The sequence below is a fragment of the Azospirillum sp. HJ39 genome, assembly GCF_041507355.1.
GTDB classification, from domain to species: Bacteria; Pseudomonadota; Alphaproteobacteria; order Azospirillales; family Azospirillaceae; genus Azospirillum; species Azospirillum thiophilum.
Genome location: NZ_CP167910.1, coordinates 295,001 through 523,624 on the forward strand (window position 1 = coordinate 295,001; position 228,624 = coordinate 523,624).

Genomic DNA, 228,624 nt, shown 5'->3' on the forward strand with positions numbered 1-228,624 from the left:
AGCGGATGCCCGAGGCGCTGGTCAACTATGTCCGACAGCCCTACCTGCGCGCCGTCAGCGAGGACGAGCCCCTTTCCGGCGGCGAGGATCTCGACCGTATCCTCGACCTGATGCAGGCGCGGAGCCGCTACGACTATCGGGCCTACAAGACGCGCACCCTGGTCCGGCGCATCGAGCGGCGGATGGGCATCCACCAGATCGACAGCATGCGCCACTACCGCGAATTCCTGGGAACCCACCCCGGCGAGGTCGAGCAGCTGTCGCGCGACATCCTGATCAGCGTCACCCGCTTCTTCCGCGATCAGGATGCGTTCGCGCTCCTCAACGAGACGATCCTCGTCCCCCTGGTGCAGCAATGCGGTGCCGAACGGCCGATCCGCGTCTGGGTTCCCGGCTGCGCCACCGGCGAGGAGGTGTATTCCATCGCCATGCTGCTGATGGAAGCCTGCGCCGCAGCGAACAAGGCCTGCGACATCAAGGTGTTCGGAACCGACATCGACGTGAGGGCGCTGGATCTCGCAAGGACCGGCGTCTATCCGGAGACCATCGCGGTCGACGTTTCGGCGGACCGGCTGGCCCGGTTCTTCACCCGTGTCGATGCCGGCTACAAGGTCAGCCGGCCGCTGCGGGAAGCGGTCACCTTCGCCGTCCAGAACATGATCAGCGACCCGCCCTTCTCCAGCCTCGACCTGATCAGCTGCCGCAACGTCCTGATCTACATCGATCCGACGGTGCAGCGGTCGATCCTCGAGCTGTTCCATTTCGGCCTTGCCGACGGCGGCGGCCTGTTCCTGGGATCGGCCGAGACCACCGGCGCCCGCACCGACCTGTTCGAGCCGCTGTCCAAGAAATGGCGGCTGTACCGCAAGCTCGGCAACGGCCGCCGCTACAGCCCGGCCCTGCCGACCTCCGTCGACATGCCGGCGGGGACGGTCGCGGTGTCTCCCATCCGGCCGCGCGTCAGTCCGGCCGAGATCACCCGGCAGGCGTTGCTGCTCGCCTATGCGCCGGCCGCCGTGCTGATCGACCAGCATCACCGGATCCTCTACCTGTACGGTCCGACCGGCGACTTCCTCGACCTGCCGACCGGGGAGATGCCGCAGGACCTGACGGCGATGATGCGGGGCGACCTGCGCCTGAAGGTGCGCGGCGCCATCGAAAAGGCACTGGCGTCGGGCAAGCGGGTGACCGTCGACCGGGTCCGCCAGATGCGGGGCGGCGTCCTGTCCCTTCTCACCGTGACCGTGGCCGCCGTCCGACCGCCGCAGGCGGCGGAAAGCCTGCTGCTGGTGACCTTCGTCCGGGACGCGATGCTGGAACCGGCGCCGCCGGGCGACGAGATGCTGGCATCGGCCGAAGCCTCCGCCGTCGAGCAGCTCGAACATGAATTGCGGGTGACGCGCGAGGATTTGAACGCCACCATCCTGGAACTGGAGGCGTCGAACGAGGCCCTGCGCGCCGCAAACGAGGAAATCCTGTCGATCAACGAGGAGCTGCAATCCTCCAACGAGGAGATGGAGACCTCGAAGGAGGAGCTGCAGTCGCTGAACGAGGAGCTCGGCACCCTCAACAGCCAGCTTCACGAGAAGGTCGACGAGCTGGAGAGCGCGACCAACGACCTGACCAACCTGCTGACCAGCTCCGAGATCGCGACGCTGTTCCTGTCGCCCGAGTTGAAGATCAAGCGCTTCACCCCTCCGGCAACGCGCCTGTTCTCGCTGATCCCGACGGATCTCGGGCGGCCGATCACCGACATCTCGCGCCGTTTCAGCGACCCCGACCTGGCGGCCGACATCCGTTCGGTCCTCGACACCCTGTCGCCGCTGGAACGCGAGGTCGAGACCGAGAGCGGCAGCACACTGCTGCGCCGGATCCATCCCTACCGGACCCAGGACAACCGGATCGAGGGGACCGTCATCACCTTCAGCGATGTCACGGCGCTGAAACGCACCGCGGCCACCCTCTCCGAACGGGTCCGGCAGCAGAAGCTGGTCGCCGATCTGGGCCGCAAGGCGTTGGGCGACGAGACTCCGGACGTCCTTCTGCGCACGGCCACCAGCCTCGTCGCCGAAACCTTCGGTGCCGACTTTGTCGGCATCTTCGTTCCGTCGGCCAACGCCGGACGGCTGCGGCTGCTGGAGGGCTGTGGCTGGAGCCGGACCGGGAGCGCAGCCCTGGAGGTTCCGGGTGACCCTTCCTCGCATCTCGGCCGGATCTTCCGGTCGAGGCAGCCGCTCGTCGTCGGCGATTTCGCCGCCGACCGGCGGGTGCCCGGCGCTCCGCCCGTCCCCGGCATCGCCAGCGGGGTCGGGGTCGCCTTCGGTGGCGAGGGCGATGCGACGGAGCCGGCCGTCCTGGCCCTGTACAGCCGGCAAGCGAAACGGTTCGGCGACGACGACGTCGAGTTCCTGCAGGCGGTCGCCAACGTCCTGGGCCTCGCCATGGAGCGGGGCGCCATCCAGGATGCGGTGCGGACGGCCCGCGACTTCGCCGAAGCCATCGTCGACACCGTGCGCGAGCCGCTGCTGGTGCTCGATGCCGGCCTGACGGTGGCGACCGCCAGCCAGGCCTATTTCCGCAAGTTCGCCACCACGCCGGAGGCGACGCTGGGGCATCCGCTGGCCGACCTCGCCGGCGGGGTGTTCCGGGACGCCGCGCTGGACGGGCGGCTGAGGACGATGGTCGCCGACGGCTCGACCATCGAAGCGCTTGAGATCGCCGCCGGACAGGATGACGACGGGCCGCGCGCGTTACAGATCAACGCCCGCCTGCTGAGCCGGTCGGACCGCCCGCTGATCCTCCTCGGCATCGAGGAGGTCACCGAACGCAACCGCGCCCGGCAGGCGCTGGACGCCGCCAAGGCGACGGCGGAGCAGGCGAGCGCCGGCAAGACCCGCTTCCTCGCCGCCGCCAGCCACGATTTGCGCCAGCCGGTGCAGGCGGCGGTGCTGTTCCACCATCTGCTGACCTGCCAGGACCTCGCGCCGGCCTCGGTGAAGCTGCTGAACAGCCTGGGCAACACCCTGACCGCCCTGCAGTCGATGCTGGACGAGATCCTGCATGTGTCGCGCCTCGACGCCGGGGTGGTGAACGTCCAGCCGAGGCCGTTCCGGCTGCGCACGCTCCTCGACCGGCTGACCACGGAGTTCGAACCGCTTGCCCAGGCCGCCGGGCTGACGCTGCGCTCGGTCGACACCGGCGTCACCGTCCACAGCGACCCGAAGCTGTTGGGCCGCATCCTGCAGAATCTCCTGGCCAATGCGGTGAAATACACGGACAGCGGACGCATCCTGATCGGATGCCGCCGTGTCAATGGCGCCGTGCGCATCCAGGTCTGGGACACCGGCCGGGGAATACCCGAGGGGCAGTTGAAGGCGATCTTCGAGGAGTTCCATCAGGTCGGCAATTTCGAGCGGGACCGCCGGCAGGGGCTTGGACTGGGCCTGTCGATCGTGGACCGGCTCGCCCTGCTGCTGCACCACCCGATCGGCGTGCGGTCCGCGCCGGGGCGGGGATCGGTCTTCGAAGTCGTCGTTCCCCTCGCCGATGGGGTCGATGCGGAGGAAGCGGCCGCCGAGGAACACGCGCTCGATGGCGCGGGGCGGCGCGTGCTGGTGATCGACGACGACCCTGCGGTGCTCGACAGCATCTGGCAATATCTCGAGCAACACGGCTTCGACGTGTCGGCCGCGGAGGACAGGGAGACCGCGTTGGCGCGGTTCAGGGAAATCCAACCGCCGGATCTGGTCATCGCCGACTACCGGCTGGGGGAGGACGAGACCGGGGCGGATATCATCAGGCTGTTGCGGACCACATCCGGGATCGCCGTGCCCGGCATCATCCTGACCGGCGACACATCGCCGGAACGCATCCGGGAGGCCAGCCGCAGCGGCTTCTCGCTGCTGCACAAGCCGGTGTCTCCGCTGGATCTGTCGGCGGCGGTGCGGAGCGCCCTGATGGATGACGGTGCCATCGCCTGAAGGCGCGGAGACGCCGCGGCCTGTTCCTTCTGGCCGGCCTTGGGGAGCCGGCCTTCCGGAGGATGATCGTCAGGAGGCGGGCGTCAGCGCCTTGGTGAACTGGGCCAGATTGTGGCGCATCATGTCGATGTAGGTCGCGGCAGGGCCATCCGCCGCCGACAGCGCGTCGGAATAGACCCGGCCGCCGATGCGGGCGCCGGTTTCCCGCGCGATCTGCTCCAGCATGCGCGGATCGGCGATGGTCTCGACGAAGACCGCCTTGATCTTCTCCTTCTTGATCTGGCGGATCAGCCTGGCGATGTCGCCGGCCGACGCCTCCGCCTCGGTGGAGACGCCGACCGGGGCCAGGAAGGTCACGCCATAGGCCTTGGCGTAATAGCCGAAGGCGTCGTGCGAGGTGACGATCTTGCGGTCCTTGCGCGGGATCGGCTTCAGCGCCGCCTTGATCTCGGCCTCCACCGCGTCGAGCTTGGCCCGGTAGGCGGCGTGGTTGGCGCGCAGGACGTCGGCCTTGGCCGGCGCCGCGGCGACGAGGCCCTTCAGGATGTTGTCGGCGTAGATCTTCGCGTTGGCGACCGACTGCCAGGCATGCGGGTCGTGGGCGCCGTGATCGTGGGCATGGCCGTGGCCGTGGTCGTGGCCGTGGTCGTCGTGGCCCTTCTCCTCATGCTCCTCCTCGCCGGCGATGGGCTTGACGCCGGTGCTGGTGACGGCGACCGGACCCTTGTAGCCGGACGCCTTGACCAGACGGTCGATCCAGCCCTCCATCCCCAGCCCGTTGGCGACGACGAGGTTGGCGGCGCCGAGCGCGCGGGCGTCGGCGGGGGTCGGCTCGTAGACATGGGCGTCGCCGTCGGGGCCGACCAGCGTCGTCACCGCGACCTCGTCGCCGCCGATCTGGCGGACCATGTCGCCGAGGATGGTGAAGGTGGCGACCACCTTCACCGGTTCGGCCAGGGCCGGCGGCGCGAAGAGCGCCAGCGCCGCCACGAGCGGGGCGGCCAGCGAGGCGGCGAATGTGCGTTTCATGGGAGACTCTCCTAAGAGCGGGGGAACTCAGGCGTCGAGATGCCGGCCGGGGAACCAGCGCGTCCGCAGGCTGCCGACCGGGCCGAGGGCGAGGGACAGCAGGTAGGCGGCTCCGGCGACCAGGACGATGGCCGGCCCCGAGGGCAGGTTGAAATGGAAGGACAGCAGCAGCCCGCCGATGCCGGACGCCATGGCGAGCGCCATCGCGGTCAGCGCCAGCGTGACGATGCGTTCGGCCCAGAAGCGGGCGGAGGCCGCCGGCAGCATCATCAGCCCGACCGCCATCAGCGTGCCGAGCGCCTGGAAGCCGCCGACGAGGTTGAGGACCACCAGCACCAGGAAGACGAGGTGGCACAGCGCCCCCAGCCGCCCGCGCGACCCGCCGGCCGCGCGCAGGAAGCCGGGGTCGAAGCATTCCACCACCAGCGGCCGGTAGAGCAGCGCCAGCGTCAGCAGCGTGACGGTCGCGATGCCGGCCACCATCAGCAGGCCGGCATCGTCCACCGCCAGGATGGTGCCGAACAGCACATGCATCAGGTCGACGTTGCTGCCGCGCAGCGAGACGATCAGCACGCCGCCGGCCAGCGAGATCAGGTAGAAGGCGGCGAAGCTGGCATCCTCGCGCAGGCTGGTCGCCCGCGACACCAGCCCGGCGAGCAGCGCCACCGCCAGCCCGGCGAGAAAGCCGCCGATGCTCATCGCCCACAAGGACAGGCCGGCGGCCAGGAAGCCGATGGCGGCACCGGGCAGCACGGCATGGGACATGGCGTCGCCCATCAGGCTCATCCGCCGCAGCACCAGCAGGACCCCGACGGGGCCGCAGCCGAGCGACAGCGCCACGCAGGCGGCGAGCGCGCGGCGCATGAAGGAGAATTCCAGGAAGGGGCCGGCGAGAAGGTCGAAGGCGGTCACGGCGCGGCCCTCCGGCAGGGGCGGGCGCGGTCGTCCCACGCCTCCGCCATCGCGCGGGCGCGGTCGAGGTTGGCGGCGGTCAGCGTGTCGGCGGTGCCGCCCCAGGCGACCGGCTCGCGCGCCAGCAGCAGCGTGTCGGGGAAATGGGCGCGGACCTGGTCGAGGTCGTGCAGCACGGCGACCACCGTCCGCCGCTCGCCATGCCAGCGCCGCACGACGTCGAGCAGGTCGGCGGTGGTGCGGGCGTCGATGGCGGTGAAGGGCTCGTCGAGCAGGATCAGGCGGGCGTCCTGCAACAGCATGCGGGCGAACAGCACGCGCTGGAACTGGCCGGCCGACAGGGCGCCGATCGGGCGCCGCTCGAAACCGGACAGGCCGACCACCGCCAGCGCCTCCTCGGCCTGCCGGGCCAGGGCGCGGCCGATGCGGCGGAACAGGCCGACCCGCCGCCAATGGCCGAGCAGCACGGTGTCCAGCACGTCGATGGGAAAGTCACGCTCCACCTCGGCCTGCTGCGGCAGATAGGCGATGTCGGCGGCCTCCAGCCCGTGCAGCGTCACCGACCCGCCGAAGGGCGGCAGGGCGCCGACGACGGCCTTCAGCAGGGTGCTCTTGCCGGCGCCGTTCGGGCCGACGATGGCGGTGAGCGAGCCGTCGCGGAAGCCGCCGGACAGGTGATGGACCGCCGGATGCCGCCGGTAGCCCAGCGTCAGGTCGGTCAGGCGGACCAGCGTGTCCGCCGCCCCGCCGCGGAGGGATGCGGTCATGTCAAATCCCCCAATCCAGCGCCCAGTCGAGCGCCCAGGCGACCGTCAGCCAGAGCAGGGCGCACAGCAGGGCGGCGGCGGCGATCCGCGTCAGGGCGGAGGCGGCCAGCGGCGACCGGGGCCGGTCAATCCTCATCATGGTCATGATGGTCCAGGCAGAGCAGCAGGCGCGGCGCTCCCGACGGATCGGCCGGCGGCGAGCGGTGGACGAGGCCGCGCCCGCGGTTGCCGGGCCAGCCCTCGCCCTTCAGCAGGCCGACATGGCCGGTGCCGAGCTTGCGGATGCGGCGGGGATCGGAGAGCACGGCGTCGTTGTCGCCCCGCCCCAGGGCGGCGCGTTCAACCGCGTCGTCGGGCAGCCAGTGGGTTCCGGCCCCCCGGTAGGTGCAGAGCAGGCGCAGCCCGACATGGTCGGCATGGAAGAAGCGGCAGCCGCCGCCGGCCACGCTGTCGAGCCGCAACTGGACCGCCGGACAGCCGACGATGTCGGCATAGAGGTGCACCAGCCGGACGGCGTCGCGGATCAGCGGCCCGCCGGCCCATCCGGACGGCAGGGCCGCGGCGAGATCCGCGGCGACGCCGTCCGGCGTGGTGACGAGACGGACGGAGGGTCGGCTGGCAGGCGCATCCGGTGCCGCATCCGGTGCCATATCCGGTCCTGGCCCGAGCCGGGCGCATTCCCCGGCGATGCCGGCTGGCAGCCGGCGCCGCCATACGGCCAGCGTCACGCCGGGGCGGCGGATGGCGAACAGTCCGGCGGCGGTGCCGCAGAGGGCGACATGCCCCCGGTCCTCCGGGCCGGTGAAGCCGTGGGAGGAAAGGGGGGCCAGGGGAGCGGTCGGGCAGTGCATGCGGTCTCGGTGGACGGAGGAGCCGCGTTAGTAATGTTATATCATAACGTAATTTGCAAGAGCGCTGCGGCCGGACCTCAGAAGGTCATGGAGAAGGCCAGCTCGGCCGAGCGCGGGCGGCCCAGCACCCAGCTCGTCGTGCCGCCGGCCACCGCATAGACCTCGTCGAACAGGTTGTAGGCGCGCAGGCTGAGCTTGGTGTTGTCGGTCGGATGGTAGTCCAGCCCGGCATTGACCACGGTGTAGGCGGGGCGGACGCTGGTGTTGGCGGCGTCGGCATAGGTCTTGCCGACATACTGCACGCCGGCCCGCGCCTCCCAGCCGGGCAGGAAGGCCCAGCTTCCCCAGATGTTGGCGGTGCGCTCCGGCACGCCGGTCGGCACGTTGCCGGCATAGGACACCGCGCGGCCCGACACCGTTTGCGTGAAGTCGTCGTACTTGGCCTGCAGCAGCGCGCCGTTCACGTCGACCCGCACCCCCTCCCACAGGCCGAGCGACAGCGACGCCTCCAGCCCGCGGGCGGATTGGCGGCCGACCTGCATCGTCACCGCCGGCCGGTTGGGGTCGGTGGTCAGCAGCTTGTCCTTGACGAGGCGGTAGGCGGCCAGCGTCCACTCGCCGCGGCCCTCCAGGAAGGATTGCTTGACGCCGATCTCCAGCTGGCGGCCGGTGGACAGCTCGAAATCCTTCTGCGCCGGCGACAGCGAGATCAGGTTGCCGACCGGATCGACCGCCGTGGCGTATTGCCCGTAGAGGGCGAGGCCGGGAACGACCTCGTACACCGCGCCGGTCCGCCAGCTGGTGGCGTGGAAATCCTTGGTGTAGCTGCTGTTCGCCACCAGATCCCAGCGCTCGACCGTGGGGGCGTCGTAGCGGATGCCGCCGACCAGCGCCAGCTGCGGCGTCAGCGACAGCCGGTCCTCGGCGAACAGCGCATATTGGCGGGTGCGCGAGCGGCTGCGCGGCGAGGTGCCGGCGCTGTTGAGGAACAGGCCCGGCGCCGGGTCGAAGGGATCGACGCTGCTCGACCCGCCATAGGGCGAGTTGTTGGTGTGCTTGAACTCGATCCGGTTCAGGTCGAAGCCGCCGACCATCTCGTTCTTCAGCCCGAACAGCGAGCCGCGCCACGTCGCGTCGAAGCGGTCGCCGACCTGCCGCTGGTCGTGGTAGATCTCGATGTAGCTGCTGCGCTGGATCCGCTGGGTGGCCGGGATCCAGGCGTAGCTTTCCACGTCCTTCCAGTGGCGGTGGCTGGTCAGGTGATAGGCGGTGTTGCGCAGGGTCAGCGCATCGGACACCGCCCATTCGGCCTTCAGCTGGGTCCAGTTGTCGCGGTAGCGGATCGCGCTGTCGGCCACGTTGTAGTTGCGGTGGCGCAGCGCGTCGTTCAGGCCGCCATTGATCAGCGGCGTGCCGAAATACTCCTGCGGCTGCTGGTCGCCATAGTCGTTGGACAGGGTGACGGCGAAGTCGGGCGTCGCCTGGAGCCTCACCGCGCCCGACACCGCGAGGTTTTTCATATCGCCGCGGTCGACCCAGCCGTTGGAGCGGTTGCCGCTGACGTCCAGCCGGTAGGACAGCTTCTCGCCCACCGGGCCGCCGCTGCCGAAGGCGGTGCGGCGGGTGCCGTCGGTGCCGATGGCGACCATCGCCTCGTGGCGGGCATCGGCGGTCGGGCGCTTGGGCACCACGTTGATCACGCCGCCGATGGCGCCCTCGCCATAGAGGACGGAGGCCGGGCCGCGCAGCACCTCGATCCGCTCGGCCGACCAGCTGTCGAACGGGAAGGTGACGGTGCCCGACCCGACATAGAGCCGCGTCCCGTCATAGAGCTGCATCACCGAGCCGTGGCCGGCGAAGCCGCGCGTCGCCAGCGACGAGCCGCCGTTGCCGGGCGCCGCCAGCGAGGTGAAGCCGGTGGCGTTCTGGGTGACGGCCTCGATGACGCTGGTCTGGCCGCGGTCGCGGATGGTCCGGCCGGAGATCACCTCGACGCTGGCCGGGGTCTCCAGCGGCGTGAGGTCCAGGCGGCTGCCGCCGGTGTTCGGGCGGTCGAGCGCCAGCCCGGCCGGCGCCGGGTCCGCCGCGTTGCCGGTGACGGTGACGGGAGACAGCGTCACCGGGGCGGGTGTGACCGGCGGCTCGGCGTCGGCGGCAAATGCAGTCGCCGGACCGAAGGAGGCCGCCGCGAGAAGCAGGGTTGCCAGCGAGGACGGCCGGCGGGCGGGGCCGGAGCGGAGATGGACAGGACGCAAGGAAAATCCCCCCAGAGGATGGTTTGCAAAAAGGCATGGAAAGGCGTGCCGCGAAGGCGGGGCTTCGCGGAAGGCGGGTGGTGTTCGGGTCGGGTCGGGGGCGCCGGCCGGTCAGGCGGACGGCGCGGGAGAGGAGCGCGGCGGCGTTACCCCATCGGGTCGTCCTCCGCCGGCTCGGCCGGGAGATTGCGGTGCAGGATGTCGGCGGCGTGCGGCGCGTCGGCCAGCAGATGGCCGCCGACGAGGCGGTCGATCCGCTCGGGCGTCAGGTCGCCGTACCAGACCGCATCGGGCTGGACGACCAGCAGCGGGCCGCGGTTGCACGGGTAGAGGCAGCTGGTCCGCGCGCACATCGCCCGGCGCGGGCCGGCGTTCAGCGCGCGGTGCCCCTTCATCGCCGCGCGCAGATGCTGGTACAGCGCATCGGCGCCGCGATGCAGGCAGCGGGCGCCGACGCAGACGAAGATCTGCCGGCCATGCTCGGGGATCGCCGACCAGCCGGGCTTGCCGAGGCTGGGCTCGGTCGCGCGCACGTCCGTTGCGGCGGCGGGGTCGCTTGCGATGCGGTCGAGGGCGGCGGGCAGGTCCAGCGCGCTTTCCACCGGCGGGGCCAGCCGGACGGTCATCCGGCTGCCCTGCGCTATCCAATGGCTGAGCGCCCCCGGCAGCCAAGCCGACAGGCTGGGATCGGCCGGGACCATGCTGGGGATCACCAGCGCTTCGGTCGCGCCGGCCCGCTCCAGCCCGGCCAGGACGGCGGGCAGGGCCGGGCCGGACAGGTCGGCATGGGCGGTCGCCACCGTCACCGTCTCGCCGCGCGCGGCATGGAGGGCGGTCAGCGCCGCCGCCAGGGCCTTGAGGGTCTGCCCATGGTCGAAGGACGCGCGGCCATAGAGGACGATGGCCCGCGCCGGAGTCGGCAGGGTCGGGGGCATGGTGCCGTGTTCCATCATGTCATCTCCCCTACACCGCGGACTTGCGGCGCATGAGCCAGAGGAAGAAGGCGCCGCCGACGAGGGCGGTGACGACGCCGACCGGGATCTCGCGCGGGGCGAAGGAGGCGCGGGCGACGACGTCGACCCACAGCAGCAGCAGCGCGCCGCCCAGCGCCGCCACCGGCAGCAGCGCCCGCAGCGAACCGCCGACCAGCATCCGCGCGATGTGCGGCACCACCAGCCCGACGAAGCCGATGCCGCCGCAGGCCGACACCAGCGCCCCGGTCATCAGCGCGGTGACGGCGAACAGCTCCAGCCGCAGGCGCCCCGGATCGGTGCCGAGCGAGCGGGCGGCATCGTCGCCCAGCGCCAGCGTGTTGACGGTGTCGGCGCGCAGCCACAGCCAGACCAGCCCGGCAACGGTCAGGGCGGCCGGGATCGGCAGGACGCTCCACCGCGCGGTGCCGAAGCCGCCCATCATCCAGAACAGCGCCGCGTCGGCCCCGCGGTCCATGGCGGCGACGATCAGCGCGTTGGTGACGGCATGCAGGATGAAGGCGACCGCGACCCCGGTCAGCACCAGCCGCTCGCTGGTCACCATGCCGTCGCGCCCGCGCGCCGCCGCGAAGACGGCCAGCATGGCGGCGAGCGCGCCGAGGAAGGCGGCGGCCGGCAAGCCGACCGATCCGGCAACCGATCCGGCCATGGCGCCGGCATAGAGCAGGACCGTCACCGCCCCGACCGAGGCGCCGGCCGACACGCCGAACAGGTAGGGGTCGGCCAGCGGGTTGCGCGTCACCACCTGGAGCACGGCACCCACCGCCGCCAGCCCGGCCCCGGCCAGCGCGCCCAGCAGCACGCGCGGCAGCCGCAGTTCCCAGACGATGTTGCGCTCGGCCCGGCTGGCGTCGGGGAGCGGGGCGAGCGCCGGCCAAAGCTCGTGCGCGATCACCGCCCAGACCTTCGGCATCGGGATGGGCGCGGCGCCGAAGCCGACGGCGGCGACCAGGGACGGCACGAGGAGGACGGCCAGCAGCAGGGGCAGGCGGGAGCGGCTCATCGCTGGAACAGCTCCGGGTGCAGGGTGCGGGCCATCCGTTCCAGCGCATCGACGTTGCGGGTGGAGGGCGTCTGCTCGGCATAGGTCAGGACGATGAAGCGGCGCTCGCGCACCGCCTCGACGTCGGCCAGCTGCGGCGCGGCCAGCAGGTTGCGGATCGTCGCCTCGGCCGGGATGCGGTGGTCGCTGACGATTATCCATTGCGGATTCCGCCGCACCATCTCCTCCCAGCTGACCCGGACATAGCTGTTGGGGATGTCGTCGAAGATGTTGCGGCCGCCGGCCAGCTCCATCAGCAGGCTGGTCATGCCCTCGCGCCCGACCGACAGCGGCGCGCCCTCGGTGTGGCAATCGTCGCAATACATCACACGCGGACGGTCGGCGGCGGTGCCGGTGCGCTCGGTCACCGCGGCGACGCGGCGGCGGAAATCGGCGACCATCGCTTCGGCGCGGTCGGAAATGCCGAAGATTTTGCCCAGGGCCAGCAGGTCGGCATAGAGCGTGTCCATGCCGATCGGCTCGCGCGGGCCGATGCGGATGCAGCTTTCCCGCAGGGTATAGGTGGCGACCCCCATCTCGGCCAGCCGCGCCGGGGTGAGGCCGCGCGCCTCGTTGAAGCCGTAGCTCCAGCCGGCGAACAGGAAGTCGGGGTCGACGGACAGCACCGCCTCCAGCGTCGGGGCGCGGTCGGGCAGACGCGGCAGGGCGGCGACGATGCCTGGCGGGGCGACCAGCCGGTGCTCGGCCCCGGCGATGCCGGAAACGGCGACCAGACGGTCGGCGAGGCCGAGATCCAGCATGGTCTGCGTCATGTTGGTGTCGTGGACCATCGGCCGCTTGGGCGGACCGGTGAAACGGGTGGTCTCGAAGCAGTTGGCGACCTCGACCGGGTAGCTCTGGGCGTGCGCGCCGCAGGCGGCCGTTCCCAGGAGAAGGGCCAGCGGCAGGCCGCGGAGGACAGGCGGGATCATGGGCGGTCCGTCAGGTGGCCGGCAGGGGGGAGAGGTCGATGCGCAGCCGGCCGTTGCCGGGATGGCGGTCCACCGTGGCGGCGACCCGGTAGACCGCGGCCAGCCGTTCGGGCGTCAGCGCCGCGTCCGGCGCGGCGTCGGACAGCAGGCGGCCGTCCTTCATCAGCAGGATGCGGTCGCACCAGCGCGCCGCCAGGTCGATGTCGTGCAGCGTCGCCACCACGGTGATGCCGAGGCCGCGCAGCAGGTCGAGCAGGGCGAAGCGGTGGTGGATGTCCAGGTGGTTGGTCGGCTCGTCGAGCAGCAGGATGCGCGGGCGCTGGGCCAGGGCGCGGGCGACCATCGTCCGCTGGCGCTCGCCGCCCGACAGCCGTTCGACCGGGCGGTCGGCCAGCGCGGTCAGCTCCAGCCGGGCCAGCGCGTCCTCGACGATGGCGGGATCCTCCGGCCCCGGACCGGCGAAGGCGGAGCGGCGATGGGCCAAGCGGCCCATGCCGACCACGTCGCGCACGGTGAAGCCGAGCGCGGCGGTGGAGTCCTGCGCCTGCAGCGCCAGCCGGCGGGCCAGTTCCACCGGGCGCAGGGCGCGCGGATCCTCGCCCTCGATGCGGATTCTGCCGGCCGAGGGGGCCTGCAACCCGGCGAGGCAGCGCAGCAGCGTGGTCTTGCCCGAGCCGTTGGGGCCGAGGATGCCGAGGAGGATGCCGGGCGGAACGGAGAAGCCGACCTGATGCAGCACGGCCCGGCCGTCCAGATTGCCGCCCAGCCGGCAGTCCAGCCCCTCCACCGCGATGGCGGCGGGCGGCGATGGGGTCTGGGATGGTCCGGTCGGGAAAGGCGCTGGCGTCATCCGTGCTTCCTGCCGTTGCGGGGCAGGGGAACCGGGCGGACGACTTGCGGGGCAGGCGCGGGCGTGTCCTGGACGGACTCCGGCCACACGCATGGCAAGCGTTCCACCGGGACACCCCGCCCGAGGACGTTTCGTTGTGGTGCTGGCAGGTCTCCTGGCTTGCGGGTCGCCGCCGGTCCGTCCAGCCTTCCCAGCACCCCGGAGGGCGCCAGTGGCGTAAAATGACGGAACGGCTCACCGCTCACAGTTGCGGGGGCAGCCCCGGTCTCACCGCAAGACGCGGCTCACCGGGTTCCCTCTTAGCTTCCGGCGGAGGCCGCCGGAAGAACCAGTACCGCCGCATTCATGGTCGACCCCGCCGCCGCGGTCAAGGTCCGTTCGCGTGGGGGCCGGGAAATCGCCTGTGAGTCCCTCTCCCGCCCCGGGAGAGGGAAGGGGCCCAAGCGCAGCTTGGGAAGGGTGAGGGGTTAGGCACGAAGCCATGCGGCTCGGGACTCTTGGCCCACCCCTCACCCTCCCCACTTCGTGGGTCCCCTCCCTCTCCCGGGGCGGGAGAGGGCAACCGTCGCCAAAGAGATACACGCGAAAGTAGAGTTTCATCCTGATGGCTGTCCCGTCATGCGTCGCGGTCCGGTATGTAATGTTATAACGTAACATATCGGGCGAACGGGCGGTCCGCAAGGAAAGATCGGCCGGGCTTTCCACATCCCTTTCCACATCGGCTTCATCGGCTATTAACGTGTTTTTGCTGAATTCGTAGGGTGCGGTCCGCCCATGGATGTGATGGCGTCGGCGCTGGCGTGGGAATGGCGATGGGCGATTCGGACGATCTTTTCGACATGTACCGCAAGGACCAGGGCAAGGCGGCCCTGAGCGGTCCCACCCTGGCGACCGCCCTTGCCGACACGGTGAAGCGCAGCTTCGCCCAGATCGACGAGCTGTGCGCGGAGGTGACGCGGGCGCTGGCGCAGGCGCGCTATACCACCCGGCTGGCGCAGACGGTGACAGACCGCTCCAGCTATGTGCGGCTCGACCGTCAGTCCGAGAGCTTCCGCGACTATCTGCGCGGCTGGAGCCAGCAGCGGGCGGAGAAGGGCACCGGCGGCATGCATTGGGAGGCCCAGATCCTCGTCACCGACCATCGGCGGACGACCAAGGAGATCGGGCTGGGCATCGCCTTCGAATGGCCGGGCGCAGGCGAGGAGGGCAACCTCGCCTTCGTCGAATTCTGGCCGACCGGCAGCGGGGTGGCGCTGCCGTCGGACGCGCGCGGCTTCCAGCGCGCGCTGGTCGCCAGCATCATCAAGCTGGAGCAGGCGGGCGAACTGTCCAGCGTGAAGGGCCGGGGCTAAAGCGAGGCGTTCAGGCCGGAGGCCGACAGCTCCACCGGCCGGCGGGCCTGGCCGTCGCGGGCATAGGTGCCGTCGCTCGACGCCTTCTCCAGCGCGGCGAGCAGGTTGCGGTTGATGGTCAGCACCGCCTTGCGCAGGGCGACGAGGCCGGAGGCGTTGACCGACACCGCCCGGTCGAGCCGGTCGATGCGCTCCAGCGTCATCGCGCGCAGGTCGTCGGGCAGGCGGATGCCCTCGTCGCGCGCCCGCAGCACGGAGGATTCCAGCTGCTCGGCCATCGCCGCCTTGCGGTGGGCGAAGACCTCCAGCCGGTCGAGCATGCCGGCGGCGATGCAGGCCGACTCCTCCTCCAGCACCGCCGACAGCGCCTCGACCGCGTCGAGGAAGTCGCGGACCAGCAGCGCGGTGGCGCCGTCATAGCCGGGTTCCGGTGCGGCCGGACCCTCGGCCGGTGCGGTTCCGGCGATGCGGTCGGGAACGAACTCGTGGATCAGGTCCTTGAGGGTGACGCTCATGATGTGCGCTCCGTTTGGGCGGCGCCTTGGGCTGCCCCTTGGGCGGCGTAGAGGCGGGCGATCTCGTCATGCGTCATCCGGCCGATGCCAAGCCCGCCGGACTCGGCGATGGCCTTGCCGTATTCCTGCAGCATCATGCTGCGCCACGGCTTTTCCGCCGGGCCGCCGCCGCCGAACAGCGGGCTTTCGCGCATGCCCGCGAACATGCTCTCCATCAGCTGGCCGACGATCATCGCCTCGAACTCCTTGGCGACCTTCTCGGCGGCAACCTTTTCGGCGGCGGCCGGATCGGGCAGCGCGGATGTCTGTTTGGATGCCGCCTGCGGCGTGGAACGGAGGGTGGGGGCTGCGAGGTCCATCGTCGGCTCCGGGCTTCTTGCGGTCAGATGATTTCCAGGTCGGCATGCAGGGCGCCGGCGGCCTTGATGGCCTGGAGGATCGCCACCATGTCGCGCGGCCCCACCCCCAGCGCGTTCAGCCCGTTGACCAGCTGCTGCAGGCTGACATTGCCGCCGACGGTGACGAACTGGCGGCCGTTGCCCTCCTGCACCTGGACGTCGGTGCGCGGCACCACGACGGTCGAGCCGTTGCTGAAGGGCTGCGGCTGCGACACCTGCGGCGCCTCGACCACGCGGACGGTCAGGTTGCCCTGGGTGATGGCGACGCGGCTGACCCGCACGTCGTCGCCGATGACGATGGTGCCGCTGCGCTCGTCCACCACCACGCGGGCGACGCCGTCGGGCCGCACCGCCAGCTGCTCGATCTCGCCGATCAGGCGGGAGACGTTGCCGACATAGCCGCCGGCGATCCGCACGTCGACCGTGGTCAGATCCACCACCCGCGCGTTGCCGGCGCCGAGCCGGCCGTTCACCGCGTCGGCGATGCGGATCGCCGTGGTGAAGTCGGGGTTGCGCAGCGCCATCCGCACCGCGCCGATGTCGTTGAGGGCGAATTTCAGCTCGCGTTCCACCGTGGCGCCGTTGGCGATGCGGGCGGTGGTCGGCACCCCCTTGGTCACCGTCGCCGCGGCACCGCCGGCGGAAAAGCCGCTGACCGACAGCGGCCCCTGGGCGACCGCATAGGCCTCGCCGTCGGCGCCCAGCAGCGGCGTGACCACCAGCGTGCCGCCGAGCAGGCTGGTGGCGTCGCCCAGCGCCGAGACGGTGACGTCGACGGTGGTGCCCTGGCGCGGGAAGGGTGGCAGGCTGGCGGTGACCATCACCGCCGCGGCGTTGCGGGTGCGCAGCGTCTCGCCGCGGGTGTTGATGCCCAGCCGCTCCATCATCCCCTTCAGGCTCTGTTCGGTGAAGGGGGTGTTGATCAGCCGGTCGCCGGTGCCGTTCAGCCCGACCACCAGACCGTAGCCGACCAGCTGGTTGCGGCGCACCCCGTCGAAGGTGACGAGATCCTTCACCCGCGTCTGCGCCGCCGCCGCGGCCGCCCAGCCCCAGCACAGCGCGAGCGCCAGCAGGCAGGCGGCGACGGCTTGGACCGGGCGGCGGACCGGGCTGAACCGGGCGGAGGGGGAGGCGCGATGCATGGGGAGCCTTACCGGTCGTTGGAGCCTGGCCGTTGTCGCTGGGCCGGCGGGGCCTACAGGTAGTTCGACAGGCGCAGCTTGGCGATGCGCGCGGTGGCGCTGGCGGTGGCGTCGAGCTGCGCCTCCAGCTGGCTGATGCGCGTGCTCGCCTCGTAGGGGTCGACGCCTTCGAGATTGTCGATCTGCAGGTTCAGGATCGATTTCTGCGTCCGGTGCTGTTCGGCGACGGTGGCGACCTGGGCGCGCTGGATGCCGAGCTGCGCCGTCGCCTCGCGCAGGTTGCCAAGCCCGCCCGACAGCTTGTCGACCGCGGTCTTGATGTAGTCGGGATAGGCGTCCACCGGCATGGCGGAGGTGTCGACCGCCGCCAGCATGTAGATGCCCTCCAGCAGCTCGCGCATCATCGGGTCGTTGGCCTGGACGCCGTAGGCGATGGTGGCGGAGTCGGCCGGCCGGCCGCTGACCCGCGGCGAGGCGCCGCCGCCGGCCCGATAGGCGGTGGTGCCGGTGTAGAGGCCGCCTTCGAAGCTGTCCGGCGGCGCGGAGCCCGGCGGATCGTAGACCGCGAACAGGGCGTCCAGGGCGGTGACGACCGCCGCGGTCTCCGCCGCCGTGGTCGGGGCGGGATTGCCGCCGCTGGCTGCCTGGATCGCGTCGCGGACGATCTGCATCGGGGCCGGCGGGCCGGAATCGTCGCCGTCGACGTTGCGCATCGGCGGCTGGTCCAGCGCGGTGCCGGCGAACAGGTAGACGTTGCCCGCCGAGGCGTTGAGCAGGCTGACCACCTGATCCAGCACGCCGCGCGCCCGGATCTGCAGCGAGGTCCCGGTCGGCGACTGCTGCCCCAGCCCGGTCGAGGCGGCGGCCAGCAGGTCGTTGCCCGACGCCAGGATGCTGGTCATCGCGCTGTCCATCATGTCCATCCGCCCGTCGAGCAGGTCGGTGGTCTTGATGTATTCCTCGGTGCGGTCGAACAGGTTGCGCAGCGCGACGTCGCGGCCGGTCGAGGCGCCAAGGGTGGCGGCGACGTCGGCATGGACGCCGGTCGCGACCTCCTCGTTGGCGCGGACCAGATCCATCTGCTGCCGGGCCATGGTGCCCTGCAGCTTGCGGCTCATGCCCAGGGTGGACAGGGCGTTGTACAGCATGGCCTTATCCCTTGATCTGCAACAGGATGTCGATCATCCGCCCGGCGACCTGGATCACCTGGGCGCTGGCGCCGTAGCTCTGCTCGATCAGCAGCAGTTTCTGCATCTCGTCGTCGATGTTGACGCCGTCGCGGTTGACGCGCGCCGTCTCCAGCGTGTCGGCGCCGATCTTGCGGGCGTTCATCTCGGTCTCGGCCCCGGTCCGGTAGCCCTGCTGGGCCGACACCATGGCGGTGGCGTAGGCGCCGAGCGTGGCGTTGGGCATCGTCAGGTCGGTCGCGGAGAAGGCATGGGTCGCGGTGAAGGCGCCCAGGAACTTGTCGATCTGGGTCTGGTCGCCCGGCTCCAGCGGGGCGGCGGCCTGGATGCCGCTGCGCACCCGCCAGCTCTCCCCCTGCACCGCCGGATTGACGGCGATGCGCGCCGCAGCCCCGTCGGTGCCGGCGGCCAGGACGAACAGGCCGGCGCCGGCCGGGTCGGCCTCCGCCGCCTGGAAGCCCTGCACCAGCCCCTCGGCCAGCTGGTCGAGCTGGTCGAGCGCGCGCGGCATGTCGCGGGTGATGGTCTGGACATAGCCCATGATGCGGCCGGTCTGGATCTCGGTGTCCGGGTTGGGCGCGGTGCCGCTGGGTGGCGCGCCGTCGCCGAGCCAGGCCAGACGCTGGCCGTTGATCTGCAACTCGCCGCCGACCAGCGCCAGCGGCGTGTCGCCGGGCTCCAGCGAGCGGTCCATCAGGGTCTGGCCGTTGCGGGTCATCACCACCACCTGACCGTCGTCGCCGGTGTAGGTGCGGATGCCGATCTCCTGCGACACCTGGTCGAGCAGGCGGTCACGCTCGTCGCGCAGGTCGCCGGCATCGCCGCCGCGCGCCTCCAGCGCCGCGATGCTGCCGTTGAGGTCGCCGACGCGGTGGAGCGCCGCGTTCACCGTGTCGACCGAGGTCTGCAGGCGGTCGCGGGCATCGCCGATCACCGCCTGCGCCGCGTCGGCCGCGCTGTTCAGCCCGGCGGCCAGCGCCGTCGCCTGCGACACCACCGCATTCTGCGCCGCGTCGTCGTTGGGCATGTCGTGCAGGCGGGAAAAGGCCTGCTGCAGCTTGGACAGCTGGGTCGAGACCGATTTCTGGTCCTGCGGCTGGCCCAGCACCAGCGCATAGTCGGCCAGCGCCGACGCCCGCGCCTCCTGCGCGGTGTAGCGGCTGGTCTCGTAGCGGGCGTCGCGGATCAGCAGCTCGTCGACCTTGCGGCCGATGGAATCGACGCGCACGCCGCCGCCCTGGCCGGCGGTGACGACCGCGGACAGGTTCAGGTCACGCCGGACATAGCCGGCGGTGGTGGCGTTGGCGAGGTTGTGCGACAGCAGCGCCGCCTGCTGCTGCGTGGTGCGCAGGCCGGACAGGGCGGCGGACAGGGCAAGCTGGACGGTCATGGCCGGGGCTCCGTCGCGGTCAGCGCTTCAGGCGCGTGGTCTCTTCGACCAGCTCGTCGGTGGTGCGGACCAGCGTGGCGTTCGAGGAATAGGCGCGCTGCGTCTCGATCAGCGACACCAGCTCGGTCGCGATGTCGACGTTCGACTGTTCCAGCGCGCTGCCGACCACCGTGCCGGCCTTGCCGCTGTTGCCGGCCGACAGGGTCAGCGTGCCGCTGTCGCGGCCCAGCGTGTAGGTGTTGCCGGCCTGGGTGACCAGACCGTCCGGGTTGGTGACGTTGGCCACCGGCACCTGATAGAGCCCCTGGCGCGCGCCGTTGTCGTAGAGCGCCCACAGCTTGCCGGTCTCGTCGATGTTGACCGAGGTGACGCGGCCGGCCTTGGCGCCGTCGGCGGTGATCTGCGGCACGTAGTCGCCGCGCAGCTGGGTGATGTTGCTGACGTTCAGCGTGAAGCTGTCGGGCGTCGGAGCGGCGGCGTTGGTTCCGGACACGATGCTGAACGTACTGTTGCCCACCGGATTGCCCGTCGCATCCACCATCGTTCCCGCATAGGGGCCGACCGAAGCGAAGGTGAAGGTGAGATCCGCCGGAGCCGGGGCCGGATCCAGCGTGTAGTTGGCGGGCGGGGTGATGGCGAGCGTCCAGACGCCGTTGGTGGGCACCAAGGGATCGGGCGCGGTGGTCATCGTCCAGTCGAGCTTGATGTCCTGCGCGTTGCCGAGGCTGTCGTAGAAGGTCGTGGTGGTGGCGAAGTTCGTTCCGACCGCGGCCTGGGCCGGCAGGTTGCCGGTCAGCCCCATCTGGGTGGTGCGGCTGCCGCCATAGGCGAGGTTGCCGATGTTGATGGTTTCCAGGTCGTCGAAGCGGGTGGTGTTGACGGTGCCGAGGCCGCCGTTCGCGTCCAGCTTCCAGCCCTGGAGATACTGGCCGGCGGTGTTGCGCAGGAAGCCGCTGTCGTCGGGCAGGAAGCTGCCGGCGCGGGTCAGCGCATAGTCCGGCGTGCCGGTCGCCGTGTTGCCGACGACGAAGAAGCCGCTGCCGCTGATCGCCATGTCGGTGGTCGAGCTGGTGCCGAGCAGGGTGCCGTCCTGCTCCACCTGGTAATGCACGTTGGACTGCACGCCGCTGGCGGAATAGGTGGTGCGGTCGCCCGGCGACGTGACCAGGGTGGAGAAATCCACGGTGGCCCGCTTGTAGCCGGCGGTCTGCGAGTTGCTGATGTTGTCCGAGATGGCGGCGAGGCGCGCGCTTTGCGCGGACATGCCGCTGATGCCGGACCGCATGGCGCTGTACAGGCTCATCCTTGGATCCTCTGGTCAACCAGTGGGAACTGGCGTGGGAACTGGCCGTCGTGGCATGCCGCCAAGGGGCGGCGGACGGACGGCGAAGGGAGTGTCCCGGGATTCTCCGCGGAGGACTGTTGGGCCTGACGGTAGCGGAGCGGTTTTAAAGGGGCTTTAAAAGAAAAAGCGGGCGCTTTTGTTAAAATGCGCCGCGCTTTTCTTGGGAATTGAGGTGATGGCTTCGTCTTATCCCGGCCGGCGCAGCAGCGTGATGCTGATCCGCCGGTTGCTGGGGTCCAGCGGGTCGCTGGAGCCGAAATGGTCGAGGTCGGCGCGGCCCTCGACCCGGACGATGCGGGTGCCCGGAATGCCGCCCGACAGCAGTTCGCGGCGGGCGGCGTTGGCGCGGTCGCTGGACAGCTCCCAATTGCCGTACTTGGCATCGGCGGCATAGCCGAGCGCGTCGGTGTGGCCGGTGATGCCGATCGGGTTGGGCACCGCGGCCAGCGCCGCCGCCACCATGCGCATCAGCCGGCGGCCCTGGTCGTTCATCTGGGCCGAGCCGACCTTGAACATCGAGAAGCGCGCCTGGTCGGTCAGCTGCACCCGCAGCCCCTCCGGTACCTGCTGGATCACCAGGCTGCCCGACAGGGCGTTGAGGTCGGGCGAGGCGGCGATGCGCTGGCGCAGGTCCTGCTCCAGCGTCTCCAGCGCGACCTTTTCGGTCAGCTCGGCCGACTGGCGGTCGAGCAGCGCTTCCAGCTCGGCGCGGGTCGCGCCGATGCTCTGGCCGGCGGCGGTTCCGGCCCCGGCGGCAGGCGGCGCGCTTTCGCCGGCGGGCGGAGCGGTCTCGGGAGCGGGGCGCAGCAGGTCGACCGGCGGCACCGCGCCGCCCGGCGGATGGGGCATCGCGTCCTTGCGGCCGGCCGGCTGGCGGTCGCTGTCGCCGACCGAGGAGACGACCGGCGGCGAGGCGACCGGGCTCGCCTGGTCGCCGGCGGCGTTGGGGGTGGTCAGCGAGCCGGTCTTGTCGACCGAGCGTCCGGCCAGCATGCCGTCGGCGCCGGAGTTGCTCTGCGACACCGCGACCGGGTTGAAATAGTCGGCGATGCCCTTGCGCTGTTCGGTGGTGGTGATGTTCATCAGCCACATCACCAGGAAGAAGGTCATCATCGCCGTCACGAAGTCGGCGTAGGCCAGCTTCCAGGCGCCGTTGTGCTCCTCCTCCTCATGGCCGCCGAGATGGCGCTTGACGATGATCGGGGGCAGGGCGGTCTTGCGCGGCATCGGCGGTCACGCGGCCTGCCGGCCGTCGCGGGCCTTGGCCTGCGACGACAGGGTGGTGGCGACCTCGACCTCGGCCAGGCTCGGCTGGATGTCGGTGTAGAGCACCTTGCGGGCATATTCGGCGCAGACCTGCGGCGGGCTGCCGCGCAGGTAGGCGCACAGCGCCGCCTTGATGCAGAAATACATGTTCAGTTCCGATTCGCGGCGCTGGCGGGCGGCGCTGGCGATCGGGCCGACCATGCCGTAGGACAGCAGCACGCCGAGGAAGGTGCCGGTCAGCGCGCCGCCGATCATGTGGCCCAGCACCTCCGGCGCCGCGCTGATCGCCCCCATGGCGTTGATGACGCCGAGCACCGCGGCGACGATGCCCAGCGCCGGCAGCGCGTCGGCAAGGTTCTGCAGCGCCTTCGGCACCTGGTTCAGCTCGCGGCCCAGCGTGTCGAGCTCCTCCGCCATCAGCGATTCCAGGTCGTGCGGGTTGTCCTGCCCCAGCGCGATCAGGCGCAGGTAGTCGCACAGGAAGGTCATGCAGCGGTCGTAGCGCAGGACGTTGGGATATTGGGTGAAGAGCGGGCTGTCGGCCGGCTTGTCGATGTCGGGCTCGATCTGCGACATGCCCTTGGACTTGGCGACGCGCAGCAGGCCGTAGACCAGCGCGATCATGTCGAGATAGTCGTTCTTCGGCGTGGTGCGCCCGCGGGCGATGGCGCCGACGGTCCGCAGCGTGTCGCGCAGCACCGACGGGCTGTTGGCGATGGCGAAGCCGCCGATCCCCGCCCCGATGATGATGACGATCTCCACCGGCTGCCACAGCACCGCCATCCGCCCGCCCATCGCGTAGAAACCGCCGAGCACGCTGGCGAACACCGCGATCAACCCGAACATCAAGCGCATGTTTTCTTCTCCGGATGTGCACAGGCCGTCGCGACCGGGAGCGGGTATTTCCGTCCGCGACGCTACAGGGCGCCGTTTAAAGCGGCTTTACGATTCAGGGCTTTGCCCGCCACGCCTTCGCCAGCCGGTCGAGCGCGCCCGCCGCGGCGAGGTCGCGCTCCACCTGCTCCGCGCGCAGCGGGCCGTCGGCCGGCGGCGGCGCCAGCGCGTCGAGCAGCCCGGCCCAGCGGGTGCCGGCCAGACGCCCGCGCTGCGTCCCGTCGGGATCGCGCAGCGCCTCGGGGTCGCCGGCCAGATAGGCGGACAGGCCGTGCAGCGCCACGTCCTCCGCCGTCGGATCGGCCCCGGTGGCGGCCAAGTCGGCGAAGGCGTTGCGGGCTGCCGGCCATTCGCCGGCGGCGAACAGGCCATGGGCGCGCAGGCGCGCGGCCTCCGGTCCGCCCAGTCCCCGCAGCGTGTCGAGCGCCCGCACCATGTCGCCGTCGCCGAGCAGCGCGTCGGCGCGCAGCAGGGCGCGGCGCTCGGCCAGGGCGGGGTCGAGCCCCGCGCCGCCGGTGCGGGCCAGCACGTCCAGCGCCTCCGCCTCCCGGCCGCCGTCGATCAGCGCGCGGGCCAGCACCGCCCCAAGCTCCGCCCGGCGCGGGCCGTCGGCGGTCTCGGCCAGGGCGTGCAGGATGCGGGCGGCCTCCAGCCCGTAGCCGTCGCGCAGCAGCAGCGTGGCGAGGCGGCCGCGCAAGGCGCCGTCGCGGCTGTCGGCGAGCGCGACCAGCCGGCCGTGCCGGGCCTGGAGCGCCAGCGCATAGAGCCCGCCCGGCGGCGACCGTTCCAGCCGGTCGAGCACCGCGGCCAGCAGGCCGCGTCCGGCCGACAGCGCGTCGCGGCCGCGCGCGGTGGCGCCGAAGCGCCGGCCCAGCAGCCCGAAGATGTCGAGCGCGGCGTCGGTCCGCCCGCTGCGGGCATAGGCGCCGCCGAGCGCGGCCAGCGCCTCGGTCTCGATCTCGTCGCCGCGCCAGGCGAAGCGCAGCGCCTCCAGCGCGGCGATGGCGCCATCCTCGTCGAGGCGGCCCAGGCCGCGGCGCAGCTCGATGGCGCGCACCTCCGCCCGGCGGGCGAAGGGGCCGTGGCGGTGCGCCGCCGCCGCGTCGTAGCGCTCCAGCGCGGCGTCGAGGGTGGCTCCCGGGGCGGCTCCCTGGGCGGCTCCCTGGGCGGTCCCGGGGGTATCGGCGGGCGCCGCCTTCAACTCGGCCAGCCGGCCGCGGAAATAATCGAGCCGCCCGTCGGTCATCCCGGTCGAATCGACGGTGATCATCTCCAGCACGATCAGGTTCAGGGCGGCGGCGTCCCCGGCCGCGTCCGCCGCGGCGGCGAGCGTGGTCAGCAGGCGGCTGCGCAGGTCGGCCGGATAATCGAGCAGGCGGCGCAGCGCGATCGGCAGCCCGTCCTTGGCCGCCGCCCAGCGGGTCGGCGCCAATGCCACGCTGCGCCAGACATGATGGTCGGGCATGGCGCCGGGCGGCAGCTGGACGAAGAGGTTGTCGTCCGGCTCGTCCTCGCGGTCGAGCGCGCGGAAGGCGTCGCCCAGGATGCGCAGGCTGTAGCGCTGGTCGGGGGCCGGCGACCGGCTGGCCGCCGCCTCCAGCGCCGCGCGCCCTTCCTCGTCCATGGCGCGGGCCAGCAGGAAGCGGACCAGGGCGATCTGCGCCTCGGCCCGGGCGCGGCCCTGCGCGCCGTCCAGCGCCCGTTGCAGCGCCTCGCGCGTCCGGTTGAAATCCTCGCCCGCCCAGCCGGCGACATCCATCGCCGGGATCGGCGGCGGTGCCGGCTTCGGCGGTTCGGCGGCTTGCGGGGCGGGCTTCGGGGAGCGGTCCGGCAGCCGTTCCAGCTGGCGCAGCGTCTCCTCGACGCTGGAGCGGACCTCGCTTTCCAGGCTGGCCACGGCGGCGGGCGGGGCGATGCCCTCTCCCGCCCCGGGCTGCGGCTGGGGCGGGAGAGGGAGATTGGCGGGCGCCGCGTTGGCGGTGCCGATGGGGTTCAGCGCCGCGGCGACCTCGTTCAGGATGGGAGGGCGGGCCGGCGTCGAAGGGGGTTGGGGCGCGGGCGGGGGCGCGGGATCGGGCTGTGTGGTGGCGACGACGGCCTCCGGCGCGATCTCTTGCATGGGAACTTGGGGCGGGGCTCCCGGCTTGCGGGCGGGGATCGGCAGGCCGCCCACATCGACGATCAGCATCCGCCGCTCGACGAAGCTGGCGATCCGCGCGCCGCAGGGGATCGCCGCGGTCAGGCTGCGCCCGTCATCCACCGCGACGAAATCGGACAGGCGCCTGGAATAGGTGTCGTGCAGGCTCGCCAGCGGCCACCGCGCCGGGTTGGCGACGTCGACGCGCAGCACGCAGCCGTCGACCGAAACCGCCGGCTCCTCGCCCCTGGGCAGCGACAGCACCAGCCGCGAATAGTCGCCATGGTCGCCGAGCTGCGCGCGGACGGCGGTCTGCGCCGCCGCGCCGCCGGCCGCGGGCGCCATCAGCACGGCAAGGACCAGCGTCGAGGTGACGGCCAGCGTGGTGTCGGTCATTCCCTTGACCCGTGCTCCCTTATCCTGGCGCCGTTTCATCGCAGTCGTCTCGCATTTTATCGAAATGATCGTCAAACCGATCCCAAGTCCGGAAAGGAGCCGGCCGGGGCGGTCCAGGTTGAAACCCTGCTTTAAACTGCATCGTCCAGATTAAGGCGGAGTTCAAAACCGGAGAGTTCGGCGATGGAGAACCAGCTTTACATCGGACTGTCGCGCCAGATGGCGCTGCGGCGGCAGCTGGACGTGGTGGCGAACAATGTCGCCAACATGAATACCGCCGGCTTCCGCGGCGAACGCACCCTGTTCGAGACCGCGATGGAGGCCGGCGGGCGCAAGCCGACCGACCGCATCGCCTTCACCATCGACCGGTCCACCTATACAGACCTGCGGGCCGGCGCCTTCACCGAGACCGGCAACCCCTATGACGTGGCGCTGGACGGCGACGGCTTCCTGTCGGTGCAGGCGCCGGACGGCGTGCGCTACACCCGCGACGGCCGGCTGCGCCGCGACGCCGACGGCACGCTGGTCGGCACCAACGGCTATCCGGTGCTGGACGACGGCCGGCGGCCCATCGTCATCCCGTCCGACAGCAGCACGGTCAGCATCGGGTCGGATGGGCTGCTGTCGGCCGACGGCAACGTGATCGCCCGCATCAACGTCTCGCGCTTCGACAATCCGCAGCTGCTGAAGCAGACCGGCGACCTGCTGTTCGAGCCGGCCGACGGGATGGAGGCGCGGCCCGCCCCCGACACCCGGCTGGTGGAAGGCAAGGTGGAGCGGTCCAACGTGCAGGGCATCGTCGAGATCGGCCGCATGATGGACCTGACCCGCGATTACCAGTCGGTGACCAAGATGGTGGACGACGGGCAGGACCTGCTGCGCTCCGCGATCAACCGCCTCGGCAAATCCTCTTAACGCGTCAAAGCCTTATCCCAGGGAGACAGCGCCCATGCGCGTGCTCAGCATCGCCTCGACCGGCATGATGGCCCAGCAGATGAACGTCGAGGTCATCTCCAACAACATCGCCAACATCAACACCACCGCCTTCAAGCGGTCGCGCGCCGAGTTCCAGGATCTGATGTACCAGGCCGAGCGGCGCCAGGGCAGCCAGTCGACCGACAGCGGCACCATCGTGCCGACCGGGGTCGAGGTCGGCCTGGGCGTGCGGCCGACCTCGGTCAACCGCATCAACACCACCGGCAACCTGACCTCCACCGGCAACGAGCTGGATCTGGCGATCGAGGGGCGCGGCTATTTCAACGTGACCCAGCCGGGCGGCGAGACGGTCTACACCCGCGCCGGCAGCTTCAAGCTGTCGCCGGAGGGCAGCATCGTCACCGCCGACGGCTTCGCCATCGCCCCCGGCATCACCGTGCCGCAGGGCACGCGCGAGGTGGTGATCAACCGCTCGGGCGAGGTGCTGGCCTATGTCGACGGCCAGACCCAGCCGGTCAACCAGGGCCAGCTGGCGATGACGGTGTTCGTCAACGATTCCGGGCTGGAGGCGCTGGGCGACAACCTGTTCCGCGCCACGCCGGCCTCCGGCGAGCCGCAGGACGGGCTGGCAGGGCAGGCCGGCTTCGGCACCATCCGGCAGAAATACCTGGAATCCTCCAACGTCAACGTCGTGCAGGAAATCACCGAGCTGATCTCCGCCCAGCGCGCCTACGAGATGAACGCCAAGGTGATCGAGGCCGGCGACCAGATGGCCTCCACCATGACCAACATGCGGTGAGCATCGTGGCGCGATCCCTCCGCATGGCGCTGGTCCTGGCGCTTCTCGCCGCCGGCCCGGCCATCGCCGGTCCTGCCGCCGGTTCCATCGAGGCGCGGCTGGCCGAGGAGCTGCTGGCCTCGCTCGGCCCGGCGGTGCCGGCGGATGCCCAGGTGGCGCTGACGCTGGGGATGCCCTTCGAGGGGCCGCTCGACGCCGTGCGTGACATCGGCCTCGACCCGCGCACCGGCATCTTCCAGGCCCGCATCGTCAGCAACGGCCGGACCGTCGAGCTCAGCGGGCGCGCGGACATCGAGGTGGCGATGCCGGTGCCGGTGCGCCGCATCCGGCCGGGCGAGATCATCGAGGCGGCCGACCTCACCACCATCCGCCTGTCGATCGGGCGGGCCGGTGCCGGATTCATCGCCGACGCCGACGCGCTGGTCGGCCTGTCGCCGCGCCGGCAGATCCCGGCCGGACGGCTGATCCAGGTCGGATCGGTGGGGTCGCCCATCGTCGTGCAGCGCAACCGGCCGGTGACGCTGGTCTATGAGGATGGCGCGCTGATGCTGGCGGCGCGCGGCCGGGCCTTGCAGGAGGGCGGCGTCGGCGATGTCGTCCGCGTCATGAACATCGCCAGCAGCACCATCGTCACCGGCACCGTCACCGGCGCGGAAACCGTGTCGGTGAGCGGGCCGCGCGTTCCGCAAGCCTCCCAGCAGTCCTTTGCCCAGCAGTGATCTGCCCAGCAGCCAGCGCGGCCCTGAGTCGCCGACACCTTACCGCCACTCCAGTCCGGGAGCTTCCGCCATGCGCACCGCGCTCGTCCCCATCCTGCTGCTCTCCCTCGCGACGGGCGGCTGCGCGCGGCTGGCCGACATCGGCAGCGCTCCCAGCCTGTCGGAGATCTCCAATCCGGGGCTCCAGCCCGAGGCGCGGGTGATCTCGCTGCCGATGCCGCAGCCGACGACGGCCGAGCAGATCCCGAGCTCGCTGTGGCGCACCGGGTCGCGCGACTTCTTCCGCGACCCGCGCGCCAAGGCGGTGGGCGACCTGCTGACCGTGGTCATCGACATCTCCGATCAGGCGCAGATGCGCAACACCACCCAGCGCGGGCGCTCCAACAGCGAGAAGGCCGGGCTGCCGAACTTCTTCGGGCTGGAAAGCCGGCTGCCGGCGGTGCTGCCCGACGCGGTCGACCCGTCGAGCCTGGTCGATCTGGACAGCACCAGCAGTTCGAGCGGCAACGGCACCATCCAGCGCAACGAGCGCATCGCCATGCGCGTCGCCGCCGTGGTGACCCAGGTGCTGCCCAACGGCAATTTCGTCATCGCCGGCCGGCAGGAGGTGCGGGTGAACTACGAGCTGCGCGAGATGCGGATCGCCGGCGTCCTGCGGCCGGAGGACATCAGCAACGCCAACACCATCGATTACGACAAGATCGCCGAGGCGCGCATCACCTATGGCGGCCGCGGCCAGATCACCGACGTGCAGCAGCCGCGCTACGGCCAGCAGGTGCTGGACGTGGTCCTGCCCTTCTGACGGACCCCGCCATGAAAGCCGTCCTGCCGTTCGCCGTGGCTGCCGCGCTCGCCTTTGCCGGCGGCTACGGCTTCGGCCGTTTCGATGCCCTGCCGTCCGAGCCGGCACCCGGCGGCCCGGCCGCGGCGCCGGGCGATGCCGCGGCACCGGCCGCCAGCCCCCATTATGTCGAGGCCGGGCAACTGATCGTGCCGATGCTGGAGCAGGGGCGGACCGTCGCCTTCATCCTGACCCAGGTGACGCTGGAGGCGGCCAGCGCCGACGACGCGCTGGCGGTCCGCCGTCGCCTGCCGCACGCGCGCAGCGCCATGCTGGAGGCGCTGTTCGACCTGGCCGGCCATGGCCGCTTCAACGGGCCGTCGGTCGATCCGCATGGGGTCGCCGCCGCCCTGCTGGCCAGCGCCAACGGTTCCTTCGCCGGGCCGGAAGGCGGTCAGCAGGCCGGAGGGGTGCGGCCGGTGCGGTCGGTGCTGATCGACCGGCTGCTGCGCCAGGACAACACCCGCCTGTGAGCGGTTGGCGCATCCCTCTCCCCAGGGGGGAGAGGGATGCGGTCCGGTTCAGGAGGCCGAAAGCACGGCGTCCGACCCGACGGTGGCGCCGTTCTTCAGCACGAACTTGGTGGCGCCGTCGACGCTGCGCACCTCGGCCACCGTGTCGGTGATGACGGTGGCGGCGGTCAGTGCCTTGCCGTCCTTGTCCTTCGCCGTCACCCGCAGGGTATAGAGGCCGTCGGGCGCGGTGGCGCCGGCGCTGGTCTTGCCGGTCCAGTCGAAGACCTGCCGGCCGGGCTGCAGGCTGCCCGACGTGCCGTAGACCACGGCACCGGCGGCGTTCAGCACCTCCAGCTTCACGCTGGCCGGCGTGCCGTCCACCGTATAGGCCGCCTGCGCCTTGCCCTCGCTCAGCGACAGCTGGTCCGACTCCACCTCCACCTTGCGGCCGAGCAGCGCCATGTCCATGCGCATGCCGCTGCTCTTCAGCGTGTCGAGCACCTGGCCCAGCGTGTCGTTGGAGCGCATCGATTGTTCGACGGTCGACAGCTGGGCCAGCTGCGTCATGAACTGGGTCGCGTCCATCGGCGCCAGCGGATCCTGGTTGCGCAGCTGGGCGGTCAGCAGCTTCAGGAAGGACTCGTAATCGACCGTGGCCTTCTTGGCCTCGCCGGTCGCCGCAGCCGTCTGGGCGGCGTTTTTCGCGGCGGTGGTCGCGGTGGTGGTGGGGGCGGGGGTGGCGGTCATGGGTCGGGCCTTCTTCAGACGGTGACGTCGACCAGCCCGTCGATCGGGCGCATCGGGCGGTCGCCATGGGAGTCGGGGTCGGGAGCGGTTTCGGCGACGGCGGCGGTCCGCCAGCCGCCGGACCGGCCGTCCTGGCCGGGTGCGGCGAAGCCGCGAGACTGGCCGTCGCCCTGCAGCGAGAACTGGAGGCTTGCATTGTCGAGCGACAGGCCGGCGTCGCCCAGCGCCCGTTCGAGCTGCTGCATGTCGCGCCGCAGCAGGGCCAGCGTGTCGGCCTGCTCGGCCTGGACGGTCAAGGCCACCTTGCCGTCGCTGACGTCGGCGACCACGCGGATGCGGCCGAGCTCCGCCGGGGCGAGGTCGATGTGGAAGGCGCCGCCGCCGGCTTCGAGCACGCGGACCAGCGGGGCGGCAAGCTGCGCCATCGCCGGGCTGTGCGCCGTCGCCGCCCGGCCGGAGGCGGCCGCCGCCGCATAATGGGTGGCTGCCTGGGCCGGCAGGGTCGGCACCGCCTCGAATCCGGTGGCGGGCGGGGTGCCGCCGCTGCCGGCCGGCGGTGCGGCGGCGAAGTCGGCGGGGGGTGTCGCCGGCTGGGCGGTGCCCTGGGCGGCGGTGGGGGCGAAGTCGGCGGCCGGCGGCTTGCCGGGCTGCGGCGCGGCGCCGGGCTGTTCGGATTTGGCAGCGCTGTCCGGGCGGCCGGTTCCGCGGGCGGCGCGGCCGGCGGTGCGCGGGTCGGTGCTCTCGGCCCGCCGGCTCTCGCGCCCGCCATCGGCCGGTTCCGCGATGTCGGCGGCGGCCATGGTGGCGGCCGGCGTCGGCTGGCCGGCGTCGCCTTGCGCCGCGGGGCCGGTTGTGGGGGCGGCTTCGGCGGTGGCGGTCTGTGGCTGCGCCGGGCCGGCGGAGGGGCGCGGCGCGGATGCCGGATCGGCGGCGGACGCCGGGGCCGCGTCGGGGGTGGCCGCAGCTGCGGGGCTTGGCTGCGGCGTTCCGGGCGATGCGGTTCCGGCGGTCTGGTTGGCGGCTGCTTGGCCGGCGGCGGTCTGGTTGGCGGCGGTCTGGTCTGCGGTCGGCGGCTGTCCGGCTTGCGGAGGAGCCGGCATCTGCGGTGCGGCGTCGTCGGGTCCGGCGCTATTTGTGCCGGCGCCTTCCGCCGTCCGTGCCGTGGCGGCGGCCGGCTGGGCGGCGACCGTCCAGGGCATGAGCGGCGCCTCGGTGCCGCCGTTCGCCTGCACGGCGGCTTGAACGGCAGCCTGGGCGACCGACGCCTGTGCCGCGGCGGCACCGTCGGCGTGCGGATCCCGGCGTTTGCGCAGACGGTCGGGGCGGGTTGCCGCCTCGTCGGTCTCATCCTCCGCGGCATCGTCCATCAGGCTGGCGAAGTCGTCGTCGCGCGCGTCGTCGCCGGCCGAGCCGCTGCGGTGCGGCGAGGCCGGGGCAGGGGCGGGGCGGGGCGGGGCCGCGACGGCGTCGGGCATGCTGGTCATGGCTTTGGACTCGGCTGTGAAACTAGTTGGCCGCGACCGGGCGCGGCTGGAAAACCGCCGCCGCGACGGGGGCGGGAGCCGCCTTGCGGTCGCCGGGCAGGGCACGGCGTTGCAGGATCAGCCGCGTCACCTCGCGCGCCTTGGCGTCGGCCATCTCGGCCAGGATCGGGGCGGTGCGCCGCTCGGCGATGCGGTCGAGCACGTCGACGACGATGTCGGTCTCCAGCTCGCTCAGGATGCGGGCGGCGTCGCGCGGCTTCATCGCCTCGTAGATCGCAACCATCCGCTTCAGATCCTCCTGCTGGAGGGTCGAGCGCTGGGTCATCAGCGCCTCGACCTCGCGCTTGACGCCGTTCAGCCGCTGGATCTGGGTGCCGACCCGCGCCTCGGTGGCGGCGAGCACCGCCTCGGCCTCGCGCAGGCGGTTCTGGCGGCCGGCGCCGTCGGCCTTCTGCTCGTCGATGGCGGCGCGCAACAGCGGGTCGGTGCAGTTGGGCGGGGCCAGCGCCACCGGCGGCGGCGCCTCCGCCACCGGGGCGGAAACCGGCAGGGCGACGGGAACGGCGACGGGGAGGGCGGGAGCGGGCTGGGCCTCGGCCTTGGCGGGGTCGGTGGCCTTCAGGTCGGTCGCCCAGGGGCGCTCATGGGCGCCGAACTCGCGGTCGAACTGCTGGGCGATCACCGGGAAACCGTCGACCAGCGCGCCGAGCTTGAGCGGCAGCACCATCAGGACGGCGACCAGGGTGATGGGAAGGATGCGCGGGATCATGCTCACCCCTCCGATCCGACGGTGCGCAGCCGCGCGTAGAAGGCGCTGGCCGCAGCCTTCACCGGCGCCGGGGTGGTGACCGGCGCCGGCCCCGGTGCGGCCGGCGTCGCGCGCAGCGTCGTCTCCAGCGCCCGGAACTCGCCGTCGCCGGGCTCCGCCGCGGCTTTCAGCGCGGACAGCAGGGTTGCGGTCGGAATGGGCTCGGTCATGGTCGCAGGGGCAGGGGGCGCAGGGGCAGGGGGCACAGGGGTGGGAGGCGCCGCAAGGGAAGCCTCGCCGTCGGCGGCGTCCGGGCCTTCGGCGCGCGGGCGGTTGCGGGCGGTGCGCATCGCCCCCTCGTCCAGCCGGCGCAGCAGGGCGCGGGCATGCTGCACCGATTCCTCCATGCGGGTGGCGGTGCGCTCGCAGGATCCCAGCAGCAGGGACATGTCCTCCTTGACGCCCTTGGCGCGGTCCAGGTCGTCGGACAGGCGGGTCGCGATGTCGGTGGCCGACGCGACCATGCGCTTCATCGAGGCGTCGGTGTCGTCGATCGACCGCGAGAAGGTCGACACCAGCGCGTTGATCTCGGATTGGCCGGTGCGCAGCAGCTTCAGCCGCTTGTTGACGATGACCAGATAGGCGGTCGCCGTGACCAGCATCACCGCCAGGGCCGCGTCAATGAGAAAGGAGACCATCGATCAGCTCCTGCTTGGTGTCGAGATCGGTGTCGATCTTCACCGCGATGTTGTCGTTGCGCTGTCCCATATGGCCGGCGAACAGCGGGATGGTCTTGCTGAAGACCAGGATGGTGGAATCGGGGTTGATGCGCAGCTTCAGCGACTGGCCCTTCTGCCAGGCCAGCACCTCGCCCAGCGGAACCTTGGTTTCGGCCAGCACGGCGACCAGCTCCAGCTTGGAGCGCATCAGCTCGTTCTTCAGGTGGTTTTCCCACACGGTGTCGTGGCCGAACTTCTCGCCCATGAACATCTGCACCAGCTTGCCGCGGACCGGCTCCAGCGTGGCGTAGGGGATGACGATGTCGATGTGGCCGGTGCGCCGCTCCACCTCCACGGCGATGCGCACGCGGATGATGGCGTTGGTGGCGCGCGTGATGGTGGCGAACTGCGGGTTGATCTCCAGCCGGTCGAAGACGAAATCGACCTGGGCCAGCGGGTCGAAGGACTGCCCCAGATCCTGGAGCACCACCTTCATCATCCGCTCGGTCATCTTGCGTTCGATCGACGTGTAGGCCCGCCCGTCGATCCGCCCCGGCCGCGAGCGCCGGCCGCCCAGCAGCACGTCCATCATGCAATAGATCAGCGCGCTGTCGATGGTGACCAGCATCTGGTTGTCCCACGGCTCGGCGCGGGCGACGCCGATCAGGGCCGGCAGCTCTATGGCGTCCTGGAAGTCGGTGTAGCGCAGCCATTCGATCTTCGACAGCGACGCCTCCACGTTGGTCGAGGCGAACTGGCGCAGCGAGGTGTTCAGCAGCCGCACCATGCGGTCGAACACCACGTCCAGCATCGGCAGCCGGTCCTTGTTGACCGTCGTCGAGCTGACCAGCCGCTGGATTGCGCTCATCTCCACCCCGCCGCCCTCGGGCGCGGCGAAATTCAGCAGCCGGTCGATCTCCTCCTGGCTCAGCGTCTTGGTATCGCCGGAAAAGCCGGCCATGGCCTCGGCCGCCGCCTCGCTCGCCGATGCGGGCTCGGGCTTTGCCGGCTGGGCCGCGGCCAGTTCCCACGCGGCGTCGGACCAGTCCGCTCCGGCGTCGGGGGCGGCGTCGGCAACGGCAGTGGCTGCCTCGTCGGCGGCGGTGACGTCGGACGGGGGGACGGGGGTGTTGGTCATCCGGTGCCTCTGGCCTTTCGGGGTTCTTGCGCGGTCGCTATTGGGTGAGCAGGCTGCGCAGCAGCACGTCGGTGACGATGTCGCGCCGGCTGTTCGGGTCGGACAGGATCAGGTTGAAGCGGCGCCTGATCTCGCTGCGCAGCCGGTGCAGCCCGGCCGAGCCTTCGAGGTCGTCCTGGTCCAGGTTGCGCAGGAACTCCTGCAGGCTGTCGGTCAGCTGCGGCATCGCGCGGTCGAGCCTGTCGCGGTCGCGCGGCGCCACGGTCAGCGACAGGCCGATCTTCAGGAAGCGCGAGGGGGTGTCGCGCCGCAGGTTGACCACCAGCTCCGGCATGTCGACGACGCCGTCGTCGGGAGCCGTCTGCGCCGAGGGCGACCACAGCGTCTCCAGCGTCTCCAGCGCCCGGGGCCCGGCGGCCAGCCAGTAGCCGGCGAGCCCGGCCGCCGCCACCGCGCCCAGCGCCAGCAAAAAGGCCAGCAGGCGGGCGACCGGCAGGACGATCACCAGGAAGCGTCCCGGCCCGCGCAGCCTGTCCAGGATCTCTCCCCCGGCCGTCCCGGCAATGCCAAATCGTGTAATCATCGCTCCATCCCGCCGGAGATTGCCGAAAATTTTAGTCAACAGAACAATCGGTAAAGTTTGAGACGCTTTGTCTTGGGAAGATGTCCCGTTTTTTACTCCGCTTAAAAGTCGCCCCGTTAGCGTGAGGGGGTGCGCAGGGCGAAGACTAGGCCCGCCGATTTTCAGAAACTTTAAAGGTGCGCGAACCGTGGACAGTCTGATCGACACGTTGCGGTCGTTGGGGCGCGGTCGGCTGCTCGTCCTCGCGGGCACCGGGCTCGGCATCGTCCTGGCCGTCGCCGGCATGGCCATGCTGCTGTCGCAGCCGCACATGACGCCGCTCTACAGCGGCCTGGAACCGGCGGAGGCCGGCCGCATCGCCAAGGCGGTGGAGGAGATGGGCGTGCCGGTCAGCGCCGCCTATGACGGCACGACGATCAGCGTGCCCCAGGCCGAGGTGTCCCGCGTCCGCATGGCGCTGGCGGAAAAGGGCCTGCCGTCGCGGGGCGGCGTCGGCTACGAGCTGTTCGACACCGACAAGCCGCTCGGCATCACCAGCTTCATGCAGCGGGTCAACCGCCTGCGCGCCATGGAAGGCGAGCTGGGCCGCACCATCGAGACGCTGTCCGGCGTCGAGGCGGCGCGCGTCCACATCGTCCTGCCCGAGCGCGAGGAGTTCTCGCGCAGCGCGCCCAAGCCGACCGCGTCGGTGGTGGTGCGCATGCGCGGCCGCGCCTCGATGGAGCGCAAGCAGGCGCTGTCGATCCGCCATCTGGTTTCCGCCGCGGTGCCGAACCTGAAGCCGAGCGCGGTGACGGTGATGGATTCCTCCGGCGAGCTGCTGCTGACCGAGGATGACGGGCCGGGGCTGGCGTCGGCGCGCACCGACGGGCTGCGGGTGGCGGCGGAGGCCCGCGTCGCCCGTGCGGTGGAGCAGATGCTGACCGCCCGGCTCGGCGCCGGCAACGTCCGCGTCCAGGTCGCCGCCGAGGTCGAGACCAAGCGCGAGGTGGTGCGCAGCCAGACCTTCGACCCCAACAGCCAGGTGGTGCGCTCGACCCAGACCGTGCAGGAGCAGGAGCGCGCCCAGGACAGCAACGGCGAGCCGCCGGTCACCGCCGAGCAGAACCTGCCCCAGCGCGACGTCCGCGCCCAGCCCCAGGGGCCGCAATCGTCGAACGACAGCAAGCGGCAGGAAGAGACGATCAATTACGAGATCTCCAACGTCGCCCGCGAGACGGTGATCGAGCCGGGCGACGTCCGCCGCCTCAGCGTCGCCGTGCTGGTCAACGGCACCTGGAAGACCGCCGCCGACGGCGCCCGCCAGTACGAGCCGCGCTCGGCCGAGGAGCTGCAGCGCCTGACCGAGCTGGTGCGCTCCGCCATGGGCTTCAGCGAGGCGCGCGGCGACCGGGTGACGGTGGACAATCTGGAATTCGTCGACCTGGCGCCCGACCTGACGCCGCGCCCGCTGGGCGACGAGATCGCCGAGACGCTGAGCCGCAACGTGATGACGCTGATCCAGTGGGTGATCCTGCTGGTGCTGTCGGCCCTGCTGATCCTGGTGGGCCTGCGTCCGCTGATCCGCCGCGTCTTCCCGGCGCCGGAGCCGGCGGTGGCCGAAACCCCGGCGCTGGCCGGGCCGGCGGGCGGCGCCATGCCGCAGCTGACCGGGCCGGCGGTGGCGGCGGGCGCAGCCGCGGCCGGCGGTGGCGGCGCCGGGATGGCGGACGGCGAGGGCGAGGCCGATGCGCTGACCGCCGCCGCCCCGGCGCTCGGCATCGAGGAGACCATGGACCAGCTGATCGAGCTGCGCACGGTGGAGGGCCGCGTCCGCGCCTCCTCCATCCGGCGGCTGGGCGAGCTGGTCGACCAGTATCCCGACGAGGCGATCGATATCCTGCGCTCCTGGCTCTATGAGGAGGTGGCGTGATGGCGGCCTCCTCCTACCCGCGCTACCGCTTCGACCACGCCTTCGGCGCCCCCGCCGCGGCGGCCGTGCCGGAGCCGGTGGAGACGGTCGATCCGCTCGACCGGCCGAGCCTGTCGGAGCGCCAGCACCGGGCGGCGCTGGCCGAGGCGCAGCAGGCGGCGCAGGCCGACGGGCTGGCGCTTGGCCGCCGCGAGGGCGAGCTGGCCGCCTGCCGGCGGATCGAGGCGGAGCTGTCGGCGACGCTCGACGGGTTGGCGCAGCGGATGGCCGGGCTCGACGCCGGTCACGCCGCGCTGATGGAGCGGCTGGAGGCGCAGGGCGCCTGCGTGCTGGTGGCGCTGGTGCGCCGGATGGCGCCGCGCCTGCTCGACCGGGTCGCCCGCGACGAGGTGGAGCGGTTGGCCGCCGATGCGCTGCGCGCCGCCGGGCAGGCCCCGCTGCTGACCCTGCGCCTGCACCCCTCGCTCTGCCGGCCGCTGGAAGAGCGGCTGGCCGGGCAGGAGGTCTTCAAGGGCCGCCTCGACATCCAGGGCGACCCGGCCCTGGCGGTCGGCGCGCTGGAGGCGAGCTGGGGCGCCGGGTCGGTCAGCCGCGACCCCGCGGACTTCGAGGCCGCCGTCGCCGCGCTCGCCGACCGTGCCATCGCCGCGCTGCACCCGCCGTCCGACCCGATCCCTTCAATCTGACCCTTCCGATCCGGAGCGAGAACCCCCATGCCCCCTTTGAACCTCGACATGCTCGACGACGATCCCAAGACGGCCGACAAGGGCTATGACGGGCCGATGAACGCCATCTACAACGTGCCGGTGGACGTGCAGGTCGTGCTCGGCCGCACCAGCATGCTGGTGGCGCAGCTGCTGAAGCTCGGCCGCGGCGCCGTGCTGGAGCTGGAGCGCAAGGTGGACGAGCCGGTCGAGGTGCTGGTCAACCATCGGCTGGTCGCGCGCGGCGAGGTGGTGATCGTCGAGGACCAGCGGCTGGGCGTGACGCTGACCGAGATCGTGCGGACCGAGCTGGAGATCGATTGAAGGTGTGGGGAGTTAGACCCCCTCCCTAACCCTCCCCCGCTCTCGCGGGAGAGGGGACTGCCGCTCCCCTCCCGAGCAAGCGCCTACTCCCTCCCCCGCGATCGGACCGACCTTCGGTCGGCCGAGAGCGGGGGAGGGATGGGGTGGGGGCAACCGCGGCAACCACTCCCACCTCCCGAAAGCCCCGGCATGCGTTTCCGCACCCTCGTTCCCCTGCTGGCCCTGACCCTCGCCGCCGTTCCGGCGGCCGCGGCGCCGCTCGACCTCGATCTCGGTTCGCTGGGATCGCTGGGATCGTTGGCAGACGGCGCCAGCCTGTCGGGGCGGATCGTCCAGGGCATCGTCCTGCTGACGGTGCTGAGCGTCGCGCCGGGGCTGCTGATCATGGTGACCTGCTTCACCCGCATCATCGTCGTGCTGTCGCTGCTGCGCTCGGCGCTCGGGTTGCAGCAGTCGCCGCCGAACATGGTGCTGGTCAGCCTCGCCATGTTCCTGACCTTCCACATCATGGGACCGGTGATCGACAGCGCCTGGCAGGACGGGTTGCGCCCGCTGCTGAACGAGCAGGTGACCCAGGAACAGGGGCTGGAGCGCATGATCGAGCCGTTCCGCGGCTTCATGGCGTCGCATGTGCGCGACCGCGACCTCGCCGCCTTCGCCGCCTTCACCGCGAAGCCGAAGCCGGAAGGGGAGGCGCAGGGCGGGGAGCCGGCGAAGGACGAGCGGCCGGTGACGGCCGAGAGCGTCGACCTGCGGCTGCTGATGCCGGCCTTCCTGCTGTCGGAACTGCGCCGCGCCTTCGAGATCGGATTCCTGCTGTTCCTGCCCTTCCTGGTGATCGACATGGTGGTTGCGGCGATCCTGATGGCGATGGGCATGATGATGCTGCCGCCGGTGATGATCGCGCTGCCCTTCAAGATCATCTTCTTCGTGCTGACCGACGGCTGGTTCCTGATCGCCGGCAGCCTGATCCGCTCCTATGGGACATAGCGCCATGGACGGATCCGACGAGCACTCCGCCGATGGGCCGCCCGCCAGCCTCGCCGACAGCCTGCTGGCGCTGGCGCGGCGCCGCGGCGCCGCGGTGCCGGAGGACGGGTCGGTCGCCGGCCTGCTCGCCGCCATCGACCCCAACCCGATGATCCCGCATCCGCTGCTGCTGGTGGCGGGGGCGGTGATGGCGGCGGCCTTCCGCCACGACCGCGCGCTGGCGGCCCCCCCCGCCGACGAGCCCGATGCCACCCCTTCCACCGATTGTTCCTTCTGAGGTGCCGCCATGGGAACGCCGATCAAGATCCGTGAGAACTACAAGAGCCTGAGCGGCGTCGAGAAGAGCGCCGTCATCTTCCTGGCGCTGGGCGAGGAGCGCGGCTCGCGGCTGATGGAGCGGCTGGACGAGGACGAGATCCGCATCGTCAGCCGGGCGATGGCGACGCTGGGCAACGTCACCTCCAACCTGGTGGAGACGCTGATGCGCATCTTCACCGAACGCTTCGCCAATGCCGGGTCGGTCGTCGGCTCCTACGACAGCACCGAGCGGATGCTGAACCGCTTCCTGCCGTCCGACCGCGTCACCGAGATCATGGGCGAGATCCGCGGCCCGGCCGGCCGCACCATGTGGGAGAAGATGTCGAACGTGAACGAGGGGGTGCTCGCCAGCTACCTCGCCGGCGAATATCCGCAGACCGCCGCGGTCATCCTGTCCAAGATGCGTCCCGACCATGCCGCCAAGGTGCTGGTGCTGCTGCCCCCCGGCGCCCGCACCGAGGTGATCGAGCGGATGATCCAGATCGAATCGGTGCAGCGCGAGGTGCTGCTGGACATCGAATCGATCCTGCACAACGAGTTCATGGCGAATTACGCCCGCACCCACGGCAACGATTCGCTGGAGCGGATGGCCGACATCTTCAACCGCATCGACCGCGAGACGCTGACCGAGATCTTCGACGACCTGGAAACCGTGATGCCGGAGCCGACCCAGCGCATCAAGCAGCTGATGTTCACCTTCGAGGACCTGATGCGGCTGGACCGGGTGTCGCTGCAGACGGTGATCCGCCGCTGCGACACCGGCCAGCTCGCCATCGCGCTGAAGGGGGCGCCGACCGTGCAGCGCGACCATTTCCTGTCGGTGCTGTCGGAACGCGCCCGGATGATCCTGCTCGACGAGATCGAGAACATGGGCCCCTTGCGCATGCGCGACGTCAACGACGCCCAGGCCGAGATCGTCCGCACCGCCAAGGCGATGGCCGACGACGGCGTCATCGTCATCCCGCAATCCGACGACGCCGACACGGTGGTCTATTGAGCGGCCTGTCGAGCGGCTGCCGCCACCGCCGGATGGGGAGGCCCTGAATGGCCGGGCGCGACCTCGTCCCCGACGCCATGCAACTGCCGGTGCCGATGCCGGCGCCGGGCCAGCTGGCCGCGCGCTTCGCCGGGCTTCCGGTGCCGGCGGCGGGCGGCGGTGCCGGCCCGGATGGCGGCGATCCGGCAGGCGGCTGCTCCGATGCCGGGCCGCTGGTGCGGCGTCTGCTCGACCTGCTCGACACGCTGGCTCCGGCCGAGGCGGCGCTGGCGCGGGGCTGCCTGCCGCGCTGCGACTCGACCTTCGGCGCCGGCCTGGCCCTGTTCCTGGCGGCGACGGCCGGCGGCTGCGGTGGCTGGCTGGGCGCCGATGCGGCGGCGCGGTTGGCCGGTCTCGACGACGGGCTGCTGGTCGACGAGTGCGGGCGGGCGCTGGAGTCGCGCTTCCAACCGGTCGACGGGCGGCTGTGGCGGCTGTCGCGCGTGCCGTTGCTGGACGGCGGCGACAGCCTGCTGTGCGCCGTCGGTATCGAGGACGGGCTGTCCGACCGCGTCACCCTGGTGCTGCAGGCCCGCCCGCCGCTGATCGGGCCGGTGCAGCTGATGGCGACGCTGGGCGGCCGCCGGCTGGACGTGACGCTGCGGCTGGCGACCGGCCTGCCGTCGGCGGCGCTGGCCGACCTGCATGAGAGTTTCCATGCGGCCCTGGCCGATTGCCGGGCCGATTCCGGAGCCGATTGCCTGCTCGACGGCACGCTGAGCGTCGGCCCGCTCGCCGACGCCTGGCTCGGGCTGGACCGCCCGCTGACCTCCGACCTCGCCCTTTGATCCTGCCTGCACGATGCATCCCCGCCCGGGTCGGGCGGGGATGCCGTCATATCTGCGTCGCCGGCCTGACCAGCGTCGGCACGGCCGGTGCCGGAGTCGCGTCTGAAGGCGGCATGGCGGAAGGCGGCTGCACGGGCGGCGGCAGCGTCTGGAGCGATGCCCGCGCCGCCTCGCGCAGGGGGGCGAAGCCATCCTCGGGGAAGCGGCGGATCAGCATCTGGTAGGACGCGCGCGCCACCTCCGGACAGCCCAGGGTGCGGAACCGGTCGCCCTGGCGCAGCAGGGCCGTCGCCTCGTCGGTCTTCGGATGGCCGGCGATGGCGGACGCCACCGCGTACCACCGGCCATAGGCCGACCACATCGCACGCACCGGACTGCCGTCGCATTGGGCACTGGCGAGTGCCTTTTCAAAGGCTTGGCGATAATCGCTGTCCGGTGCCTGCGACATTCGGGCGCAGCCTGGCAGGGCGAGCAGGCAAGCAGCGGTCAGGGCAGTCGGAATGACGGACGCCTTCGTTCCGGACATGGAACCTCCTTAAACGCGGATGCCCGGCGACCGTAGGGCAACAGGGTTAAACCAGCGTTCATATTTGTAAGCGCCGGTTTTCGATTTCTTCACGGCCGTTAACCATGGAATGCGAATGAATTAATGATTACCGGAGGCGATCACTGTCGCGACGCATCGAATTTCAAAGTAAATCCCTGGATGAATAAAAATTTATCCAGTCTTTAGTCGATAGAAACTATTAAAACCACGTAAAACGCCATGCCGATCTATGTCTATCCGGGTAATCCAATCTGTTGACATGCCGCCTTTTGATAGGCTCTTTTGAGGGTGTGATAAGCATGTGACATGAGCGCAATTGCGTAAAAATCAATGCTTTATCTGCGCTTGCTCGACAATGGAGAATCCAATGCAGGCTTTGCTGATTGAGCCAGCCGACCTGATCGCCGAAGCCATCGGCAAGCAACTCGACCTGTGCAAGGTTAACCATGACCGGGTGGACCTTCACGGCCTGCGCGAGCTGGTCGACGGGCAGGGATCGATCGGGATCGGCCACGACGCCATCATCATCGGCGACGTCGGCGATACCGAAGCCTGCGTGGCGATGCTGCGGGCCCGCAACGTGACCGCGGCGATCATCTGCCTGATCGAGCGGCGCTGCGCCAACACCACCGCCGGCATCCTGCGGGCCGGGGCCGACGACGTGCTGGTGAAGCCGGTGGTCAGCACCGAGATCCGCGCCCGGCTGGAGGCGATCCGCCGCCGGTCCTACGGGCTGACCAGCAACGCCGTGCCGGTCGGCCGGCTGACCGTCTTCCTCGACGGCCGCGATCCGGAAGTGGACGGCGAGCGGCTGCGCCTCAGCCAGCGCGAACACGCGATCCTCTCGGTGCTCGCCCTCAACCACCGCCGGGTGGTGTCGAAGGAGCACATCTACGAGGAGGTCTACGGCCTGTCGGGATCCGACCCGCTGGACAAGGTGATCGACGTCTATATCTGCAAGCTGCGCAAGAAGATCGACGTCGCGACCGGCGGCGGCCGCTACATCGAGACGGTCTATGGCCGCGGCTACAAGTTCGAGGCGCCGTCCGACCATGTCGCCCCCGACCGAGCCCAGACGACGATGGACCGCTGGTCGAAGGCGGGCGGGCTGGCCGCCGGCCGCGTGCCCTTCATCCCGCCGACGGCCCAGCGCCTGCCGGTCCGCGCGGTCGGGCGCTGACATCCCGCCGGCTCCACGGTTTTTGCAGTCCTTCCGAACGGTCAGATTTTTTACCCCGGCTTAAACCGGGTCGGTCATCCTGATCCTGCCGCTCGCGCCCCCGCAACAAGATCGGGAGGCCGGCGCGATTGGCCCCGGCGTCAGAAAGGCGCCATGCATCTCGCGAATGGAGATACCCATGGCCTCTATCATGACCAACACCTCCGCCATGACCGCGCTGCAGACCCTGCGTCGCGTGACCGGGGATCTGGAGACGACCCAGGACCGCATCTCGACCGGCCTGAAGGTCAACAACGCCAAGGACAACGCCGCCTACTGGTCGATCGCCACCACCATGAAGGCCGACGTCGCCGGCTTCAAGGCGGTCAAGGAATCGCTGGAGCTGGGGTCGGGCACCACCAACACCGCGTCGGTCGCCTCCAAGAACATCGTCGAGAACCTGCAGACGCTGAAGGCCCGCGTCATCGCCGGCCAGACCAACGGCGTCGACAAGACGCTGATCCAGAACGACGTCGACCAGCTGGTCAAGCTGATCAAGGGCGCCGCCGCCGACGCCTCGTTCAACGGCGACAACCTGCTGAAGGTCACCTACTCCAACGACGGTACGGCCAAGGACAAGGACGTCTCGATCCTGGCCTCGCTGAGCCGCAGCGACAGCACGGTCGACCCGAGCTACATCGAGTTCCAGCGCCAGGACATGCGCGTGGAATCGATCGTCGGCAAGGCCACCATCGAGCAGCAGGTCGATTCGACCAACGACCTGAAGGCGTCGGTCGGCATCAAGCTCGGCGCCCCGGACACCACCTTCATCGACGGCCAGAGCCTGGGTCTCGGGTCGCTGACTCTGACCGTCACTAAGGAGGACGGCACCAAGGCGGACGTGTCGGTCGACCTGTCGGGCGAGACCTACGACACCGATCTGGCGACCACCCGGACCAACATCGAGACGGCCGTCAACGCCGCCCTGACCACCGCCGGCGCCGACTTCCAGGTTGCCTTCAACGGCGACGCGCTGGAATTCACCGACCAGGACGTGAACACCGACGGCAACTTCACCGCCCAGATCTCCGGCCTGTGGGTCGGCTCGACGGAAAGCGACGCCTTCGGCGGCCTCGCCGACCTGACGCAGATCGACGTGGTCAACAACTCGAAGAAGTCGCTCGAGGTCATCAACTCCCTGCTCGACAGCGCCATCGGCAAGGCGGCGGTCATCGGCTCGATCGAGAACCGCGTGTCGGTGCAGAACGACTTCGTGTCGAAGCTGACGGACTCGATGAACAAGGGCATCGGCTCGCTGGTCGACGCCGACATGAACGAGGAATCGAGCCGCCTGCAGGCCCTCCAGGTCCAGCAGCAGCTCGCCATCCAGGCTCTGTCGATCGCCAACCAGGGTCCGCAGAACATCCTGTCGCTGTTCCGCTAAGCCCGGCAAGGGCGGCGTCATCGTCCGAACCCCTGGACGGTGGCGCCGCCCCGCGCTTCGACCCTTCCGCTCCGGCCCGTCCGCTATCGGCCCGTTGGCCCCGGCCCTGCGCCCGACCCGATCCATCGCAACCGGTCCGGCATTCCGCCGCAAGGATCCCATTCCAGGGGTGCGCCCATGAGCATCGCCGCCTACCACCAGACCATCGCCGAGAGCGACGATCCGCGAAAGATCGAGTACCGCGTGTTCCTGCGGATCACGCTGGCGCTGGAGCGCAACGGCTCCGCCGACTGGCGCTCGTCCGATCTGAAGGACGCGCTGTGGCGGAACCTGGAGCTGTGGAACACCCTGCGCGCCGACCTGCTGGAGGACGGCAACGCCCTGCCCGAGGCGTTGCGCGCCGGGCTGGTCTCGCTGTCCTTCACGGTGGAGCGCCACAGCCAGCGCGTCCTGCGCGGCGAGGGCGGCGTCGACCTGCTGGTCGACATCAACCGGGCGGTGATGCAGGGATTGCAGGGCGCCCGCCAGCCCGCCAGGGAATTGGCGGACCGGGAGTTGGCCACGGAGGACCTGTCCTATGGCGCTTAAGCTCCGCCTCAAGCCCTGCGAGCGCGTGGTCATCAACGGCTGCGTCGTGCAGAACGAGAACCGCCGCTACACGCTGACGGTCTCCAACTTCGCCCAGATCATCCGCGGCAGCGACATCCTGCAGGAGGAGGACGCCGTAACCCCGGTGCGCCGCGCCTATTTCCTGATCCAGAACATGCTGCTCGACCCCACCGCCGCGGCGACCGGTGGCGGTGCCGTCGCCGACGCGATGGCCCAGCTCTACACCGCCTTCACCCGTCCGGACATCCAGGACCGCATCGCCCGCGCCATGGGGCATGTCGGCGAACGCGACTATTACAAGGCGCTCGCCGCCCTGCGGCCGGTCATGGACTATGAGGGCACGCTGCTCGCCGCCGCCGGCACGGCCCCCGCCGTTCCGGCGATCCGCCTCGACCAGCAAGCCGCGGATCAATACGCCACAGGCCAGCACGCCTTCGACCAGCACGCGGGAGGATGACGCCATGCCCACCCCCGTCACCGGCGTGACCGGCACGTCGGGCGACCGCTCCGTCGCCAGCGCCGACATCATCGCCGAGGCGCGCCAGCGCCAGGCCGACCGCCTGCGCGCGGCCCAGGCCGAGACCACCAAGCCGGCCGAGGTGGTGGAGCGCACGGCCAAGCCCGAGGCGGCCGAGGCCGAACCCAAGCACGCCGCCCGGCCCTACCGCGTCAACCTCGATCCCGACACCCAGCGGATCTACACCGAGGTGCTCGACACCGCGACCGGGGAGGTGATCATGCGCATCCCGGCCGGCTACGGCGCCGGAGCCGGGGCGGAGGACGGCACGTCTGCGGTGTCCGGGGCTGCTGCCCCCGGTACAGCGGAATCCGACGGCGGGGAGGCGACGGCATGACCACCATCGTCGACCTGCGGGTCGTCAGCCGCAACCACGACCGCTACGAACAGGCGATCCGCAGCCGGCCGGCGGTGCAGCGCGCGATCGGCTATTTCCAGGACAACATCGGCAAGATCACCAACACCGAAGACTTCATGAAGGACGACAAGCTCTATCGCTTCGTCCTGGAAGCCTTCGACCTGGGCAGCCAGGCGAAATCGCGCGGCCTGATCCGCAAGGTGCTGGAGGAGGGGGTGACCGACGGCGCCTCCACCGCCAACCGGATGAGCGACGCCAAGTTCAAGGAAATGGCGACCATCCTGGGATTCGCCGAGAATGGCGGCGAGAACCTGAAACAGACCGCCGTCGTCCAGGCGATCGTCGACCGCTATGTCGACGTGACGCTGGAGGTCGATTCGGAAGCGCAGAACCCGGCGGTGCGGCTTGGCCTCTATTTCCAGCGGCGGGCCGGGAACATCACCAACTGGTATCAGGTGATGGCCGACAGCGCGCTGCGCAAGGTGGTCTACACCACGCTTGGGCTGCCGGACCAGACGGCGCTGCTGGACGTCGACAAGCAGAAGGCGCTGCTGGAAAAGCGGATGGACATCGCCGACCTGCAGGATCCGGCGAAGGTGACCAAGCTGATGGACCGCTTCGCCGCGATGTACGACCTGCAGAACGGCTCCTCCACCGCGACCGCCGCCATGCCGTCGATCGGCCCGATCTCCCGCAGCGGGCGTGCCTCGATCATCTCGATCGACCCATCCATCACCATGTCGCTGATGAGCTTCCCGCGCTTCTGATACCGCCGCGGGGCTCGCAGGCGGGAGGACCCCAGCCTTGCAGCCGCCAGCCGGCCACCCATCACAGGACCGAAGGACGCGCGGCCGCATCCGGCCGCCGGCCACCACAGGCGCCGGGCCGGTGCCGCTCGGCGGCAGGGCCGGCGGCGAGGCTGGCGGCGACGAGGATGACGGGCGCGACGCCCTGCACATCCTGCCGCTGTCGATCCTGCCGCTGGAGACGCCGGGGCTGCGCCGGGCGCGGCTGATCAAGAATGTCCGGCTGGAGACGGTGGCCGAGCTGTTCAACGACGTGCAGACCGGCAGCGGCCAGATCAGGATCGACCAGCTGCCGAAATGCTTCGGTCATGACGGTCCGGAATCCGCGCCGGACCCCGGGCCGGAATTCCGCCGCGACCTGCGCAAGATCGGCCAGATCGCCGAGTCCGCCAGCTTCGACGTCTACAGCCTGCGGCTCGAGCTGCGCCGCCTGAACATCGCCGTCGACGAGGCGGGCGCCCTGCGCCTGTCGGCCGCCAAGCGGGCCGAGCTGACCAGCTACATGCGCGTCTTCACCCGGCCGCTGATCGAGCATGTCTATGGCGCGCAGGGCGCCAGCATCTCCAGCATGGACGAGCTGATCCGCCTGTTCGCCCAGCCGGACGTGGAGGAGGCGCGGCGCCGGCTGCAGCTGACCGCCGACCGGCTCGACATCCCGCTGCTCGAGATCCCGGCCTTCCTGGAGGAATATGCCGACATCTTCCTGTCGCTGGCCTATTTCAAGCGCTGCCTCGACGACATCGTGCCCGACGTGCAGGGATTCCTCGGCTGGATGGCCGAGCTGTACCGGGTCAGCGAGGTCCGGCGCGACGCCCGCCAGGGCCGCATGCTGGACGAGATCGGCCACGACCTGACCGACATCTCGACCTCGATCACCGGCCGTTTCGAGAGCTTCGACAACCGGTCCCGCGATTTCTGGCGCGACATCAACCCGCAGAGCTTCCGCAGCATCCGCGACCTGATCGTCACCCATCACCTGACCATCGGCGGGGTGCTGTGCGGGCTGGCGGTGAAGATGAATTTGTGGAAGCACCGTTTCTCCCGCGGCGGCGGCCCGATCCACCGGCTGGAGTTCATCCGCTCGGAGATCCTGCCGGGGCTGGCCCACATCAAGACCATCGAGCAGGCGTCGCGCAACAACATGGGGATGTGAGTCCGGGGGGCCGGTTCAGGGCCGGGGATCCGGTTTGAGGCGGGCCGACGGCAGCGGGCGCGACACCACATAGGCGCCGGCCGCGGTCATCACCAGCCCGGTGCCGCCCAGCACCAGATAGCCCGGCGACGAAACGGCAAGGACGGCGAAGCTGGCCGACATGCCGGCGACGGCCATCACCTTGGCCTTGACCGGGACGGCGCCGCGGTCCTGCCACTCGCGCACGGCATGGCCGAACCGGGCGTCGTTGCGCAGGCGCTCGCGCAGGGCCGGATTGCCGCGGGCATAGGCCCAGCCGGCCACCAGCAGGAAGGGCACCGTGGGCAGCACCGGCAGGAACGCGCCGGCGGTGGCCAGCCCGACCGCCCCATGCCCGACCAGCAGCCACAGCCGCCGCCGTCCGCTGCCCGCGGTGCCGTCCGCAGCTGCATTGTCGATGTCGCCGTCTTTCGCCACCCTGACCGCCCGCCCAATGTGAGACGTCGCACGTAAGCACTGGCGGAGATCCTAGCACGGCTTTCCTGCACGGCTCCAGGGCGTCGGACCCCAGGTTGCGGATGGCGTCACGCGCCCTTGCGGGTCTGTTCCGGCCGCGTCTGTCCCGGCGTGGCGGCGTTGCCGGTCGCTTCCAGGCTGTAGAGCCTTGCCAGCAGCTGCGGCGCCGGCCGTTCGTCTGTCGGAATGGCCGCCGGGATGGCCGCTTGCGCGGATGCCGGCGCCGTTCCGGCCGGGGCGGTCCTGCGCCGCAGCGCTTCCGCCAGAGCCTGGGGGGAGGGCAGGGACGGGTCCATGCCGCCGCCGTCTCCGGGATCGAGCCAGGGCAGGGCTCCGGCCGGGGTGCCGGCCACCGTGGCCGCGGTGGTGGGCTCCTCGCCGTCGATCAGGCTGCCGATGTGGCCGAGCACGCTGTCGCCGGTGACCTCCTCGAATGCGACCATGGCGGCGCTGCCGATCAGGCCGGGCAAGCCGCCGAACAGGAAGCCGCCGGCCAGCCGGGCGGGGATCGAGATGGTCTCGCCCGTCGCCTCGCGGTAGACCGACGACACCACCGGCAGCTGCTGGAGCGGGTTCACCGCATCAACCAGATCCTCGAAGCCGAGGCTCAGCTTGTTCTCCGGCGTCCTGGCCGGCTCGCTGCGGGCGGCGCGCTGCGCGGCGGGCGGGGTGACGGCCTTGGCGGCCAGCTCCTTGGCGGTCAGCCGGGTATCGACGCTCATGAACGGTCTCCGATGGCGGCAAGCAGCGCCTCCAGGTGTGCGAAGGTGGCGGCGGCGGGGGTGGGATCCTCCTTGCCCTGGCGCAGGAACTCCTCCAGCCGCGGATGCAGGTCGATGGCGGCGTCGGTCTCCGGATCGGTGCCGCGCTTGTAGGCGCCGAGCCGGATCATCTCCTTCATCCCGTCATAGGTGGCGGCCAGCGCGCGGGCGCGGCCGACGATGCGGTTCTCCCGCGCGTCGTGGCAGCCGGGCAGGGTGCGCGAGACGCTGCGCAGCAGGTTCACCGCCGGATAGCGGCCCTGTTCGGCGATCTTGCGGTCCAGCACCAGATGCCCGTCGAGGATGCCGCGCACCGCGTCGGCGATCGGCTCGTCATGGTCGTCGCCGTCGACCAGCACGGTGAAGATTGCGGTGATGTCGCCGCCACCTGCTTCCTCCGGGCCGGGGCCGGCGCGTTCCAGCAGGCGGGGCAGTTCGGCGAAGACGCTGGGGGGATAGCTCTTGGCGGTCGGCGGTTCGCCCGCGGCCAGCCCGATCTCGCGCTGGGCCATGGCGAAGCGGGTGACGCTGTCCATCAGGCAGAGGACGTGCTTGCCCCCCCGGTCCCCGGAATCGCGCAACTCCTCCGCCACGCTCATGCAGAGCAGGGCGGCCTGGCGGCGCATCAGCGGCGGCTCGTCGGAGGTGGCGACGACGACGACGGAGCGGGCAAGCCCGTCCGGTCCCAGATCGTCCTGGATGAATTCGCGCACCTCGCGCCCGCGCTCGCCGATCAGGCCGATGACGATGGCGTCGGCCTCGGCATGGCGGGCGACCATCGCCAGCAGGGTCGATTTGCCGACGCCCGACCCGGCGAAGACGCCCAGCCGCTGGCCGCGGCACAGCGGCACGAAGCTGTCGATCACCCGGATGCCGCTGTCGATCCGCCTGCCGACCCGGCGCCGGGCGCAGGCGGCCGGCGGCGGCTGGCGCAGGGACCGCGGATGCTCGCCGTTGCGCAGCGGACCCTTGCCGTCGATCGGCTCGCCCAGCGCGTTGACGACGCGGCCGAGCCAGCCCGGCCCCGGCCTGAGCGTGAAGGCGGTGTCGTCGGTGACGGCGGCGCAGCCCTCCGCCACCCCGTCGAGGTTGTCGAAGGCCATCAGCAGCGAGCGGCCGTTGCGGAACCCGATGGTTTCGCACAGCACCCGGCCGCCGCGCAGCGTCTCGGCATGGCATTTGTCGCCGACCGACAGCACGCGCTGCAACCCGTCGACCTCCAGCGTCATGCCGGCGGCGGACCGGATCTCGCCGCGCCAGCGGCGGGTCGGCAGCCGGTCGAGTTCCGCCGCCAGGGTGGCGAGTGCCGGCATCGGCCCCGTCTCCGTCAAAGTCATCGATGGACGCAGTCTAGCCGGGGGAATTTAAATCCGGCTTTAAACCGGCGGGTCCATCGTCCGATCCCATGTTCCGGCGCCATCCGGTCTTGGGAAGAGGCGCCCATCCGAAGACATGGTGAACCGAGGTCGCAATGGATTTGAGTAAAATCGGTTTCTTCGAGCTTGCCGGGACGCGCATGGACTATCTGGCGCAGCGGCAGAAGCTGGTTGCCGAGAATGTCGTGAACGCCAACACGCCCGACTACCAGGCGCGCGACCTGAAATCCTTCGACAGCGTGCTGGACGGCTTCCGCCCGGTGGAGACCGCCCGCACCGCCGGCCTGCATCTGGTGGGCACCCGCTCGACCGGTCCCTACCGCGAGGAGGGCAAGGCCGGCCTGTGGGAATCGACCCCCTCGGGCAACGCGGTGTCGCTGGAACAGGAAATGATCAAGGGCAGCGAAACCCGCGACGCCTTCGCGCTGACCGCCAGCCTGTTCCAGCGCAATGTGCAGATGCTGCGCATGGCCTGGCGCAACGGCTGATGCGCCCCCCGACGGAGACGACCCCATGATGAACGATGTCCTCGGCGCGACGCTGAAGATCGCCGGCGCCGGCCTCCAGGCGCAATCGACCCGGCTGCGGGTGGTCGCCGAGAATCTCGCCAACGCCGATTCCACCGCAACGACCAAGGGCGGCGAGCCCTATCGCCGCAAGACGGTGTCGTTCGACAGCGTGCTGGACCGCTCGGTCGGGGCCGACCTGGTGCAGGTGAAGCAGATCGGCCGCGACCGCAGCGACTTCCAGCTCGCCTACGACCCCTCGCACCCGGCGGCGGACGACAAGGGCTATGTCAAGAAGCCGAACGTCCAGCCGCTGATCGAGATGATGGACATGCGCGAGGCCGGCCGCGCCTTCGAGGCCAGCATGAACGTCATCGAACAGTCGCGCGCCATGATGGGCCGCGTCGTCGACCTGCTGCGCAGCTGAGGAGCCATCCCATGATCGAGATGTCCGTCGGCCGCGTCGCCGCCGCCTATGCCGCCAACCGCAGCCCCGCCGTCAGCGGCCTTGCCGAAGCCCAGGGGCCGGCCTCGGCCGCGTCGGCCTTCTCCGCCACCGGCGGCACCGATGCGGTGGCGGCCGGCGCCGAGAGCGATTTCGGCGGTTTCCTCGACAAGTCGATCGCCCAGGCGGTCGACACGCTGAAGGAGAGCGAGCGGGTGTCGCTGGCCGCGGTGTCGGGCAAGGCCAGTGCGCAGGACGTGGTGCGCTCGGTGCTGGCAGCCGAGATGACGGTGCAGAGCGTCGTCGCCATCCGCGACAAGATGGTCCAGGCCTATCAGGAGATCATGCGGATCGCGGTGTGAGCCGTCGCGCCGGCCCCCTCCCCACAAGCGAAGGATCCCCGCCATGAATCAGGCCGACGTGCTGGAGGTGCTGCGCAGCGGCATCTGGACGACCCTGCTGGTCGCGGCGCCGCCGCTGATCGTGGCGGTGGTCGTCGGCGTGTCGATTTCGCTGGTGCAGGCGCTGACCCAGGTTCAGGAGATGACCTTGACCTTCGTGCCCAAGATCGTCGCCATTCTTGCGGTGACGGTGCTGGCGCTTCCCTTCATGTATGGTACGCTTGCGACCTACGCGGATCGGTTGAGCGACCTGATTGTCGCCATCGATTAGCGCAGTGGCGAAGCGGCGCAGACCGATGCGGGCAGTCCTTCCCCTTCTCGGCCTTCCCTTTTTCGGCCTGCTCGCCTATCCGGCCGGCGGTGCGGCGGCATCGCCGGCCGGCGCCTCTCAGATCGGGGTGTGGAGCACCGCGCTCTATGCCGCGCCCAAGGCTCCCCCGAATGCTCCCCCGAATGCTCCGGTCCAGCGGCCGGGGAAGGCGCTGCCGCCCGAAGCGCAATGCATTGCCGCCATCCTGGATGCGGAAAAGGCGGCCGGCATCGCCGACCATCTGCTGCTGGCGATGGGCTTCACCGAGTCCGGGCGGCGGACCGAGGACAGGCTGTTCACCGCCTGGCCCTGGACGGTCAACACCGAAGGGAAATCCCATTATTTCCAGACCCGCGACGACGCCATCGCCTTCGTGCGGGCGGCGCAGGCGCGGGGCGTGCAGTCCATCGACGTCGGTTGCCTCCAGGTCAATCTGCGCTGGCACCCCGACGCCTTCCCCGACCTCGCCACCGCCTTCGACCCGGCGGCCAACGCCCGCTATGCGGCCTCCTTCCTGTCGGCGCTGCGGCGCGACCATGGCTCGCTGGAAACCGCCGTCGCCCGCTACCACTCGGCGCAGTCGGAGCGCGGCGAGGCCTATCGCCAGCGCGTGACCGGCAACCTGCGCTGGGTCGCCGGGGCGCTGGGCTATCTGGAGACGCTGGCGGCCGGCCCGGTGGGCGCGGCGCCGGTCTGGACCGCGGCGGAGCGCGGCCGGCTGAGCTTCCTGTCCGGCCTGTTCGCCGACGGGCCGGCACGGCCGCTGCTGCCGGAAGGGCAGAACTGAGCCGGCCGGACGCCGCGCGGAGTTCCGCCGCTTCCCCTCATTGCGGAAAATGTTCGACGTGGCTTTCCGCGGTGCGGCCGTAATAGACGACCCGCCTGCCGGGGAAGGAAACCATGTAGCCGGCGCAGCCGGCCGCCGTCACCGTTTCGCAGAATCCCCGGTAGCTGTAGCCGGGCGCGCCCGCCTGGGCCTCGCGCACGGCGGCCGCGATCGCATCGGCCCGGAAGATGGCGGCGACCGGACCCGGCGCGGCGACGGCCGGCAGCTCGACGCTGTCGCCGTCAGGCAGGTAGTAGATGCCGGTGCCGCGGCGGTAATCGACGGCGTAGCCCTCAAAGCCCGCGGCAATGAGGGTGCCGACGATGGACGGGAAGTCCATGGTGCCGTCATGGGAGGCGGCAAGGCAGGTTTGGGCGATCGACGTCTGCTGCGCGTTCATCGGCACTCTCCTTGGCAGTGGGATGTGATGGACGGGGTGACGGCCTGCGCGCCCGCTCAAGTCAGGGGGCTGCCCTTCAGTCCATGCGCCGCGGCGACCTTCCGCAGGAGCCGGTCGATCTGCGCCCGCTCGTCTGGAGTCAGGAAGCCGAAGGCCGCGGCGTCGTTCTCGTCTGCCAGCCGGGCCAGCTCCGGCACCAGCAGCGCCCCGGCCTCCGACAGGGCGAGGGTGTGCGCGCGGCCGTCCTTCGGGTTGTCGCTGCGCGCGACCAGAGCCTTGGCGACCAGCCGGTCGGCCAGCTTGCTGATCGCGCCGCGGGTCATTCCCATCCGTCCGGCCAGCCGATTGGGAGCGAGCGGACCGGCCGCGTACAGTTCCCGCAGCATGACCCACTCGGCCACGGTCACCTCCTTGCCTTCCAGCCGGCGGGCGAAGGCGAAGGAGACATGGTTGGACACCAGACGCATCCAGTAGCCGAGATGATCGGTCAGGCCGGAGACGGCGTTCAGGCCGGGGGCCGTGTCAGGGGACTGCATGGGACCGCTTCATTTATTAACTAGGAAACTAACTACGGCTTGTTTCCTAGTCAACTATTTTCATGGGGCCGGCGGACGACCGGTGTCGTCCTGAAGGATGCGCCGATGGCTGCGTCCTTCGACCGCCGAGCCCAGGTCCGGCAACACTATTCCACTGCAATCTGTGGCGGTGGAAAAATGTCCCGTCCTTCCCCGAGGTTGGCGGCGACATGGCGGAGCATCGAGAACAGCGCGGACCGTTCATCCGGACCGAGGCCATGGAGTGCGAGGTCGGCTATTTCGGCCAGCACCCGCTTTGCGTCCGGAATGCGTTCGCGCGCTGCTGCTGAAAGATCGAATCGACTGGATCGCTTGTCGCTTGGATGGGGTGTTCTGACGACCACGCCGTCCCGCTCCATTCGTGAAAGCAGGGCGGCCATGGTGGGTTGCTCCACGGCGATCAGGCTGACGAGTTGCTTCTGCTGCAACGGCCCCTGCTCTTCCAGCGCCATCACGACGGGAAGATAGGCCATTCCGAAGCCCAAGGGACGGAGCCGAGCCTCGAAATCGCGCATCAACAACCGCGACACGTGATTGATCCAGAAAGTCGGTTGCGAAGCCGGATCCCATGCCACGTCCCTATTTTTCATAGCGTGCTATTCTCCTTGATATTTATAGTATACTATATAAATGTGCGTGGCATGGAAAGAACCGATGCGGCAGGAGGACAGGATGGCAGCGCCGACAGACAGCCGGGGATTCGACAGGGCCTATTCGGCCCCGCTGACGATGTGGGGCGATTGGCGCATTCCCGGCGCGGTGAAGGATCTGGTCGCGGAAAACGGGGCGGCCCGTGCTCTGGAACTCGGTTGCGGCGTCGGCCGGATTTCCAGATACATGGCCCGGCACGGTCTCCGGGCCACGGGTGTCGACTTCTCCCCCGTCGCCATCGACAAGGCGACGTCACGGGTGGCCGGCGATCCGGTCAGACCCGAGTTTCTCGTGGACGACGTCAGGGAGCTTTCCCTGCTGACGGGACCGTTCGACCTCTCCGTCGATATCGGTTGCTTTCATTGCCTCGACCGGGAGGGCCAAGCGCGATATGCGGCCGCGCTCGCACGGCTGCTCCGTCCCGGGGCCACGCATCTCATGTGGGTAATGGAGAACGCGCCGAGCAACCGGCCCATGGGCGCGGACGAAATCGGCGCGACGTTCGCACCGTCGTTCCGGATGGCGGGAGTCGAGAACCGCCGCCGGCGGCTGGTGCGGTCGCGTTGGTTTTGGCTGGAGCGGAGGGAGGCTCAGGCGTAAGGCCGCGGCCCCTTCCCGGCGGGCGGAGGGGCGCCCATGCCGCCCCGGCCTTAAATCCCGGTTTTACCGCGGCGCCCTATCGTTGCCGGAACGCGCCCTTTCCCTCGAACCATTCCGGGACCCCATGACCTTCACGGATCACGTCCGCAGCCGGTTCGGCCTGATCGGAGACATCGGTCTGGCGAACCGCGACGTGCTGTTCGCGGTCGCCATCCTGACGGTGCTGGCGGTGCTGTTCCTGCCGGTGCCGTCCTGGTTCCTCGATCTCGGGCTGGCGCTGTCCTTCTCGGTCGCGGTGCTGGTGCTGATGGTGTCGCTGTGGATCCCGCGGCCGCTCGATTTCTCCTCGTTCCCCACCGTGCTGCTGGTGGTGACGATGATGCGGCTGGCGCTGAACATCGCCTCGACCCGGCTGATCCTCAGCGAGGGGCACAACGGCCATGGCGCCGCCGGCCACGTCATCCAGGGCTTCAGCCAGTTCGTGATGGGCGGCAACTTCGTCATCGGCGTGGTGATCTTCTGCATCCTGGTGGTGATCAACTTCGTGGTCATCACCAAGGGCGCCACCCGCATCGCCGAGGTCGGCGCCCGCTTCACGCTCGACGCCATCCCCGGCAAGCAGATGGCGATCGACGCCGACCTGTCGGCCGGCATGATCGACGACATCGAGGCGCGGCGGCGGCGCAAGGAGCTGGAGGACGAAAGCACCTTCTACGGCGCCATGGACGGCGCGTCGAAATTCGTGCGCGGCGACGCGGTGGCCGGGCTGGTCATCACCGTCATCAACGTGCTGGGCGGCATGGCCATCGGCATCGCCCAGAAGGGGATGAGCTTCGACAGCGCCGCCTCCGCCTACACCACGCTGACGGTGGGCGACGGGCTGGCGACCCAGATCCCGGCGCTGGTGGTGTCGCTGGCCGCCGGCCTGCTGGTGACCAAGGGCGGCAACATCGGCTCGGCCGAAAAGGCGGTGATCGACCAGCTCGGCGCCTATCCCAAGGCGCTGCTGGTGGCGGCCGGGCTGCTGGCGGCGCTGGCGGTGACGCCGGGGCTGCCGATGGCGCCCTTCCTGGTCATGGGCGGCGCCTTCGCCCTGCTCGGCTGGTACGCGCCGCGGCGCAAGGCCCGCCGGGTCGCGCTGGCCAAGCTGGACGAGAGCCGCAAGGCCCCCGCCGCCGCCCCGGAGGAGACGGTCGAGGACATGCTGAAGGTCGACGAGGTGAAGGTGGAGGTCGGCAACCACCTCGTCCCGCTGATCCTCAACAAGAACGGCCCGCTGACCACCAAGGTCAAGACGCTGCGCAAGCGCTTCGCCACCGAGTTCGGCTTCATCCTGCCGTCGGTGCGCATCAAGGATTCCAGCTTCCTGGCCCCCAAGAGCTACGTCATCAGCATCATGGGGGTGGAGGCGGCGAAGGGCGAGGTGCGGCCAAAGCACCTGCTCGCCATCGATCCCACCGGGGGCGCGGTGCCCGACATCGCCGGCGACGCGACGCGCGAGCCGACCTTCGGCCTCCATGCCAAATGGATCGACCCCGCCCGCCACGAGGAGGCGGTGGCCAAGGGCTACACCGTGGTCGATCCGGAAAGCGTCATCACCACCCACCTGACCGAGGTCATCAAGGACAACCTCTCCACCCTGCTGACCTTCGCCGCCCTGCAGAAGCTGATCGACGGGCTGGGGCGCGAGTACCAGAAGCTGATCAACGACATGGTGCCGAGCCAGATCTCGCTGGTCGTGCTGCAACGGGTGCTCCAGCAGCTCCTGTCGGAGCGGGTGTCGATCCGCAACCTGCCGGCCATCGTCGAGGCGGTGGCGGAAGCCGTCGGCTGGACCCGCCACATCACGCTGATCACCGAGCATGTCCGCATGCGGCTGGGCCAGCAGATCCACCAGGGGCTTGCCGGGCCGGACGGCTTCGTGTCGGTGATCGCGCTCAGCCCGCGCTGGGAACAGGCGCTGCTCGACGGCATCGCGGTGGAGGGCGACGACCGCCGCTTCGTCATGCCGCCCAGCCAGGTGCAGGAGTTCCTGACCGCGGTGCGGCTGAAGATCCAGAAGCACGCGACTCCCCAGGTCTGGCCCGCCCTGCTGGTGGGGGCGGAGGTGCGGCCCTTCGTCCGCTCGCTGCTGGAGCGGGTCAGCCCGATGACCCCGGTGCTGAGCCATGCCGAGCTGCACCGCAAGGCGTCGCTCAAGACCATCGACCAGGTCTAGGCGATGGACGCTCTGAGCCAGTTGCTGACCCTGGAGATCTACCGCGGGCTCGTCGTGCTGGCGCGGGTCGCCGCGGCGATCAGCCTGCTGCCCGGCTTCGGCGAGGCGGCGGTGCCGATGCGGGTGCGGGCGGCGCTGGCGGTCATCCTGACGCTGGTGCTGCTGCCGGGGCTCGACGGGCTGCCCGGCCGCATGCCGGAGCAGCCGGTGGAGATGCTGCGCACGCTGGCCGGGGAGACGCTGGTCGGCGCCTATCTCGGCCTCGGCGCCCGGCTGTTCATGGCCGCGCTGCAGACCACCGGGGCGCTGGTGGCGCAGGTGGTCGGGCTCAGCAACCCCTTCTCGATGGAGGCGGCCGGGTTCGAGGGCGGGTCGGTGCTGTCCGGCGTGCTGCTGATCGGCGGGCTGGCGCTGCTGTTCGCGTCAGACGTGCATTACCTGATGATCGGCGCGCTGGCGCGGTCCTACGGTTCCTGGCCGGCCGGGGAGTTCCCGGAGATCGGGCTGGTCGCCCAGCGCTTCGCGCAGCTGCTGGCGACCACCTTCCGGCTGGGGGTGGGGCTGGCGGCGCCCTTCATCCTCTACGGGCTGGTGATGAACCTGGCGCTCGGGCTGGTCAACCGGGTGATGCCGGCGATGCCGGTCTATTTCGTCGCCACGCCCGGCATGCTGATGGTCGGGCTCGGCCTGTTCATGGCGACCGCCGGCGCGATGCTGACCGCCTTCGTCGCCGCGCTCGGCGGCTGGCTGTCGGGGAGCTGAGCGATGGCCGGAGAGGACGACGGGCAGAAGACCGAGGAACCGACCGAGAAACGCCTGCGCGAGGCGGCGGAGAAGGGCGACGTTCCCCGTGCCCGAGACGTCGGTCTGCTGTCGGCGATGCTGGCGGCCTGGATCATCGTGCTGATGGCGGCGCCCGATGCGGCGGCGCGGCTGTCGGCGCTGCTGCTGCCGCTGATCGAGAATCCGGACGACATCCGCATCGACGGCAGCGCCGCCGACGTCATCCACAACCTGCATTGGCTGATCGCCGGCAGCGCCGTCGTGCTGCTGCCGGTGCTGGGCATCCTGCTGGGTGGGGTGGTGCTGTCGGCGCTGGGGCAGGGGCCCTTCGTGGTCGCGGCCGACCGCATCCGGCCCAAGCTGTCGCACCTGTCGCCGGGGTCGGGCTGGAAGAGGATCGCCGGCCGCCCGGCTCTGGTCGAATTCGTCAAGAGCCTGGTCAAGCTCGCCATCATCAGCGCGGCGGCGTGGCATGCGCTGGCGCCCTACATCGCTTGGACGGAGGATACTGTGGGCATGGACGTCGCCGGATTGCCCAACCTGCTGCGGGACGTGACCTTGCGGCTGCTGCTGGCGGTCCTGCTGGCGACCGTCCTGATGGCGGCGGTGGACGTGCTGTGGAACCGGCTGGAATGGCGCCGCCGCCTGCGCATGAGCCACCAGGAGGTCAAGGACGAGTTCAAGCAGATCGAGGGCGATCCCAACGCCAAGGCCCGGCTGCGCGACATCCGGCGGTCGCGCTCGAAGAAGCGGATGATGGCGAACGTGCCGCGCGCCACGGTGGTCATCACCAACCCGACCCATTTCGCCGTCGCGCTGGAGTATGAGCGCGGCCGCACGGCAGCGCCGGTCTGCCTCGCCAAGGGCGCCGACCTGATCGCGCTGCGCATCCGTGCCGTCGCCCAGGAGCACGGCATCCCCATCGTCGAGAATCCGCCGCTCGCCCGGGCCCTCCACGCCACGGCGGAGGTCGATGCGGTCATCCCGCTCCAGCATTACCAGGCGGTGGCCGAGGTCATCACCTATGTGCTGAAGCTGAAGGGCGGGCTGGCCCGGCGGGGGTGACGGCAAGGGGGGATGACGGGGGGTTGGCAAGGGGTGACGGCGGGCCCCGAACGCCATTCCGCTTGCAACGGGCCGTTCCTGCGGTCATCTCCTCACCGACGAACGCCGGCATGAGCCGGGGTCGGGTGGGCGGAGCCGGGGACGGGAACCGAATGAAGGCGATCATCTGTGGGGCGGGGCAGGTCGGGGCCAGCATCGCCCGGCATCTCGCGCTGGAAGACAACGACATCACGGTGATCGACACCTCGACCGAGCTGGCGCAGCGGATGGACGAGAGCCACGACGTGCGCGGGATGGTCGGCCATGCCTCCCACCCCGACGTGCTGGCGCAGGCGGGCGCGCGGGATGCCGACATGCTGATCGCCGTCACCCATTCCGACGAGGTCAACATGGTGGCCTGCCAGGTCGCCCATTCGGTGTTCGACATCCCGGTCCGCATCGCGCGGATCCGCAAGCAGGCCTATCTGCGGCCGGAATGGGCGAAGCTGTTCGCCGAACAGCATCTGGCGATCAACGTCGTCATTTCGCCGGAGGTGGAGATCGCGCACAGCATCGCGCGGCGCCTGCGTTCCCCCGGCGCGTTCGAGATGGTGCCGCTCGCCGACGGCAAGGTGCATCTGGTCGGCGTCCACTGCACCACCAGTTCACCCCTGCTCGACACCCCGCTGCGCCGGCTGACCGAGATGTTCCCGGACGTCCGCGCCGCCGTGCTCGTGGTCTTCCGCGGCGGCACCGGTTTCGTGCCGAAGGGCGACGACGTGCTGCGGCTCGGCGACGACGTGCATCTGGTCTGCCGGACCGCCGACATCGTCCGCGTCGTCGCGCTGTTCGGCCATGCTGAGGCGCCGGCCCGCCGCCTGGTCATCGCCGGCGGCGGCAATGTCGGCTTCAATCTCGCGCAGATCGTCGAACGGCAGATGCGCGGCATCTCGATCAAGATGATCGAGGGCAACGCGGAGCGGGCCGAGCTGATCTCGCGCTCGCTGCGGTCGAGCACGGTGGTGCTGAACGGCGACGCGCTGGACCATGAGATCCTGGAGGAGGCGCAGGTCGGCCGCGCCGAGACCATCGTCGCCGTCACCAACGACGACGAGACGAACGTCTTCACCTCGCTGTTGGCCAAGCGCGCCGGCTGCGGCCGGGCGATCACGCTGTTGAACAAGACCTCCTACGCGCCGATCGTCGCCGGGCTGGGAATGGACGTCGTCGTCAACCCGGCGGCGGTCACCGTGTCATCCATCCTGCGCCATGTGCGGCGCGGCCGGGTCGCCGCGGTGCAGACCATCGGCGACGGCTTCGGCGAGGTGGTCGAGGCCGAGGCGCTGGAAACCTCGCGCGCCGTCAGCGGTCCGATCGGCTCCATCGGCCTGCCGTCCGGCCTGACCATCGGCGCCCTGGTCCGCGACGGGGAGGTCATCATTCCCACCGGGCAGACGGTGATCGAGCCGCATGACCGGGTCATCGTGATGGCGACCGCGGACCTCGTGCGCAAGGTCGAGCGGCTGTTCGCCGTCGGGCTGGAATTCTTCTGAGCGGTGCCGTCTCCCCGCCATCGCCCCCGCCCTCGTCCAAGCACGAAGACATCATGCCGAATTTGAGGCCGATCCTTTTCATCGTCGCCATCGTGCTTCTTGCGCTGTCCGCAACGATGCTGATCCCGGCGGCGGTCGACCATGCCTATGGCAATCCGGATTCCCGGGTCTTCCTCTATTCCGCCGCCTTCACCGGCGGCTGCGGCGGAGCGCTGGCCCTCGCCACGCGCTGCCACCTGCAGGGCGGCCTGTCGCTGCGCCAGGCCTTCCTGCTGACACCGCTGACCTGGACGGCCACCGCCGCCTTCGCGGCGCTGCCCTTCCAGTTCGGCCATTTCCCGGATTTGTCCCTGAACTACGCCAACGCCTTCTTCGAGACGATGTCGGGGCTGACCACCACCGGCTCGACCGTTCTGGTCGGGCTGGACTTCACGACGGAGGGAATCCTCCTGTGGCGGGCGCTGCTGCAATGGCTGGGCGGCATCGGGATCATCGGCGTCGCCGTTGCCGTGCTGCCGGCGCTGCGCGTCGGCGGCATGCAACTGTTCCGCACCGAATCCTCCGACCGGTCGCAAAAGGTGCTGCCGCGTGCCCAGCAGATCGCCAAGGCCATCGCCGCGGTCTATTCCGGGCTGACGCTGATCGGCGGCGTCAGCTACTGGCTGGCGGGGATGACCCCGTTCGAAGCGGTGGTGCATGCGCTGACCAGCCTGTCGAGCGGCGGCTTCTCCACCTCCGACCGGTCGGTCGGGCAGTTCGAAAGCCCTCTGCTGCACTGGTTGGTGACGCTGTTCATGCTGCTGGGCAGCCTGCCCTTCGTCCTCTATGTCCGCACGCTGGCCGGCCAGCGCGACGCGCTGTGGAAGGACAGCCAGGTCCGGACCTATCTGGGCTTCCTTGCGGCGGTGATCCTGCCGCTGAGCATCTGGCTGGCGGCGACCCACGGCCATGGCTTCGCCGACGCCCTGCGTCTGGTCGCCTTCAACGTCGTGTCGGTCGTCACCACCACCGGCTATGCCTATACCGACTACAGCCAATGGGGCAATCTGGCGGTCGGCGTCTTCTTCGGGCTGACCTTCATCGGCGGCTGCACCGGCTCGACCGCCGGCGGCATCAAGATCTTCCGGTTCGAAGTGATGGTGACGGTGCTGCGCACCCACTTCCTGCACCTGATCTATCCCCGCGGCGTCTTTCCGCGCCAGTACGGCAACCGCCGGCTGGACGACGATGTCCTGGGGTCGGTGATCGTCTTCTTCGCGCTGTTCTTCACCGCCTACAGCGTGGTGACCATCGCGCTGATGGCGCTGGGGCTGGACTTCATCACCAGCGCCAGCGCCGCGGTCACGGCGCTGGCGAATGTCGGCCCCGGGCTGGGCGAGATCATCGGCCCGGCCGGGACCTTCTCGTCCCTGCCGGATTCCGCCAAATGGCTGCTGTCGCTGGCGATGCTGCTGGGCCGGCTGGAGCTGTTCACCGTGCTGGTGCTGTTCATGCCGCGCTTCTGGCGGGGCTGAGGGAAGGGCGGGGCGGCTGCTCCGCGCGACCGCTCATTCCCTTGGGTTGCGGTCGGGTTCCGGGTCGCGGTTGGCGGAGTGCTCCTGCATCTGTTCGGTCTGGATCGTCTTGCCGTCCAGGCCGCGCGCCTCGGTGTGGCGGGACTTGTCGCGGTTGGACAGCACCACGTTGTCGCCGATGGAGCCGGCGGGCAGGTCGGTGGTGGCGCCGGTGCCGCTTCCCTTGCCCTGCGCGCCGGTGCCCATGTGCTTCTTGCTGGCGTTCGCCATCGCGATGTCTCCGTTGGTTGACCCTTGCCGATGGCGGGGCGGGACTCCCGCCATCGGAAACGGCTGGTTATCGGGGAGTGCTGCGACTCGTTACTGCGGATTGCGGGTCTGGCCGCCAACTGCGCCGGGAGCCGTGCCGCTGTGGTCGGTTCCGGTATGGTTGACGTCGCTGCCGCGCTTGCCCAGCGAGACGGTGGTGCCGTCATATTCGAATTCCGCCATCTGCTTGACCTGATCCTCGGTCACCTGGCGGGCGACGATGCGGTTTCCGTCCGTGTTCAGCAGGTTGTAGTCGAGCGCCACCTGCCTGGCCCCGATGCCGAGGATGCCGCCGCGGTCGAGGATCACCTGGGTGGCGTCGCCGGATTGCGGGTCGAGGATGATGTCGGCCACGTCGCCCAGCTTGTTGCCGTCCTGGCCGTAGACGTCCTTGCCCATCAGCGTCTCGAAGCTGGTGCTCGCCTGGGTGGGGTGAACGGTGGAGGTTCCGGTGGAGGCGACGGCCGGGCGCAGGTCACGCACCTGGCGCAGATGCTGCTCCAGCGTCGGCAACGTCTGGGCGGCGAAGCGCTTCAGGTCGGCGTCCTTGCCGGTCTCGGCCTGGGTGCGGAACAGGGCGACGGCGGCCTGGTGGGCCTCGAGCTGGCCTTGCAGATAGGCGGCGTCGAACTGGTCGGCCTTCAAGGCGCGGAGGTGATCCAGCTTCTGCAGATGGTCGGAATCGAGCTTGGTCGGCAGCGTCATCGACTTCTGCTGTGCCAGTGCCTTCATGGCCTCGGAGGTCTTGGTATGGTCGGCTGCCATATGGCTGCCGAACTGCTTGACCCCGCCGTCCTTCGCCTGTTCCTGCGCCAGCTTGCCGGCCTGGATCTCGAACATGTCGCCGATCGCGGCCTTCTCGGCGAAGGTCCTGTCGGCCTGCGCCGGCTGGCCCGCCTGGGTGGCGGTCTTGGCCGGCGCGGGCGTCTGGGCCAGGGAGACGGCGGGCGCCGCGAACAGCATCAGGGCCGCGGTCGCGAGAAGATGGTGGCGTTTCATGGCGGCTGTTCCTGCTGGTGCATGGTGGTCGATCCGGGCTCCGGTCCCGGCCGACGGCCGGAGCCGGAGCGCCGTTCTTCCCTCCTTCAACCGGCGAGACCGGCCGGCGTTCCGAAACCGCCGCACTGCCGCTTTCGTGCACCGGGCGTGCAGCGGGGCGAACGACGTAGCGCGCCGGGGGTATAGCCGAATGCGCGCTCGGCCTAGGCCACGCGTCCGGGGCAAGAAGAAACGGCTTATGTCCCCGGTACGGAGGCCCGCTTGTTACGTGACGCCCGCCATGTCCTGAACGGCACGCACATCGATTGCGATCTCTGCATCGTCGGCGGCGGCGCCGCCGGCCTGACCATGGCGCGCGAACTGGCCGGCGGGACGTGCAGCGTCGTCCTGCTGGAGGGCGGCGGGCTGGAGGTCGACGGCATCTCCCAGGCGCTCTATGCCGGGCGCAACGTCGGCCTGCCCTATGAGCGGCTGACCACCGCGCGCAGCCGCTATCTGGGCGGCAGCACCAACTGCTGGGGCGGCTTCTCCCGGCCGCTGGAGCCGGGGGACTTCGCCCGGCGCCCCTGGATCCCCGGCAGCGGCTGGCCGATCGCGCGCGAGGCGCTGATGCCCTATTACGAGCGCTCGCAGGAGGTGCTCGGCCTCGGCCCCTTCGACTATGGCAACGGGTTCTGGATGGAGCGGGTGGGAGGGCCGAACGCCGCCTTGTTTCCCCTGGACGGGGCCGCCGGCGGAATGGGCGGCGAATTGGACGGGAGCGATTTCGAGAACCGCGTCGCCCAGCTCAGCCCGCCGATCCGCATGGGCGAGGCCTACCGGGCGGAGATCGGGCGCGCCGCCAACATCACCGCCTTCCTCAACGCCAACGTCACCGGGCTGGAAACCAACGCCACCGCCAGCGCGGTCGAGCGGGTCCGGGTCCGCACGCTTGGCGGCCCCGGCTTCACCGTCGGCGCGCGGCTGTTCGTGCTGGGTTGCGGCGGGATCGAGAACGCGCGCATCCTGCTGCTGTCCAACGGGGTGCAGGCGGCGGGGCTGGGCAACGGCAACGATCTGGTCGGCCGCTGCTTCGCCGACCATCCGCGTTTCAAGACCGGGCCGGTGCGGCTGACCCAGCAGAGGCAGCACCGCAGGCTCTACGACGTCAGCCTGTGCCTGGCCCGGCGGCGGCTGCGGCGGCCGCACCCGCCGGTGGCGCTGGCGCTGTCGCCGACCGCGGAACTGCAGGCGCGGCACGAGCTGCCCAATTCCCGAACCTATCTGGTCGCCTCCTACCATTCCGGGGCGCTGGACGCCTTCAAGGCGATGCGCGACCTGCGGCTGCTGCCGTCCCGCCACCGCTGCCGCCGCTTCGGCGTGTCGGAGGACGAGGCGGCGAGCCTGCTGCGCAATGCCGGGCCGCGCATCCTGCGCAGCCTGCCGCAGCTGGTCCACGCCCTGTTCGACAGCACGATCGATCCCGGCTGGCTGCCGCGCCGCTTCACCCTGGAAACGGTGCTGGAGCCGGTCCCCAACCCCGACAGCCGGGTGACGCTGGACCATGCCACCGACCCGTTCGGCTGCAACCTGCCGCGGGTGGACTGGCGGCTGACCGACCAGGACCGCCGGGGGGCCGCCGAGACCCAGCGCCTGCTGCGCGAGGAGCTGCTGCGCCGGGGCCTGATCTCCGTCGATGGCGATGGGGAGGATGGAGGCGGGGAGGGCGATGCGGAGAGGGGGGCGGCGGCGATGGCCGACGTCGGCTGGTGCTGGCACCATATGGGCACCACGCGCATGCATGAGTCGCCGCGTCACGGCGTGGTCGATGCCGACGGCCGCGTCCATGGGGTGGGGAATCTCTATGTCGCCGGCAGCTCGGTCTTTCCGACCATGGGGGCGGACCATCCGACCATGACCATCGTCGCGCTGGCCCTGCGGCTGACCGACCGCGTCGCCGCGCTGCTGCAGGACGAGCGGAGCAGCCCGCCCGCCCCGGCGGTCGCCGCCTCGCTTTGAGCGGGACGGCACAATCCTGTATTCCTCTCCCGTCCGGGAGGATCGCACCATGGATCTGTTCGACGATGGTCCCGCCATGCCGGCGGAGGGGTTGCCGGAGCCGGCCGGGCCGCTGCCCGACATCGTGGCGCCCGGGCTCGACTGCCTGTTCGTCGGCTTCAATCCGGGGCTGCGGTCGGGGGCGCTCGGCCATCACTATGCCGGGCGGGGCAACCAGTTCTGGCGCCTGCTGGCGGCGGCCGGGCTGACCCCGCGGCTGTACCGGCCGGAGGAGGACGTGACCCTGCCGGCCATCGGGCTGGGCTCCACCAACCTCGTGGCGCGGGCAACCGCCAGCGCCGCCGAGCTGTCGCGGGCGGAGTTGCGCGGCGGGGTGCCGCGGCTGGCGCGGATCGTCGCCCATGTCCGGCCGCGGGTGCTGGCCTATACCGGCAAGGGTGTCTATCTGGCGGCGACCGGCCTGCCCGACGCGCCGTGGGGCGTGCAGGAGCGGCCGCTGTTCGACGGCGTCGCCGATGTGGTGGTCCCCTCGCCGAGCGGCCTCGCCCGCCTGCCCTTCGAGGAGAAGCTGCGCTGGTACCGGGAGGTGCGGGAGGAGATCGCGACGGAGGCCGGGGCGCAGACCGGGCGGCGGCGCTGATGCCGCCCGGTCCTGGCGCCCCGTCCCGTCAGCTGACGGTGCCGCCGCGGCTGAACGGCAGCGTCTGCAACGGCTGGCCGGTCACCGAGAAGACGGCGTTGGCCACCGCCGGAGCGACGGTCGGGACGCCGGGCTCGCCGGCGCCGGTCGGCCGTTCGCGCGAGGGCACGATGTGGACCTCGACCGCCGGCATGTCGGACATCCGCATCGGCAGATAGCCGTCGAAGTTGCCCTGGTCGACCAGACCGTCGGTCATGGTGATCTCGCCGCGCAGGGCATGGCCGATGCCCCAGCCGGCGCCGCCCTCCATCTGCGACTTGACGATGTCGGGATTGACCACCTCGCCGCAATCGACGGCGACGACGACGCGGTCGACCTTGAACTGGCCCTTGTCGCCGACCGTCACGTCGACGACATGGGCGACGAAGGTGTTGAAGCTCTCATGCACGGCGACGCCGCGGCCCTTGCCCTTGGGCAGCGGCTGGCCCCAGCCGGCCTTCTCCGCCGCCAGCTTCAGCACGCCGGCCAGCCGCGGATGGTCCTTCAGCATCTCCAGCCGGAAGGCGACCGGATCCTTGCCGGCCGCCTTGGCGAGCCGGTCGATCGTGACCTCCTTGGCATAGGCGGTGTGGGTGTGGCCGACCGACCGCCACCACAGGGTGGTGACCGGCGAGGCGGCGGTGTGCGCGTCGACGGCGAGATTCGGCACCGGATAGGCCATGTCCGACGCGCCCTCGACCATCGTCGCGTCGACGCCGTTCTTGACCATCACCGCCTCGAACGGCGTGCCGGCCATGAAGCTCTGGCCGACGATGCGCTGCTTCCAGCCGACGATGGCGCCCTTGGCATCGACCGCCGCCTTGATCCTGTGCAGCACCATCGGACGGTAGCGGCCGCCCTTGATGTCGTCCTCGCGCGTCCACACCAGATGCACCGGGGCCTTGGGATAGGCCTTGGCGATCATCGCCGCCTCGACGATGTAGTCGGCGTTGGTGGTGGCACGCCGGCCGAAGCTGCCGCCGGCCCATTGGGTCTCGATCTTCACCTGCTCCGGCTTGCAGCCGAGGACGCCGGCGACGGCCATCTGCTCGACGGTTTGGAACTGCGAGCCGGCCCAGACGGTGCAGCCGCCCTCGGGGTTGAGGGCCACCACCGCGTTCAGCGGCTCCATCGGCGCATGGGCGAGGTAGGGGAACACATAGTCGCCCTCCACCACATGGCCGCCCTTGGCCGCGGCGTCGGCGATGGCCTTGTCGGCGTCACCCTTGCCGGCGGCGACCGCACCCGGCCGGTCGGCCAGCTTGCGGAAATCGGCCAGCATGGCGTCGGTGCCGCGCATCTCGGACTTGGCGTCGTCCCAGGTCACCTTCAGCGCCTCGCGGCCCTGGATGGCGGCCCAGGTGTTCTTCGCGATCACAGCGACGCCGACCGGCAGGGTCACCACCTCGATCACGCCGGCCACCTTGCGGGCGGCGGCATCGTCGACGCTCTTCACCGTTCCGCCGAAGCGCGGGCTGCGGGCCAGCACCGCCGTCACCTGGCCGGGGCGGCGGATGTCCATGGCGAAGACGGCGGTGCCGTCGGTCTTGCTGACATGGTCCAGCCGGTGCAGGTCCGGCTTGCCGATCAGCACATAGTCCTTCTGCTCCTTCAGCTTGACCTGCTGCGGCACCGGCAGCTTCGCCGCCTCCTCCGCCAGCTCGCCGAAGGTGAAGCTGCGGTTGCTGGCGGCATGGCGGACCACGCCCTTCGACACCGTCACCTCGCCGGCCGGAACCTTCCAGCGCGCCGCCGCGGCGGAGACCAGCATGGCGCGGGCGGCGGCGCCGGCCATGCGCAGCTCGTCCCAGCTGTTGGCGACGGCGGTCGAGCCGCCGGTGCCCTGGATGCCGAAGAAATGGTTGGCGTAGAGCTTGCCGTCGGCCGGGGCGAAGGCGCCGCGCAGCTGGCTCCAGTCGGCGTCCAGCTCTTCCGCGACGATGGTGGCGAGGCCGGTGACGATGCCCTGGCCCATGTCGAGATGCTTGGCCAGCACCGTCACGGTGTTGTCGGGCGCGACGATGACGAACAGCTGCGGGCGCGGGTCGGCCGGGCCGACGATCTTCGGCGCGGCGTCCGCCGCCAGCGCCGGCAGCGGCAGGTGGGCGCCGATGACCAGCGCGCCGGCCCCGGCGCCGATGGCCTTCAGGAAGCCGCGGCGCGACGGTGCAGGCAGATGGCCGAAGGCGGGGGAGCCATCGAGGCCGGGTTGGGCGAATCCCGATTGGGCGGCCTGACGGATCAGGTGATGCAGCATGGCTCAGGCCCTCATCGTCTGGGCGGCATCCTTGATCGCCGCGCGGATACGGACATAGGTGGCGCAGCGGCAGACGTTGCCGTCCATCGCCGTGTCGATGTCCTGGTCGGTCGGGTTCTGGTTGTCGGTCAGCAGCGCGATGGCGCTCATGATCTGGCCCGACTGGCAATAGCCGCACTGGACGACGTCCAGCTTCTGCCACGCCGCCTGGACGGCCTGGGCCGCCTTGCCCTTCACCCCCTCGATGGTGGTGATTTTGCTTTCGGCGGTCAGCATGCCGACCGGCGTCTGGCAGGCGCGCGTCGGCGTGCCGTCGACATGGACGGTGCAGGCGCCGCACTGGGCGACGCCGCAGCCGAACTTGGTGCCGGTCATGTTCAGCTCGTCCCGCAGGACCCACAGGAGCGGCATGTCGTCGGGAACGTCGACCTGACGGACCTCGCCGTTGATGGTGATGCTTTTCATGGCTCTTGCCTCTTTCTCCCTGGACGGATCCGGCACAGGTCGACCGCTGGGCGGGTCGGCGACGGGTCCGCTGCCCGGTTGGGGCGTTGGCTTGCGAATTGGATTGTCTGTTGTTGGCCGCTGGCTGGAGCGCTGCCTGGACAGATTACACCGTTCAGTGCACAATGAAGTAGGCGGCTTTGGTTCATATCGTCATGAAAGCTATTCATAACCCCGCGCTCGACCTCAACCTGATCAAGGTGTTCGACGCGCTGCTGGAAACCCGCAACGTCTCGCGTGCGGCCGAGGCGCTGGGCGTCAGCCAGTCGGCGGTCAGCCATGCGCTGGCCCGGCTGCGCACGCTGGTCGGCGATCCGCTGTTCGTGCGCACCGGCAACCGGATGGAGCCGACCCCGCGTGCCCAGCGCCTGGCCGAGCCGCTGCGCGACCTGCTGGTCGGGGCGGCGCGGGCGCTGTCGGCGGAGGAGGATTTCGATCCCCAGCGGGAGGAGCGGAACTTCACCATCTCCACCCCCGATTCCATGCAGGCCGTGCTGCTGACCGGCATCCTGCGCGACGCGGCGGAAGGGGATCTGCGCGTGTCGGTCTCGCTGCTCAACTATGACCCCGACGCCGTGCTGAACGGGCTGGACGACGGCACCCTCGATCTGGCGATCGGCTATCTGCCGGAGCTGCGGCGCTGGCACGACCGGCAGGTGCTGTACCGGGAAACCCATGTCTGCCTGTTCAATCCGGAGCTGGTGCCGGTCACCCCGCCCATCGGGCTGGAGGATTACACCCGCTATCCGCACCTGATGCCGTCGCTGCGCGGCGGGCTGAGCAGCTTCATCGACGACGAGTTGGCGGCGTTGGGAACCCGGCGGCGGGTCGCCGCCTCCACCACCCAGTTCCTGGCGATCCCGGTGATCCTGACGCAGGCGCCGATGCTGACCTCGCTGCCCGCCCGGCTGGCCCGGCTGTGCGCCGATGCGCTGGGGCTGGCGACCAGCCCGCTGCCCTTCGACATCGGCGACTATGAGGTCTCGATGATCTGGCACCGCCGCAACACCGCTTCCCCGTCGCACAGCTGGCTCAGGCAGCGGATCGGCGAAGAGGCGGCGAAGCTCTGAGAATGCCGCCGCGGTGGGGAGCCGGGCCTTCGCATATCCCTGAATGCACGTAAAAAAAGAAAATCCAAAGATATTTTCCATTGTCCGCGCATGGTTATCAACGCTAGATCATCACCCATACAAATAATTTCTTCCGGGGCGAGTGGCTGCTGCCAGTCGTCGCCGCTCCCGAATTCGCCCGATCGTGCGCGGCCGATCCGCCACCGCTTCGTGCGCCCTCACGGAAAGGGATCGACATGAGTTTCCTCAATCCGGTGCGCCTCGTCTTTTCAGGGATTTTCCAGGCCGACGTCTCCACGGTGAACAACGACGTCCGCCATTACGACAACGACACCTTCGAGCCCGCCTACCAGGAGTTCCAGAAGTCCCTGCCGAATGGCGGCACGGTCGCCAACGGCTGGTGGAACCCGACCGGGTCGGGAGCCTTCCGGCTGATCGACTGCCGCGTGACCGGGCTGGGCTTCGCCGACGGCAGCTTCGTCGAGGCGCCCCCGGACGGTGCCCCGGGCGCCGATGCGGCGCTGGGCATGCTGATCGGCGGCTCCACCGACCGCACCAGCGGCAAGCTGGTCGACCTCGACCCGCAATGGCAGATGGCCTCGACCCCCTGGGGCCTGGACGTGCGGCTGACCGACGGCAGGACGCCGGCCTTCTTCGGCGGGCGCTACCAGCCCAACCCCTTCCGCGACCTGTGGTTCAACCGGAACGTCAACGGCAACGCCGACGGCGCGGCGTCCTCGACCTTCCAGTCGGTGCTGGAGACTGTCGAGTGGGCCGACGACGCGGCGCTCAGCCCCTTCCTGCGGCAGCTGCGCGACGCCACCACCGGCGGCATGCTGTCGATCCGGCTGGCGACCTTCGGCTATATCGGCAACGTCAAGGATCCGCGCTTCACGCTCGGCACCGTTGTCGGCACCATCGGGCCGCAGCTTGCGGGCGAGCCGACCTCCTTCGTCCGCGGGCGCCGCTTCGTCCCGGCCAACAACATTCCCAACAGCTGGGCCGGCATCACCTATTTCTCCGGCCAGGTCGACGGGCCGTCGCGCACCGCCTTCCTCGACCTGTCGAACGCGCTGCAGACCACCGACGGCAAGGGCACGCTCAACCCGGTCGGCCGCATGACGCTGGGCATCCTGCGCGACCCGTCGATGGCGGAGAACACGCCGGTCACCCCGGACAGCTTCCTGCCGGTCGCCGAAATCCCCTATGGCGAGCCGCGCTGGCTGGCGCGGACCGCCGGCGTGGTCGCGGCCAAGCTGACCGACGAGCAGTTCGAGCTGGCCCAGAGCCGGCCGCTGGCCCTGGTGACGGTGTCGGAGACGAACCCGGGGGCGACCGACCTCGACCTCGGCTTCGGCATCGTCGCCATCCGCGAGGCGCAGGACGGGCTGTATGTCTGCGCCGAGCCGCTGGTCCACCGCATCGACGGGGCCGGGCGGGCGGAATCGCTGGTCTATGCCACGCGCTACGGCCAGCCGGTGCCCGGCGCCGCCATCGCCATCACCCAGATGGGCCGCATCCCCGGCCAGGGCGGCGGCTTCGGTGTCGACCAGCCGACCGCCGACATTCCCGACATGGGCGTTCCGGAAGCGGCGGTGAGCTTCGAGGTCGAGGGCGGGCCGGCCACCGGCGGCACCATCCTCGCCGACGGGAACGGCGTCGCCCGGCTGGGGATCGCCACCCGGTCGCCGGGCAACCCGCGCGGCTACATCGACGGCCAGATCTACCTGATCGACTACCGCGTTCCCGGCCAGAGCAACACGGCGCGGTCGTCGTTCGACTATATCGCCCTGCATGTCCGCGACGATTTCGACGTGCCGGCCGACCCGACCTGGGACGACATCGCGCCGATCATGGCGCAGTACGGCAACCTCTACCCGATCATGAGCAAGCATCTGGTCGATCTCGGCAGCGAGGCGTCCTGCGCCCGCCACGCCGACATCCTGCATCTGGCCTTCTCGCTGCCGGAATCGGACCCGAACTACATGCCGGTCACCCGCGACCTGTCGGTCTACAGGCGCGACACCATCCTGGCCTGGCTGGCCAAGGTGCAGCGCGGCGAGACGGCGGTGGAACGGGGGGTGAAGGCGGCAGTCGGGGCTGCCGGCGGCCCGGCATCCGGTGGCCCGGCATCCGGCGGTCCCGCTCCGGGCCTGCGCACCGGTCCCTCCGGCGCCGCCCCGGCGGGTGCCGCCACGGCGGCGCCGGACGGGCCGACGGCGGCCGACGGCAAGACCCGCTTCGCCAAGAACTTCTCCCGCGTCGCCACGCCGTCGCGTTCCTGACGCCCGGCCCCGATGCCCGGCTCCCGGGAGAGCCGGATCAGGACAAGGAATCCGCCATGCTGAAGATCCAGCCGCACTTCGCCCAGGACATCGACACCGTCCAGGTCCTGCGCAACGCCCTGCAATCCGCCGTCGAGCTGGAGCACGCCACGCTTCCGGCCTATCTGACGGCGCTCTATTCGATCAAGGCCGGCCAGAACCGCGAGGCGGCGGCGATCATCGGGTCGGTGTCGGTGCAGGAAATGCTGCACATGACCATCGCCGCCAACATCCTGAACGCGGTCGGCGGCCATCCGGTGATCGACAAGCCCGGCTTCATCCCGGTCTATCCCGGCCCGCTGCCGATGGGCGTCCATGAAGGGCTGACCGTCTCGCTGGGCAAGCTGACCCGCAGCCTCGTCTACGACGTCTTCATGACCATCGAGGAACCGGAGGTCGCGATGGCCTATCCGGTGAAGCAGCCGGCGCTCGCCCTGTTCCAGCAGAAGGCGGCGGCGGCGCAGGAACCGGGCTTCGCCACCATCGGCGAGTTCTACCAGGCGATCTCCGACGCCATCGGCGCGATGGGCGAGGAGATCTTCACCGGCGACCCGGCCAATCAGGTGGTGGACAACACCTGGTTCCCGCCCGACCAGCTGTTTCCTGTCACCGACGTGGCGAGCGCCCAGCGCGCCATCCAGGTGATCGTCGAGCAGGGCGAGGGCTCGCCCCAGTCGCCCCGCGAGGCCGAGAACGAGGCGGCGCTCGCCCATTACTACCGGCTGGCGCAGATCGTCTATGCCCGCCGGCTGGTGAAGGATCCGGACGAACCGCTCGGCTGGTCCTATTCCGGGGCGCCGGTCGGCATCGATCCGGCCGGGGTGTGGAACCTCTATCCCAACGCCAAGACGGTGGATTACCCGCCGGGCAGCCGCGCCCGCACCGTCTCGCAGCAGTTCAACACCACCTACACGGCGCTGCTGACCTCGCTGCACATCACCTTCAACGGCCAGCCGGAACGGCTGCGCGCCGCCATCGGCCTGATGTACGAGCTGAAGCTGACCGCCGACCAGCTGGTGGCGATCCCGCTGCCCGGCACCGACTATGTGGCGGCGCCGACCTTCGAGTATGCGCCGGTGAACGTGTAGCGGAGCGGTGCCGGTCCCTCCGCAGGCTTGACCGCCGACCGCCGCCGGTATCAATCTCTGATACCGAGTGACGGAGGTGTGGCATGGGCGGTCGGAACTTCAGCCTGACGGACCGGTTGAGCGCGTTCGTCGACCGGCAGGTCGAGGACGGGCGCCACCAGAATGCCAGCGAGGTCGTCCGGGAGGCGCTGCGCCGCTACCAGGACGATCTGGAGGCGGAACGCGCGAGCCTCGCTGCCATCGAGGCCGTCGCCGAACGCGGAGTTTCCGCCATCGAAGGCGGAGAGTTCCGGCTGGTGGCCGGCGGCGAGGATCGGCGTGCGCTGCTCGACGACCTGAACCGCCGGGCCGCCGGGCGTGCCGCGGCGCGGCAGGGCTGACGCGGGGCTGATCGTGGCCGGCTTCCGCCTGTCCGCACCGGCGGAAGCCGACCTCGACAGGATCCTGGATTGGAGCGAGGAGCGGTTCCACGCGGTGGGCCGCATGCGGTACGCCGCCCTTCTCGTCCAGGCGATGCAGGATCTGGCCGACGACCCGCAGCGGGAGGGCGTCGAGTGGGTGATGACCTCGAAGCGGCGGGTCGGCGTCTATCATGTCTGGCACAGCCGGGACCATGGCACCGATCCGGCGGAGCGGGTCCGGGATCCGCGGCATGCGATCGTTTTCCGCATCGGCGGGGATGGGGTCGTGGACATCCTGGGCTTCATGCACGACCACATGCTGCGCGACCGTGCCTTGCGCCGCATCCTGCGCGGCACCCCGTCCGCTCCGCAGTGAGGGGCCGGCGCCCCTCATCCCGGCCTCCGGCCCGTCTTCAATCCGCGGTGACCGAGCGGATCTCGTCCTGGCTGAAGCGCTGCTGCTCCTCCATCACCATCTGCGACAGCTCGCGCTTCAGGCGGTTGAACTCCGGGGCGGAGCCGTCGCGCGGGCGGGGCATGTCGACCAGGACGTCGCGCTTCACGGTGCCCGGCCGGTAGGTCATCACGACGATGCGGTCGGCCAGGTAGATGCTCTCCTCGATCGAGTGCGTCACGAACAGGATGGTCTTGCCGACCTCCTCCCAGATGCGCAGCAGTTCGTCCTGGAGGGTGCGGCGGGTCAGGGCGTCGAGCGCGCCGAACGGCTCGTCCATCAGCAGGATCGGGCTGTCCAGCGCCAGCACGCGGGCGATGGCGACGCGCTGGCGCATGCCGCCCGACAGATCCTTGGGGAAGCGGTTGCGGAAATCCTGGAGATGCAGCTTCTCCAGCAGCCGCTCCACCGTCCGGGCGATCTCCGGCTTGGACAGGCCCTTGATCTCCAGGCCGAAGGCGACGTTCTGCGCCACCGTCATCCAGGGGAACAGGGCGTATTCCTGGAACACCATGCCGCGGTCGGGGCCGGGCGCGGCGATGGTGCGGCCATCGACGGCGACGGTCCCCTTCGTCGGCGGCTGGAAGCCGGCCACCGCGTTCAGCAGCGTGGACTTGCCGCAGCCCGACGGCCCCAGCAGGCAGACGAACTCGCCCTTGCGGATGTCGAGGTCGATGTCCTGCAGGGCCACGATCTTCTGCGTGCCGACGGCGAAGGTCTTCTCCACCCCGCGGATGCGGATCTGCACGGGCGCCGCATCGGCGGCCGGCACGGCGTCGGCAACGGTCTTCAGCATGGGCGTCATCTCCATCTCCTCCCTGTCTGTCTTTTGGTGGCGCTCAGTTCTCGAGCCCGCGGTGCCAGCGCAGCAGGTGGTTGTTCAGGCGGTTCATGCCGAGGTCGATGGCCAGGCCCAGCAGGCCGATGGTGAACATCCCGGCGATGATCTTGTCCGACCACATGAACTCGCGCGCCTCCAGGATGCGGAAGCCGAGGCCGGAATTGACGGCGATCATCTCCGACACGATCACGACGATGAAGGCGGTGCCGATGCCGATCCGGGCGCCTGCCAGGATGTAGGGGGTGGCGGCCGGCAGGATGACGCGGAGGAACATGGTCATCTTGCCGGCGCCCAGGTTGCGGGCGGCGCGCAGATAGATGCCGTCGACATGGCGCACCCCGGCGATGGTGTTCATCAGCACCGGGAAGAAGGCGCCGATGGCGATCAGGAAGATGGCGGGCGCGTTGCCCAGCCCGAACCACAGGATCGCCAGCGGGATGTAGGCGATCGGCGGGATCGGCCGCAGCACCTGCATCAGCGGGTCGAACAGCGCATAGATGCGCGGGTTGCCGCCCATGGCGAGACCCAGCGGAAGGGCCAGCCCGGCGCCGACGGCGAAGCCCAGCACCACGCGGTACAGGCTGGACCAGGCGTCGAACAGCATCTCGCCCGACAGCGCCCACAGGATCCAGCTGGATTGCGCCGGGTCGTAGGGATCGGTGGGCAGCAGATAGGCCCACCAGCGCTCCACCACCGCCACCGGCGAGGGCAGCACCACCGGGTTGATCAGCCCGGAGGTCGACAGCGCCTGCCACAGCGCGATCATCAGGATGGGCACCAGGGCGCCGCGCAGCAGGATGGCGGGCGAGAAACGGGGCTTGGCTTGGGACATGGGGCGTCCTCCTTCCGCTGGGCCGGGCTCAGTTGGTCTTGACGGCGGTGGCCTTGACGTCACCGGCCTTGGTGGCGGCCTTGGCCTTTTCCAGCAGGTCGAGCTTCACCCAGTCGGCGGCCTTCGGCGGGTTGTCCATGCGGCCGACGCCGAACTTCTGCATCATGTCGGTGGTGACCTGAACATGATGGACCGAGATGTCGTAGCTGTAGGGCGAGTTGCCGATGGCGTCCTTGAAGTCCTGGCTGGTGATCTGGCCCTTGAACATCTGCTCGCGGACGTATTTCTCGGCCAGATCCGGGTTGGCGATGAAGGTCGCCGTCGCCTCGACGAAGCAGCGGACCAGCCGCTCGGCGACGTCGCGCTTCCTGGTGTAGAATTCCTCGGTGATGACCAGCGAGCGGACCGGCTCGCCCAGCTCGGTGTCGTAGGGCTTGATCACCTCGACGCCGAAGCCCTTGTTGATGGCCTGGCTCGACTGCGGCTCCGACTGGGACATCGCGTCGATGCTGCCGGCCAGCAGCGCCTGATTCATGTCGGCATAGGCCATGTAGACGATCTGCACGTCCTTGCCGGAGCGGTCGGACCAGCTCAGCCCATGCTTGGCCAGCTCGGCCAGCAGGATCAGCTCCTGCGCACCGCCGCGCGGGGTGGCGACCTTCCTGCCCTTCAGGTCGGCGATGCTCTTGATGCCGGCGCCCGGCCTGGCGACGATGCGCGCCCCGCCCTTGGCGAAGCCGGCAACCGCGTAGATCGGCACGCCCGACGCCCGGCCGGCGATGGCGGCATCCACCGCGCTGGCGGCGACGTCGATCTCGCCGGCGACGATGGCCGGCAGGATGTCGATGCCCTTGGGGAAGACCCGCTCCTCGATCTTCAGGTCATACTTGCCGGCGATCTCCTTCATGTAGGAAACCGCGCCGTAATGGGCGAATTTCAGGTTGCCGAGTCGGACCAGATCGGCGGCCGAGGCGCCCTGGCTGGCGACGGCGGCGGTGGTGAAGGCAACGGCGAAGGCGGCGGCGGCGAGCAGGGTTTTCCTGGGCATGCGTCTCTCCCATCGGGCTTGGTCCGCGGCCCGTCGCCGCGGTTGTCCTGGGAAAGAGCAAGGCCCGTGCCATGATCAGTTCGTCGCGCAAACAGTTGAAAAGCCTCGACCCGGCCGGCGCGGCGGCCGTCCGCATCGGCGGATTTCCGCTTGGCCGCCGGAACGGGTCGGCGGAAATCCGCCGATGCGGTCCCCTGCGGCAGGACGACGCGCCGGCCCGGCGGCCCCATTGCCGCATACGACAAGTCATCGCAGCGCAACGAAAAAACGTGTAGAAGATGCTGCACTTGCGAACCAACGCATCCGCACGAAAGATAGGGACAAGGAACCATGGCCGAGAGCAAGGGGATCGAAACGGTCGGCGTCATCGGCGCCGGCCAGATGGGCAACGGCATCGCCCAGGTCTGCGCCGTCGCCGGCCTGACGGTGGTGATGACCGACATTTCCGACGCGGCGGTGCAGCGCGGCCTGTCCACCGTCGGCGGCAGCCTGGAGCGTCTGGTCAAGAAGGAGAAGATGAGCGCCGCCGACCGCGAGGCGGCCCTGGCGCGCATCACCGCCACCACCGACAAGGCGGCGCTGGCCGCTTGCGACCTAGTGATCGAGGCGGCGACCGAGAACGAGGATCTGAAGGTCAAGATCCTCAAGGATCTCTGCACGATCCTGAAGCCCGAGGCGCTGGTCGCCACCAACACCTCGTCGATCTCCATCACCAAGCTGGCGACGGCCACCGACCGTCCGGACCGCTTCATCGGCCTGCATTTCTTCAATCCGGTGCCGCTGATGGCGCTCTTGGAGATCATCCGCGGCATCCAGACCAGCGACGACACCCACGCCAAGGCGATGGCCTTCGCCAAGCGCGTCGGCAAGTCGCCGATCACCGCCAAGAACAGCCCGGGTTTCGCCGTCAACCGCATCCTGTGCCCGATGATCAACGAGGCGATCTTCGCGCTGCAGGAAGGCATCGCCACGGCGGAGGACATCGACGCCGGCATGAAGGCGGGCTGCAACCACCCGATCGGCCCGTTGGCGCTGGCCGACCTGATCGGTCTGGATACCATGCTGTCGGTGATGGAGGTCTTCTACGAGGGCTTCAACGATCCGAAGTACCGCCCGGCCCCGCTGCTGAAGGAGATGGTCGACGCCGGCTATCTCGGCCGCAAGACCGGCCGCGGGTTCTACGACTACAGCAAGTGAGGTGAAGGGGGGCATTGTTGGCGTGCGATGCCCCCTCCCTAACCCTCCCCCGCCCTCGGCCGACCGAAGGTCGGTCCGATTGCGGGAGAGGGGACTGCCGCCGGGTTGCGAACTCACCCTCTACCGCCGAAGGCGGGGGAGGGAGGGACCCGCTCGCAAGAGCGGGAGGGAGGGGGCGCGAGAGTGCGCCCCCTCGTCCCCTCACGGAAACTCCCGCACCGTGTGCAGGTGGTTGAGCGGGCCGTGCCCGTGGCCCAGGCCCGGCGCGGTCAGGATCGCCGTCTCGACATAGGCCCGCGCCCGCGCCACCGCGTCGCGGGTGTCCAGCCCCTGCGCCAGGCCGGCGGCGATGGCCGAGGACAGGGTGCAGCCGGTGCCGTGGGTGTGGGGGGTGTGGACGCGCTTGCCGGTGTAGACCGTCTCGCCCTCCTCGGTCAGGAGCAGGTCGTAGAGGGTGTCGTCCTCCAGATGGCCGCCCTTCAGCAGAACCGATTTCGGGCCGAAGGTCAGGATCAGCTCGGCGGCGCGGCGCATGTCGTCCAGGTCGCGGATCGGGATGTCGGTCAGCGCCTCCGCCTCCGGCAGGTTGGGCGTCACCACCTCGGCCAGCGGCAGCAGCCGTTTGCGCAGGGTCAGCACCGCGTCGGGGTCGAGCAGATGGTGGCCGCTCTTGGCGATCATCACCGGGTCGACCACCAGCGGCACGTTGACCGCGCGCGCCTCGTACTCCGCCGCCACCGCCTCGATGACGGCGGCGTTGGCGAGCATGCCGACCTTCACCGCGTCGGCGCCGATGTCGTCCAGCACCACCCGCATCTGCAGGGCGACGAAGGCCGGGTCGACCGCCACCACGCCATGGACGCCCAGGGTGTTCTGCGCCGTCAGGGCGGCGATGGCGGTCATCGCATAGGCGCGGAGCGCGCTGACCGCCTTGATGTCGGCCTGGATGCCGGCGCCGCCGCCGGAATCCGACCCGGCGACGATGAGGACGCGTCCCTTCATTGTGCTGCCTCCAGAGTGCGGGCGGCGTTGGCCCGGATCGCATCGGCGATGTCGGCGACCACGCCATGGACCAGAGCCTCGTCGTCGCCCTCCGCCATCACGCGGATCAGCGGTTCGGTGCCGGACTTGCGGATCAGCAGGCGTCCGCCCGCTGCCAATCGCGCCTCGCCGTCCCGGATCGCCTGCCTGACCGCGTCATCCTCCAACGGCCGGCTGCCGGCGGCAAAGCGGACATTGGTCAATTTCTGCGGGACGGGATCGAAGACGCGGCAGACCTCGCTGGCCGAGCGGCCGTCGGCCTGGATCAGCACCGCCAGCACCTGCAGGGCGGCGATCAGCCCGTCGCCGGTGGTCGAATAGTCGGACAGCACGACATGGCCCGACTGCTCGCCGCCGACATTGTAGCCGCGCTCGCGCATCATCTCGACGACATAGCGGTCGCCGACCGGGGTGCGGGCCAGATGCAGGCCGAGGGCGCCGAGATGGCGTTCCATGCCGAGGTTCGACATCACGGTGGCGACCACGCCGCCGCCGCGCAGCGTCTGCGAGCGCGCCCAGGAGGTGGCGATCAGGCTCATCAGCTGGTCGCCGTCGATCGGGCGCCCGGCCTCGTCCACCATGATCAGCCGGTCGGCGTCGCCGTCCAGCGCGATGCCGAGATGGGCGCCGTGGGCGACCACCTGTTCCTGCAGGGTCTGGGTCGCGGTGGCGCCGCAGCCCTTGTTGATGTTGGTGCCGTCGGGGCTGACGCCGACCGGGACCACGTCGGCCCCCAGCTCGTACAGCACCTTGGGCGCGACCTTGTAGGCGGCGCCGTTGGCGCAATCGACGACGATCTTCAGCCCGTCGAGCCGCAGGCCGCGCGGGAAGGTGTTCTTCACATATTCGATGTAGCGGCCGGTGGCGTCGTCCAGCCGGCTGGCGCGGCCGAGATCGGCGGGGCCGGCGAGGTCGGGGCCGAAGGGCAGCGCCATGCGCGCCTCGATGGCGGCCTCGACCTCGTCCGACAGCTTGTAGCCGTCGGGGCCGAACAGCTTGATGCCGTTGTCCTGATAGGGGTTGTGCGAGGCGGAGATCACGACGCCCATGTCGGCGCGCAGGCTGCGGGTCAGCATCGCCACCGCCGGGGTCGGCAGCGGGCCGACCAGCACCACGTCCATCCCCATCGAGATGAAGCCGGCGGTCAGCGCCGGTTCCAGCAGATAGCCGGATAGCCGGGTGTCCTTGCCGATCACCACCCGGTGCCGGTGGTCGCCGCGGCGGAATTGCAGCGCGGTCGCCATCGCCACGCGCAGCGCCGTCTCGGCGGTCATCGGGTCGACGTTGGCGGTGCCGCGGATGCCGTCGGTGCCGAACAGGTGTCGCGTCATGAAAACCTCGTGCTGGAACCGTCTTCGGCCCCGGATGTCGGATCGTGGGGTCGGAAGCGCAAGCGAAGGATGTTTCTTCACCCGCCGGCCCCGCCGGGTCAAGCATCCTTCGGCGGCTGCGCGAAAGGGTTGCAGGGGTGCTTACAGGGGGTGCAGCCCCTCCCAAAGGGCGCGGGCCTGCGCCGTTTCGGCGACGTCGTGGACGCGCAGGATCTGGGCGCCCTGGTTCAGCGTCTCCAGCCCGGCGGCGAGCGAGCCGGCCAGCCGCTCCCCCGGCGGCTCGCCGCGCGACAGCCGGGCGATGAAGGTCTTGCGCGACAGCCCGATCAGCACGGCGCAGCCCAGCGCATGATACAGCGCGGTGTGGCGCAGGATCTCAAGGTTGTGCTCCACCGTCTTGCCGAAGCCGATGCCGGGATCGGCGGCGATGCGCTCCGGCGGCACCCCGGCCGCGGCACAGCGCGCCACCCGCTCCTCCAGCCAGTCGAACACGTCCAGCGCGGCGTCGCGGTAGCTCGGGGCTGCCTGCATGGTGCCGGGTTCGCCCTGCATGTGCATCACCACCACCGGCGTGCCGCTGCGCGCCACCACCGGCAGCGCGTCCGGATCGCCGAGCCCGGCGATGTCGTTGACGATGCGGGCGCCGGCCGCCGCGGCGGAGGCCATCACCCGGGCGTGGCGGGTGTCGACCGAGACCACGGCGCCCTTGGCGGCGAAATGGCGGATGACCGGCAGGACGCGCGCCTCTTCCTCCTCCGGCGGCACCGGGGCGGCGCCGGGACGGGTCGATTCGCCGCCGATGTCGAGGATGTCGGCGCCGGCCGCCAGCAGCGCCTCGCCATGGGCGATGGCGGCGGCGGGGTCGAGGAAGGCGCCGCCGTCGGAGAAGCTGTCCGGCGTGACGTTGACGATGCCCATGATGCGCGGCCGGTCGAGCGCCAGCCCGCCGAAGGGCGCCCGCGCCCGGGTCAGGGCGCCGAGCTGGCGGTCCAGCGCCTCGGCCGCGGCGCGCGAGCGCTCCCAGCCCCAGGCCAGGATCTCCGACAGCGGGGCGAAGGCGCGGTCGATGCGGCCGGCGCCGTTACCGCCGTCACGGACGATCAGTTCGGCGGCGGAGAAGGCGAAGCGCCCGCCGGCCAGCGGCACCGCCGCCCCCTTGGCCCAGGCGGCGACCGGCATCAGCCCGACCGGCCGCAGATAGACCCGCACCCCATCCTCCGCGGCCCAGGGGCAGAAGCCCGCCAGCGAGCCGGCAGCCGATTTGGGGGCCGCGGTCTTGGGAATGGGCTTCGCGGACAACGGCGGCATCGGGAACCCCCTTCAGGTCACGGGACAGGCTGCGCCGTTCCTGGCACGCGGCCGGCGGGATGGCAAGGGGGGGCATTCCCGGGACCGGCTGCCGGCCGGTCAGAACTGCTTGAGCAGCCGGTCGATGTAGTTGCGTTCCTCCTGCGGGCGGCCGTATTCGCCGGAGCGGCGGCGCAGCTCGTCGAGGATCTCGCGGGCGCGCTGGAGCTCGGACTGTTCCGGGATCTTCACGTCGTTGGAATCCTGCATGCCGTAGCCCGACGGGCGCCGGCCGAGCGGGTCGCGGCCGCGGCTGCCCTGGCGGGGCATCTGGCCCTGCTGGCCGCCCATCATCGCCGGCCCCTGGCCCATCATCATCTGCTGGGCCATCTGCTCGGCCATGCCCTGCATGCCCTGCTGGAGCTGCTGCATCGCCTCGGTCTGCGACGGCACGGCGGCGCCGGGGGCGCCCTGCTGCAGAGCCTGTGCCGCGTCGCGCATGGCGCGCTCGGCCTTGCCCAGCGGCTGCGGGATTTCGCCGCCCTGCTGCTCGCCCATGCGGCGCATCAGCTCGCCCAACTGGCGGCGCAGCGCCTCCTGCTGCTCGGCCTGCTTCTGCAGGGTCGGGCTGCCGGGGGTCTGCTGGTTGTTCTGCTGGCCGTTCTGGTTGCGGCGCTGGTTGTTCTGCCGGCCGCGCGGCTGCTCGCCCTGCTGCTGCTGGTCCATCGACTCCTGCGACTGGCGGAAGCTCTGGTCCAGGAGCTGCTGCTGCTGCTGGGCCAGCTTCTGCAACTGCTGCATCATCTCCCAGGCCTGCTGGTTCTGCTGCTGCTGGCCGTTCTGCGGGTTCATCTGGGCCATGGCGCCGGAGCGCATGTTCTCCAGCATCTGCTGCAACTGCGACAGCATCTGGCGGGCGGCGTCGCGCGAGCCCGTCTGCGCCATCTCGCGCATGCGGTCGAGCATCTGCTGCAGATCGTTGCGGTCGGTCATCCGGTCGGCCATCTCGGGCGGGACCATGGGAAGCTGCTCGCCGCGCTGGAGCGCCTCCATCATCCGCTGTTCCATGGCGTCCATGAACTTGTCGAGCGCCGCCTGCAGCTCGTCCATCAGGCGGTTCAGCTCCTCGTCCGAGGCGTTCTTGTCCAGCGCGTCGGACAGCCGCTTCTCGGCGTCGCGCAGGTCCTTCTCGGCCAGCGACAGGCCGCCATCCTCGATGCGCAGCGCGGTTTCCCACATCAACTGCTGCAGGGCGGGGACGGACTCCGCCTCCTGGTCCAGCATCAGTCGGGCGATGGCGGTGCGGAGCGACAGGAAGGCGACGATGTCGTCGCCGTAGGTGCCGGGCCGGGCCGAGATCTCCGCCAGCGCGCGGGCGACGTCGACCCGCGATTTCTGCGGGCTGCGGGTCAGGATCTTGCGCTGGGCGATGATGGCGCGGGCGACCGGATGGTTGAAGGTCCGCTCCGGCAGGGTGACGGCGGCATCCTCCGACCGGCCGGTCTGGCCGGCGCCGTCGGTGGCGGTCAGCCGCACCGTCACCGGCAATCCGGCCCAGGGATGGGCGGTCAGATCCTGGAAGGAATTGCCATGGGCCTCCTTCGGCCGGACCCCGGGCAGCGACAGCGGCAGGGCGAGCACGTCGTCGGCCCCGGCCGGCTTCTCCGCCGCCTTCGGGGCGTCCTTCCTCGTCGTGTCCGCAACCGGCTGCGGCTCCGGCGCGAGGCGGACCTCGGCCTTCACCTCGGTCAGGCCGTAATCGTCGCGGGCGGCGTAATCGAGCTTCAGCGCGCCGCGTTCGCCGGCGGCGGGCGGGCTGGCATGGGCGATGATCGGCGCGCGGTCGGGCACCACCTGGATCGGCCAGGATCCCAGCGTGCGGCCGCCCTGGGTGACCGCGATGCGGGTGCCGCCGGTCACCGGCTTCTGCACCTGGAAGTTGGCCGAGTCCACCGCCTCGAACGGGCCGGACCGGTCGCCGGCCTCCAGGCTGGGGGTGCTGCCGCCGCCGGTGACGCGGGCCAGCACGAGGCTTCCCTGCGGCACCTGGACGATGCGGTCGGCCGGATGCTGGCCCGGGGATTGCGGACTGCCCGGCTGCTGTCCGTCCGGGGCGGAGGCCGAGCCCGATTTGAGGAAGACCGGCGGCAGGCCGGTGTAGTCGGGCGGGTTGATCCACAGGTCGAGCGTCGCCGCGGCCGTCGCGGTGCCGCCGGCCAGCCGCGGGGTCAGCGCGGCGGCCAGCCGCGGGCGCCAGTCGCCCCAGGAGGCGGCCCCCGCCACCACCAGCGCCAGGATCACCAGGGCGCGCAGGGCGTAGCGGTCGTGGCTCGGCACCTCGGTGCCCGGCCATGCCACCCGCAGGCTCCGCATCGCGGCGCGGGTGCGCTCCTGGTGCAGGCGCCACAGCGCCTGGGCCATCGGGTCGTTGCCGGCCGGCCGGTCGCGCAGGGTGTGCAGCGGCCGGTGGGCGATGCCGCTGTCCCGCTCCAGCCGACGCCGCGCCTCGGCCTCCGCGGGCGCGCGGAAGCGGCGGATGCCGATGGCGAGAGACAGCAGGAAGGCCGCCGCCAGCACCAAGAGCGCGGCGCCGTGCAGCCAGCCCGGCAGCAGGACCAGCAGATTCAACAATGCCAGCGCCAGGAAGGCGCCGAGCACCGTCAGCGGCGCCCACAGCGCCGGCCCCAGCCGTTCCCACAGCAGGGCGGCGCGCGCCTGCGCCAGCCGGAGGCGCGGTTCTGACACCGGCGCTTCGCGGGAGTTGGCCGTTTGCAAGCTGGCCATTTGCGGGTTGGTTGGCCGGTTACGGTCCGGCCCGGCGTCGCGTCGCTCGTTCTGCTTCATGCCGCCCCCTTCGCGCCGAGATGCGGCCGGTCCGACGATCAGGCCACAGCGCACCAGTCATATAGGCGCGGCGGGCCGGTTTTGCCCAGCGGCGCGATGGTACAGCCCATCACCCCGCAATGGCGAAACTGTGGCAAGCCGTCACGCCGCCCGTCGCTCGGCCGTCAGTCGCCGTCGCCGGGGGGAAGCGGCTTGGTCGGGGTGGCGCGGCGGCGGGTCTCGCGGTGCAGGATGTAGAGGCCGCTCGCCATCACCACCGCGGCGCCGGCCACCATGCTGCCGGTCGGCACCTCGCTCCACAGCAGCCAGCCGAAGAGGACCGCCAGCAGCAGCGAGGTGTAGTTCAGCGGCGCCACCACCGCGGCCGGCGCCAGCGAATAGGCCCGCGTCAGCATCAGCTGGCCGCAGCCGCCGAGCAGCCCGGTCGCCAGCAGCAGCAGCCAGTCCAGCGGCTCCGGCGTGACCCAGGAGAAGGGCAGCGACAGCCCGAGCAGCACGGTGGTCAGCAGGGTGAAATAGAAGACGATGGTGTCCGGCGGCTCGGTGCGGCTCAGCTGGCGGATGGCGATCATCGCCAGCGCGTTGGTCAGGGCGCCGGCCAGCGCGATGATCGCGCCCAGGTTCATCACGTCGCCGCTCGGCTGGACGATGATCAGCACGCCGGCGAAACCGACCAGCACGGCGCTCCAGCGGTGGATGCCGACCTTCTCGTTCAGCAGGGGCACCGACAGCGCGGTGAGGAACAGCGGCGCGGCGAAGTTCAGCGCGATGGCGTCGCCCAGCGGCAGCAGGTGGAACGACCAGAACATCGCGACCATGGTGGTCAGCCCGATCAGCGACCGCCCCATATGGCCCCAGGGATAGCGGGTATACAGTGTGGAGGCGAAGCCCTTGCCCAGATGGATCGCCAGGCAGACCGGGACCAGCGCGAACAGGCTGCGGAAGAACATGACCTCGGTCACCGGCAAGCGGTCCATCAGGAGCTTGGCCAGGACGTTCATGATCGAGAAGAACAACACCGACGCCAGCATCGACACGATGCCGAGCGGTGCGTTGTCGATGCGCCTGTGCGGCTTGGAGAGGGTTTGCGGCGGGACGGTCACGGTGTCCCGAGCCTATCAAGCGAAACCGCCCGCGTCACGGCGTCGCGACGCGGGCGGTCATGCCGACAGGGTATGGCGGCGTTGCAAGCGGCCGCCCAACCATTTGATGATGTTATGCTTTGACGCTACGATCGTTATGATCTGAACAGGCCGGTGACTTCGGCTTCGGCGCGCAGCCAATGCTCCTGCTCGCGGCCCTCGGGGCAGCCTTCCTCCTGCCAGATCGCATAGGCGCGCTCCTGGATCATGCGGTTGCGCTGGCCGCTCAGCAGCCCCTCGGCGATGTTCATGTTCAGCCGGGCCAGCGAGACCAGCTTGCGCTCCTCGATCGTGCCCTGGGTCGCCAGCATGGTGGTGGAGACGACGAACTGCGCCAGATTGCGCAGGTTCGCCTTCACCTCCGGCTCGACCGGGCAGTCGCTGTTCAGCAGGACGGTCTTGATCGCGATCCACAGCTTCAGGTTCTGGTCCAGCGCGACGGTCACCTTTTCCGGCGTCTCGGACTCCAGCAGGGAGCTGGCCGCCTGCAGCAGGACGATGCTGTCCTGCTCGACAGACGCGAAGTTGGTCCGCAGGATGGTGTCGGCCCAGCTTTCGACAGGCGCCTCGAACACCGGCGCGGCGGCGGGAGCGGCGACAGCAACGGCGGCGGCGGCGGCGGCGGCGGGAGCGGTGGCGGGAGCGGCGGAGGCGGCGGTCTTGCGCTTGGTGGCCATGGTGGGTTCCCCGGGGAGCGTTCGGTCCGCGTCCACTTGAGCCAACCATGTTTAAAATGCCGTTAAGACGCTACCGATGCGGGCGTTGTCCCGCCACCAGACGCCGCGACACGATGTCCTGCCGCCATCGATGAGTCAGGGGCAGGATCAGGGGCCGCCGAAAGGCAAGCGGTAATAAAAGCCGAAGACGTTGTTGGTGCCCGCTGCAGGATCGCCGGCGGCGGCATCGTTGACGATCCGGCTGTAGCCCAGGCTGAAGCGCGACTTGTTGTCGAATTCGTAGCCCAATTCCAGCTGCGAGCGGAACTCGGTGCCGGGTCCGCCCTCCCGCCGCACGGTCGGCAGGGTGCCGGCGCCGACGCTGGGGGTGAAGACGAAGGAGCCGAGCGGCACGTCGATCAGCACGCCGCCCATCAGGCCGGGCAATCCGCCGGAGACGCCGCCCGGAACGCTGCCCGGAACGCCGCCGCCCGCCACGCCTCCAAGCCCGGCCACGGCGCCGCGCGGCGTCAGGCTGCTGCCGGTGCCCGGCCCGATCCAGGGCTGCACGCTGGCATAGGGTTCGATCTGCGGGATCAGCGAGCCGCCGATCCGCATCTTGCTGTTCAGGACGGTGATGCTGCTGTCCGCCGGGGGCTGCAGGCTGTAGGCCCGCCCGCCCAGCGCCCAGTTGCCGAAGCGGCCGTCGGCGTCGATGGCCTGCGCGCCGGCAATGCCCGGAACGGCGAATGCCAGCAGGGCGAACAGGCCGATGTGCAGGCGGCTGAACAGGCGGTTCACGGGCACCCCCTCCCGGTGATGCGTCGATTCGACCGAATGGTACGGCCACTGTAACGATGGGGCGGCGCGGCTGTCCCATGGTGTATCGGCGCTACCCCTAGGATGTCGGTGCCGGCATCCGCGTTTCAACCATGAAAGCGCGGGCTGCACCGATGCGAATTCTGTTAGAATGGGACCATGACCGCGCATCCCACCGAACCGCATGCCCGACAGGGACGGCAAGAGGAGGCGATCGCCTTTCTCGGCGATCCGCGGACCCATGGCGGACAGGCGGTGGAGCGGATCGACACCCATGCCGCCCTGGTGTTCCTGGCCGGGGACCGCGCGCTGAAGCTGAAGCGGGCGGTGCGCTATCCCTATCTGGATTATTCGACCGTGGAGAAACGCCATGCGGCCTGCGTGGCGGAACTGGCGGTCAACCGCCGCACCGCGCCGTCGCTCTACCGGGGGCTGCTCGCCGTCCGCAGCGGGGCCGGCGGCCGGCTGACCCTCGATCCCGAACCGGTCGAGGATGTTGGGGCGGCTCCGGCGGGCGAGCCGGTCGACTGGCTGGTGGCGATGGCCCGCTTTCCTGCCGACGCCCTGCTGGACCGCATGGCCGGGCGTCATGCCCTGACCCCGGCCCTGATGCGCCGGCTGGCCGAACGCATCGCCGCCTTCCATGCCGAGGCGGCGCCCCGGCCCGACGGCGGCGGGGTCGAGGCGATGCGTGCGGTGGCGGACGGCAACCTGCAGGATCTGCGCGCCGCCCCCGACCTGTTCCCGGCACGGGAGGTGGAGCGGCTGGCGGAGCGCACCGCTGCGGCGCTCGACCGGCTGGCGCCGCTGCTGGAGGAACGGCGGCGGGCCGGCTTCGTCCGGCATGGCCATGGCGACCTGCATCTGCGCAACATCGTGCTGCTGGACGGCGAGCCGACCCTGTTCGACGCCATCGAGTTCGACGAGGCGCTGGCGGTCGCCGACGTCTTCTACGACCTCGCCTTCCTGCTGATGGATCTCGACCATCGCGGCCTGCGGCCCTTGGGCAATGCGGTGCTGAACCGCTATCTGGAAGAGACGGCCGATTACGGCGGGCTGGCGGCGCTGCCGCTGTTCCTGTCGCTCCGTGCCGCGGTCCGCGCCAAGGTGCTGGCCGCCGCGCTGCGGCTCGGCGGCGGCGGCGAGGAGGGGGCGGCGGCGGAGGCGCGGCGCTACCTGGAGCTGGCGCTGGCAACGCTCGATCCCGTGCCGGCGCGGCTGGTCGCGGTCGGCGGCCTGTCGGGAACCGGCAAGACCCGGCTGGCCGAAGGGCTGGCGCCCGGGCTGGGCCCGGCACCCGGCGCGGTGGTGCTGCGCAGCGACGTCCTGCGCAAGCGGCTGTGCGGAGTGGCCGACACCGGCCGCCTGCCGGCGGAGGGCTATGCGCCGGCGATGACCGGGCGCGTCTATGACGAGCTGTACCGGCGGGTGGCGGCGGTGCTGGCCGCCGGCCATGCGGCGGTGGCCGACGCGGTCAGCGCCCGTCCCGACGAGCGCCGCCGCCTGGAGGCGGTGGCGGCGGCGGCAGGGGTGCGGTTCGACGGGCTGTGGCTGGAGGCGCCGCTGGCCACGCGGGTCGAACGTGTGACAGATCGTCGCAACGATGCCTCCGACGCCGATGCGGGCGTGGCGGAACGGCAGGACTCCTACGATCTGGGGAGGATCGGCTGGACGCGCCTGGATTCTGGCAGGGTTGCAGCGGATGTGCTGGACGACGCCCGTGCAAGGTTGTCCTAATTCCGGGGCGGACGGCATGTCGGGGCCGGGAGTGGGGAGTTGGGGTTTGCGGCTTCGCCCCGGGCCGCGGACCGTCGCGTCGATGGGATGCATCGATGGGGCAAATGACGGCAGGGGGAATCGTCCGTCGCACCGGCGGGCGGACCGCCGCCGTCCGGGAAGGGCCGCTCGAACCGGTCCGGGAGGAGTCCATGACCTACAAGACCATTCTTGTGCCGCTGTGCGGCAGTGACAACGATCCGGTGGCCCTGAAAGGCGCGGTCGCGGTGGCGCGCGATTTCGACGCCCATCTCGTCGCCCTGTTCGTCCGCCTCGATCCGCGCGATGCCGTGCCGATGCTGGGCGAGGGCATGTCCGGCGCCATGGTCGACGAGATCATGCGCGCGGCCGAGACGGAATCGGACAACCACCGCGTCGCCGCCCGCCGCCATTTCGATGCGGCCATCGCCGCCGCCGGATTCGAGCTGCGCGACGCCCCCAGCGGGATCGAGGCGCCGTCGGCGTCCTGGCGCGAGGTCGTCGGCCGGATCGAGGACGTGGTGCCGGCCGAAGGCCGCCTGTCCGACCTGATCGTCTGCGCCCACACCACCGTCGAGGCCGACACCCAGGGCTACACCACCATGGAGACGGCGCTGCTGGGATCGGCCCGGCCGGTGCTGCTGGTGCCGAAGGTGCTGCCGCCGGAGATCGGCCGCAGCGTCGCCATCGCCTGGAACGGCAAGATCGAATCCACCCGCGCCGTCGCCGCCGCGCTGCCCTTCCTGCGCAGCGCCGACCGCACCGTCGTGCTGACCGCCGAGACTTCGATGACGGAGGCCGCGACCGGACGCCGCATCGCCGATTATCTCGCTTGGCAAGGCGTTAATCCTGAGTTAACGATATTGCATCCGGGATCCGAGTCGGTTGGAGAGGCGGTCACCAAGAAAGCCGTCGGGCTGGGCGCCGACCTGTTGGTCATGGGCGGCTACGGTCACAGCCGGATGCGTGAGATGATCCTGGGCGGTGTCACGCGCTACGTGCTGAATCATGCCGGGCTGCCGGTTCTGATGGCCCACTGATAGTCAGCCGATCCTGCCGCATGGGGTTCCTGCCGCCTGAGTTGGGCGGGGGGGTCCATGCGGCGATGGCCGTTTCCGCCGGATCGGCATGTCCCTGGCCGCAGGGAGGCCCGGCCGTTCCCGGGAGGAACGCGCCATGTTGACGATCAAGGACTGCATCGCTCTCAGCGACCTGACCGAGGCCGAGATCGACGCGATTGCCGAACACGAACATCTGCCGGAGATGGTGGCGGTGGAGATGGGCCATTGCCTGGCCCACTGCGCCGGCGGACCGGACCGCATCGCCCACATCATCGCCGACGACATCGCGGAGGCCTGCGCCAATGGGCGCACCGCCCACGCGGTGGAGCTGATGCACACGCTGCGGGAATTCGTCGATGCGCATCCGCAAGGGCATTCGGAGGAGCATCCGCTTCGCTGAGGTTCCGGAGCGGCCGGGCGGGAACAGTCGGTGGCCGGCGGGGTTCTTCTGGCGATCCTTCACGCATTGCCCCCAGACTTCCAAGGACCCCGACGATGGCCCGCAAGACCACCGAAGCCCAGCCCGAAGCCGAAGCCAAGACCGATACCGACATCTTCGCCCGCATCAAGGCCGACCACGACACCATCCGCAGCCTTCTCGACCGCACCGAGGAGGCCAACGGCAGCGGCCGTGCCGTGTTCGAAGACCTCCAGCGCGAGCTGTGGGCCCATTCCAAGGTCGAGGAAGGCGTGTTCTACGCCTCGCTGAAGAAGGCGAAGGAGGCGAGGTCCGAGACCATCGAGGGGCTGAACGAGCATCACCTGATCAACGGCCTGCTCGACGAGCTGAACGCGATGAAGACGACCGACAGCGGCTGGAAGGAAAAGCTCCAGGTGCTGGGCGAACTGGTCCGCCACCATCTCGACGAGGAGGAGGACGAGCTGTTCGAGCAGGCCAGGGACGTCCTGGACGACGGCCGCGCCGCCGAGCTGGGCAGCCTCTATGCCGACCGCAAGGGCCACATGATGGCCGGCCTGGCGCCGCTGTAAGGAGTCCGGTTCTTTTTGCGCACGAAGGCCCCTCTCCGGCATCGGGGAGGGGCCTTCGTGCGCCTGGGTGCCTACGAGTCGTAGGCCATCAGCGAGACGCTCGGCACGTCGATGCGGTCGCGGCCATTCAGGAAGGTCAGCTCGACCAGGAAGGCGGCGGCGCGCACGTCGGCGCCGACCTGGCGCAGCAGGCTGACGGCGGCGGCCATGGTGCCGCCGGTCGCCAGCAGATCGTCGAGAACCACCACGCGCTGTCCCGGTTTCACGGCGTCGGCCTGCACCTCGATGGTGTCGGTGCCGTATTCCAGGTCGTAGGAATGGGCGATCTTGTCGCCGGGCAGCTTGCCGTGCTTGCGCACCATCACGAAGCCGATGCCGAGCGCCAGCGCCAGCGGGGCGGCGACCAGGAAGCCGCGCGACTCGATGCCGACCAGAAGCTCCGGCCGGTGCGGGCGCACGGCGTCGGCAAGCCGGTCGATCGCCGCTTTCCAGGCCTCGCCGTTCGCCAGCAGCGGCGAGACGTCGTAGAACAGGATGCCGGGCTTCGGGAAATCCGGAATGCCGCGGATGTGGTCTTTCAGGTTCATCGATTTCCTATCCCAAACAGGGTCTTTCCCGCCGGCGGGCACTCTATCGGCTTGCCGGGCGGGCGCAAAGGCGCGAATGGCCGCCGCAGCGGTACGGCCATGCCCTGGATGGGGTTGACCCTGCGGTGATGCTCCGCCACGTTCCGGATGTACCGGCGGCCCGACGCCCCGGTGGATTGAGCGGATGGGTGCGGCGGAACCGGTGGCTGTGACTGTGGCGAAGGATGGAGTGCCGACGGGTGCGGCCCGGATCGAGTCCGGTCCGGCGGATGACGCCGGATGGCGGATCGGCGCGGCCGGACGCTGGACGCTGGACGCCGCCGGACCGGCGTCGGACGCGCTGGAGCGGGCGCCGCGGCCGGCCGGCGGTGCGGCGGTGCGGCTCGACCTCGCACAGGTGGAGGCGCTCGACACCGTCGGCGCCTATCTGCTGAACCGTGCCGCCGAGAAGCTGAGGGCGGCCGGCCATGCGGTGGCGGTGGTCGGGCTGCGGCCGGACCATGCCGCCCTGTTCGGCGCGGTGCGCGATGCCGGCAAGGCGCCGCCCCACCCGATCGAGCGCGAGCATCATCCGATCATCGACATGATCGTCCGCACCGGCGAGACGACGGTGAATGCCGCCAGGGAGGTTCTCGACCTCGTCGGTTTCCTCGGGCTGGTCACCGTCACCTTCGCCCGGCTGATCCTGCGCCCGTCGCGCCTGCGCCTGACCTCGGTCCTGTTCCACATCGAGCAGACCGGGCTGAACGCCCTGCCGATCCTGGGGCTGCTGTCCTTCCTGATCGGCGTGGTGCTGGCCTTCCAGGGGGCGGACCAGCTGAAGCGCTTCGGGGCGGAGCTGTATGTGGTCAACCTGCTGGGCATCTCGGTCCTGCGCGAGATCGGCATCCTGATGACGGCGATCATCGTCGCCGGCCGCTCCGGCTCCGCCTTCACCGCCCAGATCGGCACCATGAAGGTGAACCAGGAGATCGACGCCATCGGCACCATGGGGCTGGATCCGGTTGAGCTGCTGGTGGTGCCGCGGGCGCTGGCCCTGATGATCACCCTGCCGCTGCTGGCCTTCTACGCCGACGTGATGGGGCTGTTCGGCGGCGCGGTGATGGCCTATGCCACGCTGGACATCACCTTCGGCCAGTTCATCCGCCAGCTCCACGTCGCGGTCGGCATCAACACGGTGCTCGCCGGGCTGATCAAGGCACCGGTCTTTGCCCTGGTCATCGCCATGGTCGGCTGCTACGAGGGGCTGAAGGTCTCCGGCAGCGCCGAGAGCGTCGGCATCATGACCACCAAGGCGGTGGTGGAGGGCATCTTCCTGGTGATCGTCATCGACGCGGTGTTCTCCGTCCTCTTCTCGATGCTGGGGGTGTGATGGACGCGTCCGCGCAAGGGAACGGCGCCGGCGGGCACAGGCCGGTCATCCGCGTGCGCGGGCTGGTCACGCGCTTCGGGCCGCAGACCGTCCATGACGGGCTCGACCTCGACGTCGAGCGGGGCGAGGTGCTGGGCGTCGTCGGCGGCTCCGGCACCGGCAAGTCGGTGCTGCTGAAGGAGATCCTGGGCCTGATCGAGCCGGCGGCCGGCCGGATCGAGCTGCTGGGCCATGACATCGCCGGCCTCGACCGCGCCGAGCGCACCGCGCTCCAGGCCCGCACCGGGGTTCTGTTCCAGAACGGCGCGCTGTTCAGCTCGATGACGGTGGCGGAGAACGTCATGCTGCCGCTGAAGGAGCACACGGACCTGCCCCCGTCCCTGATTGCCGAGCTGGCGCGGGTCAAGATCGCCATGGCCGGCCTGCCGCCCGATGCCGGGACCAAGCATCCGTCGCAGCTGTCGGGCGGCATGATCAAGCGCGCCGGGCTGGCGCGCGCCCTGGCGCTCGACCCCGACATCCTGTTCCTCGACGAGCCGACCGCCGGCCTCGACCCCATCGGCGCCGCCGCCTTCGACACGCTGATCCGGGGGTTGCAGCGCAGCCTGGGGCTGACCGTCTTCATGGTCACCCACGACCTGGACAGCCTGACCTCGATCTGCGACCGCATCGCCGTGCTGGTGGACAGGAGGATCCGGGTGGGGACGCTGGCGCAGCATCTGGCCGATCCGCACCCCTGGATCCACGATTACTTCCACGGACCGCGCGGCCGCGCGGCCCTCGACGCGAAAGAGCGCAACGACGCTCTGCGCCTTGCGAAAGGGTAAGGTCACGCCATGGAAACCCGCGCCAGCTACATCCTGGTCGGCAGCTTCGTGCTGGCGCTGGTCGCCGGCCTGCTGGTCTTCACCGCCTGGATCGCCAAGGTCCAGCTGGACGAAACGCGCGAGACCTACCGCATCTACTTCACCGGATCGGTCACCGGGCTCCAGCAGGGCAGCCCGGTGCGCTACCGCGGCGTGCCGGTCGGCACCGTGTCGGACATCCGGCTCGATCCCGACAATGTGACCAGGGTGCGGGTGACGATCCAGGTGCAGAACGGCACGCCGGTCATGTCCGATTCCATCGCCTCGCTGGAGGTTCAGGGCATCACCGGCGGCGCCTATGTCCAGATCACCGGCGGGGCGGAGGGGGGCAAGCGGCTGACCGCCACCGATGCCGACGGGGTGCTGACCATCCCGTCGCGCCCCAGTTCGCTGACCGCGGTGGTGGACAGCGCGCCGCAGCTGGTCAGCCGGTCGCTGGAGGTCATCACCCGGCTGGGCGACCTGCTGAACGGCGAGAACCAGAAGGCCATCGGCGACATCCTGGCCAATGCCCGCACCGCCAGCGCCGAGCTGGCCCGGACCAGCGCCGGGCTGGAGGAGACGATGGCGCAGGCGCGGCGGACGCTGAACGGCTTCGAGGCCTCCGGCCCGCAGTTCGACCGCACGATGGAGCAGGCGCGCGACACGCTGACGTCGGTCGATGCCGCCGCCAAGAGCCTGACCGGCGAGACGCGCGAGCTGATGCGCTCGCTGAAGCGCAGCTCGGACACCCTGAACGGCATGCTGGCCGAAAACCGCGAACCGGTGCGCGACTTTACCGCCACCGGCCTGTATGAACTGACCCTGCTGATCTCCCAGCTGCGCGACCTGTCCGGGCAGCTGTCGCGGGTGGTCACGCGGATCGAGAACGACCCGTCGAACTTCCTCTTCGGCGGGACGCGGCAAGGCGTGGAGGTGCGTGGGAAATGAGGCGGACGGCAAACGGGCATGACGTGGCACGGGGTGCGATGGGGCCGGCCGCGGGACCGGCCGTGGGACCGGCCATGCGTCGGCTGTGGGGGCGTCGGCTGTGGGGGCGCCGGCTGTTGGGCGCGCTGGCGCTGCTGGGGCTGGCCGCCTGCTCCACGCTGAACCCGACGGCGCCGCAGCTCTACACCCTGACCCCGCGCGCCGCGGTCGGCCCCGGCCCCAGGGCCGACTGGCAGCTGCTGGTCGAGACCCCGGCGGCGGCGGCGGGGATCGACACGCCGCGCATCGCGCTGGCCCGCACGCCGACCTCGCTCGACTATTTCGCCGACGTGTCCTGGGCCGACCGGGCGCCGAACATGGTGCAGGGGCTGATCGTCCAGACCTTCGAGGACAGCGGGCGCATCGTCTCGGTCGGGCGCGACACCGTCGGGCTGCGCTCCGACTATGTGCTGAAGTCGGAACTGCGCGATTTCCAGGCCGAATACGCCAATCCGGGGGCCGCCCTGCCGGACCGCGTGCATGTCCGGCTGTCGGCCAAGCTGGTCGCCATGCCGCGCCGGTCCATCGAGGCGGGCGAGACCTTCGAGGCGACGGCACCGGTGCGCGGCCGGTCCTTCACCGACGTCGTCGCCGCCTTCGACGAGGCGCTGGGCCGCGTCACCGGCGATCTGGCGGGCTGGGCGCTGTCGCAGCGGCTGAAGCCGGCGGGAAGCTGAAGCCGGCAGGGACCCGGCCGGCAAGCCCGAGCCCGGCTGCAACCGCAGATGCCTGGGCCCGAAAACCCCTTGTCACGTCATCATATCCGCGTACGTAATAGGGGTGTTCGCGCAGCGCAGGATCGGGCGATGACGGATTTGTCGGAAATGTCCCGCGAGGAGTTGGAGGCGATGGCCGAGGCGGGGCAAGAGGTCCGCCTGTGCCAGCGCGTCCTCGCCAAGACCGGGGACACGGTGGTCGGCGAGCTTCTGCGCGGCCACGGCACGCTTTACGAGTGGAAGCATTATCCGCCGGGCGACGTCTACGACGCCGAGTTCCACGCCCAATACTACTATCACTGCCACCCCGAGGGCGAACGGCCGCCGGGCGAGCATGGCCATTTCCACAGCTTCCTGCGCCCGCACGGCATGCCGCCGGGAGTGCGGCCGGCGGAACTGCCCGATTTCCAGCGGCCGGACAACGACAACGACGCGCTGTCGCACCTGATCGGCATCGCCATGGATCCGGCCGGCCAGCCGGTCCGGCTGTTCACCACCAACCGCTGGGTGACGGGGGAAACCTGGTACAAGGCCGACGACGTCATCGCCATGCTCGACGCCTTCGAGATCGACCATGCCCGGCCGTCCTGGCCGGCCAACCGCTGGATCACCGCGATGATGCGGCTGTTCCGCCCGACCATCGTCGGGCTGCTGCGCGAGCGCGACGGCGCCGTCCGGCGCTGGGCCGACGCCCACCCCGACGCCTATGTCTACGAGGACCGCGGGCTGGAGGTCGCCTCCGAGCGCCGCATCTCGGTCGAGGAGCAGATCGCCGGCGTGGCGCTGCACCTGCGCGGCGCGCGGCGCCGCCGCTCCATCCTGCCTGAGCCGCCCAGCTTCGCCGACGCGTCCTGACCGCCTCCCATATGGCCGGAAGGCCTATGACGGAGGATCGTTAAGGAAGGCTCAACCGTTTGGGAAGATCCTGGAAGACAGTGGGCATGTCTCCGCCCGCAGGCCCGCGGGCACGGCGTCTTGCGCGAAGGACAGATGGAGACGGCACAGGGCAGGAAATCAGGGCAGGAAGGGTCCGGGACCCATGAGCGACGCTTTCAAGACGGCGTATCTGAGCAAGGGCGACGTGGCGCGGCTGCTGGCCGATCCGTCGCCGAACAGCAGGACCGATCTGGCCGCCAAGATCGCGCATCAGTTCGACAGCCCCGAGCTGTCCGAGGCGGAGCGCAAGCTGGCGGAGGACATCATCCGCCTGATGGTCAACGACACGGTGCTGCGTGTCCGCCAGACCCTGGCCGAGAACCTGAAATCCAGCCCGTCCCTGCCGCGGGAGATCGCCCTGACGCTGGCCCGCGACGTCGAGGCGGTGGCGATCCCGGTGCTGAGCGTCTCCACCGTGCTGACTCCGGCCGACCTGGTGGAGATCCTGCACTCGGGCGCCGAGGCCAAGAGCACGGCGATCGCCCGGCGCCCGACGGTTCCGGCCGAGGTCGCCGACGCGCTGATCGAAAGCGGATCCGAACGCGCGGTGGCGGCATTGGTCGCCAACGAGGGGGCGGAGCTGGGCGAACACAGCCTCAGCCGCGTCATCGACCGTTTCGGAGCCAGCGAGGCGGTGCAGGACCCGCTGGTCCACCGCTCCAGGCTGCCGATCACCATCGCCGAGCGGCTGGTCGCCGTGGTGTCGGAGCGGCTGCGCCAGCATCTGGTCGCCCATCACGAGCTGCCGTCGAAGGTCGCGTCGGAGCTGATCCTGCAAAGCCGCGAGCGGGCGACCGTGGCGCTGTTCACCGGGGAGAACGACGAGGCCGCGCTCGACCGGCTGGTGGTCCAGCTCGCCGGCACCGGCCGGCTGACCCCGTCGCTGCTGGTCCGCTCGCTGTGCACCGGCGACATCGCCTTCTTCGAAACCGCCATGTCGCGCATGGCCAACGTGCCGATGACCAACGCCCGGCTGCTGATCCACGATGCCGGCCGGCTGGGGCTGAAGTCGCTGTACGACAAGGCGAAGCTGCCGCCGGCGCTGCTGCCGGCCTGCCGCATCGCCATCGACGTGCTGAAGGAGACCCCCTATGACGGCGAGCCCGGCGACCGCGAGCGCCACCGCCGCCGCGTCATCGAGCGCATCCTGACCCAGTACGAGGATCTGGCACCGGAGGATCTGGAATTCCTGCTGGCCAAGCTGGGCGACATGATGCAGCCGGAAAACGCATCGGCGTGACCGGCCCGACCGTTCCCGCCGCTGTGCCCGCTCCGGCCGGCAACTCCCCGGCTGCGCCGGCCGCGGCCTCGCCGGAAGACACCATCCGGCGGCTGGAGCGGCGCGTCGTCGAGCTGGAGGCGGGATTCCGCCACTGCGAGGCGCGGGCGGGCGATGCGCGGTTCCGCTCCCTGGTGCAGACGGCGGCCAGCATCATCCTGGTCCTGGGCGACGACGGCCGCATCCAGGAGGCCAACCGCGAGGCGGAACGCGCCTTCGGGCTGGAGCATGGCCGGGCCGTCGGCCGGCTCCTGACCGAGATGATGGGCGAACGGCCGGCCGGCGTCTTCGCCGCCCAGCTCGCCGTCGCCATGGAAGGCACGGAAATCCGCAATTTCGAGCAGTTGCTGCGCGGGCAGGACAGCATGAGCGAGCGGGTGCTGCTGTGGAACCTCAACCGCCTGCCGGAAGCCGACGGCGTGCCGCCGGGCATCCTCTGCGTCGGCCAGGACATCACCCGGCGCAAACGGGCGGAACTGGCGCTGCGGCAGGCGCGCGACGAGCTGGAGATGCGCGTCGCCGAGCGCACCCGCGCCCTGATGCAGGAGGTCCAGGAACGCCGCCGCGCCGAACAGGCGCTGATCCAGGCCAAGGAGCAGGCGGAGCTGGCCAACCGGGCCAAGAGCGAATTCCTGGCCAACATGAGCCACGAGCTGCGCACGCCGCTGAACGCCATCATCGGCTTTTCCTCGATGATGGAGAGCGAGATCGTCGGGCCGCTCGGCCATCCCAAATATCTCGACTATGCCAAGGTGATCGGCAAGTCGGGCCAGCATCTGCTGGCGGTCATCAGCGACATCCTGGACGTCGCCAAGATCGAGGCCGGCAAGCTGGAGATGCACCCGCAGCCGATGGACGTCCGCGACGCGGTGGAAAGCTCGCTGCTGCTGATCGCCGAACGGGCGGAGGAGGGCGGGCTGACCCTGGTCCACGACATCGCCCCCGATACGCCCAGGCTGCTGGGCGACCCGGTCCGGGTGAAGCAGATCCTGCTGAACCTGCTGTCCAACGCGGTGAAGTTCACCCCGGCCGGCGGCAGCGTCGCCCTGCGGGTGCGCCCCGACCGCAGCCGCATCCTGGTCGAGATCGCCGACACCGGCATCGGCATGAGCGCCGAAGGCATCGCCGTCGCCCTGCAACCCTTCGGTCAGGTCGATAGCCAGCTGTCCCGCCGGTCGGGCGGCACCGGGCTCGGCCTGCCGCTGGTGCGCTCCTTCGTCGATCTGCTGAACGGGACGCTGGACATCCGCAGCCGCGAGGGCGAGGGCACCACCGTCAGCGTGCGGCTGCCGGTCGCCCCGCCCTATGGCGGGGAATAGGGAAGACCTCGTTCAGCCGGCCGCCTCCCAGCGGTCGCCGTGGCTGTAGACGACCAGCCGGTCGCCGCGGGCGAAACCGGCCAGCGATACCCCGCACTCCTCGGCCATGCGCACCGCCAGCCCGGTCGGCGCCGAGATGGCGACCAGCGCGCCGATCCCCATGCGGGCGGTCTTCTGCACCAGCTCGTAGCTGGCACGGCTGGAGGTGAGGACGAAGCCGGAGGCCGGGTCGGTTCCGCTGCGGACCAGCCAGCCGATCAGCTTGTCGAGCGCGTTGTGCCGGCCGACATCCTCCCGCACCGCCAGGATCGTTCCCCCGGCATCGACCCAGGCGACGCCATGGGCGGCGCCGGTGCTGCGGTGCAGGACCTGTTCCTCGGTGAAGCGGCCGAGCGCCCGCACCACCGCGCCGGCCGACAGGCGGACGCCCGGCACCACCGCGACGCCGCCGCGGGCGATGGCCTGCAGGCTTTCGACGCCGCAGACGCCGCAGCCCGACCGGCCGGCCAGGCTGCGCCGCCGGCCCTTGAGCGCCATGAAGCGCTCCAGCGGGATGTCCATGCGGATCTCGATGCCGTCGCAGCTGTCGACGACCGCCAGGCCCTCCAGCTCGCCGGGCTCGCCGACGATCCCCTCCGACAGGGAGAAGCCCAGCGCGAACTCCTCCAGGTCGCCGGGGGTGACCAGCATCACCGCATGGACGATGCCGTTGTAGGCGAGCGCCGCCGGCACCTCCTCGACGACGGAATCGTCGCAGAGCTCCGACCGGCCCGGCCCCAGCCGCAGCACCGTCATCCGCTGCATGGTGGCGTGTTCGGCATGAGGGCGGGCGGTGCAGTCGGTGGCGAGCGTCATGGCGCGGCTGTCCTGCTTGGGGGCGACGGGGAGGCGACGGCTTCAGGAATGGCCGGTTTCCCTGCCTGTCGTCTGGCCGGTCATCTGGCGATACCAGCGCGGATGGTGCTTGCGCGCCCAGCCATGGGTGACGACCCCTTCCACCATCGCCCGGATCGTGCCCTGCACCCACAGGGCGGCATAGACATGGACGATGATGCCGGCGATCAGCGCGAGCGCGCTGGCGGCATGGACCAGCAGGGCGACGCGGATCACCGGGATCGGGAAATACTGGGCGAAATAAGGCCGCCACGCGATGACGCCGGAGGCGATCAGCGCCAGCATGCACCCAACCATCACCCAGAACATGGCCTTCTGGCCGCCGTTGTAGCGGCCGATGTCGCCGACCTCGTTGCCCTTCATCACCTCGCCGACCGCCTTCATCCAGCGGATGTCCTCGCGGTCGATCAGGTTGTGATGGGCATAGCGGAAGAACTGGCGGGCGAAGGCCAGGAACATCACCACCCCGACGAAGGGATGGACGATGCGGGCCAGCTGCGGCGTGCCGAACACGCCGGTCAGCCAGAAGAAGGCCGGATAGAAGAAGGCCAGCCCGGAGATGGCGAGCAGCACGAAGCAGACCGCGACGATCCAATGGTTGATGCGTTCCGCGGCGTCGTAGCGTCGGATCAGTTTTTCCTTCACAGCGCGTCCTCCCGTTCCCTGTGCGTGACTTCTACCGGCGGCTTGGTGCCGCTGCCGGCGGCGGGGGCCGGCGGCCGGCCGTCCTGGGTCTCTTCGTCGTCATCGGCGCGGTTGGGGCCGACGGCGATGTAGTGGAAGAAGCCGAACAGGCCGGCGGCGGCGACGCCGAGCGTCGCCAGCGGCTTCAGCATGCCCTTCCACAGCCCGACCACGGCGCTGATCGCCGGGGTCTCCGGCAGGCCGGAATAGAGCTGCGGCCTGTCGGCATGGTGCAGCACATACATGACGTGGGTGCCGCCGACGCCCGCCGGGTCGTAGAGCCCGGCCCGGTCGTAGCCGCGGTCCTTCAGGTCGGCGACGCGGGTCGCGGCGACCTCGATCATGTCCTCCTTGGAGCCGAACTGGATGGCGCCGGTCGGGCAGGTCTTGACGCAGGCCGGCTCCTGCCCGACCGCGACGCGGTCGGAGCAGAGGTTGCACTTGTAGGCCTTGCTGTCGGTCGGGCTGAGCCGCGGCACGTTGAACGGGCAGCCGGAGATGCAATAGCCGCAGCCGATGCAGTTCTCCTGATGGAAATCGACGATGCCGTTCTTGTACTGGACGATGGCCCCCGGCGACGGGCAGGCCTTGAGGCAGCCGGGGTCGGCGCAGTGCATGCAGCCGTCCTTGCGGATCAGCCATTCGAGCTTGCCCTTCTCCTCCACCTCGTTGAAGCGCATCACCGTCCAGGCCTGCGACGACAGGTCGGTCGGGTTGTCGTAGACGCCGACGCAGGAGCCCACCTCGGCGCGCAGCTCGTTCCATTCCGAGCAGGCGACCTGACAGGCCTTGCAGCCGATGCACACGCTGGTATCGATCAGCTTGGCGACCTCCTGCGGGTTGCGGGCCTGCGGCGCCGGCGTGGGCGAGGCGGAGCGGCGCAGGATATCGAGGGATTGCAGTGCCATGACTTACGCCACTCCGATCTTCTCGACGTTCACCAGGAACGCCTTGTATTCCGGGGTCTGGGTGTTGCAGTCGCCGACCGCGGGCGGCAGGGTGTTGGACAGGAAGCCCTTCCTGGCCACCGTCTCCCACCCCCAGTGCAGCGGGATGCCGATCTGGTGGATGGTGCGGCCGGCGACGGTCAGCGCCTTGATCCGCTTGGTCACCACCGCCTTGGCCTTGATGTGGCCGCGCTTTGAGCTGACCTGCACCCAGTCGCCGGCATGGATGCCCTTCTCCGCCGCGAGCGTCTCGCCGATCTCGACGAACTGCTCGGGCTGGGCGATGGCGTTCAGCCGGACGCCCTTGGTCCAGAACTGGAAATGCTCGGTCAGCCGGTAGGTGGTGCCGACATAGGGGAACTGGTCATGGGTGCCCAGCCGCTCGCGGTCGGCCTTGAAGATGCGCACCGCCGGGCTGGTGACCACCTTGGGGTGCAGCGGGTTGGTGCCGAGCGGGCTTTCCATCGGCTCGTAATGCTCGGGGAAGGGACCGTCGACCAGCTTGTCGGTGCAGAACAGCCGGCCCACGCCCTCCGGGTTCATGATGAAGGGGTTCATGCCGTCGGCGGGCGGGGAATCAACCTTGAAGTCCGGCACGTCGGCCCCGGCCCAGGCGGCGCCGTTCCACGAGATCAGGGCGCGCTTGGGATCCCACGGCTTGCCCGACGGGTCGCAGGAGGCGCGGTTGTAGATGATGCGGCGGTTGGCCGGCCATGCCCAGGCCCAGCCCGGCGTGTTGCCCAGGCCTGAATCGGTGCTGTCGCGCCGCGCCATCTGGTTGCCAGCCTGCGTCCAGCTGCCGGAGAAGATCCAGCAGGCCGACATGGTGGTGCCGTCGTCGCGCAGCAGGGCGAAGCCCGGCAGCTGCTCGCCCTTGCGGGCCAGGAACTTCGTCGGATCCTTGGGGTCGGGGATGTCGGCCAGCGCCCGGCCGTTCAGCTCCTTCGCCAGTTCCTCCGGTGTCGGCTCCAGCGGATTCCTGTAGGGCCAGGACAGGTTGAGGATCGGCTCGGGCACCGCGCCGCCTTCCTTGGCGTAGAGCGCGCGGACCGCCATGAACAGTTCGGCCAGGATCTCCTGGTCGCTCTTGGCCTCGCCCGGCGGGTTGGCGCCCTTCCAGTGCCATTGCAGCCAGCGCGAGGAATTGACGATGGCGCCGTCCTCCTCGGCGAAGCAGGTGGAGGGCAGGCGGAACACCTCCGTCTTGATGCCGGCGGTGTCGACGTCGTTGATCTCGCCGTGATTCTGCCAGAAGGAGGAGGTTTCCGTGGTGATCGGGTCGATCACCACCATGTATTTCAGCTTGGCGAAGGACTGGACCGTCTTGCGGACGTCCGGGAAGGAGGTCAGCGGGTTGAAGCCCTGGACGATGAAGCCGTTGACCTTGCCGTTGTGCATCAGGTCCATCACCTGGAGCACGTCGTACATCCTGTCCCACTTGGGCAGCCAGTCGTAGCCCCAGTCGTTGGCCGCCGTCGCCTTGTCGCCCCAGAACCACTTCATCAGGCTGACGAAGAATTTCGGGGTGTTGGACCAGTAGTTCAGCTGGCCCGGCGCCTGCGCCTTTGGCGTCGTCCTGGCGATGTAGTCGGCGTAGGTCGGGTGGGCCTTCTCCGACGGCAGGGTGAGGTAGCCGGGCAGGCTGGTCGACAGCAGCCCGAGATCGGACAGGCCCTGGATGTTGGAATGGCCGCGCAGCGCGTTGACGCCGCCGCCGGGCATCCCGATGTTGCCCAGCAGCAGCTGGATCATCGCCATCGTCCGGATGTTCTGGGCGCCGACCGTGTGCTGGGTCCAGCCCAGCGCGTAGAGGATGGTGCCGACGCGGTCGCGCACGGCGGTCGATCCCAGATGCCGGCAGACCCGCAGGAAGCCGTCCTTCGGCGTGCCGGTCAGGTCGGTCACCACGTCCGGCGTGTAGCGCGCGTAATGGGCCTTCATCAGGTTCCAGACGCAGCGCGGGTGGGTCAGCGTCGGGTCGGTCCTCGCCGTGCCGTCCGCCTCGAACTCGTAGGTCCAGCTGGTCTTGTCGTACTGGCCCTTGGCGGCGTCGAAGCCGCTGAACAGCCCGTCCTCGAAGCCGTAGCCCTCCTTGACGATGTAGGCGGCGTTGGTGAAGGCGCGGACATACTCCCACTGGATTTTGTCGTTGGCGATCAGCCAGTTGATGACGCCGCCCAGGAACACGATGTCCGACCCGGCGCGGATCGGCATGTAGTCGTCGGCGACGGCGGCCGAGCGGTTGAAGCGCGGGTCGACGACGACGATGCGCGCGCCCCTCTTCTTCGCCTCGACCGCCCATTTGAAGCCGACCGGATGGGCTTCGGCCGGGTTGCCGCCCATGATCAGGATGAAGTCGGCGTTGGAGATGTCGACCCAGCTGTTGGTCATCGCCCCGCGCCCGAAGGTGGAGGCGAGCGCCGACACGGTCGGGCCGTGGCAGACGCGGGCCTGCGCGTCGGTGCCGACGATGCCGAGCGACCGCATCACCTTCTGGGTCAGGATGCCGGTCTCGTTGGAGGAGGCCGACGCGGTCAGCATGGCGGTGGACAGCCAGCGGTTCACCGTCACGCCGTCGGCGTTCTTCGCGACGAAGTTGGCGTCGCGGTCGTCCTTGATGTGGCGTGCGATGCGCTCGATCGCCTCGTGCCAGGAGATGCGCTTCCAGACGCTGGATCCCGCCTCGCGCACCTCGGGGTGCTTCAGGCGGTTCGGGCTGTGGATGAAGTCGAGCAGGCCGGCGCCCTTGGGGCAGAGCGAGCCGCGGCTGACCGGATGGTCGGGGTCGCCCTCGATGTGGATGATCTCGGCCTTGGCGTTCTTGGCCCCGTCGCCCAGGCTGTACATCAGCAGGCCGCAGCCGACCGAGCAGTAGGGGCAGGTGTTGCGGATCTCCTTGGCGCGGGCCAGCTTGTACTGGCGCACCTCGGCCAGCGCCTCGGACGGCAGCAGGCCCAGCACCCCCATGCCGGAGGCGGCGAGGCCGCCCGCCGTCACCTTCATGAATTGTCGCCGGGATACCTGCAGGGGCGTGATGGGCATGAAACCTCCCTCGCTGTCGGTTGTGCCGGTCCGGGACTTGCCGCCCGGTCCTGGGGACGCCGCGGCGTGCCGGAGGGCCAGCGCGCCAGGGTGCGGCGTGCCCAAGCGCAGATTCCGTGCCAAGGGGCCGGGCTGTGCTTTCGCCTGGATTTGCCCTGGATTTGCGGGCGCCGCGGGATCGCCATGGCGCGGGTAGGGACATTTTGTCCAATCCGCTCCGGACAAAATGTCCCTATGGTTTGTGTGGGGGACAATCTGTCGGGGCTCTCCGGCCGCCGTCCTGACGCCGTCCGGCGGGCGCCGGCCGGGCCGGCGCCGTAGCATCGTTCTTGCACTGTGCCGCCGGTCCCCCGGACCGACACCCCTGCCGCCGAGAAAGCCGCCGATGACCGTTCCCCCCGCCAGCCGCTCCGACATCCCGGTTTCCCAGCCCCCGGTTTCAGAGGCGACCGCCGCCGCCATGGCCGCCGCCGGTCTGGTGCCGGGCCGGTCGCCGGCCCCCTTGCGCCTGCCCGACGCCGGGACGCTGTTCGCCCGCCGGGCCGCCCGGCTGCGCAGGCTGGCGGACGGCCACGCCATGGGCGAGTGGCTGCGCTTCATCGCGGTGCTGGCCGACGCGCAGCAGGAGATCGTCGCCATGCCCGCAGCGCTGGCGCCGGGCGAACAGTGGCTGGCCGACCTGCATCTCCTGGTCGGGCGGCTCAGCGCCGGGGCGCCCGGGGCGGAGACGCTCCCCGCCGGCATCCGGACTGCGCTGGCCGTCCTGGCCGAGGCGTCCGCTCCCGAGCTGGAGGCGCTCGGCACCCGCTGGGCCGAAGGGGCGATCGAGGAGGGCGACGTCGCCGCCTCCCCCTTCCTGGCGGCGGCGCTGCAAACCGCCTGGACGCGCCATGCCGCCGGGGCCGATCCGGCGGCGCTCGCCGCCGCCGCGACCGCCACGGGCTGTCCGGTCTGCGGCGGCGCGCCGGTCGCCGGCGTGCTTCAGGTCGGGATGGAGGCCGGCGGCCTGCGCTACCTGCATTGCGGCGTCTGCCACACCGCCTGGCACCATGTGCGCTCGTCCTGCGTCGCCTGCGGCGACGGCAAGGACGTGGAGCAGCGCTTTCTCGACGGGAAAGGCGAGGGGAAGGACGGGCCGGTCCGTGCCGAGACCTGCGGCGCCTGCCACAGCTATCTGAAGCTGCTGTTCCTGGAGAGGGCGCCGGACCTGGACCCGGTCGCCGACGACCTCGCTACGCTGGCGCTGGACATCCTGCTGGGCGAGGAGGATTTCCGCCGCATCGGCGACAACCCGTTCCTGACGCTGGTGGAGTGAGGGGGCGCCGCCTCAGTCCCCGGTGCCGATCCGCTGCGCCTCGAAGAAGGGGGCGGTCGGCTGGTCGGAATAGCTGGCCTGCCGGCGCAGCCACAGGGTGAAGCGGGTGCCGCTGCCGGGGCTGCTGTCCACCACGATGCGGCCGCCGTAGCGCTGGACGATGGCGTAGCTGATCGACAGGCCCAGCCCGGTGCCGGTCTGCTTCTTGGTGGTGAAGAAGGGGTCGAAGATGCGGTCGAGGTCGCCGGCGGCGATGCCGTGGCCGGTGTCGGCCACCCCGACCAGCACGCCGTCGAACGGCTCGCTGCCCGGCAGCCGGTCCCCCAGGCCGTCCTCGCCGGTTCCGTCCGCTTCCGGCCCGTTTCCTCCGGCTGAGATGTCCCGGCTGTCCAGCGTCAGGGTGCCGCCGTCGGGCATCGCCTGCATGGCGTTGACGATCAGGTTGATCAGCACCTGCTGCAACTCGCCGCGGTTCATCTCGACCGTGCCGGCGGCCTTGGCTTGCAACTCCACCTTGATCCGGGCGCGGGTCAGGTTGTGGCGGGTCAGCACGAGGCAGTCGGACAGCACGGCGTTCACGTCGGTCGGCTCGGCATAGCCGGCGAAGTCGCCGGGGCGGGCGAACTGCAGCAGCCGGGTGACGATGGCGTGGATGCGCCGGGTCTGCTCGTCGATCAGTCGGAACTCGTCGCGCACCGGCTCGATGTCGCCGCCCAGCACCTCGCGCATCAGGTCGAGGTTGCCCTGGATCACCGCGACCGGGTTGTTGATCTCGTGGGCGACGCCGGCGGTCAGCTCGCCGATGGCGGTCAGCTTCTCGTTCATCACCAGCTGCTGCTGGGCGCGGCGCAGGGTGGCGTTGGCCTCCTCCAGCGCCGCGGTGCGCAGCGCCACCTTGCGGTCGAGCTCGGCGGCGGAGCGTTGCAGCTCCCAGCGGCGGGCGGCGATGGAATCGAGCAGATGGTCGAAGGCGCGGGCCAGCCGCCCCAGCTCGTCCCGGCTGGCGGTCGGGCCGACGCGGGCGGACTCCTCGCCGGCCTCGATGCGGGCGATGACGCCGGCCATCCGTTCCAGCGGGCGGAAGATGGCGCGGGCGCCATGCAGCCCGACCAGCGTCCCCAGCCCCGACACCAGCAGGAACAGCAGGCACAGCCCGGCCAGCGCCCGGTACAGCGTGTCGCGCAGTGGCGATTCCAGGAAGCCGACATAGAGCATGCCGACCCGCCGGCCGGCGGTGTCGGTCAGCGGCTGGTATCCCGAGACATAGGTGTCGTCGACGACGAAGGCCGATCCCAGCCACGGCGCGCCGCGGTCCAGCACCTTGTCGGCCACCGATTTCGAGGCGCGGGTGCCGAGCGCCCGCTGCCCTTCGAACAGCCGGACATTGGTGGCGATGCGGACGTCGTCCAGGAACAGGGTCGCGGTGCCCTGGCTGCCCATCGGCAGCGAGGCCTCCTGATAGACGATGCTGTTCAGCCGGTCGACGATGCCCTGGTTGCCGTTCAGCAGCACCCCGCCCTCCAGCACGCCGGACACCCGGCCGCCGGCCCCGGGGATGGGGATGGCGATCTGGATCACCAGGCCGCGCTCCTCGACGCTGCGGCGGTCGTCGCGGGCGTTGCGGGTGGGCACCAGCGGGATGCGGGCGGTGCGGCGCAGGGCCGGATCGAGCGCCTCCAGCTCCTCGGGCGGGAAGACCTCCAGCCCGTGCTGCGGATAGCCCTGCATCGCCTCGCGCACCACCGCCCAGCCGGAGCGGTCGGACGGCTGCGGGAAGGTGCCGCCGGCCCGCACCATGCCCCGCCCGTCCAGCAGCAGCAGATAGTCGAGCCCCTGGTCCTCCGCCGCCTCGTCCAGCAGCCGGCGCAGCGCGCCCCCGGTCCCGCCCTCCAGCGTCACGGCGAGGCGGTGGGAGGAGGCGATGCCCTCCAGCCCGGTGCGCAGCGAGCCCTGCACCCGCTCGAAATACTGGCGCGCGGTGCCGAGGTCGGAACTGACCTTGTTGACCAGCAGCTGGTCGTAGCCCTCGGTTCCCCAGGACCAGACGATCAGCAGCAGGACGGGTGCCCCCACCAGCAGCGGCGCCAGCACCAGGGCCAGCAGCCGCAGCCGCACCGACCCGGCATAGGCCGCCGCCAGCCGCCGGACCGGCCCGGCCGGGCCGCGGGGGGTCAGACGCCCCATTCCGCGCATTTGCGGTCCAGCGTCTTGCGCGACACCCCCAGCAGATCGGCGGCCCGCGCCTTGCTGCCGCCGCACCGGGCCAGCACGGTCAGGATGTGGCGCTTCTCCACCTCGGCCAGCGGCAGCACGTCGTGGTCGCTGTCGTCGCGGACATGGCGCACCGGGCAGGGCGCGCAGGGCGGGTTGCCGGCGACCGCCGCGGCGCACAGGCCGGGGTCGGTTTCCGCATGTCCGGCCGGGTCGGTCGCCGGGTTCGCCGCCCCATCGGCCGCCCCATCGGCGTCCACCGCCGCGGCGTTGGCGCTGTCGAGGTCGTCCAGCGGGAACTCCCCGAGCAGCAGCGAGCGTTCCACGAAATTGCGCAGCTCGCGCACGTTGCCCGGCCAGGAATGGACCGTCAGCGCCCGCGTCACCTCCGGCGTCACCGGCAGCGGCGGCACGCCGAGCCGCAGCGACAGGAAGCGCATGAACAGCTGGGCCAGCTCCGGCACGTCCACCGCCCGCCGCCGCAGCGGCGGGATGGTCAGGGTCATCACCTCCAGCCGGTAGAACAGGTCGGGACGGAAGCGGCCGGCCGCCGCCTCCGCCTTCAGGTCGCGGTTGGTGGCGGTGACGACGCGCACGTCCACCGGCACCTCCTGCTCGCTGCCGACCGGGCGGATGCGCCGTTCCTCCAGCACCCGCAGCAGCTTGGATTGCAGGGCGAGCGACAGCTCGCCGATCTCGTCGAGGAACAGGGTGCCGCCATGGGCGTAGTAGAACAGCCCCTTGCGCGCGTCCTTGGCGCCGGTGAAGGCGCCCTTGGCATGGCCGAACAGCTCCGCCTCGATCAGGTCGGCGGAAATGGCGGCGCAGTTCACCGCGACGAAGGGCCGCTCGGCCCGTGGCGACAGGTCGTGCAGGGCGCGGGCGACCAGCTCCTTGCCGACGCCGGACTCGCCCTGGATCAGCACGGTGGACGGCGTCGGCGCCACCCGCTGCACCAGCGCGCGCAAACGGGTCATCGCGTCGGACCGGCCGACGATCTCGTCCCGCCCGGTCTCCTTCTTCGACAGCTGGCGGCGGAGGATGTAGTTCTCGCGGGTCAGCCGGGCGCGCTCGACGCAGCGGTCGATGGAGTTGAGGATCTGCTCGATGCGGAAGGGCTTCAGCACGAAATCGGCCGCGCCGGAGCGCAGGGCGTCGATGGCGGTGTTCATGTCGGCGAAGGCGGTCATCAGGATCACCTCGCCGGCATAGCCGCCGCCGGCCAGATCCTTCAGCCAGTCCAGCCCGGAGCGGCCGGGCAGCGCCACGTCCAGGATGATGACGTCGGCATGGGTGCGCTCCAGCCTTTGCGCCCCCTCCTCGGCGCTGCCCGCCAGTTCGACCCGCCAGCCGCGCCGCTCCAGCACGCGGGACAGGAAGCTGCGGATGCCCTCCTCGTCGTCCACCACCAGGATGGAGGGCTTGGCCGGGTTCTCCGCCGGAACCGCCGGGTCGGGTGGGCCGGACCGGCCGGGGATGGGGGCGGGCGTCGTCATCGGGGCGGCTCGGCGGCGGGGCGAGGGAGGGGCGAGGGCGGGGCAGCCGCCGGGCAGGCGCGCTCCTCCGGCGTCGACGCTCTCTTTACAGGAGGCGTTCCTTCATAGGGACACAAATTTTATGGGTAAGCGCCGCGGCGATGTCACGATGTCTGTGTTGCCGTTTCCGGAAGGAAGCCGTTCTACTGAACCCTTCCGCCGCCGAACCGGACAGATCCGGGCCGGTCCCCGGCAAGGCGTGGGTTCAATCGGGATTCCTCAAGATGCAGTCCGCCGCCATGGCGCATGAAACGGTGCCGTCGCATCCCCCGGCGGCATCGCCCGCTCCGGCCGTCGCCGTGGTGCTGGGGATCTCCGGCGTCGATCCGCAGGAGTGGGATGCCTGCGCGGCCGGCCATGGGCCGTTCGTCAGCCACGCCTATCTGCGGGCGGCGGAGGACAGCGGGCTGGCCGGGCCGGCGACCGGCTGGCGGCCCGCCCATCTGATCGCGCGGGAGCCGTCAGGCCGGCTGCTCGGCGCTGCCCCTCTTTATGTGCGCGACCGGTCCACCGGCGAATACTGGTCCGACCAGGCATGGGTGGACGGCTTCGGGGCGGCCGGCGGCCGTTACTTTCCCAAGCTGGTGACGGCAACCCCCTTCGCGCCGGTGACCGGCACGCGCATCCTGCTGCGCGACGGCGCCGCGCCCGGCGTCGCCGATGCGCTGGTCGGCGCGATGGTGTCGCTCGCCCATCGCCACGGCATGTCTTCCATCCATGCGACCTTTCCGGACGAGACCGACCGCGCCCGTTTCGAGGCGGCGGGATGGCTGACCCGCCACCTGATCCAGTATGAATGGCGGAACGACGGGTACCGGGATTTCGGCGACTTCGCCGCGGCCCTGTCGAGGCACCGGCGCGAGAGGCTGTTGTGGGAACGCCGCAAGGTGCTTGCCAGCGGGGTGCGGTTCCGCGATGTGCCGGGCAGCCGGGTGAACGAAGCCGACGTGGCGGTTTTCCTGGACCTGCTCAACGACCTTTACGCCCGCCGGTCGACGCGCCAGCCGCTGACCGCCGGATTCATCCTGCGGCTGTGCGCCGGTCTGGGCGATGCGGTGACGCTGACCTTCGCGGAGGCCGGCGGCGTGGCGGCCGGGGCGCTGCTGACCGTCGAGGGGGACGGCTGCCTTCATCTCCGCAACTGGGGGAGCCGGGAGGGGCTGCGCCTTCTCCATTTCGAAACCTGCTATTACCGGACGATCGAGCGGGCGATCGGGCGCGGCCTGTCCGCCGTGGGCGGCGGTCACGGCGGACCGCACAAGCTGGCGCGCGGCTTCCGGCCCAGGCTGGTCCATGCCTGCCACCGGTTCCTGCATTCCAACATGCACAGCGCCGTGGCCGAGGGGATCGGCCTGCACAACGCCATGATCCTTCCCGTCTTCGCCCAGGAACAGGCCCGGTCGCCCTTCCGGTAACGGACCGGTCCTCCAGTCCCGTCACCCGCCTTTCCGGGTGCTGCCCGACCCGGGCACGTCGTCGTCATCCGGAGGAAAAGCCTCCTGCAGGCCCAACCGGATCGTGAACAGCGCGCCGCCGTCCGGCCGGTTCCGCACGCCGACGGTGCCGCCATGATCCGAGACGATGTGGCGAACCAGGTGCAAGCCCAACCCCGCTCCTGGAATGCCTCCGGTCTTGCCGCCCCGGTAATATTTCTCGAAGATGCGCTCACGCTCGCCGTCGGGAACGCCCGGCCCGCGGTCGGCGATGCAGAACACGGCATCCTGCCCATCCCGCCGCAGCCCGACCTCGATCACGCTGGCCGGGCCGGAGTATTTGACCGCGTTCTCGAGCAGGTTGGACAGCGCCATGCCCAGAAGCGGCTCGTCGCCGGTCAGCTCCGGCAGGGAATCGAGCGTCAGGACGAAGGTGTGATGCGGAGATGCCGCTTCGGCCGCGTCGACGATCCGGCGGACCAGGGCCCCCGGATCGAAGCGGCTGGAGCGCAGCATCAGGCCGGCGCCTTCGATCCGGTCGTCCAGCAGGCAGGCGTCGATCATGCCGTTCATGTGACGCACCGACCGCTCGATCCGCTGCAGGCGCTGCGCCGTCGCCTCGTCCCCGGTCGTCAGCCCGATGTTCTGGCCAGCCGTGCTGATCACCGCCAGTGGGGTGCGGAATTCGTGGGTGATCATGGCCAGAAACTGGCGCTGGGCCTCCCGCGCCGCCCGCTCCAGCGCGACCGAGGCGTCGGCCATCTCCTTCGCCTTGGTCAGCTCCTGTTCGAGTTGCCTGCGGCCGGTGATGTCGTTGACGGCGAGCAGCCGGGCCGGCTGGCCCTCATAGTCGACCGGCACCATCGACACCAGGGCCCAGAACCGGTTGCCGGCGGCGTCCAGCATCTCGGTTTCGGCGTTCTCCACCCGGCCGTCGCGTTCCAGCAGCGCCAGGAGGCGGGCGCGGTCGGCGGGGTCATAGTAGAGATCGGTGCCCCCCAGCGACTCCCGTGCGCGCCGGTTGGCGTAGAGTGGGGTGATGCGGGCCGCGTGACTGAGGACGATGGCGAGCGGAACCGCCTCCAGCGTCCGGCGAAGCTGCGTCTCGCGGTCCAGCAAGGCCGCGTTGGCCCGGTCGAGCGCAACCGTCCGCTGGGTCACCCGCTCCGCCAGCTCGGCCTCGTTGCGGCGCAGGGCGACGACCAGGGCGCGCTGCGCCTCATCCTTTTCCAACCGCAGCAACCGCAGCTGCACCGCTATCATGGCACCGAACAGCAGCATCTCCGCCATCGGCGCGTAGACCGGCAGGAAATAGGTGGCCTCGGTCCATGGCACGAGCCCGGCGTTGCGCAGCGCAGTCAGCACGTTCCCGGCGGCCAGAACCGTCCAGCCGGCGATCATGTAGCGCGCCGCCCGGTACCCCGACAGCCAGGACTGGATGCTGGCGGCCAGGCCGGTCACCAGGATCAGCAGCGCGAGATTGCGGGGGCGCAGGATCACGTCCGTTTCCAGGTCGCCGTCCAGTAGCAGGTCGTAGATGGCCAGCAGCAACGCGCCGATCAGGATCGGCGCTCCAAGGACCGGCGCGACCCAGCGGGCGCTTCGGCGCAGCGGCAGCGCCGCGAACAGGAAGCCGATGCCGAACGTCCCGGAAGCGACCAGCCATATGAAGGGATTCTGGTCCCCGATCGGCAGATGGCGTCCCCACAGCAACCGGTCCAGCCCGGTCATCGCCAGGATGTGGCCGGCGGTCGCCAGGGCGGACGCGCCATAGAAAGCCAGCGCCAGGCTGGACAGCGCCGCCGCCAGCGCCAGCGCGACGGTCCCCAGCAGCAGGACGATGGTGTTCAGGGCCGCGTGTGCCAGATTCTCGAACTGCTCGGCCCGCATCAGGGCAGCCGGCTGCCACAGGTCGAGCGGCACGGCCATCGACCCGGTGGTGACGCCCCGGAACCACAGGGTGTGGCGTCCGCCCGGCAGATCGATGAGGGCGGCGTTGCGGCGGACCGGCAACGCCTGCGGGACGCGATCCCCCAGGGCGGCGATGGGGCCGGACGACGGGCTCCAGGAGGCCCACACCTCCATCCGGTCGAAATTGGGCACCGCCAGCGTCAGGATGCGCCGCCCGGCCGCATGGGGGGGAACCTCGATCTCGGTCCGCAGCCACAGGGCGTCGGTGGTGATGCCGAGGCTGTAGTCCTGGGAGATCCAGGGAGACGGGGTGAACGGATCGGCGTCTCCGCCCCGCAGGTCGTCGATCGACAGGCGGCGGCCGGGATCGCGCAGCGCCACGAAATCGGACAGCTCCACCCGGTCGCGGTCGTCGATCAGCACGGGTTCGGCCCCCGCCGGGGCGGTACCCAAGGCCAGCCACAGGGCGACGAGGCCGCCCGCCGCGATCCGGCGCCGGCTCACGCGGGGTTGGCCCGCTCCAGGGCGCGCAGCCCGTCCGCCACCGCCCGGGCCACGCTGTCCCAATCGCCGCGCGCCGGCTGCCGGAAGAGGCGGAGCGACGGGTACCAGGGGGTGTCGTCGCGGCCCAGAAGCCAGCGCCAGTCCGGCACATAGGGCAGCATCACCCAGGCCGGACGGCCAAGCGCGCCGGCCAGATGCACCGGGGCGCTGTCCACCGAAACCAGCAGGTCGGCGACGGTCAGGATCGCCGCCGTGTCCTCGAAATCGGCGATCTCGCCGTCCAGCCTTTCGATCCGCATGCCGCGCGGCGGAGTCAGCGCCTGGGCCGCCGCCGGCCCCTTCTGGAGGGCCAGGAAGGTTCCGCCATCCGGCACCGCCAGAGGGGCCAGCGCGTTCAGCGGGACGGAACGGTTGGCGTCGTTGAGGTGGGTCGGCCGACCGGCCCAGACCAGGCCGACCAGCGGTCTCGGCAGTTTCGCCAGCCGCCTGCGCCAGCGCTTCACGCGGGCCGGTTCAGCTTCCAGATAGGGAATTCGGCCGGGCAGATCGGCGAGCGTCAGGCCCATCGCCATCGGCAGGCTCATCATTTCGCAATGCAGGTCGAAGGGCGGCGGCAACTGTCCCCGAAGGACCAGTTCATCGGCCCCCGAAGAGCGGCGGGCGAAGCTGGCCTGATCCTGGTTGACCTGGAGGACGACGCGGGCCTGGCTGCGCGCCTTCGCCCAGGCGACCATGCGCAGGAACTGGAAGGTGTCGCCATAGCCCTGCTCGTCGTGGATCAGCAGGGTCTTGCCCGGAATGGGGCGGCCGTCCCAGCGCGGGCGCTGCACGCGGCGTTCGAGCTGGGTGGTGTGCGGCATGCCGTAGCGGTGATGGTACTCCCGCCAGCCGCGCTCGAAGTCGCCGAGCAGCAGCAGCGTTTCGGAAAGCTCGAAACGCAGCGACAGGTTGCCGGGGAACCTCTCCACCAGCATCTCGTAGATCTGCCGGGCCTCCTCGATGCGGCCCTGGGCGCGCACGGCGATCACCAGCATGTGCCAGCAGCTCACCGACATGGCGCCGGCCGCCAACGCCTCGCGCGCCCGGCGCTCGGCCTGCTCCATGTGCCCGGCCGCCAGCAGGGCGCGGCCCTCGGTCTCCAGCGCTTCCGGGCCGCTCGCTTCCGGGCCGCTCATGGCCGCGCGCTCCCGTCGCCGCGCAGCGCCTGGACCAGCGGAGCCAGATGCTCCGCCAGGGCCTGCCCGCGCCCGACGGCGTCGGAATGGATCGGCCTGCGGACCTGGACCGCGCTCGCGGTGGTGACCCGCCGCCGGTTGCGGTGGAAGTCGAGACTGGCCGGATCCCAATCGACCCCGCAGAAGGCGAGCAGCCGGCGGGCCTGGACCTCCGGTTCGGCGACCAGCGCCTCGTAGTCCAGCTCCAGGAAACGGTCAGGCGGCAGCACGCTGCGCCAATGCGCCATCAGCCGCTGGTAGGCGCGGTGGAAGCGTCCGAGCTCCTCCAGGTCGTAGGCGAAGACGTTCTGGTCCTGGAACAGGCGGGTGTAGTTGGACAGGCAGCAGTCCAGCGCGTCGCGGCGGCAGTGGACGATTCGGGCTCCCGGCAGCGTCAGGGCGATCAGCCCGGCATAGAGGAAGTTGAGCGGCATCTTGTCGACGAGACGGACGGCATCGCCGGCCAAGCCGCTCACCTGATCGAGATAGCGCCGGCCCAACCCGGCCAGATCGTCGGGGCCGGCCACCTCCGCCAGGAGAGGGTACGGCACCGGCCGCCCGTCGGGCAGGGTCACCCGGTTGACGACATGCTCCAGCACCTGCAATTCGCCGGCCCCGTGAATCGCCGGATGCGAGGCCAGGATCTGCTCGACCAGGCTGGTGCCGGAGCGCGGCATGCCGATGACGAACACCGGCAGCTCCGACCGGTCGCAGGCGGGCGCCGCCCCCGCGGCCAGCCGCCCGGCCGGGAAGGCCTGCGCGATGGCGTCGATCCAGCCTTCGGTGGCAGCGGCGTCGAAGGCGAGCGCGCTTCGCTTCAGTGCGTTGCCGCGGGCGAAATGGGCGAAGCCGGCCGCCGCGTTGCCGGCCGCCAGCCGGGCCGCGCCCAGGGTGAAATGCAGCATGCTGCGGTCGTCGCGGCCCAGGCCCGAGGACGTCTCCAGCATCGCCTCCAGCCGCGCGGCCTCGTCCTCGCCGCAGGGCAGCAGATCCACCGCGCCATACCAGGCCGCTCCGCAGCGGGGAAAGCGCCGCCGCGCCTCGGAGAAGGCGGCGGCCGCCTCTTCCAGGCGGCCGAGCTGGGTCAGCAGGACGGCGCGCCCGATCAGCCCGGACGCCCCGCCGTTGCCGTCCGCGGCGGCTGCCTTGCCGAAGGCGTCCAGCGCCTCCTCGTAACGGCCCATCGCCTGCAAGGCGGTCCCCGCGGCATTCAGGATATCCGGCCGTCCGGGAGAGGCCGCCAGCCCGGCCTCGGCGACCGCCAGCGCCTCCCCGGCGCGGCCGAGCCGCAGCAGGATGCCGGACCGTCCGGCCGGCAGCGCCGGATGGTCGGGGGCGAAGTCGCGCAGCGCTTCGAGCCACCCCAATGCCTCCATGCCGCGGCCGCGTGACTGCTCGATTTCGGCGGCGTTGAGATAGGCGCCGGGCATGCGGGGTTCCAGCCCGATTGCACGGCGCAGCAGGCCCAGCCCCTCCTCGTGCCGTCCCAGCTCGCCGGTCAGGCTGCCGAGGTTGCAGCAGGCGTCGACGTAGAGCGGATTGAGGACCAGGGCGGCGCCGTAGTGCCGGGCGGCCTCCGCCCCGCGGTCGAGCAGGCGCAGGGTGTTGCCCAGGTTGTTGTAGCCCTCGGCCATGTCCGGCGCCAGCGCCAGGACGCGCCGCAGGCAATGGGCGCTCGGCTCCGCCTTGCCGGCCTCCTGGAGGATGATGCCCAGGTTGCTCCACGACGCCGCCACCTTGCCGTCGAGCGCCACCGCCTGCCGGGCGGCCTGCTCCGCCTCGGCGAGACGGCCGCGGCGGCGGCACAGCTCGCCCAGGTTGCTGAAATAGGCGGGCGTCGCGCCCGGAGCGGCGCAGGCTTCCTTCATGTGGTCGATCGCGAGATCGATCCGGCCGGCCGAGTGGGCGATCAGGCCGAGGAGATGCAGTATGTCGGTCTGGCCCGGCAAAACCGACAGAATCTGGCGGGCCAGAAGCTCGGCCTCCTGCATCTGGCCCGCTTCCCAATGGCGGTAGGCCAGGTCGATGGCGACCGGGATGGGAATCCCCTGTTGCCCGGCGGCCTGCTGTCCGGCGTTCCCGGTGCCGGCGTTTGCAGCACCGTTTGCAGCGCCGGCTTTCCTGGTGGCGTGCGCCGTCCGTCCGGCCGGTCGTATCCTGCGAACCATGTCGTCCTACCGCGTGAGTTGGGTCAGGGCCGCGTCCAATCCGGTCAGGGGGATAGGCACGTCGAACGGCTTGTTGTCTCCGGTGACGAAGCGCACCGTCATCATCGACCCCTTCCGGAACCGGTCAAGTCCGGGCCGGTCGATGTCCGCCACCGCCAGGCAGCCGCCGCCGTCGCAGCGGTCGAAGGGCAGGGCGATCGGCCCGCCGGCGTCGATCGCAAGCGTCAGGCCCGGCGGCAGCCTTACGCCGAGCGGGGCCGTCAGCGCCATCCTGGCCTTGCGCTCCGGCCCGACGAGGCTGAAGCGGACGTTCAGCAGCACCGCCTTGGCCGGCATGCCGACGGCATACTGCTCGACGAAGCACTGCTCCCGTCCGTCGGCCTCCTTGGCGCATTGCCGGGCCCAGAGTGCCGCGTCCGCATCGCCGGCGAGGGTGGCGGACGCGGAGACGGCGAGACCCGCCACAGCCAGGGCGGAGGCGAGAAGAGCGGTTGCCGGTGTCATCGGGTTCCTGTCCATGGGTGTCAGAAGGCGACCGGCGCCGCGAAGGCGTAGCCGCGGAAGCGCACGGTGTGAAGGGGCAGTTCATCGCCGGTCTCGGCCTCGACCTTGCGGCGCAGGCGATGGACCAGCAGGTCGATGCTGCGGGCGTCGATCTCCAGGCGCTCGACCAGGAGGTGACGATCCACGACCGACGCCGGCGCCTCGAAGAAGGGCCGCAGAAGACGGACTTCGGCTTCGCTCAAGCCGATGGCGATGCCGGCCGGCGTCCTGAGCTGCCAGCGCGCCATGTCGAGCCGCCATGGATGCGACGGAGGTTCCCTGCGGCGCATCACCGAGGCGATCGCCGCCTCAAGCTCGCGCATGTCCAGCGGTTTCACCAGATAGAAGTCGGCACCGGCATTCAGGCCAAGGATGCGGTCCTCGACCCGGCCGCGCGCGGTGATGACGATCAGTCCCGATTGCGGATCCTTTGACAGACGGTTGGCGATTTCGATCCCATCCTCTTCCGGCAGGCCGAGATCGAGGAGGATCACGTCGGGGCGACGTTCGGCGATGGCGCGGTCCATCGCCCGCCCCCCATCGGCGATCCGGACCGTCATGCCGCGCGTCCGGAGATAATAGGCGATCTCCTCGCGCAGATCGGCGTGATCCTCAACGACCAGCACATCCAGCATCGCCACCGGTCCTTCCGCTTCGCCCATCGTCTCCACCGGTCCCAACGGCCCCTTTCAGGCGCTTCCTAATACATGGGATCCGCCGCCCCCGACCACCGGTGCAGGTCCGCCGAGCCCCACCCGAACCGTGAGGGCCGGCCGTCAACCATCCGGCCGATCTGCCGTCACTCCCGACATCATCCTTCCACGATCATCCGAAGTGCCTTCGCCGCGGCGATCCTGTTCCCTGATGATGCCTTTGAGAAGAAACATATTTCAATTCGTTGCTTGTCTCCAAGAAACGAATTGCTTCGACGAATTCTATCATCGATTTGATCAGTAAATCATTATGAAAGACTGTGAAAGCTGATGAAAGTTAATGAAAGGTTCGTTGTTTTTCTCGAATCGGATTGACGGCGATATGCCTTTTCGGTAATGGAAATCGATATAGATGCGGTATCTTCTTGTCGCTTCTAAGCCAATTCATCCCGGATGCGTGCAAGATGGCGTGGAAATGGTCGCACCATTCAGACCGTTCCGCGGCATTGCGCTTTCCGGGGTGACGCTGCAATCCCGGTGCCGGCAGCGACCGGCCGTTGAGCAACTTCAGGATGCGCGAATGCCCGTAGTCTCCGCAAGCCCGCACACGTCCCTGCGCCTGTTGCTCCTGGCCGGCGCCTCGGCGGTCGTTCTCGGCGCACTCTTGGTCACGACGCCGGGCGGGGCGGCGACCGACACCGTGAGTTCGAACACCACGACGATCCCGACCATCACCTCCGGCAACAGCCTGGTGATCTCCTCGGGCGCCACCATCACCTCGACCTCGGGGGACGGCGGTGTCGAGATGAGCCGCGGCGCAACGATCGGTTCGATCGTCAACAACGGCGTCATCACCGGCGCCTTCTTCGGCATCGCTAACGGCACCACCACCGGCGGCAGCGGTTACTACGACGGATCGATCACGACGATCACCAACACCGGCACCATTGCCAGCAGCAACGTCGCCATCAACATCTCGGGTGGCGGAGTCGACCGCATCAACAACAGCGGCAGCCTGTCGGGAACCTCGGGGATCGCCCTGTCGAACGGGGCAGTCGCAGGCACGATCAACAATTCAGGTACGATCACTCAGAGCAGTACGAACCCCGCCATTGGCCTCAGTGGCAACGCAAGCCTGTCGACCCTCGTCAACACCGGACTCATCGACGGGGGCTTGACGGGCACCGGCGTGCGCGTGACGGCGGGCACCGCAACCTCGATCGGGCTGGTCTCCAACAGCAGCACGATCACCGCCCGCACCGGCGTGGCCGTTGAGGGCACCTTGGCCACACTCAACAACAGCGGGTTGATCTACAGCTACAACACCAGCGGTAGCGTCTGGGGCGCGTTGGTTGTCGGCACCGCGGGCTCGCTGTCCAACGTGATCAACACCGGCACGATCAGCGGCATCGTCCGCAACAGGGGAACCAGCGCGATGACCATCACCGGCGCCTCGGGCACCCTGTTCGGGACGATCATGGGGACGACGACGTCCGCCGCCGGCACCATCCAGTCGTCCGGCGACCTGACCTTCGCCGGCAACACGTTCCTCGATTCCGCGGTTTCGATGTCGGGGGCCGGCCGCACGGTCACCAACACCGGCATCCTCCAGATCAACCGAAGCCTGTCCTTCACCCCCGCCAGCTACGTCCAGGGCAGCGGCGCCACGCTGATCCTCGGCGTGACCTCCGCCAGCGAATACGGCAAACTGAACGCGAGCGGAGCGGCGGTGACGCTGACCGGCAGCACCATCGTCATGCAGACGGTGTCGGGCGGCAGCTACGGAAGCGGCACCTACACCATCGTCAATGCCGGCAACAACAGCACCCTGACCGGTGCCGACGTCTCGGTGACCGGCTTCAACGGCGACGTCACCACCACCATCGTCGGCAACAGGCTGCAGGTCATCCTCGCCCCCCCGCTCTACTGGGACGGCGATGCCGGCGGCAATGCCACCAACGGGACGATCGACGGCGGCAACGGAACCTGGAGCACCGCGAGCACCAACTGGACCAGGACGGACGGCACCCGCAACGACACGCTGGCCGGAGGACTGGTCCCGGTGTTCCAGGGCACGGCCGGGCAGGTGACGGTGTCGGGATCGGTGTCGACCGCGGGAATGACGTTCGCCACCACCGGCTACCAGCTCACCGGCGGCACCATCGGCCTGTCGGATTCGCCGAGGATCACCACCGACTCCGGCGTCACGGCGACCGTCGCCTCGGCGTTGAGCGGCAGCGCCGGATTGACCAAGGCGGGTGCCGGCACCCTCATCCTGTCGGGGAGCAACAGCTTCACCGGCAACTTGACCATCACCGGCGGCACCCTGACCGCGAACGGCGGGACGGTGCTGCCCGATTCCGGTTTCGTGTCGATCGCCTCGGGCACCACCCTGAAGCTCGGCGCCAGCGAAACCATCGGGATGCTGTTCGGCGCCGGTACCCTCGATCTCGACACCCATACGGTGACGACCAGCGTCAGCTCGACGGGAACCCTGTCGGGCAGCGTCACCGGAACCGGCGCCCTGGTCAAGGCGGGCAGCGGGACGCTGGTGCTGACCGGCGCCAACAGCCACAGCGGCGGAACCTCGATCACCGGGGGCACCCTGACCGCCGGTTCGTCGGCCCTGCCGAGCAGCGGGGCGGTGATGGTCGGGACGGGTGCCGCGCTCGCGCTTTCGAGCGACCTGACCGTCGGCGCGTTGTCCGGTGCCGGCAATCTGGCGCTGGGCGCCTACACGCTGACGGCGGGCGACGCCACGAGCGGAACCCTGTCGGGCACCATCGGCGGCACCGGCACGCTGGTGAAGGCCGGAAGCGGCACGCTCACGCTTGCGGGCACCGGCAGCCACACCGGCGGCACCAGCATCACCGGCGGCACCCTGTCCGCCGCCTCGGCCACCGCCCTGCCGGCCGCCGGCGCGGTGAGCGTCGGTTCGGGCGCGACATTGCGGCTGGATGCCAGCCTCGCCGTCGGCGCCCTGTCCGGTGCCGGCGATGTCGTGCTGGGCAGCAACACCCTCACCTTCGGCGATGCCGGCGACACCACGCTGTCGGGTGCGGTCTCCGGTGCCGGCACCCTGGTGAAGGCCGGAAGCGGCATCGCCACGCTGTCGGGCGCCAACGCCATCACCGGAGGCCTGACGCTCAACGGCGGTTCGATGGTGACAAGCGGCACCCTCGGCGCCGTCACCATCGCCTCGGGCACCACCCTGACCGCCGCGGGCGCCATCACCACCGCCGCCATCGCCAACAGCGGCACCCTGGCGCTCGGCAGCACGGTGCTGACGGCGGGCGGCAACATCACCGGCACCGGCGCCATCACCTTCACGATCGGCAGCGGCGGCACCGGCTACATCGTCAACACCGTCAACACCGCCAACTACGCTCCCGGCGCCGGCACGGTGACGGTCACGCCGACGCTGAGCGGCGTCACCATCACCAACGGCGCCACGGTCGCCTTGATCCGCGGCAACGCCGGCAGCGCCGCCCCCAGCTTCACCGGGACGACCCTGTCGGTGGCGGCGACCGGCGCGGCGACCTGGACGGCGGCGGCCGGCACCGCCTATGTCGGGACGGTGGACCTGAACGGCTACACCATCGCCGCCAACGACACGGTGCTGGTCGCCACCGTGGCATCTCCGCCTCCGCCCCCGCCCCCGCCGCCGCCTCCCCCTCCGGTCGTCACCCCTCCGACGGAAACGACGCCGACCACCCCGACCACCCCCGTGGTCACGCCGCCGGTCGTCACACCGCCGGTGGTGGTCACGCCGCCCACCGTCACCACCGGCGTGATCGACGGCTCCAAGCCGACCTTCACCAACGAGGATGGCGCGGTGCAGAGCACCACCGTCACCTTCGACGGCGGCACCCTGAAGCCCACGGCGCCGCTGACCCTGACCCAGGCCGTCAACGTCCAGGAGACCAACGGCGTCATCGATCCGAACGGCTCGACCGTCACCCTGTCGGGCTCGGTCACCGGGGCGGGACAGCTGACGGTCGCCGGTTCCGGCTCGCTGATCGTCTCGAACACGGTCGCCAACAGCGGCGGCGTGAACGTCCAGTCGGGCGGGCTGATCGTCGCCGGTGGCGGCACCGTGTCGGCTCCGGTCACGGTCGGCGGCGGAACGGTGACGGTCGGCGACGGCGGCAACGTCTCCGCGCCCGTCACCGTCACCGGCGGTGCGATCACCATCGACGATGGCGGCACGGTCGCCTCGTCGGTGACGGTGGAGAGCGGCGGCTCGGCCAGGGTCAACGGCGAGGTCGCCGGTCCGGTCACCGTCGCCAGCGGCGCGACGCTCGGCGGCAGCGGCCTCATCGGCGGCAGCACCTCGGTCTCCGGCATCCTGGCGCCGGGCAACTCGCCGGGCACGCTGGTCTTCACCGCGCCGCTCACCTTGAATGCAAGCTCGGTCTATCAGGTCGAGATCGACGGCACCGGCACCGGGACGGGCGCCGGCAACCATGACCGGGTGGTGGTCGATGGCGCCTCCTTCACCGCCGGGGGCCGGCTGACGCCGATCCTGCGCGGCATCGCCGGCTCGGCGACCAACAGCTTCACCCCGGCGCTGGGGCAGAGCTTCACCGTGGTCACCGCCGGCGACGGGGTGTCGGGCCGCTTCGCCACCCTCGATCAGCCGACCGCCGGGCTCGCCGCCGGCACGCGGCTGGACCTGCTCTATGGCTCCAACGCCGTCGCCCTGGTGGCGACGCCGACCAGCTATGCCGACCTCGGGGCGGCGGGCCTCGCCCAGAGCTCCAACCAGCGCGCCGTCGGCGCCGCGTTGGAGAGCTTCCGGCCGGCGGCCGGCGGGCAGGCGTCGGACACGGCGGTACAGACGCTGTTCGACAACCTCCACACCCTGTCGGGCGGCCAGATCGGCCCGGCGCTGAACCAGATGTCCGGCGTCATCCACGCCGACATGCTGGCCGCCGGCCAAGCCAACCGCCGGCTGTTCGGCCGCGCCGTGGAGGCCCGGCAGGCGGCCGGGCGCGGCGGCGCCGAGGCCCCGGGTCCGGTGGCGGGGGTGGTGCAGTTCCTGTTCGACGGCAAGGCGCGGTCGGCCTCCGGCCTGGCCGAAGGCCCGGACGGCACCGCCAAGGCGGCGGCCGGCAAGGCGAGCCTGTGGGGCCAGCCGCTGGTCGGCCGGGGCCGCAGCGGCAACGACGGCAATGGCGGAACGGTGGACCGCTTCATCGGCGGCTTCATGGTCGGTTCCGATTACGCCTTCGACCCGGACCTCAAGGCCGGCGCGGCGCTGGGCTTCCTGCGCACCCGCGTCAAGGCCGATGGCGGTGCGGGCAAGGGCACGGTCGACAGCTACCAGGCGACCGCCTACGCAAGCTGGACGCCGGGGGCGGCCTTCGTCGACGCGGCGCTGGGCTATGGCCACAGCCGCTACGAGACCTCGCGGTCGGTGACGTTCGGCAACGTCGCCGGGGTGGCGTCCGGCGAGGCGAACGGCAACGACCTGTCGGCGGAGCTGTCGGCGGGAACCCGCGTGGCGCTGGACGACGCAAGCTGGGTGGAGCCGCGCGTGGGCCTGCGCTGGGACCGGCTGGCCCGCGGCAGCTTCACCGAGAGCGGCACGCCGCTGCTCAGCCTGACGGAGGAGTCGGAGACGTGGACCGGGCTGCGCAGTTCGGTGGGCTTGCGGGCCGGGACGCGGCTGAGCTTCGGCGAGGCGGTGGTCGAACCGACCGGGCTGCTGGGGTGGGAACATGACTGGAGCGACGTGGGCGCCTCGGCGACCGGTGCGCTGAACGGCGCCCGCTTCACGGTGCAATCGAGCCGTCCGGGCCGCGACGCGGCGGTGGTCGGCGCCGGGGTCAACGTGACGGTGACGCAGCAGGTCTCGGTGCAGGTCGGCTATCTCGGCGAGATCCGCCGCCGCGAGAGCAACCACGGCTTGTCGGCCGGATTGCGGTGGTCCTGGTGAGGGCCGGGATGGCCACCCGCGCCGGCAGCCTGCTGGGGCTGTCGCTCGTGATCGCCGGCCTGCCGGCCTTCGCCGCCGACAAGAAGCCGGAGACGGGAACCGCCTTCGGTGACTGGCTGGTGGAGTGCGAGGCGGCGACGGACGGGAAGCCCCGCTGCTTCCTCACCCAGACCCAGCTCCTGAAGGAGAACAACGCGCGCCTGCTGAAGATGTCGGTCGGCTACATCGGCCCCAAGGGCGAACCGGTGTTGGTGGCGGTGCTGCCGCTGGGCATCGATCTGCGCGCCGGGGTGATGATGAAGCTGGACGAAGGTGGTGAGGCGCCTCTGGTCCTCCAGCAATGCGTGCAGGACGGGTGCGTCGCGAGCAAGGTGCTCGATGCCAAGGGGCTGGCGGCATTCGCCAAGGCGCGGACCCTGCGCTTGGGGGTGCTGCCTTATGCCAGCAAGCAGTCGGTTGCCATGACGGTGTCGTTGAAGGGGGTTTCGGCCGGGCTCGACGCACTGAAATAGCGTCGGCCTGAAAAGGGTCAAGTCAGGTCGGAATCGATCTGAACACAGAAATAAGAATATTGCGGATAGTATGTATAAATCGGAATGTCGGGTTGCCTTCCGGTGTGTGCCGCATTTTTAAAGTATTCAGCGTTCCGATTTCTCAAGCTCATGGAGAAAATTTTTTCTTGCGGCCAAAGGTGCGGAGCGCCACTTTCCAATGTCGGGACGGCAAGACGAAACGGGGTGGAACATGGCGACGGACCGCGACGGGCTGAAGACGCGCATCGGGCAGGCGCTGGGCGAGGCGAAGGCCGATCTGGTCATCAAGAACACCCGCTTCCTCAATGTCGTGACCGGCGAGATCGCCGCGGGCGACATCGCCGTCTGCGGCGAGGTCATCGTCGGCACCTATGACTCCTATGACGGGGTCGAGGAGATCGACGGGCGCGGGCTGACCGTGGTTCCGGGATTCATCGACACCCATGTCCATTGCGAATCCACCTGCGTCACCCCGCAGGAGTTCGACCGCTGCGTCCTGCCCCGCGGCACCACCACCGCTATCTGCGATCCGCACGAGATCTGCAACGTCCTGGGCGAGCAGGGCCTGCGCTATTTCCTCGACAGTGCCGGCGGGACGGCGCTCGACCTGTTCGTGCAGCTGTCCTCCTGCGTGCCGGCGACCGAGCTGGAAACCTCCGGCGCCCGGCTGGAGGCGCCGGACCTGATCCGGCACATGGACCATCCCCGCGTGATCGGGCTGGCCGAGTTCATGAATTTCCCCGGCGTCTTCCACAAGGTCGACGGGGTGCTCGACAAGCTCGCCGCCTTCGACGGCCGCCACATCGACGGCCATGCCCCGCTGGTGACGGGCAAGGAGCTGAACGCCTATCTCTCCTGCGGCATCCGCAACTGCCACGAGACCACCAGCGCCGCGGAGGCGATGGAGAAGCTGCGCAAGGGCATGCAGGTGCTGATCCGCGACGGCTCGGTGTCGAAGGACGTCCATGCCCTGGCCGGGGTGATCTCGCCCGAAACCTCACCCTTCCTGGGCTTCTGCACCGACGACCGCAACCCGCTGGACATCGCCGAGGAAGGGCACATGGATCACCTGATCCGCAGCGCCATCCGGCTCGGCGCCCCGGTCGCCCATGTCTACCGCGCCGCCACCTGGTCGGCCGCCCGCGGCTTCCGGCTGTACGACCGCGGGCTGGTGGCGCCGGGGCACCGCGCCGACCTCGTCCTGCTCGACGACCTGGAGGAGTGCGCGGTCAACCGCGTCATCCGCAGCGGCCGGGTCGTCGGCCCGCACAGCTTCGAGGGGCGCCCGGCGGTCACGCCGGTCGGGCTCGACTCCGTCCGGCTCGATCCGGTGGCTGTGGAGGATTTCGCGGTGCCGGCCGGCGGGTCGGTCCAGTCGGTGATCGGGCTGGAACCCGGCAAGATCCTCACCGAACACCGCCGCATCGAGGTGCCGGCGGTGGGTGGCCGGATGGTCGCCGATCCGTCGCGCGACCTGCTGAAGATCTGCGTGTTCGCCCGTCACGGCAGCAACCGCAACATCGGCCGCGGCTTCGTCCAGGGCTTCGGCTTCGCGGAGGGGGCGCTGGCGTCCTCGGTCGGGCATGACAGCCACAACATCTGCACCGTGGGGGCCAAGGACGAGGACATGGCCATCGCGGTCAACCGGCTGATCGAGCTGCAGGGCGGCTTCGTCGCCGTGCGCGACGGCCGCGTCGTCGGCGAACTGGCGCTGCCGCTGGCCGGGCTGATGAGCCTGGATCCGTTCGAGACGGTGGAGGCGAAGCTGCGCGCCTTGCGCGCCGCCGTCCGCGCCATGGGCTGCCCGCTGGCCGAGCCCTTCCTGCAGCTGGCCTTCCTGCCGCTGCCGGTCATCCCGCACCTGAAGATCACCGACCGCGGCATGGTCGATGTCGACCGCTTCGAGCTGATTGCCGCATGATTGATCTGTTTGCCTAAGTAAGCGGCAAAGGCCTGGAGGCTGTGCGGGCGGGGGCGGGGGCTGCCCATTGGATGAGCGAGGAAATGCCGCGGCCGGACCACTGGCACGGGCTTTGCCATGTGGTCATATTATTCGACGTCCGTCATCGAGCGAGCCCGACCCGCCATGACCCATCTGGCCCCGATGATCCACCAGTCGCATGACCTGCTGCCGGTCCGGCCGCCGGAAACCGTGTCGATGCGGACACGCGACGGCGTGCGGCTTGATGCCGACCTCTACCGGCCCGACGCCGCCGGCAGCTGGCCGGTGCTGCTGCTGCGCGTTGCCTGCGGCCGGCGCACGGCGCTGACCAGCCATTACGCCCATCCGCGCTGGTACGCCGCGCGCGGCTATGTCGTGGTGGTGCAGGACGTGCGCGGCTGCGGCACCTCGGACGGCCGCTTCCGCCCCTTCGAGGCCGAGCGGGAGGACGGCGCCGACGCCGTCGCCTGGGCGGCCTCGCTGCCGGGGTCGTCGGGGGTGGTGGCGATGTATGGCTGCGGCTATGCCGGGATGGCGCAGTGGCTGGCGCTGGCCGAGGCGCCGCCGGCCCTGCGGGCGGTGGCGCCGGCCTTCGCCGGCTGGGACGTCTTTTCCGACTGGGCCTATGAGGGCGGGGCCTTCCGGCTGGCCGACGCCATGGGCTGGGCGTTGCGCGCCGCCGCCGAGGCCGCCCGCCGGGTGGAGGACGGCACCGGCCACCGGCTGCTGTCCGATGCGGCGCGGCGGCTGCCGATCGACGACGAGATCCCGTCGCGGCCGCAGGCGCTGCGCGATTACGCCCGCTATTCCCATTACGACGACTGGCTGACCAACCCGGTGCCCGGCCCGGCCTGGGCCGCGCTGTCGCCCAGGGCGATGGCGGCGGCGATGCCGGCCGAGGTGGCGGTGCTGCAGGTCGGCGGCTGGTACGACCCGCGGCTGGCCGGCACGCTCGACGCCCATGACCTGCTGGCGGCGCGCGGGCGGGCGCCGGTGCGGCTGGTCGTCGGCCCCTGGACCGCCGACGGCCCAGCCGCGGCACCGGGCGAAACGCCGACGCTCGACACGCTGCACCTGTCCTGGTTCGACCGGGTGCTGAAGGGGGAGGGCGCGGACCGTGGCGGCCCGGTGCGGCTGCACGATGTCGAAACCGGGCGCTGGCACGATTTGCCGGCGATCCCGCCGGCCGAGGCGGTGCTGCATCTGGCCAGCGACGGGCTCGCCAACCGGCAGGGCGGGCGGCTCGGCCTGGAACTGCCCGATCTGGCCGGGCTCGACGTGGTGGTCCACGACCCGCGCAGGCCGGTGCCGACGCTCGGCGGCCATGCGGTGCCGGAGGCCGCCGGCCGGCCCGACCGCGCCGCAATCGACCGCCGGCCCGACGTCGCCACCTACGGCAGCCTGCCGCTGGACGAGCCGCTGACCTTGGCCGGCCGGGTGGCGCTGGATCTGTGGGTGGAGGCCGACGCCCCGTCCTTCGACATCAGCGCCGTGTTGTCGGTGGTGCGCCCCGACGGGCGGGTGCTGCCGCTGACCCAGGGCCATGCGCGGGTGGAGCCGGGCGACCCGACCCGGCCGCTGACCGTCGCCATGCGGGCGGTCTGCGCCACGCTGGCACCGGGATCGGCGCTGCGGCTCAGCCTCGCCGGCTCCTGCTTCCCGGCCTATCCGGTCAATCCCGGCACCGGGGCCGAGCCGGGCGAAACCCGACGGGTCGACGCGTTGCCGATCACCTTGCTGATCCACAGCGGCCCGGCCCGACCGTCGCGCCTGCGGCTGCCCGCCGGTCCGCAAGGGGGGAGTTAGGGCGGGGCCTCAGGGCGGGGTCAGGGCGTTCCGCCCTCGCCCTTGGCCACGGCGTCGAGGCAGAAATCAAGGCTCTGCGACAGGAAGCGCAGCATCAGGTCGCGGAACGGCGTCTTGTCGCCGACCGACCAGGCGCGCTCGACCAGATCGAGGTAGAGGCTGCGGTCCTCCGCCCCCACCACCACCGGCGGGTAGCCGGCGCGGTTCAGGATCAGGTTGCACAGCAGCAGCGCGGTGGCGCGGTTGCCGGTCTCGAACGGGCGGATCGCGCTCAGCCGGTGATGCGCCTCGAAGGCGACGTCGGGCGGGGTGTCCGGGCCGGCTTCCGCCTTGCGCATCCAGGTCGACAGCGCCGACATCGACACGCGCAGCTTGGCCGGATCGGGCGCGGTGCCGGCCGGATCGTCCTTGGGCTGGCCATTGCGGTACTTGCCGGCGGCATCCTCGATGCCGTGGTAGAGCACGGCATGGAAGCCGGCGACGGTGCGTTCGGTGACCGCGCCCGCCGGCGGATCGAAGGACAGGCGGGCCATCAGCTCCAGCGCGCCGCGGTGGTTCAGGACGAAGCGCTGCTCGTCCACCGCGCGGTGGCGCAGGATGCTGCCGCGCTCCAGGATCGTCTTGATCTCGGCGCGCTTGACCGGCACCTCCTCCAGCGCCGCGGCGGCGGCGGTGAGGTCCAGCTCGAACCGGTCGGCGATGCCGTGGACGACCTCCTGCGGCAGGGGCCGCGCCTCGTCCAGCGCCCGTTTCTTCTCCGCGATCTCGTCGAGCAGGGCCATCGGGTCACTCTATGGCTGGAGGCTGGAGGGGCAGGCTGGAGAGGGCGGGCGCCGCCTTTGCGCATCGTGCCGCGCCCCCCTGCGGGGATTTGCCGCTTGGACGGGCACGGTTGCCGGTTTTAGGATCCCTGTCAAGCTGTCCACAATCCAGCCATGGCCGGCCGCAACCGCTTGATTCCGCGGATATGGGTGGGGGAGATCGCTGCGATGACCTACGTCGCCTGGGACGAATCCATGAGCGTCGGCGTGCCCGTGCTGGACGACGAGCACCGGCGCCTCCTCGACCTGTTCAACGGCCTGCTGGAAAGCGGCATCACCCCCGACAACCACGACGAACTGTCGAGCCTGCTCGCCAGCCTGCGCGACTATGTCGCCGTCCACTTCGCCCGCGAGGAGGCGATGATGGAGCGGTGCGGCTATCCCGACCTGGACAGCCATCTCGCCGCCCACCGCTATTTCGCCGACGAGGTGGAGAAGCTGGGCCGCGACTTCGACGGCGACAACGCGACCATGCTGCGGGTCGACCTGATCCTGCTGCTGAAGGACTGGTTCGTCGAACACATCCAGCAGACCGACAGCCGGTACAAGCCCTTCGTCGCGGGCGCCTGACCCTCCGTTCCCGTGCATCCCCCTCGGGGGATCCTCCTCACTGCTTCGCCGCCGCCTTGCGGTCGGGCATGCCGGTTTCCAGCTTGGCCTGGATCGCCGCCTTGTCGGTGTCCTCGTCGGCGTTGCGCAATGCGCGCGTCCACTGGAAGCGGGCCTCGTTGCGGCGGCCGGCCCGCCAATAGGCGTCGCCCAGATGGTCGTTGATGGTCGGGTCGCCCGGCTTCAGCTCCACCGCCCGCTCCAGCTTGGCGACCGCCCCCTCGTAATCGCCCAGCGTGTAGAGCGCCCAGCCCAGGCTGTCGACGATGTAGCCGTCGCGCGGGCGCAGAGCGACCGCGCGCTCCACCATCGCCTTGGCCTTGTCAAGGTTCTGGCCGCGGTCGATCCAGCTGTAACCGAGGAAATTGAGCAGCGACGGCTCGTCCGGCTTCAGCGTCAGCGCGGTCCGCAGGTCGGCCTCCGCCTGGGCCCACTGGTTCGTCTTCTCGTAGGACATGGCACGGGCGTACAGCAGCGGCCAATGCCGCTCCTGCGGCGTGCCGATGCGCTCCAGCGCGGTGCCGTAGGCGGCGATCGCCTCGTTGTAGCGCTTGGCGTAGCGGTAGATGTCGCCCAGCCGGGAGACGGCATCGGTGCGCTCCGGCCGTTCGGCCGAGAGTGCCTTGAGAAGCGCGATGGCATCGTCGTTGCGGTCCATGCGGGCGAGGCTGTCGGACTGGCGCATGCGGGCGGTCCAGCCCAGCAGCGGATCCGCCTCCAGCGGCCGGTATTCGGCCAGCGCCTCCTCATGGTGGTCGCGCGCCGCCATGATGTCGCCGATCAGCAGATGGGCGAGCGCCAGATCGTCGCGCAGATGCAGGGCGATGCGGCCGAACAGCAGCGCCGGCTCGTCGGCATTCTCGTGATGCAGGGCGCTGCCCAGGTCGAACAGCGCCTCCGCCAGGCCGGAGCGGGCGTCGGGCACCGGGTGGACGCCGTTCGGCGCGTTCGTCATGGTGGCGATCGCCGGCTCCACCAGCAGCCCGTCGGGGTTGGTGGCCTGGAAGGTCTGGTAGAGCTTGCGCGCCTCGTCCTTGCGGCCGGTGCGCTGCATGAAGTTGCCGACGATCTGCACCACCCGCAGCGGCGCGTCGGTGTCCGTCACCTTGGCGTAGCGGGCAGCCGCCTCGTCGTTGCGGCCGGCGAGGTCGAGGATCAGCCCGGCATGCAGGTTGTAGAGCGCGCCGAAGCCCTGGATGGGGGACAGCGGCTCCAGCGCCGCCAGCGCGTCGTCGGTCCTGCCGCGCGCCACCAGCAGCCATGCCCGGGTCAGCGGCGTCAGGAAGCGGCCGAGCCCGTCGGATGGCAGCCGGGCGGCATAGCCGTCGGCCTCGTCCAGCCGGCCCTTGGCGAGCGCGTCGGCGGCCAGCAGGGTCAGCGCCATCTGCGGTTCGCCCTGATTGGCCGGACCGTCCTGATTGGCCGGACCGCCCTGGCCGCCGAGCAGCCGTCCGGCATAGCCGAGCGCCGTGTCGATCCGTCCCTCGCCCAGCCGCAGCAGGAAGCTGCGGCGCAGCAGGGCCGTGTCGTCGGGGTCGGCGGCCAGTGCCTGGGCGGTGAAGCGCGCCGCCGCGCTCCAGTCGTCCTGGTGCTGGGCGTAACGGCCGGCCAGATAGCTGCCGGTGGCCGAACCGGCACCGTCCCCCGGCTGCCCGGTGGCGAAGGCGGGGGTGAGGGCTGCGGGCGCCAGTACACCCCCGGCGATCAGGGCGGCCAGGGGGATCGCCAGCAACCGGCTTCGGAAACTCGTCATGCTCTCGTCACCTCGTCTTCCGAGTCGGTATCCCATCATCTTCGGTGCGCCATGGGCAAGTGACTTTCGTCCGGCCCACCTCTCCGCCGCCTCTCCGCTGGCGGTCAGCGCCAGTCCCGCCGCACCCGGTCGATCCGTCCGGCACGCAGGATGTCGGCGGCGTGGGCGTCCATGTGGGCGCGCAGGGGCTCCGGCATGCCCGGCGACAGGGTGGCGCCCTCCACCGACCAGCGGGCCATCCAGGACAGGGTGCGCAGCCAGACCAGCCGGCGCAGCGGCTTCAGCCAGGGCCGCACCTCGCCGGCGAGGTCGCCCGGCACCGCCATCGCCCAGGCATCGACGAAGGCGTCGATCTCGGCCGGCGTCAGCTCCGCATCCACCGCCGGATCCCACCTTGTCGAGGTGTAGAGGCTGGCATGGGCGAGGTCGGCGGCGGGATGGCCGTATTGCAGCTTCTCCAGGTCGGTGAACCACGCCTTGCCATGGGCGTCGATCAGGAAATTGCCGGGATGCACGTCGATCCCGACCGCGGTCAGCGGCATCGGGGTGTCCCGCGGCGGGGCGAGGTCGCCGGCACGGGCCGCGGCCAGCTCCTCCGCGACCAGGGCCCTGGCGTCGGGCGACAGGGCGGCCCGGTCGAACCACTCGGCCTGACGCTCGACCTGGGCCAGCAGGGCCGCGACCGGATCGGGCGGGGCGGGAAGCGGCTCGAAGAGGTCCGGCGGCGCCATGCGGTGCAGCGCGGCGAGCGCGCGGGCGATGGCCGGCATGTCGGCGGGCAGGACGGGGCTGCGCCCCTCCACCTCGCCGACCAGCAGGGCGCCCAGCGGCAGCCCGTCGCCCGGCGGCAGCAGGCCGGCGAAGCGCGGGGTATGGCCCGACGGCTCGGCCCGCCGGAAGGCGGCGGCCTGCCGCTCCAGCGCCGTCCAGGGATCGAGGCCGAGCTGGCTCCAGCGCGGGATGCGGGCGACGAGGCGTCGGCCCTTCAGGCGAACATGGTCGTGGGCGACGCCCTTCAGCGGCATCGGCTCCAGCGCGCCGGGGTCGAGGTCGGCCAGCCGCGGCAGGATCGTCAAGGCGGCGTGCAGCGCCTGCAGCGTGAAGCCCCCGGTTCCGCTCACGCCATGTGCTCGCGCAGGCGGGGCATCAACTCCACGAGGTTGCAGGGGCGGTGACGGTTGTCGAGCTGCCAGACCAGGATGTCGTCCCAGGCGTCGCGGCAGGCGCTGGGCGAGCCGGGCAGGGCGAAGATGTAGGTGCCGTTGGCGACGCCGCCGGTCGCCCGGCTCTGGATGGTCGAGGTGCCGACCTTGGCGTAGCTGAGGTACCGGAACAGCTCGCCGAAGCCGGGGATCGCCTTCTCGTAGAGGGCCTCGACCGCTTCCGGCGTCACGTCGCGGCCGGTGACGCCGGTGCCGCCGGTGGTCAGCACCACGTCGATCCGCGGATCGGCGATGAAGGCCTGGACCTTGGCGCGGATCGCCGCGATGTCGTCCTTGACGATGGTCCGGGCGGCGACGCTGTGGCCGGCCCCGGCGATCCGCTCGGCCAGCGCATCGCCGGAGCGGTCGTCGGCGGCGCTGCGGGTGTCGGACACCGTGACCACGGCGATGTTCACGGGAAGGAAGGGGCGGCTCTCGTCGATCTTCGGCATGGCGGCGCGCTTATGTCCTCGTGTCGGGCCGGAGCCCGACAGGAGGGCACCGGCGGTCAGGGTATCGGGTCGGCCTCGCTCCGTTCGGCAACCGTTTCAATCGGGGCCGCGGCCGCCGAGGCAGCCGCGGCGGACGGTGCCGCAGGGGCGGCAGGCTTGGCCGCCGGCACCATGTCCGGCTGGACCGCGACCTGGGTCGGACGCGCTTCCACGGACAGGTAGGACGGCCATTTCCCGTCGGCGACGGCGTCGAGCGAGGCGGTCTCCTGGCCCAGCCGGAGCCGGTAGATCCAGAAGTTCGCCATCACCTTCTCCACATAGTCGCGCGTCTCGCCGAAGGGAAGGCTTTCGATGAACAGCAGCGGGTCGGCGATGTCGCTCAACTCGCGGCGCCAGCGGGCCAGCGTGCCCGGCCCGGCATTGTAGGCGGCGGCGGCCAGGAACAGGTTGCCGTCGATGTCCGGCATGCCCAGCAGCTCGGTCAGGTAGCGCTGGCCGAGCTCCATGTTGCGCGACGGGTCGAACAGGGCGTCGCGGCCGGCGTCCTCGCCGGAGATGTCGGCGTTGCGCTCGCGCACATGCTGGGCGGTGCTGGGCAGGATCTGCATCAGCCCGGCCGCCCCGGCGGAGCTGACCAGCCGCGGGTCGAAGCGCGATTCCTGGCGCATCACCGCGAAGACCAGCGCACGGTCGAGCGCGAAGCCGTCGCGCGGCGTCCAGTAGGGCAGCGGGTAGAGCGCCGCGGCATAGGGCGCCCCGTCCGGACCGGCGACCGCGTTGCCCAACCGCAGAGACAGGGTCGGCAGGCCGGCGCGGTCGGCCAGCGCCACCATCGCCTGTTCCACCAGCGGGTCGCCCTGCGGGTGGATGCGTTGCAGTTCCAGCCCGGCCAGCTCGCGCTGGCCGACCTGCAGCAGGGCGATGGCTCGGGCGCCGGCCGGCTTGCCCGCCACCGCCGCCAGCTGCCGCCCGCTCAGGTCCGGCGCCTGCCAGCGCACCTCGGCCATGCTGCCCAGGCCCAGGCTGTCCAGCCGGCGCAGTGCGATCAGGCCGTAGAAGGTGTGGGGATAGCGGGCGGCCGCGGTCAGATGCTCCGCCGCCTCCTTCGCCTTGCCCTTGCGGGCCAGCGCGCGGGCGGCCCAGTAATCGGCGGCAGCCGCCTTGCAGGGCGAGCGCGGGCCGGCGGCCGCCATGCCCTCGAAATGGCGGGCGGCGCGGTCGGTCTGCTTCAGCCGCCATGCCGCCAGCCCGGCGATCCAGTGGGCTTCCGGCAGAACGTCGCCGGAACGGGCGGCGCTGGCCGAGGCCAGGGTCAGCGCCTGCGCCGTCTCGCCCGAGTAATAGAGCGCCGAGGCGATGCGGGCGCGGGCGGCGTCGTACTGGACGGTGTCGAGCTTGCCGCCGAACTCGTCCTGGCCCAGCAGGCTGAGCGCGCTGCCGGTGCGGCCGGACCGCAGCAGCTCCTCGACCCGGGCGACGGCGGCGCGGTCGCTGCGGGCGCGCGACACGGTGCGGCTGCGCGGCGCAACGGTGACGCTATCGTCGTCGTCGCCGTCATCCTCGTTTGCGGCGACGGTGCGCAGGCCGCCCAGCCGCTCGAGCGAGCCGACGAGACGAACGCGCTCCTCCCCCCGTGGCGGCTTCGGCGCGCGCTGGCCGGCGGGCTGGCGTTTCTGCGCGAGGCTGTGGACGCGCTCGGCCCCGGCGAGGTCGCCGTAATCCTGCATCCAGCGGGCGAGTTCCTCGTAGCCGGCGCGGCGGTCGGGGTGGAGGTAGCGCTGGCGCAGCACGTAGCCGACCAGCCGGCGGTCCTTCAGCCGGCCCAGCTCGGCGTCGGCGGCGTCCCAGTCGGCCCGCTCCTGGAGCGCGAAGATGCGGCGGTAGCGGCCGGCATCCTCGGCGTCGAGCTGCACCGCGCGGGCCTCGGCATCGTCGGCGAGCAGCAGGGCCGGGGCGGCGGGATCCGCAGTTGGGTTTCCGGCGGTGTCGGTCGCCGGGTCGATGGCGGGAGCATCCTCGGCGGTCGGCGCGGTGGGGGCGGCATCGCCGTCCAGGCTGCCGATGTCTGTACCGATGTGCGATGAGCCGAAATCGGGCGGGCCGAAATCGGGCGTGACGGGTTCGGGGTATCCGAAATCGAACCCGTCCGGATCGGGGAGGCCGGGATTGGCCAGGGCGGCGCTGGGCCGGGCGGAATTGGGCACGGAATCCGGGCCGGGCGGGACGACGGCGTGACCGTCCGGCGCGTGGATGATGAGGGCGGCGCAAGCGGGCCGGAACCCGACCGCACCGTTGGGCCCCATGGCGTATGCCACCGTGAGACCCAGCACCCCCAGAAGGTTCCGCCGCAGCGGGACCGCGTTCGCGGCCCGGTATGCTGCACTGCAAAATATCCGGAGCATTGCAATGAGATACCCCACCGTCCGGCGATCCGCAAGCAACGGATTTAAACGGATTGTGTCGCGCCCGGTAATCGCCAGTGCAAACAACGGGTTAAGGGGGCTGGGAAAAAGGCTCTAGCCCGTTGGGAAGGTACCTTCCGGCTTCGCTCCATTACATTTGTGTCATACAACCTGCCGAGTCATACGAACGATTTTGCCCGCGCTGTGACATTGCGGCTTTGTTTATGGATACTTGATTTCTTCTTCGACAATTCTTTGCTGCAACGCAAGCATGTCCCGCCACGCTTCCCGCTTTGCGATCGGGTTGCGCAGGAGGTACGCCGGATGGAGCATCGGCATCAGCGGGATGGGGGTGCCGGCGCCCTCGTAGCTGCGCCACTGGCCGCGCAGGCGGGTGATGCCTTCGGCCCGGTTCAGCAGCGTCTTGGCCGACACCCCGCCCAGCGCCACCAGAAGTTTCGGCCGCACCAGCTCCACATGCCGTTCCAGGAAGGGCAGGCAGGCGGCGATCTCCGCCTGGGTCGGGCTGCGGTTGCCGGGCGGGCGCCAGGGCAGGATGTTGGCGATGTAGACCTTGCCGCGGTCCAGCCCGATCTGCGCCAGCATGCGGTCCAGCAGCTTGCCGCTGACCCCGACGAAGGGCTTGCCCTGCCGGTCCTCGTCCTCGCCCGGCGCCTCGCCGATCAGCATTACCGGGGCCTGCGGGTTGCCGTCGGCGAAGACGGTGTTCATCGCCGTCGCCTTCAGCGGGCAGCCGTCGAAGGCGCGCAGCGACGCCTCCAGCGCGTCGAGCGACTGCGCTTCGCGGGCACGGGCACGGGCATGGATGCCGGCCTCGCTGGCGCCCAGCGGCTGGTCGGGCGACTCGAACGGCAGCGCCGGCCTGGGGGCTGGCGGGGGAGCGGGGGCGCGCGGCTGGCCGGCGCCCGGCCCCCCGCCGCTTCCCATTCCTCCGGCCATTCCGCCGGCCATTCCTCCAACCGTCCGGGCACCCGGGCCCACGCCCGGCGGCGCAGCGCGCAGGGGGGTGCGGGCGGTGAAGGCGGACCAGTCGATCGGCTCGTCGCCGATGGCCTCGTCGCAGCCGACGTCGGCATGCCAGCGCAGCGCGTCGAGGATGTCGCATACGTCAATCATCGTTTGACCTTACCACAGATCGTGTGGTCTTTCATGCCCAGATACCCAATTTGGGTGCGGGGCAAACCGTGCTACAAGCACGCGCCCGCAAAACAAGGGCGTCCGAGGGGACAAACACCCGAACGAGACCGGTGGGAGAGATGGTGTGATGGAACGCGAACCGCGCGAGGTCATGGAGTATGATGTTCTGATCGTCGGCGCCGGCCCTGCCGGGTTGAGCGCGGCGATCCGCCTGCGCCAGCGCGCGGTCGAGACCGGCCAGGAGATCAGCGTCTGCGTGATCGAGAAGGGGTCGGAGGTGGGTGCCCACCTGCTGTCCGGCGCCGTCTTCGAACCGCACGCGCTCGACGAGCTGATTCCCGACTGGAAGGAGAAGGGCGCCCCCCTCACCACCAAGGCGCGCGAGGACCATTTCCTGTTCCTGACCGAGACGAAGGCCTTCAAGTCGCCCTTCGCCCCGCCGCAGATGAACAACCACGGCAACTACATCATCAGCCTGGGCAACCTCGCCCGCTGGCTGGCGACCCAGGCCGAGGAGCTGGGCGTCGAGATCTATCCCGGCTTCGCCGCCGCGGAGGTGCTGTACGACGATGCCGGCGCCGTCAAGGGCGTCGCCACCGGCGACATGGGCATCGGCAAGGACGGCGAGAAGACCGGCAACTACACGCCGGGCATGGAGCTGCACGCCAAGCAGACCATCTTCGCCGAGGGCTGCCGCGGCTCGCTGACCAAGACCCTGTTCGAGAGGTTCGACCTGCGCCGCGATTGCCAGCCGCAGACCTACGGCCTCGGCATCAAGGAGCTGTGGGAGATCGACCCGGCCAAGTCGAAGCCCGGCCTGATCGTCCACACCATCGGCTGGCCGATGGACCCCAAGACCTATGGCGGCTCCTGGCTCTATCACATGGAAGGGAACCTGGTGTCGGTCGGCTTCGTCGTCGGCCTCGACTACTGGAACCCGCACATGAGCCCGTTCGAGGAGTTCCAGCGCTACAAGACCCATCCGGCGATCCGTCCGACCTTCGAGGGCGGCCGTCGGCTGGCCTATGGCGCCCGCGCCCTGAACGAGGGCGGCTTCCAGTCGATCCCGAAGCTGACCTTCCCCGGCGGCCTGCTGATCGGCGACGGCGCCGGCTTCCTCAACGTGCCGAAGATCAAGGGCAACCACACCGCCATGAAGTCCGGCATGGTCGCGGCGGAGTCGGTGTTCGACCATCTGGCCGGCGGGACCGAGGGTACAGAGGTCGTCGCCTATCCGGAGCGGTTGAAGCAGTCCTGGGTGTGGCCGGAGCTGCATGCGGTGCGCAACATCCGCCCCGGCTTCCAGAAGGGCCTGTGGGCCGGCCTCGCCAACGCCGCCTACGAGACGGCGCTGAAGGGCAAGTCGCCCTGGACGCTGAAGCACCACGCCGACAACACCACCCTGGTGAAGGCCAGCGAGGCGCCGAAGATCGCCTACCCCAAGCCGGACGGCAAGGTGACGTTCGACCGTCTGTCCTCGGTCTACCTGTCCAACACCAACCATGAGGAAGACCAGCCGGCGCACCTGACGCTGAAGGACAAGTCGGTTCCGATCAGCGTCAACCTCGCGCTGTACGACGCGCCGGAGCAGCGCTATTGCCCGGCCGGCGTCTATGAGATCGTGCGGAACGAGGACGGCTCCGACCCGCGGCTGCAGATCAACGCGCAGAACTGCGTCCACTGCAAGACCTGCGACATCAAGGATCCGACCCAGAACATCAACTGGGTGGTGCCGGAAGGCGGCGGGGGTCCGAACTATCCGGGCGGCATGTAAGCGAAGCGGCGCCGTCGCAGAGGAGAGCCGCGGAGACGCCGCATGCGAAGGGATAGGGGTTCGCCCGTCGCCGGTGCCGGTTGCGTCGCCGGGCACTCCTATCTATAAGGCAAGCGGCAACCTTTCTGCGACGGCGCGATGATCGTTTCCTGCCCGACCTGTTCGACGCGCTACACCCTGTCCGACGAGTCGCTCGGACCAGATGGCCGCAAGGTGCGCTGCGCCCGCTGCGGCCACACCTGGTGGCAGATGCCGGAGGGGCCGGGACCGGACGCGGTGGTTGCCGACGCGCCGACGGAGATCCGGCCAGCCAAATCCGCGGCCAAATCCGCCGGCAAGCCGGCTGCAAAGGGCAAGTCGCCGAAAGCCCCGCGGGCCAAGCCGGCGCGCGGCACGGTGATCGGCTTCGCCCTGCTGGCTGCCCTGCTGGCCGGCACCGCCGCCGGGGCCTATCTGGGGCGCGACGCGATCGTGAAGCGCTGGCCGGCTACGGCCCTGCTCTATGAAACGGCCGGGCTGCCGGTCGAGCCGCCGGGCTTCGGGCTGGAGTTGCGCAACATCCGCTCCGAACAGAAGCTGGAGGGCGGGGCGGCCGTCCTGCTGCTGGACGGCGAGGTCGCCAACACCAGCGATGTGGAGCGCATGGTGCCGCCGTTGCGTGCCATCACGCTCGGTCCCGACCGCAAGCCCCTGCAAAGCTGGACCATGGAGCCGTCCGCCGCCACGCTGGCGCCGGGCGCGGTGGCGACCTTCCATCACAGCCAGCCCGGCCCCGGCGCGCTGACCGAGGTCACCATCACCTTCGGCGGCCCGCCGCCCGGCCTGGACGCCGCCGGCCACCCGGTGGAGAAGCCGGCCGAAAAGGCCGCGGAGAAGCCGGCTGCTGCGCCGGCCGCCGACAAGCACGCCGCGCCGGCCAAGCCGTCCGGCCATTGAGTTTGCGGCCTCAGCGATCCGGGATGCCGTATTTCCGCAGCTTGTTGGCGATCATCGTGTGCGAGGTGGCGAGCCGCGCCGCCAGCTTGCGGCTGGAGGGGAAGCGCGGGTAGAGCCGGCGCAGCAGCGTCCGCTCGAACCCCGCCACCGCGTCCTCCCAGCTGTCCGCCCAGTTTTCCGCTTGGTCCGCAGGCCCCTCCGCCGCCGGCATGCCGGCCCCGGCCAACTCCAGGTCGGCGGCGTCGAGCGTGCCGCCGTCGCTCATGGTCACGGCGCGGAAGATGACGTTCTCCAGCTGGCGGACATTGCCCGGCCAGCGGTTGGCCAGCAGCGCCGCGGAGGCCGCCGGGGTCAGCCGGCCGGGCGGCCGGCGGGCCTGGGCCGCGGCGCGGGCGATGAAGTGGCGGGCCAGCAGCAGGATGTCGCCGCCGCGCTCGCGCAGCGGCGGCACGTCCAGCGTCAGCACGTTGAGGCGGTAGAACAGGTCCTCGCGGAAGCTGTGGTCGGCGACCATCGCCTCCAGCGAGCGATGAGTGGCGCTGACGACGCGCACATCCACCTTCTGCTCGCGCTCGCCGCCGACCCGGCGGAAGCTGCCGTCATTGAGGAAGCGCAGCAGCTTGGCCTGGAGATAGGCCGACATCTCGCCGATCTCGTCGAGGAAGACGGTGCCGCCATGGGCCAGCTCCAGCAGCCCCGGCTTGCCGCCGCGCTGCGCCCCGGTGAAGGAGCCGGGGGCGTAGCCGAACAGCTCGCTCTCCGCCAGATTCTCCGGCACCGCGGCGCAGTTCAGCGCCAGGAAGGGTTTGTCGCGGCGCGGGCTGGCGCGGTGGCAGGCATGGGCGATCAGCTCCTTGCCGGTTCCGGTCTCGCCCAGGATCAGCAGCGGCGCCTCCATCGCGGCGACCCGTGCCGCCCGCGCCTTCAGCGCCCGCACCGGCGGCGATTCGCCGAGGATGCGGTCGAAGCCGCCGCCCGATCCGAACTCGTCGAAATTCTGGATCGCGTCCAGCCTTTCGCCCAGGCGCGAGGGGGTGAACAGGGTGACGACCGCGCCCGCCGCCTCGACATCGACGATCGGCGTCACCTCCAGCAGGAAGGGCTGGCCGTTCAGCGTCACCTCGCGGCCGGACATGCGGAAGCCGCCGCCGGTCAGCTCGGCCGTCAGGCCGGGCTCGCCGAACAGCGCGCCGAGGTCGAGGCCGGCCAGCCGCGATTCCGGCACCCCGGCGACCGCGGCGGCGGCGGCGCTCGCCACCACCACCCGGCCGGCGCGGTCGACCGCCAGCACCGGGTCGGGCAGCGCCGCCAGCAGCGCGTCGAGATGCAGCCGCCGCCGGGTGCCCGGCAGCATGTCGATGGCGGCGACCGAGCGCACCCCGGCGATGGTGCGCAGCGCGTTCGCCAGGGCGGGCAGCGCCGCCGGGTCGAGGCCGGGAGCGTCGATGTGGATCAGCGGCGGATCGACCTCGACGCCGACGACGTTGAGCCGGCGGATCGCCAGCACGGCGAGGATCTCATGGGCGATGCCGACGCGGTCGGTGAAGATGACTTCGATGCGCATGGGGGGTGGGGGGTGTCGTAGATGGGGGGTGGAGGCCAGTTGCCCCCACCCCGACCCTCCCCCGCTGGGCGGGGGAGGGAGAGCAGGCGCATGTTCGGGAGAGCGGCGGCAGTCCCCTCTCCCGCCCAGCGGGGGAGGGTTAGGGTGGGGGCATCCGGCAACCACTGTACACGAAACGTTACGCCGTATCAAAATCTTTACACCGCCTCAACCCATTGAATCACAACGATCCTGGGCGGATCGTCCATTCTTCCGTAAACATCCGCATACACCCCACTCTCCACCACACCCGCCGCATCGCAGCAAAACCGCCATTTCCCGGACTGGCACGCCGTTTGCGAACCCTGTCTTCCAAGCGAAGTCCTCCATCCCTCGGGAGCCAGTCTCATGCGCGTCATCGTTCTGGGCAGCGGCGTCATCGGTGTCACCACCGCCTATTATCTGGCGCGGGCCGGGCATGAGGTGACCGTCGTCGATCGTCAGGCCGGCCCGGCGCTGGAGACCAGCTACGCCAATGCGGGCGAGGTGTCGCCGGGCTATTCCGCCCCGTGGGCGGCGCCGGGCCTGATCCTGAAGGCCGCCAAATGGATGCTGATGAAGCATTCGCCGCTGGTCATCCGGCCGAAGCTGGATCCGGCCATGTGGTCCTGGTGCCTGAAGCTGCTCGCCAACGCCAACGAGGCGAGCTACCAGCTCAACAAGAGCCGGATGGTCCGCGTCGCCGAATACAGCCGCGACTGCCTGAAGGCGCTGCGCGCCGAGACCGGCATCACCTATGACGAGCGCACCCAGGGCACGCTGCAGGTCTTCCGCACCCAGAAGCAGATGGACGCCGCCGGCTACGACATGGCGGTGCTGGAGCGCTACGGCGTTCCCTACAGCCTGTTCGACCGCGACGGCCTGACCTCGGTCGAGCCGGCCCTGGCCCATGTGAAGGACAAGCTGGTCGGCGCGCTGCACCTGCCGGGCGACGAGACCGGCGACTGCTTCCAGTTCACCGGCAAGCTGGCCGACTATGCCGCCAAGCGCGGGGTCGAGTTCCGCTACGGCGTCTCGATCCGCGGGCTGGAGAGCGACGGGCGCAAGATCACCGGCGTGCTGACCGACCAGGGCACGCTGACCGCCGACAGCTACATCGTCGCCATGGGCAGCTATTCGCCCAAGCTGGTGAAGCCGCTGGGCATCGACCTGCCGGTCTATCCGGTGAAGGGCTATTCGCTGACCCTGCCGATCACCGACGCCGCCCATGCCCCGGAATCGACAGTGATGGACGAGACGCACAAGATCGCCGTCACCCGGCTGGGCGACCGCATCCGCGTCGGCGGCACGGCGGAGCTGACCGGCTTCGACCTGACGCTGCGCCAGGGCCGCCGCGCCGCGCTGGACCATGTCGTCAGCGACCTGTTCCCGAAGGGCGGCGACCTGTCGAAGGCGGAGTTCTGGACCGGCCTGCGCCCGAACACCCCGGACGGCACGCCGATCCTGGGGCCGACCCATGTCCGCAACCTCTTCCTCAACACCGGCCATGGCACGCTGGGCTGGACGATGTCCGCCGGCTCGGCCCGCGTGCTTGCCGATCTGGTCGGCGGCCGCCAGACCGAGATCGACATGGAGGGCCTGAGCGTCGAGCGCTACGGCCGCAAGCCAGCGGTCGCGGTGACGCGCCCGGCCACCGTCCGTCCGGCCTGAGCGGCACTTTCCACCTTTGCGACCCGCGCCGCCCGGCGGACGCGGGTCATCGCCAGTTCCAGCAGGGCGGCGTCGGCGATCTCGGCTCCATCGAGCCGGTGACGCCCGCGCCGCCCTTCGCATTTCTCCACCCGGTGGCCGAGCCGCCGCAGATGCAGGATCGCCTCGTAGAGCCGGGTCGCCGGCTCGATGGTGGGGCGATGCGCGCTCATGGCCGCACCAGCAGGACGACCAGCCGCTTGGGGCCGTGGACGCCGTAGGCCAGCGTCTGCTCGATATCGGCGGTCTTGCTGGGGCCGGACACCAGCAGCACGTTGGTCGGCATCGCCTGCGCCCAGCCCTGCGCGCGCATGGCTTGCAGGAAGGTGTCGTAGAGCGCGTCGGCGCGCAGCAGCGCGACGTGGATGTGCGGGACCAGCGACAGGGTTCGCGGCTCCTCGGCGGTCGGCCACAGGATCAGGCTGCCGGTCTCGGCGATGGCGCCGCGGGTGGTGGTCAGGCCGGCTTCGATGGAGCCGAAGAGCTGGGCTTTGAGGTCTTCGATGGGGCGGTCGTAGGGGATCAGGGTGGGGGGGGCTCCCTCTCCCGCCCCGGGAGAGGGAAGGGGCCCAAGCGAAGCTTGGGAAGGGTGAGGGGTGGTGCAAGGGTCAAGGGATCCATGTCCGGATTGCCCCTCACCCTCCCCACGGCTTGCGCCGTGGGTCCCCTCCCTCTCCCGGGGCGGGAGAGGGCTTGTTCCCCACCCCTCGACCAGCCGCATTCCCGCCTCGGTCTCCGGGGCGTAGAGCAGCGAGCCCACCCCCTCGCGCGCCAGGAACTCCCGCAGCACCGCCGGCCAGTCGGCCTCCGCCGCGTCGAGGAACTCGGTGTGCACCGCCTCCATCAGGCGGCGGATGCGCGGCAGCCGCTCCTCCAGCGCCCAGCGCTTGGCGTCGATGGGCGCGAAGTCGGAGACCGGCGGCGTCAGCGGATGGGCGTCGCGGCCGGCGCGCAGTTTCGTCAGGATCGAGTTGCGGGCATCAGGCATCGGGAATTCCCTTGGCGCGGGCGAGGTCGTGCAGGGTGCGGGCGGCGAAGCGGGGCTTGGTCCGGACGTTGGTCCAGTCCTTCAGCAGCGGCAGCGACGATGGTGCCGCGTTGCCGAGCCTGCTCATCGCCAGCGTCGCGACGCGGTAGGCGGCGGGGGAGGCGTTCATCGCCGCCCAGCCGCTCCACACCATCGCTTCCGTCCGGCTGGCCTTGGCGCCGCCGCCCTTCACCGCGCCGCCGGGACGCACCGCCTCCACCCGCAGCCGGCCCATGATCTCGACGATCGGGATCTTCACCGGGCAGATCTCGACGCAGGCGTTGCACATGGTGCAGGCGTGGGGCAGGGCGCCGCGCTTGTCCAACCCCTCGATCTGCGGCACCAGGATCTTGCCGATCGGGCCGGGATAGGGCGCCTCGTAGGCATGGCCGCCCACCTTGGTGTAGACCGGGCAATGGTTCATGCAGGCGCCGCAGCGGATGCAGCGCAGCGTGTCGCGCAGCTCCGGGTCGGCGTAGATCGATGACCGGCCATTGTCGAGGATGACCAGATGCACCTCGCGCGGGCCGTCCTTCTCGCCGGCCTTGCGCGGGCCGGAGATCATGTTGACGTAGGTGGTGATCGGCTGGCCGGTGGCGGAGCGCGGCAGCAGGCTGATGACCGGCGGCACGTCCTCCAGCGTCTCGACCACCTTCTCCAGCCCCATGAAGGCGATGTGGACCGGCGGCACCGTGGTGCACATGCGGCCGTTGCCCTCGTTCTCGATCAGGCAGAGGGTGCCGGTTTCCGCCACCGCGGCGTTGACGCCGGACATGCCGACGTCGGCGGCCTGGAACTTGGCGCGCAGCACCCGGCGGGCGAGGTCGGTCAGGTAGGCGGCGTCCTCGCGGCTCTCGGCATCCTTGATCTTCCGCTTGAACAGATGGGCGATCTGTTTGGTGTTCAGGTGGATCGCCGGCATGATGATGTGCGACGGCATGGTGCCGTCCAGCTGCACGATGTATTCGCCGAGGTCGCTTTCCAGCACCTCGATGCCGTCCTTCTCCAGGACGGCGTTCAGGTGCATCTCCTCGGTCACCATCGACTTGCCCTTGACCACCAGCTTGGCATCGGCCCGGTGCAGGATGTCGAGCGCGATGGCGTTGGCCTCGTCGGTGGTGGCGGCCCAATGGACGGCGATGCCGTTGCGGGTGCAGCTCTCCTCCAGCTTTTCCAGCAGCTCCGGCAGCTTCGACAGGGCGCGCAGCCGGACGGCGGCGGCGAGCCCCCGCACGCCCTGCCATTCGCCCGCATCGGGAAACTGGGCGGCGCGCTTGCCCATCAGCCCGTCCATGGCGCGGCGGAAATTGCCGCGCAGCTGCGGGTCGGCCAGCGCGGCGCGCGAGGCGGCGGCGAAATCCGTGCTGTCACTTGCCATGGATGCGCTCCTTCAGGAACTGGGCGATGTGCTGGCCGCCGACGGGCCTGTTGCCCGCTTCCAGCGCGCCGGCGATGTTCAGCAGGCAGCCGCAATCGCCCGACACCACACGGGCGGCGCCGGTGTCGGCGATGTCGGCCAGCTTGTCGCCGACCATCGCGGCGGAGATCTCCGGGTGGCGCACGGCGAAGGTGCCGCCGAAGCCGCAGCATTCCTTTTCCCGCTTCAGCTCCACCAGCTCGACGTTGGCGAGCTGGCGCAGCAGGGCCTTCGGTTCCTCGACCACGCCCATCTCGCGCTGGGCATGGCAGGAGGCATGCCAGGTGACGCGCAGCGGCTCGCCACGGTCGGTCAGCCGGACGTCGAGCACCTGGACCAGGAACTGGGTCAGTTCCCACACCCGGCCGGCGACCTGCACCGCCTTGGCCTCGTCCGGCTCGCCGCGGAACAGGTCGGGCCAGTGCTTCCTCATCATGCCGGCGCAGGAGCCCGACGGCACGACGATGGGGTCGTCGCCGGGGAACAGATCCAGTTGGGCGCGGGCGACCTTCAGCGCCTCGGCACGGTAGCCGGAATTGTAGGCGGGCTGGCCGCAGCAGCTCTGCCCCTGGGGGAAGACGACGGTCAGCCCCTGGGATTGCAGCAGCTCGATGCCCGCCATCCCGGCGTCGGGGAAGAACAGGTCGACGAGGCAGGTGCCGAAATAATAGACACGGGCGGGCTTGGGGATGGGCTGGGGGATGGCGGACATCTGGCGTTTCCTCACCGTCTTGGTACTGCCCCCACCCCGACCCTCCCCCGCTGGGCGGGGGAGGGGGAGAGGAGCTTTGTCGGCGTTCAGCGGCAGTTCCCTCTCCCGCGTTAGCGGGGGAGGGGCAGGGAGGGGGCAATCGCCGACCTAGAAAGCCGGCTCCGCTACCCGCGCCTTCTGCTCCACCTTCGCCGTGGCGCAGGCGTCGACCAGATAGACGATGGAGCGGTAGGGCACGCCCGCCGTGTCGGACAGGCCGATCTCGCAGGTGCGGCTGGTGGAATAGCCCGACGCGCAGCCGTCCGGCACCGCGGCCGGCAGGTGGCGCAGCGCGTGCGCGTTCAGTTCCGGCGTGGTGAAGCCCTTGTCGCCGGCGAAGCCGCAGCAGCCGACGTCGGGCGGCACCACCACCGTCTCGGCGCAGGCCCGGGCCACCGCGGTCAGCGCGCCGTCCAGCCCCATCCGGCGGGTCGAGCAGGTCAGGTGCAGCATCACCGGCTCGGTCGTCCTGGCGATCTCCAGGCGGGGCAGGGCGAACTCGCCGAGGAACTCGGCGACGTCGAGGATGCGCAGGCCGCTGTCGGCCGCCCGCTTCCTGAGACGCAGGGTGCAGGGGCTGGTGTCCATCACCACCGGATGACGGCCGCCGTCGCTCGCCTTCGCCAGGGCGGCCAGCATGGCGTCGGCCTTGGCGTCGGCGGCCCCGATCAGGCCCTTGCTCTCCAGCGGCATGCCGCAGCACTGGCCGTCGGCGGCCTCCGGATAGAGGATGCGGAAGCCGGCCTTGCGCATCACCGATTCGACCGCTTCGGGCAGCGGGCGCTTCTGCGGGTCGCTGGCCGCCGGTCCCATGGTCCGGCTGACGCAGCTCGGCGCATAGACCACTGTCGGGCGGTCGTCACCGACCGCCGGATCGGAGGTCAACGCGAAGGAGGCGGCGGTGGGCAGGCTGTGCGGCAGGGCCGGCAGATGGCCGCCGGTCAGGGCGCGCGCCGCCGCCTGCACCACGCCATGGCCGACGGTGCGGCGGGCGAGGTCGGCAAGGCGGAGGCCGGAGCGGGTCAGGCCCAGCGTGCCTTCCATATGATCGGCGACCAGCGACCCGGCCTTGCGCGCCAGGGCGCCGCGGCGCTCGCCGCGCATCGACTTGACCAGCAGCCCGGTCTCGATCCCGACCGGGCAGGCGGTGGCGCACAGGCCGCAGGCGGCGCAGGTGTCGATGCCCTGGTACTCGTAGGCGGCGCCGATCGTCGCCAGCCGGGCGGGGTCGTCGCCGGACGCCTCCAGCCGGGCGATCTCGCGCCGGCCGACGATGCGCTGGCGCGGCGACAGGGTCAGGCGATGCGACGGGCAGGTCGGCTCGCAGAAGCCGCATTCGATGCAGGTGTCGACCAGCAGGTCGGCGGGCGGCAGCGGCTTCAGGTTCTTCAGATGGGCCTCGGGATCGCCGTTCAGGATGACGCCGGGATTCAGCAGCCCGTCCGGATCGAAGATGTCCTTGATCTCCTGCATCAGGCCATAGGCCTGCGGACCCCATTCCATCGCGACGAAGGGGGCCATGTTGCGGCCGGTGCCGTGCTCCGCCTTCAGCGAGCCGTCATAGCGCTCGACCACCAGCACGGCGACGTCGTCCATGAAGCGGCGGTAGCGGTCGATCTCGGCCTGGGTGTCGAAGGCCTGGGTGAAGACGAAGTGCAGGTTCCCTTCCAGCGCGTGGCCGAAGATGATCGCCTCGTGATAGCCGTGGCGGACGAACAGATCCTGCAGGTCGCGCGTCGCCTCGGCCAGCCGGGGCAGCGGGAAGGCGACATCCTCGATGATGACGGTGGTTCCGGTCTGGCGGATGGCGCCGACCGCCGGGAACAGGCCCTTGCGGATCTTCCAGAAGCCCTCGCAGGCCTTGGCGTCGGTGGTGAAGCGGCTGTCGCCGATGGTGACGCAGTCGGCCAGCACCGCGCCGATGGCCATGACGTTGGCGTCGAGCGCCGCGGCGCTCTCCGCCCGGGTCTCGACCAGGACGGCGGCGGCGTCCGGGCCGAAGCCCCGGATCTGCGGCGGCATGCCCGGCTTGTCCTGGATCGAGCGCAGCGAGGCGCGGTCCATCAGCTCCGCCGCGTCGACCGGGGCGGCCTTCAGCAGGGCCACCGCATGGCAGGCCTCGCCGATGTCGGGGAAGAACAGCAGGGCGCTGGCCTTGTGCGGATGCTCCGGCACGGTGCGCAGCGTGATGGAGGAGATGAAGCCCAGCGTCCCTTCCGACCCGATCATCAGGTGCTGGAGAATGTCGACCGGATCCTGGTAGTCGACCAGCGCGTTCAGGCTGTAGCCGGTGGTGTTCTTGATGCGGAACTTGTCGCGGATGCGGCCCGCCAGCGCCTCGTCGCCGCGGGTGCGGGCGCCGAGCCCGGCCAGCCGGTCGAGCAGCGCGCCGTGGCTTCGCTGGAAATCCTGGCAGCTGGCCGGGTCGGCGGTGTCCAGCACCGTGCCGTCGGCCAGCACCAGCCGCATGCTCTCCAGCGTGCGGTAGCTGTTCTGCGCGGTGCCGCAGCACATGCCGCTGGCGTTGTTGGCGGCGATGCCGCCGATCTTGGCAGTCGCGATGGAGGCCGGGTCGGGGCCGATCTTGCGCCCCAGCGGGGCGAGGCGGCGGTTCGCCTCCGCCCCGATCACGCCGGGTTGCAGGGTGACGGTGGTCGCCGCCGGGCCGATGGCACAGCCCCGCCAGCCGTCGCCCAGCACCACCAGCACGCTGTCGCTGACCGCCTGCCCCGACAGGCTGGTGCCGGCGGCGCGGAAGGTCACCGGCACCCCATGGCCGCGGGTGATGCGCAGCAGCCGCACCACCTCCTCCTCCGTCTCGACCAGCGCGACGATCTTCGGGATCAGCCGGTAGAAGCTGGCGTCGGTGCCGTAGGCCAGCGTGCGCAGCGGGTCGGTGATGAGCCTTGTCCCTGGCCGGGCTTCGGGAAGGACGGTCGCCAGTTCGGCAAGCACGCGGTCGTAGGGAGCGGCCAAGGACGCTTGCGGGGGGGCGGCGGGCGGCATCGGCGGCGGCTCCTGCTGGTGGGGGAGGGAATGGTCCCGGCCGCAAGCCGTGCCCGCCCCATGCCGGAAGGCCATTCGCCGGCCGGGGGGTGGCGGACATCCGTTGTCCATGCGGTGAATGTTGGATAAAAGATTTTACCAAATTGTGCAATGACTGAATCGTTTGCCAGGCGATCCGCTTCGGCAGCGGCCCTGCCCGCGATGCGAAGGCCGGCCGGCATGTCCATCCGGACGGGCCGCTCTGGACGCATCTTCGATCCACCGCTATTGAAGAGGGCGAGGGACATGCAGGAGGGAGCCGCCGATCCGATGCAGGGGACGATCAAACCGGCCAAGCTGGCCGACGCCATTGCCGAGCATCTGGAGCGGCTGATCCTGGAAGGCGCGCTCCGTCCGGGCGAGAAGCTGCTGGCCGAACGCGAGCTGGCGGTGAAGCTGGACGTGTCGCGCCCGTCGCTGCGCGACGCCATCGCCAAGCTGGAGGAGCGCGGCCTGCTGGTGACCGGGCGCGGCGGCACCCATGTCGCCAGCTTCCTGTCGCAGATCGCCGACCCGCTGATGACGCTGATGCGCAACAAGCCGGACGCGTCCTTCGACTATCTGGAATTCCGCCGCTCCATCGAGGCGGAGGCGGCCAGGCTGGCGGCGCAGCGGGCGACCGACGTCGACCGCGACGGCATCCGCGCCATCGTCGCCCGCATGAAGGCGGCCCACGGCAAGGACGACAGCTCGGAGGAGGCGGAGGCGGACGCCGACCTGCATCTGGCGATCTACGAGGCGGCGCACAACGTCGTCATGCTGCACATCATGCGCACCCTGTCCAACCTGCTGCGCAACGACGTGTTCTACAACCGCGCCGACCTCTATTCCCGGCCGGGGGTGCGCGAGCTGCTGCTGCAACAGCATCTCGCCATCGCCGACGCGGTGCTGGCCGGCGATGCCGCGGCGGCGCAGGCGGCGGCCTACGGCCATGTCGAGTTCACCCTGCAGACCCTGCGCGAGATTCGCGAGCACAACGCCCGCGTCCAGGTCTCGCTGCGCCGGATCGGCCGGACCGACCTGATCGACAGCGGGGCGTGAGGCTGCCGGACCGGGCTTCGCCCGAATGAATGCTCCCGGGCTTCGCCCGACTGGCTATTCCCGGGCTTCGCCCGAGGGGGGCATTTACCCTGACTGGCGGTCCGGCGCCGGCCGGGTTACAGTTTGGCAGCCAACCGTCCGTCATGACCGCACGAGTACAGCCCCCGTGTCCGCAGTGAAGAAGCGCCGCATCCTGCTGATCGAGGATACGGTCCCGCTCGCCAAGCTCTACATCGAGTTCCTGCGCGCCGACGCCCACGAGGTCGTGCATTGCACCCGCGGCGGCGAGGCGCTGGACGCCGCTGCGGCCGCGCCGCCCGACGCGGTGATCCTCGACCTGAAGCTGCCGGATATGGACGGGCTGGAGGTGCTGCGGGCGCTGCATCACCGCGATCCCGGCATCTCCGTCGTCATCATCACCGCCCATGGCTCGATCGATCTTGCGGTGGAGGCGATGAAGCTGGGCGCCTTCGACTTCATCGTGAAGCCGTTCAACGCCGACCGGCTGAACCTGACGCTGCGCAACGCGCTGGAGCGCCGCACGCTGGCACGGATGGTCGAGGGCTACCGCAAGGATCTCGACCGCGGGCGCTTCCACGGCTTCATCGGCAGCTCGCCCGAGATGCAGGCGGTCTACCGCACCATCGAGAGCGTGGCGGCCAGCCGCGCCAACGTCTTCATCACCGGCGAAAGCGGCACCGGCAAGGAGGTGGCGGCCCAGGCCATCCACCGCGCCAGCCCGCGGCGCGACGGCGCCTTCGTCGCGCTGAACTGCGCCGCCATTCCGAAGAACCTGCTGGAATCGGAGATCTTCGGCCATGTGAAGGGCGCCTTCACCGGGGCGGCGGCCGACCGGCCGGGGGCGGCGCTGCTGGCCGACGGCGGAACGCTGTTCCTGGACGAGATCTGCGAGATGCCGGTGGATCTGCAGGCCAAGCTGTTGCGCTTCGTCCAGACCGGCGCGGTGACACCGGTCGGCAGCGGCCGGGAGGAGCGGGTCGACGTGCGCTTCGTCGCCGCCACCAACCGCGACCCGCTGGCCGAGGTCCAGGCCGGCCGCTTCCGCGAGGACCTGTACTACCGCCTGCACGTCATTCCGCTGGCCCTGCCGCCGCTGCGCGACCGCGGCGACGACGTGATCGACATCGCCCGCGCCTTCCTGGTCGATTATGCGCGGGAGGAGGGGAAGTCGCTGTCCGTCTTCGCCGCCGAGGTCGAGGCGCGGCTGCGCGCCCATGATTGGCCGGGCAATGTCCGGCAGTTGCAGAACGTGATCCGCAACGTGGTGGTGCTGCATGACGGATCGCAGGTGACGCTGGACATGCTGCCGCCGATGGCGGCCTGCGCGGACGCGCCGGCCGTCGCCGGCACTGGGCCCGGACCGGGCGGGCCGGAGGCCGACGGCACCGTCCTTCCCCTGTGGCGGGTGGAGAAGGACATGATCCGCAAGGCGTTGCGGCTGGCCGGCGACGACGTGCCGCGCGCCGCCCTGATGCTGGAGATCAGCCCATCGACCATCTACCGCAAGCTCCAGCAATGGCGCGCGGCGGAGGAGCGGGGCGCGGAAGGGAGCGGCATGGAAGGGCGGCCGGCCGGGGAGACGGCGGCGTGACGGAGCGGTCGGCCATCACCGGGGCCGTCGCCGGGGGCATCGCCGCGGCCGGTCCGGTTCCGGCGGCCCTGCCTCCCGACGAGCCCGAGCGGCTGGCGGTGCTGCGCTCCTATTGCGTGCTCGACAGCCCGCCGGAGTCCGGCTTCGACAACATCACCCGGCTGGCCCAGCATTTCTTCGGCACCCGCATCGCCCTGGTTTCCCTGATCGACAGCGACCGGCAATGGTTCAAGAGCCGCGTCGGGCTCGATGTGGCGGAGACGGGGCGCGACCTTGCCTTCTGCGCCCATGCCATCCTGGACGACGGCGTGCTGGTGGTGCTGGACGCGACGCAGGATCCGCGCTTTTCCGGCAATCCGCTGGTCACCGGCGCTCCCAACATCCGCTTCTATGCCGGCGCCCCATTGCTGGCCGGCGGGCACAAGCTGGGAACCCTGTGCATCATCGACGACATGCCGCGCAGCGGCTTCGACGCCCGCGAGGCGGAGATCCTGGCCCAGCTGGCCCGGCTGGTGGTGGACGAGCTGGAGCTGCGCCGCGAGGCGGCGCGGCGCGAACGGGCGGAGGCGGAGCTGCGCGACCGCTCGCGCCTGCTGAACCTCGCCGAGGAGATCGGGCAGTTCGGCCATTGGTACGTCGATTTCGTCACCGGCGGCCGCCGCTGGTCCGACGAGGTCTACCGCATCATGGGGCTGACGCCGCAGGACGGTCCGCCGACGGTCGAGATGTCGCGGTCCGCCTACCATCCGGACGACCTGCCGCGGCTGGCCGGACTGGTGGAGCGGGCCCGGACCGGCGGCGAGGGGTTTTCGGTCGAGGCGCGCGTCATCCGTCCCGATGGCGACCTGCGCCATGTCTTCATCCGCGGCATGGCCGAAACCGGGGCCGACGGCCGGCCGGTCGGCCTGATGGGCGTGGTCCAGGACATCACCGAGGCCAAGCGCGAAGAGGCGGAGCTGCGCTCGAACCGCGAGCTGCTGGACCTCACCGTACAGGCGACGCGGGACGGCATCTGGGACTGGGCGCTCGACACCGGCTGCATCTGGTTCTCGCCCACCTGGAAGGAACAGCTCGGCTACCGCGACGACGAGCTGGAGAACAGCCTGGAGATGTGGGCCGGCCTGATCTTCGAGGAGGACCGGATCGCGGCGCTGGAGACTGTCCGGGCCTACAATGCCGGCCGGATCCCCAATTTCGAGATGGTCCAGCGCTTCCGCCACAAACAGGGGCACACCGTCTACATCCTCAGCCGCGCCATCCACATCCGCGACGCCTCCGGCCAGGTGGTGCGCATGGTCGGCGCCCACACCGACATCACGCGCGACAAGAAGACGGAGGAGGAGCTCCGGCTCGCCAAGCAGACGCTGGACGACGCGATCGAGGCGGTGCCCGAGGGGCTGGCCTATTTCGATGCCGACGACCGGCTGATCCTGTGCAACGAGCGCTACCGCGAGGCGCATCCGCGCACGGCGCCGCTGCTGACGCCCGGCCGCCCCTTCGAGGCGATCCTGCGGCTGGCCATCGCCAACGGGGAATTCGCCGGCAATCCCGAGGGCGCCACCGACGAAGCCTGGATCCAGGCCGAGCTGGCCCAGCACCGCAACCCCGGCCCGCCCTTCGAGCGGGAGCTTCCCGACGGCCGCTGGATCCTGGTGGCGGAGAACCGCACCTCCAGCGGGGCGCTGGTCTGCACCCGCACCGACATCACCGAGCGCAAGCGCTTCGAGGCGGAACTGCAGCGCCAGGCCGCCGACATGTGCGCGCTGGCCGAGGGGCTGGACGCCGCCCGCGAGGAGGCCGACGCGCTGCGCGCCCGGGCCGAGGCGGCGACCCAGGCCAAGTCGGAGTTCCTGGCGGCGATGAGCCACGAGATCCGCACGCCGATGAACGGCATCATGGGCATGACCGAACTGCTGTTCGACACCCCCCTGGCGGAGGAGCAGCGCCAGTTCGCCCAGGCCATCCGCAGCTCGTCCAACGCCCTGCTGACCATCATCAACGACATCCTCGACATCTCCAAGCTGGAGGCCGGCCGCGTCACCGTCGAGACGCTGCCCTTCGATCCCGCCGATCTGGTCGAGGGGGTGGTGGAGCTGCTGACCCCGCGCGCCCAGGAGAAGGGCATCGAGATCGGCTTCTACATCGACCCGATGCTGCGCCGCACCCTGCTGGGCGACCCGACCCGCATCCGCCAGATCCTGGTCAATCTGGTCGGCAACGCGGTGAAGTTCACCGATGTCGGCTCGGTCGCGGTGGAACTGGAGGCGCTGGACGTCACCGACACCCATCTGGTGCTGCGCATGACGGTGACCGACACCGGCATCGGCATCGCGGCCGATGCGCTGCCGACCCTGTTCAACAAGTTCCAGCAGGTCGACGGGTCGATCACCCGCAAGTTCGGCGGCACCGGGCTGGGGCTGGCGATCTGCCGCCAGCTGTCGGAGCTGATGGGCGGCGGCATCGCGGTGGAGAGCACGCCCGGCGCCGGCAGCCGGTTCCAGGTCGACCTGCCGCTGACCCTGTCGGACGAGGCGCTGCCGCCGGCCGAACGGCCGCTGGCCGGCCGCTCCGCCCTGGTGGTCGACGATCTGGCGGTGAACCGCCGCGTGCTGGCCTCGATGCTCGACAGCCTGGGCGCCCGGCCCTCGACGGTCGACAACGCCCCCGACGCGCTGGAGGCGCTGACCCGGGCCGCCGTCGGCGGCCGGCCCTTCGACATCGTGCTGATCGACCAGACCATGCCCGGCATGGGCGGCGACGCGCTGCTGGCCGCAATCGCCGGCAATCCGCTGCTCGCGGGCAGCCGGCGCGTGCTGGTCACCGCGCTGGCACCGGCCGCACGGGCCGATGGCGGCCCGGTCCAGGGGCTGGCCCACGCAGCCCTCGGCCGGCCGCTGCGCCAGGGCGCGCTGTGCGCCTGCCTGTCCGGGCTGTTCACGGTCGGCGGACCGGCTGCGGACCGTCAGGACAGCCTGCGGGCGGCAGCCGAAGGCCGGCGCGCGGAGCCGGCGCGCAGCGGCCGCATCCTGCTGGCGGAGGACAACCGCACGAACCAGCTCTTCGCCACCACCCTGCTGCGCAAGCTCGGCTATACGGTGGAACTGGCGGAGGACGGGGAGCAGGCGGTGGCCGCGGTCTGCCGCGGCGGCATCGACCTTGTCCTGATGGATGTGCAGATGCCCGGCATGGACGGGCTGGAGGCCGCACAGGCGATCCGGGCGTTCGGCGGCCCGCTGGCCGGGCTGCCGATCATCGCGCTGACCGCGGACGCCATGCCCGGCACGCGGGAGCAGTGCCTGCGCGCCGGCATGAGCGACTATCTGACCAAGCCGATCAGCCGCGCCGGGCTGGTGACGGCGCTGGACGGCTGGCTGGGCCGGACGGAGAGCGGGCAGGGGAGCGGGCTGGAGGGCGGACAGGACGGGGGCGCGGAGAAGAGTCCCGATGCGGCCTCCTCCGGGGAGGCTCCGGCCGGCGGCGCCGGGGACGACGAAACCCTTGCCGGGGATGTGCCGGACGGTGAGCCGCTCGACGGGTCGGTGCTGGCCGATCTGGCCGGAACCGTCGACCCCGGCAGCCTGGCCCTGATCGTCGACAGTTTCCTGGACGATGTTTCCAACCGGCTTGAGCGGCTGTCGGCCATGGCGGAGGCCGCCCGGGACGGCACGCTCGATCTCCCGGCGCTGGCGGGCGAGGCCCACGACCTGTCCAGCCTGTCGGGCAGCTTCGGCGGGATGACGGTCATGCATCTCGCCTGGCGGCTGGAGGTGGTCTGCCGGTCCGGCGACCGGACCCAGGCCGTCCGGATTCTGCCGCTTCTGGTCCGAGAGGCCGGCCGGCTGGAAACGGCCCTGCGCGAGCGCACCGGCGGGGTACGGCCGGCGGCCTGAGCGCCGGCCGTACCCCGCCTTCGCCGGCGATGGGCTTGGCTCAGCCGGTGCCCGGCTGGGCCGAGCCGTCGGTGTCCTCGGCCCGTTCGCGCAGCTCCTCCGACGACAGGCCGGCCGGGGTGGCGTCCTGGAGGGTGCCGTCGCCCGGCGTCTTGGTCATGTCCTCGCGCGGGGAGCGTTCGCCGGCCGGCGTCCCGTCATGCTTCGCCGGAACCGGCTTCTCCGGGGAGGGGCTTCCTTCGGAGGGGGTGCGTGTTTGAGACGTGTCGGTCATGATGTCCTCTGCTATCTTCCGGGGGAGTCAACGACATGGGACGGGTGCGGGTTCCGCCCCCGGGCCGACCCTTCGGAGACCGGGAGAAGACGGCGCGGCGCCTCCGGCGTCAAAGCGCGCGGGCATGGGCCAACCACCAAGGTCCGGCGGCGGCGGTCGACAGGCGCCGTCCGGCCGGCCAGCAAGGAGTGCGAGAAGGTCATGGAATCGAGCAAGCACACGCCGCACGGCGATGTGACCCAGGTCGGCACCGTCACGCTGACCGACGACGCCACCGGCAAGACGCTGAAGCTGCCGCTGCTGGGCGGGTCCACCGGCCCCAACGTGATCGACATTCGCAAGCTCTACGCCGAGACCGGCTATTTCACCTACGATCCGGGCTTCACCTCGACCGCCGCCTGCGATTCGGCGATCACCTACATCGACGGCGACGAGGGCGTGCTGCTGCACCGCGGCTATGCCATCGCCGATCTGGCCGAGAACTGCGATTTCCTTGAGGTCTGCCACCTGCTGCTGAACGGCGAACTGCCCGACCCGCAGCAGAAGGCCGATTTCGAGCGCACCATCACCTACCACACGATGGTGCACGAGCAGCTGTCCAAGTTCTACAGCGGCTTCCGCCGCGACGCCCACCCGATGGCGATCATGTGCGGCGTCGTCGGCGCCCTGTCGGCCTTCTATCATGATTCAACCGACATCTTCGACCCGGTGCAACGCAAGATCGCCGCGCACCGCCTGATCGCCAAGATGCCGACCATGGCCGCCATGGCCCACAAATACACGGTCGGCGAACCCTTCATGTATCCGCGCAACGACCTGACCTACGCGGAAAACTTCCTCTACATGACGTTCGGCACGCCGTGCGAGCAGTGGAAGGTCGACCCGATCCTGTCGGAGGCGATGGACAAGATCTTCATCCTGCATGCCGACCACGAGCAGAACGCCTCGACCTCCACCGTCCGCCTGGCCGGCTCGTCGCACGCCAACCCGTTCGCCTGCATCGCGTCGGGCATCGCCGCCTTGTGGGGGCCGGCCCATGGCGGCGCGAACGAGGCGGTGCTGAAGATGCTGGAGGAGATCGGCTCGGTCGACCGCATTCCCGAATTCGTCCGCCGCGCCAAGGACAAGAACGACAGCTTCCGCCTGATGGGCTTCGGCCACCGGGTCTACAAGAACTACGACCCGCGCGCCAAGATCATGCGCGAGACCTGCTATCAGGTTCTCGACCGCCTGGGCATCCGGGACGAGCCGCACCTCGCCATCGCGATGGAGCTGGAGCGGATCGCCCTGTCGGACGAGTATTTCATCGAGAAGAAGCTCTATCCGAACGTCGATTTCTATTCGGGCATCATCCTGAAGGCGATGGGATTCCCGACCAGCATGTTCACCGTGCTGTTCGCGCTGGCCCGCACCGTCGGCTGGATCAGCCAGTGGAAGGAGATGATCGAGGATCCGGCCCAGAAGATCGGCCGTCCCCGCCAGCTCTTCACCGGCCACGCCGCCCGTCGGTTCGTGCCGCTGGACAAGCGTTGAGCGGAATGGCCTTCCCCCTCGCCCCGACCCTTTCCCCGGAGGGGAGAGGGGGAAGACCGGTTCCATCGTGACCAGGCCCCTCCAGATCGGCCTGTCGGTCGCCATCGTGGCGGTGACCGGCGGGACGCCGCGCGTGGTGACGGTGCGCAGCGGCTTTGCCGTGCCGGAGGACCACCGGCGCGGCGACGAGCCGTTGCCGCACCGCGACGCGCTGCCCGGCGCGCCCTTCGAGCCCGACCGCTTCCGCACCCTGCAGGATGGCGTCCGTGCGGTGGCGGAGGGGCTGTCGGGCGTCGCGCTCCGCTATGTCGAGCAGCTCTACACCTTCGGCGACCGTTACCGCGACCCGCACGAGCTGTTCGGCGGGCCGCGCTCGGTCGTGGTCGGCTATCTGGCCCTGGTCCGCGACGGCCCGCTGGGCGGCGACGCCTCGGCCGAATGGCGCGACCTCTACGATCATTTTCCGTGGGAGGATTGGCGCGACCGCCGTCCGCAACTGCTGGACGGGGTGATCGCCCCGGCGCTGCGCGGCTGGGTCGATGCCGCCGGCGACGGGGAGACCCGCAGGCGCCGGGGCGAGCGGGCGCAGATGGCCTTCGGGCTGGACGGCGCCGACTGGGACATGGAACGGGTGCTGGAGCGCTACGAACTGCTCTACGAGGCGGGCCTGGTGGTGGAGGCGTTCCGCGACCGCGACCTTGCGGCCCGTATCGAGGATGGGACGGGCGCGGCGTCGGCGGCCGGTTCGTTTGTGCAGACCGGGCCGATGCCCCGCGCGCTCGGCCGGCCGATGGCGCGGGACGGGCGGCGCATCCTCGCCACCGCGCTGGAACGGCTGCGCGGCAAGCTGCGCTACCGTCCCATCGTCTTCGAGCTGCTGCCGCCGACCTTCACCCTGCATCAGTTGCAGTTGGTGGTGGAGGCGCTGTCGGGCGAACGGGTGCACAAGCAGAATTTCCGCCGGCTGATTATCTCCGGCGGCTTCGTTGAGCCCACCGGCAGTTATGAGAGCCAGACCGGCGGCCGCCCGGCCGAGTTGTACCGCTTCCGTCGCCAGGCCATCCACGAACGCACCAGCGCCGGGGCCATTCCGTCCGCGGATGGATAGAGTGAATCCGCCGGAAACTTCGCCGCGCGGCATCGGGCACAGTTGTCAACGGGCGGCTGTAAGGGGATACTCCTGCAATGGTTTTATTTCCGGACTGTCCATGTCGCACCGCATTCTGATCGCCGACGACCATCCGCTGATGCGCACCGCGCTGACCCAGACCATCGGGCAGGCGATAGCCGGAGCCGTCATCCTGGAGGCGTCGCGCTTCGATCAGATCAAGCCGCTGCTGGACACCGGAGAGCCGCCCGACGTCATCCTGCTCGACCTGCACATGCCCGGCATGAGCGGCCTGATCGGCCTGATGATGCTGCGCTCCGAACATCCGGCGATTCCGGTGATCGTCGTTTCGGCATCGGAAGATCCGGTGACGATCCAGCGCGCCATCGATTACGGCGCCTCCGGCTTCGTGCCGAAATCCGCTCCCAACACCCAGATCGTCGAGGCGATCCACGCCGTGCTCGACGGCGAGCTCTGGCTGCCCGAGATCAAGGGCGGTCCGGAAACCGACGCCCCCGACCCGGCCCAGCGCGCCGCCACCCTGACGCCGCAGCAGCTCCGCGTGCTGGCCGGCATCGCCGAGGGCAAGCTGAACAAGCAGATCGCCTACGAGATGAACGTCGCCGAGACGACGGTGAAGGCGCATGTGACCACGATCCTGCGCAAGCTGGGGGTGCTGACCAGGACGCAGGCCGCGGTTCTGGCGAGCCAGCTGGCGCTGTCGTCCGTGCCGCCGCCGGTGGAGTGAGCGAGGCACCGGGTGCCTTACCCCACCAGCCGCTGCCCTTCCGCCAGCAACTGCCCAAGCAGCGCCCTGAGCGCCCCCGGCCGCACCGGCTTGTAGAGCAGCCGGCAGCCGGCCGCCTCGATGTCCTCGCGCACCGAGGCGTCGCGGTCGGCGGTGACCACGGCGGCGGGGATGTCGCCGCCCAGCGTCTCGCGCAGTCCCCGCAATGCCTCCACCCCGGTCAGGCTGCGGTCGAGATGGTAGTCGGTCAGGATCACGTCCGGCCTGCGGCCCTCCAGCTTGGCCAGCGCCAGATCGGGCACGGCGGCGGTGACGACGCCGCAGGACCAGCTCGACAGCAGATCCTCGGTCGCGCGGGCGATGGCGGGTTCGTTCTCCAGGCAGAGCACCAGCACCCCGCGCAGGTCGCGGCCGCGCGGGCGCGCCACCACGGCGCGGGCGGCGACCGGCTCGTCGGTCAGCGGCACCAGCACCGAGAAGGCGCTGCCGAGCCCGACCCTGGAGCGGACCTGCACCGTGTGGCCGAGGATGCCGGCCAGCCGCTCGACGATGGCAAGCCCGAGCCCGAGCCCCTTGCCGCGGTCGTCGGCGTCGTTGTCGAGCTGGCGGAACTCCATGAAGATCTCCGGCACCTTGTGCTCGGGGATGCCGGGGCCGGTGTCCCACACCTCGATCGACAGGACGCCGCCGTGCCGCCGGCAGCCCAGCAGGATGCGGCCGGTGCGGGTGTAGCGTACCGCATTGGCGAGGTAGTTCTGCAGGATGCGGCGCAACAGCGTCGGGTCGCTGCGCACGATGGCCGAACTCTCGACCACGCGCAGAGCGAGGCCATGACGGCTCGCCAGCACGGTGAATTCCTCGCCCAGCGGCTTCAGCAACTCGTCGATGCGCATCGGCACCGGGTTCGGCTTCACCACGCCGCTGTCGATCTTGGAGACGTCCAGCAGATCGCCCAGGATCTGCTCCACCGAGCGCAGCGAGGCGTCGATCTGGCTGATGGCGCTGTCGCCGTTGCGCTCCGACAAGGCCGACAGGAACAGGCGGGCGGCGTGCAGCGGCTGAAGCAGGTCGTGGCTGGCGGCGGCGAGGAAGCGGGTCTTGCCGCGGTTGGCGCGCTCGGCTTCCGCCTTGGCTTCCGACAGGTCGTGGGTGCGCTCGGCGATGCGGCGTTCCAGCGTCTCGTTGGCTTCGCGCAGGGCGGCGGCGGCGCGGTGGCGTTCGGTGACGTCGGTGTAGACCGCGACGAAGCCGCCCCCCCCCGGCTTTGGACCCCCGGGCTTTGAACTGGGCATCGGGTTGGTGGCGATCTCCAGCACCGTGCCGTCGGGCCGCACCCGCTCGTAGACGTCGGGCCGGTTGCGGCGGCGCGGGTCGGAGCGGCGGGCAAGCAGCGTCTCGACCTCGCCGTTGCGGCCATATTCGCCGCGGCGGTCGATCAGCCCGACGATCTCCTCCAGCGAGGTGCCGACCTGGACGAAGCCGTCGGGCAGGTCGAGCAGGACCAGGAACTGGTTGTTCCAGGTGGCGACGCGCCACTCCTCGTCGAACACGGCGATGCCCTGGGGGACGTTCTCCACGGTGGCGCGCAGCAGTTCATGCTGCTTCAGGATGGCGCGCGACGCCTCGTCGATGATCGAGCGGGCGTCGGTGCGCGACAGCCGGCGGTCTGACAGCAGCCCGGCCACCACCACGCGGGCCGACGCCGAGCCGACGGCGCCCGCCAGCAGCCGCTCGGTCAGCTGGATCGCCTCGCCGTCGGTGCGGGTCAGCAGGGCGGTGCGCAGGTCGCCATCCGCCACCCCGGTGAAGCGGCAGAAGGCGGCGTCGGCCCGCGCCTGCCCGACATAGCGCACCGCCAGATCGTGCAGGTCGGCCAGCGTGGCGCCGCGCGGCCCGTGCGCCTCGCCGTCCGACGCGCGGCGCAGGCTCATGAAGCGCGCGGCCTGCTGGCGCTCCAGCGTCGAGGGGCGGGTCAGCAACGACACCAGCACGAACAGCAGCAGGTTCGGCCCCAGGCTCCACAGCGCGGCGTTGGTCAGCGGGTCGATGCCGGCGATGCCGGCCAGCGCCACCGGGCTGAGGCCGGTCAGGCCGAAGGGGCCCTCGCGCAGCGCGCTCGACGCCAGCCAGCCGGCATCGGCGAAGGACGGCAGCAGCATGGTGTAGGCCCAGCCGAGGAAGCCGGCGCAGATGCCGGCGAAGGCGCCGCTGCGGCTGGCCCGGCTCCACACCAGCCCGCCGAGCAGGGCCGGGGCGAACTGCGCCACAGCGGTGAAGCTCATCATGCCGATGGTCGCCAGCGGAAAGGCCGGGCCGATCAGCCGGTAGCAGCCATAGGACAGCAGCACCAGCACGATCACCGCCGAGCGACGCACCAGCAGCAGGATGCCGGCCGGATCGTCGCGCAGGCGGCGGTTGTCGGGGCGCAGCGCCATCAGCAGCGGGACGGCGAGGTCGTTGCAGATCATGGTGCTGAGCGCCACCATCTCCACCAGGATCATGCTGGTGGCGGCAGACAGCCCGCCGATGAAGGCGGCGAGCGCCAGCCAGGGCCAGCCCTGGCTGAGGGGGATCGAGACCATGAAGGTGTCGGCATTGGTGGTGCCGTCCGGGAACAGCATCAGCCCGGCCAGCGCCACCGGCAGCACGAACAGGTTGATGGCGACCAGATAGGCCGGGAACAGCTTGGCTGACGAGCGCACGTCGCCGCCATGGGTGTTCTCCACCACCGCGACATGGAACTGGCGCGGCAGGCACAGGATCGCCAGCGCCGACAGCAGGCAGGCGACCCACCAGTCGGCGCCGATGCTGTCGAGCCGGATCATCTCCAGGAATCCCGGATGGCTGATGGCGGCCTCGACGAAGGCGGCCGGGCTGCCGAACATGGAGAAGGCGATGACCCCGCCCACCCCGAGCGCCGCGGCCAGCTTCACCACCGATTCCGCGGCGATGGCCATCATCAGGCCGCGATGGTGCTCGTTGGCCGACACGCTGCGCACGCCGAACAGGATGGCGAAGGCCGCCATCAGCAGCGCCGCCATCAGCGCGGTGCCGCCCGGCATCTGGTTGACTTCGGTCCCTGCCGCCGTTCCGAACGCGGCGCCGGCCAGGATCTCGAAGCTGACGCTGATCGCCTTCAATTGCAGCGCGATGTAGGGCAGCAGCCCGATCACCGCGGCGATGGTGACCAGCGCCGCCAGGCTGCGGCTCTTGCCGTAGCGGGCCGACAGGAAGTCGGAGATCGAGACGACGTTCTCGGACTTCGCCACGCGGACGATGCGGGCCAGCACCGGCCAGCCCAGCCCGATCATCAGGATCGGGCCGATATAGATCGGCAGGAAATAGAATCCCCCGGTCGCCGCCCGCCCGACCGCGCCGTAGAAGGTCCAGGAGGTGCAGTAGACCCCGAAGCTGAGCGCATAGAGCCAGGGGGTGCGCCGCTCGCCGCCATGGGTGCCGGTGCGGTCGCCGTACCAGGCGATGGCGAACAGCGACAGCAGATAGGCCAGCGACACGGCCAGGATGAACCAGCTTTCCATGGGGCTTTTCGCATCCCGTTCTTGGACTTCTTCTCCCTATGGCGGTGGAGGTTATCACAAGATTGCGCGGACGGGCGGAGGGAAACCCCTCCGCCCGCCCGCTCATTTAGGACTACGACCTCAGGATTTCAGCCGGTCTCAATCGTGTTCGTAGATGTCCACATCCTTGGTCTCGCGGACGAACAGCATGCCGATCACCAGGGTCGCGGCGGCGATGACGATCGGGTACCAGAGGCCGGAATAGATGTCGCCGGTCGCCGCCACGATGGCGAAGGAGGTGGTCGGCAGGAAGCCGCCGAACCAGCCGTTGCCGATGTGGTAGGGCAGCGACATCGAGGTGTAGCGGATGCGGGTCGGGAACATCTCGACCAGCATGGCGGCGATCGGGCCGTAGACCATGGTCACATAGAGCACCAGCACCGTCAGCAGGGCGATGACCATCACCGTGTCGATGCGGGCCGGGTCGGCCTTGGCCGGGTAGTTCGCCGCCTTCAGCGCGTCGCCCAGCCCCTTGTCGAAGGCCGCGCCGGCGCTCTTGGCGTCGGTCGGGGTGGCAGGCGCGGTGGCCGGGGCATGGCCGAGCGACACGGTGGCGTTGACCTGCGGCGCGGCGGAATAGCCGGCGATCACCGTGCTGCCGACCTTGATCGAGGCGACGGTGCCGGCGGGGGCCGCCTCGTTGGTGTAGGGGATGCCGCGCTTCACCAGGGCGCCCTTGGCGATGTCGCAGGAGCTGGTGAACTGGCTGGTGCCGACCGGGTTGAACTGGAACGAGCACTCGTTGGGATCGGCGATCACGACCACCGGAGAGGTGGCGATGGCCTCCTCGAGCGCCGGGTTGGCGTAGTGGGTGATGCCCTTGAACAGCGGGAAATAGGTCAGGCAGGCCAGCAGCAGCCCGGCCATGATGATCGGCTTGCGGCCGATGCGGTCGGCCAGCGTGCCGAAGAGCACGAAGAAGGGCGTGCCGATCAGCAGCGCCGCCGCGATCATCAGGTTCGCCGCCTGGGCGTCGACCTTCAGCGTCTGGGTCAGGAAGAACAGGGCGTAGAACTGGCCGGTGTACCAGACCACCGCCTGGCCGGCGACGAGGCCGAACAGGGCGAGCAGGACGATCTTCAGGTTCTTCCACTGGCCGAAGGACTCGGTCAGCGGCGCCTTGGAGTGCTTGCCCTCCTCCTTCATCTTCTTGAAGGCGGGCGATTCGTTCAGCATCAGGCGGATCCACACCGAGATGCCGAGCAGCACGATGGAGATCAGGAAGGGAATGCGCCAGCCCCAGGCGTTGAAATCCTCGGCCGACATCGAGACGCGGCAGCCCAGGATGATCAGCAGCGACAGGAACAGGCCGAGCGTCGCGGTGGTCTGGATCCAGGAGGTGTAGTTGCCGCGGCGGCCGTGCGGCGCATGCTCGGCCACATAGGTGGCGGCGCCGCCATACTCGCCGCCCAGCGCCAGGCCCTGGAGCAGGCGCAGGACGATCAGGATGATCGGGGCGGCGATGCCGATCGAGGCGTAGTTGGGCAGGATGCCGACGATGAAGGTCGACAGGCCCATGATCAGGATGGTGACCAGGAAGGTGTATTTGCGGCCGATCATGTCGCCGAGGCGGCCGAAGACCAGGGCGCCGAAGGGCCGGACGGCGAAGCCGGCGGCAAACGCCATCAGCGCGAAGATGAAGGCCGCCGTCGGGTTCACGCCCGAGAAGAATTGTGCGGCGATGACGGCGCTGAGCGAGCCGTACAGGTAGAAATCGTACCACTCGAAAACGGTTCCGAGCGAGGACGCGAAGATGACCTTCTTCTCCTCGCCCGTCATCGGTCGGACGGCATCCGCCGTCGAAGCCGCATAGGCCATTGTCTTCACCCTCCCAAGTGAATAGTCCGGTCGTATGGTTGGTTTTTAGTGAGCGGCGCATTGCAGCCGCAGGGACTGATGACTGAGCGCCGACCTTGGTTTTCAAGCAGATAGTGTGGCGTACAAACCATCGGCGTCACCCCCGACCATGGTCGGGGGTATCAGGGGCTGCGATGCTGCGCTACAGTGATCTTTCGGGTAGGTGCAATCCCACCGCCCGGCTTCCCTATTGGAACACCGGGGCATAGAGCAGCCCGCCCTGGGTCCAGGGCCGGTTCGGCCCGCGCTCCAGCTTGAAGGGGGAACGGGCGCCCAGGTTGCGCTCGAAGATCTCGCCGTAGTTTCCGACCTGCACGATCGCCTGATAGGCCCAGTCGGGCCGCAGCCCGGCCTTGACCGCCACCTGGGGCAGGCCGGACAGCAGCCGGCGCATCTCGCTGCTGCCGGTGATGCGCTGGAAATTGGCGTTGGCCCCGGTGACGCCGGCATCGTCGGCCAGGAACAGCGCGTACATCGTCCAGCGCACCGCCGCCATCCACATCCGGTCGGCGTTCGGGGTCAGCGGCGCGATCGGCTCGCGCGAGGGCAGGGACGAGAGCTCGGGCGAAGGGCTTGCGGAGGCCAGGGGGGCGGTGGCGATCTCCAGCGACCCGCGCGGCTGCTCCAGCACCTGCAGCGCGGTGGTCAGCGGCGCACGGTCGGCGCTGAGCGCCGCGCAGTCGCGGCTGAGAAAGGCTTCCAGCGCGTCGGGCCAGCCGGGATAGAGGCGCAGTTTCCATGGCCGGTCGCCGCGGGCCAGCAGCGACTCCAATTCGGCCTGGGTCGTGGTGCCGACCGGCACGCAGATCGCCAGCTCGCCGCTCTCCAGCGCCGACCGGCCGTCGGGCAGCCGCCACGCGGCGATCCCCTGCACGTCGTGGAAGACCGGCGGGCCGAAATCGACGGCATAGGTGGCGTCGCGCGTCAGCGTCCAGGAGGTCTGGGCAAAGGAGACGTCGACATCCCCGGCGGCGACGGCGGCGAACTCCTGCGGCTTGGACAGGCGGCGGATCTCGATGGCGTCGGCCTTTCCCAGCACCGCGGCGGCCAGCGCGCGGCACAGATCGACCATGAATCCGACCGGCCGTCCGTTGTCGTCGTTGGCGGCGAATCCGGGATTGAAGGACACCCCGCAGCGCACGACCCCGCGCCGCTCGATCTCGGCCAGCACCGGGCGCTCCCCGACCGGGGGCGGGGATGCGCCCTGCTGGGCCGCGGCGGTCCCGGCAAGAGCCAGCAGCAGGCCCAGAAACAGACCCGGCAACAGGCCCGGCACGGCGATCACGGGCTTTCCCCCCATCCTTCTCCCCTTATCCGACGGCGCCGCTATGATACGCTCGCCGCGGTGCCGCGCAAACGATCGGGGTGCCGGGTCCTGAACATGCGGGAACGGGAATGGCGGCGGACGGCAAAACGGGCATGGTGAGGATCGGCGTCGGCGCACGGCTGTTCGGCGCGCTCGCCTTCAACGGGCTGGTCGCCTTCCTGATCGGTCTCGGCGCCTATATCGCCTTCGACGGGCTGCATGCCGGAATCACCAAGGTCACGTCGGAGCAGTTCCCTGCGGTCGTCGCCTCCGCCAAGCTGGAGCGCCAGCACCAGCGGATCATGCGGACCCTGGAACAATTGGCCATGTCGGACGATAATTTCGGACGCGAAACGATCAGTCAGGGGCTGTCCGACCAGCTCAACGGCTATGACCGGCTGCTGGCGGAGATGGAGCCGTCCGCCGGCCGGCAGGCCCAGCGCATCGCCAACCTGAAGCAGCAGCGCGACGAGATCCTGCGGCTGCGCGACGCCATCGACCGCGGCGTGACCGCCCGCATCGCCGCCCGCCGCGCCCTGGCGGAGCGCGGCCGCGACGTGCGGCGGATGGCTGACGCCCTGGCCGAACCGGACCTGCGCGGGGTGGAGGATGTGGCGGTGCAGCGCTGGCTGGCGATGGCGGAGCGGCTGCTGTTCCTGATCGCCTCGGTCCACCAGACGGAGAACAGCTTCGCCCTGGCCCGGCTGGCCGACGGCGCGGCGGCGCAGCTGGCGGCATTGGCAGGCACGCTGCCGGCCAGTGCTTCGGACAATGTGGCGGATGGGGTGGCGGCCGGGGTGGCGGAGCGGCTGGCCCGCCTGGCCGCCGGCATGCGCGCGGTGGTGGAGGGCGAGCGGTCGGTCTTCCGCCAGCGTCAGGCCGAATTGCAGGCATCCGAAGCGCTGGGCGGGCTGGTCGACCGCGCCAACCAGGTGTCGCTGGTCAACACCGGCCTGAACACCGGCATCTTCGTCGAGCAGACCAAGGCGGCGGAGGAAAGCCGCCAGCAGGTGATCGAGGTGTCCACCACCTACAGCCGCCTGTTCTTCGCCTCGGTGGGCGTGGTGGTGCTGGGGATGGTGCTGTCGGTTCTGTATGTCCGGCGCAAGGTGCTGGCGCGGCTGTGGGCGGTCAGCGAGGCGATCCGCGACCGCACCGGCGGCGGCCGGGCCGAGGTGCCGGTGACCGGCGCCGACGAGATCGGCGAGCTGGCCCGCGCGCTGCGCTTCTACATCCAGGAAACCGAGGACAAGAGCGAGGCGCTGAGCCGCAAGGAGCAGTGGCTGCGCACGGTGCTGGAGGCGGCGCCGGTGCCGCTGGTGATCTCCGGCCGGGCCGACGGACAGATCCGCTTCGTCAACCGCCGCGCCGCCGACCTGTTCGAGGTGGCCGACGCCGCCGACCTGCTGGGCCGTCCGGCCGCCAGCGTCTGGTACGCCCCGGCGGTGCGCGAGGAGTTCGTCCGCGACGTGTTCGGCAGCGGCCTCGCGCTCGACGTCGAGACCGAACTGGTGACCGAATCCGGCCGCCGCCTGTGGGGCCTGCTGTCCGGCATCGCCTTCGAGTTCCAGGGCGAGGATGTGCTGCTGAGTTCCATCGTCGACATCACCCGCCGCCGCGAGGCGGAGGAGCTGCTGCGGCGGACCCAGGCGTTCCTGGATGCGGTGATCGACAATGTGCCGAGCGTGCTCTACGTGCTGGAGGGCGACAGCGGCCGGCTCGTGCTGTGGAACCGGGCGGCGGAAGACCGGTTCGGCACCCGCCGCGCCGACATCGAGGGCCGCACCCTGGCCGAGGTGCTGGGGCCGGAAACCGGGCGGGCGCTGGCCGGCGGCGATCCCGGCGCCATGCGGTCGCTCGGGGTGGAGGAGCTGGTGCTGGGCCGCAACGGCGAAACCGCGGTGTTCGCCCTGCAGCGCCATCCCTTCGAATGGTCGGGCGACGGCCGGTGCCGCATCATCTGCGTCGCCAACGACGTCACCGCGTCGCGCCGGGCGCGCGAGGAGCTGCGGCAGGCCAAGGACCGGGCCGAGCGGGCCGACGCCGCCAAGACCGAGTTCCTCGCCACCGTCAGCCACGAGATGCGCACGCCGCTGAACGGCATCCTCGGCCTGTGCCGGCTGCTGCTGACCGGACAGCTCCATGCCGGGGAGCGGCGCTACGCCCTGTCGATCATGCGCTGCGGCCATGGGCTGCTCGATCAGGTCAACGACATCCTGGACCTGCGCAAGATCGAGGACGGCAAGCTCGACCTCGACCCCGCGCCCTGCGCCCTGCTGCCGGTGCTGGAAGAGGTCGTTGCGACAGTGGAAGGATTGGCGAACGAGAAGGGCATCGACCTCGATCTCGACATCTCGCCCGACGTGCCCGACCTTGTGGTGATCGACCGCCAGCGGCTGCGCCAGATCCTGGTCAACCTCGTCGGCAACGCGGTGAAGTTCACGGAACGCGGCGGGGTCGACCTGCGCGTCGACATCGATCCGGCATCGGAACGTTCCGGAACCGGTGAGATGATGCGCCTGGCGGTGCGCGACACCGGCATCGGCGTGCCGCCCGAACGCCGGGCCGCCATCTTCGAGAAGCTGGAGCAGGCCGATCCCACCATCGCCCGCCGCTTCGGCGGCAGCGGGCTGGGGCTGGCCATCGTCCGCCACCTGCTGGACGCCATGCAGGGCAGCATCCGCGTCGACAGCGCGGTCGGGCTGGGCAGCGTCTTCACCGTCACCATCCCCCTGCTGCGGGTGGAGGAACCGGCCCTGCCGGCCCGGCCCGGCCGGCTGCTGCCGATCAGCCGCGTGCGGTCGCTGGCCCTGCTGCTGGTCGAGGACGACGCGATCAACCGCGAGGTGGCGCTCGGCCTGCTGTCAGACGCCGGCCATCGCATCACGGTGGCGGAAACCGGGGAGAAGGCGCTGGAGCTGGCGGCGCGGCGGCGGTTCGACGCCGTGCTGCTGGACATCCGCCTGCCCGACATCGACGGGCCGGAGGTGGCGCGGCGCATCCGGGCGCTGCCCGACGACGACCGCGCGGCGGTGCCGATCGTCGCGGTGACCGCCAACGTCTTCGCCGCCGACCGGGCGCGCTACCTCGCCTCCGGCATCGATGCGGTGATCGAGAAGCCGATTTTCCCGGAGCGGCTGATGCATCTGCTCTCCAACGCCGTCGCGGCGAGGCGGGATGATGAAGGAGATGGCGACGATGCCGATCGCTGGGCGGACGAGGAGGACGGCGGCATGGCTCCCCGCCCGCCGGTGGTCGAGGACGATGTGAACGGTGCGATCCTGGAACGATACATCCGTTCCCTCGGCCCCGCCCGCTTCGCCACCATCCGCGGATTGCTGATGGAGTCGGCCGGCGAGGGACTGCCCCGGCTGGGCGCCGCCGACACCCCCGACGACGAGATCGAGGACATCGCCCACCGGCTGGCCGGCGCCGCCAGCCATTTCGGCCTGACAAGCTTCGTCGGGCTGATGCGCGCGGTCGAGGACGGCATGCGGGAAGGCCGGCGGGTCGAGGCGCAGGAACTGGCCGCAACCGCCGCGGCCGTGTTCGGCCGCGGCGTCGCCGCGATGGATGCGATGCAGGGGAGCCTGGAGGGGGTGTAGGGCACCCCCTGCCGTCAGCCCGCCGCCTCTCAGGCCGCCTTCGCTGCGCGGTAGGCTTCGAGAAGCTGGCGGCCGGCGGCCAGGATGGCCTCGCGGTCGCCCTTCTTGACCAGCCCCTCGTCGACCAGCTTGCCGCCGGCCCCGACGCAGGCCACGCCGGCAGCGACGTAGGAGGCGACGGTGGTGGCGTCGATCCCGCCGGTGGGGACGATGCGGACGCCGGGGAACACCGACTTCAGCGCCTTGATGTGCGCCGGGCCGACGGTGGAGGCCGGGAAGATCTTGACGGCATCGGCACCGGCGGAAATGGCGGCATGCACCTCGGTCGGGGTCAGGGCGCCCATCAGGCAGGCGACGCCATGGTCGCGGCAGGCGGCGGCCACCTTGGGCAGGACGCAGGGCGACACGACATAGCGGGCGCCCGCCTTCACCACTTCGGCGACGGCGGCCGGGGTCAGCACCGTGCCGGCGCCGATCAGGGCGCCACCCTCCGCCGACAGCTCCTCGATCAGGCCGACGGCGCCCGGGGTGGTCATGGTGATCTCGAAGGTGCCGTAACCGGCCTCGCGCAGCCAGCCGACCGCGGTGCGGGCCAGCTCGGCCGAGCTGTTGCGGATGACAGGGACGACGCCGTAGGCGACGAGCTGGTCGAGAACCTCTGCGGGGGATTGGGTGGTGGACATCAGGATTCCTCGGGAATCTTCGTGGTGGACGGAGAGGGGGACGGCGTGCCGGGCCGATCCGGCACGCGATGATGGCCGGCCAGCACCGCCTTGATGCGGGCCAGCCGGCGGTCGAGGCCGGGCGGTGCCTGCAGCCCGACCGCGACGGTCAGGGCGTCGACCAGCGCGAGCTGGGCAAGGCGCGAGGCCATCGGGGTGTGGACCGCGGTATCCTCGTCGACATCGACGGTCAGGCGGATGTCGGCGCGTTCGGCCAAGGGGGTCGCCGACGCGGTGATGGCGATCACCGTCGCCCCGCCGTCGCGGGCGATGGCGGCGACGTCGAAGATCTCGTCGCTGGTCCCGGTCTTGGAGATCGCCAGCAGCGCATCGCCGGGGCCGAGCGTCGCCGCCGCCATCGCCTGGAGATGGGCGTCGGTGGAGGCGGTGACCTGCGGCAGCAGGCGGAACAGCTTGTGATGGGCGTCCAGCGCCACGGTGCCCGAGGCGCCGACGCCGACGATCTGCACCCGCCGCGCCTGCGCCATCGCGCGGGCGGCGCGTTCCAGCGCCACGGTGTCGAGCCGGCCGCGCAGGCGGACCAGCGCGTCGATGGCACGGTTCAGCACCTTTTCGGCGGCGCCGGCGACGCTGTCGCCGGGCAACAGGTCGCGCACCAGCGGAGTCGGCCGCTCGCCGGCCTCCTCGCGCGCGGCCGATGCCGCCAGGTGCCCGGCCAGCGCGATCTTGAATTCCTGGAAGCCGCCATAGCCGGCGGAGCGGCAGAAGCGCAGGACCGACGGCTCGCTCACCCCGGCCTTGGCCGCCAGCTGGGCCAGGCTGTCGCGCACCGCCGATTCGGGATCGGCCAGAACGGAGCGCGCCACGGCGGCTTCCGCCCGGCGCAGCCGGTCAAGGGAGGAGGCGATGGTGTCCAGCATGGAAGGGCCAGCATGTGCCAGTGGGAGGACCGGATCGGGTGCCATCGATGATGGGTGGCGGGCAGGATCGGACCCTGAATGTAGTTTTACTACAGCAACCCAGCCTTGTCGACCGAATTTTGGAGTGGTGCTACAATTCGTTCGTTGACCCCTTTACTTTCCGGGCCAGCCGGGCAGGATCGGCGGACACGGAACCGCTCATTCGGGGATTAGTTTTCATGAAACTGCTGCGCTTTGGTCCGCCGGGCCTGGAGAAGCCGGGCCTGCTCGACGCCCAGGGCCGCATCCGCGACCTGTCCGCCCATGTCGACGACATCGCCGGGGCGACGTTGCTGCCGGACGGGCTGGATCGTCTGCGGGCCATCGATCCGGAAAGCCTGCCGCTGGTTCCGGGCGAGCCGCGCCTCGGCGCTTGCGTCGGCCGGATCGGCAAGATGGTCTGCATCGGCCTGAACTTCTCCGACCATGCCGCGGAAACCGGGATGGCGGTGCCGCCGGAACCGATCATCTTCATGAAGGCGACCAGCGCCATCGTCGGGCCGAACGATCCGATCGAACTGCCGCGCGGCTCGGAAAAGACCGACTGGGAGGTCGAGCTGGCCTTCGTCATCGGCAAGACCGCCAAATACGTCTCCGAGGACGAGGCGATGGACCATGTCGCCGGCTATTGCATCGTCAACGACGTGTCGGAGCGCTCCTTCCAGATCGAGCGCCAGGGCCAGTGGACCAAGGGCAAGAGCTGCGACAGCTTCGGCCCGACCGGCCCCTGGCTGGTGACACGCGACGAGATCGAGGATCCGCAGGCCCTCAAGATGTGGCTGGAGGTCAACGGCCACCGCCAGCAGGACGGCAGCAGCGCCACCATGGTCTATGGCGTGCGCTATCTGGTGTCCTACCTGTCGCGCTTCATGACGCTGCATCCAGGCGACATCGTGTCCACCGGCACGCCGCCCGGCGTCGGCATGGGCAAGAAGCCGCAGGTCTTCCTGAAGGAAGGCGACGTGGTGGAACTGGGCATCGAGGGGCTGGGCAGCCAGCGCCAGAACGTGGTCCAGGGCTGAAACTCCGGCCATCGAAATGAAAAAGGGCGCCTCCACCGTCGTGGAGGCGCCCTTTTGCCTGCGACCTGCCCCGTCAGGCCGACCGCACCTGAATCAGGAACCGGTCGATCTGTTGCTGGAGCTGGCCGGTCTGGTTGGAAACCTCCTGGGCAACCGACAGCACCTCCTGCGCCGACTGGCCGGTCTGGCCGGCGGCGGTGCGGACCTGTCCGATGTCCTGCGAGGCCTGGGCGGTGCCGCCCGCCGCCTGCTGGACGTTGCGGGCGATCTCCGACGTGGCGGCACCCTGCTGCTCGACCGCGGCGGCGATGCTGGCGGCGATGTCGTTCAGCCGGCCGATGGTCTGGCCGATGCCGCGGATGGCGCCGACCGCCTCGTTGGTGGCGGACTGCATGGCGCCGATCTGGCCGGCGATCTGGTCGGTGGCCTTGGCGGTCTGGCTGGCCAGCTGCTTGACCTCGCTGGCGACCACGGCGAAGCCCTTGCCGGCCTCCCCGGCACGGGCCGCCTCGATGGTGGCGTTCAGCGCCAGCAGGTTGGTCTGCCCGGCGATGTCGGAGATCAGGTCGAGCACCGCGCCGATGCGGCTGGCGGCCTCGTTCAGCTCGCGCATGGTGCTGTCGGTGCGCTCGGCCTCGCCGGCGGCCTTGGCGGCGATGGTCGCCGATTCGGTCACCTGCCGGGCGATCTCGCCGATCGACTGCGACAGCTCGTGCGCTGCCGATGCGGCGCCGTCGACATTCACCGACGCGATCTCCGCCGCCTGGGCGGCGCTGCCGGCCTGACGCGAGGTGTCGTCGGCGGTCGCCACCATGCCGGCGGCGGTGTGGTGCATCTGGGTTGCGGCGGCGGACACCGTCTCGACCACCGTCTTGACGCCGCTCTCGAACTGGTCGGCCAGCGACAGCATGGTCTGGCGGCGTTCCCCGGCCGCCCGGCGGCGTTCGTTCTCCGCCTCGGTGCGGGCGGTCTCCACCTCGCGTGCGGTGTCGCGGAAGACACGCAGCGCGGCGCCCATCTCCGCGATCTCGTCGCGGCCCTCCAGGGTGATGTCGGCATCGAGGTCGCCGGCCGCGATGCGGCCCATGCCGGCCTTCAAGTCCAGCATCCGGCGGATCACGATGCGGCCGATATAGAGCCAGACCACCAGGATCGACACCAGAACGCTGACCAGGGAGACGGCGATCTGGGTCAGGCGGCTGTTCTCCAGCATGCGGGCGGTGGCGCCGCTCGCCTCGGCGATGCCGCGTTTCTGGCCGTCGACCAGCGAGGCGATCCCGACCGACAGGGTGTTGGCCAGGGCGTGGTTGCTCTCCAGCAGCTGGGTGAAATAGCCTTCGATCGCCAGTTCCTTCTGGCGGATGGTGACCAGGGAGCGGTCGCCGGTGGCGAAGCCGGTCAGCAGTTCCGCCTGCTTGCCGGCGACGGCGGCCAGCCGCTCCGGCAGGGTCTGGGCGGCAGCGACGAGGCCGGCGAGCGAGACGCCGACACGGGTTTCGATGATGGCCAGCCGCTGCTCGTCGCGGGTGGTCGCGGCCTCCATCATCATGTTGCGGATGTTGGCCGCCTCGTTGGCGACGAGGGCAAGCGGCTTCTTCTGACCGTTGATGCGGGTCAGCGTGGTTGCGGCCTCCCGGATGGCGGCGGGAGCGGTCTCCGCATCCTCCAGGGTGGTGCGCGCCTGCTCTTCCTCATTGTTGAGGACGGAAAGCCAGGGCGCGGAGAATTTCTGGATCTCCGCTTCGGCAGCCATCACCTTCGGCAGCATCGCCTGGCGTTCCGCCGACAGCGCGACCCGTTCCGCCGCCGCCTGGTCGAGCTGGACGAGGTTGCCGAGCAGCCCCTGCGAGGCCTCCTCGATGGCGGCGAGCTGTCCGCCGGCCGAGCCGGTGGCCCGCAGACGGGCCAGCCGCGCGTTGAACTCCTCCTTCGCCGAGGCGATGCCGCCCGACACCGCCTCCCGCTTGGCGGCGCTGTCGGCCGAGGTCAGCGCCGGAGCCAGCGCCACCAGCCGCTCGGCCTGCTGGGCCACGCCCATGCCTTCCGTCATCGCCGGCACGGCCTGGCCGACGATGGCGTCGATGGTGGTGCGGACGTTGGCATAGCCGCTCAGCGCCACGGCGGCGGCGACCAGCGTGCCGGACAGCACCACGCCGATGGCGATCATCAGCTTGCCGCGCAGGCCGGAATACCAGGCACCGCCCGTCTTCGAGGCTCCAGCCGGCGTCCCAGCCGGCGTCCCCTGGGCCATCATGATCCCGTCATCCTTCGACATCCCGTCTTCCCCCCTTGCGCCCTCCGGCGCAACACGCACTTGCAAGCAATGCGGCCAGCCGTTCCGGCTCTCGCCGCGCAAGCGATCATATCCGTCGTTGCGGTCACATCTTTCCCGACGGGGCGGCCGGTCAGTTCCGCAAAGCCGGCGGATGCCAGGATTTGAGAACAATTGTAAGCAATTGGCACACCCCATCGATATGATAAGCGCAAAAATGGCTAAGAAAGAAATAAGGAGAATCCGCATGCCTCCTGTCGAATGGCAGAATGCTTGTGCGGCTTCGAGCGATAAAAATCCTTCGTGCAGGGCCGGCTCAGCGAATGGGCGCATTCGCTGTCGCTGCGCTCCCTTGAAGGTGGCGGAATTTCCCGATGGAAAAGATTTTTGGTGGCGAACAGCAAGCTTCGATAACCTGAAGTTGCCATCCGATCCGAAGCCGCCGGCGGGAAAAAAAGGCCGGCCTTCGGGGAAAAGGCCGGCCGGCAGGATGAGGAGAAGGATTCGGTATCCGGTCAGGCAAGCGCTTCCCGGGGTCCGAAGAACTCGTGCACGATGGCCGAGTCCGGCAGACCGAGTGCGGTCAGCGCCTTGACGACCGCCGCCATGAAGGGTTTCGGCCCGACGACATAGGCTGCCACCCCCGGCTCGTCCGGCAACAGGCCGGCCAGCCGGTCGCGGTCGAGCAGCCCGACCATGTGCGGACGGTCGTCCGGCTGCGGTTCGGCATAGCAATAGACGGGCTTGAGCGTCCGATGCGTCTCGGCCAGCCGGTCGACCTGATCGCGGAAGGCGTGGACGGAGCCGTTGAGCGCGGCATGGACGTAGATGACCCGGCGGCCGGCGGCCAGCGCCTGTTCGGCCAGCGGCAGTGCCGGGGTCTGGCCGACGCCGCCGGTGATCAGCAGCAGCGGGCCGCTGCCGTCGCGCAGCACGAACTCGCCGGCCGGCGGGTAGACGTCGATCCGGTCGCCGACCTGGGCGCGGTCGTGCAGGAAGCCGGAGACCAGTCCCTGCGGTTCCCGCTTCACCGAGATGCGGTAGTCGCGGCCGTTCGGCGAGGCCGACAGGCTGTAGTTGCGATGGACCGTCTCGCCATCGATGCTCAGGCGCAGGCCGAGATACTGGCCGGGATGGAAGTCCATCACCCGCCGGCCATCCACCGGCTCCAGCCGGAAGGAGGTGATGACGGCGCTCTCCGGCGTCTTTGCGGCGATCCGGAAGCGCCGGGCGCCGCGCCAGCCGCCGGTCAGCGCCGCTTTGCGGGCATATTCCGTCTCTTCCGCCGCGATCAGCAGATCGGCGAGCTGCCGGTAGGCTGCCCCCCAGGCATCGGCGACCTCCGCCGTCACCGCGTCGCCCAGCACCCGGCCGATGGCCTCCATCAGGCAGGTGCCGACGATATCGTACTGGCCGGGGGTGATGTTGAGCGAGACGTGCTTCTGCACGATGCCCTCCACCGCCGGACCCAGCACCTCCAGCCGGTCGATGTTGGAGGCGTAGGCGATGATGGCGTTTGCCAGCGCCTCGGGCTGGGCGCTGTTGCGCTGGTGGCTCTGGTTGAAGACGGCGCGCACTTCGGGGAAGCGCTCGAACATCAGCGGATAGAAGGTGCCGGTGATCCGGCTGGCGTTGGCGGCGACCACCGGGGCGGTGGCCTTGATGATTGCGGTCTGGGCCGGGGTCAGCATGGAAAGGGCGATCCTTTTGCGCGTCACGATGTCGCAATGCCATGGCAAGCCCTGTGCCAAAGCGCCGCAGCGCGGGTTTCCGCGCCGCCGGAGCCGCCTGTTGTCAGATTGACCGCAGATGGTATGATGTCGAATGGACAACGATGCGGTCATTCCGACAACGCCGATCCCGCTCGACGATGTGGGGGCGCTGCTGCGGGCGCTGGACGATCCGGCGCGGCTGTGGCCGCTGCTGCTCGACCTGATGGCGCGGCACCTGCCGTGCGATGCCTGCGCGCTGCTGCGCCGGGACGGGACAGGGGGGCGGGTGCTGGTGCCGCTCGCGACACGGGGGCTCAGTCCCGACACGCTCGGCCGGCGCTTCGAGCTGGACGGGCATCCCCGCCTGCAGGCAATCGCCGATGCCGACGGGCCGCTGCTGCGCTTTCCCGCCGGCTGCGACCTGCCCGACCCCTATGACGGGCTGATCCCCGACCTAGGGGAGCGGCTGCATGTCCATGACTGCGTCGGGGCGCCGCTGGCGGTCGACGGGCGCCCCTGGGGCATGCTGACGCTGGACGCGCTGAACGAGGGGCGCTTCGACGGCTGGGAGGCGGCGATCGCCGCCTGGGTCCGGCTGGCCGGCGACCTCGCCGCGGCGGCCGGGCGGCGCACCGCCATGGCGGCCGTCGAGGGCGGGGGGCTGCCGGTGTTCGACGGGATACAGGCCGGCCCGGACCTCGATGCGGCCGGGTCGGGGCCGGCGATGACGGCGCTGCTGGCGGAGATCGACACGGTGGCGGCCAGCGACCTCGTGGTGCTGGTTCTGGGCGAGACCGGCGTCGGCAAGGAGCTGGTGGCGCGCCGGCTGCACGCCCGCTCCGGCCGGGCGGCCGGGCCGCTGGTGCATGTCAATTGCGCGGCGCTGCCGGACGCGCTGGTCGAAAGCGAACTGTTCGGCCATGTCCGCGGCGCCTTCTCCGGCGCGGTGGCCGACCGGCGCGGCAAGTTCGAACTGGCCGACGGCGGCACCCTGTTCCTCGACGAGGTCGGCGAGCTGCCGCCGGCGGTCCAGGCCAAGATGCTGCGCGCCTTGCAGAACGGCGAGATCCAGCGCGTCGGCTCCGACCGCCACATCACCGTCGACGTCCGGGTGGTTGCCGCCACCAACCGCGACCTGGCGGCGGAGGTGCGGGAGGGCCGCTTCCGTGCCGACGTCTATCACCGGCTCAGCGTCTACCCGCTGCGAGTGCCGCCCCTGCGCGACCGCGGCACCGGCATCCTGCGGCTGGCCGGACTGTTCCTGGAGCGCAACCGGGCGCGGCTGGGGCTGCGCAACCTCCGGCTCTCCCCGGCGGCGGAGCGGCGCATGATGGCCTATCCCTGGCCCGGCAACGTGCGCGAACTGGAACACGCCATCGGCCGCGGCGCCATCCGCGCCCGCGCCGCCCGCCCGGCCGAGGGGGGCGTGCTGACCCTGACCCCGGCCGACCTCGTCCTCGACGATGTGGGGGAGGGCGTGCGGGCCCCGGCCCCGGTGACAAACCATCCCGGGGCAGGCCATCCCGGGGCAGGCCATCCGGCGGCGGACCGTATGGCGGAGCCGCGGCCCGAGCTGGCGCTGCCCGACCTGCCACTGAATGACGCGGTGGAGGAGCTTCAGCGGCGGATGATCCGCGACCGGCTGGTCCGCCACGGCGGCAACTGGGCGCAGGCGGCGCGCTCCCTCGACCTCGACCGCAGCAACCTGTTCCGGCTGGCGAAACGGCTGGGGCTGCGAACATGACGGCGGCGGACTTCGGCTGGCGGGCGGAAATCGATGCGCTGGTCTTCCGCCCGGCGGGGCATGGCGGCCGGTGCGCCGTCCACCGGCTGGCCTTCCGCGCCCTGCTGGGGGTGCGGGAACCGACTGCGGCGGACTGCCTCGCCTATGCAGCCGCGCACCGCGCCGCGTTCGAAGCCGCCGCGGCCGGCAAGATCGCCCGGCGCGGCTACGGCGTCGCGGCCAGCCTGCACCTGACCAGCCGCGACGTCGCCCGTGCCCTTTAGAAGCCCATCTGCCGCGGCATCCACAGCGCCAGATCCGGCCAGACGATCACCGCGACCACCACCAGCAGCATGGTGACCAGCGGCCAGATCACCCAGCGGATCGTGCTTTCCATCGAACAGCCTGTCATGCGGCAGGCCACCATCAGGTTGACCGCCATCGGCGGGGTGAACTGGCCCACCGCGATCATCAGGGTCAGGATGACGCCGAACCAGGTCAGATCCCAGTTGTAGGCCTGGGCGATGGGGATCAGCAACGGCAGCAGGATGATGAAGATCGAGATGCCGTCCAGGAAGGTGCCGACGACGGTCAGCAGCACCACCAGCAGCGCCATCACGCCATGTTCGCCAAGGCCGGAATGGATGATGGCGTCGGCGATGGGGTCGATCACCGACAGGGTGCTGAGCGCCCAGCCGAAGACGCTCGCCAGCGCGATCACCGTCAGGATGATGGCGGAGATCTCCGCCGCCTCCACCAGCATGGACCGCAGGTCGCTGACCTTGATGGTGCGGTAGACCACCATGCCCAGCAGCAGGCCGTAGGCGACCGCGATCACCGCCGCCTCGGTCGGCGTGAAGATGCCCAGCCTGAGGCCGCCCAGGATGATCACCTTGGCGAACAGGCCGAGCGAGGCGTCCCACAGGCTGCGCCAGAAGGGCGGGCGCGGCTCGTGCGACAGCTTTGTGCCCAGATTGTGCTTCCGGGCCAGCCAATAGACCGGGACGATCAGCGCCAGCCCGGCCAGCGTGCCGGGGATGATGCCGGCGGCGAACATCGAGGTGGTGGGGGCGGCCGGCACCAGCACGCTGTAGATGATCAGCGCCACCGACGGCGGGATCAGGATGTCGGTCGCCGCCGCCGCGGCGACGACGCTGGCGATGTAGGGCCGCGGATAGCCGGCGCGGATCATGCTGGGCGCCATCACGCCGCAGACCGCCGCGGCGATGGCCGGGCCGGATCCCGAAATGCCGCCCATCATCATCGCCACCACCACGGCGATGACCGCCAGCGCGCCCTTGCCCTGGCCGACGATGGCGGAGGCGAAGCGCACCAGCTTCTGCGCCACGCCCGAGCGGTCGAAGATGGTGCCGGCCAGCACGAACATCGGGATGGTCAGCAGCGGGTATTTGGCGATGCCGGTATAGACGCTGGTCGGGACCGAGATGACGCCGAGCTGGGCGAAGGCGATCGACGCGGTGCCGGCCAGCCCCAGGGCGGCGGCGATCGGCACGCCCAGCACCATCATGACCAGGAAGGATCCGAAGAGCAGGGCGGTGATCACGGCTCGCCCTCCGGGATATGGCCGGTCTGCAGCGGTTCGGTGCGGCGGTGGATGCGGATCATCCGGCCGACGGTGCGGCCCAGCACCGCCAGCGACAGGACCGGCAGCCAGATCGTGTAGATCCATTGCGGCAGCCCGAGCGCCGGCGAGGTCACCTCGAACCGGTAGTCGTCCCAGGTCGTCCAGGCGCCATAGACCACCAGAAGCCCGTACATCAGCGCGACGCAGGCCATGGCGAACTGTTCGGCCCGGCGGCGGTTGACCGGCGACAGCCTGTCGATCACGAAGGTGATGCGGATGTGGCGGTCCTTCACCACCCCGGCAGACGCGCCGAGGAAGGTCAGGATCACCATCAGGGCGATGGAATATTCCTCGGTGAAGGCGAAGGACACGTCGGTCAGGTATCGCACCAGGACGTTGGCGAAGGTGATCAGCGCCACCACGGCCATGGTGACGGCGACCAGCGTTTCTTCGATTCCAAGGGGGACGCGGGGTTTCGGCACCGGCCGGACGACGGTGGGGTCGTGATCGCTCATATTGCCAGGGTCCAAAGGGAGGGAGCGGGATTATTCCCCTCACCGGGCAATCAATGCAAGAAACGATCTCCCCGACGGATTACCCCGCCGGCATGCCGGCCATCCCGCCATCGCAGGGCGCCGCTTGACCGGGAGCCGGCTCGCCGAGCGGAATCCGGAGCGTGAAGACGCTGCCCTCGCCCAGCCGGCTGTCCAGCGTCACCGTCCCGCCATGCAGTGCGGCGATGCGGCGGACCATGTTCAGCCCGACCCCGCTGCCGGCCGCCGTCCCGGTGTTGGAGGCGCGGAAGAAGCGGTCGAACACCCGCTCCCGCTCGCCGTCCGGAATGCCGATGCCACGGTCGGTCACCGACAGTGCCAGCCACCGGCCGGCCTCGCCCCCGTCCCGGCTCCCATCTTCGCTCCCATCCTCGCTCCAGGCGCGAAGCCGCACCGGGCTGCCGGGAGGGGAATATTTCAGCGCGTTGTTCAGCAGATTGTGGACGCACAGCTCCAGCATCGGGCCGTCGGCGGTCATCCGTTCCGGGCAGCCGTCGAGATCCAGCTCGACCCTCCGGCCGGGAGCGGCGTCGCATTGGGCGGCGGCGGCATTGCGCAGCAGGGCCGGCAGCGCCAGCATATCGTAGCGCAAGGCAAAGCCCGGATCGCTCAACCGGTCGTCGGCCAGACAGGTTTCCAGGATGTTCACCTGCCGCCGCACGGCGCGGCGGATCTTCTCCAGCCGGGGCAGCATGCCGGGAGCCTTGACCTCGGCATCCAGCAGCAGCAGTTGCGCCGCACCGTCGATGATGGCGAGCGGCGTCTTGAATTCGTGCGCGGCCATCGACAGGAAGCCGTTCAGCGCCCGCTTGGCCTCCTGCTCGGCCGCCAGCCGCCGTTCCGCCTCCTGCCGCGCCGCGTCGAGCCGGCGGACGGTGTCCACCAGCCGCGCTTCCGCCCGGCGGCGGTGGGTGACGTCGCGCAGCATCAGCAGGCAGCCGACCTCGCGTCCGCCGCCCCCCACAGCCAGCGGCACCCGTGTCACCTCGAAGCTGCGCAGGGAGCCACCGCAGTCCAGCGTCAGCGGCACCGGTCCCGCCATCGGCCCCGGCCCCTTCGCCGGTATTGCGTCGGCTGTCGCCGACAGGGCCAACAGCCCCGGCAGGTCGGCCAGCCGCCGCCCGATCGCCGCACGGTCGCCGGCCAACGCCTGCGCCGCCGGATTGGCCTCGACCACCGTGCCGTCCCCATCCAGCACCAGCACAGGATCCGGCACCGCGTCCAGCAGGGCGTCGCGGGCGACCGGCAGCAGGTCGAACAGGCGCCGCCGGGTGATCAGCCAATAGAAGACCCCGTCCATCAGCAGAAAGCTGAAGGCGGTCGGGTCCAGGTCGAACAAAGTCACGTTGCCGAAGACATACCCGGCATTGGCGGCCCACGGCACCGCCATCACCACCAGGAACCCCAGGTAATGGGTGCGGTAGGCCGGCGTCGCCCGGTGGATGCCGCTGGCGGTGACGACGATGCTCATCACCATGAAGGCGTAGATGTAGACGGTGATGGCGAAGAACAGCAGCCCATGGCTGTAGACCAGCGCCGCGCCCGGCGTCGCGTCGACCGGGCGGATCGCGGTGTAGATCAGGTGATGGGCATCGTTGGTCAGCGCCAGCGCCCAGGTCGCCAGCCCGACCGTCACCAGCACCATCCGCCAGCGCGCCGGCAGCTCGCCCCTGGTGTAGGACCAGAGGAAGAACGCCCACAGGCTCGGCGTGCAGACGATGCCCATCCAGGCCATTTCGGCCCAGAACAGCTTGTCGGCCGGGGCGGAAACCATGCTTTCGGCGGCGACGGCCGTCGACCACCAGGCGGCCGACAGCTGCATCAGCACGAAATCGGTGCGGCCGGGGAAGGCCGGCAAGGTCCAGCTGCGCGCCGCGATCCACAGGGTTGCCACGACCGCAGCCAGAAGCAGGGCTGACGGAAGGGTCATCGCGGAAGGGTCATGGCGGCATGCTCGAAGGGGCGACGTTAAGAGGAATCGGTTAGAGTGGCTGGCGCGGACGAAGAATGGACCTTCCGGCCGAACCGGCGCAAGACCGCATGACAAAAAGAAAAAGCGCGCCACAGGGGCGCGCTTTTCCGGGAGGAGCGGGACCGGCCGCGGAAGGGCGTCCGGTCCCTGGTCCTCACTCCTTCTTGCCTTGGCCGCCATGGCTGGCCTGGCCACCCTTGTGGCCGGCCTCGGCTGCCCGTTCGGGATCGTTCTTGAAATTGCCGCCCGATGCCTCGCCGCCCTTCTTGCCGGCCTCGGCAGCGCGCTCCGGATCGCTCTTGAAGTTGCCGCCGGATTTCTGGCCGCCTGTGCCACGGCCTTCGGTCTGATTTGCCATGATGCTCGTTTCCCCTTGTTGGAAGCTGTTGTTGAAAACGCAACCACGCCCACCCCAACAGGCCCTGCGCCGACAGGTTGCGCCGGGTATACCGTCGGTACAGCCGCGTGGCGCTGTTGCGGTTTCGGCCCTGCCATCCGATAACGGGCGTTGGACGGTACCGAAGGGGAAGACGGCGTGACGGATCGGGACCATGAACGCCAGGATGACGGACGCTTCCTCGACGCGCTGCCCGGCGGGGCGGCGCTGCTGCGCAGCCGGGCGATGCCCTCGCTGTTCGAGGCGCTGGAAACCCAGTCCGAGGGTACGGTGGCGGTCGACCGCGACGCGCGGGTGGTGTGGATCAACGCCAAATACGCCCGCATGCTCGGCATCTCCGACCCTGCCGACGCCATCGGCCGCGAGGTCGAGGACATCATTCCCCATTCGCAGATGCGCCAGGTGCTGGCGACCGGCCAGCCGATCCTGCTCGATTTGATGCTGTTCGGCACCCAGCGGCTGGTGGTGACGCGCTTTCCGCTGACCGACGACCGGGGCGCGATCATCGGCGCCGTCGGCTTCGTGCTGTATGACAGCCTGCACCGGCTGAAACCGCTGCTGGCCGAGCTGTCGCGGCTGGAGGCGGAACTGGCGGCGACCAAGCGGCGGTTGGATGAGGGGCGGCAGCCGCGCTACACGCTGCAAAGCTATGTCGGCGACAGCCCGGTCTGCCTGGAGGTCAAGCGCAAGGCACGCCTCGCCGCCCGCACCGACGCGCCGATCCTGCTGCTGGGCGAAACCGGCACCGGCAAGGAGCTGATCGCCCAGGCCATCCACGGATTGTCGGCCCGCAGCGGCCGGTCCTTCGTCGGCGTCAACGTCGCGGCGATCCCGGAAACCCTGCTGGAGGCCGAGTTCTTCGGCGCGGTGCCCGGCGCCTACACCGGGCTCGACCGCCGGGGGCGGGAAGGGCGCTTCAAGACCGCCAACGGCGGCACCCTGTTCCTGGACGAGATCGGCGACATGCCGCTCGGCCTGCAGGCCAAGCTGCTGCGGGCCTTGCAGGAGCAGGAGATCGAGCCGCTGGGCTCCGACCGGCCGGTGAAGGTGGATGTACGGGTGATCGCCGCCACCAACGTCGACCTGGAACGGCGGATCCGCGACGGCCGCTTCCGCTCCGACCTCTATTACCGGCTGAACGTGCTGCCGATCCGCCTGCCGGCCCTGGCCGAGATGGGCGGCGGGCTGGAGGCCATCGCCGAATCCATCCTGCAGGAGATCGCCGCCCGCACCGGGCTGCCGCTGCGCGGCCTGACGCCGGAAGCGGTCGAGGCGCTCGGCCGCCACCGCTGGCCCGGCAACGTGCGCGAGCTGCGCAACGTGCTGGAACGCACCTGCCTGCTGACCGACAACCGCCGCCTGACCGCCACCGACCTGGCGGAGGCGCTGCCCGACGCGACGGAGGCTGCGGCACCTGCCCAGCCGCCGGGCGTCCGTCGGACGGTGCCGCAGCCCCAGCCCGTGCCGGGCTATGACGAGGCCTTCGACGAGTTCGAACGCGCACTGCTGGGCCGGGCTCTTGCGGCCAGCGACGGACGGGCGTCGGAAGCGGCGCGGGCGCTCGGAATCTCCCGCGCCGCCTTCTACAAGAAGCTCGGCCGGCTGGGGATGCGCGCCGGCGGGTGAGGCCGGCGCGTCTGCGTCACACCGGCAGCTGCTTCATCGCCGCGACGGCGGTCATCACGCCGCGGATTTCGGCCAGACCGCGCAGGCGGCCGATCATCGGATAGCCGGGATGGGTCGGCTTGCCGATGTCGTCCAGCAGCTCATGGCCGTGGTCGGGGCGGAAGGGCAGGCGCCAGTTGTCGTTGCCGGCATCCTGGCGGCGCTTCTGCTCCTCCAGCAGGGTGGTGACGACCGACACCATGTCGACGTCGCCGCCGAGATGATCGGCCTCCTCGAAGGACCCGTCCGGCTCCTTGGCGACGTTGCGCAGATGGACGAAGTGGATGTCCTCGACGAAGCGCCTGGCCATCGCCGGCACGTCGTTGGTCTGGCCGGCGCCGAGCGAGCCGGTGCAGAAGGTCAGGCCGTTGTTGGGCGACTTCACCGCGTCGATCAGGTGGGCGAGGTCGTCCTCGGTGCTGACGATGCGCGGCAGGCCGAACAGCGGGCGCGGCGGGTCGTCGGGGTGGATCGCCATGCGGATGCCGACCTCCTCGGCGGTCGGGATCACCTCGCGCAGGAAGCGGGCCAGCGTCTCGCGCAGGCCGTCGGCGCTCATGCCGTTGAAGCGGGCGATCATCTTGCGCAGGCCGGGGATGTCGTAGCGGTCGTAGGCGCCCGGCAGGCCGGCCATGATGTTCGACAGCAGCTTGTCCCGGTCGCTTTCCGACGAGCGGTCGAACCACTCCTTGGCCTTGGCCAGAACCTCGGGGGAATGGTCAGCCTCGGCGCCGGGGCGCTCCAGCATGAAGACGTCGAAGGCCGCATGCTCGTGGGCGTTGAAGCGCAGCGAGGTGCCGCCGCCCGGCAGAGCCGCGGCGAGCTCGGTGCGGGTCCAGTCCAGCACCGGCATGAAGTTGTAGCAGATCGTCGTCACGCCGCAGGCGGCGAGGTTGCGCATCGACTGGCGGTAATTGTCGAACAGCTCGGTCAGGTCGCCTTCGCCGATCTTGATCGCCTCGTGGATCGGCAGGCTTTCGGTCACGGTCCAGCTGAGGCCGAGTTCCTCGTTGGACTCGATCATCGCCTTGCGCTTCTGGATCTCCTCGACCGACCAGACGACGCCGTAGGGGATGTGGTGCAGCGCGGTGACGACGCCGGTGGCCCCGGCTTGGCGGATGTGGTTGAGCTGGATGGCGTCTTCCGGGCCGAACCAGCGCCAGGACTGTTCCATGGCTTCGAACTCCTTGGGAAAGGGCTTTGGATTTGAACGGTCGCCGACGGCGGTCAGCGGAACAGCAGGCCCGGCAGCCAGAGCGACAGCGCCGGGATGTAGGAGACCAGCAGCAGAATCAGGATGTTGCACAGCAGGAACGGCCAGATCGCCTTGGTGATCGCGCCAAGCGAGATCTTCGCGATGTTGGCGGCGACGAACAGGCAGACGCCGACCGGCGGGGTGGTCAGGCCGATCATCAGGTTCAGCACGGCGAAGGTGGCGAAATGGATCGGGTCGATGCCGACCTGGACCGCCACCGCCAGCAGCGGCGGGAACAGGATGATCAGCGCCGCGATCGTCTCCATGAAGGTGCCGACGATCAGCAGCAGGATGTTGATCAGCAGGATGATCAGGTACTTGTTGGTGGTCAGCGCCAGCATCGAGGCGGCGATGGCCTGCGGGATCTGCTCGCTGGTCAGGATCCAGCCGAAGACGTTGGCCAGCCCGACCAGCAGGATCAGCCCGCCCGCCCCGATGGCGCTCTCCAGCAGGATCGCCGGCAGCTGGCGCAGGGTGAAGCCCTTGTAGACGAACAGCCCGATGACGAAGGCGTAGAGCGCCGCGACGATCGAGGCCTCGGTCGGGGTGAAATAGCCGCCGACGATGCCGAACAGGATGATCGCCGTCATCAGCAGCGCCCAGAAGGCGCCGCGGCTGGCGCGGACCAGCGCGCCGAAGCCCTGCCAGGGCTCGCGGGGATAGTTGCGCGCCCGCGCCAGGATCCACACCGTCAGCATCATGCCGAGGCCGAGCAGCAGGCCCGGCACGGCGCCGGCCATGAACATCTTGCCGACCGACAGGCCGGTCAGGGTGCCGACGATGATCATCGGCACGCTTGGCGGGATGATCGGCCCGACGGTGGAGGCGGCGGCGGTCACCGCGGCGGCGAAGGGCGCGTCGTAGCCCGACTTGCGCATCGCCGGGATCATCACCGCGCCGATGGAGGCGGTCTCGGCCACCGCGGTGCCGGAGATGCCGGCGAACACCATCGATCCGGTGACGTTGGCAAGGCCCAGACCGCCGCGGATGTGGCCGACCAGCCGGTTGCTGAACAGCACGATCTGGTCGGTGATGCCGCCGCCGTTCATCAGGTTGCCGGCCAGCACGAATCCCGGAATGCAGAGCAGGACGAAGCTGTCCATGCCCGCATACATGAATTGGGGCACCACGGCGAGGTCGATGCCGCTGCCGACCAGATAGACCGCCGAGGCGCCGCCCAGCGCGATGCCGACCGGCGCGCCCAGGATCAGCAGGACGGCGAAGGTGAGGAACAGTGCGGTGACCATCAGACGGTTTCCCCGTGACTGGGCGACGCCGTGTCGCGTCCAAGCCCGGCAAGGCGGGCGATGGAGAAGAAGGCGAGCGAGACCGGGATGATCAGCGTCACAACATAGACCCAGATCATCGGCACGTCGATGGAGCGGGCGCGCTCGCCCAGGCTGCCGACGACATAGTCCCAGGCGCCGGGAATGATGGCGACGGCGAAGACCAGGATCGCCACGTCGACCAGCCGGGCCACCGCCCATTGCAGGGGCTTGGGCAGCAGCAGGATGAACATGTCGACATTCACCAGTTCGCCGCGCAGCAGCGCCAGCCCGCAGGAGAAGGCGACCAGATGGACCAGCGCGAAGCGTGCCACCTCCTCGGTCCAGGGCGGCGAGGGGAATCCGGGCACGCGGCCCAGCACCTGGATGGTCACGACGACGATCAGGACGCCGATCGCCGCCAGGGTTCCCCAGCGGCAAAGGGCGGAAACGGCCGCCACCGCGGCGGAAAAGGCGTTGCGCATCGGAAGGCACTCATGCGGTTTGGGGGGAACGCACCCTCTCCCGCCCCGGGAGAGGGGAGGGACCCGCCGCGAAGCGGTGGGAGGGGTGAGGGGTGATCCAAGGAACCATGCGGTTCGGCATTCTTGGATTTCCCCTCACCCTCCCCACTTCGTGGGTCCCCTCCCTCTCCCGGGACGGGAGAGGGCCTTCAATCCCCGATCACTTGACCGCGAGGATTTCGTCGTAGATCGGCTTGATCTCCGGCGACAGGGCGGCGACCACGGCGGCGCGGCCCTTCTCGGCGAAGGCGGCCTTGTCGACCGCGACGAACTCCATGCCCTTGGCCTTCAGGTCGGCGGCGAGCTTGGTCTCGTCCTCGATGAACAGCTTGCGCTCGGCGGCCTGCGCCGCCTTGGCGGCCTCCATGATGGCGGTGCGCTGCTCGGCCGGCAGGCGGCCCAGCCGCTTGGAACCGCCGACCAGATAGATCCAGCTGATGACGTGCTCCGTCTGGTTCACGTATTTCTGGACCTCGTAGAAGCTGGCCGACTTGATCAGGGCCAGCGGGTTCTCCTGCGCCTCGATGGTGTCGTTCTGCAGGCCGGTGAACACTTCGGAGAAGGCCATCGGCGTCGGCTTGGCGCCCAGGCCCTGCCAGAAGGACACGAACAGCGGCACGTTGGGCACGCGCATCTTCAGGCCGTTCAGCTCGGCGGGCGAGGTGATCGGGCGCTTGCTGGTCAGGTTGCGCGGGCCGCGGGCGAAATAGGTCAGCGGCAGCAGCTGGGTCTTCTGCTCGATGGCCTCGGCGATCTTGCGGCCCGGCTCGCCGGTGACGACCTTGTCGAGATGGTCGAGGTCGCGGATCGCGTAGGGAACCGCCAGCAGGGCCGCGGCCGGCGCCCAGTTCTGCAGGGACTCGCCGGTGATGGTGAAGTCGATGGTGCCGAGCTGGATGCCCTTGATCAGGTCGGTTTCCTTGCCGAGCTGCTCGTTGGGGAACACCTTGACCTCGACCGCGCCGTTGGTGCGCTTGGCGACTTCCTCAGCGAAGACCAGCGACGCCTTGTGCCAGACATTGTCCTCGTTGGCGAGGTGGCCGAGCTTCAGCGTCGTCTTGCCCTGGGCGCGGACGATGGCCGGCGCGGCGATGCCGCCCAGCAGGGTCGCACCGGCGGCGAGGCCGGCGCCAAGACCGATGCTCCTGGCGAGCGTGCGGCGCGAAATCGGGGTCTTGCTGTTCATGGTGGGGTTCCTCCGTTGGGGGGCGGGTCGGATGCCCGCCCTTGTTCGAACACTCGGTGTGCCTGCGGTGCGGTCAGGCCTCGAAGTCGAGCTGGACCTTGATCGTGCTCGACGGGTCGGTCTCGATCAGGGCGAAGGCGCTCGCCGCGTCGGCGATGGGGAAGACCTGGGTGATCATCGCCGCCGGCTTCAGCCGGCCGCTCTCCAGCCACTCCACCACCTGCGGCAGCAGCCGCCGGTTCAGGCGGGAGCCGACCAGCGTCAGCTCCTTCTTCACGATCTCCTGCTGGCTGATGTTGCAGGGGCCGGGCGAGAATCCGAGCAGGCCGATGCGCGCGGCCGGGCTGGCGACGCGGCAGGCCTCCTCCAGCAGCGCCGGCACGCCGGCCCCGTCGATCACCACGGTGGGGCCGAGCCCGTCATTCTCGTCGCGCACGGCGTCGGGCACAGACACCCGCGCAGAATTGAGGATGACGTCGGCACCGAACTCCTTCGCCCGCTCCAGCCGGCTGTCGTCGAGGTCGGCGACGATGCAGCGGGCGCCGTGCAGCTTGGCGACCTGCACCACAGTCAGCCCGACCGTGCCGGCGCCATAGACCAGCACCGTGTCGTCGGCACCGATGCCGGTGCGCGACAGCACGTTGGCGGCGATGGAGAAGGGTTCGGCCAATGCCGCGATGGAGAAGGGCAGGTCGGAGCGCACCTTCACCGCATTGGCCGCCGGCACCAGGACATGGTTGCGGAAACCGCCGTCGCGGTGGACGCCGAACACCTCCAGGTTGGCGCAGACATTGGTCCGGCCCGCCCGGCAGGCATAGCAGCGGCCGCAGGACACCACCGGATCGACCACCACATGGTCGCCGGCGGCGACATTGGCCACGCCGTCGCCGACCGCCTCGACCGTGCCGCTGAACTCATGGCCGATGACGCGCGGGTAGACCGCGAAGGGGTTGGAGCCGTGATAGATGTGCAGGTCCGACCCGCAGATGCCGGCACGCTGGACGCGCACCAGCACCTCGCCCGGCTTCACCGACCCGGCGGCCGGGCCGCTGTCGGGACGCAGGGCCAGCACATGCGGCTTTTCGACGGTCAGGGCAACCACGGGGAATACTCCCTTTGCTCGGAGAAGGTTTGGAACGGGTCAGGCGGTGGCGGCGACGGCGGCGCGGGCACCCTCGGCGAACAGGCGGTGCAGCGCCGCGACCACCGGGCCGGTGAAGCGCGGATCGCGCGGCAGATCCTCGCCGAACACCGCGGTCAGGCCGAACAGCGCCGTTGCCAACCGCCCGGGGTCGCCAGCCGTTGCCGCGGCGATCTCCGCCAGTCGGGGCGCCAGCGGATCGCGTACGTCGATGGGCTGGCCCTTCTCGTCGGTGCCGGCGACGTAGCGCATCCAGGCGGCGACGGCCAAAGCCAGCCGGCCGATGGGCAGATCGGCGGCCAACCGGTCGCGGATCGGGTTGAGCAGGCGTTGCGGCAGCTTCTGCGTGCCGTCCATGGCGATCTGCCAGGTGCGATGGCGCAGCGCCGGATTGCGGAATCGGGTGATGAGCGCGTTCTTGTACTGCTCCAGATCCGCGCCGGGCGGCATGTGCAGGGTCGGCCCTGTCTCCTGGTCCATCAGGTTGCGGACCAGCGTGGCGAAATCCCGGTCGGCCATGGTGTCCGACACCGTCTCGTAGCCGGCCAGATAGCCCAGGTAGGCGATGGTGGAATGACTGCCGTTCAGCAGCCGCAGCTTCATCGTCTCGTAGGGATGGACGTCGGCGACCAGCTCGACCCCAACCGTCTCCCAGGCCGGACGGCCGGCGGGGAAGCGGTCCTCGACCACCCATTGGGTGAAGGGTTCGGTCACCACCGGCCATGCGTCCCGGCTGCCCAGCGCCTCGGACACGCGGGCGCGGTCGGCCTCGGTGGTGGCGGGGACGATGCGGTCGACCATGCTGTTGGGGCAGGCGACCGCGTCGGCCACCCAGGCGCCGAAGGCCGGGTCGCGCAGGTCGGCGAAGCGGCGCAGGATGCGGGCGACGGTGTCGCCGTTGCCGGGCAGGTTGTCGCAGCTCAGTACGGTGAAGGGGGCCAGCCCGGCGGCACGGCGGCGTGCCAGCGCCTCGGCCAGGAAGCCGATGGCGGTGCGCGGCCGGCCGGGATTGTCCAGGTCGTGGCGGATGTCGGGATGACCTTCGTTGAGCGCGCCGGTCGCCGGGTCGTGGCAATAGCCCTTCTCGGTCACCGTCAGGGTGACGATGCGGACCGACGGGCGGGTCATCCGCTCCAGCACCGCATCCGGATCCTCGTGCGCCACCAGCAGTTCAAGCAGGCAGCCGATCACCCGCAGCCGCTCGCCGCCGGCATCGTGCACCGCCATGGTGTAGAGCCCGTCCTGCGGCTCCAGCGCATCGCGGGTGTCGGGGCTGCGCAGGCTGACCCCGGCGATGCCCCACGGCCCGAACTCCCGCTCCAGCAGCGCGTCGGTGTAGGCCGCCTGATGGGCGCGCTGGAAGGCGCCGACTCCGAGATGGACGATGCCGATCTCCAGGTCGCCACGGTCATAGGCCGGCTGCGCCACCGCCGCCGGCAGGGCGGCGAGGCTGGAGGCGTTCAGGCGGTCACTCGGGCGCTCGCCCGGGTTTTCACTCCGGCGTTCGGCGGGGGGTGCGGACGGCATCGACAGTTTTCCTCCCTGGCGAGACCTGGCATACCGGCCATGTCTTCGCATTCTTGTATGGTAGTATGCCAATACATGCAGGTGAGGGCAACCCGGATTGTTCCTCCCGTGAATTAAATGCGGCAGATCATCGCAGAGCGGCGGCTCGCGCCCGCCCCCTGGACGACGCCTTGGCAGGAAGCGCGGCGGCACCGTCCTCCTCGTTGAACAGGTCGGGAAACTTGCCTTCCAGTTCGGGCAGCGAGGTCAGGATCTCGCGCAGATGCAGGCCCATCGCCGCGTCGGCCTTCACCGGATCGCGGGCGACGATGGCATCCAGCACAGCCTGGTGCTGGGCGATCAGCCGGCGGATCGGCGTCGCATAGGGCACGCTGAGATAGCGGACGCGGTCCATCTGCGCCTTCGTCTCCTCGACGATGCGCCAGGCGTAGTCGCACTCCGCCCCGATGGCGATGGTGCGGTGGAACGCCTCGTCCAGCTCCAGGAAGCGGACGGGGACCGGTTCGTCGGCAATGTCCCACTGGGCCTTGATGTTGTCGCGCAGTTCGGCGAGGCCGGCCGGGGTGATGGTCTCGCAGGCCTTGCGCACCACGGCGGTCTCCACCGCCTCACGGACGAAGCGGGCGTCGAGCACCTGCTTGACCGAGATCTTGACGACGAAGGTGCCGCGCTGCGGCCGGATGGTCAGAAGCCCGGCCTCGCTCAGCTTGATGAAGGCCTCGCGCACCGGCTGGCGGCTGACGCCGAGCTGGTCGGCGATCTCCTGCTCCGACAGGGCCTGGCCGGGGCGGAACTGCATCGTCACGATGGCCTGCCGCAGCACCCGGTACACCCGCCGCGCGATCGGCTCGCCGGACTCCACGTCGATCTTGTTCAGCATCGGCACGTCATGGTTGGTGGGGCCTCGAAGCCTGCCCGAAGGAACAGGGCAGATATATGATCTATCAGGATACTACCATACCAAGCGCGCGGCAAGAGTATTTCCCGCATGTCCGGATGGGCATCATGCGCGTCTTGCAGAAAACCTCTGCCGGGACGAGGGCCGTCTTGCAAAGTTCCACAGACGACTTGCCGCCGCATGACCGGAGCGAGGGATGGATTTCCTGCGTCCTGTTTGTAATCACCCATGATCTCGCGAACCTTTCCCATATCCGTCATTCCCGCGACAGCCGGGCTCCGGCATCACGCAGCAGGGCGCAAGGAAGCCGCGCCGTGAAATCCCATGGTCGATCAGTTGGATTCCCCCGTCTCAGGCATTTTTCCAGGTGTGGCCGGCATGCAGGAAGAAACCGGCGCACCATGGCCCGGCCGACCTGCGAACGGGATCGCGTGGTGTGCGGATGGTTCGTGACCCGTCTGAATGCTAGTATGGTAGTAAAGGCGCAGCAAGCCGAAACTCGTATGGTAGCGCCCGGCGCCCGGGCATCGTGGCTGCGGGGGCAGAGGCGCGCCGCTTTATGCGACGTCGCATTTCTCAGCGCTGCGACTTATGGAAATCATTTCGCACAAGCACACGGACGGTTGAAACTTCGTACGGAATCGGCATGCTGTCCCGGATGGTCTGACCATTTCGCATGCAGGGGGCTCCCCTGCCGGAATTTTGACCATCACCCGTTCGAGCCGCGCGCCCCCGCATTCCGTCCATCCTCGACCAGGAAACCGCCGCCCATGTCCGCCATCCTGCTTCAGGAAAGTCCCGAGACGAAGGACCAGCCGCTCCGCGAAGACATCCGCCTGCTCGGGCGCATCCTGGGCGACACCGTGCGCAGCCAGGAAGGGGAGGCGGTGTTCGACATCGTCGAGCGGATCCGCCAGACCTCCATCCGCTTCCACCGCGAGGAGGACCAGGGTGCCCGCAAGGAGCTGGAAGCGATCCTGAACAGCCTGTCGCCGCCGCAGACGGCGCGGGTCGTCCGGGCCTACAGCTTCTTCTCCCACCTCGCCAACATCGCCGAGGACCAGCACCACATCCGCCGCACCCGGGCCCATGCGCTCGCCGGCTCGTCGCCGCGCGACGGCACCATGGCCCATGCGCTGGACGAGGCGATCAAGGCCGGCGTCACCACCCAGCAGTTGAAGGAGTTCTTCGACGGCGCGCTGGTCAGCCCGGTGCTGACCGCCCACCCGACCGAGGTGCAGCGCAAGAGCATCCTGACCGTGCAGATGGCGGTGGCCAAGCTGCTGGCCGAGCGCGACCACGGCCCGATGACGCCGGAGGAGGAGGACACCAACCTCGAATCGCTCCAGCGCGCCGTCCTGACGCTGTGGCAGACCGCGATCCTGCGCGCCACCAAGCTGGCGGTGACGGACGAGGTGGCGAACGGCCTGACCTTCTACGACTACACCTTCCTGCGCGAGATGCCGCGCTTCTACGCCCAGCTGGAAGACCATCTGCGCAAGACCGACCCGTCCTGGGCGACGACCGAGCTGCCATCCTTCCTGCGGATGGGCAGTTGGATCGGCGGCGACCGCGACGGCAACCCCTTCGTCACCGCACCCGTCCTGCGCCAGGCGATGCGGATGCAGAGCACCCGCGCCCTGCGCTTCTACCTGGACGAGCTGCACACGCTGGGCGCCGAGCTGTCGCTCAGCACCCGCGTCATCGACGTGTCGGAGCCGCTGCGCCAGCTGGCCGAGCGGTCGCCCGACCCGTCGCCGCACCGCAAGATGGAGCCGTACCGCCGCGCCATCTCCGGCATCTACGCCCGGCTGGCCGCGACCATGCGCACCCTCGACGGGCTGGACGCGCCGCTGCACGCGGTGGGAGACGCTCCGCCCTACGCGACCCCAGCCGAATTCCGCGCCGACCTGGAGATCATCGACCGCTCGCTGACCGTCAACGGCTCGGCGGCGCTCGCCAAGGGCCGGCTGCGCCACCTGCGCCGCGCCGTCGACCTGTTCGGCTTCCATCTCGCCAGCATCGACCTGCGCCAGAACTCAGACGTGCATGAGCGCTCGGTGGCGGAGCTGCTGTCCTTCGCCGATGCCGGCGTCGACTATGCGGCGCTGTCGGAGGACGAGCGGATCGAGCTGCTGGTCCGCGAACTGGAGACCAACCGGCCGCTCGCCTCGCGCTATGCCGGCTATTCGGAGGAAACCAGCTCGGAGCTGGACATCCTGCGCACCGCCGCCGACTGCCGCGCCCGCTTCGGCACCGACGCGCTGGTGAATTGCGTCATCTCCAAGACCGACGGCGTGTCGGACATCCTGGAGGTCGCCGTCCTGCTGAAGGAGGCCGGGCTGCTGCGGCCGAAGGACAAGGCGCTCGACCTGAACATCGCGCCGCTGTTCGAGACCATCGGCGACCTGCGCAACTGCGCCGCCACCATGGACCGGCTGCTGTCGATCCCGACCTACCGCAGCTTCCTGGAAAGCCGCGGCAACCTGCAGGAGGTGATGCTCGGCTATTCGGACAGCAACAAGGACGGCGGGTTCATGACCTCCGGCTGGGAGCTGTACAAGGCCGAGATCGCGCTGGTCGAGGTGTTCGCCAGACATGGCGTGCGGCTGCGGCTGTTCCATGGCCGCGGCGGCTCGGTCGGCCGCGGCGGCGGCCCCAGCTATCAGGCGATCCTGGCCCAGCCGGCCGGCGCGGTGCAGGGCGCCATCCGCATCACCGAACAGGGCGAGGTCATCGCCGGCAAATATTCCAACCCCGAGGTCGGCCGCCGCAACCTGGAAACGCTGGCCGCGGCAACCCTGGAAGCGACCCTGCTGCATCCGGAATCGGCCGAGCCCTGCACCGACCTGTTCCTCCAGACCATGGAAGAGCTGTCGGAGAGCGCCTTCAAGGCCTATCGCGGGCTGGTCTACGAAACCGACGGTTTCGAGAAGTATTTCTGGGAATCGACGGTGATCGGCGAGATCGCCAACCTCAACATCGGCAGCCGCCCGGCCTCGCGCAAGAAATCGACCAGCATCGAGGATCTGCGCGCGATTCCCTGGGTGTTCAGCTGGGCGCAATGCCGCCTGATGCTGCCGGGCTGGTACGGCTTCGGGTCGGCGGTGAAGGCCTATCTCGCCCAGCATCCGGACGGGATGGAGCGGCTGCGCGCCATGCACCGCGACTGGGGCTTCTTCCGCACGCTGCTGTCCAACATGGACATGGTGCTGGCAAAGTCGAACATCGCCATCGCGTCCCGCTATGCCGGCCTGGTGTCCGATCCGGCGCTGCGCGACGCCATCTTCTCGCGCATCCGCACCGAGTGGCAGGACAGCATCGACGCGCTGCTGGCGATCACCGAACAGTCGGCGCTGCTGGAGAAGAACCCGCTGCTGGCGCGGTCGATCCGCAACCGCTTCCCCTATCTGGACCCGCTCAACCACGTCCAGGTGGAGTTGCTGAAGCGCCACCGCTCCAGCGACAGCGGCGAGCAGATCGCCCGCGGCATCCATCTGACCATCAATGGCATCGCCGCCGGATTGCGCAACAGCGGCTGATCCGCATCGCTGACAATCCAGATCGCCGATTTGGAAAAGCCCCTCGTTCCCCGTGGACGAGGGGCTTTTCCATATGCGGACGATCCCAAATCTGCCCGGGCCAGCCATCTTGGCCTTGTCTTGTGCAATGCCGTTCAAATCTTCGGCGCTGCAATATGCCGCACGCGAATTCGGATGGCTGAACCGCAAAAAGTCATGGGGTCTTTCAAAAATCCGAATTGAAGGCCGGCGAATAGTTTGATAGCTGTCGCGGCCTCACCAGGAGAATTGGTATGACCACTCACTCACAACAGCAGCAGATGGCCCAGCCGGCGGAGCAGCGCGGGCAGGGATCGGCCGGCATCCAGCAAGGTATGTCGGATGCAGCCGCAGGCCCCGCCGGGGACGGGCAGGGCACCCAGGATTATTTCGGCGGGGCCTGCGGCGCCGGTGCCGGCGCGGCGATCCTGTGGCAGCCGATCACCGTGCAGAGGACCGGCCGTCGTTGATGGGTCCGGACAGCCTCAGCCCGGAAAGACGCCTCCGCCGCCCCTGAACGGAGCGGCGGAGAGCTGTGGTGAGAAATCCTCAGCCGGCCCGCATGCGGTCGACCAGGCTGTCGACCTGCGAGCCGAGCGAGCGCACCTCGTCCGCCACGGTGGACGACGCGGTGAGCACACGGCTGGCCGATTCGCCCGATTCGGCGGCGGCACGGGCCACCGAGTCGATGTTGCGGCGCACATGCTGGGTGCCGTCGGCGGCCTCGCCGACATTGCGGGCGATCTCGCGGGTGGCCGCGCTCTGCTGCTCGACGGCGGCGGCGACGGTGGCGGCGATCTCGTTGATCTCGCGGATGGTGCCGGCAATGGAGCGGATGGCGTCCACCGCATCCTGCGTCACCGCCTGCATCGCCTGGATCTGGCTGGAGATTTCCTCGGTCGCCTTGCCGGTCTGGTTGGCGAGGCTCTTCACTTCCGACGCCACCACGGCGAAGCCCTTGCCCGCCTCTCCCGCCCGCGCCGCCTCGATGGTGGCGTTCAGCGCCAGCAGGTTGGTCTGGCTGGCGATGTCGTTGATGAGGTTGACCACCTCGCCGATCTTGTTGGCGCTCTGCGACAATCCCTCGACCGTACGGTCGGTGCGTTCGGCCTCGTCGGCCGCCTTGCGGGCGATCCGGCTGGAGGTGTGGACCTGCGAGCCGATCTCCTGGATGGAGGCCGACAGCTCCTCGGTCGCGGCGGCCACCGCCTTGACGCTGCCTTCGGCCTGCTGGGAGGTGCTGGCGGCGGTCGAGGCCTCGCCGGTGGTGGTTTCGGCGTTGCGGCTCATGCGCTGGGCCATGTCCTGCATCTCGCCGGCGGCGCGGGCGACGCGGTCGAGCACGCCGCGGACGCTGCTCTCGAAACTCTCCGCCATCTCGACCATGGCGCGGCGGCGTTCGCCGGCGGCGCGGCTGCGTTCGGTTTCGGCCCGGGCGTTGGCCGCGTTCGCCTCGTTGGCGGTGTCGCGGAAGACCATCAGGGCGCGGGTCATGTCGCCGATCTCGTCCGTCCCGGCGACGGGGATCGGCGCGTTGAGGTTGCCGCCGGCAATCGCCCGCATGGCGTCCGACAACTGGCCGATGCGGGCGACGATGTTGCGGCCGACCACGAACCAGGCCAGCGCCGCGGCACCGACCAGGCTGGCGGCGGCGAACAGGATCAGCATCGTCCGGCCGGTGGCCAGCGCATCGGTCGCCCCGGCGGCGGCGGCGTCCGCCTCCTTCTTCATCGCCAGGATCTGGCCGTCGATCATGCCGGCGAACTCCTGGGCGATCTGGCGGTTCTCGGCCAGGATCAGCTCGTTCTCGTCGACCGCCTGCAACTCCGACCGGCGCAGCGCGAACAGGCTGGACTCGCCCTTGCCGAAGCCGGTCAGGGCTTCGGCGCTGCGGACCAGCTTCGGCAGCCCGTCGTCGCCGACCGACTGCAGGGCCTTCAACCGCTCCGTCATCGCCTTGGCGGCGGCGGCGTAGCGGGCCTCCAGCGTCGCCAGCCGATCCTCCGTCGGGGCCTGCGTCGCCTCGTTCAGGGCACCGACGGTGGCGGCTGCATAGGTCGACAGCTCCAGATATGTCCGGAAACGGGCCAGCCCGTCGCCCAGCAGATCCTGCATCGAATCGCGGGTCTGCGAGCGGATGTTGACGCTGGACAGCTTGATCTCGGCCTTCAGCCGCATCAGCGGCGATTCCATCTGGTCCAGCAGCGCCGCCTGCTTGCGCGCCGCCTCGGCCAGCACATCGGCGATCTTCTGGCGGATGGTGGCGCGCTCGCCGCTGTCCGCCGGCAGTTCCAGCGCCTTGCGGCGCAGGTCGAACACCCCGTCGGCACCGTCGCCCAGCAGGAAGAAGGCGTCGAGCCCGTCGGAGGTCTCCTTGCTCAGGCGGCTGCCCACCTGCGCGGTGGCGCTGACCATGCGGGCGGCGGCTTCCAGATAGTTTTGCTGGTGCTGGGTGACGGCGAAGGCGGTCTCGGCGCCGCCGGCGCGGGTCAGCGCTTCGGACGAAACGCTGAGGTCGCCGCGCACCTCATACATGGTGATCAGCGAGCGCACAGCGTCCCCCAGCGCGTTCATGTCGCGCTCGGTGCTGGTGTCCAGCGTCTCGCCCTTGCCGCGCAGGGTCGCGCCGGCCCGGTCGGTCAGCGGCGTCAGCGCGGCCAGGAAGTCGTCGTAGGAGGCCGCCAGCCCGACGCCCTTCTCCTCGCGGGTATCGCGAACGGACAGGCGGCGGTCGACGGCGGCGTTCTCCTTGTCCAGCGTGACGACCAGCGCCTGGGTCTTGGCCCGCAGGTCCGGGATGCGCGCATCGCCGGGGCGGCGGCCGCCCAGCTCGTCCACCAGGGCGGCCAGCGTCTTGGCGCTGCCCATGATCTGGCGGTAGGCGCGCTCGCGCTCGGCCTGGGTTTCGGCGGAGTCCAGCACCGGAGCGGCGGCGGCGATGCCGCTGCTTTCGCCGGACAGGCGCTTGGCCAGCTCCATTTCCGGCAGGCCGGTGCCGACGATCTGCGTCAGCGGCGCCTCCACCGCCGAGAAGGAGGTCAAGCCGACGCCGCTCGCCGCGACCGTCATGCCCGCCATGCCGGCGAAAGCCATCAGGAGCTTGCCGCGCACGCCCAGGCGGCGGCCGCGCGGTTGGCCGTGTGTCTCGCCATACTGCCGACCCGGCATCGTCGTATCGTCGCGGTCGTCGATCGTCATGCTGCGCCCCTAACCTCCCGGAAAATGTGACCGACCTGGCTTGCCGCCCCTTGTGTATTCGTCATCTATTCGTCGGGTGTGTCTTCGTTCGCACGCATGCGTTCGCCTGCATGCACCCGGATCGGCCTCGCCGCGGCCGCTCCCCCTCCCCCAAGGGATCGATTCGGTTCCGCACTGCTTGGCTGGCCAACCATACTGCAGTGTGGTTGACAGATCCTTACGGGGGAAGACCCATTTTCCGACATCGAGGACATAGCCTCTTTCGATGGAATGAAGGCGCCCGGCCGTCCGGGCATGCGTCATTATGACTATTGGCACCACCCGAAAGTGATAGTTCCTCTACCTGGCTTCAGCTTCATGTTACTCTTTCGGACAGGCTGGCCAGGATGGAGACGAGCTATGCGGGTCTGGCAGACGGTGATCGCACCCTCGGCGGCTGAGCTGTGCCCGCCGGCCGCCCCGCAACCGGTGCAGCTCGTGCTGGTCTTCGGCTCCGTCGCCCGCTTCGACCGCCCGGGCTTCGCCGAGGCGCTCGCCGCCGCCCATCCCGGCGCATTGCTGGCCGGATGCAGCACCGCGGGCGAGATCGTCGGCGACCGGGTGCTCGACGACTCCTGCACCGTCACCGCCATCGGGTTCGACCGCGGCGAGGTCGCGGCGGCGGAGGCCGATATCGCATCCATCGCTGAGTCCGGGCAGGCAGGGGAGGTTCTGGGCAAGGCGCTTGCCGCAAGGCCCGGCCTGACCGGCGTCCTTCTGTTCGCCCCCGGCGTCGCGGTGAACGGCAGCGCACTGATAGACGGGCTGGTGGATTGCCTGCCGGCGGGCGTGCCGGTGTCCGGCGGGCTGGCGGGCGACGGCGGCGCCTTCGTCCGCACCCTGGTCCTGGGACCGTCCGGCCTGTCGGACGGGCGGGCCGTCGCGGTCGGCTTCTATGGCGGGTCCCTGCAGTTCGGGCTCGGTTCCGTCGGCGGATGGGAGCCGTTCGGGCCGGCGCGCAAGGTGACGCGGGCGGTCGGCAACCTGCTGCTGCAGCTGGACGGGGAACCGGCGCTGAACGTCTACAAGCGCTATCTCGGCGACTATGCCCGCGACCTGCCGGCATCGGGCCTGCTGTTCCCGTTCGAGCTGCTGAACGGCAACCATGATTCGGTCGGGCTGATCCGCACCATCCTCGGCATCGACGAGGATGCAGGCGGCCTGGTCCTGGCCGGCACGGTGGACGAGGGATATTACCTGCGGCTGATGCACGCCAGCACCGACGGGCTGGTCGACGGGGCGGAGCAGGCCGGCGCCATCGCCGCCGCCGGTGAAGCGGAGGCCAGCAGAACGGAGGCCAGCCAAGCAGAAACCGGCGACCGGCTCGCCCTGCTGGTCAGCTGCGTCGGGCGCAAGCTGGTGATGGGCGACCGGGTGGAGGAGGAGGTGCAGGCGGTGGCCGACCGGCTGGGGCCGGGCACGGTGCTGACCGGCTTCTACTCCTACGGCGAGATCGGGCCGATGCGCGACATGCTCGATTGCCGGCTGCACAACCAGACGATGACGGTCGCCCTGCTGACGGAACGCTGACCGCATGCACCGCCTGCTCCAGAACCAGTTCAAGCGCGTGCTGGGCCTGCCCACCGCCGAGGCGGCGGAGCCGGTGCTGGCCGAGTTGCGGGCGCTCGCCGGCAGCGCCGGCCTGTCGCCGGAGGCGGCGCGGGTTCTGGACGGGCTGCCGGCGCTGTTCGCCCGCATCTCGCAAAGCTACGACCAGGCCGACCGCGACCTGACCCTGCGGGCCCGCAGCCTGCAATTGAGTTCGGAGGAACTTGCCGACGCCAACGAGCGGCTGCGGCACGAGGCGGCGGCCCAGGCCCACGCCATCCACCGGCTGCGCGGCGTCGCCAACAGCCTGTTGCGGGCCGACGGACGCCCGGAACTGCCGGATTCCGCCGACGCCGGCCCGACCGACAGCCTGGAACGGCTGAGCCAGCTGATGGCCGCGCTGGTTGAGGAGCGTTCCGCGGCGCAGCGGGCGCTGGAGCGGCAGAAATTCGCCCTCGACCAGCACGCCATCGTCAGCATCACCGATCACCGCGGCGTCATCACCTACGCCAACGACAAGTTCTGCCAGATCAGCGGCTTCCCCCGGGACGAACTGCTGGGCAACACGCACCGGATCGTGAATTCCGGCCACCATCCCGCCGGCTTCTTCGCGGAGATGTGGCGCACCATCATGGACGGGCAGGTCTGGCACGGCGAGATCTGCAACCGGACCAAGGCGGGCGAGGAATACTGGGTCGCCGCGACCATCGTCCCGCAACCGGGCACCGGCGGCAAGCCGCACCAGTACATCGCCATCCGCACCGACATCACCCAGCGCCGGCGGATGGAGGCGGAGCTGGAGGACAGCCGCCGCTTCCTGCAGAGCATCACCGACAGCATGGGCGAGGGCGTCTTCTCGCTCGACCGCGGCGGCTTCTGCACCTTCCTCAATCCGGAAGCCGAACGGCTGCTCGGCTGGCCGCTGGAGGATCTGCGCGGCATCACCCTGCACGACGCCGTCCATCACAAGGACGGGATGGGACGGCCGGTCGCCAAGGAGGATTGCCCGGTGCTGTCCAGCATCCGGCGCGGCGAGATCCACCGCTCGGAGAACGACCATTTCGTCCGGCGCGACGGCACCGTCTTTCCCATCGCCATCACCGCGGTGCCGCTGCGCGAGGACGGGCGCATCGTCGGCTCGGTCACCGTCTTCCGCGACATCACCGAACGCCGGCGCATGCTGACCGCCCTGCAGGAGAGCGAGGAGCGGCTGATCGTGGCGCTGGACGCCTCCAACACCGGGCTGTGGGACTGGAATCCGGTGTCGGATTACGCCTATTTCTCCGACCGCTGGCTGGCCATGCTCGGTTATGCCCAGGGCGAGCTGCCGCCCTGCGGCGCCACCTGGCTCGACCTGCTGCACCCCGACGACCGGGAGCGCGTGCTGTCCACGCTGGAGGCTCATGTCGGCGGACGGGCGCCGGTCTACGAGGTCGAGTTCCGCATGCGCCACAAGTCGGGCGACTGGGTGTGGATCCTGTCGGCCGGCAAGGTGACGGACCGCGATCCGGCCGGCCTGCCGACCCGCATCACCGGCATCCACAAGGACGTCACCGACCGCAAGCGCACCGAGGACGAGCTTGCCCGCGCCAAGGAGGAGGCCGACCGCGCCAACCGGCAGAAGAGCGACTTCCTGGCCAACATGAGCCACGAGATCCGGACGCCGATGAATGCGGTGATCGGGCTGAGCCACCTGATGATGAAGACAGAGCTGACGGCCCGCCAGCGCGACTATCTGGACAAGATCCAGGCATCGTCGCGAAGCCTGCTCGGCATCATCAACGACATCCTGGACTTCTCGAAGGTCGAGGCCGGCAAGCTGGAGATCGAGGCGATCCCCTTCCACATCGGCGACGTGCTGCAGGAGGTGGCGACCGTCGTCCAGCCGCGGTTGCGGGAAAAGGGGCTGGAGCTGATCGTCGATCTCGGCACCGGCGTGCCGGGCACCCTGGTCGGCGACCCGCTGCGGCTGGGGCAGGTGATCCTCAACCTCGTCTCCAACGCCGTGAAATTCACCGAACGGGGCGAGGTGGTGGTTTCGGTCGGCGGCCATATCGGCACCGGCGACGAGTACCGGCTGGAGGTGGAGGTCTGCGACACCGGCATCGGCATGTCGCCCGACCAGACGGCGGCGCTGTTCCGCCCCTTCACCCAGGCCGACAGCTCGACCACCCGGCGTTTCGGCGGCACCGGGCTGGGGCTGGCGATCTGCCGGCAGCTGGTGGAGCTGATGGGCGGCGGCGTGTCGGTGGAAAGCAGCCCGGGGGAGGGCAGCATCTTCCGCTTCTCCGTCCGCAGCCGCGTCGCCGCCGGGGAGACGGTGGACGACCGGCTGCCCGGCGACCTGATGGACCGCCGGGTGCTGGTGGTCGACGACAGCGACGCCGTGCGCTCCATCCTGACCGACATGCTGGAGCGGTTCGGGTTGGCCGTGGAATCGGTCGGCGACGGCCGGTCCGCCCTGCGCCGGCTGGAGGAGGGGCAGGCCGGCCTCAAGCCGGCGGTGGAGCTGGTGGTGCTGGACTGGCGCATGCCGGACCTGGACGGGGTGGAGACGCTGCGCCGGCTGCGCGCGCTCCCCGGTGTCCGGTCCCCGGTGGTGATGACGACCGCCTATGGCGCCGAGGGTGTCCAGGCGGCGCTGACCATGGCTCTGGGCGGCGAGATGGGCGGAACGCCGAACGGAGCGCCGCCGGTCACCGCCATCCTGGAAAAGCCGGTGACGCCTTCGGCGATGTTCGATTCGGTGATGACGGCGCTCGGCAGCTCGGCGCCGCGGACCGCCGTCGACTCCGCGCGCCGTCTCCGCGATCCGGCGCAGTCGACCGAACTGTCGGCGCTGGTCGGGCGCAGCGTGCTGCTGGTGGAGGACAATCCGGTCAACCAGCAGGTGGCAAGCGGCCTGCTGGAGCTGGTCGGGATCGAGGCGATGGTGGTCGCCAGCGGCGAGGAGGCCCTGCAATGCCTGCGCGAGGTCAAGTTCGACCTGGTGCTGATGGACGTGCAGATGCCGGGGCTGGACGGCTATGAGACGACCCGGCTCATCCGGCGCGACCTGGAGCTGTCGGCCCTGCCCATCGTCGCCATGACCGCCCATGCCATGGCCGGCGACCGCGAGCGCTGCCTGGACGCCGGCATGAACGACCATGTCTCCAAGCCGATCGACCCGGAAGCGCTCTACGCCGCGCTCGCCCGCTGGCTGAAGCCGGTGCGCGGGCTGGGGGGCGGGCTGGGTGGCGGACTGGGAGGAGGAGGAGGGGCGGGCGTCGCGCCGACGCTGGCGGCGGCCGCCGTCTCGGCCGCTCCGGCGCTGCCCGACAGCCTGCCGGCGCTCGATCTTGCGGTGGCGCGGCGAAACGTGAACGGCAACCTCGCCCTGCTGCGCCGCATCCTGGTCGATTTCGCCGCCACCCATGCCGACGAGGCGCTGCATCTGGATGCCGCGGTGCGCGAAGACCGCTGGCCCGACGTGCTGCGGCTGTCCCACACGCTGAAGGGCACCGCCGCCACCGTCGGCGCCATGGACCTGTCGGTCCTGGCTAGCGCGGTGGAGCAGGGTGCCATGGCCGATCCGCCGGTGCTGGAGGACGGCCTGCTGGACCGGCTTGCCGGCGCGCTCGCCGTCGTGGTGGAAGGCATCGGCGTCCTGGGCCGGCCGGTACCGCAGGATATGCCCGCGCCGGCTCCCGCCGGCAGCCCCCAGGCGGCCCGGGCTTCCACGCCCCAGCCTTCGGGGAACCGGCCCGCCGCGACGGCCTGTCCGCCGGAGATCCGGCAGGCGGCGCTGCCCCTGGCCGACCGGCTGGGAACGCTGCTGTCCGCCGGGGATCCCGAGGCGGTCGATCTTGCCGAGGCGCTGGTCGGCCTGCTGGCCGGCAGCCCGGCGGCGGCAGCAGCCGAGCGGGTAGCCCGCCATGCCGGCACCTTCGACTTCGAGGATGCCGCCACCGCCCTGGCCGATCTGCGCGACCGGCTCGGCGACCATGGAAGGACCGCAGCATGAGCATGCAGCCACCCGACAGCCCTTCCAGCGGATCTTCCGCCGGTGGCGGAAAGCCCCGCATCCTGGTGGTCGACGACGAGCCGATCAACCTGAAGGTGATGACCGACCTCCTGCGCGACAGCTACGGCCTGACCGTGGCGAAGGACGGGCCGCAGGCGCTCGCCCGGCTGGCCGGCGATCCGCTGCCCGACCTGATCCTGCTGGACGTGATGATGCCGGGCATGGACGGGGTGGAGGTGTGCCGCCGGCTGAAGGCCGACTCCCGCACCGCCGAGCTGCCGGTGATCTTCATCACCGCGATGGGGCAGGTCCATGACGAAACCCGGGGGTTCGAGGCGGGGGCGGTCGATTACATCACCAAGCCGATCTCGCCGCCGGTGATGCTGGCGCGGGTCCGCACCCACATCGCACTGCGCGAGGCGCGCCGCGCGCTCGCCGACCAGAACCGGCAGCTGGAAATCCGGGTGGCGGAGCGCACGCGCGACCTGCTGCGCGCCCAGGACGCCACCATCCGCGCCATGGCCTCGCTGGCGGAGACCCGCGACAACGAAACCGGCAACCACATCCGCCGCACCCAGAACTATGTGCTGGCGCTCGCCCTGCACCTCCGCCACGACCCGCGCTATGCCGGCCGGCTCGACGAGGGGACCATCGAGCTGCTCTACAAGTCGGCGCCGCTGCACGATGTCGGCAAGGTCGGCATCCCCGATTCGATCCTGCTGAAGCCGGGGAAGCTCAGCGACGACGAATTCCACGTCATGAAGACCCACGCCGCGCTGGGCCACGACGCCATCTTCGCCGCCGAAGGGCAGGCGGAGATGGCGGCGCTGGGCGAAAGCTCGTTCCTGCGCATCGCCCGCGAGATCGCGCACGGCCACCATGAACGCTGGGACGGCACCGGCTATCCCCAGGGTCTGGCCGGGGAGGCGATTCCGCTGTCGGCCCGGCTGATGGCGGTGGCCGACGTCTATGACGCGCTGATCAGCCGCCGCTGCTACAAGCCGGCCTTCCCGCACGAGAGGGCGGCGGCGATCATCCGCGAGGGCAGCGGCAGCCATTTCGATCCGGCGGTCGTCGACGCCTTCGTCGCCCTGGAGAACGAGTTCAAGGACATCGCCGGGCGCTATCGCGACGAGGAGTGAGCGGCAGGCCACTCAGCTCCATGAGACGGTCAGATCGACGATCCGGTCAGATCCACGAATCGTCCCCGCCGCTGCCGCCGCCATCGTCGAAGGGCGCGTCGTCCGGCGCCGGCTGGTCCTGGTCGTAGGAAACGTCCCGGGCCGCATCCTCTGGGAAGGCGCCCCGGTCGTCGCCGTAATAATTGTTGACCACCGTTTCGTTGACCGTCGTTTCCCCGGTTGGCGTCTGGGCCACCGCCTCGCCGAAGGGACCGGGGGAATGATGCAGCAGCGAGGAGATCGCGCTCGCCGCCAGCATGCCGCCGGCGACGCCGGCCGCCGTCTGCGCCGCTCCGGCGAAGAACCCGCCGCCGCGCGGGGCCATGCCGGCCTGGGGGAAGGGCTGTTGCGGGTAGGGTTGCTGGGGATAGGCCGCGCCGGGCTGTCCATAGCCGGGCACCGCGATGCCGGTCGGGGCATTGGGCGGAGCGGCCCATGGGGTGCGGCCGGCCGGCGGCGGGGCGGCAGGCTGCTCGCCGCCGCGGCTCCACGGGCTGCGGCCGATGCCCAGCGCGTTCGACAGGAAGCTGCCGCCCGTCGACGCCGGCCGGTCGGCACGGTCGCGCGCCTGACGCTCCAACTCCTCGATCCGGGTCTGGGCGGCGGTCAGGGCCTGCTGCTGGACCAGGACGGTTTGCGCCATGTAATAGGCGGACAGCGGCTGGTCCTGGACCGACCGGCGGATGAAATCCTCCGCCTCGGCGTCGCGGGGCTGGGCTTCCGCCTCGCGCAGGCGGCGGAACAGGTCGGACAGCAGCGTGCGTTCCTCGGGGGTCATCGACGTCTCCTGGCAGAGCGCCCGATCGCAATGGGGCACAATCCTTGATGTGGAGACGCCATCCCCCCCCGGACAAGTGCCCGGCAAGGGCCCCATTGCCATGGCGCCGCACCATGGACGCAAAATTGCGTGCCCATGGCAATTTTGCGCAAGCAGACCAAGGGCTTGGGCGCGTTTTCAGGCAGGATGCATGAACCGGCGGATGGTTGGGCTGACCATTGTGGGAAGAGAACGGCTATATCGGCTATGGCGTGGCGACCTTAACATATGACATTGACGGGGGTGCCCTTTTGGCCGTCGATGGGCCACATTCGGAGTGCGACCGCCGGGCGGCGCCGGTTGGGAAACCGAGACCAGGAATGAACGGGCGCCGAGACATGGTGGAACTGACCGACCTGGAGCGCGACGCGCTGACCGAGTTGGTGAACATGGGGGTCGGCCGCGCCGCGACCCATCTCAGCCGCATGGTCAGCGATCAGGTCCTGCTGTCCGTCCCGACCGTCGACATCGTCAGCCGGCTGGAGGCGTCGGCCTTCCTGAGCGCACGCGAGCGCAGCGGCCTGGTCGCGGTGGAACAGCAGTTCCGCGGTTCCTTCGACGGGCGCGCCATGCTGATCTTCCCGGAAGCCAACAGCCTGGAACTGGCCCGCGCCGTCCTGGGCGGCGACCTGACGCTGGCGGAGATCGTCGACCTGGAACAGGACGCCCTGGCGGAGATCGGCAACATCATCCTGAACGGCTGCCTCGTCGTCGTCGCCAACGCGCTGCGGGACCGGCTGACGATCTCGCTGCCGGCGGTGCTGCGCGGCGACGGCGCCAACATCCTGAAGGACAAGGGCGGGGACAGCGACGAGCTGGTGCTCTTCCTCTACATCGATTTCACGATCCGCAGCCGCAGCATCCGCGGTTACATCGCCTTGCTGATGGGGGTATCCTCGCTGGAATCGCTGAAGCAACTGATCCATGCCTTCATCGAGGGCATCGCATCCGAAGCCCCCACCTCCGCCGGAACGCCCGATGGCACCCACATTGCCTGAACAACCCACGTGGGCCCTGGATGTCCTGGGGGCGCTGGACGCCGGCATCCTGCTGCTGGACCGCCATTGCCGGGTGCTCTACTGGAATGGCTGGATGGAGCAGGCCTCCACCCTGCCGGCCCGCGAGCTGCTGGGCCACGATCTGTTCGACGCGCTGCCCAACCTGCGCGAATCGCGGCTGCACAGCGCGGTGCGCGACACGCTGGCCACCGGGGCGCCCGGCGTGCTGTCGCACACGCTGAACCCGATGCTGTTCCCGCTGCGCCTGCCCGACGGCCGGCGGATGGTCCACAATGTGCTGATCCGCCCGCTGCCGTCGCAGCCGAATTCCCATGGCGGCGACGCGCGCTGCCTGATCCAGGTGACCGACGTCACCGCGTCGGTGAACCGCGAGCGCGTCCTGCGCGAACAGCGCGACGCGCGCTACCGCGCCATCGTCGACACCGCTCCCGACGCCATCGTCACCACCGACACCCGCGGCATGGTGCAGTGGATGAACGGCACCGCCACCCGCCAGTTCGACTACCGGCCCGACGAGCTGATCGGCCACAGCGTGCGCGTCCTGCTGGGCGACGATGCGCCGGACTGGATCGCCATGGCCGAAGGCAGCGGCCCGGGCAGCCCCTGCGGCCTGGACATGGCCGCCCGTCCGGTCGAGCTGTCCGGACGGCGGCGCGACGGCAGCGCCATCGACCTGGAATTGTCGATGGCGCGCTGGGAATCGGAAGGGCGCAGCTTCATCACCGGCATCCTGCGCGACATCACCGAGCGCCGCCGCGCCCGCGAGGAGCTGCGGGCCAGCGCGCTCGCCATGCGGCAGCTGGCCGAACAGACCAAGGCGACGCTCGACGCGCTCCCGGCCTTCATCGCCGTGCTCGACCGCTCCGGCCACATCGTCTCGGTCAACCGCGCCTGGGCGGAAGCCGGGCCGGAACCGAGCTTCCTCGGCCAGGGCTGCATCGTCGGCGACGATTACCTCCGGCATTGCGGACGGGGCGAGACGGTCGATCCGCGCGCCGACACGGTGATGGACGGCCTGCGCACGCTGCTGAGGGATGGCGGCCCTCCGGTGTCGGCGGAGTATGTCACCAACAGCCAGCGCTGGTTCCGCTGCCTCGCCGCTCCGATGCCGGCGGGGCCCTTCGGCGGCACGGTGCTGATGCACATCGACGTGACCGAGATCAAGTCGATGGAGGCGGCGCTGCGCAAGCTGGTCGGCCAGAAATCGACCCTGCTGCGCGAGGTCAACCATCGGGTCAAGAACAGCCTGCAACTGGTGTCCAGCCTGCTGACGCTGCAGACCCTCAGCCTGCCGGACGAGCGGGTTCGGGTGCATTTCCAGGACGCCCGCAGCCGCATCGAGGCGATCGCCCGCGTCCACAACCGGCTCTACCAGGCCGACCAGTTCCAGACCATCGAGTTCGGCACCTACCTCAACGAGCTGTGCGAGGATCTGGCCCGCGCCTCGGGCGGCGGCGACATGTGCGACATCGCCGTGCGGTCCGAGGTGGTCGACCTGCCGATCGACCATGCCGCTCCGCTGGGCCTGATCGCCAACGAGCTGATCACCAATGCGGTGAAGCACCGGGGCGACGCGCCGGCCAAGGTGACGGTGACCTTCCGGCGCGAGGGGGACCGGCTGGCCCTGACCGTCGCCGACCGCGGCCCCGGCCTGCCGGCCAACTTCGACATCCGCAAGAGCCGCAGCCTGGGGATGCGGCTGGTCTCCAGCCTGGCCGGACAGATCCGGGCCAGCGTCGACATCGACGCCACACCGAAGGGAACCGTTTTCCGGATCGAGCTGCCGGTGCCCGACGCGGTGCCGCTGCTGGAATCCTCAGCAGCCGAGGAGTTCGGCGGATGAAGATCCTGCTGGTTGAGGACGAGGTGCTGATCGCGCTGGAACAGCAGCTCTACCTGGAAACCGTCGGCCACGACGTGGTCGGTCCGGCGGTGACCGCAACCGAAGCCGTGGCGGTAGCCACCGCCGACAAGCCGGATCTGGCACTGGTCGACGTCCATCTGGGCATGGGCTCGAACGGCATCGACGCCGCCCGGCAATTGACCGCCATGGGCGTGCCCTGCCTGTTCATCACCTCCTTCCGCGACGAGCTGAAGAAGGGGGGGCCGCTCACCGGCATCGGCTGCCTGCCCAAGCCCTTCACCCAGAGCGGCCTGCTCGCCGCCGTCGACGCCGCCCGCGCCATCCTGGCCGGCGAGACGCCGCGCAACGTGCCGCAGACGATGGAACTGTTCGTGTGACGCTCCGCTCGTCCGGAAGACGTGAGCCGATGCGGGATCCTACAGGAGACGGCGCACGGATTGGATGTCGAAGGTTCCGCCGCCATCGGTCGTGATGATCTGCGCCCAGATCTGCCACTGGCCGTTGACACGCGCGCCGACAACGGTGGATTGTCCCGTGCCGCCTTGCGTCAGGCGATAGTCGTTGCGCATGTAGCGTCCGGCATAGCCGGCCAGCGATTGCAACATCGCCCCGTTATCGGTGGCACCGTTCGCATCCTGGATGTTGTGGTGGGCAACCCGGACGATGCCGTTTCCGGCGCTCCAGCCGAAGGAGCAGCCATTCATCATGGCATTGAAGAACAGGGTGGCATTGGCCCCGATGGACAGCGAATAGCCGCTGTCGACGTTCCATGGCAGGAAATACGCCGTGCCGTCGCCATTGTTGTGCGGCCTGACCTGATACATCATGCCGTTGGTGTGCCAGCCATAGAGGAGTCCGCGATACCGGACGTTCACGGCATCGACATGTTCGACGCGGAAATGATGGGGCCGGTGGGCGCCGACACCGACTGTCGCCCCGCCATAGCGTTGATTCCAGTCACCGACGCTCATGCCGTCCGGCATGAAGAAGGTGACGATGTTACGCCTCAGGAATGCCCCTGGATCATTGCCGAGGGGCTGCGCAATCACGTTGGCTTGAACAACCGGCATGGAGTCCTCGTGCTGACCTTGGCAGGACGGGAATCGCGAACCCGCTTGTGGAACGCGGAACATTGTCCCTGAAGGTGGTACAGAGGCATTCCGGTTGTGGAAAGGCGATCTTTTTCCCCCTCCATTTATTTTCCGCTTGACGGCCGGCGGGCAGGAAAGCGGGCATGCGGTTCCGGTCAAGACGGCCAGGTCTCGACGGATCCGCCGCAAGCACTTCATGGAAGAGGACGGGGTGACGCCGCTCAGCGCCCCTTGGGCGGCGTTCCCTTTGGCGGCGCCCCACTGAGGGAGGTCTGGCGCGGCCTCTGCCCGACCGGCTTGCCCGGCGGCGGCACCACGCGGCGCCCCTGGCCGGCCTGCTGGGTCAGGAAGCTCTTGCCCTTCGCCGCCTCGCGCGGCTTGGCTGTCGCCCCCACCGGCTGCCAGGACGGGATCAGCTGTTCCTCGCCCGGCCCGATCAGATCCTCGCGGCCCAGCCGTTTCAGCGCCTCGCGCAGGATCGGCCAGTTCTCCGGGTCGTGATAGCGCAGGAAGGCCTTGTGCAGGCGGCGCTGCTTCAGCCCCTTGGCCGAGGACACCGTCTCCGACCCGACGCGGCGGACCGGGCGCAGGGGATTGCGCTCGCTATGGTACATGGCGGTCGCCAGCGACATCGGCGAGGGCAGGAAGGTCTGCACCTGATCGGCCTTGAAGCCGTTCCGCTTCAACCACAGGGCGAGGTTCATCATGTCCTCGTCGGTGGTGCCGGGATGGGCGGCGATGAAGTAGGGGATCAGGTAGAGCTTCTTCCCGGCCTCCTTGGCCGCCTTGTCGAACATCCGCTTGAAGTCGTCGTAGGCGCCCATGCCGGGCTTCATCATCTTGGCCAGCGGCCCCGGCTCGGTGTGCTCGGGCGCGATCTTCAGGTAGCCGCCGACATGGTGGGTCACCAGCTCCTTGACATATTCCGGATTGCGGACGGCGAGGTCGTAGCGCAGGCCGGACGCGATGTGGATCTTCTTCACCCCCGGCACCGCGCGGGCCTTGCGGTAGAGCTGGACCAGCGAGGAATGGTCGGTGTCCAGGTTCTTGCAGATGTCGGGGAAGACGCAGGACGGCCGGCGGCAGACCGCTTCCGTCTCCTTGTCCTTGCAGGCGAGCCGGTACATGTTGGCGGTCGGCCCGCCCATGTCGGAGATGACGCCGGTGAAGCCCTTGGTCTTGTCGCGGATAAGCTCGATCTCGCGCAGGATGGAGCCTTCCGACCGGCTCTGGATGATGCGCCCCTCATGCTCGGTGATCGAGCAGAAGGAACAGCCGCCGAAGCAGCCGCGCATGATGTTGACGGAAAAGCGGATCATCTCCCATGCCGGGATGCGCGCATCGCCATAGGACGGGTGGGGCGCACGGGCATAGGGCAGGTCGTAGACACCGTCCATCTCGTTGGTTTCCAGCGGGATCGGCGGCGGGTTCAGCCAGACGTCGCGGTCGCCGTGGCGCTGGACCAGCGCGCGGGCGTTGCCGGGGTTGCTCTCCTGGTGCAGGACGCGGCTGGCATGGGCGTAGAGCACCTTGTCGGCCGTCACCTGCTCGTAGCTCGGCAGCCGCACCACCATGCGGTCGGCCCCGGCGGCGCGCGGCGACACCGTCGCCGACGGATCGTCGATCGAGCTGCTGTCGACCACGGTCCAGCCCTCCGGCAGGCTGGAGCGCATGATGGCGGTGCCGCGGATGTCGGTCATCGCCTTGGGCGATTCCCCCGCCAGGGCGCGCTGGGCGATCTCGATGATGGCGCGTTCGGCATTGCCGTAGACCAGCAGGTCGGCCTTGGCGTCGGCCAGGACCGAGCGGCGGATCTTCTCGCTCCAATGGTCGTACTGGGCGATGCGGCGCAGGCTCGCCTCGATGCCGCCCAGCAGGATGGGAACGTCCTTGTACGCCTCGCGGCAGCGCTGGGAATAGACGATGACGGCGCGGTCCGGCCGCTTGCCGCCCTCGTCGTTCGGCGTGTAGCTGTCGTTGTGGCGCAGGCGACGGTCGGCCGTGTAGTGGTTGACCATCGAATCCATGTTGCCGCCGGTCACGCCCCAGAACAGCCGCGGCTTGCCCAGGATCTTGAACGGCTCGGCACTGCTCCAGTCCGGCTGGGCGATGATGCCGACCTTCAGCCCCTGCGATTCCAGCAGCCGGCCGATGATCGCCATGCCGAAGCTGGGATGGTCGACATAGGCGTCGCCGGTGACGATGATGACGTCGCACTGGTCCCAGCCCAGCCGGTCCATCTCCGCGCGCGACATCGGCAGGAAGGGCGCCGCCTTCGGGCGCACGCTCCGGTCGGGGCGGTGGGCGAACAGGTTGGGGGCCGCGAGCATCGCGTTCTCCGGGGCTCTTGAATCGGTGCGGGTGGACAAGCCGACACTCTTAGCGCGTCGGCCGGCAAATTCCCACCGCTGATAACGCAGCGGAGCGATGGGACATTGCGCGGGGGCGTGACGCAGCAATGTGGGACGCCCCCGCGCGGACGCAAGGGGCGGGTCAGTCGGGCCTCAGGCCGAGACGCTTTCCGCCCGGCCGTTGCGCCGCGCCACCGCCCAGCCGATCAACGCCCCGGCCAGCAGCACCAGCGCCGCGATCACGAAGGGCGTTCCTGGATGCGGGAACAGCGGATCCACCCCGACCGACGCGGAATAGACCGACCCGAAGAAGACCGGCGACAGGATGCCGGCGACGCTCGCCACGCTCATGGTGGCGCCCTGCAACTGGCCCTGCTCCGACGGCGAGACCCGCTGCGTCATCAACGACTGGATGGTCGGCATCGCCAGCCCCCACAGCGCGTTCGGCAGGATGGCGAGCGCGAACCAGCGCCCGTCCGGCGCCAGCCCCATGCAGCCCAGCCCGACGGCGCCGGCGAACAGGCCGAGGACCAGCGTTGCCCGGTCGCCCAGCCTCTTCACGACGTGGCTCACCAGCAGCCCCTGCACCGCCATGTCGAGCCCGCCGACCATCGCCAGCAGCAGCCCGACGTCCCAGGCGCTCCAGCCGAAGCGATGCCCGGCATAGAGGACGAAGACGGCGGAAAAGACATGGTGGGAGAAATGCAGCAGGAAATTGACCAGCGCCAGCCCCGACAGCTCCGGATGCGAGCGCAGCAGCCGCAGCGCGCCGAACGGATTGGCCCGCCGCCAGGAGAAGGCCATGCGCTTCTCCGGCGCCAGCGATTCCGGCAGCACGGCCAGGCCGTAGAGGAAGGTCAGGCCGCTCAGTGCTCCCGCGGCCCAGAATGGGGCACGCGGCGACAGCTCGCCCAGCAGGCCGCCCAGCAGCGGGCCGGCGATGAAGCCGGCGCTGAAGGCCGCCCCGACCATGCCGTAGGCCTGCGCCCGCCGTTCCGGCGGGGTCACGTCGGCCATATAGGCGAAGACGGTGGTGAAGCTGGAGGAGGTGATGCCGGCGACCGCCCGGCCGACCACCAGCCACCACAGGCTCGGCGCGACGGCCATCAGCACATAGTCCGCCGCCAGCCCCAGGGCCGACAGCAGGATGACCGGCCGCCGCCCGAACCGGTCCGACAGCGACCCGATCACCGGCGACGAGAAGAACTGCATCAGCGCCCACAGCGCGATCAGCGCGCCGTTGATGGTGCCCGCCCGTGCGTCGGAGCCGGAAAATTCCTCGATCAGCGCCGGCAGCACCGGAATGACGATGCCCATCGCCACGACGTCGAGCGCGGCGGTGACGAGGATGAAGGCCATCGCGGCCTTGCGCGGCCGAAGGACGGGGGGCATCGCGGAACCTTGGGAAACCGGAGGAGGGAGGGGAGGGCGCAGCCGCAAGAAGGCGGGCCGGCGCCGGAAGGCGTGCACCATAGGGGAACGCGCCGGAAATTCCAATCGGAAAATTTCCGATATCGGATGTATTCAGGCCCTTCGCCCGTCACTCCTCCAGGGTGCGCTCGATCCGGCGGTCCGGCACCAGCCACAGCAGGATCACCAGCATGTAGAGCAGGAGCGCCAGCCATTGCACGACGAAGGCCAGCGGGATGGCCATGGCATAGAGCGCCAGGCTGACCTTGCCCTTCAGGTCGGTTCCGACCGCCCGCGCCACGGCGGACTCGTGGCCGCCGCAGGCGATGATCGCCCGTTCGGTCAGGTTGTAACCGATGGCCGCCATGCCGAGGACGACGCCGTAGGCCGCCGTCGCCACCGGCGAGAAGGCGCTCGCATCGAGCCAGCGGATGACGAAGGGAACCAGCGACAGCCAGAACAGCAGGAACAGGTTGGCCCACAGCACCCGCCCGTCGATGCGCGTGGTCGCCTGCAACAGATGGTGATGGTTGTTCCAGTAGAGCCCGACATTGACGAAGGACAGCACATAGGCCAGCAGGATCGGCACGCGCTCCGCCAGGGCGGCGAGGCTGCCGTCCTCCGGCACCTTCAACTCAAGCACCATGATGGTGATGACGATCGCCACCACCCCGTCGGTGAAGGCTTCGAGCCGGCCGGCCTTCATGGTGCGATCTCCAGTCGCGGGGCGGGGGACGGCTTCACCGGCCGGCGCGGGGCTTTCCTGCCAACCTCAGCCGGCGGCTGCCGGCCCGGCCGAAACCGGATGCAGCGCACAGAGCGCGGTGCCGGCCAGAACCAGCGCACCGACGACGGCCAGGGGCAGGGCCAGCCCGCTCCGCATCACCAGGACGGCACCGACGGCGGCCCCGAGGAAGATCGCCGCCACGCTGGCCATCCGGCGCCGCGCGTTGGTGTTTCCGCCGCCGGCAAGGCTGGAATCGGCGGCCAGCCCGGTCAGGGTCAGGGTCAGCACCGTCGTGGTCAGGTCTGGAACCTTCAATTGCCGGACCGTGGCGTTGCGGAAGCCCATGGCGAAGCCGGTCAGGGCGATGATCGCATAGAGGCCGGAAGCGGGCGCCTGCGCGTCGATGTCGAAGCCGGTGGCGACGGCGGCGGCGATCCAGAACAGCGATGTCTCGAACAGGGCCGCGGCGAGCAGCCAATGCCGCATCGGCCGGCCGGCGAATCTCCTGCCGATCCGGCCGGCGACCAGGGCTCCGCCCAGGAAGGACAGCAGCGCCGCCACCGCCGGCAAGACCCTGAAGCCCGGCGTGCCGGCGGCGGCGAAGCCGAGGAAGACGACATTGCCGGTCATGTTGGCGGTGAAGACCTTGCCCAGCCCGAGGACGCTGACGGCGTCGACCAGTCCGGTCGTGACCGACAGCAGCAACAGGAGCCAGGGCAGGGGCGAAGGTCGCGGCGAAGGCAGGGGCGAGGTTCCGGATGCGGCCGGTGCGGACATGGCTGTCGTTTCCCACTGCTTGCCTCGGGTCGGACGGCACTATCGGCCCTCGCCGCGGTTGCGGTCTTGTCGCTTCACGACGGGCTTGGCAAATTCTGCACATGCCGCCGACGCGGAGGTGGCGAAGCCTTGGACGGATCGTCATCGGAGCAAGTCCGCCCGAATACCGCTATGATGGAGCGGAAGACGGACAGGGGCAGGCGATGCACGGCTGGTACTTCGTCGGTGACAGTCACGTCCAATCCTTCGAGATCGCGGCGACCTTCGGCCTGTTCCGCCGCCCGTCCCGGTTCCTCGTCGTCCCCGGCGCCACCGCCGTCGGCCTGCGCAATCCCGAAAGCCACACCCAGGCCATCGTCCAGTTCCAGCAGGCGTTGCTGCCCGTCCTGCCGGGCGTCGTCCCGGTGATCCAGCTCGGCGAGGTCGATTGCGGCTTCGTCATCTGGTGGCGGGCGCAAACCCTTGGCGAGCCGGTGGACGCGCAACTGACGGAGTCCATAAGCGCCTATGCGTGTTTCATCGACAGCTTGATCGATGCCGGTTACGGCCGGGTGGTGGTGACCGGAGCCGTCCTGCCCACCATCCCCGACGGTCAGCGCCAGGGTGCCGTCGCCCGCGCCCGCCACACCGTGACCGCAAGCCTGCGCCAGCGCACCGACCTGACGCTGCGCTACAACGAACGGCTCGCGGCGGAAGCGGCCCGGCGGGGGCTTCCCTATATCGACATTTCCGCGCGTGTCCTGGACACCGGAACCGGCCTGATCGCCGAGGCCTACCGCAGCCCGAACCCGCGCGACCATCACCTGCATCCGATCAGGGGCGCCTACGCCTGGGCCGACGCGGTCAACAGCCTGGAGGACCGGCCGGACGGATGCCCGGCGGACCATTCATTCCAGATACGGGCCGAAACAGCAGCTCCTTCGCATGGAGAGAAGGCTTAGGAACGCCGAATCCTCCTCATGCCACACCGCGCCGTGACGGATGGCGGGTTTCCAGCACGGCGAAGGCGATCAGCAACCGCCGCATGCAGGGGCTTGCGACCGGCTCCACCCCATGGAAGGAACGGTCGGACGGCGCGTAGGCCAGCAGATGGTTCGGCCGATAAGGGGCTTGGGCAACCAGTTCGAAATCCGCACGCGGATAGCGGTCCATCCCCCGCCCGCGGAAGCCGGGATCGCGCGGGCGGTACAGCGCGGTGCCCAAGCGTGATGCCTGCGGATCCTCAGGGGCGTCGTCCGCCGGCATGTAGAGCAGCATCGAGAACATCGTCGCCTCGATGTCCGTATGCGGCAACATGGCGTGGCCGGTATGGTCCTCGATGATGCGGAGCTGCAGCACCGGCGGGGCATCGACCCAGCCCAGCTTGCTGCGGACCTCGGGAAAGCGGTCCGCCATCAGCGCGACGATATCGGGATTGAACAGGCAGTCGCGCACCGCGCGCCACGCCGCAGCCCGCTCGCCGCCGCATTGCCCCAGCCAGCGCTCGGTCAGCGGCACCTGATGGCGCGAGGGCAGGTCGTCGGGCTGGAGAATGCCGAAGGCAAGACGATCCGGCCATTGGGCACAGGCGCGGGCATAAATGTCGGCAGGCAGGAAATCCGGCACCACCAGATGGGGGAAAGGGTCGGCGGCGATCGCCGTATCCGACAGGCGGTTCAAGGAATGCAACGTGTCGACGGTCATGATGGCTCCCGATGCGACCGCTGCGACGATAGCAACCCATGCCAGGGCAAGCAACGCCACACCGCATCACGGCCTGGCCATCGCCATTTAAAACACATAATATTGGTTATGGAAAATAATTGACGCGATGGATCGGCCGGCCCGGAAACGACAATGGGGCCGCCAATTCCTGGCGGCCCCTCTTTCCTCTCCTGCCAGCCTGTCCGAACCCTCAGCCGAAGCGGCCGGTGATGTATTCGGAGGTCTTCTCCTTGGTCGGGTTGGTGAAGATCTCTTCCGTGTTCCCGAACTCGATCAGCTCGCCCAGATACATGAAGGCGGTGAAGTTGGAGATGCGGGCCGCCTGCTGCATGTTGTGGGTCACGATGGCGATGCAGTAGTCGGAGCGCAGCTCGTCCACCAGCTCCTCGCACTTGGCGGTGGAGATCGGGTCGAGCGCCGAGGTCGGCTCGTCCAGCAGCAGGACCGACGGCTTGACCGCGATGGCGCGGGCGATGCACAGGCGCTGCTGCTGGCCGCCGGACAGGCTCATGCCGTTCTGGCGCAGCTTGTCCTTCACCTCGTCCCACAGCGCGGCACGGCGCAGCGAGAACTCCACCCGCTCGTCCATGTCGGCGCGCGACAGCTTCTCGTACAGCTTCACGCCGAAGGCGATGTTGTCGTAGATCGACATCGGGAACGGAGTCGGCTTCTGGAACACCATGCCGACGCGGGCGCGCAGCAGGTTCAGGTCCTGCTTGGGCGACAGGATGTTGACGCCGTCGAGCAGAACCTCGCCGGTCGCGACCTGCTTGGGATAGAGGTCGTACATCCGGTTCAGGATGCGCAGCAGGGTCGACTTGCCGCAGCCCGACGGGCCGATGAAGGCGGTGACCTGACGGTCGTACAGCGGCAGCGAGATGTCCTTCAGCGCGCGGTAGCCGTCATAGAAGAAGTCCAGGTTGCGCACGGTGAACTTCTCGGGCAGGCCGGCACCGGCGATCGGGCGTTCGGCACCGGCACCGGCGACCATGCCGGGGGGCATCCTGTGGCTGCCGTGGGCGGGGCTGTTGGCGTCCATGTGGGTCATCGTCATGGTTACTTTCTCGTCGTGCCGAGACCGGCCAGCAGCCGGGCGCCGATGTTGAGGAGCAGGATGGCGACCGTGATCAGCAGCGCGCCGCCCCAGGCAAGCTGGCGCCAATCCTCATAGGGCGACATCGCGTATTGGAAGATGACCACCGGCAGGTTGGCCATCGGCGCATTCATGTCCGCGCTCCAGAACTGGTTGTTCAGCGCGGTGAACAGCAGGGGCGCGGTCTCGCCGCTGATGCGGGCGATGGCGAGCAGGACGCCGGTGATCATGCCGTTGCGGGCCGCGCGGTAGGCGACCATGGTGATCATCTTCCATTGCGGCGCGCCGAGTGCGGCTGCCGCTTCGCGCAGGCTGTTGGGCACCAGCTTCAGCATGTCCTCGGTCGTGCGGACCACGACCGGGATGACGATGACCGCCAGCGCCATGGCGCCCGCCCAGGCCGAGAAATGGCCCATGCGGATGACCATCACCTCGTAGACGAACAGGCCGACCATGATCGACGGCGCGCTCAGCAGCACGTCGTTGATGAAGCGCACCACCTCGGCCAGCTTGCTGCCGCGGCCGAACTCGGCGAGGTAGGTGCCGGCCATGATGCCGATCGGCGTGCCGACCAATGTGGCGACGCTGGTCATCACGATGCTGCCGAAGATGGCGTTCAGCAGGCCGCCCTCTCCGCCCGGCGGCGGCGTGTTCTCGGTGAACAGGCTGATGTTGATGGCCGACAGCCCGTTGAACAGCAGCGTCCACAGGATGGCGACCAGCCAGAACAGGCCGAAGCCGGCGGCCCCGAGCGCCAGGGAGAGGGCCACCTTGTTGACGATGCGGCGGCGGTGGTACAGCCCCCCGACGGGGACGGCCAGCGTCGCGGAATTTGACATGCTCATGGGCCTCAGACTCCGGCCTTGCGCTGCAGGCGCAGCAGCATCAGCTTGGCGATCGACAGCACGGCGAAGGTGATCAGGAACAGGATCAGGCCCAGCGCCACCAGCGATGCGGTGTAGACGTCGCCGACCGCCTCGGTGAACTCGTTGGCGATGGAGGCCGAAATCGTCGTGCCCGGCGCCATGATCGAGGAGCTGATGCGGTGCGCGTTGCCGATGACGAAGGTCACCGCCATCGTCTCGCCCAGCGCGCGGCCCAGCCCAAGCATGACGCCGCCCATGACGCCGGTGCGGGTGTAGGGCAGCACCACGTTCCACACCACCTCCCAGGTGGTCGCGCCCAGCCCATAGGCCGATTCGCGCACCATCGGCGGCACCGTCTCGAAGACGTCGCGGGTGATGGAGGTGATGAAGGGCAGCACCATGATGCCCAGGATCAGCCCGGCGGTCAGGATGCCGATGCCGTAGGGCGGGCCCGTGAACAGGTTGCCGATGCCGGGCACCTGGCCCACCGTGGCGATCAGGAAGGGCTGGATCGTCGACTGCATGAAGGGGGCGAAGACGAACAGGCCCCAGATGCCGTAGATGATGCTGGGAATGCCGGCGAGCAGCTCGATGGCGACGCCGAGCGGGCGCTTCAGCCAGGCCGGGCACATCTCGGTGATGAACAGCGCGATGCCGAAGCTGACCGGAATGCCGACGGCCATCGCGATGATGGAGGTCATCAGCGTGCCGTAGATCGGGGCGAGCGCGCCGAATTCTTCGGTCACCGGGTTCCAGACCTCGTCGGTCACGAAACCGAAACCGAAGACGCGCAGCGCGGGCAGCGCGCCGTCGATCAGCGATACCGTGACGCCACCGAGGATCAGCAGGACGACCAGGGCGAAAAAGAGCGTGGCGTTGCGGAAGGCCGCGTCCTGCAGGCGCTGGCGGCGGGCCCGTCGTGTGGTGGAGGCGTGTTCGTCGGTCAAGGCTAGCGCGATCTCGGTCATGGCCGCTCCGTGAGACGTGCGGCGGGAACGGCGAATTCCGTTCCCGCCGGCGGATCAGACCACCGGATGCGTCGGCTGTGCACCGGCGCGTCCGGGGTGGGGTGGCCGGCTTACTTGGCCGAAGCGGTCCAGATCGGCTTGCCTTCGACCTGGATGCTCTGCGACCAGGTCTTCTCGACCATCTCGATCACCGACGCCGGCATCGGGACGTAATCGAGGTCGGTGGCCATCTTGGCGCCGCTCTTGTAGGCCCAGTCGAAGAACTTCAGGGCTTCGGCCGAGATGGCCGGATCCTGCGGGTTCTTGTACATCAGGATGAAGCTGGCGCCGGTGATCGGCCAGCTCTCGGCGCCCGGCTCGTCGGTCAGCAGGACGTAGTAGCCCTTGGCGTTGGCCCAGTCGGCGTTCGCCGCGGCGGCCTGGAAGGCTTCGATCTTCGGCTCGACGATCTTGCCGTCCTTGTTCTGCAGGCCGAGGTGGGTGATGTTGTTCTGCTTGGCGTAGGCGTATTCGACGTAGCCGACCGAGCCGTCCGTCTGCTTGACCATGTTGGCCACGCCCTCGTTACCCTTGGCGCCGATGCCGGCCGGCCACTGGACCGAGGTGTTGGCGCCGATCTGGGTCTTGAACTTCGGGCTGGTCTTCGACAGGTAGTCGGTGAACAGGAAGTTGGTGCCCGACCCGTCCGAGCGGTAGATCGGAGCGATGGCGGTGTTCGGCAGGTTCACGTTCGGGTTCAGCGCCTTGATCTGGGCGTCGTTCCACTTGGTCACTTCGCCCATGTAGATGTTGGCGAGCACCGTGCCCGACAGCTTGATCTCGCCGCCCTTGACGCCCTTCAGGTTCACCACCGGAACGACGCCGCCCATGATCATCGGGAACTGGATCAGACCGGCCTGCTCAAGCTCTTCCGGCTTCAGCGGCATGTCCGAAGCGCCGAAGGTGACCGTCTTCGCCTTGATCTGCTTGATGCCACCGCCCGAACCGATCGACTGGTAGTTCAGGCCGGTGCCCGTCTCCTTCTTGTAGGCGTCGGCCCACTTGGCATAGATCGGATAGGGGAAGGTGGCGCCGGCGCCGGAGATGTCGGCGGCCGAGGCAACCGACAGCGGGGCGGCCGACACGGACAGGACGGCCAGGGCACCGAAGGCGGCGCAGCGAACGAACGCCGAGGTCATGGTTTTCACGGCTAAACTCCCGATAGGTTTGGACGGTGTCGTTGGGATCGAGGAAAGCCCGGCCTTGGCCGGACGTCGGTACCCGCCTTCTTCGTCGCGGTGACCATAGCCGCGGCCGGTGACGGGTTTGTTTTGTTTACGTGTCAGTTTTATGAAACCAACCCGTGCTTGCCCCGGACCGCCCGCTCATCGCGCGGCCCGGATTTCCTGGAGGAACAGATGCACGGCCGAGCCGAGGCTGGTCGCCTCGTGCGACAGGCTTTCGGCAACCTGCAGCACGTCGCCGGCCTGGGCGCGCACCTTGGCCGCGGCCTCCGACAGGCCGGCGACATGGTCGGATGCCGCCTGGGTGCCGACCGCGACGCGGTGCGAGCTGTCGACGATGCTCGCCGTGATGGTCGCCTGTTCCTCGATCGCCGCGGCGATGGCCGAGGCGTTGGATTCGATGCGCTGGACGCTGCCGGTCATGGTCGCCACCACCTCCACGGTCTCGCGGCTGGCCGACTGGGTCGCGGCGATCTGACGGGCGATCTCGGCGGTGGCCTGGGCGGTCTGGCCGGCCAGTGCCTTGACCTCGCCCGCCACGACGGCGAATCCCCTGCCCGCCTCCCCCGCCCTGGCGGCCTCGATGGTGGCGTTCAGCGCCAGAAGGTTGGTCTGGCCGGCGATCTCGTCGATCAGCCCGACGACGGTGCCGATCTCGCCCGCCGTGCTCGACAGCTCGGCGACGGTGGCCTTGACCTGCTCCGCCCCGGCGGCGGTGTCGCCGATGATGCGGGCCGATTCGCCGGTGCGCTTGCTGATCTCGGCGATCGATTGCGAGATCTCAGAGGCGGCGGTCGCCACCTGCTGGATGCCGGCGGCCATTTCGCCCGACAATTCCATCGCCGCGTCGGCGCGGTCGTTGGCGTTGGCGGCGATGTCGGTCAGCGAGCGGGCGCGCGCCGCCATCACGCGGGCGGCCTCGGCCAGCGTCTCGACGCTGCTCAGCACGTTGCGCTCGAACTGGTCGGCGATCTCCAGCATGCTGGTGCGGCGGGCGGAGGCCGCGTTGCGCCGCTCCACCTCGACCCGCTCGTGCGCCTCCTCCATCGCGCGGGCGTTGGCGATGAAGACGTCCAGCGCCAGCCCCATGTCGGTGATCTCGTCGTTGCCGCCCGCCTTGTGGTCGACCAGCAGGTCGCCGCCGGCGACCCGGCGCATCGCGGCGGCCAGCGTTTCCATCCGGCCGACGACGCGGCGCCCGACATAGAGGGTGACGATCATCCCGGCCAGCAGCACGCCGGCGGTCGCCAGCAGGATCTGCACCTCGTTGGTGCGCTCCAGCGCGTCATGGGCGGCGGTCGCGCCATCGGCGGTCGCCTGTTCGGCCGACTGGACCAGCCCGTCGACCATGGCGGTCAGGGCGGCGCCGGTGCTGCGGTTGCTGTCGATCAGCCCGGCATTGTCGGCATAGGCCTTCAGTTCGCCGCCGCGCAGCGCCAGGATGCCGTCGTCGCCGAATCCCAGCGCCAGCAGCCGGTCCGACAGCCGGCGGACCTCGCCGCCCAGATCGTTCCCCGACTCCTGCAAGGTGTTGCGGATGGTCGCCGCCAGCGGGTCCAGCGTGCGCCGCGCAGCGGCCAGCCGGGCCGGGGTCTCGGCGTTGCCGGCCTCGGCCAGCTTGCCGGCCAGCAGGTTGGCGTCGGCCATCAGACCGCTCAGCACGGTGTAGCGGTGCTGTGCCGCCGGGACCACGTTGGTCGACAGATCCTGCATCCGCTCGGCGATGGCGTTGCCCGCCTCGGCGATGCGGCCGCGCGAGTTCAGCATGAGCGGCAGCATGCGGGCGTTGGCGTCGCTGTCGAGCCGGACGATGTCGTCGACGCTGGCCGCCAGCGAGGCCGACAGCTTGGCGGCCTCGGCGTCGGGAATGCCGGGGGTGAGATGGCGGACGCGGCGCATGTAGACGCTGCGGTCGCCGTCGCCGAAGGTCGAAAGCTCGTTGATCGCCGCGACCACCGGGGCCGCCGCCTCGCTCTTGGCCAGCGGGCGCAGGGCGCCCTGCACGTCGGACAGCGCGGAGTCGAAGTCGGTGGACAGCGACATCACCTTGGACCGGTCGGTCTCGAAGGCGCCGATCAGCAGCGACTTGGTCAGCGCCGCCGCGGCACCGCGCAGCTGGAACAGCGGGATCACCGTCTGTCCCAGCTCGCCGCCGATCACAGCGGAGGATTGCGAGGTCGTCTCCACCATCGCCGAGATCGCCTGGGCCAGCTGTTCGCGCGAGGCCTGCATGTCCGGCTTCAGCGCCGCCAGCAGCCGGGCATGGGCGTCGCTCAGTTCCGTCAGCCGGGCGCTGCGCTGTTCCTGCAGGCTCAGCCGCCGGCCGGTCGCCGCCTGCAGTGCGTCGATGCTGCCGAGCAGCGAGCGCGCGGTGCCCGTCAGCTCCCCAATGCGGGCCGCATCGCCCTGGCCGACCGACAGCCGGGCGAGCTGACCGTCCAACCTGCCGCGCTGCGCCTCCACCGCGCCGCGCAGGCGGACCAGATCGTCTTCGGAGGACGCGGCGTCGATCAGCGGCCCCAATGCCAGGACGCGGGCGGTGGTGGTGGCCAGCCCGTGCGCGGCGCTCAGCACCGGCACCTGGGTTCCGGTGATGTCGGCGACATGGCCCCTGACCGCGCCGTAGGACATCCAGCCGACCACCGCCGCGATGCAGGGCAACGCCGCCACGGTGCCGAAGGCGATCAGCATTTTCGACTTGATGCCGGACCGCCGGCGCGGGTCGATGCGGTCTGCCATGTGGGCCACCCGTGGCTTGGAGGTTGTCCGTGCCGCGCCCGCGGTTCTCCGCAAGCCGGCCGAACCCATGGGTAGCCCCTCTGTTTGGATGTTTGAGTGACGGTTCGGTGAAGTTTTCGCTACGCACAATCGAAAGATCGCTGCGCGCCACAGATCCGATTGGATCGGTCCTGGTCACGAACTGGAAACGCGACAGTCATGGTGAATCGGGTATGAACATTCCATACACGCAAAAGCGGCGCCCATCATTGCCGGGCGCCGCATTATTACGCATCCCAAGGCTGGACTGTCCGGTCCGTCGCCTGGACCATACCGGTGTTACACGACTTGAATTATACCGGCGGCGCGGTCCGCAGCAGGCTGTCGCGGCCGGCCTGCCCGGCGAACCAGGCGGCGAGCGCCGGCCTGCCCTCGCGCCAATCCTCATGCCCGAAGCGGAAATCGAGGTAGCCGAGCGCCGCCAGCACCGCCAGCGTGCCGATGCTGTCGCCGCCCTCCAGCGACGCCGCCTCCGCCTCCAGCAGGTCGAGCGACCGGGCGACCGCCTTGCGCTGGCGCTCCATCCAGCCGGCGGACTTCTCGCCGTCGGGGCGGTTGGCTTCCAGCCGGCGCAGGATCGCCGCGTCGCAGATGCCGTCGGCGATGGCCTGGAGGCGCAGCGCCGTCCAGCGTGCCGGGCCGGCGGGCGGGAACAGCGGCGCCCGGTCCCCCAGGCTGTCGAGATATTCGGCGATCACCGGGCTGTCGAACAGGGTCGTCCCATCCTCCAGGGTCAGCGCCGGCACCTTGCCGAGCGGGTTGTCGGCCGTCAGGTCGGTGTCGGCCGACCAGGGATCGGTCGACACCCGCTCCACCCGGTCCTCCAGCCCGCGTTCGATCACGACCATCATCACCTTGCGCACATAGGGCGAGGTGGGGCTCCAGCGCAGCGTCGGCATCGGCGTTCCTTCCACGGTGAACTTGTCTCGACCGAAGCCTAGACCGCGGCCCGGCGGCCGGTCCAGAGGCCCGGCCGGCAGCCCTCACCCGCGGAAATGGTCCTTGCGCCGGCGCAATTCGGCGAAGACCTCCACCGCCGGGGCGCCGGCCATGCCGACCGCCGCCTGGACGCCGGGATCGTCGGCGCGCAGGAAGGGATTGGTGCGGCGCTCCATGCCGATGCTGGTGGGAATCGTCGGCTGGTTGCGGTCGCGCAGCTCCGCGACCTCCTCCATCCGCCGGTGCAGGGCGGCATTGCCGGGATCGACCGCCAGGGCGAAACGGCCGTTGGACTGGGTGTATTCATGGCCGCAATAGACACGTGTCCGATCGGCCAGGGCGCGCAATTCCTGCAGCGAGTCCCACATCTGGGCCGGCGTGCCCTCGAACAGCCGGCCGCAGCCGAGCGAGAACAGGGTGTCGCCGCAGAACAGCGAGTCCGCCGCCTCGAACCAGAAGGCGATATGGCCGCTGGTGTGGCCGGGAACCGCGAGGACACGGGCGGTCTGGCTGCCGAACACGGTGCGGTCGCCGTCGCCCAGCATCGCGTCCAGGCCGGGGATGCGGTGGGCGTCGGCGCGGGCGCCGACCACGCTGGCGCCGTAGCGCTCCTTCAGCTCCCCGGCACCGCCGATATGGTCGTCATGGTGGTGGGTGAGGAAGATGTGGGTCAGCGACCAGCCGCGCCGCTCCAATTCGGCCCGCACCGGCGCCGCGTCGCCGGGATCGACCACGCCGACCTTGCCGGATGCCGCGTCGCGCAGCACATAGATGTAGTTGTCGGCGAAAGCCGGAACGAGAATGACCTCCACGGCAGCGGACTCCCTGCTGTTGCGATACGAAACCCGTGTTACGCTTGGGATACCATGTACACAGATATCGTCGATCTGAGGGAGTTCTACGAGTCCGGATTGGGCCAGACCGCCCAGCGGATGATCCGCCGGCGCATCCGCAACATCTGGCCCGACGTGCGCAACCAGATCGTGCTCGGCATCGGCTACACCACGCCCTACCTGCGCCCCTTCATCGGCGAGGCGGACCGGGTGGCGGCGGTGATGCCGGCCAGCCAGGGCGTCAGCTTCTGGCCGGCGGAGGGGCCGGGCATGGTGGCGCTGGGCGACGAGGCCGACCTGCCCTTCGGCGACAACACCATCGACCGCGTGCTGCTGGTCCATGGGCTGGAGGGCACCGAGCAGCTGCGGCCGATGATGCGCGAGATCTGGCGGGTTCTGGCCGGCGGCGGCCGGGTGCTGGCTGTGGTGCCGAACCGCCGCGGCCTGTGGGCGCGCGCCGACTGGACGCCCTTCGGCCACGGCTTCCCCTATTCCTCGTCGCAGCTGAAGCAGGTGCTGCGCGACACCATGTTCGTGCCGGAACGCACCCGCCACGCCCTGTTCATGCCGCCGCTACGCTCGCGTGTCCTGCAGAAGTCGGCGCCGGCCTGGGAAGAGGTCGGCGGGCGCTGGTTCAAGGCCTTCGCCGGGGTGACGATGATCGAGGCGTCCAAGCAGATCTTCGCCGGCGTGTCGCGCCGGGCGGCGCACCAGCCGGTCAAGCGCCGGCTGATCGTGCCGCTGCCGGGCGGCGCCGCGCCCGCCGCCCGCATCACCGTGCTGCGCAGCACCATCACCGGCAACGACCCGGTGGATAGCGGCCAGCCCTACCCGCGGACCTGACGCAGCGCGTCCGACAGCCGGCCGCCCAGGCCATTGCCCAGGCTGCCGGCACGGCTGGCGATGGTCTGCCCAAGCGCCGTCAGCTCGTCGAGCGTGCGCGTCACCCCGCCCAGCGTCTGTTCGGCGTCGCCGATCCGCTGCTCCGCCGCCATGGCGTCCTGGCGGGAGCGGTCGAGCGAGCGCGACACCTCCGCCGTCAGCGCCGCCTGTTCGTCGATTGCGGCGGCAACGGTGCCGTTGATCGTCTGGATCGAGCCGATGGTGGAATGGATGCGGCCCAGCGCCTCGTCCACCGCGGCGGTCTCCTTCTGCAGGTTGGCGACCTGATCGGCGATCTGCTTGGTGGCGTCGGCGGTCTGGCGCGACAGCGCCTTCACCTCGTTGGCGACGACGGCGAAGCCGCGCCCGGCCTCCCCCGCCCGTGCCGCCTCGATGGTGGCGTTCAGCGCCAGCAGGTTGGTCTGGCTGGCGATTGCGTTGATCAGCTTGACCACGCTGGCGATCTGTCCCGCCGCCGAGCGCAGCGAGGTCATCACCGTGGTGGCGCGGTCGCTGTCCGATGCCGCCGCGAGGCTGATCTCGCGTGCCTTGCCGGTGTCGCCGGAAATCTGGTCGGAGGTGGAGGCCAGACGGTCGAGCATGCCGGCGATGGCGCTGACCGAGCCGTCGACCGCACGCGCCGCCCCGGCGGCATCGGCGGTCTGGCGCAGCCCGTCGGCCCCGGCCTTGCGGACGGCGGCGACCGCCGTCTCCAGCCTGCGGCCCGCCTCCGTCAGCTCGCCGGCCAGCCCGCCGACCTCGCGCTCCACCCGGTCGGACAGGTCGCGCACCAGCGCGATCCGGCGGGTTTCCGCCGTTTCCGCCCGCAGGGCCGCCGTCACCCAATGGCGGGCGAGGCGGGCGTAGCGGCGGGCCTGCTCGGCCGTGCCGGTGATGGCGAGCGCGCCGACCCGGTCGCCGTCCAGGTCGATGGCGATGGCATAGCCCTCGCGCATGGTGCCGCCGGACTTCGCGGCGTCCTCCCGGCTGACCGCGCGTTCGTCCAGCCGGCGGCCGACGATCTCGGTGGCGACAGGATGGGCGGTGCCGATCCGCTCGCGCGCGGTGGAGGCGGTCACGCTGCCGGTTTTGCCGACGAAGGAGACGACGGCGTCCAGCTCGCGGCCGATGGAATCGCAGATGTCCTGTAGGATGGTGACGCTGATGTCCAAGGCGCTTCTCCCCTGTTCGGTCGGTTCGTTTCGTTGCCCCGCATACCAGACGGGGAATATCTTCCATTCAATCCGTCCGCATCGGATATTATACGCAGCACCTATGAATGCAGAGTTGAAAGAATGCCGCAGCCGGCCGGACATGCCGGTCGCCTGCCCTGATTCATGCATTCCCCATCCGATTCTTGTCTCTTGGACCCGTTCCGTTCTACTGGTTGGGTAGGCAGCGAATCGGGAATGCGGTCGGAAAGGCGGGAGATCAGGACGTGCAGACGGACGGGGCGTCCAATCGCGGGGCGGAGGTGATCCGCGCCCAGCTCGCGACCCTGCCGGACACGCCCGGCGTCTATCGGATGCTGGCGGCCGACGGGTCGGTGCTCTATGTCGGCAAGGCGAAGAACCTGAAGCGGCGGGTGGCGAGCTACACCCGGACCGACGGGCTGCCCGGCCGCACCCGCCGCATGGTGGCGCTGACCCGCGCCATGGAGTTCGTCACCACCCACACCGAGGCCGAGGCGCTGCTGCTGGAAGCCAACCTGATCCGCAGCCTGCTGCCGCCCTTCAACATCCTGGTCAAGGACGACCGGTCCTTCTCCTACATCGTGATCGGCAAGGGGCACGAGTTCCCCCGGCTGATGCAGCACCGCGGCAGCGCCGAGCGGCGCGGCACCACGGGAAAGGGCGGGGCCGGCAAAGGCAACCGCCGCGATTCGGACCTGTTCGGCCCCTATGCCTCGCCCCATCTGGTCGGCATGACCATCGCGGCGCTGCAACGGGCCTTCCTGCTGCGCAGCTGCGACGACGGGGTGTTCGCCTCGCGCACCCGGCCCTGCCTGCAACACCAGATCAAGCGCTGCTCCGCCCCCTGCGTCGGCCGCG

Annotated in this window: 188 protein-coding genes and 1 riboswitch (2 of these 189 only partly in view); of the genes, 83 read left to right on the forward strand and 105 right to left on the reverse strand. The window is 70.1% G+C overall.

Annotated features, from left to right (window positions below):
- Positions 1-3,980, forward strand: partial view of a chemotaxis protein CheB gene (locus tag ABMY26_RS11950; RefSeq protein WP_372396484.1) — the 3' portion only. The gene continues 604 nt to the left of window position 1, outside the view; 3,980 of the gene's 4,584 nt are visible here — the last part of the coding sequence; its start codon lies off the left edge, out of view; it ends in the stop codon at positions 3,978-3,980.
- Between the two features lie 69 nt (positions 3,981-4,049).
- On the opposite strand, the gene ABMY26_RS11955 is transcribed toward ABMY26_RS11950, so the two are convergent.
- From ABMY26_RS11955 to ABMY26_RS12000, 10 genes are all read right to left on the reverse strand, one after another.
- Positions 4,050-5,009 (reverse strand): metal ABC transporter solute-binding protein, Zn/Mn family, encoded by a 960-nt coding sequence (locus tag ABMY26_RS11955; protein ID WP_372396485.1) that lies wholly within the window; start codon positions 5,007-5,009, stop codon positions 4,050-4,052.
- Positions 5,010-5,036: 27 nt separating this feature from the next.
- A complete protein-coding gene (locus ABMY26_RS11960; protein ID WP_372396486.1) occupies positions 5,037-5,921 on the reverse strand; it encodes a metal ABC transporter permease in 885 nt (294 codons plus the stop codon).
- The gene (locus tag ABMY26_RS11965) at positions 5,918-6,688 is read right to left on the reverse strand and encodes a metal ABC transporter ATP-binding protein (protein ID WP_372396487.1); all 771 of its coding nucleotides are present in this window, start codon (positions 6,686-6,688) and stop codon (positions 5,918-5,920) included. Before ABMY26_RS11965 ends, ABMY26_RS11960 begins: the two co-directional genes overlap by 4 nt.
- A gap of 1 nt (position 6,689) precedes the next feature.
- A complete protein-coding gene (locus ABMY26_RS11970) occupies positions 6,690-6,827 on the reverse strand; it encodes a hypothetical protein (RefSeq protein ID WP_372396488.1) in 138 nt (45 codons plus the stop codon).
- Positions 6,814-7,539, reverse strand: coding sequence for a DUF1826 domain-containing protein (locus ABMY26_RS11975; protein ID WP_372396489.1), 726 nt, complete (start codon positions 7,537-7,539; stop codon positions 6,814-6,816). The genes ABMY26_RS11970 and ABMY26_RS11975 overlap by 14 nt, the downstream gene beginning before the upstream one ends.
- Before the next feature lie 77 nt (positions 7,540-7,616).
- Positions 7,617-9,794 carry a TonB-dependent receptor gene (locus ABMY26_RS11980; RefSeq protein ID WP_372396490.1) on the reverse strand — a complete coding sequence of 726 codons (2,178 nt, stop codon included), beginning with the start codon at positions 9,792-9,794 and terminating at the stop codon, positions 7,617-7,619.
- A 146-nt stretch (positions 9,795-9,940) separates the two neighbouring features.
- Positions 9,941-10,747 carry a ferredoxin gene (locus tag ABMY26_RS11985; RefSeq protein WP_372396491.1) on the reverse strand — a complete coding sequence of 269 codons (807 nt, stop codon included), beginning with the start codon at positions 10,745-10,747 and terminating at the stop codon, positions 9,941-9,943.
- A gap of 10 nt (positions 10,748-10,757) precedes the next feature.
- Positions 10,758-11,789 (reverse strand): FecCD family ABC transporter permease, encoded by a 1,032-nt coding sequence (locus ABMY26_RS11990; RefSeq protein WP_372396492.1) that lies wholly within the window; start codon positions 11,787-11,789, stop codon positions 10,758-10,760.
- Positions 11,786-12,760, reverse strand: coding sequence for an ABC transporter substrate-binding protein (locus ABMY26_RS11995; protein WP_372396493.1), 975 nt, complete (start codon positions 12,758-12,760; stop codon positions 11,786-11,788). Before ABMY26_RS11995 ends, ABMY26_RS11990 begins: the two co-directional genes overlap by 4 nt.
- Before the next feature lie 10 nt (positions 12,761-12,770).
- Positions 12,771-13,610: an ABC transporter ATP-binding protein gene (locus ABMY26_RS12000; protein ID WP_372396494.1), complete on the reverse strand. Its 840-nt coding sequence runs from the start codon at positions 13,608-13,610 to the stop codon at positions 12,771-12,773.
- A gap of 126 nt (positions 13,611-13,736) precedes the next feature.
- Positions 13,737-13,958, reverse strand: a riboswitch (cobalamin riboswitch).
- 464 nt (positions 13,959-14,422) lie between these two features.
- On the opposite strand from ABMY26_RS12000, the gene ABMY26_RS12005 reads away from it, so the two are divergent.
- Positions 14,423-14,962 (forward strand): hypothetical protein, encoded by a 540-nt coding sequence (locus tag ABMY26_RS12005; protein WP_372396495.1) that lies wholly within the window; start codon positions 14,423-14,425, stop codon positions 14,960-14,962.
- Here the strand turns inward: ABMY26_RS12005 and ABMY26_RS12010 are convergent.
- The 9 genes from ABMY26_RS12010 to ABMY26_RS12050 form a co-directional block, all read right to left on the reverse strand.
- The gene (locus tag ABMY26_RS12010; protein WP_372396496.1) at positions 14,959-15,477 is read right to left on the reverse strand and encodes a flagellar protein FlgN; all 519 of its coding nucleotides are present in this window, start codon (positions 15,475-15,477) and stop codon (positions 14,959-14,961) included. The genes ABMY26_RS12005 and ABMY26_RS12010 overlap by 4 nt on opposite strands.
- Positions 15,474-15,836, reverse strand: coding sequence for a rod-binding protein (locus tag ABMY26_RS12015; protein ID WP_372396497.1), 363 nt, complete (start codon positions 15,834-15,836; stop codon positions 15,474-15,476). Before ABMY26_RS12015 ends, ABMY26_RS12010 begins: the two co-directional genes overlap by 4 nt.
- A gap of 23 nt (positions 15,837-15,859) precedes the next feature.
- Positions 15,860-17,017, reverse strand: coding sequence for a flagellar basal body P-ring protein FlgI (locus ABMY26_RS12020; protein ID WP_372396498.1), 1,158 nt, complete (start codon positions 17,015-17,017; stop codon positions 15,860-15,862).
- Between the two features lie 53 nt (positions 17,018-17,070).
- The gene (locus ABMY26_RS12025) at positions 17,071-18,165 is read right to left on the reverse strand and encodes a flagellin (RefSeq protein WP_372396499.1); all 1,095 of its coding nucleotides are present in this window, start codon (positions 18,163-18,165) and stop codon (positions 17,071-17,073) included.
- A gap of 4 nt (positions 18,166-18,169) precedes the next feature.
- A complete protein-coding gene (gene flgK, locus ABMY26_RS12030; protein ID WP_372396500.1) occupies positions 18,170-19,594 on the reverse strand; it encodes a flagellar hook-associated protein FlgK in 1,425 nt (474 codons plus the stop codon).
- A gap of 19 nt (positions 19,595-19,613) precedes the next feature.
- The gene (locus tag ABMY26_RS12035) at positions 19,614-20,897 is read right to left on the reverse strand and encodes a flagellar hook protein FlgE (protein WP_372396501.1); all 1,284 of its coding nucleotides are present in this window, start codon (positions 20,895-20,897) and stop codon (positions 19,614-19,616) included.
- A 228-nt stretch (positions 20,898-21,125) separates the two neighbouring features.
- Positions 21,126-22,166, reverse strand: a complete 1,041-nt coding sequence (locus ABMY26_RS12040; protein ID WP_372396502.1) for a flagellar motor protein MotB — start codon at positions 22,164-22,166, stop codon at positions 21,126-21,128.
- Between the two features lie 6 nt (positions 22,167-22,172).
- Positions 22,173-23,060 carry a flagellar motor stator protein MotA gene (gene motA / locus ABMY26_RS12045; RefSeq protein WP_045584864.1) on the reverse strand — a complete coding sequence of 296 codons (888 nt, stop codon included), beginning with the start codon at positions 23,058-23,060 and terminating at the stop codon, positions 22,173-22,175.
- 94 nt (positions 23,061-23,154) lie between these two features.
- A complete protein-coding gene (locus tag ABMY26_RS12050; RefSeq protein WP_372396503.1) occupies positions 23,155-25,632 on the reverse strand; it encodes a hypothetical protein in 2,478 nt (825 codons plus the stop codon).
- Positions 25,633-25,815: 183 nt separating this feature from the next.
- Here ABMY26_RS12050 and flgF point away from each other — a divergent pair, with 183 nt between their 5' ends.
- From flgF to ABMY26_RS12075, 5 genes are all read left to right on the forward strand, one after another.
- On the forward strand, positions 25,816-26,547 hold the full coding sequence (flgF, locus tag ABMY26_RS12055) for a flagellar basal-body rod protein FlgF (RefSeq protein ID WP_372395957.1): 732 nt from the start codon (positions 25,816-25,818) through the stop codon (positions 26,545-26,547).
- A gap of 34 nt (positions 26,548-26,581) precedes the next feature.
- Positions 26,582-27,367, forward strand: a complete 786-nt coding sequence (gene flgG, locus ABMY26_RS12060; RefSeq protein ID WP_372395958.1) for a flagellar basal-body rod protein FlgG — start codon at positions 26,582-26,584, stop codon at positions 27,365-27,367.
- Positions 27,368-27,372: 5 nt separating this feature from the next.
- Positions 27,373-28,086 (forward strand): flagellar basal body P-ring formation chaperone FlgA, encoded by a 714-nt coding sequence (gene flgA, locus ABMY26_RS12065; protein ID WP_372395959.1) that lies wholly within the window; start codon positions 27,373-27,375, stop codon positions 28,084-28,086.
- 70 nt (positions 28,087-28,156) lie between these two features.
- Positions 28,157-28,888, forward strand: coding sequence for a flagellar basal body L-ring protein FlgH (gene flgH, locus ABMY26_RS12070; RefSeq protein WP_372395960.1), 732 nt, complete (start codon positions 28,157-28,159; stop codon positions 28,886-28,888).
- Between the two features lie 11 nt (positions 28,889-28,899).
- The gene (locus ABMY26_RS12075; protein WP_372395961.1) at positions 28,900-29,400 is read left to right on the forward strand and encodes a hypothetical protein; all 501 of its coding nucleotides are present in this window, start codon (positions 28,900-28,902) and stop codon (positions 29,398-29,400) included.
- A 48-nt stretch (positions 29,401-29,448) separates the two neighbouring features.
- Here ABMY26_RS12075 and ABMY26_RS12080 read toward each other — a convergent pair whose 3' ends face one another.
- The 6 genes from ABMY26_RS12080 to fliL are packed head-to-tail and all read right to left on the reverse strand — an operon-like array spanning position 29,449 to position 34,801.
- The gene (locus ABMY26_RS12080; RefSeq protein WP_372395962.1) at positions 29,449-30,129 is read right to left on the reverse strand and encodes a flagellar hook assembly protein FlgD; all 681 of its coding nucleotides are present in this window, start codon (positions 30,127-30,129) and stop codon (positions 29,449-29,451) included.
- A 14-nt stretch (positions 30,130-30,143) separates the two neighbouring features.
- Positions 30,144-31,613 (reverse strand): flagellar hook-length control protein FliK, encoded by a 1,470-nt coding sequence (locus ABMY26_RS12085; RefSeq protein WP_372395963.1) that lies wholly within the window; start codon positions 31,611-31,613, stop codon positions 30,144-30,146.
- A gap of 22 nt (positions 31,614-31,635) precedes the next feature.
- The gene (locus ABMY26_RS12090; protein ID WP_372395964.1) at positions 31,636-32,382 is read right to left on the reverse strand and encodes a MotE family protein; all 747 of its coding nucleotides are present in this window, start codon (positions 32,380-32,382) and stop codon (positions 31,636-31,638) included.
- A 2-nt stretch (positions 32,383-32,384) separates the two neighbouring features.
- Entirely contained in the window at positions 32,385-33,059 is a 675-nt protein-coding gene (locus ABMY26_RS12095; RefSeq protein ID WP_372395965.1) for a DUF6468 domain-containing protein, read from the reverse strand.
- Entirely contained in the window at positions 33,040-34,218 is a 1,179-nt protein-coding gene (gene fliM, locus ABMY26_RS12100) for a flagellar motor switch protein FliM (RefSeq protein WP_372395966.1), read from the reverse strand. The genes ABMY26_RS12095 and fliM overlap by 20 nt, the downstream gene beginning before the upstream one ends.
- 37 nt (positions 34,219-34,255) lie before the next feature.
- Positions 34,256-34,801, reverse strand: a complete 546-nt coding sequence (fliL, locus tag ABMY26_RS12105; protein WP_372395967.1) for a flagellar basal body-associated protein FliL — start codon at positions 34,799-34,801, stop codon at positions 34,256-34,258.
- Positions 34,802-34,988: 187 nt separating this feature from the next.
- Here fliL and fliF point away from each other — a divergent pair, with 187 nt between their 5' ends.
- From fliF to ABMY26_RS12140, 7 genes are all read left to right on the forward strand, one after another.
- The gene (gene fliF / locus ABMY26_RS12110) at positions 34,989-36,713 is read left to right on the forward strand and encodes a flagellar basal-body MS-ring/collar protein FliF (protein ID WP_372395968.1); all 1,725 of its coding nucleotides are present in this window, start codon (positions 34,989-34,991) and stop codon (positions 36,711-36,713) included.
- Positions 36,713-37,399 (forward strand): flagellar assembly protein FliH, encoded by a 687-nt coding sequence (locus ABMY26_RS12115; protein WP_372395969.1) that lies wholly within the window; start codon positions 36,713-36,715, stop codon positions 37,397-37,399. Before fliF ends, ABMY26_RS12115 begins: the two co-directional genes overlap by 1 nt.
- Positions 37,400-37,426: 27 nt before the next feature.
- Complete coding sequence (gene fliN, locus ABMY26_RS12120; protein WP_045584878.1) at positions 37,427-37,741, forward strand: flagellar motor switch protein FliN; 315 nt, start codon at positions 37,427-37,429, stop codon at positions 37,739-37,741.
- Between the two features lie 189 nt (positions 37,742-37,930).
- A complete protein-coding gene (gene fliP, locus ABMY26_RS12125) occupies positions 37,931-38,731 on the forward strand; it encodes a flagellar type III secretion system pore protein FliP (RefSeq protein ID WP_372395970.1) in 801 nt (266 codons plus the stop codon).
- A 4-nt stretch (positions 38,732-38,735) separates the two neighbouring features.
- A complete protein-coding gene (locus ABMY26_RS12130; RefSeq protein WP_372395971.1) occupies positions 38,736-39,008 on the forward strand; it encodes a hypothetical protein in 273 nt (90 codons plus the stop codon).
- Between the two features lie 9 nt (positions 39,009-39,017).
- Positions 39,018-40,046, forward strand: coding sequence for a flagellar motor switch protein FliG (locus tag ABMY26_RS12135; protein WP_372395972.1), 1,029 nt, complete (start codon positions 39,018-39,020; stop codon positions 40,044-40,046).
- 47 nt (positions 40,047-40,093) lie between these two features.
- Positions 40,094-40,873, forward strand: coding sequence for a hypothetical protein (locus tag ABMY26_RS12140; protein WP_372395973.1), 780 nt, complete (start codon positions 40,094-40,096; stop codon positions 40,871-40,873).
- Positions 40,874-40,919: 46 nt separating this feature from the next.
- Here ABMY26_RS12140 and ABMY26_RS12145 read toward each other — a convergent pair whose 3' ends face one another.
- Positions 40,920-41,399 (reverse strand): hypothetical protein, encoded by a 480-nt coding sequence (locus ABMY26_RS12145; protein WP_372395974.1) that lies wholly within the window; start codon positions 41,397-41,399, stop codon positions 40,920-40,922.
- Positions 41,400-41,787: 388 nt separating this feature from the next.
- Between ABMY26_RS12145 and ABMY26_RS12150 the strand changes: the two genes are divergently transcribed.
- From ABMY26_RS12150 to ABMY26_RS12180, 7 genes are all read left to right on the forward strand, one after another.
- Positions 41,788-42,600 (forward strand): DNA-binding response regulator, encoded by an 813-nt coding sequence (locus tag ABMY26_RS12150; protein WP_372395975.1) that lies wholly within the window; start codon positions 41,788-41,790, stop codon positions 42,598-42,600.
- A gap of 178 nt (positions 42,601-42,778) precedes the next feature.
- The gene (locus tag ABMY26_RS12155; protein WP_045584885.1) at positions 42,779-44,023 is read left to right on the forward strand and encodes a flagellin; all 1,245 of its coding nucleotides are present in this window, start codon (positions 42,779-42,781) and stop codon (positions 44,021-44,023) included.
- Positions 44,024-44,200: 177 nt separating this feature from the next.
- Positions 44,201-44,611 (forward strand): flagellar biosynthesis regulator FlaF, encoded by a 411-nt coding sequence (gene flaF, locus ABMY26_RS12160; RefSeq protein WP_372395976.1) that lies wholly within the window; start codon positions 44,201-44,203, stop codon positions 44,609-44,611.
- Positions 44,601-45,089, forward strand: a complete 489-nt coding sequence (locus ABMY26_RS12165) for a flagellar biosynthesis repressor FlbT (protein ID WP_372395977.1) — start codon at positions 44,601-44,603, stop codon at positions 45,087-45,089. The genes flaF and ABMY26_RS12165 overlap by 11 nt, the downstream gene beginning before the upstream one ends.
- Positions 45,090-45,093: 4 nt before the next feature.
- On the forward strand, positions 45,094-45,486 hold the full coding sequence (locus tag ABMY26_RS12170; RefSeq protein ID WP_372395978.1) for a flagellar protein FlaG: 393 nt from the start codon (positions 45,094-45,096) through the stop codon (positions 45,484-45,486).
- Positions 45,483-46,274 carry a DUF1217 domain-containing protein gene (locus ABMY26_RS12175; RefSeq protein ID WP_372395979.1) on the forward strand — a complete coding sequence of 264 codons (792 nt, stop codon included), beginning with the start codon at positions 45,483-45,485 and terminating at the stop codon, positions 46,272-46,274. The genes ABMY26_RS12170 and ABMY26_RS12175 overlap by 4 nt, the downstream gene beginning before the upstream one ends.
- 121 nt (positions 46,275-46,395) lie before the next feature.
- A complete protein-coding gene (locus ABMY26_RS12180; RefSeq protein WP_372395980.1) occupies positions 46,396-47,466 on the forward strand; it encodes a hypothetical protein in 1,071 nt (356 codons plus the stop codon).
- Positions 47,467-47,481: 15 nt separating this feature from the next.
- Here the strand turns inward: ABMY26_RS12180 and ABMY26_RS12185 are convergent, their stop codons facing one another.
- The 3 genes from ABMY26_RS12185 to fliI form a co-directional block, all read right to left on the reverse strand.
- Positions 47,482-47,922 (reverse strand): YbaN family protein, encoded by a 441-nt coding sequence (locus ABMY26_RS12185; RefSeq protein WP_372395981.1) that lies wholly within the window; start codon positions 47,920-47,922, stop codon positions 47,482-47,484.
- 107 nt (positions 47,923-48,029) lie between these two features.
- Positions 48,030-48,683, reverse strand: coding sequence for a hypothetical protein (locus ABMY26_RS12190; RefSeq protein ID WP_372395982.1), 654 nt, complete (start codon positions 48,681-48,683; stop codon positions 48,030-48,032).
- Positions 48,680-50,035 carry a flagellar protein export ATPase FliI gene (fliI, locus tag ABMY26_RS12195; RefSeq protein WP_372395983.1) on the reverse strand — a complete coding sequence of 452 codons (1,356 nt, stop codon included), beginning with the start codon at positions 50,033-50,035 and terminating at the stop codon, positions 48,680-48,682. Before fliI ends, ABMY26_RS12190 begins: the two co-directional genes overlap by 4 nt.
- A gap of 158 nt (positions 50,036-50,193) precedes the next feature.
- Here fliI and ABMY26_RS12200 point away from each other — a divergent pair, with 158 nt between their 5' ends.
- Genes ABMY26_RS12200 through ABMY26_RS12220 form a run of 5 tightly spaced genes read left to right on the forward strand, consistent with a single transcriptional unit; the run spans position 50,194 to position 52,547 of the window.
- On the forward strand, positions 50,194-50,586 hold the full coding sequence (locus tag ABMY26_RS12200; RefSeq protein ID WP_372395984.1) for a flagellar biosynthesis protein FlgG: 393 nt from the start codon (positions 50,194-50,196) through the stop codon (positions 50,584-50,586).
- 25 nt (positions 50,587-50,611) lie between these two features.
- Positions 50,612-51,031, forward strand: a complete 420-nt coding sequence (gene flgC, locus ABMY26_RS12205) for a flagellar basal body rod protein FlgC (protein ID WP_372395985.1) — start codon at positions 50,612-50,614, stop codon at positions 51,029-51,031.
- Positions 51,032-51,042: 11 nt separating this feature from the next.
- Positions 51,043-51,411, forward strand: coding sequence for a flagellar hook-basal body complex protein FliE (locus ABMY26_RS12210; protein ID WP_372395986.1), 369 nt, complete (start codon positions 51,043-51,045; stop codon positions 51,409-51,411).
- Positions 51,412-51,454: 43 nt separating this feature from the next.
- On the forward strand, positions 51,455-51,721 hold the full coding sequence (gene fliQ, locus ABMY26_RS12215) for a flagellar biosynthesis protein FliQ (protein WP_045584893.1): 267 nt from the start codon (positions 51,455-51,457) through the stop codon (positions 51,719-51,721).
- A 25-nt stretch (positions 51,722-51,746) separates the two neighbouring features.
- Positions 51,747-52,547: a lytic transglycosylase domain-containing protein gene (locus ABMY26_RS12220; RefSeq protein WP_372395987.1), complete on the forward strand. Its 801-nt coding sequence runs from the start codon at positions 51,747-51,749 to the stop codon at positions 52,545-52,547.
- Positions 52,548-52,584: 37 nt separating this feature from the next.
- Here ABMY26_RS12220 and ABMY26_RS12225 read toward each other — a convergent pair whose 3' ends face one another.
- The 3 genes from ABMY26_RS12225 to ABMY26_RS12235 form a co-directional block, all read right to left on the reverse strand.
- Complete coding sequence (locus tag ABMY26_RS12225) at positions 52,585-52,986, reverse strand: DUF1398 family protein (RefSeq protein WP_372395988.1); 402 nt, start codon at positions 52,984-52,986, stop codon at positions 52,585-52,587.
- Positions 52,987-53,042: 56 nt separating this feature from the next.
- On the reverse strand, positions 53,043-53,522 hold the full coding sequence (locus tag ABMY26_RS12230) for a MarR family winged helix-turn-helix transcriptional regulator (RefSeq protein WP_372395989.1): 480 nt from the start codon (positions 53,520-53,522) through the stop codon (positions 53,043-53,045).
- Positions 53,523-53,668: 146 nt separating this feature from the next.
- Positions 53,669-54,151 (reverse strand): MarR family winged helix-turn-helix transcriptional regulator, encoded by a 483-nt coding sequence (locus ABMY26_RS12235; RefSeq protein WP_372395990.1) that lies wholly within the window; start codon positions 54,149-54,151, stop codon positions 53,669-53,671.
- An 82-nt stretch (positions 54,152-54,233) separates the two neighbouring features.
- On the opposite strand from ABMY26_RS12235, the gene ABMY26_RS12240 reads away from it, so the two are divergent.
- The 6 genes from ABMY26_RS12240 to ABMY26_RS12265 all read left to right on the forward strand — a co-directional run bounded on the left by ABMY26_RS12240 (position 54,234) and on the right by ABMY26_RS12265 (position 61,924).
- Positions 54,234-54,812, forward strand: coding sequence for a class I SAM-dependent methyltransferase (locus ABMY26_RS12240; protein ID WP_372395991.1), 579 nt, complete (start codon positions 54,234-54,236; stop codon positions 54,810-54,812).
- Positions 54,813-54,936: 124 nt separating this feature from the next.
- Positions 54,937-57,030: a flagellar biosynthesis protein FlhA gene (flhA, locus tag ABMY26_RS12245; RefSeq protein WP_372395992.1), complete on the forward strand. Its 2,094-nt coding sequence runs from the start codon at positions 54,937-54,939 to the stop codon at positions 57,028-57,030.
- 3 nt (positions 57,031-57,033) lie between these two features.
- Positions 57,034-57,792 (forward strand): flagellar biosynthetic protein FliR, encoded by a 759-nt coding sequence (locus tag ABMY26_RS12250; protein ID WP_372395993.1) that lies wholly within the window; start codon positions 57,034-57,036, stop codon positions 57,790-57,792.
- Between the two features lie 3 nt (positions 57,793-57,795).
- Positions 57,796-58,878, forward strand: coding sequence for a flagellar biosynthesis protein FlhB (locus ABMY26_RS12255; protein ID WP_372395994.1), 1,083 nt, complete (start codon positions 57,796-57,798; stop codon positions 58,876-58,878).
- Between the two features lie 152 nt (positions 58,879-59,030).
- Positions 59,031-60,410 carry a Trk system potassium transporter TrkA gene (trkA, locus tag ABMY26_RS12260; protein ID WP_372395995.1) on the forward strand — a complete coding sequence of 460 codons (1,380 nt, stop codon included), beginning with the start codon at positions 59,031-59,033 and terminating at the stop codon, positions 60,408-60,410.
- A gap of 53 nt (positions 60,411-60,463) precedes the next feature.
- Entirely contained in the window at positions 60,464-61,924 is a 1,461-nt protein-coding gene (locus ABMY26_RS12265) for a TrkH family potassium uptake protein (protein WP_372395996.1), read from the forward strand.
- Positions 61,925-61,957: 33 nt separating this feature from the next.
- Here ABMY26_RS12265 and ABMY26_RS12270 read toward each other — a convergent pair whose 3' ends face one another.
- Complete coding sequence (locus ABMY26_RS12270; protein ID WP_372395997.1) at positions 61,958-62,194, reverse strand: hypothetical protein; 237 nt, start codon at positions 62,192-62,194, stop codon at positions 61,958-61,960.
- Positions 62,195-62,284: 90 nt separating this feature from the next.
- Complete coding sequence (locus tag ABMY26_RS12275) at positions 62,285-63,232, reverse strand: DUF4142 domain-containing protein (protein ID WP_372395998.1); 948 nt, start codon at positions 63,230-63,232, stop codon at positions 62,285-62,287.
- Between the two features lie 261 nt (positions 63,233-63,493).
- Between ABMY26_RS12275 and ABMY26_RS12280 the strand changes: the two genes are divergently transcribed.
- Positions 63,494-65,230 (forward strand): GMC oxidoreductase, encoded by a 1,737-nt coding sequence (locus tag ABMY26_RS12280; protein WP_372395999.1) that lies wholly within the window; start codon positions 63,494-63,496, stop codon positions 65,228-65,230.
- 49 nt (positions 65,231-65,279) lie between these two features.
- Positions 65,280-65,870 (forward strand): mismatch-specific DNA-glycosylase, encoded by a 591-nt coding sequence (locus ABMY26_RS12285; protein WP_372396000.1) that lies wholly within the window; start codon positions 65,280-65,282, stop codon positions 65,868-65,870.
- A gap of 28 nt (positions 65,871-65,898) precedes the next feature.
- On the opposite strand, the gene ABMY26_RS12290 is transcribed toward ABMY26_RS12285, so the two are convergent.
- Entirely contained in the window at positions 65,899-68,166 is a 2,268-nt protein-coding gene (locus ABMY26_RS12290; RefSeq protein WP_372396001.1) for a molybdopterin cofactor-binding domain-containing protein, read from the reverse strand.
- 3 nt (positions 68,167-68,169) lie between these two features.
- Entirely contained in the window at positions 68,170-68,631 is a 462-nt protein-coding gene (locus ABMY26_RS12295) for a (2Fe-2S)-binding protein (protein WP_372396002.1), read from the reverse strand.
- A 194-nt stretch (positions 68,632-68,825) separates the two neighbouring features.
- On the opposite strand from ABMY26_RS12295, the gene ABMY26_RS12300 reads away from it, so the two are divergent.
- The 5 genes from ABMY26_RS12300 to ABMY26_RS12320 all read left to right on the forward strand — a co-directional run bounded on the left by ABMY26_RS12300 (position 68,826) and on the right by ABMY26_RS12320 (position 73,929).
- A complete protein-coding gene (locus ABMY26_RS12300; RefSeq protein WP_372396003.1) occupies positions 68,826-69,740 on the forward strand; it encodes a LysR family transcriptional regulator in 915 nt (304 codons plus the stop codon).
- Between the two features lie 236 nt (positions 69,741-69,976).
- Positions 69,977-72,025 (forward strand): hypothetical protein, encoded by a 2,049-nt coding sequence (locus ABMY26_RS12305; protein ID WP_372396004.1) that lies wholly within the window; start codon positions 69,977-69,979, stop codon positions 72,023-72,025.
- A 56-nt stretch (positions 72,026-72,081) separates the two neighbouring features.
- Entirely contained in the window at positions 72,082-73,152 is a 1,071-nt protein-coding gene (locus ABMY26_RS12310) for a ferritin-like protein (RefSeq protein WP_372396005.1), read from the forward strand.
- Positions 73,153-73,235: 83 nt separating this feature from the next.
- Positions 73,236-73,532, forward strand: coding sequence for a type II toxin-antitoxin system ParD family antitoxin (locus tag ABMY26_RS12315; RefSeq protein WP_372396006.1), 297 nt, complete (start codon positions 73,236-73,238; stop codon positions 73,530-73,532).
- 13 nt (positions 73,533-73,545) lie between these two features.
- Positions 73,546-73,929 (forward strand): type II toxin-antitoxin system RelE/ParE family toxin, encoded by a 384-nt coding sequence (locus ABMY26_RS12320; protein WP_372396007.1) that lies wholly within the window; start codon positions 73,546-73,548, stop codon positions 73,927-73,929.
- A 37-nt stretch (positions 73,930-73,966) separates the two neighbouring features.
- Here the strand turns inward: ABMY26_RS12320 and ABMY26_RS12325 are convergent, their stop codons facing one another.
- Genes ABMY26_RS12325 through ABMY26_RS12335 form a run of 3 tightly spaced genes read right to left on the reverse strand, consistent with a single transcriptional unit; the run spans position 73,967 to position 76,728 of the window.
- On the reverse strand, positions 73,967-74,803 hold the full coding sequence (locus ABMY26_RS12325; protein ID WP_372396008.1) for an ABC transporter ATP-binding protein: 837 nt from the start codon (positions 74,801-74,803) through the stop codon (positions 73,967-73,969).
- Positions 74,804-74,846: 43 nt separating this feature from the next.
- Complete coding sequence (locus ABMY26_RS12330) at positions 74,847-75,680, reverse strand: ABC transporter permease (RefSeq protein ID WP_372396009.1); 834 nt, start codon at positions 75,678-75,680, stop codon at positions 74,847-74,849.
- A gap of 28 nt (positions 75,681-75,708) precedes the next feature.
- On the reverse strand, positions 75,709-76,728 hold the full coding sequence (locus ABMY26_RS12335) for an ABC transporter substrate-binding protein (RefSeq protein ID WP_372396010.1): 1,020 nt from the start codon (positions 76,726-76,728) through the stop codon (positions 75,709-75,711).
- Between the two features lie 330 nt (positions 76,729-77,058).
- Here ABMY26_RS12335 and ABMY26_RS12340 point away from each other — a divergent pair, with 330 nt between their 5' ends.
- Positions 77,059-77,925, forward strand: coding sequence for a 3-hydroxybutyryl-CoA dehydrogenase (locus tag ABMY26_RS12340; protein WP_372396011.1), 867 nt, complete (start codon positions 77,059-77,061; stop codon positions 77,923-77,925).
- A gap of 201 nt (positions 77,926-78,126) precedes the next feature.
- Here the strand turns inward: ABMY26_RS12340 and thiD are convergent, their stop codons facing one another.
- The 7 genes from thiD to ABMY26_RS12375 all read right to left on the reverse strand — a co-directional run bounded on the left by thiD (position 78,127) and on the right by ABMY26_RS12375 (position 87,027).
- Positions 78,127-78,927: a bifunctional hydroxymethylpyrimidine kinase/phosphomethylpyrimidine kinase gene (thiD, locus tag ABMY26_RS12345; protein WP_372396012.1), complete on the reverse strand. Its 801-nt coding sequence runs from the start codon at positions 78,925-78,927 to the stop codon at positions 78,127-78,129.
- On the reverse strand, positions 78,924-80,297 hold the full coding sequence (gene glmM / locus ABMY26_RS12350; RefSeq protein WP_372396013.1) for a phosphoglucosamine mutase: 1,374 nt from the start codon (positions 80,295-80,297) through the stop codon (positions 78,924-78,926). Before glmM ends, thiD begins: the two co-directional genes overlap by 4 nt.
- A 141-nt stretch (positions 80,298-80,438) precedes the next feature.
- Positions 80,439-81,605: a dihydropteroate synthase gene (folP, locus tag ABMY26_RS12355; protein ID WP_372396014.1), complete on the reverse strand. Its 1,167-nt coding sequence runs from the start codon at positions 81,603-81,605 to the stop codon at positions 80,439-80,441.
- A gap of 99 nt (positions 81,606-81,704) precedes the next feature.
- The gene (locus tag ABMY26_RS12360; protein ID WP_372396015.1) at positions 81,705-84,329 is read right to left on the reverse strand and encodes a TIGR02302 family protein; all 2,625 of its coding nucleotides are present in this window, start codon (positions 84,327-84,329) and stop codon (positions 81,705-81,707) included.
- 263 nt (positions 84,330-84,592) lie between these two features.
- Complete coding sequence (locus ABMY26_RS12365; protein ID WP_372396017.1) at positions 84,593-85,531, reverse strand: DMT family transporter; 939 nt, start codon at positions 85,529-85,531, stop codon at positions 84,593-84,595.
- A gap of 134 nt (positions 85,532-85,665) precedes the next feature.
- Positions 85,666-86,247 (reverse strand): DUF2934 domain-containing protein, encoded by a 582-nt coding sequence (locus tag ABMY26_RS12370; protein ID WP_372396019.1) that lies wholly within the window; start codon positions 86,245-86,247, stop codon positions 85,666-85,668.
- Positions 86,248-86,394: 147 nt separating this feature from the next.
- Entirely contained in the window at positions 86,395-87,027 is a 633-nt protein-coding gene (locus tag ABMY26_RS12375) for a hypothetical protein (RefSeq protein WP_372396021.1), read from the reverse strand.
- Between the two features lie 177 nt (positions 87,028-87,204).
- Between ABMY26_RS12375 and ABMY26_RS12380 the strand changes: the two genes are divergently transcribed.
- The 4 genes from ABMY26_RS12380 (at position 87,205) to ABMY26_RS12395 (ending at position 90,851) form a co-directional block, all read left to right on the forward strand.
- Entirely contained in the window at positions 87,205-88,782 is a 1,578-nt protein-coding gene (locus ABMY26_RS12380; RefSeq protein ID WP_372396022.1) for an AAA family ATPase, read from the forward strand.
- Between the two features lie 191 nt (positions 88,783-88,973).
- Complete coding sequence (locus tag ABMY26_RS12385; RefSeq protein WP_372396023.1) at positions 88,974-89,840, forward strand: universal stress protein; 867 nt, start codon at positions 88,974-88,976, stop codon at positions 89,838-89,840.
- Positions 89,841-89,976: 136 nt separating this feature from the next.
- Positions 89,977-90,261 (forward strand): hypothetical protein, encoded by a 285-nt coding sequence (locus tag ABMY26_RS12390; protein WP_372396024.1) that lies wholly within the window; start codon positions 89,977-89,979, stop codon positions 90,259-90,261.
- Between the two features lie 95 nt (positions 90,262-90,356).
- Positions 90,357-90,851 carry a hemerythrin domain-containing protein gene (locus tag ABMY26_RS12395; protein ID WP_372396025.1) on the forward strand — a complete coding sequence of 165 codons (495 nt, stop codon included), beginning with the start codon at positions 90,357-90,359 and terminating at the stop codon, positions 90,849-90,851.
- A 71-nt stretch (positions 90,852-90,922) separates the two neighbouring features.
- On the opposite strand, the gene ABMY26_RS12400 is transcribed toward ABMY26_RS12395, so the two are convergent.
- Positions 90,923-91,438, reverse strand: a complete 516-nt coding sequence (locus ABMY26_RS12400; protein WP_372396026.1) for an adenine phosphoribosyltransferase — start codon at positions 91,436-91,438, stop codon at positions 90,923-90,925.
- Between the two features lie 184 nt (positions 91,439-91,622).
- Here ABMY26_RS12400 and ABMY26_RS12405 point away from each other — a divergent pair, with 184 nt between their 5' ends.
- The 7 genes from ABMY26_RS12405 (at position 91,623) to ABMY26_RS12435 (ending at position 98,895) form a co-directional block, all read left to right on the forward strand.
- On the forward strand, positions 91,623-92,810 hold the full coding sequence (locus tag ABMY26_RS12405; RefSeq protein WP_372396027.1) for an ABC transporter permease: 1,188 nt from the start codon (positions 91,623-91,625) through the stop codon (positions 92,808-92,810).
- Positions 92,810-93,637 (forward strand): ABC transporter ATP-binding protein, encoded by an 828-nt coding sequence (locus tag ABMY26_RS12410; RefSeq protein WP_372396028.1) that lies wholly within the window; start codon positions 92,810-92,812, stop codon positions 93,635-93,637. Before ABMY26_RS12405 ends, ABMY26_RS12410 begins: the two co-directional genes overlap by 1 nt.
- A gap of 9 nt (positions 93,638-93,646) precedes the next feature.
- Positions 93,647-94,606 (forward strand): MlaD family protein, encoded by a 960-nt coding sequence (locus ABMY26_RS12415; RefSeq protein ID WP_372396029.1) that lies wholly within the window; start codon positions 93,647-93,649, stop codon positions 94,604-94,606.
- A 74-nt stretch (positions 94,607-94,680) separates the two neighbouring features.
- Entirely contained in the window at positions 94,681-95,322 is a 642-nt protein-coding gene (locus tag ABMY26_RS12420; protein ID WP_372396030.1) for an ABC-type transport auxiliary lipoprotein family protein, read from the forward strand.
- 129 nt (positions 95,323-95,451) lie between these two features.
- Positions 95,452-96,216 carry a hypothetical protein gene (locus ABMY26_RS12425; protein WP_372396031.1) on the forward strand — a complete coding sequence of 255 codons (765 nt, stop codon included), beginning with the start codon at positions 95,452-95,454 and terminating at the stop codon, positions 96,214-96,216.
- Between the two features lie 184 nt (positions 96,217-96,400).
- Positions 96,401-97,537 (forward strand): DUF2336 domain-containing protein, encoded by a 1,137-nt coding sequence (locus tag ABMY26_RS12430; protein WP_045584925.1) that lies wholly within the window; start codon positions 96,401-96,403, stop codon positions 97,535-97,537.
- A complete protein-coding gene (locus tag ABMY26_RS12435) occupies positions 97,534-98,895 on the forward strand; it encodes an ATP-binding protein (RefSeq protein ID WP_372396032.1) in 1,362 nt (453 codons plus the stop codon). The genes ABMY26_RS12430 and ABMY26_RS12435 overlap by 4 nt, the downstream gene beginning before the upstream one ends.
- Before the next feature lie 12 nt (positions 98,896-98,907).
- On the opposite strand, the gene fdhD is transcribed toward ABMY26_RS12435, so the two are convergent.
- Genes fdhD through fdnG form a run of 4 tightly spaced genes read right to left on the reverse strand, consistent with a single transcriptional unit; the run spans position 98,908 to position 104,447 of the window.
- Positions 98,908-99,750 carry a formate dehydrogenase accessory sulfurtransferase FdhD gene (fdhD, locus tag ABMY26_RS12440; protein ID WP_372396033.1) on the reverse strand — a complete coding sequence of 281 codons (843 nt, stop codon included), beginning with the start codon at positions 99,748-99,750 and terminating at the stop codon, positions 98,908-98,910.
- A 42-nt stretch (positions 99,751-99,792) separates the two neighbouring features.
- Complete coding sequence (locus ABMY26_RS12445; RefSeq protein WP_372396034.1) at positions 99,793-100,434, reverse strand: formate dehydrogenase subunit gamma; 642 nt, start codon at positions 100,432-100,434, stop codon at positions 99,793-99,795.
- Positions 100,431-101,381, reverse strand: a complete 951-nt coding sequence (gene fdxH / locus ABMY26_RS12450) for a formate dehydrogenase subunit beta (RefSeq protein ID WP_372396035.1) — start codon at positions 101,379-101,381, stop codon at positions 100,431-100,433. The genes ABMY26_RS12445 and fdxH overlap by 4 nt, the downstream gene beginning before the upstream one ends.
- 3 nt (positions 101,382-101,384) lie before the next feature.
- Positions 101,385-104,447: a formate dehydrogenase-N subunit alpha gene (fdnG, locus tag ABMY26_RS12455; protein WP_372396504.1), complete on the reverse strand. Its 3,063-nt coding sequence runs from the start codon at positions 104,445-104,447 to the stop codon at positions 101,385-101,387.
- Positions 104,448-104,847: 400 nt separating this feature from the next.
- On the opposite strand from fdnG, the gene ABMY26_RS12460 reads away from it, so the two are divergent.
- Entirely contained in the window at positions 104,848-105,777 is a 930-nt protein-coding gene (locus ABMY26_RS12460; protein WP_372396036.1) for a formate dehydrogenase accessory protein FdhE, read from the forward strand.
- Between the two features lie 12 nt (positions 105,778-105,789).
- Here ABMY26_RS12460 and ABMY26_RS12465 read toward each other — a convergent pair whose 3' ends face one another.
- Together ABMY26_RS12465 and ABMY26_RS12470 are read right to left on the reverse strand one after the other, a co-directional pair.
- Positions 105,790-107,961, reverse strand: a complete 2,172-nt coding sequence (locus ABMY26_RS12465) for a cache domain-containing protein (RefSeq protein WP_372396037.1) — start codon at positions 107,959-107,961, stop codon at positions 105,790-105,792.
- Entirely contained in the window at positions 107,949-109,484 is a 1,536-nt protein-coding gene (locus tag ABMY26_RS12470) for a sigma-54-dependent transcriptional regulator (protein ID WP_372396038.1), read from the reverse strand. The genes ABMY26_RS12465 and ABMY26_RS12470 overlap by 13 nt, the downstream gene beginning before the upstream one ends.
- Positions 109,485-109,747: 263 nt before the next feature.
- On the opposite strand from ABMY26_RS12470, the gene ABMY26_RS12475 reads away from it, so the two are divergent.
- Positions 109,748-110,938, forward strand: a complete 1,191-nt coding sequence (locus ABMY26_RS12475) for a GNAT family N-acetyltransferase (RefSeq protein ID WP_372396039.1) — start codon at positions 109,748-109,750, stop codon at positions 110,936-110,938.
- Between the two features lie 21 nt (positions 110,939-110,959).
- Here ABMY26_RS12475 and ABMY26_RS12480 read toward each other — a convergent pair whose 3' ends face one another.
- The 5 genes from ABMY26_RS12480 to ABMY26_RS12500 are packed head-to-tail and all read right to left on the reverse strand — an operon-like array spanning position 110,960 to position 117,958.
- Entirely contained in the window at positions 110,960-113,371 is a 2,412-nt protein-coding gene (locus ABMY26_RS12480; protein ID WP_372396040.1) for an ATP-binding protein, read from the reverse strand.
- Positions 113,368-114,546 (reverse strand): tetratricopeptide repeat protein, encoded by a 1,179-nt coding sequence (locus ABMY26_RS12485; protein ID WP_372396041.1) that lies wholly within the window; start codon positions 114,544-114,546, stop codon positions 113,368-113,370. Before ABMY26_RS12485 ends, ABMY26_RS12480 begins: the two co-directional genes overlap by 4 nt.
- Entirely contained in the window at positions 114,543-116,753 is a 2,211-nt protein-coding gene (locus ABMY26_RS12490) for a sulfotransferase (protein WP_372396042.1), read from the reverse strand. Before ABMY26_RS12490 ends, ABMY26_RS12485 begins: the two co-directional genes overlap by 4 nt.
- Positions 116,754-116,759: 6 nt before the next feature.
- Entirely contained in the window at positions 116,760-117,257 is a 498-nt protein-coding gene (locus ABMY26_RS12495) for an invasion associated locus B family protein (RefSeq protein ID WP_372396043.1), read from the reverse strand.
- Positions 117,258-117,277: 20 nt separating this feature from the next.
- A complete protein-coding gene (locus tag ABMY26_RS12500; protein WP_372396044.1) occupies positions 117,278-117,958 on the reverse strand; it encodes a response regulator transcription factor in 681 nt (226 codons plus the stop codon).
- A 571-nt stretch (positions 117,959-118,529) separates the two neighbouring features.
- On the opposite strand from ABMY26_RS12500, the gene ABMY26_RS12505 reads away from it, so the two are divergent.
- The 4 genes from ABMY26_RS12505 (at position 118,530) to ABMY26_RS12520 (ending at position 128,171) form a co-directional block, all read left to right on the forward strand.
- Entirely contained in the window at positions 118,530-123,890 is a 5,361-nt protein-coding gene (locus ABMY26_RS12505) for an autotransporter domain-containing protein (RefSeq protein ID WP_372396045.1), read from the forward strand.
- 8 nt (positions 123,891-123,898) lie between these two features.
- Entirely contained in the window at positions 123,899-124,402 is a 504-nt protein-coding gene (locus ABMY26_RS12510; protein ID WP_372396046.1) for an invasion associated locus B family protein, read from the forward strand.
- 232 nt (positions 124,403-124,634) lie between these two features.
- On the forward strand, positions 124,635-126,344 hold the full coding sequence (gene ade / locus ABMY26_RS12515) for an adenine deaminase (RefSeq protein WP_372396047.1): 1,710 nt from the start codon (positions 124,635-124,637) through the stop codon (positions 126,342-126,344).
- Positions 126,345-126,509: 165 nt separating this feature from the next.
- Positions 126,510-128,171 carry a CocE/NonD family hydrolase gene (locus ABMY26_RS12520; protein WP_372396048.1) on the forward strand — a complete coding sequence of 554 codons (1,662 nt, stop codon included), beginning with the start codon at positions 126,510-126,512 and terminating at the stop codon, positions 128,169-128,171.
- A 20-nt stretch (positions 128,172-128,191) separates the two neighbouring features.
- Here ABMY26_RS12520 and ABMY26_RS12525 read toward each other — a convergent pair whose 3' ends face one another.
- On the reverse strand, positions 128,192-128,953 hold the full coding sequence (locus ABMY26_RS12525; protein ID WP_372396049.1) for a Fic family protein: 762 nt from the start codon (positions 128,951-128,953) through the stop codon (positions 128,192-128,194).
- A gap of 207 nt (positions 128,954-129,160) precedes the next feature.
- Here ABMY26_RS12525 and ABMY26_RS12530 point away from each other — a divergent pair, with 207 nt between their 5' ends.
- On the forward strand, positions 129,161-129,562 hold the full coding sequence (locus ABMY26_RS12530; RefSeq protein WP_372396050.1) for a bacteriohemerythrin: 402 nt from the start codon (positions 129,161-129,163) through the stop codon (positions 129,560-129,562).
- A gap of 37 nt (positions 129,563-129,599) precedes the next feature.
- On the opposite strand, the gene ABMY26_RS12535 is transcribed toward ABMY26_RS12530, so the two are convergent.
- The 5 genes from ABMY26_RS12535 to ABMY26_RS12555 all read right to left on the reverse strand — a co-directional run bounded on the left by ABMY26_RS12535 (position 129,600) and on the right by ABMY26_RS12555 (position 136,547).
- Positions 129,600-131,354 (reverse strand): tetratricopeptide repeat protein, encoded by a 1,755-nt coding sequence (locus ABMY26_RS12535; RefSeq protein WP_372396051.1) that lies wholly within the window; start codon positions 131,352-131,354, stop codon positions 129,600-129,602.
- Positions 131,355-131,458: 104 nt separating this feature from the next.
- Positions 131,459-132,475 (reverse strand): phosphotransferase, encoded by a 1,017-nt coding sequence (locus tag ABMY26_RS12540; RefSeq protein WP_372396052.1) that lies wholly within the window; start codon positions 132,473-132,475, stop codon positions 131,459-131,461.
- Complete coding sequence (gene moaB, locus ABMY26_RS12545; RefSeq protein ID WP_372396053.1) at positions 132,472-133,008, reverse strand: molybdenum cofactor biosynthesis protein B; 537 nt, start codon at positions 133,006-133,008, stop codon at positions 132,472-132,474. The genes ABMY26_RS12540 and moaB overlap by 4 nt, the downstream gene beginning before the upstream one ends.
- A 56-nt stretch (positions 133,009-133,064) precedes the next feature.
- A complete protein-coding gene (locus ABMY26_RS12550; protein WP_372396054.1) occupies positions 133,065-135,311 on the reverse strand; it encodes a transglycosylase SLT domain-containing protein in 2,247 nt (748 codons plus the stop codon).
- Positions 135,312-135,632: 321 nt separating this feature from the next.
- Positions 135,633-136,547: a uracil-DNA glycosylase family protein gene (locus tag ABMY26_RS12555; protein ID WP_372396055.1), complete on the reverse strand. Its 915-nt coding sequence runs from the start codon at positions 136,545-136,547 to the stop codon at positions 135,633-135,635.
- A 148-nt stretch (positions 136,548-136,695) separates the two neighbouring features.
- On the opposite strand from ABMY26_RS12555, the gene ABMY26_RS12560 reads away from it, so the two are divergent.
- Both ABMY26_RS12560 and ABMY26_RS12565 read left to right on the forward strand, forming a co-directional pair.
- Complete coding sequence (locus ABMY26_RS12560) at positions 136,696-138,342, forward strand: electron transfer flavoprotein-ubiquinone oxidoreductase (RefSeq protein WP_372396056.1); 1,647 nt, start codon at positions 136,696-136,698, stop codon at positions 138,340-138,342.
- Between the two features lie 138 nt (positions 138,343-138,480).
- On the forward strand, positions 138,481-139,278 hold the full coding sequence (locus ABMY26_RS12565; RefSeq protein WP_372396057.1) for an MJ0042-type zinc finger domain-containing protein: 798 nt from the start codon (positions 138,481-138,483) through the stop codon (positions 139,276-139,278).
- 10 nt (positions 139,279-139,288) lie between these two features.
- Here ABMY26_RS12565 and ABMY26_RS12570 read toward each other — a convergent pair whose 3' ends face one another.
- Positions 139,289-140,842, reverse strand: a complete 1,554-nt coding sequence (locus tag ABMY26_RS12570; protein ID WP_372396058.1) for a sigma 54-interacting transcriptional regulator — start codon at positions 140,840-140,842, stop codon at positions 139,289-139,291.
- 387 nt (positions 140,843-141,229) lie between these two features.
- Here ABMY26_RS12570 and ABMY26_RS12575 point away from each other — a divergent pair, with 387 nt between their 5' ends.
- On the forward strand, positions 141,230-142,531 hold the full coding sequence (locus ABMY26_RS12575; protein WP_372396059.1) for a D-amino acid dehydrogenase: 1,302 nt from the start codon (positions 141,230-141,232) through the stop codon (positions 142,529-142,531).
- Here the strand turns inward: ABMY26_RS12575 and ABMY26_RS12580 are convergent.
- From ABMY26_RS12580 to ABMY26_RS12600, 5 genes are all read right to left on the reverse strand, one after another.
- The gene (locus ABMY26_RS12580; protein ID WP_372396060.1) at positions 142,474-142,743 is read right to left on the reverse strand and encodes a hypothetical protein; all 270 of its coding nucleotides are present in this window, start codon (positions 142,741-142,743) and stop codon (positions 142,474-142,476) included. The genes ABMY26_RS12575 and ABMY26_RS12580 overlap by 58 nt on opposite strands.
- Positions 142,740-143,558, reverse strand: coding sequence for a lactate utilization protein C (locus tag ABMY26_RS12585; protein ID WP_372396061.1), 819 nt, complete (start codon positions 143,556-143,558; stop codon positions 142,740-142,742). The genes ABMY26_RS12580 and ABMY26_RS12585 overlap by 4 nt, the downstream gene beginning before the upstream one ends.
- The gene (locus tag ABMY26_RS12590) at positions 143,551-144,975 is read right to left on the reverse strand and encodes a LutB/LldF family L-lactate oxidation iron-sulfur protein (RefSeq protein ID WP_372396062.1); all 1,425 of its coding nucleotides are present in this window, start codon (positions 144,973-144,975) and stop codon (positions 143,551-143,553) included. Before ABMY26_RS12590 ends, ABMY26_RS12585 begins: the two co-directional genes overlap by 8 nt.
- Positions 144,965-145,726 (reverse strand): (Fe-S)-binding protein, encoded by a 762-nt coding sequence (locus tag ABMY26_RS12595; protein WP_372396063.1) that lies wholly within the window; start codon positions 145,724-145,726, stop codon positions 144,965-144,967. The genes ABMY26_RS12590 and ABMY26_RS12595 overlap by 11 nt, the downstream gene beginning before the upstream one ends.
- 147 nt (positions 145,727-145,873) lie before the next feature.
- Positions 145,874-148,771: an FAD-binding and (Fe-S)-binding domain-containing protein gene (locus ABMY26_RS12600; protein WP_372396064.1), complete on the reverse strand. Its 2,898-nt coding sequence runs from the start codon at positions 148,769-148,771 to the stop codon at positions 145,874-145,876.
- Positions 148,772-149,080: 309 nt separating this feature from the next.
- Between ABMY26_RS12600 and ABMY26_RS12605 the strand changes: the two genes are divergently transcribed.
- The 3 genes from ABMY26_RS12605 (at position 149,081) to ABMY26_RS12615 (ending at position 155,353) form a co-directional block, all read left to right on the forward strand.
- Complete coding sequence (locus ABMY26_RS12605; RefSeq protein WP_372396505.1) at positions 149,081-149,851, forward strand: FCD domain-containing protein; 771 nt, start codon at positions 149,081-149,083, stop codon at positions 149,849-149,851.
- Between the two features lie 166 nt (positions 149,852-150,017).
- Positions 150,018-151,463, forward strand: a complete 1,446-nt coding sequence (locus ABMY26_RS12610) for a sigma-54-dependent transcriptional regulator (protein WP_372396065.1) — start codon at positions 150,018-150,020, stop codon at positions 151,461-151,463.
- On the forward strand, positions 151,460-155,353 hold the full coding sequence (locus ABMY26_RS12615; RefSeq protein ID WP_372396066.1) for a response regulator: 3,894 nt from the start codon (positions 151,460-151,462) through the stop codon (positions 155,351-155,353). The genes ABMY26_RS12610 and ABMY26_RS12615 overlap by 4 nt, the downstream gene beginning before the upstream one ends.
- Positions 155,354-155,393: 40 nt before the next feature.
- Here the strand turns inward: ABMY26_RS12615 and ABMY26_RS12620 are convergent, their stop codons facing one another.
- Positions 155,394-155,627, reverse strand: coding sequence for a hypothetical protein (locus ABMY26_RS12620; protein ID WP_045584944.1), 234 nt, complete (start codon positions 155,625-155,627; stop codon positions 155,394-155,396).
- Between the two features lie 201 nt (positions 155,628-155,828).
- On the opposite strand from ABMY26_RS12620, the gene gltA reads away from it, so the two are divergent.
- The 3 genes from gltA to ABMY26_RS12635 all read left to right on the forward strand — a co-directional run bounded on the left by gltA (position 155,829) and on the right by ABMY26_RS12635 (position 159,016).
- The gene (gltA, locus tag ABMY26_RS12625) at positions 155,829-157,160 is read left to right on the forward strand and encodes a citrate synthase (protein WP_045584945.1); all 1,332 of its coding nucleotides are present in this window, start codon (positions 155,829-155,831) and stop codon (positions 157,158-157,160) included.
- A gap of 67 nt (positions 157,161-157,227) precedes the next feature.
- Positions 157,228-158,268 carry a hypothetical protein gene (locus ABMY26_RS12630; protein WP_372396067.1) on the forward strand — a complete coding sequence of 347 codons (1,041 nt, stop codon included), beginning with the start codon at positions 157,228-157,230 and terminating at the stop codon, positions 158,266-158,268.
- A gap of 100 nt (positions 158,269-158,368) precedes the next feature.
- Positions 158,369-159,016, forward strand: coding sequence for a response regulator (locus tag ABMY26_RS12635; RefSeq protein WP_372396068.1), 648 nt, complete (start codon positions 158,369-158,371; stop codon positions 159,014-159,016).
- Between the two features lie 17 nt (positions 159,017-159,033).
- Here the strand turns inward: ABMY26_RS12635 and ABMY26_RS12640 are convergent, their stop codons facing one another.
- From ABMY26_RS12640 to ABMY26_RS12650, 3 genes are all read right to left on the reverse strand, one after another.
- Positions 159,034-162,555: a NahK/ErcS family hybrid sensor histidine kinase/response regulator gene (locus ABMY26_RS12640; RefSeq protein ID WP_372396069.1), complete on the reverse strand. Its 3,522-nt coding sequence runs from the start codon at positions 162,553-162,555 to the stop codon at positions 159,034-159,036.
- A 138-nt stretch (positions 162,556-162,693) separates the two neighbouring features.
- Positions 162,694-164,412, reverse strand: coding sequence for an MFS transporter (locus ABMY26_RS12645; RefSeq protein WP_372396070.1), 1,719 nt, complete (start codon positions 164,410-164,412; stop codon positions 162,694-162,696).
- 226 nt (positions 164,413-164,638) lie between these two features.
- Positions 164,639-165,751 (reverse strand): transporter substrate-binding domain-containing protein, encoded by a 1,113-nt coding sequence (locus tag ABMY26_RS12650; protein ID WP_372396071.1) that lies wholly within the window; start codon positions 165,749-165,751, stop codon positions 164,639-164,641.
- A 95-nt stretch (positions 165,752-165,846) separates the two neighbouring features.
- Here ABMY26_RS12650 and ABMY26_RS12655 point away from each other — a divergent pair, with 95 nt between their 5' ends.
- Complete coding sequence (locus tag ABMY26_RS12655; protein ID WP_372396072.1) at positions 165,847-169,362, forward strand: ATP-binding protein; 3,516 nt, start codon at positions 165,847-165,849, stop codon at positions 169,360-169,362.
- A 29-nt stretch (positions 169,363-169,391) separates the two neighbouring features.
- On the opposite strand, the gene ABMY26_RS12660 is transcribed toward ABMY26_RS12655, so the two are convergent.
- Together ABMY26_RS12660 and ABMY26_RS12665 are read right to left on the reverse strand one after the other, a co-directional pair.
- Positions 169,392-170,045, reverse strand: a complete 654-nt coding sequence (locus ABMY26_RS12660; protein WP_372396073.1) for a bifunctional 4-hydroxy-2-oxoglutarate aldolase/2-dehydro-3-deoxy-phosphogluconate aldolase — start codon at positions 170,043-170,045, stop codon at positions 169,392-169,394.
- Positions 170,045-170,965, reverse strand: coding sequence for a MurR/RpiR family transcriptional regulator (locus ABMY26_RS12665; protein WP_372396074.1), 921 nt, complete (start codon positions 170,963-170,965; stop codon positions 170,045-170,047). Before ABMY26_RS12665 ends, ABMY26_RS12660 begins: the two co-directional genes overlap by 1 nt.
- A gap of 218 nt (positions 170,966-171,183) precedes the next feature.
- Between ABMY26_RS12665 and ABMY26_RS12670 the strand changes: the two genes are divergently transcribed.
- On the forward strand, positions 171,184-172,026 hold the full coding sequence (locus ABMY26_RS12670) for a fumarylacetoacetate hydrolase family protein (protein WP_372396075.1): 843 nt from the start codon (positions 171,184-171,186) through the stop codon (positions 172,024-172,026).
- 73 nt (positions 172,027-172,099) lie between these two features.
- On the opposite strand, the gene ABMY26_RS12675 is transcribed toward ABMY26_RS12670, so the two are convergent.
- The gene (locus ABMY26_RS12675; RefSeq protein WP_372396076.1) at positions 172,100-174,301 is read right to left on the reverse strand and encodes a methyl-accepting chemotaxis protein; all 2,202 of its coding nucleotides are present in this window, start codon (positions 174,299-174,301) and stop codon (positions 172,100-172,102) included.
- Positions 174,302-174,813: 512 nt separating this feature from the next.
- A complete protein-coding gene (gene hmpA, locus ABMY26_RS12680) occupies positions 174,814-175,989 on the reverse strand; it encodes an NO-inducible flavohemoprotein (protein WP_372396077.1) in 1,176 nt (391 codons plus the stop codon).
- Positions 175,990-176,122: 133 nt separating this feature from the next.
- On the opposite strand from hmpA, the gene norR reads away from it, so the two are divergent.
- Together norR and ABMY26_RS12690 are read left to right on the forward strand one after the other, a co-directional pair.
- Positions 176,123-177,754: a nitric oxide reductase transcriptional regulator NorR gene (norR, locus tag ABMY26_RS12685; RefSeq protein WP_372396078.1), complete on the forward strand. Its 1,632-nt coding sequence runs from the start codon at positions 176,123-176,125 to the stop codon at positions 177,752-177,754.
- Positions 177,751-178,017: a hypothetical protein gene (locus ABMY26_RS12690; protein WP_372396079.1), complete on the forward strand. Its 267-nt coding sequence runs from the start codon at positions 177,751-177,753 to the stop codon at positions 178,015-178,017. The genes norR and ABMY26_RS12690 overlap by 4 nt, the downstream gene beginning before the upstream one ends.
- Here the strand turns inward: ABMY26_RS12690 and ABMY26_RS12695 are convergent.
- The 4 genes from ABMY26_RS12695 to ABMY26_RS12710 all read right to left on the reverse strand — a co-directional run bounded on the left by ABMY26_RS12695 (position 178,014) and on the right by ABMY26_RS12710 (position 182,202).
- Positions 178,014-179,297 (reverse strand): TRAP transporter large permease, encoded by a 1,284-nt coding sequence (locus tag ABMY26_RS12695; RefSeq protein ID WP_372396080.1) that lies wholly within the window; start codon positions 179,295-179,297, stop codon positions 178,014-178,016. The genes ABMY26_RS12690 and ABMY26_RS12695 overlap by 4 nt on opposite strands.
- On the reverse strand, positions 179,294-179,833 hold the full coding sequence (locus ABMY26_RS12700) for a TRAP transporter small permease (protein ID WP_372396081.1): 540 nt from the start codon (positions 179,831-179,833) through the stop codon (positions 179,294-179,296). The genes ABMY26_RS12695 and ABMY26_RS12700 overlap by 4 nt, the downstream gene beginning before the upstream one ends.
- 79 nt (positions 179,834-179,912) lie before the next feature.
- A complete protein-coding gene (locus ABMY26_RS12705) occupies positions 179,913-181,802 on the reverse strand; it encodes a histidine kinase N-terminal 7TM domain-containing protein (RefSeq protein ID WP_372396082.1) in 1,890 nt (629 codons plus the stop codon).
- Positions 181,803-181,998: 196 nt separating this feature from the next.
- Positions 181,999-182,202, reverse strand: a complete 204-nt coding sequence (locus ABMY26_RS12710; RefSeq protein WP_372396083.1) for a general stress protein — start codon at positions 182,200-182,202, stop codon at positions 181,999-182,001.
- A gap of 177 nt (positions 182,203-182,379) precedes the next feature.
- On the opposite strand from ABMY26_RS12710, the gene ABMY26_RS12715 reads away from it, so the two are divergent.
- Positions 182,380-183,867 carry a sigma-54 interaction domain-containing protein gene (locus tag ABMY26_RS12715; RefSeq protein WP_372396084.1) on the forward strand — a complete coding sequence of 496 codons (1,488 nt, stop codon included), beginning with the start codon at positions 182,380-182,382 and terminating at the stop codon, positions 183,865-183,867.
- A gap of 16 nt (positions 183,868-183,883) precedes the next feature.
- Here ABMY26_RS12715 and uxuA read toward each other — a convergent pair whose 3' ends face one another.
- From uxuA to ABMY26_RS12750, 7 genes are all read right to left on the reverse strand, one after another.
- Complete coding sequence (uxuA, locus tag ABMY26_RS12720; protein WP_372396085.1) at positions 183,884-185,080, reverse strand: mannonate dehydratase; 1,197 nt, start codon at positions 185,078-185,080, stop codon at positions 183,884-183,886.
- Between the two features lie 53 nt (positions 185,081-185,133).
- Positions 185,134-186,408 carry a TRAP transporter large permease gene (locus ABMY26_RS12725; RefSeq protein WP_372396086.1) on the reverse strand — a complete coding sequence of 425 codons (1,275 nt, stop codon included), beginning with the start codon at positions 186,406-186,408 and terminating at the stop codon, positions 185,134-185,136.
- Positions 186,408-186,911: a TRAP transporter small permease gene (locus tag ABMY26_RS12730; RefSeq protein WP_372396087.1), complete on the reverse strand. Its 504-nt coding sequence runs from the start codon at positions 186,909-186,911 to the stop codon at positions 186,408-186,410. Before ABMY26_RS12730 ends, ABMY26_RS12725 begins: the two co-directional genes overlap by 1 nt.
- 199 nt (positions 186,912-187,110) lie before the next feature.
- The gene (locus tag ABMY26_RS12735; RefSeq protein ID WP_372396088.1) at positions 187,111-188,136 is read right to left on the reverse strand and encodes a TRAP transporter substrate-binding protein; all 1,026 of its coding nucleotides are present in this window, start codon (positions 188,134-188,136) and stop codon (positions 187,111-187,113) included.
- A gap of 73 nt (positions 188,137-188,209) precedes the next feature.
- Positions 188,210-189,238 carry a Zn-dependent oxidoreductase gene (locus ABMY26_RS12740; protein WP_372396089.1) on the reverse strand — a complete coding sequence of 343 codons (1,029 nt, stop codon included), beginning with the start codon at positions 189,236-189,238 and terminating at the stop codon, positions 188,210-188,212.
- Between the two features lie 39 nt (positions 189,239-189,277).
- Complete coding sequence (locus ABMY26_RS12745; protein ID WP_372396090.1) at positions 189,278-190,804, reverse strand: mannitol dehydrogenase family protein; 1,527 nt, start codon at positions 190,802-190,804, stop codon at positions 189,278-189,280.
- Positions 190,805-190,931: 127 nt separating this feature from the next.
- Positions 190,932-191,684 carry a GntR family transcriptional regulator gene (locus tag ABMY26_RS12750; RefSeq protein WP_372396091.1) on the reverse strand — a complete coding sequence of 251 codons (753 nt, stop codon included), beginning with the start codon at positions 191,682-191,684 and terminating at the stop codon, positions 190,932-190,934.
- 788 nt (positions 191,685-192,472) lie between these two features.
- Between ABMY26_RS12750 and ppc the strand changes: the two genes are divergently transcribed.
- Positions 192,473-195,244 (forward strand): phosphoenolpyruvate carboxylase, encoded by a 2,772-nt coding sequence (gene ppc / locus ABMY26_RS12755; protein WP_372396092.1) that lies wholly within the window; start codon positions 192,473-192,475, stop codon positions 195,242-195,244.
- A gap of 272 nt (positions 195,245-195,516) precedes the next feature.
- Positions 195,517-195,732, forward strand: a complete 216-nt coding sequence (locus ABMY26_RS12760; protein ID WP_372396093.1) for a hypothetical protein — start codon at positions 195,517-195,519, stop codon at positions 195,730-195,732.
- 79 nt (positions 195,733-195,811) lie between these two features.
- Here ABMY26_RS12760 and ABMY26_RS12765 read toward each other — a convergent pair whose 3' ends face one another.
- Positions 195,812-198,460, reverse strand: coding sequence for a methyl-accepting chemotaxis protein (locus ABMY26_RS12765; RefSeq protein ID WP_372396094.1), 2,649 nt, complete (start codon positions 198,458-198,460; stop codon positions 195,812-195,814).
- A gap of 399 nt (positions 198,461-198,859) precedes the next feature.
- On the opposite strand from ABMY26_RS12765, the gene ABMY26_RS12770 reads away from it, so the two are divergent.
- Genes ABMY26_RS12770 through ABMY26_RS12780 form a run of 3 tightly spaced genes read left to right on the forward strand, consistent with a single transcriptional unit; the run spans position 198,860 to position 205,192 of the window.
- Complete coding sequence (locus ABMY26_RS12770; RefSeq protein WP_372396095.1) at positions 198,860-200,029, forward strand: FIST signal transduction protein; 1,170 nt, start codon at positions 198,860-198,862, stop codon at positions 200,027-200,029.
- A gap of 4 nt (positions 200,030-200,033) precedes the next feature.
- Positions 200,034-204,050, forward strand: a complete 4,017-nt coding sequence (locus ABMY26_RS12775) for a PAS domain S-box protein (RefSeq protein ID WP_372396096.1) — start codon at positions 200,034-200,036, stop codon at positions 204,048-204,050.
- The gene (locus ABMY26_RS12780) at positions 204,047-205,192 is read left to right on the forward strand and encodes an HD-GYP domain-containing protein (RefSeq protein WP_372396097.1); all 1,146 of its coding nucleotides are present in this window, start codon (positions 204,047-204,049) and stop codon (positions 205,190-205,192) included. The genes ABMY26_RS12775 and ABMY26_RS12780 overlap by 4 nt, the downstream gene beginning before the upstream one ends.
- 46 nt (positions 205,193-205,238) lie before the next feature.
- Here the strand turns inward: ABMY26_RS12780 and ABMY26_RS12785 are convergent, their stop codons facing one another.
- Positions 205,239-206,009 carry a DUF2076 domain-containing protein gene (locus ABMY26_RS12785; RefSeq protein WP_372396098.1) on the reverse strand — a complete coding sequence of 257 codons (771 nt, stop codon included), beginning with the start codon at positions 206,007-206,009 and terminating at the stop codon, positions 205,239-205,241.
- A gap of 359 nt (positions 206,010-206,368) precedes the next feature.
- On the opposite strand from ABMY26_RS12785, the gene ABMY26_RS12790 reads away from it, so the two are divergent.
- Genes ABMY26_RS12790 through ABMY26_RS12800 form a run of 3 tightly spaced genes read left to right on the forward strand, consistent with a single transcriptional unit; the run spans position 206,369 to position 209,308 of the window.
- Positions 206,369-207,046, forward strand: a complete 678-nt coding sequence (locus ABMY26_RS12790) for a chemotaxis protein CheX (RefSeq protein ID WP_372396099.1) — start codon at positions 206,369-206,371, stop codon at positions 207,044-207,046.
- The gene (locus ABMY26_RS12795) at positions 207,039-208,910 is read left to right on the forward strand and encodes a PAS domain S-box protein (protein ID WP_372396100.1); all 1,872 of its coding nucleotides are present in this window, start codon (positions 207,039-207,041) and stop codon (positions 208,908-208,910) included. Before ABMY26_RS12790 ends, ABMY26_RS12795 begins: the two co-directional genes overlap by 8 nt.
- Positions 208,907-209,308 carry a response regulator gene (locus ABMY26_RS12800; protein WP_372396101.1) on the forward strand — a complete coding sequence of 134 codons (402 nt, stop codon included), beginning with the start codon at positions 208,907-208,909 and terminating at the stop codon, positions 209,306-209,308. Before ABMY26_RS12795 ends, ABMY26_RS12800 begins: the two co-directional genes overlap by 4 nt.
- Positions 209,309-209,347: 39 nt before the next feature.
- Here ABMY26_RS12800 and ABMY26_RS12805 read toward each other — a convergent pair whose 3' ends face one another.
- The 5 genes from ABMY26_RS12805 to ABMY26_RS12825 form a co-directional block, all read right to left on the reverse strand.
- Positions 209,348-210,001, reverse strand: coding sequence for a hypothetical protein (locus tag ABMY26_RS12805; protein ID WP_372396102.1), 654 nt, complete (start codon positions 209,999-210,001; stop codon positions 209,348-209,350).
- Between the two features lie 242 nt (positions 210,002-210,243).
- A complete protein-coding gene (locus tag ABMY26_RS12810) occupies positions 210,244-212,352 on the reverse strand; it encodes a YgiQ family radical SAM protein (protein WP_372396103.1) in 2,109 nt (702 codons plus the stop codon).
- Positions 212,353-212,526: 174 nt separating this feature from the next.
- Positions 212,527-213,765, reverse strand: coding sequence for a TCR/Tet family MFS transporter (locus tag ABMY26_RS12815; RefSeq protein ID WP_372396104.1), 1,239 nt, complete (start codon positions 213,763-213,765; stop codon positions 212,527-212,529).
- A gap of 148 nt (positions 213,766-213,913) precedes the next feature.
- Positions 213,914-214,489: a TMEM175 family protein gene (locus tag ABMY26_RS12820; RefSeq protein WP_372396105.1), complete on the reverse strand. Its 576-nt coding sequence runs from the start codon at positions 214,487-214,489 to the stop codon at positions 213,914-213,916.
- Positions 214,490-214,555: 66 nt separating this feature from the next.
- Positions 214,556-215,287, reverse strand: a complete 732-nt coding sequence (locus tag ABMY26_RS12825; protein WP_372396106.1) for a YoaK family protein — start codon at positions 215,285-215,287, stop codon at positions 214,556-214,558.
- Between the two features lie 203 nt (positions 215,288-215,490).
- Here ABMY26_RS12825 and ABMY26_RS12830 point away from each other — a divergent pair, with 203 nt between their 5' ends.
- Positions 215,491-216,228: a hypothetical protein gene (locus ABMY26_RS12830; protein WP_372396107.1), complete on the forward strand. Its 738-nt coding sequence runs from the start codon at positions 215,491-215,493 to the stop codon at positions 216,226-216,228.
- Positions 216,229-216,244: 16 nt separating this feature from the next.
- On the opposite strand, the gene ABMY26_RS12835 is transcribed toward ABMY26_RS12830, so the two are convergent.
- The 8 genes from ABMY26_RS12835 to gloB all read right to left on the reverse strand — a co-directional run bounded on the left by ABMY26_RS12835 (position 216,245) and on the right by gloB (position 225,670).
- The gene (locus ABMY26_RS12835) at positions 216,245-216,970 is read right to left on the reverse strand and encodes a hypothetical protein (protein WP_372396108.1); all 726 of its coding nucleotides are present in this window, start codon (positions 216,968-216,970) and stop codon (positions 216,245-216,247) included.
- Positions 216,971-217,181: 211 nt separating this feature from the next.
- Complete coding sequence (pstB, locus tag ABMY26_RS12840) at positions 217,182-217,994, reverse strand: phosphate ABC transporter ATP-binding protein PstB (RefSeq protein WP_372396506.1); 813 nt, start codon at positions 217,992-217,994, stop codon at positions 217,182-217,184.
- A 53-nt stretch (positions 217,995-218,047) separates the two neighbouring features.
- Positions 218,048-218,929, reverse strand: coding sequence for a phosphate ABC transporter permease PstA (pstA, locus tag ABMY26_RS12845; RefSeq protein ID WP_372396109.1), 882 nt, complete (start codon positions 218,927-218,929; stop codon positions 218,048-218,050).
- Between the two features lie 5 nt (positions 218,930-218,934).
- Positions 218,935-219,918, reverse strand: coding sequence for a phosphate ABC transporter permease subunit PstC (pstC, locus tag ABMY26_RS12850; protein ID WP_372396110.1), 984 nt, complete (start codon positions 219,916-219,918; stop codon positions 218,935-218,937).
- Between the two features lie 110 nt (positions 219,919-220,028).
- Complete coding sequence (pstS, locus tag ABMY26_RS12855) at positions 220,029-221,096, reverse strand: phosphate ABC transporter substrate-binding protein PstS (RefSeq protein WP_045584979.1); 1,068 nt, start codon at positions 221,094-221,096, stop codon at positions 220,029-220,031.
- Between the two features lie 186 nt (positions 221,097-221,282).
- Positions 221,283-223,880 carry a methyl-accepting chemotaxis protein gene (locus tag ABMY26_RS12860; RefSeq protein ID WP_372396111.1) on the reverse strand — a complete coding sequence of 866 codons (2,598 nt, stop codon included), beginning with the start codon at positions 223,878-223,880 and terminating at the stop codon, positions 221,283-221,285.
- Positions 223,881-224,212: 332 nt separating this feature from the next.
- Positions 224,213-224,818, reverse strand: a complete 606-nt coding sequence (locus ABMY26_RS12865) for a glutathione S-transferase N-terminal domain-containing protein (RefSeq protein WP_372396112.1) — start codon at positions 224,816-224,818, stop codon at positions 224,213-224,215.
- 84 nt (positions 224,819-224,902) lie between these two features.
- Entirely contained in the window at positions 224,903-225,670 is a 768-nt protein-coding gene (gene gloB / locus ABMY26_RS12870) for a hydroxyacylglutathione hydrolase (RefSeq protein ID WP_372396113.1), read from the reverse strand.
- A 54-nt stretch (positions 225,671-225,724) separates the two neighbouring features.
- On the opposite strand from gloB, the gene ABMY26_RS12875 reads away from it, so the two are divergent.
- Positions 225,725-226,534: a class I SAM-dependent methyltransferase gene (locus ABMY26_RS12875; RefSeq protein WP_372396114.1), complete on the forward strand. Its 810-nt coding sequence runs from the start codon at positions 225,725-225,727 to the stop codon at positions 226,532-226,534.
- Here ABMY26_RS12875 and ABMY26_RS12880 read toward each other — a convergent pair.
- Positions 226,519-227,745 carry a methyl-accepting chemotaxis protein gene (locus ABMY26_RS12880; protein WP_372396115.1) on the reverse strand — a complete coding sequence of 409 codons (1,227 nt, stop codon included), beginning with the start codon at positions 227,743-227,745 and terminating at the stop codon, positions 226,519-226,521. The genes ABMY26_RS12875 and ABMY26_RS12880 overlap by 16 nt on opposite strands.
- 266 nt (positions 227,746-228,011) lie before the next feature.
- On the opposite strand from ABMY26_RS12880, the gene uvrC reads away from it, so the two are divergent.
- Positions 228,012-228,624 carry the 5' portion of an excinuclease ABC subunit UvrC gene (gene uvrC / locus ABMY26_RS12885; RefSeq protein ID WP_372396116.1) on the forward strand. 1,304 nt of this gene lie beyond the right edge of the window, so 613 of the gene's 1,917 nt are visible here — the first part of the coding sequence; it begins with the start codon at positions 228,012-228,014; its stop codon lies beyond the right edge, outside the window.

What these genes read in the sequence shown, in the direction of transcription:
- ABMY26_RS12605 (WP_372396505.1), top strand. Translation starts at nt 149,081, where the DNA reads ATGCAGGGGACGATCAAACCGGCCAAGCTGGCCGACGCCATTGCCGAG.
- ABMY26_RS12790 (WP_372396099.1), top strand. Translation starts at nt 206,369, where the DNA reads ATGAACGGGCGCCGAGACATGGTGGAACTGACCGACCTGGAGCGCGAC.
- ABMY26_RS12310 (WP_372396005.1), top strand. Translation starts at nt 72,082, where the DNA reads ATGCTGAAGATCCAGCCGCACTTCGCCCAGGACATCGACACCGTCCAG.
- ABMY26_RS12135 (WP_372395972.1), top strand. Translation starts at nt 39,018, where the DNA reads ATGGGAACGCCGATCAAGATCCGTGAGAACTACAAGAGCCTGAGCGGC.
- folP (WP_372396014.1), bottom strand. Translation starts at nt 81,605, where the DNA reads ATGCCGCCGTTGTCCGCGAAGCCCATTCCCAAGACCGCGGCCCCCAAA.
- ABMY26_RS12285 (WP_372396000.1), top strand. Translation starts at nt 65,280, where the DNA reads ATGGATCTGTTCGACGATGGTCCCGCCATGCCGGCGGAGGGGTTGCCG.
- fliL (WP_372395967.1), bottom strand. Translation starts at nt 34,801, where the DNA reads ATGATTACACGATTTGGCATTGCCGGGACGGCCGGGGGAGAGATCCTG.
- ABMY26_RS12525 (WP_372396049.1), bottom strand. Translation starts at nt 128,953, where the DNA reads ATGGCCCTGCTCGACGAGATCGCGGAGAAGAAACGGGCGCTGGACGAG.
- ABMY26_RS12405 (WP_372396027.1), top strand. Translation starts at nt 91,623, where the DNA reads ATGGGTGCGGCGGAACCGGTGGCTGTGACTGTGGCGAAGGATGGAGTG.
- ABMY26_RS12655 (WP_372396072.1), top strand. Translation starts at nt 165,847, where the DNA reads ATGGCGGCGGACGGCAAAACGGGCATGGTGAGGATCGGCGTCGGCGCA.
- glmM (WP_372396013.1), bottom strand. Translation starts at nt 80,297, where the DNA reads ATGACGCGACACCTGTTCGGCACCGACGGCATCCGCGGCACCGCCAAC.
- ABMY26_RS12335 (WP_372396010.1), bottom strand. Translation starts at nt 76,728, where the DNA reads ATGCCCAGGAAAACCCTGCTCGCCGCCGCCGCCTTCGCCGTTGCCTTC.
- ABMY26_RS12370 (WP_372396019.1), bottom strand. Translation starts at nt 86,247, where the DNA reads ATGGCCACCAAGCGCAAGACCGCCGCCTCCGCCGCTCCCGCCACCGCT.
- ABMY26_RS12465 (WP_372396037.1), bottom strand. Translation starts at nt 107,961, where the DNA reads ATGGGGCGTCTGACCCCCCGCGGCCCGGCCGGGCCGGTCCGGCGGCTG.
- pstS (WP_045584979.1), bottom strand. Translation starts at nt 221,096, where the DNA reads ATGACCTCGGCGTTCGTTCGCTGCGCCGCCTTCGGTGCCCTGGCCGTC.
- ABMY26_RS12240 (WP_372395991.1), top strand. Translation starts at nt 54,234, where the DNA reads ATGGCAGCGCCGACAGACAGCCGGGGATTCGACAGGGCCTATTCGGCC.
- norR (WP_372396078.1), top strand. Translation starts at nt 176,123, where the DNA reads ATGGACAACGATGCGGTCATTCCGACAACGCCGATCCCGCTCGACGAT.
- ABMY26_RS12780 (WP_372396097.1), top strand. Translation starts at nt 204,047, where the DNA reads ATGAGCATGCAGCCACCCGACAGCCCTTCCAGCGGATCTTCCGCCGGT.
- ABMY26_RS12235 (WP_372395990.1), bottom strand. Translation starts at nt 54,151, where the DNA reads ATGAAAAATAGGGACGTGGCATGGGATCCGGCTTCGCAACCGACTTTC.
- ABMY26_RS12570 (WP_372396058.1), bottom strand. Translation starts at nt 140,842, where the DNA reads ATGCGCATCGAAGTCATCTTCACCGACCGCGTCGGCATCGCCCATGAG.
- fdxH (WP_372396035.1), bottom strand. Translation starts at nt 101,381, where the DNA reads ATGGCACTGCAATCCCTCGATATCCTGCGCCGCTCCGCCTCGCCCACG.
- ABMY26_RS12155 (WP_045584885.1), top strand. Translation starts at nt 42,779, where the DNA reads ATGGCCTCTATCATGACCAACACCTCCGCCATGACCGCGCTGCAGACC.
- fliN (WP_045584878.1), top strand. Translation starts at nt 37,427, where the DNA reads ATGCCCCCTTTGAACCTCGACATGCTCGACGACGATCCCAAGACGGCC.
- flaF (WP_372395976.1), top strand. Translation starts at nt 44,201, where the DNA reads ATGAGCATCGCCGCCTACCACCAGACCATCGCCGAGAGCGACGATCCG.
- ABMY26_RS12505 (WP_372396045.1), top strand. Translation starts at nt 118,530, where the DNA reads ATGCCCGTAGTCTCCGCAAGCCCGCACACGTCCCTGCGCCTGTTGCTC.
- fdhD (WP_372396033.1), bottom strand. Translation starts at nt 99,750, where the DNA reads ATGACGCTCGCCACCGACTGCACCGCCCGCCCTCATGCCGAACACGCC.
- ABMY26_RS12255 (WP_372395994.1), top strand. Translation starts at nt 57,796, where the DNA reads ATGGCCGGAGAGGACGACGGGCAGAAGACCGAGGAACCGACCGAGAAA.
- ABMY26_RS12015 (WP_372396497.1), bottom strand. Translation starts at nt 15,836, where the DNA reads ATGGACCTCGCAGCCCCCACCCTCCGTTCCACGCCGCAGGCGGCATCC.
- ABMY26_RS12535 (WP_372396051.1), bottom strand. Translation starts at nt 131,354, where the DNA reads ATGACGAGTTTCCGAAGCCGGTTGCTGGCGATCCCCCTGGCCGCCCTG.
- ABMY26_RS12745 (WP_372396090.1), bottom strand. Translation starts at nt 190,804, where the DNA reads ATGCCGTCCGCACCCCCCGCCGAACGCCGGAGTGAAAACCCGGGCGAG.
- ABMY26_RS11965 (WP_372396487.1), bottom strand. Translation starts at nt 6,688, where the DNA reads ATGACCGCATCCCTCCGCGGCGGGGCGGCGGACACGCTGGTCCGCCTG.
- ABMY26_RS12035 (WP_372396501.1), bottom strand. Translation starts at nt 20,897, where the DNA reads ATGAGCCTGTACAGCGCCATGCGGTCCGGCATCAGCGGCATGTCCGCG.
- ABMY26_RS12250 (WP_372395993.1), top strand. Translation starts at nt 57,034, where the DNA reads ATGGACGCTCTGAGCCAGTTGCTGACCCTGGAGATCTACCGCGGGCTC.
- ABMY26_RS12600 (WP_372396064.1), bottom strand. Translation starts at nt 148,771, where the DNA reads ATGCCGCCCGCCGCCCCCCCGCAAGCGTCCTTGGCCGCTCCCTACGAC.
- ABMY26_RS12095 (WP_372395965.1), bottom strand. Translation starts at nt 33,059, where the DNA reads ATGGTCTCCTTTCTCATTGACGCGGCCCTGGCGGTGATGCTGGTCACG.
- ABMY26_RS12500 (WP_372396044.1), bottom strand. Translation starts at nt 117,958, where the DNA reads ATGGGCGAAGCGGAAGGACCGGTGGCGATGCTGGATGTGCTGGTCGTT.
- ABMY26_RS12390 (WP_372396024.1), top strand. Translation starts at nt 89,977, where the DNA reads ATGTTGACGATCAAGGACTGCATCGCTCTCAGCGACCTGACCGAGGCC.
- pstA (WP_372396109.1), bottom strand. Translation starts at nt 218,929, where the DNA reads ATGAGCATGTCAAATTCCGCGACGCTGGCCGTCCCCGTCGGGGGGCTG.
- motA (WP_045584864.1), bottom strand. Translation starts at nt 23,060, where the DNA reads ATGCGCTTGATGTTCGGGTTGATCGCGGTGTTCGCCAGCGTGCTCGGC.
- ABMY26_RS11995 (WP_372396493.1), bottom strand. Translation starts at nt 12,760, where the DNA reads ATGATCCCGCCTGTCCTCCGCGGCCTGCCGCTGGCCCTTCTCCTGGGA.
- ABMY26_RS12705 (WP_372396082.1), bottom strand. Translation starts at nt 181,802, where the DNA reads ATGACCCTTCCGTCAGCCCTGCTTCTGGCTGCGGTCGTGGCAACCCTG.
- ABMY26_RS12835 (WP_372396108.1), bottom strand. Translation starts at nt 216,970, where the DNA reads ATGACCGTCGACACGTTGCATTCCTTGAACCGCCTGTCGGATACGGCG.
- ABMY26_RS12145 (WP_372395974.1), bottom strand. Translation starts at nt 41,399, where the DNA reads ATGTCCGGAACGAAGGCGTCCGTCATTCCGACTGCCCTGACCGCTGCT.
- ABMY26_RS12225 (WP_372395988.1), bottom strand. Translation starts at nt 52,986, where the DNA reads ATGAACGCGCAGCAGACGTCGATCGCCCAAACCTGCCTTGCCGCCTCC.
- ABMY26_RS12785 (WP_372396098.1), bottom strand. Translation starts at nt 206,009, where the DNA reads ATGACCCCCGAGGAACGCACGCTGCTGTCCGACCTGTTCCGCCGCCTG.
- trkA (WP_372395995.1), top strand. Translation starts at nt 59,031, where the DNA reads ATGAAGGCGATCATCTGTGGGGCGGGGCAGGTCGGGGCCAGCATCGCC.
- ABMY26_RS12510 (WP_372396046.1), top strand. Translation starts at nt 123,899, where the DNA reads ATGGCCACCCGCGCCGGCAGCCTGCTGGGGCTGTCGCTCGTGATCGCC.
- ABMY26_RS12490 (WP_372396042.1), bottom strand. Translation starts at nt 116,753, where the DNA reads ATGGTTCGCAGGATACGACCGGCCGGACGGACGGCGCACGCCACCAGG.
- ABMY26_RS12040 (WP_372396502.1), bottom strand. Translation starts at nt 22,166, where the DNA reads ATGCCGCGCAAGACCGCCCTGCCCCCGATCATCGTCAAGCGCCATCTC.
- ABMY26_RS12640 (WP_372396069.1), bottom strand. Translation starts at nt 162,555, where the DNA reads ATGGAAAGCTGGTTCATCCTGGCCGTGTCGCTGGCCTATCTGCTGTCG.
- ABMY26_RS12725 (WP_372396086.1), bottom strand. Translation starts at nt 186,408, where the DNA reads ATGGTCACCGCACTGTTCCTCACCTTCGCCGTCCTGCTGATCCTGGGC.
- ABMY26_RS12080 (WP_372395962.1), bottom strand. Translation starts at nt 30,129, where the DNA reads ATGACCGCCACCCCCGCCCCCACCACCACCGCGACCACCGCCGCGAAA.
- ABMY26_RS12150 (WP_372395975.1), top strand. Translation starts at nt 41,788, where the DNA reads ATGCAGGCTTTGCTGATTGAGCCAGCCGACCTGATCGCCGAAGCCATC.
- ABMY26_RS12650 (WP_372396071.1), bottom strand. Translation starts at nt 165,751, where the DNA reads ATGGGGGGAAAGCCCGTGATCGCCGTGCCGGGCCTGTTGCCGGGTCTG.
- ABMY26_RS12400 (WP_372396026.1), bottom strand. Translation starts at nt 91,438, where the DNA reads ATGAACCTGAAAGACCACATCCGCGGCATTCCGGATTTCCCGAAGCCC.
- ABMY26_RS12005 (WP_372396495.1), top strand. Translation starts at nt 14,423, where the DNA reads ATGGGCGATTCGGACGATCTTTTCGACATGTACCGCAAGGACCAGGGC.
- ABMY26_RS12315 (WP_372396006.1), top strand. Translation starts at nt 73,236, where the DNA reads ATGGGCGGTCGGAACTTCAGCCTGACGGACCGGTTGAGCGCGTTCGTC.
- ABMY26_RS12265 (WP_372395996.1), top strand. Translation starts at nt 60,464, where the DNA reads ATGCCGAATTTGAGGCCGATCCTTTTCATCGTCGCCATCGTGCTTCTT.
- ABMY26_RS12865 (WP_372396112.1), bottom strand. Translation starts at nt 224,818, where the DNA reads ATGCCGACGCTGCGCTGGAGCCCCACCTCGCCCTATGTGCGCAAGGTG.
- ABMY26_RS12750 (WP_372396091.1), bottom strand. Translation starts at nt 191,684, where the DNA reads ATGCTGAACAAGATCGACGTGGAGTCCGGCGAGCCGATCGCGCGGCGG.
- ABMY26_RS12190 (WP_372395982.1), bottom strand. Translation starts at nt 48,683, where the DNA reads ATGAGCGTCGATACCCGGCTGACCGCCAAGGAGCTGGCCGCCAAGGCC.
- fliM (WP_372395966.1), bottom strand. Translation starts at nt 34,218, where the DNA reads ATGACCAACACCCCCGTCCCCCCGTCCGACGTCACCGCCGCCGACGAG.
- ABMY26_RS12295 (WP_372396002.1), bottom strand. Translation starts at nt 68,631, where the DNA reads ATGAAAAGCATCACCATCAACGGCGAGGTCCGTCAGGTCGACGTTCCC.
- flgK (WP_372396500.1), bottom strand. Translation starts at nt 19,594, where the DNA reads ATGACCGTCCAGCTTGCCCTGTCCGCCGCCCTGTCCGGCCTGCGCACC.
- ABMY26_RS11955 (WP_372396485.1), bottom strand. Translation starts at nt 5,009, where the DNA reads ATGAAACGCACATTCGCCGCCTCGCTGGCCGCCCCGCTCGTGGCGGCG.
- ABMY26_RS12275 (WP_372395998.1), bottom strand. Translation starts at nt 63,232, where the DNA reads ATGAAACGCCACCATCTTCTCGCGACCGCGGCCCTGATGCTGTTCGCG.
- ABMY26_RS12290 (WP_372396001.1), bottom strand. Translation starts at nt 68,166, where the DNA reads ATGCTGCATCACCTGATCCGTCAGGCCGCCCAATCGGGATTCGCCCAA.
- ABMY26_RS11975 (WP_372396489.1), bottom strand. Translation starts at nt 7,539, where the DNA reads ATGCACTGCCCGACCGCTCCCCTGGCCCCCCTTTCCTCCCACGGCTTC.
- ppc (WP_372396092.1), top strand. Translation starts at nt 192,473, where the DNA reads ATGTCCGCCATCCTGCTTCAGGAAAGTCCCGAGACGAAGGACCAGCCG.
- flgH (WP_372395960.1), top strand. Translation starts at nt 28,157, where the DNA reads ATGCGCACCGCGCTCGTCCCCATCCTGCTGCTCTCCCTCGCGACGGGC.
- ABMY26_RS11985 (WP_372396491.1), bottom strand. Translation starts at nt 10,747, where the DNA reads ATGATGGAACACGGCACCATGCCCCCGACCCTGCCGACTCCGGCGCGG.
- ABMY26_RS12210 (WP_372395986.1), top strand. Translation starts at nt 51,043, where the DNA reads ATGATCGAGATGTCCGTCGGCCGCGTCGCCGCCGCCTATGCCGCCAAC.
- ABMY26_RS12385 (WP_372396023.1), top strand. Translation starts at nt 88,974, where the DNA reads ATGACCTACAAGACCATTCTTGTGCCGCTGTGCGGCAGTGACAACGAT.
- ade (WP_372396047.1), top strand. Translation starts at nt 124,635, where the DNA reads ATGGCGACGGACCGCGACGGGCTGAAGACGCGCATCGGGCAGGCGCTG.
- gltA (WP_045584945.1), top strand. Translation starts at nt 155,829, where the DNA reads ATGGAATCGAGCAAGCACACGCCGCACGGCGATGTGACCCAGGTCGGC.
- ABMY26_RS12130 (WP_372395971.1), top strand. Translation starts at nt 38,736, where the DNA reads ATGGACGGATCCGACGAGCACTCCGCCGATGGGCCGCCCGCCAGCCTC.
- ABMY26_RS12380 (WP_372396022.1), top strand. Translation starts at nt 87,205, where the DNA reads ATGACCGCGCATCCCACCGAACCGCATGCCCGACAGGGACGGCAAGAG.
- ABMY26_RS12710 (WP_372396083.1), bottom strand. Translation starts at nt 182,202, where the DNA reads ATGGCAAATCAGACCGAAGGCCGTGGCACAGGCGGCCAGAAATCCGGC.
- ABMY26_RS12230 (WP_372395989.1), bottom strand. Translation starts at nt 53,522, where the DNA reads ATGCAGTCCCCTGACACGGCCCCCGGCCTGAACGCCGTCTCCGGCCTG.
- ABMY26_RS12530 (WP_372396050.1), top strand. Translation starts at nt 129,161, where the DNA reads ATGACCTACGTCGCCTGGGACGAATCCATGAGCGTCGGCGTGCCCGTG.
- ABMY26_RS12665 (WP_372396074.1), bottom strand. Translation starts at nt 170,965, where the DNA reads ATGCTGGACACCATCGCCTCCTCCCTTGACCGGCTGCGCCGGGCGGAA.
- ABMY26_RS12025 (WP_372396499.1), bottom strand. Translation starts at nt 18,165, where the DNA reads ATGCTGTACAACGCCCTGTCCACCCTGGGCATGAGCCGCAAGCTGCAG.
- ABMY26_RS12325 (WP_372396008.1), bottom strand. Translation starts at nt 74,803, where the DNA reads ATGCTGAAGACCGTTGCCGACGCCGTGCCGGCCGCCGATGCGGCGCCC.
- ABMY26_RS12415 (WP_372396029.1), top strand. Translation starts at nt 93,647, where the DNA reads ATGGAAACCCGCGCCAGCTACATCCTGGTCGGCAGCTTCGTGCTGGCG.
- ABMY26_RS12085 (WP_372395963.1), bottom strand. Translation starts at nt 31,613, where the DNA reads ATGACCAGCATGCCCGACGCCGTCGCGGCCCCGCCCCGCCCCGCCCCT.
- hmpA (WP_372396077.1), bottom strand. Translation starts at nt 175,989, where the DNA reads ATGCTGACCCCGGCCCAGACCGCAATCATCAAGGCCACCGCCCCGGTG.
- ABMY26_RS12165 (WP_372395977.1), top strand. Translation starts at nt 44,601, where the DNA reads ATGGCGCTTAAGCTCCGCCTCAAGCCCTGCGAGCGCGTGGTCATCAAC.
- ABMY26_RS12200 (WP_372395984.1), top strand. Translation starts at nt 50,194, where the DNA reads ATGGATTTGAGTAAAATCGGTTTCTTCGAGCTTGCCGGGACGCGCATG.
- ABMY26_RS12000 (WP_372396494.1), bottom strand. Translation starts at nt 13,610, where the DNA reads ATGACGCCAGCGCCTTTCCCGACCGGACCATCCCAGACCCCATCGCCG.
- ABMY26_RS12565 (WP_372396057.1), top strand. Translation starts at nt 138,481, where the DNA reads ATGATCGTTTCCTGCCCGACCTGTTCGACGCGCTACACCCTGTCCGAC.
- ABMY26_RS12485 (WP_372396041.1), bottom strand. Translation starts at nt 114,546, where the DNA reads ATGAGCGGCCCGGAAGCGAGCGGCCCGGAAGCGCTGGAGACCGAGGGC.
- ABMY26_RS12585 (WP_372396061.1), bottom strand. Translation starts at nt 143,558, where the DNA reads ATGCCTGATGCCCGCAACTCGATCCTGACGAAACTGCGCGCCGGCCGC.
- ABMY26_RS12595 (WP_372396063.1), bottom strand. Translation starts at nt 145,726, where the DNA reads ATGTCCGCCATCCCCCAGCCCATCCCCAAGCCCGCCCGTGTCTATTAT.
- ABMY26_RS12175 (WP_372395979.1), top strand. Translation starts at nt 45,483, where the DNA reads ATGACCACCATCGTCGACCTGCGGGTCGTCAGCCGCAACCACGACCGC.
- ABMY26_RS12410 (WP_372396028.1), top strand. Translation starts at nt 92,810, where the DNA reads ATGGACGCGTCCGCGCAAGGGAACGGCGCCGGCGGGCACAGGCCGGTC.
- ABMY26_RS12020 (WP_372396498.1), bottom strand. Translation starts at nt 17,017, where the DNA reads ATGCATCGCGCCTCCCCCTCCGCCCGGTTCAGCCCGGTCCGCCGCCCG.
- ABMY26_RS12460 (WP_372396036.1), top strand. Translation starts at nt 104,848, where the DNA reads ATGACCGTTCCCCCCGCCAGCCGCTCCGACATCCCGGTTTCCCAGCCC.
- ABMY26_RS12825 (WP_372396106.1), bottom strand. Translation starts at nt 215,287, where the DNA reads ATGTCCGCACCGGCCGCATCCGGAACCTCGCCCCTGCCTTCGCCGCGA.
- ABMY26_RS12425 (WP_372396031.1), top strand. Translation starts at nt 95,452, where the DNA reads ATGACGGATTTGTCGGAAATGTCCCGCGAGGAGTTGGAGGCGATGGCC.
- ABMY26_RS12340 (WP_372396011.1), top strand. Translation starts at nt 77,059, where the DNA reads ATGGCCGAGAGCAAGGGGATCGAAACGGTCGGCGTCATCGGCGCCGGC.
- ABMY26_RS12775 (WP_372396096.1), top strand. Translation starts at nt 200,034, where the DNA reads ATGCACCGCCTGCTCCAGAACCAGTTCAAGCGCGTGCTGGGCCTGCCC.
- ABMY26_RS12050 (WP_372396503.1), bottom strand. Translation starts at nt 25,632, where the DNA reads ATGACCGACACCACGCTGGCCGTCACCTCGACGCTGGTCCTTGCCGTG.
- ABMY26_RS12170 (WP_372395978.1), top strand. Translation starts at nt 45,094, where the DNA reads ATGCCCACCCCCGTCACCGGCGTGACCGGCACGTCGGGCGACCGCTCC.
- ABMY26_RS12580 (WP_372396060.1), bottom strand. Translation starts at nt 142,743, where the DNA reads ATGAGCGCGCATCGCCCCACCATCGAGCCGGCGACCCGGCTCTACGAG.
- ABMY26_RS12735 (WP_372396088.1), bottom strand. Translation starts at nt 188,136, where the DNA reads ATGAACAGCAAGACCCCGATTTCGCGCCGCACGCTCGCCAGGAGCATC.
- pstB (WP_372396506.1), bottom strand. Translation starts at nt 217,994, where the DNA reads ATGCCCCCCGGCATGGTCGCCGGTGCCGGTGCCGAACGCCCGATCGCC.
- ABMY26_RS12575 (WP_372396059.1), top strand. Translation starts at nt 141,230, where the DNA reads ATGCGCGTCATCGTTCTGGGCAGCGGCGTCATCGGTGTCACCACCGCC.
- fliQ (WP_045584893.1), top strand. Translation starts at nt 51,455, where the DNA reads ATGAATCAGGCCGACGTGCTGGAGGTGCTGCGCAGCGGCATCTGGACG.
- ABMY26_RS12075 (WP_372395961.1), top strand. Translation starts at nt 28,900, where the DNA reads ATGAAAGCCGTCCTGCCGTTCGCCGTGGCTGCCGCGCTCGCCTTTGCC.
- ABMY26_RS12760 (WP_372396093.1), top strand. Translation starts at nt 195,517, where the DNA reads ATGACCACTCACTCACAACAGCAGCAGATGGCCCAGCCGGCGGAGCAG.
- flhA (WP_372395992.1), top strand. Translation starts at nt 54,937, where the DNA reads ATGACCTTCACGGATCACGTCCGCAGCCGGTTCGGCCTGATCGGAGAC.
- ABMY26_RS12765 (WP_372396094.1), bottom strand. Translation starts at nt 198,460, where the DNA reads ATGACGATCGACGACCGCGACGATACGACGATGCCGGGTCGGCAGTAT.
- ABMY26_RS12010 (WP_372396496.1), bottom strand. Translation starts at nt 15,477, where the DNA reads ATGAGCGTCACCCTCAAGGACCTGATCCACGAGTTCGTTCCCGACCGC.
- ABMY26_RS12420 (WP_372396030.1), top strand. Translation starts at nt 94,681, where the DNA reads ATGCGTCGGCTGTGGGGGCGTCGGCTGTGGGGGCGCCGGCTGTTGGGC.
- ABMY26_RS12090 (WP_372395964.1), bottom strand. Translation starts at nt 32,382, where the DNA reads ATGATCCCGCGCATCCTTCCCATCACCCTGGTCGCCGTCCTGATGGTG.
- ABMY26_RS12330 (WP_372396009.1), bottom strand. Translation starts at nt 75,680, where the DNA reads ATGTCCCAAGCCAAGCCCCGTTTCTCGCCCGCCATCCTGCTGCGCGGC.
- flgF (WP_372395957.1), top strand. Translation starts at nt 25,816, where the DNA reads ATGGAGAACCAGCTTTACATCGGACTGTCGCGCCAGATGGCGCTGCGG.
- ABMY26_RS12815 (WP_372396104.1), bottom strand. Translation starts at nt 213,765, where the DNA reads ATGCCCCCCGTCCTTCGGCCGCGCAAGGCCGCGATGGCCTTCATCCTC.
- ABMY26_RS12395 (WP_372396025.1), top strand. Translation starts at nt 90,357, where the DNA reads ATGGCCCGCAAGACCACCGAAGCCCAGCCCGAAGCCGAAGCCAAGACC.
- ABMY26_RS12800 (WP_372396101.1), top strand. Translation starts at nt 208,907, where the DNA reads ATGAAGATCCTGCTGGTTGAGGACGAGGTGCTGATCGCGCTGGAACAG.
- ABMY26_RS12305 (WP_372396004.1), top strand. Translation starts at nt 69,977, where the DNA reads ATGAGTTTCCTCAATCCGGTGCGCCTCGTCTTTTCAGGGATTTTCCAG.
- ABMY26_RS12830 (WP_372396107.1), top strand. Translation starts at nt 215,491, where the DNA reads ATGCACGGCTGGTACTTCGTCGGTGACAGTCACGTCCAATCCTTCGAG.
- ABMY26_RS12730 (WP_372396087.1), bottom strand. Translation starts at nt 186,911, where the DNA reads ATGCGCAACGCCTTTTCCGCCGCGGTGGCGGCCGTTTCCGCCCTTTGC.
- ABMY26_RS12220 (WP_372395987.1), top strand. Translation starts at nt 51,747, where the DNA reads ATGCGGGCAGTCCTTCCCCTTCTCGGCCTTCCCTTTTTCGGCCTGCTC.
- ABMY26_RS12645 (WP_372396070.1), bottom strand. Translation starts at nt 164,412, where the DNA reads ATGGCCTATGCGGCTTCGACGGCGGATGCCGTCCGACCGATGACGGGC.
- ABMY26_RS12620 (WP_045584944.1), bottom strand. Translation starts at nt 155,627, where the DNA reads ATGACCGACACGTCTCAAACACGCACCCCCTCCGAAGGAAGCCCCTCC.
- ABMY26_RS12875 (WP_372396114.1), top strand. Translation starts at nt 225,725, where the DNA reads ATGTACACAGATATCGTCGATCTGAGGGAGTTCTACGAGTCCGGATTG.
- ABMY26_RS12690 (WP_372396079.1), top strand. Translation starts at nt 177,751, where the DNA reads ATGACGGCGGCGGACTTCGGCTGGCGGGCGGAAATCGATGCGCTGGTC.
- ABMY26_RS12470 (WP_372396038.1), bottom strand. Translation starts at nt 109,484, where the DNA reads ATGACGACGCCCGCCCCCATCCCCGGCCGGTCCGGCCCACCCGACCCG.
- ABMY26_RS12140 (WP_372395973.1), top strand. Translation starts at nt 40,094, where the DNA reads ATGGCCGGGCGCGACCTCGTCCCCGACGCCATGCAACTGCCGGTGCCG.
- ABMY26_RS12300 (WP_372396003.1), top strand. Translation starts at nt 68,826, where the DNA reads ATGAAAGCTATTCATAACCCCGCGCTCGACCTCAACCTGATCAAGGTG.
- flgC (WP_372395985.1), top strand. Translation starts at nt 50,612, where the DNA reads ATGATGAACGATGTCCTCGGCGCGACGCTGAAGATCGCCGGCGCCGGC.
- ABMY26_RS12560 (WP_372396056.1), top strand. Translation starts at nt 136,696, where the DNA reads ATGGAACGCGAACCGCGCGAGGTCATGGAGTATGATGTTCTGATCGTC.
- ABMY26_RS12430 (WP_045584925.1), top strand. Translation starts at nt 96,401, where the DNA reads ATGAGCGACGCTTTCAAGACGGCGTATCTGAGCAAGGGCGACGTGGCG.
- ABMY26_RS12495 (WP_372396043.1), bottom strand. Translation starts at nt 117,257, where the DNA reads ATGACACCGGCAACCGCTCTTCTCGCCTCCGCCCTGGCTGTGGCGGGT.
- fliI (WP_372395983.1), bottom strand. Translation starts at nt 50,035, where the DNA reads ATGCCGGCACTCGCCACCCTGGCGGCGGAACTCGACCGGCTGCCGACC.
- thiD (WP_372396012.1), bottom strand. Translation starts at nt 78,927, where the DNA reads ATGAAGGGACGCGTCCTCATCGTCGCCGGGTCGGATTCCGGCGGCGGC.
- ABMY26_RS12115 (WP_372395969.1), top strand. Translation starts at nt 36,713, where the DNA reads ATGGCGGCCTCCTCCTACCCGCGCTACCGCTTCGACCACGCCTTCGGC.
- ABMY26_RS12660 (WP_372396073.1), bottom strand. Translation starts at nt 170,045, where the DNA reads ATGTCCACCACCCAATCCCCCGCAGAGGTTCTCGACCAGCTCGTCGCC.
- ABMY26_RS12520 (WP_372396048.1), top strand. Translation starts at nt 126,510, where the DNA reads ATGACCCATCTGGCCCCGATGATCCACCAGTCGCATGACCTGCTGCCG.
- ABMY26_RS12805 (WP_372396102.1), bottom strand. Translation starts at nt 210,001, where the DNA reads ATGCCGGTTGTTCAAGCCAACGTGATTGCGCAGCCCCTCGGCAATGAT.
- pstC (WP_372396110.1), bottom strand. Translation starts at nt 219,918, where the DNA reads ATGACCGAGATCGCGCTAGCCTTGACCGACGAACACGCCTCCACCACA.
- ABMY26_RS12675 (WP_372396076.1), bottom strand. Translation starts at nt 174,301, where the DNA reads ATGTCGAAGGATGACGGGATCATGATGGCCCAGGGGACGCCGGCTGGG.
- ABMY26_RS12590 (WP_372396062.1), bottom strand. Translation starts at nt 144,975, where the DNA reads ATGGCAAGTGACAGCACGGATTTCGCCGCCGCCTCGCGCGCCGCGCTG.
- uxuA (WP_372396085.1), bottom strand. Translation starts at nt 185,080, where the DNA reads ATGGAACAGTCCTGGCGCTGGTTCGGCCCGGAAGACGCCATCCAGCTC.
- ABMY26_RS12670 (WP_372396075.1), top strand. Translation starts at nt 171,184, where the DNA reads ATGAAACTGCTGCGCTTTGGTCCGCCGGGCCTGGAGAAGCCGGGCCTG.
- ABMY26_RS12555 (WP_372396055.1), bottom strand. Translation starts at nt 136,547, where the DNA reads ATGATTGACGTATGCGACATCCTCGACGCGCTGCGCTGGCATGCCGAC.
- ABMY26_RS11970 (WP_372396488.1), bottom strand. Translation starts at nt 6,827, where the DNA reads ATGATGAGGATTGACCGGCCCCGGTCGCCGCTGGCCGCCTCCGCCCTG.
- ABMY26_RS12700 (WP_372396081.1), bottom strand. Translation starts at nt 179,833, where the DNA reads ATGAGCGATCACGACCCCACCGTCGTCCGGCCGGTGCCGAAACCCCGC.
- fliP (WP_372395970.1), top strand. Translation starts at nt 37,931, where the DNA reads ATGCGTTTCCGCACCCTCGTTCCCCTGCTGGCCCTGACCCTCGCCGCC.
- ABMY26_RS12770 (WP_372396095.1), top strand. Translation starts at nt 198,860, where the DNA reads ATGCGGGTCTGGCAGACGGTGATCGCACCCTCGGCGGCTGAGCTGTGC.
- ABMY26_RS11990 (WP_372396492.1), bottom strand. Translation starts at nt 11,789, where the DNA reads ATGAGCCGCTCCCGCCTGCCCCTGCTGCTGGCCGTCCTCCTCGTGCCG.
- ABMY26_RS12550 (WP_372396054.1), bottom strand. Translation starts at nt 135,311, where the DNA reads ATGGGGCCCAACGGTGCGGTCGGGTTCCGGCCCGCTTGCGCCGCCCTC.
- ABMY26_RS12475 (WP_372396039.1), top strand. Translation starts at nt 109,748, where the DNA reads ATGCAGTCCGCCGCCATGGCGCATGAAACGGTGCCGTCGCATCCCCCG.
- ABMY26_RS12810 (WP_372396103.1), bottom strand. Translation starts at nt 212,352, where the DNA reads ATGCTCGCGGCCCCCAACCTGTTCGCCCACCGCCCCGACCGGAGCGTG.
- moaB (WP_372396053.1), bottom strand. Translation starts at nt 133,008, where the DNA reads ATGCCGAAGATCGACGAGAGCCGCCCCTTCCTTCCCGTGAACATCGCC.
- ABMY26_RS12635 (WP_372396068.1), top strand. Translation starts at nt 158,369, where the DNA reads ATGTCGCACCGCATTCTGATCGCCGACGACCATCCGCTGATGCGCACC.
- ABMY26_RS12270 (WP_372395997.1), bottom strand. Translation starts at nt 62,194, where the DNA reads ATGGCGAACGCCAGCAAGAAGCACATGGGCACCGGCGCGCAGGGCAAG.
- ABMY26_RS12860 (WP_372396111.1), bottom strand. Translation starts at nt 223,880, where the DNA reads ATGGCAGACCGCATCGACCCGCGCCGGCGGTCCGGCATCAAGTCGAAA.
- flgG (WP_372395958.1), top strand. Translation starts at nt 26,582, where the DNA reads ATGCGCGTGCTCAGCATCGCCTCGACCGGCATGATGGCCCAGCAGATG.
- ABMY26_RS12820 (WP_372396105.1), bottom strand. Translation starts at nt 214,489, where the DNA reads ATGAAGGCCGGCCGGCTCGAAGCCTTCACCGACGGGGTGGTGGCGATC.